The 230,686-nt window shown below is 66.0% G+C and carries 185 protein-coding genes, 2 tRNA genes and 3 pseudogenes (2 of these 190 only partly in view); 75 read left to right on the top strand and 115 right to left on the bottom strand.

All coding sequences use genetic code 11. The annotated features are described in order from the left end of the window. The 5 genes from CWT10_RS03960 to CWT10_RS03940 all read right to left on the bottom strand — a co-directional run. Positions 1 to 991, bottom strand: the start of a protein-coding gene (locus CWT10_RS03960) for a DUF5979 domain-containing protein (RefSeq protein ID WP_233188023.1). The gene continues 2,561 nt to the left of window position 1, outside the view; the window shows 991 of its 3,552 coding nt (coding positions 1–991); it begins with the start codon at positions 989 to 991; its stop codon lies beyond the left edge, outside the window. A gap of 430 nt (positions 992 to 1,421) precedes the next feature. Next, complete coding sequence (mfd, locus tag CWT10_RS03955) at positions 1,422 to 5,153, bottom strand: transcription-repair coupling factor (RefSeq protein ID WP_128683282.1); 3,732 nt, start codon at positions 5,151 to 5,153, stop codon at positions 1,422 to 1,424. A 26-nt stretch (positions 5,154 to 5,179) separates the two neighbouring features. Further along, complete coding sequence (locus CWT10_RS03950) at positions 5,180 to 6,499, bottom strand: Coenzyme F420 hydrogenase/dehydrogenase, beta subunit C-terminal domain (RefSeq protein WP_103062110.1); 1,320 nt, start codon at positions 6,497 to 6,499, stop codon at positions 5,180 to 5,182. A gap of 37 nt (positions 6,500 to 6,536) precedes the next feature. Further along, entirely contained in the window at positions 6,537 to 7,928 is a 1,392-nt protein-coding gene (locus tag CWT10_RS03945; protein WP_158247589.1) for a lipopolysaccharide biosynthesis protein, read from the bottom strand. A 104-nt stretch (positions 7,929 to 8,032) separates the two neighbouring features. Continuing rightward, entirely contained in the window at positions 8,033 to 9,121 is a 1,089-nt protein-coding gene (locus CWT10_RS03940) for a polysaccharide pyruvyl transferase family protein (protein ID WP_103062112.1), read from the bottom strand. A gap of 178 nt (positions 9,122 to 9,299) precedes the next feature. Here CWT10_RS03940 and CWT10_RS03935 point away from each other — a divergent pair, with 178 nt between their 5' ends. Both CWT10_RS03935 and CWT10_RS03930 read left to right on the top strand, forming a co-directional pair. Continuing rightward, the gene (locus CWT10_RS03935) at positions 9,300 to 9,911 is read left to right on the top strand and encodes a Wzz/FepE/Etk N-terminal domain-containing protein (RefSeq protein ID WP_158247590.1); all 612 of its coding nucleotides are present in this window, start codon (positions 9,300 to 9,302) and stop codon (positions 9,909 to 9,911) included. A 105-nt stretch (positions 9,912 to 10,016) separates the two neighbouring features. Then, a complete protein-coding gene (locus CWT10_RS03930; protein WP_128683281.1) occupies positions 10,017 to 11,258 on the top strand; it encodes a hypothetical protein in 1,242 nt (413 codons plus the stop codon). 696 nt (positions 11,259 to 11,954) lie between these two features. On the opposite strand, the gene CWT10_RS03925 is transcribed toward CWT10_RS03930, so the two are convergent. Both CWT10_RS03925 and CWT10_RS03920 read right to left on the bottom strand, forming a co-directional pair. Next, entirely contained in the window at positions 11,955 to 15,080 is a 3,126-nt protein-coding gene (locus tag CWT10_RS03925) for a LamG domain-containing protein (protein WP_103062115.1), read from the bottom strand. A gap of 313 nt (positions 15,081 to 15,393) precedes the next feature. After that, positions 15,394 to 16,017 (bottom strand): hypothetical protein, encoded by a 624-nt coding sequence (locus CWT10_RS03920; protein WP_128683280.1) that lies wholly within the window; start codon positions 16,015 to 16,017, stop codon positions 15,394 to 15,396. A 208-nt stretch (positions 16,018 to 16,225) separates the two neighbouring features. Here CWT10_RS03920 and CWT10_RS03915 point away from each other — a divergent pair, with 208 nt between their 5' ends. Together CWT10_RS03915 and CWT10_RS03910 are read left to right on the top strand one after the other, a co-directional pair. Beyond that, positions 16,226 to 17,227 carry a glycosyltransferase family 2 protein gene (locus CWT10_RS03915; protein WP_103062117.1) on the top strand — a complete coding sequence of 334 codons (1,002 nt, stop codon included), beginning with the start codon at positions 16,226 to 16,228 and terminating at the stop codon, positions 17,225 to 17,227. Beyond that, positions 17,224 to 17,946 (top strand): polysaccharide deacetylase family protein, encoded by a 723-nt coding sequence (locus tag CWT10_RS03910; protein ID WP_103062118.1) that lies wholly within the window; start codon positions 17,224 to 17,226, stop codon positions 17,944 to 17,946. The genes CWT10_RS03915 and CWT10_RS03910 overlap by 4 nt, the downstream gene beginning before the upstream one ends. A gap of 35 nt (positions 17,947 to 17,981) precedes the next feature. Here the strand turns inward: CWT10_RS03910 and CWT10_RS03905 are convergent, their stop codons facing one another. The 3 genes from CWT10_RS03905 to CWT10_RS03895 form a co-directional block, all read right to left on the bottom strand. Then, positions 17,982 to 18,956 carry a ribose-phosphate diphosphokinase gene (locus CWT10_RS03905; RefSeq protein WP_103062119.1) on the bottom strand — a complete coding sequence of 325 codons (975 nt, stop codon included), beginning with the start codon at positions 18,954 to 18,956 and terminating at the stop codon, positions 17,982 to 17,984. A 49-nt stretch (positions 18,957 to 19,005) separates the two neighbouring features. Further along, on the bottom strand, positions 19,006 to 20,004 hold the full coding sequence (locus tag CWT10_RS03900) for a bifunctional UDP-N-acetylglucosamine diphosphorylase/glucosamine-1-phosphate N-acetyltransferase GlmU (protein ID WP_103062120.1): 999 nt from the start codon (positions 20,002 to 20,004) through the stop codon (positions 19,006 to 19,008). 160 nt (positions 20,005 to 20,164) lie between these two features. After that, positions 20,165 to 20,236 (bottom strand) — tRNA-Gln (locus CWT10_RS03895). A 217-nt stretch (positions 20,237 to 20,453) separates the two neighbouring features. On the opposite strand from CWT10_RS03895, the gene CWT10_RS03890 reads away from it, so the two are divergent. The 4 genes from CWT10_RS03890 to CWT10_RS17635 all read left to right on the top strand — a co-directional run bounded on the left by CWT10_RS03890 (position 20,454) and on the right by CWT10_RS17635 (position 25,620). Then, entirely contained in the window at positions 20,454 to 21,317 is an 864-nt protein-coding gene (locus CWT10_RS03890; protein ID WP_103062121.1) for a glycerophosphodiester phosphodiesterase, read from the top strand. Next, on the top strand, positions 21,314 to 21,895 hold the full coding sequence (locus CWT10_RS03885; protein ID WP_128683279.1) for a hypothetical protein: 582 nt from the start codon (positions 21,314 to 21,316) through the stop codon (positions 21,893 to 21,895). The genes CWT10_RS03890 and CWT10_RS03885 overlap by 4 nt, the downstream gene beginning before the upstream one ends. Before the next feature lie 124 nt (positions 21,896 to 22,019). Beyond that, on the top strand, positions 22,020 to 22,703 hold the full coding sequence (locus CWT10_RS03880) for a YveK family protein (protein WP_103062123.1): 684 nt from the start codon (positions 22,020 to 22,022) through the stop codon (positions 22,701 to 22,703). 148 nt (positions 22,704 to 22,851) lie between these two features. Further along, entirely contained in the window at positions 22,852 to 25,620 is a 2,769-nt protein-coding gene (locus CWT10_RS17635; RefSeq protein WP_103062124.1) for a right-handed parallel beta-helix repeat-containing protein, read from the top strand. 15 nt (positions 25,621 to 25,635) lie between these two features. Here CWT10_RS17635 and CWT10_RS03870 read toward each other — a convergent pair whose 3' ends face one another. Beyond that, on the bottom strand, positions 25,636 to 26,583 hold the full coding sequence (locus CWT10_RS03870) for a glycosyltransferase family 2 protein (protein ID WP_103062125.1): 948 nt from the start codon (positions 26,581 to 26,583) through the stop codon (positions 25,636 to 25,638). 189 nt (positions 26,584 to 26,772) lie between these two features. Here CWT10_RS03870 and CWT10_RS03865 point away from each other — a divergent pair, with 189 nt between their 5' ends. The 3 genes from CWT10_RS03865 to CWT10_RS03855 are packed head-to-tail and all read left to right on the top strand — an operon-like array spanning position 26,773 to position 30,162. Then, entirely contained in the window at positions 26,773 to 27,807 is a 1,035-nt protein-coding gene (locus CWT10_RS03865) for a glycosyltransferase (RefSeq protein ID WP_103062126.1), read from the top strand. A gap of 55 nt (positions 27,808 to 27,862) precedes the next feature. After that, a complete protein-coding gene (locus CWT10_RS03860) occupies positions 27,863 to 28,996 on the top strand; it encodes a DUF1972 domain-containing protein (RefSeq protein WP_174721984.1) in 1,134 nt (377 codons plus the stop codon). Then, positions 28,993 to 30,162, top strand: coding sequence for a glycosyltransferase family 4 protein (locus CWT10_RS03855; RefSeq protein WP_103062128.1), 1,170 nt, complete (start codon positions 28,993 to 28,995; stop codon positions 30,160 to 30,162). The genes CWT10_RS03860 and CWT10_RS03855 overlap by 4 nt, the downstream gene beginning before the upstream one ends. Before the next feature lie 89 nt (positions 30,163 to 30,251). On the opposite strand, the gene CWT10_RS03850 is transcribed toward CWT10_RS03855, so the two are convergent. Both CWT10_RS03850 and CWT10_RS17630 read right to left on the bottom strand, forming a co-directional pair. Next, positions 30,252 to 30,992: a CDP-alcohol phosphatidyltransferase family protein gene (locus CWT10_RS03850; protein ID WP_103062129.1), complete on the bottom strand. Its 741-nt coding sequence runs from the start codon at positions 30,990 to 30,992 to the stop codon at positions 30,252 to 30,254. A gap of 306 nt (positions 30,993 to 31,298) precedes the next feature. Next, positions 31,299 to 34,124 (bottom strand): helix-turn-helix transcriptional regulator, encoded by a 2,826-nt coding sequence (locus CWT10_RS17630; protein WP_103062130.1) that lies wholly within the window; start codon positions 34,122 to 34,124, stop codon positions 31,299 to 31,301. Between the two features lie 421 nt (positions 34,125 to 34,545). Here CWT10_RS17630 and CWT10_RS03840 point away from each other — a divergent pair, with 421 nt between their 5' ends. The 8 genes from CWT10_RS03840 to CWT10_RS03805 all read left to right on the top strand — a co-directional run bounded on the left by CWT10_RS03840 (position 34,546) and on the right by CWT10_RS03805 (position 49,398). Then, positions 34,546 to 35,184 (top strand): TetR/AcrR family transcriptional regulator, encoded by a 639-nt coding sequence (locus tag CWT10_RS03840; protein ID WP_103062131.1) that lies wholly within the window; start codon positions 34,546 to 34,548, stop codon positions 35,182 to 35,184. 601 nt (positions 35,185 to 35,785) lie between these two features. After that, a complete protein-coding gene (locus CWT10_RS03835) occupies positions 35,786 to 37,267 on the top strand; it encodes a sugar transferase (protein ID WP_103062132.1) in 1,482 nt (493 codons plus the stop codon). Then, complete coding sequence (locus CWT10_RS03830) at positions 37,267 to 37,707, top strand: FAD synthase family protein (RefSeq protein WP_103062133.1); 441 nt, start codon at positions 37,267 to 37,269, stop codon at positions 37,705 to 37,707. Before CWT10_RS03835 ends, CWT10_RS03830 begins: the two co-directional genes overlap by 1 nt. 6 nt (positions 37,708 to 37,713) lie before the next feature. Beyond that, positions 37,714 to 43,476: an Ig-like domain-containing protein gene (locus CWT10_RS03825; RefSeq protein WP_103062134.1), complete on the top strand. Its 5,763-nt coding sequence runs from the start codon at positions 37,714 to 37,716 to the stop codon at positions 43,474 to 43,476. Positions 43,477 to 43,597: 121 nt separating this feature from the next. After that, positions 43,598 to 44,560, top strand: coding sequence for an AAA family ATPase (locus CWT10_RS03820; protein ID WP_103062135.1), 963 nt, complete (start codon positions 43,598 to 43,600; stop codon positions 44,558 to 44,560). 10 nt (positions 44,561 to 44,570) lie between these two features. Then, positions 44,571 to 45,908 (top strand): DUF58 domain-containing protein, encoded by a 1,338-nt coding sequence (locus tag CWT10_RS03815; protein ID WP_233188024.1) that lies wholly within the window; start codon positions 44,571 to 44,573, stop codon positions 45,906 to 45,908. Then, positions 45,905 to 48,175, top strand: coding sequence for a transglutaminase-like domain-containing protein (locus CWT10_RS03810; RefSeq protein WP_103062136.1), 2,271 nt, complete (start codon positions 45,905 to 45,907; stop codon positions 48,173 to 48,175). The genes CWT10_RS03815 and CWT10_RS03810 overlap by 4 nt, the downstream gene beginning before the upstream one ends. After that, the gene (locus tag CWT10_RS03805) at positions 48,172 to 49,398 is read left to right on the top strand and encodes an RDD family protein (protein WP_103062137.1); all 1,227 of its coding nucleotides are present in this window, start codon (positions 48,172 to 48,174) and stop codon (positions 49,396 to 49,398) included. Before CWT10_RS03810 ends, CWT10_RS03805 begins: the two co-directional genes overlap by 4 nt. Positions 49,399 to 50,907: 1,509 nt before the next feature. Here CWT10_RS03805 and CWT10_RS03795 read toward each other — a convergent pair. The 3 genes from CWT10_RS03795 to CWT10_RS03785 form a co-directional block, all read right to left on the bottom strand. Beyond that, positions 50,908 to 52,359, bottom strand: a complete 1,452-nt coding sequence (locus CWT10_RS03795) for a serine/threonine-protein kinase (protein ID WP_103062302.1) — start codon at positions 52,357 to 52,359, stop codon at positions 50,908 to 50,910. Then, on the bottom strand, positions 52,356 to 53,801 hold the full coding sequence (locus CWT10_RS03790; RefSeq protein WP_233188041.1) for an FHA domain-containing protein: 1,446 nt from the start codon (positions 53,799 to 53,801) through the stop codon (positions 52,356 to 52,358). The genes CWT10_RS03795 and CWT10_RS03790 overlap by 4 nt, the downstream gene beginning before the upstream one ends. Before the next feature lie 220 nt (positions 53,802 to 54,021). After that, positions 54,022 to 54,750 (bottom strand): FHA domain-containing protein, encoded by a 729-nt coding sequence (locus CWT10_RS03785; protein ID WP_128683278.1) that lies wholly within the window; start codon positions 54,748 to 54,750, stop codon positions 54,022 to 54,024. 62 nt (positions 54,751 to 54,812) lie between these two features. Between CWT10_RS03785 and CWT10_RS03780 the strand changes: the two genes are divergently transcribed. After that, positions 54,813 to 55,400, top strand: coding sequence for a hypothetical protein (locus tag CWT10_RS03780; RefSeq protein ID WP_103062300.1), 588 nt, complete (start codon positions 54,813 to 54,815; stop codon positions 55,398 to 55,400). Between the two features lie 44 nt (positions 55,401 to 55,444). On the opposite strand, the gene CWT10_RS03775 is transcribed toward CWT10_RS03780, so the two are convergent. The 7 genes from CWT10_RS03775 to metG all read right to left on the bottom strand — a co-directional run bounded on the left by CWT10_RS03775 (position 55,445) and on the right by metG (position 63,988). Then, entirely contained in the window at positions 55,445 to 57,283 is a 1,839-nt protein-coding gene (locus tag CWT10_RS03775) for an ABC-F family ATP-binding cassette domain-containing protein (protein WP_103062299.1), read from the bottom strand. Next, positions 57,283 to 58,248 carry a 4-(cytidine 5'-diphospho)-2-C-methyl-D-erythritol kinase gene (locus CWT10_RS03770; RefSeq protein ID WP_103062298.1) on the bottom strand — a complete coding sequence of 322 codons (966 nt, stop codon included), beginning with the start codon at positions 58,246 to 58,248 and terminating at the stop codon, positions 57,283 to 57,285. Before CWT10_RS03770 ends, CWT10_RS03775 begins: the two co-directional genes overlap by 1 nt. Next, entirely contained in the window at positions 58,245 to 59,198 is a 954-nt protein-coding gene (gene rsmA, locus CWT10_RS03765) for a 16S rRNA (adenine(1518)-N(6)/adenine(1519)-N(6))-dimethyltransferase RsmA (RefSeq protein WP_103062297.1), read from the bottom strand. Before rsmA ends, CWT10_RS03770 begins: the two co-directional genes overlap by 4 nt. A 54-nt stretch (positions 59,199 to 59,252) precedes the next feature. Continuing rightward, positions 59,253 to 60,062, bottom strand: a complete 810-nt coding sequence (locus CWT10_RS17625) for a resuscitation-promoting factor (RefSeq protein WP_128683277.1) — start codon at positions 60,060 to 60,062, stop codon at positions 59,253 to 59,255. Positions 60,063 to 60,133: 71 nt separating this feature from the next. After that, positions 60,134 to 61,102, bottom strand: a complete 969-nt coding sequence (locus tag CWT10_RS03755; RefSeq protein WP_103062640.1) for an aggregation-promoting factor C-terminal-like domain-containing protein — start codon at positions 61,100 to 61,102, stop codon at positions 60,134 to 60,136. An 80-nt stretch (positions 61,103 to 61,182) separates the two neighbouring features. Next, positions 61,183 to 62,112 (bottom strand): TatD family hydrolase, encoded by a 930-nt coding sequence (locus CWT10_RS03750; protein ID WP_103062639.1) that lies wholly within the window; start codon positions 62,110 to 62,112, stop codon positions 61,183 to 61,185. A gap of 25 nt (positions 62,113 to 62,137) precedes the next feature. Next, positions 62,138 to 63,988 carry a methionine--tRNA ligase gene (gene metG, locus CWT10_RS03745; RefSeq protein ID WP_103062638.1) on the bottom strand — a complete coding sequence of 617 codons (1,851 nt, stop codon included), beginning with the start codon at positions 63,986 to 63,988 and terminating at the stop codon, positions 62,138 to 62,140. A 130-nt stretch (positions 63,989 to 64,118) separates the two neighbouring features. Here metG and CWT10_RS03740 point away from each other — a divergent pair, with 130 nt between their 5' ends. Together CWT10_RS03740 and CWT10_RS03735 are read left to right on the top strand one after the other, a co-directional pair. After that, positions 64,119 to 64,775, top strand: coding sequence for a hypothetical protein (locus CWT10_RS03740; protein ID WP_103062637.1), 657 nt, complete (start codon positions 64,119 to 64,121; stop codon positions 64,773 to 64,775). Positions 64,776 to 64,850: 75 nt separating this feature from the next. Continuing rightward, positions 64,851 to 65,675, top strand: coding sequence for a hypothetical protein (locus CWT10_RS03735; protein WP_128683276.1), 825 nt, complete (start codon positions 64,851 to 64,853; stop codon positions 65,673 to 65,675). A 4-nt stretch (positions 65,676 to 65,679) separates the two neighbouring features. Here CWT10_RS03735 and rsmI read toward each other — a convergent pair whose 3' ends face one another. Further along, entirely contained in the window at positions 65,680 to 66,603 is a 924-nt protein-coding gene (gene rsmI, locus CWT10_RS03730) for a 16S rRNA (cytidine(1402)-2'-O)-methyltransferase (protein ID WP_174721931.1), read from the bottom strand. Between the two features lie 260 nt (positions 66,604 to 66,863). Here rsmI and CWT10_RS03725 point away from each other — a divergent pair, with 260 nt between their 5' ends. Beyond that, the gene (locus tag CWT10_RS03725; RefSeq protein WP_103062634.1) at positions 66,864 to 68,555 is read left to right on the top strand and encodes a dolichyl-phosphate-mannose--protein mannosyltransferase; all 1,692 of its coding nucleotides are present in this window, start codon (positions 66,864 to 66,866) and stop codon (positions 68,553 to 68,555) included. A gap of 96 nt (positions 68,556 to 68,651) precedes the next feature. Here CWT10_RS03725 and CWT10_RS03720 read toward each other — a convergent pair whose 3' ends face one another. Beyond that, a complete protein-coding gene (locus tag CWT10_RS03720; protein WP_103062633.1) occupies positions 68,652 to 69,560 on the bottom strand; it encodes a type 1 glutamine amidotransferase in 909 nt (302 codons plus the stop codon). A 300-nt stretch (positions 69,561 to 69,860) separates the two neighbouring features. Here CWT10_RS03720 and CWT10_RS03715 point away from each other — a divergent pair, with 300 nt between their 5' ends. From CWT10_RS03715 to CWT10_RS03670, 10 genes are all read left to right on the top strand, one after another. Further along, complete coding sequence (locus tag CWT10_RS03715; protein ID WP_244936776.1) at positions 69,861 to 71,954, top strand: TPM domain-containing protein; 2,094 nt, start codon at positions 69,861 to 69,863, stop codon at positions 71,952 to 71,954. A 160-nt stretch (positions 71,955 to 72,114) separates the two neighbouring features. After that, a complete protein-coding gene (locus CWT10_RS03710) occupies positions 72,115 to 72,960 on the top strand; it encodes a PspA/IM30 family protein (RefSeq protein ID WP_103061878.1) in 846 nt (281 codons plus the stop codon). Positions 72,961 to 73,359: 399 nt separating this feature from the next. Continuing rightward, complete coding sequence (locus CWT10_RS03705) at positions 73,360 to 74,184, top strand: alpha/beta hydrolase family protein (protein ID WP_103061877.1); 825 nt, start codon at positions 73,360 to 73,362, stop codon at positions 74,182 to 74,184. A 194-nt stretch (positions 74,185 to 74,378) separates the two neighbouring features. Then, positions 74,379 to 74,834, top strand: a complete 456-nt coding sequence (locus CWT10_RS03700; RefSeq protein ID WP_103061876.1) for a PTS sugar transporter subunit IIA — start codon at positions 74,379 to 74,381, stop codon at positions 74,832 to 74,834. 71 nt (positions 74,835 to 74,905) lie between these two features. After that, complete coding sequence (locus CWT10_RS03695; RefSeq protein ID WP_103061875.1) at positions 74,906 to 75,214, top strand: PTS sugar transporter subunit IIB; 309 nt, start codon at positions 74,906 to 74,908, stop codon at positions 75,212 to 75,214. After that, positions 75,211 to 76,503, top strand: coding sequence for a PTS sugar transporter subunit IIC (locus tag CWT10_RS03690; RefSeq protein ID WP_103061874.1), 1,293 nt, complete (start codon positions 75,211 to 75,213; stop codon positions 76,501 to 76,503). Before CWT10_RS03695 ends, CWT10_RS03690 begins: the two co-directional genes overlap by 4 nt. Then, positions 76,500 to 76,934 carry a hypothetical protein gene (locus CWT10_RS03685; protein ID WP_103061873.1) on the top strand — a complete coding sequence of 145 codons (435 nt, stop codon included), beginning with the start codon at positions 76,500 to 76,502 and terminating at the stop codon, positions 76,932 to 76,934. The genes CWT10_RS03690 and CWT10_RS03685 overlap by 4 nt, the downstream gene beginning before the upstream one ends. Positions 76,935 to 77,043: 109 nt before the next feature. Further along, positions 77,044 to 77,889 carry a class II fructose-bisphosphate aldolase gene (locus tag CWT10_RS03680; RefSeq protein ID WP_103061872.1) on the top strand — a complete coding sequence of 282 codons (846 nt, stop codon included), beginning with the start codon at positions 77,044 to 77,046 and terminating at the stop codon, positions 77,887 to 77,889. Positions 77,890 to 77,914: 25 nt separating this feature from the next. Beyond that, positions 77,915 to 78,535 carry a P-loop nucleotide/nucleoside kinase family protein gene (locus tag CWT10_RS03675; protein ID WP_158247581.1) on the top strand — a complete coding sequence of 207 codons (621 nt, stop codon included), beginning with the start codon at positions 77,915 to 77,917 and terminating at the stop codon, positions 78,533 to 78,535. A gap of 2 nt (positions 78,536 to 78,537) precedes the next feature. Further along, positions 78,538 to 80,448, top strand: a complete 1,911-nt coding sequence (locus CWT10_RS03670; protein WP_103061870.1) for a BglG family transcription antiterminator — start codon at positions 78,538 to 78,540, stop codon at positions 80,446 to 80,448. A gap of 970 nt (positions 80,449 to 81,418) precedes the next feature. On the opposite strand, the gene CWT10_RS03665 is transcribed toward CWT10_RS03670, so the two are convergent. Beyond that, positions 81,419 to 82,624 carry an IS110 family RNA-guided transposase gene (locus tag CWT10_RS03665; protein ID WP_128683273.1) on the bottom strand — a complete coding sequence of 402 codons (1,206 nt, stop codon included), beginning with the start codon at positions 82,622 to 82,624 and terminating at the stop codon, positions 81,419 to 81,421. A 718-nt stretch (positions 82,625 to 83,342) separates the two neighbouring features. On the opposite strand from CWT10_RS03665, the gene CWT10_RS03660 reads away from it, so the two are divergent. The 3 genes from CWT10_RS03660 (at position 83,343) to fucP (ending at position 87,217) form a co-directional block, all read left to right on the top strand. Beyond that, complete coding sequence (locus CWT10_RS03660; RefSeq protein ID WP_103064150.1) at positions 83,343 to 85,112, top strand: L-fucose isomerase; 1,770 nt, start codon at positions 83,343 to 83,345, stop codon at positions 85,110 to 85,112. Between the two features lie 259 nt (positions 85,113 to 85,371). Then, on the top strand, positions 85,372 to 85,800 hold the full coding sequence (locus CWT10_RS03655) for an RbsD/FucU family protein (RefSeq protein WP_103064149.1): 429 nt from the start codon (positions 85,372 to 85,374) through the stop codon (positions 85,798 to 85,800). 76 nt (positions 85,801 to 85,876) lie between these two features. Beyond that, positions 85,877 to 87,217 carry an L-fucose:H+ symporter permease gene (gene fucP, locus CWT10_RS03650; protein ID WP_233188358.1) on the top strand — a complete coding sequence of 447 codons (1,341 nt, stop codon included), beginning with the start codon at positions 85,877 to 85,879 and terminating at the stop codon, positions 87,215 to 87,217. Positions 87,218 to 87,305: 88 nt separating this feature from the next. On the opposite strand, the gene CWT10_RS03645 is transcribed toward fucP, so the two are convergent. Then, on the bottom strand, positions 87,306 to 88,301 hold the full coding sequence (locus CWT10_RS03645) for a LacI family DNA-binding transcriptional regulator (protein ID WP_103064194.1): 996 nt from the start codon (positions 88,299 to 88,301) through the stop codon (positions 87,306 to 87,308). Positions 88,302 to 88,363: 62 nt separating this feature from the next. Between CWT10_RS03645 and CWT10_RS03640 the strand changes: the two genes are divergently transcribed. Beyond that, positions 88,364 to 92,833, top strand: a complete 4,470-nt coding sequence (locus CWT10_RS03640) for a DUF3418 domain-containing protein (protein ID WP_103064147.1) — start codon at positions 88,364 to 88,366, stop codon at positions 92,831 to 92,833. 47 nt (positions 92,834 to 92,880) lie between these two features. Here CWT10_RS03640 and CWT10_RS03635 read toward each other — a convergent pair whose 3' ends face one another. From CWT10_RS03635 to CWT10_RS03615, 5 genes are all read right to left on the bottom strand, one after another. Further along, positions 92,881 to 93,147 carry a hypothetical protein gene (locus CWT10_RS03635; RefSeq protein WP_128683272.1) on the bottom strand — a complete coding sequence of 89 codons (267 nt, stop codon included), beginning with the start codon at positions 93,145 to 93,147 and terminating at the stop codon, positions 92,881 to 92,883. A 310-nt stretch (positions 93,148 to 93,457) separates the two neighbouring features. Further along, a complete protein-coding gene (locus CWT10_RS03630; protein ID WP_103064145.1) occupies positions 93,458 to 93,718 on the bottom strand; it encodes a hypothetical protein in 261 nt (86 codons plus the stop codon). Between the two features lie 14 nt (positions 93,719 to 93,732). Next, entirely contained in the window at positions 93,733 to 93,990 is a 258-nt protein-coding gene (locus CWT10_RS03625; RefSeq protein ID WP_103064144.1) for a hypothetical protein, read from the bottom strand. A 25-nt stretch (positions 93,991 to 94,015) separates the two neighbouring features. Continuing rightward, a complete protein-coding gene (locus tag CWT10_RS03620; RefSeq protein ID WP_103064143.1) occupies positions 94,016 to 96,361 on the bottom strand; it encodes an FtsK/SpoIIIE domain-containing protein in 2,346 nt (781 codons plus the stop codon). Positions 96,362 to 96,388: 27 nt separating this feature from the next. Further along, complete coding sequence (locus CWT10_RS03615) at positions 96,389 to 97,552, bottom strand: tetratricopeptide repeat protein (RefSeq protein WP_103064142.1); 1,164 nt, start codon at positions 97,550 to 97,552, stop codon at positions 96,389 to 96,391. A gap of 180 nt (positions 97,553 to 97,732) precedes the next feature. Here CWT10_RS03615 and CWT10_RS17870 point away from each other — a divergent pair. After that, positions 97,733 to 97,858: pseudogene (locus tag CWT10_RS17870) on the top strand (DUF3418 domain-containing protein); the annotation flags it as partial. A gap of 120 nt (positions 97,859 to 97,978) precedes the next feature. On the opposite strand, the gene CWT10_RS17275 reads toward CWT10_RS17870, so the two are convergent. Next, the gene (locus CWT10_RS17275; protein ID WP_128683271.1) at positions 97,979 to 98,458 is read right to left on the bottom strand and encodes a hypothetical protein; all 480 of its coding nucleotides are present in this window, start codon (positions 98,456 to 98,458) and stop codon (positions 97,979 to 97,981) included. A 259-nt stretch (positions 98,459 to 98,717) separates the two neighbouring features. Between CWT10_RS17275 and CWT10_RS17270 the strand changes: the two genes are divergently transcribed. After that, positions 98,718 to 98,834 (top strand): ribbon-helix-helix protein, CopG family, encoded by a 117-nt coding sequence (locus CWT10_RS17270; RefSeq protein WP_233188356.1) that lies wholly within the window; start codon positions 98,718 to 98,720, stop codon positions 98,832 to 98,834. Beyond that, positions 98,827 to 99,000, top strand: coding sequence for a hypothetical protein (locus CWT10_RS16735; RefSeq protein ID WP_158247695.1), 174 nt, complete (start codon positions 98,827 to 98,829; stop codon positions 98,998 to 99,000). Before CWT10_RS17270 ends, CWT10_RS16735 begins: the two co-directional genes overlap by 8 nt. 675 nt (positions 99,001 to 99,675) lie before the next feature. Here CWT10_RS16735 and CWT10_RS03595 read toward each other — a convergent pair. Next, positions 99,676 to 101,058, bottom strand: a complete 1,383-nt coding sequence (locus CWT10_RS03595) for an ABC transporter permease (protein ID WP_103064139.1) — start codon at positions 101,056 to 101,058, stop codon at positions 99,676 to 99,678. Further along, the gene (locus tag CWT10_RS03590) at positions 101,055 to 101,927 is read right to left on the bottom strand and encodes an ABC transporter ATP-binding protein (RefSeq protein ID WP_174721930.1); all 873 of its coding nucleotides are present in this window, start codon (positions 101,925 to 101,927) and stop codon (positions 101,055 to 101,057) included. The genes CWT10_RS03595 and CWT10_RS03590 overlap by 4 nt, the downstream gene beginning before the upstream one ends. A gap of 141 nt (positions 101,928 to 102,068) precedes the next feature. Here CWT10_RS03590 and CWT10_RS03585 point away from each other — a divergent pair, with 141 nt between their 5' ends. Further along, a complete protein-coding gene (locus tag CWT10_RS03585) occupies positions 102,069 to 103,412 on the top strand; it encodes a sensor histidine kinase (RefSeq protein WP_233188354.1) in 1,344 nt (447 codons plus the stop codon). Between the two features lie 99 nt (positions 103,413 to 103,511). Continuing rightward, positions 103,512 to 104,297 (top strand): response regulator transcription factor, encoded by a 786-nt coding sequence (locus CWT10_RS03580; protein WP_103064138.1) that lies wholly within the window; start codon positions 103,512 to 103,514, stop codon positions 104,295 to 104,297. A 152-nt stretch (positions 104,298 to 104,449) separates the two neighbouring features. Here CWT10_RS03580 and cls read toward each other — a convergent pair whose 3' ends face one another. Together cls and CWT10_RS03570 are read right to left on the bottom strand one after the other, a co-directional pair. Then, on the bottom strand, positions 104,450 to 105,967 hold the full coding sequence (gene cls / locus CWT10_RS03575; RefSeq protein WP_103064137.1) for a cardiolipin synthase: 1,518 nt from the start codon (positions 105,965 to 105,967) through the stop codon (positions 104,450 to 104,452). A gap of 207 nt (positions 105,968 to 106,174) precedes the next feature. Next, positions 106,175 to 106,999: a hemagglutinin gene (locus tag CWT10_RS03570; RefSeq protein WP_233188353.1), complete on the bottom strand. Its 825-nt coding sequence runs from the start codon at positions 106,997 to 106,999 to the stop codon at positions 106,175 to 106,177. Positions 107,000 to 107,329: 330 nt separating this feature from the next. Here CWT10_RS03570 and CWT10_RS03565 point away from each other — a divergent pair, with 330 nt between their 5' ends. Further along, on the top strand, positions 107,330 to 107,839 hold the full coding sequence (locus CWT10_RS03565) for a SprT-like domain-containing protein (RefSeq protein WP_103064136.1): 510 nt from the start codon (positions 107,330 to 107,332) through the stop codon (positions 107,837 to 107,839). Between the two features lie 212 nt (positions 107,840 to 108,051). After that, on the top strand, positions 108,052 to 108,378 hold the full coding sequence (locus CWT10_RS03560) for a YbjQ family protein (RefSeq protein ID WP_103064190.1): 327 nt from the start codon (positions 108,052 to 108,054) through the stop codon (positions 108,376 to 108,378). Positions 108,379 to 108,461: 83 nt separating this feature from the next. On the opposite strand, the gene CWT10_RS03555 is transcribed toward CWT10_RS03560, so the two are convergent. Further along, on the bottom strand, positions 108,462 to 109,472 hold the full coding sequence (locus tag CWT10_RS03555) for a LacI family DNA-binding transcriptional regulator (RefSeq protein WP_103064135.1): 1,011 nt from the start codon (positions 109,470 to 109,472) through the stop codon (positions 108,462 to 108,464). 442 nt (positions 109,473 to 109,914) lie between these two features. Between CWT10_RS03555 and CWT10_RS03550 the strand changes: the two genes are divergently transcribed. Beyond that, a complete protein-coding gene (locus CWT10_RS03550) occupies positions 109,915 to 111,240 on the top strand; it encodes an MFS transporter (RefSeq protein ID WP_233188351.1) in 1,326 nt (441 codons plus the stop codon). A gap of 705 nt (positions 111,241 to 111,945) precedes the next feature. Next, a complete protein-coding gene (locus tag CWT10_RS03545) occupies positions 111,946 to 112,461 on the top strand; it encodes a flavodoxin (RefSeq protein ID WP_103064133.1) in 516 nt (171 codons plus the stop codon). A gap of 651 nt (positions 112,462 to 113,112) precedes the next feature. Here CWT10_RS03545 and CWT10_RS03540 read toward each other — a convergent pair. Then, positions 113,113 to 113,520, bottom strand: a complete 408-nt coding sequence (locus CWT10_RS03540) for a hypothetical protein (protein WP_128683270.1) — start codon at positions 113,518 to 113,520, stop codon at positions 113,113 to 113,115. Positions 113,521 to 113,857: 337 nt separating this feature from the next. Between CWT10_RS03540 and CWT10_RS03535 the strand changes: the two genes are divergently transcribed. Continuing rightward, positions 113,858 to 114,295, top strand: coding sequence for a transposase family protein (locus CWT10_RS03535; protein WP_128683269.1), 438 nt, complete (start codon positions 113,858 to 113,860; stop codon positions 114,293 to 114,295). Here the strand turns inward: CWT10_RS03535 and CWT10_RS03530 are convergent. Both CWT10_RS03530 and CWT10_RS17265 read right to left on the bottom strand, forming a co-directional pair. Beyond that, on the bottom strand, positions 114,262 to 115,350 hold the full coding sequence (locus CWT10_RS03530; protein WP_128683268.1) for an integrase core domain-containing protein: 1,089 nt from the start codon (positions 115,348 to 115,350) through the stop codon (positions 114,262 to 114,264). The two genes, CWT10_RS03535 and CWT10_RS03530, sit on opposite strands and share 34 nt — an antisense overlap. Beyond that, positions 115,350 to 115,697: a hypothetical protein gene (locus CWT10_RS17265; protein WP_128683201.1), complete on the bottom strand. Its 348-nt coding sequence runs from the start codon at positions 115,695 to 115,697 to the stop codon at positions 115,350 to 115,352. The genes CWT10_RS03530 and CWT10_RS17265 overlap by 1 nt, the downstream gene beginning before the upstream one ends. Positions 115,698 to 115,894: 197 nt before the next feature. Between CWT10_RS17265 and CWT10_RS03520 the strand changes: the two genes are divergently transcribed. Further along, complete coding sequence (locus tag CWT10_RS03520) at positions 115,895 to 117,349, top strand: ISAs1 family transposase (protein ID WP_128683267.1); 1,455 nt, start codon at positions 115,895 to 115,897, stop codon at positions 117,347 to 117,349. On the opposite strand, the pseudogene CWT10_RS17865 reads toward CWT10_RS03520, so the two are convergent. Further along, positions 117,346 to 118,699, bottom strand: a pseudogene (locus CWT10_RS17865) (ISL3 family transposase). The gene CWT10_RS03520 and the pseudogene CWT10_RS17865 sit on opposite strands and share 4 nt — an antisense overlap. 191 nt (positions 118,700 to 118,890) lie before the next feature. Here CWT10_RS17865 and CWT10_RS03510 point away from each other — a divergent pair. Both CWT10_RS03510 and CWT10_RS03505 read left to right on the top strand, forming a co-directional pair. Then, on the top strand, positions 118,891 to 119,121 hold the full coding sequence (locus CWT10_RS03510) for a hypothetical protein (RefSeq protein ID WP_103062452.1): 231 nt from the start codon (positions 118,891 to 118,893) through the stop codon (positions 119,119 to 119,121). A gap of 451 nt (positions 119,122 to 119,572) precedes the next feature. Continuing rightward, a complete protein-coding gene (locus tag CWT10_RS03505; RefSeq protein ID WP_158247607.1) occupies positions 119,573 to 120,871 on the top strand; it encodes an OmpA family protein in 1,299 nt (432 codons plus the stop codon). A 16-nt stretch (positions 120,872 to 120,887) separates the two neighbouring features. Here the strand turns inward: CWT10_RS03505 and CWT10_RS03500 are convergent, their stop codons facing one another. The 7 genes from CWT10_RS03500 to CWT10_RS03475 form a co-directional block, all read right to left on the bottom strand. Next, the gene (locus CWT10_RS03500; protein ID WP_244936774.1) at positions 120,888 to 121,937 is read right to left on the bottom strand and encodes an ISAs1 family transposase; all 1,050 of its coding nucleotides are present in this window, start codon (positions 121,935 to 121,937) and stop codon (positions 120,888 to 120,890) included. Between the two features lie 4 nt (positions 121,938 to 121,941). Then, a complete protein-coding gene (locus CWT10_RS17255; protein ID WP_244936773.1) occupies positions 121,942 to 122,406 on the bottom strand; it encodes a transposase family protein in 465 nt (154 codons plus the stop codon). A 67-nt stretch (positions 122,407 to 122,473) separates the two neighbouring features. Beyond that, the gene (locus tag CWT10_RS03495) at positions 122,474 to 123,484 is read right to left on the bottom strand and encodes a hypothetical protein (protein WP_103061648.1); all 1,011 of its coding nucleotides are present in this window, start codon (positions 123,482 to 123,484) and stop codon (positions 122,474 to 122,476) included. Next, complete coding sequence (locus CWT10_RS03490) at positions 123,481 to 123,996, bottom strand: hypothetical protein (protein ID WP_128683266.1); 516 nt, start codon at positions 123,994 to 123,996, stop codon at positions 123,481 to 123,483. The genes CWT10_RS03495 and CWT10_RS03490 overlap by 4 nt, the downstream gene beginning before the upstream one ends. Positions 123,997 to 124,115: 119 nt before the next feature. Next, entirely contained in the window at positions 124,116 to 125,186 is a 1,071-nt protein-coding gene (locus tag CWT10_RS03485; RefSeq protein ID WP_103061650.1) for a hypothetical protein, read from the bottom strand. 65 nt (positions 125,187 to 125,251) lie between these two features. Continuing rightward, positions 125,252 to 125,944 carry a pilus assembly protein TadG-related protein gene (locus CWT10_RS03480; protein WP_128683265.1) on the bottom strand — a complete coding sequence of 231 codons (693 nt, stop codon included), beginning with the start codon at positions 125,942 to 125,944 and terminating at the stop codon, positions 125,252 to 125,254. 37 nt (positions 125,945 to 125,981) lie between these two features. After that, complete coding sequence (locus CWT10_RS03475) at positions 125,982 to 127,370, bottom strand: OmpA family protein (RefSeq protein ID WP_233188011.1); 1,389 nt, start codon at positions 127,368 to 127,370, stop codon at positions 125,982 to 125,984. Positions 127,371 to 127,722: 352 nt separating this feature from the next. Here CWT10_RS03475 and CWT10_RS03470 point away from each other — a divergent pair, with 352 nt between their 5' ends. Continuing rightward, positions 127,723 to 128,100: a DUF192 domain-containing protein gene (locus CWT10_RS03470; protein WP_103062015.1), complete on the top strand. Its 378-nt coding sequence runs from the start codon at positions 127,723 to 127,725 to the stop codon at positions 128,098 to 128,100. A gap of 104 nt (positions 128,101 to 128,204) precedes the next feature. Here the strand turns inward: CWT10_RS03470 and CWT10_RS03465 are convergent, their stop codons facing one another. The 20 genes from CWT10_RS03465 to CWT10_RS03370 form a co-directional block, all read right to left on the bottom strand. Next, complete coding sequence (locus CWT10_RS03465; RefSeq protein WP_128683264.1) at positions 128,205 to 128,486, bottom strand: hypothetical protein; 282 nt, start codon at positions 128,484 to 128,486, stop codon at positions 128,205 to 128,207. 146 nt (positions 128,487 to 128,632) lie between these two features. Continuing rightward, positions 128,633 to 129,154 (bottom strand): hypothetical protein, encoded by a 522-nt coding sequence (locus tag CWT10_RS03460; protein WP_128683263.1) that lies wholly within the window; start codon positions 129,152 to 129,154, stop codon positions 128,633 to 128,635. Between the two features lie 222 nt (positions 129,155 to 129,376). After that, positions 129,377 to 130,786: a hypothetical protein gene (locus tag CWT10_RS03455; protein WP_128683262.1), complete on the bottom strand. Its 1,410-nt coding sequence runs from the start codon at positions 130,784 to 130,786 to the stop codon at positions 129,377 to 129,379. A gap of 129 nt (positions 130,787 to 130,915) precedes the next feature. Continuing rightward, the gene (locus tag CWT10_RS03450) at positions 130,916 to 131,602 is read right to left on the bottom strand and encodes a hypothetical protein (RefSeq protein WP_128683261.1); all 687 of its coding nucleotides are present in this window, start codon (positions 131,600 to 131,602) and stop codon (positions 130,916 to 130,918) included. After that, a complete protein-coding gene (locus tag CWT10_RS03445; RefSeq protein WP_103062011.1) occupies positions 131,578 to 132,597 on the bottom strand; it encodes a hypothetical protein in 1,020 nt (339 codons plus the stop codon). The genes CWT10_RS03450 and CWT10_RS03445 overlap by 25 nt, the downstream gene beginning before the upstream one ends. Further along, positions 132,594 to 133,304 carry a hypothetical protein gene (locus CWT10_RS03440; RefSeq protein WP_103062010.1) on the bottom strand — a complete coding sequence of 237 codons (711 nt, stop codon included), beginning with the start codon at positions 133,302 to 133,304 and terminating at the stop codon, positions 132,594 to 132,596. Before CWT10_RS03440 ends, CWT10_RS03445 begins: the two co-directional genes overlap by 4 nt. Further along, positions 133,301 to 134,368 carry a hypothetical protein gene (locus CWT10_RS03435; RefSeq protein ID WP_103062009.1) on the bottom strand — a complete coding sequence of 356 codons (1,068 nt, stop codon included), beginning with the start codon at positions 134,366 to 134,368 and terminating at the stop codon, positions 133,301 to 133,303. The genes CWT10_RS03440 and CWT10_RS03435 overlap by 4 nt, the downstream gene beginning before the upstream one ends. Before the next feature lie 65 nt (positions 134,369 to 134,433). After that, positions 134,434 to 135,162 (bottom strand): pilus assembly protein TadG-related protein, encoded by a 729-nt coding sequence (locus CWT10_RS03430; protein WP_128683260.1) that lies wholly within the window; start codon positions 135,160 to 135,162, stop codon positions 134,434 to 134,436. 16 nt (positions 135,163 to 135,178) lie between these two features. Continuing rightward, positions 135,179 to 136,396: an OmpA family protein gene (locus tag CWT10_RS03425; protein WP_233187964.1), complete on the bottom strand. Its 1,218-nt coding sequence runs from the start codon at positions 136,394 to 136,396 to the stop codon at positions 135,179 to 135,181. Between the two features lie 466 nt (positions 136,397 to 136,862). After that, the gene (locus tag CWT10_RS03420; protein WP_103061652.1) at positions 136,863 to 137,087 is read right to left on the bottom strand and encodes a hypothetical protein; all 225 of its coding nucleotides are present in this window, start codon (positions 137,085 to 137,087) and stop codon (positions 136,863 to 136,865) included. 151 nt (positions 137,088 to 137,238) lie between these two features. Beyond that, positions 137,239 to 137,871 (bottom strand): response regulator transcription factor, encoded by a 633-nt coding sequence (locus tag CWT10_RS03415; protein ID WP_103061653.1) that lies wholly within the window; start codon positions 137,869 to 137,871, stop codon positions 137,239 to 137,241. Next, the gene (locus CWT10_RS03410) at positions 137,868 to 139,076 is read right to left on the bottom strand and encodes a sensor histidine kinase (RefSeq protein WP_103061654.1); all 1,209 of its coding nucleotides are present in this window, start codon (positions 139,074 to 139,076) and stop codon (positions 137,868 to 137,870) included. Before CWT10_RS03410 ends, CWT10_RS03415 begins: the two co-directional genes overlap by 4 nt. Beyond that, complete coding sequence (locus tag CWT10_RS03405; RefSeq protein ID WP_103061655.1) at positions 139,069 to 139,962, bottom strand: type II secretion system F family protein; 894 nt, start codon at positions 139,960 to 139,962, stop codon at positions 139,069 to 139,071. Before CWT10_RS03405 ends, CWT10_RS03410 begins: the two co-directional genes overlap by 8 nt. Positions 139,963 to 139,964: 2 nt before the next feature. Continuing rightward, positions 139,965 to 140,891: a type II secretion system F family protein gene (locus tag CWT10_RS03400; RefSeq protein WP_233187965.1), complete on the bottom strand. Its 927-nt coding sequence runs from the start codon at positions 140,889 to 140,891 to the stop codon at positions 139,965 to 139,967. Further along, positions 140,888 to 142,171 (bottom strand): TadA family conjugal transfer-associated ATPase, encoded by a 1,284-nt coding sequence (locus CWT10_RS03395; protein WP_103061656.1) that lies wholly within the window; start codon positions 142,169 to 142,171, stop codon positions 140,888 to 140,890. Before CWT10_RS03395 ends, CWT10_RS03400 begins: the two co-directional genes overlap by 4 nt. Beyond that, complete coding sequence (locus CWT10_RS03390; protein ID WP_233187966.1) at positions 142,171 to 142,569, bottom strand: TadE/TadG family type IV pilus assembly protein; 399 nt, start codon at positions 142,567 to 142,569, stop codon at positions 142,171 to 142,173. The genes CWT10_RS03395 and CWT10_RS03390 overlap by 1 nt, the downstream gene beginning before the upstream one ends. Before the next feature lie 6 nt (positions 142,570 to 142,575). Beyond that, entirely contained in the window at positions 142,576 to 144,300 is a 1,725-nt protein-coding gene (locus CWT10_RS03385; RefSeq protein ID WP_103061657.1) for an AAA family ATPase, read from the bottom strand. Then, positions 144,297 to 145,046, bottom strand: coding sequence for a Flp pilus assembly protein CpaB (gene cpaB, locus CWT10_RS03380; RefSeq protein ID WP_233187972.1), 750 nt, complete (start codon positions 145,044 to 145,046; stop codon positions 144,297 to 144,299). The genes CWT10_RS03385 and cpaB overlap by 4 nt, the downstream gene beginning before the upstream one ends. A 23-nt stretch (positions 145,047 to 145,069) precedes the next feature. Then, on the bottom strand, positions 145,070 to 145,843 hold the full coding sequence (locus CWT10_RS03375; protein WP_103061659.1) for a hypothetical protein: 774 nt from the start codon (positions 145,841 to 145,843) through the stop codon (positions 145,070 to 145,072). Positions 145,844 to 145,990: 147 nt separating this feature from the next. Continuing rightward, positions 145,991 to 146,467, bottom strand: coding sequence for a hypothetical protein (locus CWT10_RS03370; protein WP_128683259.1), 477 nt, complete (start codon positions 146,465 to 146,467; stop codon positions 145,991 to 145,993). A gap of 429 nt (positions 146,468 to 146,896) precedes the next feature. Here CWT10_RS03370 and CWT10_RS03365 point away from each other — a divergent pair, with 429 nt between their 5' ends. Next, positions 146,897 to 148,486 carry an OmpA family protein gene (locus CWT10_RS03365; protein ID WP_233187967.1) on the top strand — a complete coding sequence of 530 codons (1,590 nt, stop codon included), beginning with the start codon at positions 146,897 to 146,899 and terminating at the stop codon, positions 148,484 to 148,486. Between the two features lie 13 nt (positions 148,487 to 148,499). Here the strand turns inward: CWT10_RS03365 and CWT10_RS03360 are convergent, their stop codons facing one another. The 6 genes from CWT10_RS03360 to CWT10_RS03335 all read right to left on the bottom strand — a co-directional run bounded on the left by CWT10_RS03360 (position 148,500) and on the right by CWT10_RS03335 (position 153,853). Then, positions 148,500 to 150,965 carry a serine/threonine-protein kinase gene (locus tag CWT10_RS03360; RefSeq protein WP_103061661.1) on the bottom strand — a complete coding sequence of 822 codons (2,466 nt, stop codon included), beginning with the start codon at positions 150,963 to 150,965 and terminating at the stop codon, positions 148,500 to 148,502. 310 nt (positions 150,966 to 151,275) lie between these two features. After that, on the bottom strand, positions 151,276 to 151,965 hold the full coding sequence (gene rplA, locus CWT10_RS03355; protein WP_103061662.1) for a 50S ribosomal protein L1: 690 nt from the start codon (positions 151,963 to 151,965) through the stop codon (positions 151,276 to 151,278). 81 nt (positions 151,966 to 152,046) lie between these two features. After that, positions 152,047 to 152,478 carry a 50S ribosomal protein L11 gene (rplK, locus tag CWT10_RS03350; RefSeq protein WP_103061663.1) on the bottom strand — a complete coding sequence of 144 codons (432 nt, stop codon included), beginning with the start codon at positions 152,476 to 152,478 and terminating at the stop codon, positions 152,047 to 152,049. A 207-nt stretch (positions 152,479 to 152,685) separates the two neighbouring features. Continuing rightward, positions 152,686 to 153,381 carry a transcription termination/antitermination protein NusG gene (nusG, locus tag CWT10_RS03345; protein ID WP_103061664.1) on the bottom strand — a complete coding sequence of 232 codons (696 nt, stop codon included), beginning with the start codon at positions 153,379 to 153,381 and terminating at the stop codon, positions 152,686 to 152,688. A 71-nt stretch (positions 153,382 to 153,452) separates the two neighbouring features. Then, complete coding sequence (secE, locus tag CWT10_RS03340; RefSeq protein ID WP_103061665.1) at positions 153,453 to 153,686, bottom strand: preprotein translocase subunit SecE; 234 nt, start codon at positions 153,684 to 153,686, stop codon at positions 153,453 to 153,455. A gap of 94 nt (positions 153,687 to 153,780) precedes the next feature. Continuing rightward, positions 153,781 to 153,853: transfer RNA gene (locus CWT10_RS03335), tRNA-Trp, on the bottom strand. Positions 153,854 to 154,056: 203 nt separating this feature from the next. On the opposite strand from CWT10_RS03335, the gene CWT10_RS03330 reads away from it, so the two are divergent. From CWT10_RS03330 to CWT10_RS03320, 3 genes are all read left to right on the top strand, one after another. After that, positions 154,057 to 155,271 carry a pyridoxal phosphate-dependent aminotransferase gene (locus CWT10_RS03330; RefSeq protein ID WP_103061666.1) on the top strand — a complete coding sequence of 405 codons (1,215 nt, stop codon included), beginning with the start codon at positions 154,057 to 154,059 and terminating at the stop codon, positions 155,269 to 155,271. A 623-nt stretch (positions 155,272 to 155,894) separates the two neighbouring features. Further along, complete coding sequence (locus CWT10_RS03325; RefSeq protein WP_158247569.1) at positions 155,895 to 157,343, top strand: C2 family cysteine protease; 1,449 nt, start codon at positions 155,895 to 155,897, stop codon at positions 157,341 to 157,343. A 268-nt stretch (positions 157,344 to 157,611) separates the two neighbouring features. Next, entirely contained in the window at positions 157,612 to 157,995 is a 384-nt protein-coding gene (locus CWT10_RS03320; RefSeq protein WP_128683257.1) for a hypothetical protein, read from the top strand. Between the two features lie 16 nt (positions 157,996 to 158,011). On the opposite strand, the gene CWT10_RS03315 is transcribed toward CWT10_RS03320, so the two are convergent. After that, positions 158,012 to 159,181, bottom strand: coding sequence for a mandelate racemase/muconate lactonizing enzyme family protein (locus CWT10_RS03315; protein WP_103061669.1), 1,170 nt, complete (start codon positions 159,179 to 159,181; stop codon positions 158,012 to 158,014). Positions 159,182 to 160,105: 924 nt separating this feature from the next. On the opposite strand from CWT10_RS03315, the gene CWT10_RS03310 reads away from it, so the two are divergent. Next, positions 160,106 to 160,411: an FCD domain-containing protein gene (locus CWT10_RS03310; protein ID WP_103063793.1), complete on the top strand. Its 306-nt coding sequence runs from the start codon at positions 160,106 to 160,108 to the stop codon at positions 160,409 to 160,411. Positions 160,412 to 160,527: 116 nt separating this feature from the next. Here the strand turns inward: CWT10_RS03310 and CWT10_RS03305 are convergent, their stop codons facing one another. Next, entirely contained in the window at positions 160,528 to 162,021 is a 1,494-nt protein-coding gene (locus tag CWT10_RS03305) for an alanine/glycine:cation symporter family protein (RefSeq protein ID WP_103063794.1), read from the bottom strand. 108 nt (positions 162,022 to 162,129) lie between these two features. After that, a complete protein-coding gene (locus CWT10_RS03300; protein ID WP_103063795.1) occupies positions 162,130 to 163,377 on the bottom strand; it encodes a phosphotransferase in 1,248 nt (415 codons plus the stop codon). Between the two features lie 90 nt (positions 163,378 to 163,467). Between CWT10_RS03300 and CWT10_RS03295 the strand changes: the two genes are divergently transcribed. Beyond that, positions 163,468 to 164,487 carry an adenosine deaminase gene (locus CWT10_RS03295; protein ID WP_103063796.1) on the top strand — a complete coding sequence of 340 codons (1,020 nt, stop codon included), beginning with the start codon at positions 163,468 to 163,470 and terminating at the stop codon, positions 164,485 to 164,487. A 70-nt stretch (positions 164,488 to 164,557) separates the two neighbouring features. Here CWT10_RS03295 and CWT10_RS03290 read toward each other — a convergent pair whose 3' ends face one another. Together CWT10_RS03290 and CWT10_RS03285 are read right to left on the bottom strand one after the other, a co-directional pair. Then, positions 164,558 to 165,775: a UDP-N-acetylmuramate dehydrogenase gene (locus CWT10_RS03290; protein WP_233188257.1), complete on the bottom strand. Its 1,218-nt coding sequence runs from the start codon at positions 165,773 to 165,775 to the stop codon at positions 164,558 to 164,560. 134 nt (positions 165,776 to 165,909) lie between these two features. Then, a complete protein-coding gene (locus CWT10_RS03285) occupies positions 165,910 to 166,986 on the bottom strand; it encodes an arabinan endo-1,5-alpha-L-arabinosidase (RefSeq protein ID WP_158247681.1) in 1,077 nt (358 codons plus the stop codon). A 263-nt stretch (positions 166,987 to 167,249) separates the two neighbouring features. Here CWT10_RS03285 and CWT10_RS03280 point away from each other — a divergent pair, with 263 nt between their 5' ends. The 5 genes from CWT10_RS03280 to CWT10_RS03260 all read left to right on the top strand — a co-directional run bounded on the left by CWT10_RS03280 (position 167,250) and on the right by CWT10_RS03260 (position 172,462). Then, a complete protein-coding gene (locus CWT10_RS03280; RefSeq protein WP_199176368.1) occupies positions 167,250 to 168,611 on the top strand; it encodes an ABC transporter substrate-binding protein in 1,362 nt (453 codons plus the stop codon). 71 nt (positions 168,612 to 168,682) lie between these two features. Then, positions 168,683 to 169,588, top strand: coding sequence for a carbohydrate ABC transporter permease (locus tag CWT10_RS03275; RefSeq protein WP_103063799.1), 906 nt, complete (start codon positions 168,683 to 168,685; stop codon positions 169,586 to 169,588). 7 nt (positions 169,589 to 169,595) lie between these two features. Next, the gene (locus tag CWT10_RS03270) at positions 169,596 to 170,471 is read left to right on the top strand and encodes a carbohydrate ABC transporter permease (RefSeq protein ID WP_199176369.1); all 876 of its coding nucleotides are present in this window, start codon (positions 169,596 to 169,598) and stop codon (positions 170,469 to 170,471) included. 3 nt (positions 170,472 to 170,474) lie between these two features. Continuing rightward, positions 170,475 to 171,767 (top strand): arabinan endo-1,5-alpha-L-arabinosidase, encoded by a 1,293-nt coding sequence (locus tag CWT10_RS03265; protein WP_103063800.1) that lies wholly within the window; start codon positions 170,475 to 170,477, stop codon positions 171,765 to 171,767. After that, on the top strand, positions 171,764 to 172,462 hold the full coding sequence (locus CWT10_RS03260; RefSeq protein ID WP_158247682.1) for a DUF624 domain-containing protein: 699 nt from the start codon (positions 171,764 to 171,766) through the stop codon (positions 172,460 to 172,462). Before CWT10_RS03265 ends, CWT10_RS03260 begins: the two co-directional genes overlap by 4 nt. Here the strand turns inward: CWT10_RS03260 and CWT10_RS03255 are convergent. From CWT10_RS03255 to CWT10_RS03245, 3 genes are all read right to left on the bottom strand, one after another. Beyond that, positions 172,429 to 173,448, bottom strand: a complete 1,020-nt coding sequence (locus tag CWT10_RS03255; RefSeq protein WP_103063802.1) for a LacI family DNA-binding transcriptional regulator — start codon at positions 173,446 to 173,448, stop codon at positions 172,429 to 172,431. The two genes, CWT10_RS03260 and CWT10_RS03255, sit on opposite strands and share 34 nt — an antisense overlap. Positions 173,449 to 173,516: 68 nt before the next feature. Then, on the bottom strand, positions 173,517 to 173,615 hold the full coding sequence (locus CWT10_RS03250) for a 30S ribosomal protein bS22 (RefSeq protein WP_003792170.1): 99 nt from the start codon (positions 173,613 to 173,615) through the stop codon (positions 173,517 to 173,519). A gap of 91 nt (positions 173,616 to 173,706) precedes the next feature. Next, positions 173,707 to 173,949 (bottom strand): helix-turn-helix domain-containing protein, encoded by a 243-nt coding sequence (locus tag CWT10_RS03245; RefSeq protein ID WP_103063803.1) that lies wholly within the window; start codon positions 173,947 to 173,949, stop codon positions 173,707 to 173,709. A 226-nt stretch (positions 173,950 to 174,175) separates the two neighbouring features. Here CWT10_RS03245 and CWT10_RS03240 point away from each other — a divergent pair, with 226 nt between their 5' ends. After that, a complete protein-coding gene (locus CWT10_RS03240; RefSeq protein WP_416171720.1) occupies positions 174,176 to 175,801 on the top strand; it encodes a TrkH family potassium uptake protein in 1,626 nt (541 codons plus the stop codon). Between the two features lie 12 nt (positions 175,802 to 175,813). On the opposite strand, the gene CWT10_RS03235 is transcribed toward CWT10_RS03240, so the two are convergent. Continuing rightward, the gene (locus CWT10_RS03235; protein ID WP_233188260.1) at positions 175,814 to 176,482 is read right to left on the bottom strand and encodes a TetR/AcrR family transcriptional regulator; all 669 of its coding nucleotides are present in this window, start codon (positions 176,480 to 176,482) and stop codon (positions 175,814 to 175,816) included. Between the two features lie 17 nt (positions 176,483 to 176,499). Between CWT10_RS03235 and CWT10_RS03230 the strand changes: the two genes are divergently transcribed. Continuing rightward, positions 176,500 to 177,459 carry an alpha/beta fold hydrolase gene (locus tag CWT10_RS03230; RefSeq protein ID WP_103063805.1) on the top strand — a complete coding sequence of 320 codons (960 nt, stop codon included), beginning with the start codon at positions 176,500 to 176,502 and terminating at the stop codon, positions 177,457 to 177,459. Here the strand turns inward: CWT10_RS03230 and CWT10_RS17250 are convergent. From CWT10_RS17250 to CWT10_RS03210, 5 genes and pseudogenes are all read right to left on the bottom strand, one after another. Then, the gene (locus tag CWT10_RS17250) at positions 177,456 to 177,935 is read right to left on the bottom strand and encodes a hypothetical protein (RefSeq protein WP_233188262.1); all 480 of its coding nucleotides are present in this window, start codon (positions 177,933 to 177,935) and stop codon (positions 177,456 to 177,458) included. The two genes, CWT10_RS03230 and CWT10_RS17250, sit on opposite strands and share 4 nt — an antisense overlap. Further along, on the bottom strand, positions 177,907 to 178,272 hold the full coding sequence (locus CWT10_RS17245; RefSeq protein ID WP_233188264.1) for a hypothetical protein: 366 nt from the start codon (positions 178,270 to 178,272) through the stop codon (positions 177,907 to 177,909). Before CWT10_RS17245 ends, CWT10_RS17250 begins: the two co-directional genes overlap by 29 nt. Continuing rightward, the gene (locus CWT10_RS03220; RefSeq protein ID WP_128683256.1) at positions 178,272 to 178,559 is read right to left on the bottom strand and encodes a hypothetical protein; all 288 of its coding nucleotides are present in this window, start codon (positions 178,557 to 178,559) and stop codon (positions 178,272 to 178,274) included. The genes CWT10_RS17245 and CWT10_RS03220 overlap by 1 nt, the downstream gene beginning before the upstream one ends. Positions 178,560 to 178,710: 151 nt before the next feature. Then, positions 178,711 to 180,025, bottom strand: a pseudogene (locus CWT10_RS03215) (ISL3 family transposase). Between the two features lie 1,756 nt (positions 180,026 to 181,781). Next, entirely contained in the window at positions 181,782 to 182,876 is a 1,095-nt protein-coding gene (locus CWT10_RS03210) for a hypothetical protein (RefSeq protein WP_103063807.1), read from the bottom strand. Between the two features lie 201 nt (positions 182,877 to 183,077). Between CWT10_RS03210 and CWT10_RS03205 the strand changes: the two genes are divergently transcribed. Further along, the gene (locus tag CWT10_RS03205; protein ID WP_103063808.1) at positions 183,078 to 183,746 is read left to right on the top strand and encodes a potassium channel family protein; all 669 of its coding nucleotides are present in this window, start codon (positions 183,078 to 183,080) and stop codon (positions 183,744 to 183,746) included. A 419-nt stretch (positions 183,747 to 184,165) separates the two neighbouring features. Here the strand turns inward: CWT10_RS03205 and CWT10_RS03200 are convergent, their stop codons facing one another. The 4 genes from CWT10_RS03200 to CWT10_RS03185 form a co-directional block, all read right to left on the bottom strand. Then, positions 184,166 to 186,562 (bottom strand): beta-glucosidase, encoded by a 2,397-nt coding sequence (locus tag CWT10_RS03200; RefSeq protein ID WP_199176370.1) that lies wholly within the window; start codon positions 186,560 to 186,562, stop codon positions 184,166 to 184,168. Positions 186,563 to 186,611: 49 nt separating this feature from the next. Then, the gene (locus tag CWT10_RS03195) at positions 186,612 to 187,520 is read right to left on the bottom strand and encodes a carbohydrate ABC transporter permease (protein ID WP_103063809.1); all 909 of its coding nucleotides are present in this window, start codon (positions 187,518 to 187,520) and stop codon (positions 186,612 to 186,614) included. Beyond that, positions 187,517 to 188,503, bottom strand: a complete 987-nt coding sequence (locus CWT10_RS03190) for a carbohydrate ABC transporter permease (RefSeq protein ID WP_103063810.1) — start codon at positions 188,501 to 188,503, stop codon at positions 187,517 to 187,519. Before CWT10_RS03190 ends, CWT10_RS03195 begins: the two co-directional genes overlap by 4 nt. 101 nt (positions 188,504 to 188,604) lie before the next feature. Continuing rightward, entirely contained in the window at positions 188,605 to 189,927 is a 1,323-nt protein-coding gene (locus CWT10_RS03185; RefSeq protein WP_199176371.1) for an ABC transporter substrate-binding protein, read from the bottom strand. A 162-nt stretch (positions 189,928 to 190,089) separates the two neighbouring features. Here CWT10_RS03185 and CWT10_RS03180 point away from each other — a divergent pair, with 162 nt between their 5' ends. Continuing rightward, a complete protein-coding gene (locus CWT10_RS03180) occupies positions 190,090 to 191,079 on the top strand; it encodes an acetylxylan esterase (protein ID WP_103063811.1) in 990 nt (329 codons plus the stop codon). A 77-nt stretch (positions 191,080 to 191,156) separates the two neighbouring features. Then, positions 191,157 to 192,194: a LacI family DNA-binding transcriptional regulator gene (locus CWT10_RS03175; protein ID WP_199176372.1), complete on the top strand. Its 1,038-nt coding sequence runs from the start codon at positions 191,157 to 191,159 to the stop codon at positions 192,192 to 192,194. A gap of 77 nt (positions 192,195 to 192,271) precedes the next feature. On the opposite strand, the gene mmsB is transcribed toward CWT10_RS03175, so the two are convergent. The 5 genes from mmsB to CWT10_RS03150 form a co-directional block, all read right to left on the bottom strand. After that, on the bottom strand, positions 192,272 to 193,453 hold the full coding sequence (mmsB, locus tag CWT10_RS03170) for a multiple monosaccharide ABC transporter permease (RefSeq protein ID WP_103063812.1): 1,182 nt from the start codon (positions 193,451 to 193,453) through the stop codon (positions 192,272 to 192,274). Next, positions 193,453 to 194,991, bottom strand: coding sequence for a multiple monosaccharide ABC transporter ATP-binding protein (gene mmsA, locus CWT10_RS03165; protein ID WP_103063813.1), 1,539 nt, complete (start codon positions 194,989 to 194,991; stop codon positions 193,453 to 193,455). Before mmsA ends, mmsB begins: the two co-directional genes overlap by 1 nt. Before the next feature lie 63 nt (positions 194,992 to 195,054). Then, the gene (gene chvE, locus CWT10_RS03160) at positions 195,055 to 196,218 is read right to left on the bottom strand and encodes a multiple monosaccharide ABC transporter substrate-binding protein (RefSeq protein ID WP_269843798.1); all 1,164 of its coding nucleotides are present in this window, start codon (positions 196,216 to 196,218) and stop codon (positions 195,055 to 195,057) included. 255 nt (positions 196,219 to 196,473) lie between these two features. After that, on the bottom strand, positions 196,474 to 197,511 hold the full coding sequence (locus tag CWT10_RS03155; RefSeq protein WP_233188266.1) for a LacI family DNA-binding transcriptional regulator: 1,038 nt from the start codon (positions 197,509 to 197,511) through the stop codon (positions 196,474 to 196,476). Between the two features lie 23 nt (positions 197,512 to 197,534). Further along, complete coding sequence (locus CWT10_RS03150) at positions 197,535 to 198,518, bottom strand: aldose-1-epimerase (protein WP_103063815.1); 984 nt, start codon at positions 198,516 to 198,518, stop codon at positions 197,535 to 197,537. A gap of 958 nt (positions 198,519 to 199,476) precedes the next feature. Between CWT10_RS03150 and CWT10_RS03145 the strand changes: the two genes are divergently transcribed. Both CWT10_RS03145 and CWT10_RS03140 read left to right on the top strand, forming a co-directional pair. Beyond that, the gene (locus CWT10_RS03145) at positions 199,477 to 200,664 is read left to right on the top strand and encodes a S1 family peptidase (RefSeq protein WP_103063816.1); all 1,188 of its coding nucleotides are present in this window, start codon (positions 199,477 to 199,479) and stop codon (positions 200,662 to 200,664) included. Positions 200,665 to 200,753: 89 nt separating this feature from the next. After that, positions 200,754 to 201,116 carry a hypothetical protein gene (locus CWT10_RS03140; protein WP_128683255.1) on the top strand — a complete coding sequence of 121 codons (363 nt, stop codon included), beginning with the start codon at positions 200,754 to 200,756 and terminating at the stop codon, positions 201,114 to 201,116. Between the two features lie 203 nt (positions 201,117 to 201,319). On the opposite strand, the gene CWT10_RS03135 is transcribed toward CWT10_RS03140, so the two are convergent. The 4 genes from CWT10_RS03135 to arfA all read right to left on the bottom strand — a co-directional run bounded on the left by CWT10_RS03135 (position 201,320) and on the right by arfA (position 206,121). Further along, the gene (locus tag CWT10_RS03135) at positions 201,320 to 202,252 is read right to left on the bottom strand and encodes a carbohydrate ABC transporter permease (RefSeq protein ID WP_103063818.1); all 933 of its coding nucleotides are present in this window, start codon (positions 202,250 to 202,252) and stop codon (positions 201,320 to 201,322) included. Next, positions 202,242 to 203,168, bottom strand: coding sequence for a carbohydrate ABC transporter permease (locus tag CWT10_RS03130; protein WP_103063819.1), 927 nt, complete (start codon positions 203,166 to 203,168; stop codon positions 202,242 to 202,244). The genes CWT10_RS03135 and CWT10_RS03130 overlap by 11 nt, the downstream gene beginning before the upstream one ends. An 18-nt stretch (positions 203,169 to 203,186) precedes the next feature. Next, positions 203,187 to 204,524, bottom strand: coding sequence for an extracellular solute-binding protein (locus CWT10_RS03125; RefSeq protein ID WP_128683254.1), 1,338 nt, complete (start codon positions 204,522 to 204,524; stop codon positions 203,187 to 203,189). A gap of 91 nt (positions 204,525 to 204,615) precedes the next feature. Next, positions 204,616 to 206,121, bottom strand: a complete 1,506-nt coding sequence (arfA, locus tag CWT10_RS03120) for an arabinosylfuranosidase ArfA (protein ID WP_233188270.1) — start codon at positions 206,119 to 206,121, stop codon at positions 204,616 to 204,618. 277 nt (positions 206,122 to 206,398) lie between these two features. Between arfA and CWT10_RS03115 the strand changes: the two genes are divergently transcribed. Further along, on the top strand, positions 206,399 to 207,424 hold the full coding sequence (locus CWT10_RS03115) for a LacI family DNA-binding transcriptional regulator (RefSeq protein ID WP_158247683.1): 1,026 nt from the start codon (positions 206,399 to 206,401) through the stop codon (positions 207,422 to 207,424). Further along, positions 207,409 to 208,461, top strand: a complete 1,053-nt coding sequence (locus tag CWT10_RS03110; RefSeq protein ID WP_103063823.1) for a LacI family DNA-binding transcriptional regulator — start codon at positions 207,409 to 207,411, stop codon at positions 208,459 to 208,461. The genes CWT10_RS03115 and CWT10_RS03110 overlap by 16 nt, the downstream gene beginning before the upstream one ends. A 6-nt stretch (positions 208,462 to 208,467) precedes the next feature. Here CWT10_RS03110 and araA read toward each other — a convergent pair whose 3' ends face one another. Both araA and CWT10_RS03100 read right to left on the bottom strand, forming a co-directional pair. Continuing rightward, complete coding sequence (gene araA, locus CWT10_RS03105; RefSeq protein WP_103063824.1) at positions 208,468 to 209,982, bottom strand: L-arabinose isomerase; 1,515 nt, start codon at positions 209,980 to 209,982, stop codon at positions 208,468 to 208,470. Between the two features lie 115 nt (positions 209,983 to 210,097). Continuing rightward, complete coding sequence (locus CWT10_RS03100) at positions 210,098 to 210,835, bottom strand: L-ribulose-5-phosphate 4-epimerase (RefSeq protein ID WP_103063825.1); 738 nt, start codon at positions 210,833 to 210,835, stop codon at positions 210,098 to 210,100. Between the two features lie 1,184 nt (positions 210,836 to 212,019). On the opposite strand from CWT10_RS03100, the gene CWT10_RS03095 reads away from it, so the two are divergent. Continuing rightward, positions 212,020 to 212,553 (top strand): hypothetical protein, encoded by a 534-nt coding sequence (locus tag CWT10_RS03095; RefSeq protein ID WP_103061738.1) that lies wholly within the window; start codon positions 212,020 to 212,022, stop codon positions 212,551 to 212,553. Positions 212,554 to 212,574: 21 nt separating this feature from the next. Here the strand turns inward: CWT10_RS03095 and CWT10_RS03090 are convergent, their stop codons facing one another. From CWT10_RS03090 to CWT10_RS03060, 7 genes are all read right to left on the bottom strand, one after another. After that, a complete protein-coding gene (locus CWT10_RS03090) occupies positions 212,575 to 213,243 on the bottom strand; it encodes a YesL family protein (protein WP_168190752.1) in 669 nt (222 codons plus the stop codon). Between the two features lie 68 nt (positions 213,244 to 213,311). Further along, positions 213,312 to 214,259: a carbohydrate ABC transporter permease gene (locus CWT10_RS03085; RefSeq protein ID WP_103061736.1), complete on the bottom strand. Its 948-nt coding sequence runs from the start codon at positions 214,257 to 214,259 to the stop codon at positions 213,312 to 213,314. Positions 214,260 to 214,272: 13 nt separating this feature from the next. After that, entirely contained in the window at positions 214,273 to 215,226 is a 954-nt protein-coding gene (locus CWT10_RS03080) for an ABC transporter permease (RefSeq protein ID WP_103061735.1), read from the bottom strand. Continuing rightward, positions 215,223 to 216,848 (bottom strand): extracellular solute-binding protein, encoded by a 1,626-nt coding sequence (locus CWT10_RS03075; RefSeq protein WP_218937327.1) that lies wholly within the window; start codon positions 216,846 to 216,848, stop codon positions 215,223 to 215,225. Before CWT10_RS03075 ends, CWT10_RS03080 begins: the two co-directional genes overlap by 4 nt. 65 nt (positions 216,849 to 216,913) lie before the next feature. Continuing rightward, positions 216,914 to 218,872 (bottom strand): glycoside hydrolase family 127 protein, encoded by a 1,959-nt coding sequence (locus tag CWT10_RS03070; RefSeq protein ID WP_103061733.1) that lies wholly within the window; start codon positions 218,870 to 218,872, stop codon positions 216,914 to 216,916. 425 nt (positions 218,873 to 219,297) lie between these two features. Continuing rightward, entirely contained in the window at positions 219,298 to 220,302 is a 1,005-nt protein-coding gene (locus tag CWT10_RS03065; protein ID WP_103061732.1) for a LacI family DNA-binding transcriptional regulator, read from the bottom strand. Next, positions 220,302 to 221,342 (bottom strand): LacI family DNA-binding transcriptional regulator, encoded by a 1,041-nt coding sequence (locus CWT10_RS03060; protein WP_158247573.1) that lies wholly within the window; start codon positions 221,340 to 221,342, stop codon positions 220,302 to 220,304. Before CWT10_RS03060 ends, CWT10_RS03065 begins: the two co-directional genes overlap by 1 nt. A 193-nt stretch (positions 221,343 to 221,535) precedes the next feature. Here CWT10_RS03060 and CWT10_RS03055 point away from each other — a divergent pair, with 193 nt between their 5' ends. Further along, entirely contained in the window at positions 221,536 to 222,885 is a 1,350-nt protein-coding gene (locus CWT10_RS03055) for an alpha-galactosidase (RefSeq protein ID WP_103061730.1), read from the top strand. Here CWT10_RS03055 and CWT10_RS03050 read toward each other — a convergent pair. The 3 genes from CWT10_RS03050 to CWT10_RS03040 are packed head-to-tail and all read right to left on the bottom strand — an operon-like array spanning position 222,875 to position 225,936. Then, positions 222,875 to 223,708, bottom strand: coding sequence for a carbohydrate ABC transporter permease (locus CWT10_RS03050; RefSeq protein ID WP_103061729.1), 834 nt, complete (start codon positions 223,706 to 223,708; stop codon positions 222,875 to 222,877). The two genes, CWT10_RS03055 and CWT10_RS03050, sit on opposite strands and share 11 nt — an antisense overlap. Beyond that, positions 223,705 to 224,640, bottom strand: a complete 936-nt coding sequence (locus tag CWT10_RS03045; RefSeq protein ID WP_103061728.1) for a carbohydrate ABC transporter permease — start codon at positions 224,638 to 224,640, stop codon at positions 223,705 to 223,707. The genes CWT10_RS03050 and CWT10_RS03045 overlap by 4 nt, the downstream gene beginning before the upstream one ends. A 33-nt stretch (positions 224,641 to 224,673) precedes the next feature. Continuing rightward, positions 224,674 to 225,936 (bottom strand): ABC transporter substrate-binding protein, encoded by a 1,263-nt coding sequence (locus CWT10_RS03040; protein WP_103061727.1) that lies wholly within the window; start codon positions 225,934 to 225,936, stop codon positions 224,674 to 224,676. A 157-nt stretch (positions 225,937 to 226,093) separates the two neighbouring features. Here CWT10_RS03040 and CWT10_RS03035 point away from each other — a divergent pair, with 157 nt between their 5' ends. Both CWT10_RS03035 and CWT10_RS03030 read left to right on the top strand, forming a co-directional pair. After that, positions 226,094 to 227,107, top strand: coding sequence for a LacI family DNA-binding transcriptional regulator (locus CWT10_RS03035; protein WP_103061726.1), 1,014 nt, complete (start codon positions 226,094 to 226,096; stop codon positions 227,105 to 227,107). Positions 227,108 to 227,266: 159 nt separating this feature from the next. Further along, entirely contained in the window at positions 227,267 to 228,811 is a 1,545-nt protein-coding gene (locus CWT10_RS03030; protein WP_103061725.1) for an alpha-N-arabinofuranosidase, read from the top strand. Between the two features lie 73 nt (positions 228,812 to 228,884). On the opposite strand, the gene CWT10_RS03025 is transcribed toward CWT10_RS03030, so the two are convergent. Next, positions 228,885 to 230,686, bottom strand: partial view of an HNH endonuclease signature motif containing protein gene (locus tag CWT10_RS03025; protein ID WP_233187977.1) — the 3' portion only. Its footprint extends 646 nt past the window's final position; 1,802 of the gene's 2,448 nt are visible here — the last part of the coding sequence; the start codon falls outside the window, past its right edge — the gene reads right to left on this strand; the stop codon is at positions 228,885 to 228,887.

The raw sequence follows: 230,686 nt of genomic DNA, 5'->3' as shown, positions 1-230,686 counted from the left end.
AGGTGAAGGTCACCGGGTAGGAGATCTTGTAGTTGGTCCGGGCGGCGAAGGGGCCGGTGACCGTGATGGTGGCGACCTGCCCCTTGATGGACACCGTCATATCGAAGTCACCATAGTTCGTGTTCAGGTCCGTGCCCGCCGCGTTAGTGACATTGACACCCGGCAGACTTGGCTCGGCGGCGCTGTTGCGCACCATGAAGTACCACCGGCTCATGTCGGAGCCGAAAGACATGCCGGAACCGAGGGTGTCGGTGAAGGTGATGGTCTGACGGGTGGTGCCATCGACCTGGATGGGGTTGGCACCCCCGGCGAGCTGCTCCTTGATGTAGTCCGAGCCGAAGTTGATCTCCCAGATCATGGAGGAGGAGGTCGAGTTGATGACCGCGGACATCTTGGTGAGCTTGAAGGGGGTGTAGACCACCGGCTGGACGCCGGAGATGCCCCCGGAGCCGGGCAGGCTAACGCTCACCTTCTTGCTGCCGTTGATGGTCATGTCCACCTCCTTCGCGTCGGTGGTCTGCGTGATGAGCAGCAGCGCCTCACCCGAACCCTTGAAGTTCGTGAACCCTGCGTTCTTGAGCGCGGTGACGCTCTCGGAGAAGGTGCACTCAATCGTCTTCTCGGTCAGGGTGCACGAGCCGATCTCGGTCTGGGCGCCGTTGTAGGTCACGTTCATCGGGACCGTCTTGGGGCTCTCCAGGTTCTTGAAGTAGGCGCCCAGGTCGATCGAGAAGGAGTCCCCCGGGTTCACAGTAGCGCCGGTGGCGTCCCAGGAGTAGGACAGCTTGGCGACATCCTGCGTCGTCAGCGCGCCAGCTGCGTTGTTGCCGTCCCGGTCGGACTTGACCAGTTTGAGGTCATTGATCGCGATCCCCTCATTGACGGCGGCGCGGGCCTGCAGGGGCGTCACGAAGCCGAAGAGTAGGGCCATGACCGCCACGGCGACTGCCGCTGCCCGGCCCACTGCCCGGGCATTCACGGTTGAGGGCACAGATAAGGTCCTCACGATGCTCCATTCTGGTGCGGCACCCGCACCCGATCCCATTTCGCGGTACCACCTTGCGGTTCTACAAGGCCGGTTTCCCATTCAAGCACACTGCGTGCGCTCGGCTGCCACCCCGATAGTTAGCATCGATTCGACTATCGCCGCGGACCTCACTCACGGGCCGCATGCGTTAACGCTATTATTACGCTGAGAACCAGCACAATACCGCGCTTTTCGTCAGCGGCACCGAGACCCGCGTGGTGTGACGCACAAGCGACTGCCGCCTCCTGCGCCGCCGGCCGTTACCTTCGACGAATAGAAGCGTGACTGTAAAGCGGCCGATTGGCGGCACGTCACCCCGGAACTTGCGCACTTTGGACAGGGTGATCTGCGCATCGGATCGGCGCGCACCTGGCCCGCGATACCGGTTCCGGCCTCACCTGCGACGGCGGTATTTGGTGGCCTCGGTCTCGTACTCCGCCTCCCCGGCGACGACGGCGTGCAGCAGCACCTCCGCCCAGCGCAGCAGCTCCTCCCCCTCGATGGCGCCACCGCCCATGCGGGCGGTGCCGGGCGCGGGGACCACAATGGTGCGGGTGGCGGGCTTGAGCACCGTGCCGGGGTACAGGCGGGTGACCTTCATGCGCGCCGACTCGGGCAGGCTCACCGGCGCGAAGCGGATCGACTTGCCCTGCGCCACGATCTCGCGCACCCCCAGCTCGGCGGCCAGGGCCCGCAGCCGCGCCAGGGCCGCCAGGCGGCGCACCGGCTCGGGCACCGGGCCGTAGCGGTCGGTGAGCTCGTCCAGCACGTCGGCCACCTCCGCCTGGCTGCGGGCGGCGGCGAACTTGGTGTAGGCCTCCAGGCGCAGCCGCTCGTGGGGGACGTACTCCTCGGGGATGGTGGCGTCCACGGGCAGGTCCACCCGCAGCTCCAGGTCCTCCGCCTCGGCCGCCTCCGCCGCCGCACTGCCCGCGTCCCCTACCTGGAGGGACTTCTTGTAGGCGGCCACCGCCTCGGAGACCATGCGCACGTACAGGTCGAAGCCCACCCCGGCGATGTGCCCGGACTGCTCTCCACCCAGCAGATTGCCGGCACCGCGGATCTCCAGATCCTTCATGGCCACTTGCATGCCGGCCCCCAGGTCGGTGTTGGTGGCGATGGTGCGCAGCCGCTCCAGCGCCGTCTCCGTCAGCGGCTTGTCCGCCGGGTACAGGAAGTAGGCGTAGGCGCGCTCCCGGCCGCGCCCCACCCGGCCGCGCAGCTGGTGCAGCTGGGACAGGCCCATGCGGTCGGCCCGGTCCACGATCAGGGTGTTGGCGTTGGACACATCCAGGCCGGTCTCCACGATGGTGGTGCACACCAGCACGTCAACCTCTTTATGCCAGAAGTCGTCAATGACCTTCTCCAACCGGGACTCGTGCATCTGCCCGTGGGCTGTGGCCACGCGCGCCTCCGGCACCAGCTCCGCCAGCCGGGCGGCCACGGACTCGATGTCCTCCACCCGGTTGTGCACGAAGAACACCTGCCCGTCGCGCAGCAGCTCGCGGCGGATGGCGGCGCTGACCTGCTTGGTCTCGTAGGCGCCCACATAGGTGAGGATGGGGTGGCGATCCTCGGGCGGGGTGGACAGGGTGGACATCTCCCGCAGGCCGGTCACCGCCAGCTCCAGGGTGCGCGGAATGGGCGTGGCGGACATGGACAGCACATCCACGTCGGTGCGCAGCGCCTTGAGCGTCTCCTTGTGCTCCACCCCGAAGCGCTGCTCCTCATCAATGATCACCAGCCCCAGGTCCTTGAAGCGCACCTGCCCGGTGATCAGCCGGTGGGTGCCGATGACGACGTCGATGGTCCCGTCGGCCAGCCCGGCCAGCACCCGCTCGGATTCGGCGGCGGTCTGGAAGCGGGAGAGCTGGGCGACATTAATGGGGAAGCCCGCGTAGCGCTCGGTGAAGGTCTCGGCGTGCTGGGACACCAGCAGGGTAGTGGGCACCAGCACCGCCACCTGCTTGCCGTCCTGGACGGCCTTGAAGGCAGCCCGCACGGCGATCTCGGTCTTGCCGTAGCCGACGTCGCCGCAGATGAGGCGGTCCATGGGCTGGGTCTTCTCCATGTCGGCCTTGACATCGTCGATAGTGGCCAGCTGGTCGGGGGTCTCGGTGTAGGGGAAGGCCTCCTCCAGTTCGGCCTGCCAGGGGGTGTCGGGGCCGAAGGCGTGCCCGGTGGTGGCCGAGCGGGCGGCGTACAGGCGCACCAGCTCCCCGGCGATCTCCCGCACCGCCTTGCGGGCGCGCTGCTTGGTCTTGGCCCAGTCCGCCCCGCCCATGCGGTTCAGGGCGGGGTTGTCGGAGCCGACGTACTTGGTGACCTGGTCCAGGGCGTCGGTGGGCACCAGCAGCCGGTCGCCGGGCTGGCCGCGCTTGGAGGGAGCGTATTCGATGACCACGTACTCGCGGGTGGCCCGCTCCTTGCCCGCGCCCCGCCCGGAGCCGACGTCGCGGCGCAGCAGTTCCACGAAGCGGCCGACGCCGTGCTGGGCGTGCACCACCAGGTCGCCGGGGTGCAGGGAGAGCGGGTCCACGCTCTTGCGGGTGCGGCGGGCGGGCAGGGTCTTGGCGGTGCGTGCCGCAGCGGGCGCCCGGCCCGTCAGGTCGGATTCGGCGACCAGGGCCAGGCGCAGCCCCTCGGCCACAAAGCCGTGCCCGGCGGAGGCCTGGGTGACGCGCACCACGCCGTCGGGCTCCCGGTAGGACAGGTCGGCCGCGTCATCCAGTCCGGTGACGATGCGCGCGGGCACGCCGCCGTCGGCCAGCAGCTGGGCCATGCGGCGCCCGGGTCCGGGCCCCTCGGTGGCGACGACGACGCTCCAGCCGCCGCGGGTCAGCTCGCCAATATCCTTCACGGCGGCGTCCAGGCGCCCCCGGTAGCTCTCGGGATCGCGCAGGGGCAGTTCGGGACTGTCCGGTGAGGCCTTCAGGGAGGTGAAGGACCACCAGCCGCGGTTGGTGGACAGGGCCAGGGCGCGCGCCTCGGCCAGGTGGGCGAAGGCGGCGGCGGACAGGTCGATGGGGGCGCTGCCACCGGAGGCGGCCGAGGTCCAGGCGGCGGCGAGGAACTCCTCGGTGGTTGCGGCCAGATCCTCGGCGCGCCGGCGTACCTTCTCCGGCTCGGTGACGACGACGAGCCGGTCCCCCACCAGGTCCAGCAGCGGCACCATGCGCTCGGTGAGCACCGGCGCGAGCGATTCCATGCCCTCCACCGGGATGCCGGCGGCCAGTTTCTCCAGCATGTCTGCGGCGCCGGGGATCGCGTTGATCAGCTTCCGGGCGCGCTCGCGCACCTTTTCGGTTAGCAGCACCTCCCGGCAGGCGGTGGCGGTGACGGCGCCGAGGTCGGCGATGGTGCGCTGGTCGGTGACGGCGAAGGAGGACACGGACTCGATCTCGTCGCCGAAGAAGTCCACGCGCACCGGCCGGGGCTGCGTGGGCGGAAAGACGTCAAGGATGCCGCCGCGCACCGCGAACTCGCCGCGGGCTGTGACCATGTCCACCCGAGTGTAGGCGGCCTCGGCCAGGCGGGCGGCCAACTCCTCCAGGTCGGCGCGCATCCCCGCGGCCAGGTGGATCGGCTCCAGCTCGCCCAGGCCGCCCACCACCGGGGCCAGCAGGGCGCGCACAGGCACCACGAGCACGCGGATGGGGCCGCGCCACGGGTCCGGGGCGGCGTCGGCTCCTGCCGGGTCGCCGTCCTCGGGGTGGGCCAGGCGGCGCAGCACGGCCAGCCGGGTGGCCACGGTGTCGGCACGCGGGGAGAGCCGCTCATGCGGGAGGGTCTCCCAGGCGGGGAAGACGGCCACGTCGGGGTCGGGCAGGTAGCAGCGCAGCGCGGCGGCGAGCTCATCGGCCTCCCGCCCGGTGGCGGTTACCACCAGCAGGGGCATGCCGGCGTCGGGCGCTCCGGTCCCGGGGCGGTCCAGGCGGCCCGAGGCGGCGCCGGTGACGCGGGCGACGCCGGCCTCCCCCAGGGCCATGGCGGCCAGCACTGCGGGGCGGGCGCCGGGGGCGACGACGACGCTGCGGTCGGTACGCGAGCGGCCGGCGGCCGCCGTCACCAGGGAGTCGATGGCGGGGTCGGTCAGCAGCGGGGGCAGGAGGGCAGTCAGACGCACGGTGGGGAGTGTACGAGGCCCGCGGGCTAACGCGGTTCCTCGACGGTTTCACGATCCGCCCCCTGTGGGCCCCATGGCAGAGCCGACAACAGTCGTCGCCACGGCCAGTCCAGTTGGAACTTATGCCGGAGCCGACTGAGGGATCCACGAAATTGGCGCCAGGAGTCCCGGGGACGGCGCAGCGCCCGCCACCAGATGCCGAATCCCTGCATGCGGGGAGTACGCAGTCCCATGACTCGGGCCGCTGTGCGCCGGGAGACCAGGTGATCCCGCCGCTCATGCTGATATGGCTGCACCGCCCGCAAGTCATCCAGGTCGAGTGGGGCCACTGCGATAACCCCCGCCCGCACCGCCTCTTGAATGATTTGCAGGCCGTGCGCCGTGCGTGCCAGCAGGGCGCTGACGCCGGCACCCTCCGTGAAGTCGGGGTAACCGTCCGGGGTGGCCCGCCAGAAGTCGGATGCCGTGATGTCTGAGTACTCCCCGACGCCGTCGGGGCACACCCGGCACCGCCACTGCACGGTGGGCCCCAGGGCGCTCCCCCAGGACTCGGAGTAGGAGGTGGTCACCGTGGTGCCGTCCGCGGCGACGGCCGTGAACTCCCCGGGCCAGCCGTGGCCCCGGTAGCGCATATCGCACAGGGGCCGAGTGCGGTCGGCGCCGGTCCCTGTGAAAAGCTCGTCCAGAAGCTTGTCGGTGGCCCGCTGATCGGGGGTGCCCGCGCAGAAGAAGCTGATAATGGTGGGGCGCTGTCCCCGTTCCTGACTCAGTCTGCGTACCGCCTGGGCCTCGCATGGCTTGCCTACGAATGCGGTTCCGGTGCTCACGGCTTCACTCACCGCGGCGTTGGCAGTGGGCGCGTACCGGCTGCCGGCCAGGGCGCGCACCTGCGGTGCGGCCTGAACACTGACCGAGCGGGTGCGGGAGGGGTCCTCCCGGTCCTTGGTGGCGCCGATCACCCGGCAGGCGCGCCCGGATTCGAGCAGCCAGCTCGTGATGGCGGTCAGCGCACCTCCGGAGCTGCCCTCGTGGCGGATGGTCTCATCGACGGCGTGCGCCTGCCAGGCTCCCAGCACCGGTCCGAAATCCGGGTCCCAGTGCGCACCCGCGCCGCGTTGCGCCTGGACGCGGATCCCCGGACAGCAGGCGCGGAAGTGGCGTAGGTCATCGGCATTCGTTCGCGCCGCGCCCTGCGGATCCACCACGGGCCGCATGAACCCGTTTTCCAGTTGCATGGTGACGCCTTCGAACTGGGCGCACAGACCGCATCCCGAACAGTTGAGCGAGTCGACCACACGGGTGATTTCGGTGGCCACGTTCACGGGGCGCAAGTGGATTCTGGTCATCTTCCCTTCCGATTCGATTATGGAAGTATGGATTGTGTCAGCGCTTGATCATCATGCGCGTCATCCTGCCCAACTCGCGCATGTCGGCACGGACGAACGGCACCACCAGCCACAGCAGCGCCATGGCCAGGCCCATGCCGACAGCCGCGGCCAGGCAGATGACAATCGCTGGCAGGTCGGATATCAGTTCGCACAGAGCCCACACCGCTCCGGTAGCAACGGCGGACACGGCGAGAATCCGCATCCCGTTCCACACCAGCGGCACGGTGTCGAGCCCCGAAGCCCGCCCGGACAGCAACAGGGATACCGGCCACAGGATGAGCGGGCTGGCCACGTAGGCATAGGCGACCCCCATCGCCCCGAACTGTGCCCCCAGGACTATGGCCGCCATCCGCACCACCGCCGAGACCATGGTGTAGCGAAGGTAGGCGCGTCCCAGTGCACGTGAGGTGTAGATCCACCCTCCGACCATCGAGAGCGTGGTCAGCCCCTCCCCGATCGCCACCAGGCGCATGTAGGGAGCCACGCTGAGCCAGTGGTCCCCAAGCACCACGGATACCACCGCCGGTGCCGCGGCCACCACAATCCCCATGGACAGGAACACCGGGTAGCCCAATGCGAGCTGACCGCGACGCAGATAGGCCAGCGTGCGTTCGTCGTCGTCCTGAAGCTTGGCGGTGACCGAAAGCCCCAGTGTGGTCGCCTGCGGACGGAACTGATTCAGCGGGGTGCGCAGTGTCTGGACCGCACGGTTGTACAGTCCCAGGGTTCCCGCACCGAAGAGCCGCCCCATAAGAATCGAATCCAGGTTGGAGGCGAGGTAGGAAACCATCTGGGTCCCGGCCATCTGCACACCGAAACCCAGCAGGGCGCGCATGGGCTCCTGGCGGTTGTACCAGCGCGGCAACCAGCCGGCGATGAGTGGCAGCGCTACGAAGGGGACCAGGGCAGTGACCAGCCGCTGGACCACCAGCGCCCAGTAGCTCCAGCCCCAGGCCGCGGTCAGGGCCCCCAGCGCCAACGCCAGGGCGGCGGCGCTCAGGTCCACTGTCAGCACCCGCCCCACCAGCAGTTTGCGGTTCAGATCCGCCCGGTACTGGTTGACCATGCCGGCCATGAGGAAGCTGGGGGCGATGGCGGCACATACCCCGGTCACGGCGGGCTCGTGGTAGAAGACCGCGAGCAGCGGAGCGACGGCCAGGCCGATGCCCGCGAGCACCAACCCCGCCAAAGTGTTGAGCCACCACAGATTGGAGCGCTGCCCGTCGCTGAGCTCGCGCTCCTGGATCGCCGCGGTCGACAGCCCGAAGTCCTGGAAGATGGTCGCCACCCCAACCACCGCAGTAACCATCCCCACCACGCCGTAGGCACGGTCGTCCAGCAGTCGCGCCAGCACCACCACATTGCCGAGTTGGACGAGTATGCGCAAACCCTGCGTCCATACTGTCTGCCCGGCCGCCTTGGCGGCGCGTCTGCCCAGACCGCCCGCTGTCCCTGGGGCGACGGGCGGTCGCGATCTCGAATCGGTACCGCTCACAGAACCTCACCCAGGGCGTCGGCGAAGCGGGCCAGATCATCATCGGCGCGCCTTCTGACACCGGCAACGTCCTCCTCCAGGTGCGGGGAGGCGAGCAGCTTCATGGTGCGGTCGGCGACGTCGTCGTCGCGCAGATCCACGACGTGCTCCCAGCCGAGTCCGGCCAGCAAGGGGGCGAATTTGCGGGAGTAGGCCAGCGGGATGGCGGGGGTGCCCATGGACAGTGCGTTAAGGCAAGCGTGCATGCGCGAGCCGAGGACGACCCGGGCCGAGCCAACCGCGGTACGCACCTGCTCCAGGGCGTGCTCCCCCTCCGGCACGATGACCTCCACGTCTCCGAGCGCGCTTTGCAGCTCCGCCAGGGGGTGACGGTCATTGTCCCCGGCGGAGTCATCCGGGCCGACGACATGCGCCAATAACGTGAGCTCACGTCCTTCGGCCTGTACACGGCGGGCGATGGCCAACACGTCTCGACGATAGCGGGCGGCATCCACATGCGGGTTGCCCGTCCACAGCAGTCCGGAAACATTGAGCATCACATCCCGAGTCTTCTGCACCGGGGGATGTTCTATGGCGAATACCACGTCGGTCGACTCCACATCCACCCGTCGCCCGAGCTGTTGTGCACATGCGGCCGAACGGGTGTCTCGGCTGGCCACCAGGCGGGCATGCCTGAGGGATCGACGCGCCAGGCGGACGCCCCGCCGGGTGTTGAAGGGCCCGATGGTCTGGGGCGTAAGCACCACCGGCACCCCCATCCTGTTGAGGATCTCAGGGAAGCGGGACATGTCGCGCAGCCGGTCCAGGCCGTAGATGTCGGCGAAGGAATCACCGGAACGGGTGTCCAGCACCAGATCGAAGGACGCCAGCCAGTCGAACAGGCCGTGCGCGCCGGTTACGCGCTCCTTGAACAGCCCGCGCGGACCGGTGAAAAGAGACATGGGCGCGTCGCCTCGGCCGGTGCCCTGAATCCGGATATCCGCCCGGGGGAAAACCCCTTCGGCTATGGCACGGGTGCCGACGGCGAGCGCCCTGACGCCGAGGTTGGGCTGGTCAAGCGAGGCCCACAGGATAAGAATGCGCATGAGTTCCTTCGAGTGCGTACGGTTTTCGTGTTGACGAACATCGGTTGAGGTGTTGCGTCCGCACAGATCCGCCCAAATGGTCCGGGCAAGACTACTCTCGTCGCGGACGCGTTGGACGCATAAGCCGATCAACTATGTTGTGTCCACCTGCACTCACCGAGTCCGCCGGAGGCATGTCATGACCACCGACTACATCGTCCGGGCTCTACGCCGTCACTGGCGCCTGATCATGGCGCTGTCCGTGGTTGGCACCCTGCTCGGGGCCGTGACGGCGGCCGTGAGCCCGCCCGTTTACCGCTCCTCCGTCACGACTCTGCTCACCGTCGCATCCACGGATGGGGCCGACGGCGCCGCGAGCGACACCAAGGCCGTCACCGGTATCGCGCCGACGCTGGTCGAGTTCTCCGAGGCCCGCTCAACTCTCACAACTGTTGCCGAAGCCACAGGCGTCCCGGCGGACGAACTGCCACGTCGGGTCGCCGTGGCCAACCCCAGCAATACCCTGCTCATCGTCGTAACAGCGACCGGATCATCGTCCGCACAGGCCGAGAACATCGCCTTGGCGATGGTTGACGCCCTGAGCGACCACGCCGCCACTCTCAGCGTGTCCAACGGCGCTGAAAGCACGCCCCTGACATTGTCGGACGTGGATGGGTCGTCGGCGGCCCAGTTGATCGGGCCGTCCAAGCTGCGCCACGGGTTGATCGGCGCGATCGGGGGATCACTGTTGGGCCTGCTGCTCGCCCTGACCCTTCAGGCACCCGTGCCCGGAGCACGTCCGGCCGCTTAACCGCTTGAGCGAAGCGCCTCCGGTTGACGTCGGTCGGGTTTACGCTTGCACCTGTATGACAATCCTCCACGTATGGTCCTCGCGCCTTCCACTCATCCGCCTCTCATGCCGAGCAGCCTGAACACCGCGCCGCGGAAGATTCTTGTCGCCTCCGTATTGGCGATCGTGTCGTGGCGCACCCAATTGCCCTACGGCTTAAACATCGGCGATGTCGCGGCAATCGCCTTGCTGCCAATGACATGGAGAGCGTCTCGCAACTCGCGAGCACTGGGAACAGTGGTGCTGTGCTCGCTCACCGCCGTGGCCGCAGGGCTGGCACTGGCACTGGCGGCGGTCGGTGAATTCGTGCTCGTCCCTAGCGGTGCGCTCACAATGCTGCTGGCCGCTGCCGCCGTGCCCGCCGGCGCCGCGGTCATCATCTGGGCCGAGCGGGAGCTCGGCCTGGATCTCGCCGCCGCCTGCTTCATGCTCGGCCTGTTGGTCGATGCGTACCTGCGCGCAGAGTCAGTAGACAATTCGTGGAAGTTCGCCTACGGCCTGCCCACGAGCGTGCTCATACTGGCGCTCGCACACCGTATGGGCCGCACCGCCGAGATACTGTCCGCGCTGCTGCTGGCCATTCTCTATCTGCGCGCGGACTCGCGATCGGCCATCGGCTTCCTTTTGGTGACCGTGGCGATCCTGAGCTGGCAGGCAATGACCGCGTGGGCTCGCGTGCACCTGTCGCCTCGTGCAGCCTTCAAAACCCAGCTATCTATGCTGACGGCCCTGGCCGTCTTCGCCATCGGTGCCGTGTTGGCGGCGTCGTCATCCGGTCTGCTCGGGGAGGCAGCACAGACCCGCACCACGGCCCAATCCACCGGGGTGAACATCCTCGCCGCCGCACGCCCCGAAATGGGCGCCACATTCGCGTTGTTCGAGCATCGCCCTTGGGGCTACGGCGCCGGAGTAGCGCCGCGCTACAGCGACATCCGCGTGGCCATGGAGGGCATGCGATCCCTGGGCTATGACCCGGACAACGGCTACGTCGTGCGCTACATGTTCGGAGGCGGGCATTTCGAACTGCATTCAGCCATCGCCGACCTTTGGGCCGCTCTCTCGCTGCCCGGTCTCGCCCTCGGTATCGCGGTGGTCTTGCTGTCCTTGACGGCCTTGGGACGCACGCTGGCCACACTGCGGTCCAGGGCGTGGGTCGTCTTCATCACGATCGTGGTGGCTTGGAACTGCCTGTTCGGACCGTTGAGCACCATTGTGGCCTACATGGAACTCGTAGTCGCCGCGGCAGTCTGCCTGCCTCCGGTCTTCCGACGGGACGCGGCGAACAACACCGCCCCGAGCAGGCGCTGATCGCTCCTTTGCGCTGATTTCGCAATTCAGCTGGGGCGTTCACGCAACAAGGTCGGTAAGCACGCGCTGCATCGGGTAGTCGCATACGCAATGGACCGCCATACTGCGGACGGTCCACGTGCGGGGGTGCTGATTCAGATCGGTGCGGCTGCCTTGGACACCGGCTCACCCGCGGTCAGGGTTCAGATGCCGCAGGTCGCGAACGTGGTCGGCAACCAGACGCCCTGGCCTGTTCGCCACACCAGGGCGGTAGGCCAGCAGCCGAGAGCCAAAGTGTCCAGATTCGGTACAAAAACACCGCCTGTGCCGGCAGGTGCCCTCAGATTCCTTGGAACCATACGGACCTGGTAGACGACGTCGGGCGAGGGATCCTCGTTTGTGCCGAATCCGGACACTTCCCCCACCCGCCGGCCCCGCCGACCGAACTCGATGGTCATATCGACCGAACTCGGTGGTTATTTCGACCGAACTCGGCGAATACGGCTCGACCGGAAGAGCCCTCAAACTCGAAGAGTCATCAATCCGGCGGCCTACGCCGCTACCACCCACCGCAGTCACCCAGCCAGAACCGGGAGAGTCCTTCTTGCCCGCCTCCACCGACCGGGCCGACCACGCTTGTCAGCGATAAGGCACAGGGAGATCCCGCATCCGGCCCAACCGGGTGCGGGATCTCCCTTTCATGCCTGCCAGGTGCCGCTACTCGACCTTCTTGACGACCAGATCGTCAACCCGCAGCGTCAGCTCGGACGTATCCGCCCTGCCAGAGGTGAAAGTGACAATTCCGACCGATCCTGGCGTCGCAAGCGCGGCATCATCGTCCGTCGTATCAACTGCCCAGGCCTCAGGCTCGGGCTCATCGCCTACCCAGCCCTTCAACTGCAATCGGGTCGACTGAGCCCCGTCGACGACGAACCGAAGGTGCAGTTTCTGGCCCGCCGTGTAGGTACCATCCATACGCGCGGTGCCGAGAGAGGTCTGCGTGGCACCGACCTTCTTCGAGACCGTCATCGCCACCACACCCGTGGGACTGATGTCCAGCTGGACCTGGTAACGACCCGCATCGTTGGCACGGCCCACGTAGGTGACATAGGCCCCGGCGCCGGTCGTGGCCTGGTCCAGGACCAAGTCGACGGTCGAATCGGTGGAGGTCGCGTCAATGATCGGCGAAGAGACCGAGTTGGCAGTTCCCGCGCCGGTCATCGTTATGACTCCGGCCGTGCCGTCCACCGACATCCGGCTGACACCGTAGGCGGAGCTCCAGTTGCCGCCGAAGTCGGCCGCTCCCCAGCCCCTGGCGGACTCACGCTCAAAGGAGTCCGTCAACAGCACACCATCGGCCCTTTCGACCTGATTTGCGTCATCCTCCTGGGCGTCTCCCGCTGGCCCGGCGATGTCATCGGGGTCCGCCGGCGCCAACTGCGGCAGTTCACCGGTCGTTCCGGTGACGTGGTGGGCCGACACCTGCTGCGCGGACAAGGCCTTTGCGTACACCGCTACCTCATCGATAGAGCCGGTCAGGTAGCCGCTGGAACCGGCGTTGGGGAGACCGGAGTTGGTGTCGCCCCCGATACGCCAGTAACCGTTGTAGGACTGCCCGGAGGTCATCGCCGGGTCGGAGGCCGCCTCCTTGCCGTCCAGGTAGAGCACCGAGCCTGCGACCGGATCCGTCGTGGCGACTACGTGATGCCAGGCGTTGTCGTTGAAGCCCGCGGCGGAGGAGATCGCCTTGACCGTCCCGGGGTACAGCATGTAGTTGACCGTGCCATTGCCGCTGAGATACAGCATGCGGTCCTTGCTGGCGCCCTCACTCTCACTGCTGGAGGAGAAGCCGACGATCTCACCGCCGCTGGTGCTGTTAGTGCGGAACCAGGCCTCCACAGTGAATGCTGCGGGCGCGGCGGCGGCAGAGGTCTGCGCCGCCCAGGAGTAGGAGGAATTCTGCTGCCTGTTCCGGCCCCACCATTGCCACCAGCCTCCGTTGTTGTTGCCTGGCGAGAATGTGACTGACGCCCCCTGGGAGAGCACACTGGCCGCACCGGTCGTGTAGCTGGAACCGCGGTAGGTCAGATTCCTACCGCCGACCAGGTCGTAGGCCGACTTTGCTCCGGAGGCCTCATCCAGTGGCCAATAGTTGACGGCACCGTCACCGATTACCTGCCTGCCGTAGTTCGCCATGCCCTGACCCTGGCCAGCGGTCACACTCACCCAGTCCGAGCGCGTGGAAGCGCCCCAGGGGTCAGTAACAACAACCGCGTACTGATGAGTGGATCCCGGCTCCACGGTGTCGGTCGCCGTCAGCGCGGGCAGCTCCCAGAATCCCGCGGTGACGTCCTGCACGGAAATGGGCTGGCCGTCCAAAGTGTCACGGAAGACGGCATATGACAACGTCTTGTCGTCGCGATCCCAGTTGGCGGTGAAGCTCAGAGTGACGATTCCCGCGGCGGGGCTGCTGGCCGTGAGTTTGTAGTTGCCGCCCTTGTTCACCGGACCCTGCGCATTAGGCGCAATGTCGCGGCGCGCGAAGCGGGTGAGTCCCCTCTGGGACTGGCCGTTGACGGTGGTGAACTCCCCACCGAAGACGATGTAGCGGTCATTGCCCTCTACGGTCCAAGTGGCCTGGCCGAGCCCAGTGTAGGTCCCGGGGGTGAATTCGGGGTACCAGTTCAAGTTGGTGGTTCCGGGCTGCCCGCCGAAGTCGTAGTAGCCGGAGGCGGTGTTGGTGCGAACCTTGCCGGTCTCATAGTTGGCGTAGGCCAACGCGTAGTGATAGTTCTTGGTGTTGTCCGGGAAGCCGCCGATGTTCGAGCAGTCATGCCCGTGATTGGCCGCGTAGACGACATCGCCACTGGGGAACACGTCGTAGGAGTCTCCGTGGCAGTCGGCTATGTACGCCACGTTCCCAGTGTTCCAGTCGGCCCGGAAGACGCCCTCCAGATTCCCGTGCGAGCGGGACTGGGTGTAGGCCGCCCCGTACAGGCCCTGCGCATCCGCCTTGAGATCCATGATCCCGCCGTAGGTGTTGCCGGACCTGACCACGGAGGTGAGGTTGTTACGACGTATGCTGCCGTCCCGCTCCAAAATGGCCATGCCGTAGCCGGGGCTGGTGGAGCCGTTGACCGAAGTGAACGACCCGCCGATGGCGACCCCCGTTCCGTTGGGCTCGGCGGCGATGGCGCGCACGCTGAAGTTGGGAATCGAGGCCTTGACGTCCAGGAGCTTCTTGGTGTTCAGGTCCACGGCCGCGAAGCGCAGACGCTCCTTGTTGTTGATCTGCGTGAATGCGCCCCCCACGTAGAGCGTCGAGCCGTCGGCCGACACCTCCACGGCGAACACCTTGGCGTTAGCCGCGGCGGTCAGCGGCTTGCGCTCGGCCGTAATCGGATCGACCGCCGCAACACGCCACACGGTCTCCTCGTTCAGCTTGGAGAATGCGCCGCCGATGAACAGGCGAGACCCGTCGGGCATGGCAGCGATCGACTGAATCGCACCGTTGGTCTGCGGCGCCCAGTCCAGTAGCTCACCGGTCTCAATGTTGTAGGCCAGAGCGTTCGCCCGCGCCACGGGCGCCGCAGAGCCCACCGGCTGCACGCTGGTGAATTCGCCCACCGCATAGACGGTGTCACCGACAACAACCTGATCACGCACAACCCCATTGAGCACTTGCGGAGTCGGCAGCGCATCGGCCGAGACCGTCTCCGGAAGCTGATCGGCCGCCGCACCTTCTGCGGCGTGGGCGGATGTGGTGGCGATTACGGGGGCGACAGCCAATGACAGCGAAGCCAACAACGTGAGCGCACTTTGAGCCAAACCGGCGTGTTTCACACGACCTCCATCGTTTTTGAGAGCACGGGCGGGACGGCGCCACCGGCGCCACCACGCCCTACGGGAGAAATATGCACGCACGAAACCCACTGCGTAGCTTTTCGTTACATACAGGTACACAGTTGCACCCTAACCGCAACATTGAGAGATGCTGGCGGCGTGTCGCATGCGCTTGAGGGTCAAGTCACCGTCACAGGCAGCCCGGGCAGCACCCTGGGCAACCGACGATGTCCAGCGCCAAGGACGCACCTTCTCAGGCGGCCGGGGCGGCACCACCCGGCGTACCCGGCTCCGGGCGGCACGGAAGGCTGCCTCAGGCGGCCGGGGCGGCGCCCTGGAAAACGGCCGCCCGACTCTGCGCACCGAGATCCACGACGATACTCACATTTCCACGTAGCTCCTGAGGGACCACAAAGGCGGCATTAATTGTCATGGCCTGCCCCGGCGCAATAGAGGTGGGCACTTCATCGGAGGCAGAAACCACCTGCTCGACCGGAGCGTCCCCCTCACCCGCGGACATCGTGACAACAAATCCGGCAAGCGACAGGTCATCGGTTCCAGTATTGGCAACCGTGACGGGCACGATCACGCCGTCACCGGAAACCTCGTCGGGCAGAACCGCCTCCACGCGCCGGCTCAGCAACTCCCCAATGCCCACGGTCACATCGTCATTAACCGCGACCGGCTGGGTCAGTTCGACCGGCTCCAGCCAGTCCGCGGCCAGGTCGCCTTCCTCCAGGTCCGTCTCCGGATCGGAGGTGGCCGCCTCTGGCGTCACCACGCCGGTGGGAATTTCTGCCGGCTGCGCCGTGGACTGCGTCGGCGGAGCGGTCACCGCGGCGGTGGCATCGGCTTCCGCCCCATCGGAGGAGTCCGCACATGCGGCGAGCAGTACGAGCGGCGCAACCAGCACCGCAGCGCAGCGAGTCATCTTCATGAGGTGAACAATAAGGTACCCCCCGCCCCCGGAAGCACGCGTTTGGGGAGTAGTGCGCAACACCGGGCTGCCCGGCACGCCGTCACCCCGCTATGACGTACCGCACCATGCGCCTGGCGGTAGGGTCGGCGGAACGACGGAACTCACTCCAGGAGACGCGCATGCCCCTCCCCCGCAACCGCTCGGCCCGGCCGCACCCGGTTACGCCATGACATCGCACATACGCGCCACCGTGGCGATACTCACCTTCCACCGTCCCGAGCAGGTGCGCCGAACGGCGCGAATGGTGCAGGCGCAAGCTCTCGCCGCGCCGCAATGGTGCGACGCCGACGTCCTGGTGATCGACAACGACCCCTCCGGTTCGGGTCACGACGCCGTCGCCTCCTTGGGGCTGGAGCGGTTGCGCAGCGTTATAGAACCGGTTCCAGGGATATCCGCGGGCCGCAACCGCGCGCTGGATGAGGCGGCCCGCGCGGGCCGGGATCTGCTGCTGTTCATCGACGACGACGGCACTCCGGCACCGGGGTGGCTGGACGGCATGCTCGAGCACTGGCGTGATTCTGGCGCTGCCGCCGTCGCCGGCTGGGTGGACACTCACTATCAGTCCCGCCCCTCCGCCTGGATTCTGGCCGGGGGATTCTTTGAACGACGCCGTTTCCCCGATGGCTCCGAACGGCCCGCCGCCGCCTGTGGGAACCTTCTGCTCGACTTGAACCAGCTCGGTGACCTGCGCTTTAGCGCCGCGCTGGGGCTTTCCGGCGGTGAGGACACCCTGCTGACCCGCGCCCTGGTGTCCCGGGGCGGACGTATCGTATTCGCCCGCGACGCCGTTGTAGTCGATCAAGTCGCGCTGGACCGGGTGACCCGCCGCTGGGTACTGGCCCGCCAGCTCAGCCACGGCAACACCTCCGGCCTGCTGGATCTGTACTTCAGTTCCGGACGCCTGGCTCGCGCGGGGGTTATCGCCGGAGGCATCGGCAGGGTCGGCGTCGGCCTGGCACGCGCCGGCTGGGGCATGGCGACCCGGGATCTGCGCGCCGATGCGCGGGGCTGGCGTCTGGCCGCCCGCGGCGCCGGCATGACACTGGCGGGCCTGGGACTTTCCTGGAGGGAGTATGCGCGCACTTCCCGACCGCTGAGCCGGCTGGGGCGCGCACCCCGCTCGCTGTCTCCGAGGTCCTTCAGCCGTCAGGAGGCCGGGACGCGATGACCGTGAAATCCCTGCTCAGACGCCCTGCGGATGCGCTTGCGGCTCCAGTACTGGGCTCGGTGATGAGTGTGCGCACCGCTGCCCGGCAGGTGGTTCTAACCTTCGATGACGGCCCCCTGCCCGGCAGCACCGAGGCTCTCGCCTCCGTCCTGGCCGAGCACGAGGCCCAGGCGACCTTCTTCATGCTGCTGACGCGGGCGCGCCGCAGCCCCGCGCTCGTGCGCGAACTCGTCCGGGCGGGTAACGAGGTGGCGTTGCACGGCCTAGACCACCGCCGGGTCACCACCCTGCCCCGCCACGAACTCGGCCCCTGGCTGCGGGACGCCCGCGCCGAACTGGAGGACATCTCCCAGGTCCCGGTGCGTTGGTTCCGTCCGCCGCATGGCGCACAGTCTCCGCGCACCCGTCTGGCCGCATCGGCGGCTGGGCTGACCACCGTGCTGTGGTCGGGCACTACCTGGGACTGGAAGGACGTCACCCACAAGGAGCGCGTGGTGCGGGCCCTGCGCGACGCCGTGCCCGGGGCGATTCTGCTCGCCCACGACGGCGCCGCCGACGCAAGCGATCTGGCCACGGAGGCGGCCGTCGGCGGAGTCGACAAGGTCGCCCTGCTAACCGAGGTGCTCGCGGGCCTTGCGGAGCGTGAACTGCGGGCGGTCGCGCTGGGACCGGCGCTGACCCGGGGACGCGCGGTGCGCAGGCTGAGTTTCGCCCACTGAGGTTTCGCCCACTGAGCCGGCTGAGGGCTCAGCGCTCAGGACTCGAACAGGCTGGTCACCGAGCCGTCATCGAAGACGGCCTTGATGGCGCGGGCCAGCAGCGGCGCGATCGGCAGCACGGTCAGGGCGTCGAAGCGTTTGCCGGGGGCGATGGGCAGGGTGTCGGTCACCACCACCTCGCGGGCGCCGCAGCCCGACAACCGCTCGACGGCGGGGCCGGAGAGCACGCCGTGGGTGGCCGCGACGATCACGTCTTTGGCGCCGGAGGCGAGCAGCACCTGCACGGCCTTGGCGATGGTGCCGCCGGTGTCAATCATGTCATCCACCAGCACGCAGGAGCGCCCCTCTACATCGCCAACCACACGGTTGGCCACGGACTCGTTGGGGCGGGTGATGTCGCGGGTCTTGTGGATGAAGGCCAGCGGCACTCCCCCCATGGCATTGGCCCAGCGCTCGGCCACCCGGATGCGGCCGGCGTCCGGGGAGACGACGGCCGCATTGGCCGCGTCGATACGACGGCGGATGTAGTCCACCAGCACCGGCTGCGCCCACAGGTGATCCCAGGGGCCGTCGAAGAATCCCTGCTCCTGGCTGGAGTGCAGGTCCACACTCATAATGCGGTCGGCTCCCGCGGTCTTGCACAGATCTGCCACCAGGCGGGCGGAGATCGGCTCGCGCCCCAGGTGCTTCTTGTCCTGCCGGGCGTAGGGGTAGAAGGGGGCGACCACGGTGATGCGCTTGGCGGAGGCGCGTTTGAGCGCATCGACCATGATGAGCTGTTCCATGATCCAGTCGTTGACACGGTCACCGTGGGACTGCATGACGAATACGTCGCAGCCCCGCACCGACTCGTTGAAGCGCACGTAGGTCTCACCATTGGCGAAGTCGTAGGCGGTGGAGGACAGTACCTCGGTGCCCAGTTCTGCGGCCACATCCTGGGCGAGCTGCGGATGGGCCCGGCCCGAGGCGATGACAAGCCGTTTCTCGCCCTTGGTGATGATGCCGGTCATGACGTGGTTCCTCTCTCGTGGCCGGTGGGTCGGTGAGCTCGGGGCCGGTCTATAGCCGCGCCGCGGGGGCGTCGCCGTCGAGCAGGCTGAAGGGGGCGACGACGGCGCCGGCGGGAATATCGGCGTCCGTAAGCACGCAATAGGGGCCGACGACGGCGCCCTGGCCCACCCGCGTGGTTCCACGCAGCAGGACACCGGGCTCCAGGCGGACGTCGCGGGCAAGTTCGACGGTGACATCCACCCAGGTGCCGGCCGGATCCACCACCCCCACACCCCGCTCCATCCAGGCCTTCAGCGTGCGCCGGTTCAGCTCACCGCCCAGCGCCGCGAGCTGGGCACGGTCATTGCAGCCCTCTACCAGCCAGTGGTCGGTGACGGCCCGGGCCGAGGTGGCCCGGCCCTCGCGGTGCGCGTGGGCGACGACGTCGGTGAGATAAACCTCGCCCTGGTCATTGTCCGTGCCCAGGGTGGCCAGGGCCCGGCGCAGGTGGGCGGCGTCGAAGACGTAGACGCCGGCGTTGACCTCCTTGACGGCGAGCTGAGCGGCGGTGGCGTCGCGCTGCTCGACGATTCCGGCCACGGCGCCGTCGTCGTCGCGCAGGATGCGCCCGTACCCGGTGGGATCGTCCAGCACGGTGGTGAGCACGGTGACGGCATCATCATGCTCCACGTGCTGTTGCACCAGCGCCAGGAGGGTGTCCGCGTCCAGAAGCGGCACATCACCGCTGGTCACCACCACCGGCCCGGCCAGTTCCTCCGGCAGGGCCGCCAGACCACAGGCGACGGCACGCCCCGTTCCGGGGATTTCATCCTGATCCGCGGCGGTGGCGTCGGGGGCGAATTGCGCCAGAGCGGCGACCACCTGCTCGCGCTCGTGGCGCACCACCACCACCAGGTGTTCGGGCCTAAGACCACGCGCTGCCACGACGGCGTGCTCGAGCAGGCTGCGGCCACCGATGCGGTGGAGCACCTTGGGCAGCGACGAGCGCATGCGGGTGCCCTTGCCGGCGGCCATGACGATTACGGCTGCGGGGGAGGTAGAAGCCACGGGTCCTCTTCTCACTCGGCGTCACAACGCCTCAGGCCACTGGCGGCCCGGCGGCTCAATCCTACGTCGTGCACGGACAGCCCCCAACCCGACGTCCGCATCGCGGCCGCGACGGGGGCGCCGGCCCGCCATCCGCCGTTCGGCGTCATGGACCGTCCGGCTCCGCCCCCAGGATTCGAACCCGGGCCTCAAGGCTCCAAAGGCCTGCGTGCTGCCTCTACACCAGGGCGGAAGATCGCGGCCACCACCACCGGGTGGCTCCGACGCCGGCACAGTGTCTCATACTGTGCCGGCCTTTCGCGCATCCCCCGTTTGCCATCAACAACAGCAACACGGTCCCGGCCCGGCCATGCCCGCACGGGGCTTGAAACCGGGCTGTTGAGATAAGCTGGACAGCCGCTGATTAACGCCAACCCCGTGCCCGTGCCGGCACAGAAGGACAATCCCGAATGATTGAAGTACCCGGCTCGGCCGGCCCGCGGGCGCTTACGGACCCACCGCGCCGCGCGCCCCGGTTGGAGCAGGCGCCGCTGATCAGCAGCATCAACCTGACAGTTCGTGGGGCAGAGGATCACAGCGTGGCCAGCACGCCCACCGCCCTGACCCAACCGGCGGAGGTGGACGTGGACACGCTGCTGGACGCCGACGGGTGGATCATCGCCCACCGTGGCGGCTCGGCGGACTGGCCCGAGATGAGTCTGCGCGCATACAGCGAGTCGGTCGCCCGGAACGTGCCCGCCCTGGAATTCAGTTTCAACCTCACCGCGGACGGCGTTGCCGTGGGCGTACATGACAAGGACTTGCAGGCCGTTGACGGGCAGGCACCGGACACGCGCGTATCCCAGATGACCTGGGACCAGGCGCGGGCCTACACCACTCGGGGTGAGCCCCTCATCCGACTCACCGACCTTCAGGCCGCCTACGGGGAGGACCATGTGCTGTTCATCGACCCCAAGCACAGCGGCGCCGCCCACGAGACCTACCTGCCCTGGTTGGACCCCGGGCACACGATCCTGAAGTTCTACGGGGATGCCACCTGGTTGGCCGAGATCTGGCGCGCCGCCGGATTCCGCACCTGGGGTTACGCCTATGAGGAGGACATCATCAGCGGCAAGGCGGCGGATTGGGCCCCTTACTGGGACCTGTTCGGCGTGCCCTGGAACGCTAGCGCGACGACCTGGCGAACCGCCGCGGATTACGGATTACCGCTCATTGGGCACATCTGCGACGGTCAGCAGGCGGTCGACATCTGCTTCGAGCGCGGAGCAATCGGCGCCATGTGCGCCAAAGTGGACGGGATTGCATGGTCATGAGCATCGCACCGCCACCCGACGGGCCCCCCGCATCCGCACCATCGCGACCGCGACTGAGCCGGCGGCGCCTGGGCCTGTTAGCCGCCGCCGTCGCGGTGGCTGGCGCAATAGGGACGGCAGCTCGACACCGCCCCCGGACGCGACATGAACCCAGTGCACCGGGCACCCTCGCACAGCCCACCCCCACCGCACCCGAATCCTCCACGCAGGAGCATCCCGCGGGAGAACTGATCATCGGCCCGGCGTCCGTCATCGGCGGCATGACCGTCCTGCGGGTGGCGGCGAGTCGGCCCGGCACCGATCTGCTCACCCACACCGGCGCCTTCAGAGGGGACTCCACCGGTTACACGCCCGACGGCATACGGCTGCTGTCCCTTCAACGGGGCATTGCCCTGCGCCCGCTCAGTGAACAGCCCGCGATCTCTGACACCCGCCCGGACGCGAACTTCAACACCACCTTCGTCGCCTTCGACGGCATTGAGGGCGACGGGGAGGTAGAGGTAAAGTTCCCCGGACTTGGCCTTATCGGCTCGGTGCCCGTCGTAGCATCGAGCCGGGCCCCGTTCAGGATCGCCTGATCCTGCCAGTCGGGGACATTGCGCACTGCGACCAGCTCCGCCAGCTGGCGCGCGGGCCCGGCCAGTAGCTGACCGGCGGGCCGAGGGCGGCGCGAGACACGCGCCGAGCGAAAGGAACCAAACGATGAATCCCGATGGAGCCATCAGCGTCCTGCTGCGCAAGTTTGCGCCCCTTCTGCTGGTACACGCCCTGCTGGGAGGCCTCGTCGGCGCTGGCCTGGCCATCACGAGCACGCCCGTTTACACCTCGCGCGCCAGCGCACTGGTGGCGGCGGACAGTGACAGCGGTAAACGCGGAGTCTCCTCCGCTACCAACATCATCACCGGGATCATGCCCACGATCGTCCAGCTCAGCACCTCGGACTCGGTTCTAAGCGAGGTTTCCCAGGCCACGGGCATCGATCACTCTGAAGTCAAGCGCGCGGTCTCGGTGTCTACCTCGACTAACAGCCTCATCATCAACATCTCCGCCACCACCACCTCCGCGGAAAGCGCCCACGCCATAGTCGAGGCCGAGGTCGTGGCGCTGCGAAATGTCGTTGCCGGCCTGACCGTGAAGCCCCAGGACGAGACGGCTCTGTCCTTGACCGACGTCGACGTGGCCTCCTTCCCGCAGGAGCCATCCGGTCCCTCCACCGCCCGCTACGGACTGTACGGCGGCGTCGCGGGGCTCGCCGTCGGCATGGCGGTAACACTGACGATACTCCGCATGCGCTCCACAGACCGCGATGATCCCGCCGCCCCACAGGCCGAGTCCCCCCGTAACCACACGCCCCGCAACCGGGACATCGAACCGCCCGCCGAGTAGTCCGCCAAACCTGGCGACGAGCCGATCGCGACATTTCCGCACTATAACGCCACATGCCGGAGTGCGAATCGAAGAGTCGCAGCCGCTATCCTTGTAATACAACCTTGATGTGCTATGTTGGTCCCGTCACCCTGCCTTGGAGGACATCATGCAACGCACTGTACTGACCATCATCACATTCCTAGCACTAGTGGGACTAGCGATCCCGGCGGCTCCGGCCGACGCCGCCGAGACCACCACCATCCACGTCGACGCCGCCGCCGATGCCGCGGCGGCCGACGGCTCCGCCGAGCGTCCGTTCAAGACCATCGGCGCAGCACTCAAGGCCGCTAAAGCCGGCACCACCATTGAAGTCGGTGACGGCGTTTACCGCGAGGGCGAGTTGGTTCTCAACGGAATCACGCTCCAGGCCAAGGAGGGCGCGAAGCCCGTGCTCACCGGCACGGAGGCGCTCGGCCGCTCGGACTTCACCAATAACAACGGCGTGTGGACCAGCAGGCGCACCGACTTCGTCCGCTTCAACCAGGACGCCTCCACCAACCCTAAGAAGGTCGACGGCGACATGTCCCGCTACCCGGAGGCAGTGTTCTTCGTCGGGGCTGACGGAACCAGCGAGGAACTCACGCAGGTGGACGATCCCACCAAGGTCACACCGGGGACAATGACCTTCTACGTTAGGGACACGGCCGCTGAGAAGAATCCCGCCATCGCCGCCCGAGTCGGCAATTCAGACAGCGAATCCTCTTGGGTGCAGGGACCCCATACCGGCGCCCAGTACGTCCTGGGCACTGATCCGGGCGACAAGACCGTGGAGATCATCCAGCACGGTCGCGCGCTGACCATGCTGGGCACCGGCGCCTCGGTGATCGGCTTGACGATCACCAACTACGCCCCGATCCAGGCCTGGAACTATATCGATCCGGTCTGGGGCAAGAACGGCAACGCCACCATGGTCTTCAATGCCGCCAAGAGCTCACGCATTGATCGCGTTACCTTCTCGGGCTCGCAGGCCGGCCCCGCGCTGCACATCGCCAACGCCACCGACGTGACCGTGAGCAACTCCGTGTTCACCGGAAACGGCTCCAACGGCCTGGGCGCGAATCGTGCCCACCGCCTGCACATGTACCGCAACACCTTCACCGGCAACGGCGCGAAGAGCTTCATCACCGCCGCTTGCGGCGCGTACTGCACGGTGGCCGATGTCAAGCTGACCCACTCCGACTCCATTCGCGTGGAGGCGAATACTTTCGACCGCTCCCAGACCCTCCAGGACGATTCCAACGAACTCCTGGACTCCTCCGATCTAAGCATGAACAAGGCGCGTCCAACCGCCTTCAACGCCCTGTGGCTGGACGAGGGCGTCATCAACTCCGCGCTGGTCGCCAACACCTTCATCAACATCGACCGAATCGCCATACTCGATGAGATCGGTCAGGACAATGTGATCGCATCCAACCTGATCCAGGGCTCCAAGACCGGCATTCAACTGTCCGGCAGCGCACGCGACAAGGTCTGGAACAACACAATCGTGGGCACGCTGGACCCCATCTATGTGCATGAGGACAACCGCGTGGACGCCTGCAACCTGTCTTCGCGGGAGTGGGATACCTGCCCGGCCGGTTACGTCGAGAAGTGGAGCGCGGGAGAGTACAACGGCGGCGACACCACCAAGCCGATGGCCTGGGACTCCTTGGACAATGAGCTGATCAACAACGTGATCGCCTCCAAGCCGCGGACCGCCTACACCGATCCCGGCGCCAACAAGAACCGCCGGTACCAGAACATGATCCTGGTCGAGGCGTCCCGGAACCTGCGACGCCCGGGGGAGACGGAGGGCAGATTCGCCAGCGTCAACGAGCAGCTCGCCGAGTCCGACTACAACGTGTTCGTCCGGCCGGAGAACATCGACCGCGGCACGGGCTCCGACCTGTATCTGACGAACTTCGGCCTGAGCCCCGACTCCTGGGCCGTGTCCGAAACCCTCGAGCAGCAGACGCAGACACAGGGACTGACGATCACCGGCAAGGACACGAACTCACTCGACCTGCGCGCCGACCGTGGCAACTCCCCGGTATTCGTGCGGGAGACCACCACGATCACCGACTACGGCGGCGACTACCGGATTCGGTCCGACTCTCCGGCCGCGGGCTCCGGCAAGCCGCTCAGCGCCGCCGTGGCCTCCGCCCTCGGCCTTCCGACGGGCACGACGGTCGACCGAGGCGCACTGGTGAATGCGGCCTGGAACACATCCACGGCCGATCTCGGCGGCAACACGCGGTTCGCGGATGGAGTCTGGGACGAGCACTTCAACACCGCCGTTGCCGGCGGCTGGGGCGGATCCTGGTCCGTCGCGCCCACCGACCGCTTCACCGCCGGAGTCGACGGACACGGCGTCATCGCCATGGACCGGGCCGGCAGCGGTTCATCCGCGACGCTTCGGGGCTACAGCTCCACGTCCACGCGGGTCAGCACCGCCTTCACCTTCGCCGAGGACGGCTCCGGCGGCGCCACCTACACCGCTATCACCGCACGCGGCGCAAGCGGCTCCGACGGCTACCAGGTCAAGACGGTCCTGGCCGGCGGAAAGGTCACCGCATATCTGGTCAAGCGCGTCAGCGCACAGGAGATCACACTGGTCACGGTCCCGGTCGAAGGCACCTTCACTCCGGGGATGCGCGTGAATGTGATCGTCGAGGCGACCGGCACCTCGCCCACCGCGCTGCGGGCCAAGGTCTGGTTGGGTGACTCCTCCGCCCCCGCCACCTGGAGCCTGGAGACCACGGACAACGAGCCACGGCTGCAGCGCCGCGGGGCGGTCCGTCTGAACACCTACCTGTCGGGCAGGGCCACCACCACGGGGCAGGCGTTGAAGGTGGATGTTTTCAGTGTGGAGGATGAGACCAGGGTTCAGCCCTGAGCGACAGGCTCGTGCTCAGCGCGCATACGGCGCCGTTCGCGGCCCCAGCAGCGTCGCCCGCAGGATGCCGCGCCCGCCCGCCGCCCGGTGCTCGTGCTGAGCCCGCCGGGCCTGGCGGGCGGCGTCGTCCCCCCGCACCATCAGGGCGCGGGCCGTGCCAATCAGCCACAGCGCCGCCCCACGCGCCGTGAACTCCATGCGTCTGCCGGCGCGCCGCCAGCCGTGTTCATCCAGCAGTCTCACCCAGGCCCAGGTCTCGGCGTTGCGACGGGCGCGGGTGAGCACCCACTGGCGGCAGGCCCGCTCGGGAGGAACCGTCTCGGTCACCACGGCCTGGTCGCACCACACAATTTCGCCCGCGTGGGCGGTCAACGCCCGGGTGAAGAAGGTGTCCTCCCCGCCGGTGAAGGCGAAACGCGGGTCGAATCTGAGCGCCAGACGGCGCACGGCCGTCATGTCCAGCAGCAGGTTGTTGGTGGCGGCGCTGCGCAGCCGGGTGCCGGTGGCCCGGCGTGCGCGGGCGAATACGGGCGCGGCCGCCACCCACGGCTCCGGCTCGACGGCGAAGACCGACTCCACCGGCCCGGTCACCGCGACGGCGCCGGTATCCCGGTAGGTCGCGTACGCCTCCACGAGTGCGGCCAGCCAGCCCTCCCCCGGCGCCTCGTCGTCGTCGATGAATACCAGCAGGTCCCGCCCGGCGGCCTCATCCAGGGCGCGGTTGCGGGCCGCGGACAGCCCCGGGGAGGGCTCGACCACCACATGCACGCGCGCGTCCGCCGGGCCCTCGGTCAGGCGATCACGAGCAGAGCCTGCGGCGTCGTTGTCGACAACCACCACCCGCGCATCGACCCCCTCCAAGTCCCGCACCTGCGCGAGCAACTGCGGAACCAGGGCGCTTACCCGCTCGGGACGCTTGTAGGTGCACACCGTCACATCGAGGCTGATCGGTAAGGCGGGCACGCGTGAGCTCCCATCGATTGGCAGTGACGCAGTAACTCGGTCGAAGTCAAGGTTCTGCGGCGTTATGACGGTGCAGCACGCTAGGAACTTGCGCGCGGCGCCGGGATAGTACCATCGGCGCAGGCAGGCGGCCGCCGAGTCTTGGCCGCAAGTATCCGATAGGACACCGATTGAGAAGACACTTCAGGCATGGCAGACCTCTCTAGCGCCGCCGTCATAGTCGTCAACTACGGTTCGCACGCCTTGCTGGAGACGAACCTGGCCCCCATTGGACGTGAGCCCGCTGCTCCGCAGATCGTGGTTGTGGACAATGCCTCCACACCCGCCGAACGAGCCACGGTGGTCCGACTGGCTGAGGCGTACGGCTGGGCGACCGTCCTGCCGGAAAGCAACCTGGGCTTCGGCGCTGGCGTCAACCGGGGCGTGCAGGCGGCCCTGGATGCAGGAGCCCGCACGCTCGTGGTCCTGAACCCGGACGCGACCATCGCCCCGGATCAGCTGGAGGCGCTGGTGTCCCGCGCGCAGGCCGATCCGATGGCGTTGGTCGCGCCGATGATCGTCGACGCCGATGATCATCCGGCCTTCTACGGCTACCGCGTTGACCTGACCGATGGCGCCACCCGCTCACCGCGGGCCGTGTTGATCCCCGGGCACCGTCACGAGCAGTGGCTGACCGGTGCCTGCTTCGCGCTGTCCGCCGAATTGTGGCAGGCCACCGGCGGACTGGCGGAGGACTATTTCCTGTACTGGGAGGACGTCGACTTCTCCCTGCGCGTGCTTCACGCCGGTGGCCGACTGCTCAATGACACCACCATCGTCGCCCGACACATTGAGGGCGGCACCCAACGCCCGGCTTCCACCGCCTCACCCGCCGCGGATGGTGCAGCGGCATCGTCCGCCGCGCAGACTCAGGAGCCGTCGCCGCGTCCACGCCGGCGCGCACGGGGCGGGCAGCGCCACTCGGCCACGTACTACTACTGGAACGTGCGCAACCGGCTCCTGTTGGGCGCGCGCTGGGCACGCCGCCAGGAACTGTCCCGGTGGGTGCGACGCACCCCCCAGGAGTCGTGGCGGATCCTCCTGCGCGGGGGACGCCGCCAGATACTCGCCCACCCCACCACCACCCTGGTGCCCGCCGTGCGCGGGGCGATCGACGGGCTGCGACTCGTCCACCGGGAACGCTTCACCCAACAAGAGAGGTCAAATAGAGCAGATGACCGCTGATTCCACAGCCCGTGCCGCAAGCTCCGCCGCCCCGCCCGAGTCTCTGCGCATTGCCATGCTCGGCACGCGCGGCGTACCCGCACGCTACGGGGGTTTCGAGACCGCCATCGAGGAGGTCGGCCGCCGCCTGGCCGCACGGGGCCACCGGGTGCTCGTCTACTCCCGCAACCCCGAACCGGACACGCCACTGCCCGGCCGTTACCGGGGCATGCGGGTGGTGGAGCTGCCGGCGATGAAGAAGCGCTCCCTGGAGACGCTGTCTCATACGGCGCTTTCGGTCCGCCACCTGCTGGAGCGCGTGCACCCGGATGTGGCCATCGTCTTCAACGCCGCCAATGCCCCCTTTCTGCCGGCCCTGCGGGCCGCCCGCATACCCGTGGCCACGCATGTGGACGGCCTGGAGTGGCGCCGAGGCAAGTGGGGTCCCACCGGCAGGCGCTACTACCGGGCGGCCGAAGCCCTGGCGGTGCGCTACTCGGATGCGCTGATCGCCGACGCGCAGGGCATCGCCGACTACTACACCGAGGAGTTCAAGGCGGACACCGACCTGATCGCCTACGGGGCGCCCCGGGTTACGGGCGGAACCGAACGGCTGGCCGAGCTCGGGCTGCAGGCCGGCGGCTTCCACCTGGTGGTGGCCCGCTTCGAGATCGAGAACCACGTGGACGTGATCGTCGACGGCTATGTCCGTTCGCAGGCGCGCCTGCCGCTCGTTGTCGTCGGCTCCGCCCCCTACGCCAATGAGTACACAGCCCGTATCGAATCCCTGGCCGATTCCCGCGTCCGCCTGCTGGGAGGGTTGTGGGACCAGGAGCTGCTCGACCAGCTGTACGCCGGAGCCCTCGTCTACTACCACGGCCACTCGGTGGGCGGCACCAATCCTTCACTGCTGCGGGCCATCGGCGCAGGGGCGGCCGTGGACGCCTTCGACGTCTCCTTCAACCGGGAGGTGCTCGGCGACGCCGGCCGCTACTGGGGCACCGCCGCAGACGTCACCGCCCTGGTCGCCTCCGCGGAACAGGACCCGGACGCCCAGGCGCGCCGCGGGCAGCGCTCCCACGGCCGGGCCGCCCTGTACGACTGGGAGCAGGTAACCGACCGCTACGAGGCGCTGTGCCGGCGCCTGGCCGCGCAGGGGCCGCGGCGTCGGCGCCCCTCCGGGCGCCGGACCGGAGCGTTCCCGGCATGAGTGCTCCCACCTGTCCCAATGACGGCTCCCCGCTGGTGCTGGTCGCTCACCCCTCCCCGGATCTGTACGGCTCCGACTGGCAGCTGGTGGAGACCATCACCGGGCTGATCGAGTCCGGCTACCGGGTCAACGTGGCGCTGCCCGCCGATGGCCCGCTGGTTTCCGTACTAGCGGGAGTGGGCGCGCGCGTCGCCGTCGTTCCCTTCACCGTGCTGCGCAAGGCCCTGCTGACTCCCCGCGGCCTGGCGGACCTGGCCGCCCGGGCCCCGGGCGAACTGTCACGACTGCGCGGCCTGATCAAGGCCTGCGGCGCCGATGCGCTGCTGGCCAACACGGTGACGATCCCGTGGTGGCCGCTGGCGGGACGCGCGGCCGGCGTCCCCGTGCTCTGCCACGTGCACGAGGCCGAGGACACCCAGCATCTGGTCATTCGTGCCGGTCTGAACGCGCCGTTGCTGGCATCCACTCGGATCGTGGCCAACTCCGAGGCGGCCCGGCGGGCCCTGCTGTCCGCACAGCCACTGCTGGCGGGACGCACCCGGGTGGTGCACAACGGCGTGGCGGGGCCGTCGCAGCCGCTCACTCCACTGCGTGAGCGCACCGCCGACGCGCCACTGCGCATTGCCATGGTGGGCAGGTTATCGCCCCGCAAGGGCGTGGACGTGCTGCTTGAGGCGGTGGCGCTGTTGCGCGGGCGCGGCGTGGAGGCCTCCCTGGAGGTGGCCGGCTCGATCTTCCCCGGCTACGAGTGGTACGAGGCGCAGCTGCGTGAACGGGCCGCTGCGCCGGACCTGGTCGGGCACGTGGACTTCCTCGGTTACGTCCACCCGACCTGGCCGGTGCTGGAACGAGCCGACGTCGTCGTCGTGCCTTCACGGCAGGAGCCCTTCGGCAACACGGCCGTGGAGGCCATGCACGCCGCCCGCCCGCTGATCGCCTCGGGCGTGCAGGGACTGAAGGAGGTCGTCGACGACTCCGTCACCGGTCTGCTTGTTCCCCCGGATGATCCGCAGGCACTGGCAGCCGCACTGGACCGGCTCGCCGCCGAGCCCGCCCTCGCCGCGCGTCTGGCCCGACTCGGGAGGCAGGAGGCACTAACCCGCTTCAGCGTCGCCGGCTACCGGGCCGCCATGACCGCGGTGGTCCAAGACCTCATTCGGGGCTGAATTCCGCTCCATTCCATCCGAGGGAGCCGCGCGGCAAGCTCGTAGGGCCGGGTCCCACGAGCGGGCGGGCCGCGGTGGCTCACGCCGGGTCAGCCGCGGCGCAGCTCCAAATACCACTTGGGCAGCGCCAGGATCACGTAGCCGGCATAGCCGGCCAGCATGATCCCGTACACCCACAGGAAGGCCGTGGGCGCGAAGCGCAGCGCCAGCACCAGGCACAGCAGCCCGTAGTCTGTGGGCACCGACAGCACCGACTTCAGCACGCCGGCGCGGCCCTCGTTCTTGGCCAGCGGAGTGCCGCCGGCGTAGCGCAGCTGGTAGGTGAGGATGTAGCTGAAGAAGTGGATGTTCTGCACTGCTCCAAAGGCCAGCGGCACTAGCAGCAGCGTCGGCGTCGGCAGTTCGGCGAAGCGGAACAGGCCAATGGCGATAGCTCCGTGGATGGTAGACAGCTTGATCACATCGGCCACATGATCCAGCCACTCCCCCGCCTTCGAGCCGCCGTGGCGCAGGCGGGCCAACTGGCCGTCGGCGGAGTCAAGGGCGTAGCCGAACATGAGCAGCAGGGAAGTGGTCACGCAGGCGAGCACCGACGGGCGCCATAGGGCCAGCAGGAAGACCCCCGCGTAGGTACAGCAGGCGGAGACCGCCGTCACCTGGTCCGGCGTCATCCCCAGCCGGTGGGCGATTGCCGCCAGGACCCTTCCCACGGGCCGGTTGATCAGACGCGAGTACAACGGGGCGCCCGCTTTGGCCTTCTGCGCCGAAGCCAGAGAGCGGATATTATCTCGGATCGAGGGGCGGGTATCAGTCGGCGCAGACGCGCTCATGCACAACTCCTTAACTGTTCGCGACCGCCGGTCTGACGTCGCGACGGCCTAACAAGCTAGCACGGACCGCGCTCACCACCCTGCACGGAGCCTATTCGCTGCGCAATCGCCGCCCGCCCTCGCGGGCCCGCCAATGCCCACGCGGGCTGCCCCACGCTCTCGGCACGCACCATCCCACCGCTGAGGCCGCATCCCGTACCGCCTCAGCACTGGCGCACGGCGCCCCGTTGCGCAGGCAAGAGCCCGACGTTCATCTGCTGTACTCATTCACCACCTCCCGTGTGCCCGGCAGCCCCTCCGGCCGTGTCAGTCCTCCAGCAGGCTGTGCGTGGCCAGCGCCCTGGGCAGGTCCTTGCGGCTGGAGATCCCCAGGGCCCGGTATACGCCGGTCAGACGCAGCTCGACCGTGCGAACCGCCATATACGTCTCTGCCGCGATCTCCTTGTTGCGCCGTCCCCGGGCGGCCAGTCGCGCCACCCGCAGCTCGGTCTCGGTCAGCTCCGTAGGCGCAACCGCCACGGCCGACGACACCGGCCCGGCCCCCGCCTTGGAGCGGGCGGTGCGTTGGGTTACGCACTGCCAGAAGAACATGCCGTTGCGCGCAGCGAGTTCGGTGGCACGCGCCTCCAGCACCTGCGCGCATGAGGAGGCGTCGCCGGCCACCCCCAGTTCGGCGGTATCGAGCTCGGGCGAACGGCGCAGCCGGGCCGCGCACATCATGTCCACCCGCACCTGCCTGAGGGCGTTGCCAGACAAGGCCGTGTCGAGCAACAGTTCGGAGATCAGCGGGACGGCTTGGGCGTCGTCGGAAAGCAGCACGGCCAGCAGCTGATCGTCCGGATCGGGGCGCACCCGTCCGGATGACTGCGCCCGGAGCCAATCAGCCAGGCCCGGTACGCGCTCGAGCAGTGCGGGTTCAATAATGACCATGTCGACGACGCTCGACCACACGGGGCGCAGTCGCTCGCGGGCGACACCGGCGCAAACCGCAGGGCCGAGCAATAGCCCCGCCGATGAGCCGTCACCCGAGGACAGCCGTGCCGCGGCCTCGAGCACGCCCACCCACAGCTGTTGTGGCGAAGCGGCGGAACCTGGCAATCCGCTTGCCATGGCGGTGCGCCAGGCGGCGGCGGTGGTGGCGCCGCCGAACAGCATGGCGCCCTGTGCCACCGCGGCCACCCCCAAGCCGGTCAGGCCCGCGCGCAGTGGCACTCGGAAGCTGTCATTGACCAACTCCGCCTGCGCGTAGCGGGTCCAACCGAGGCGACTGCGCAGATACGCCCGAAGCGATACCGCCTGGGCCTCATAGAAGGGGCTGACACCGGCGAGTCGGGACTGCACCGACTCGGCAACCACCGTCTTATCCCCCGACATGTCCTCCGCGGCGAGGACGGCATGAATCACCGCCTGCGCCCAGACGGCGACGTCTCCTCGCGCGGTGTCGCCCGGAACCTCCACGAACACGCCACTCAGAAGACCCCTGGAAGCCTCATGGCCTTGACCACTCACCCGCGCCGCGAGCGCCTGCGCCAGCCCAAGGGTGTCGGCACATGGGGGAGCCGCGCAGTCACCGGAGCCGTCGGCATCCAGCAGCCTGATCGCGGCGCGCAGATAGTCACCGGGGCCCTGCGTCTCGCCGATCAGTCTTTCCTGAGCAGCCAGAAGGATCAGGCAGCGCGCCGCGGGCAGCGCTTCGACCTCCCCCAGCTGCACTATGCGAGCAGCGAGTCGGGAGTTCTCGTCAATGCTCATGCCCTCACTGCCGCGGGCGGCGATGTAACTCGCGGCCACCGTCAGTTCCTCCCGCGGATGCAGGCCCGTACGCCCCATGGCCTCACGCAGGCGCGCGGAGGCGGTCAGCGTGCAACCCAGCTGCAGGGCGAGCTGTCCCTGCAACAGTCTGATACGTGCCGTCAGAGCTGGATCAGGAACACGCCCGGCTCGATTCAGCGCCAAGGCATCGATGATTCGCCAGGCGATGTTGACACTGCCGTGTTGCAGCTCGGCATCCGCGGCGACGAGCAGACGGTCCCAGTCCTCGACCGAGGCCACACCCGCCCCCAAACGGTGCCAGGAGTGCTCCAGGGTATCGGCCTGGTGCGACTCGGCCAACGCCTGGTGCAGGACTCGCACCGCCTCATGCGGCAGCGCCTGTACAACTGCGACCGCCAGGGCCGCCCCCAGCCCGGGAATAGGTTCTGGGGCAGGCAGCAGATCCTCCGCCTCCTGCGGTGGCGTTACGCCGGTGGCGTTACGGGCCACGGCCGAATCCGGTTCCAGCTGAAGGTGCATCGCCACCAGGGCGTCGCGTTGTTTCGGCGTCAGGGCGCGCAGACGGTCGGCGACCATACGGCGCGTATGCGCCGAGACGATCGGTTCGCGCCGCGGAAGTTCACGTCCTGCCAGCGCCACACCGCTCAGGGAGGCGCCCTCGGCACGTATGTCGCAGATCCGTCCGGCCGAGCTGCGCGAAATCCACTCCGCCACCATCGGATCGACGTAGGCGGAGGTTTCCGCCCCGATGAGGTCCCGGGCGTCGTCGGGCCCCAAGTGCCTGATGGAAGTGGAGAAGAAGGGCGGAGCCGCCGCCTCGTCGACCGTTCCCTCCGGCATGAGCACAACGACGGCGAAGGGCGTCGTCGCCAGCAGGGAGGCAGCTCGCCGCATCTGCTCCGGGGAGAGCCCCTCACGCGTTCCGCGGACGGAGACGACTACGAGCACGGGACGGTCGCAGGTGGCGGCAGCGGCAAAGTCGGCGGCGGCTTCGGAGCGCGCTTGGGTGGAGGTCGCCGTCACGACGGCGTTGCGCAGCGACTGGAGTCTGGCGCGCAGATCCGGCTGCTCGGCGTCTTCGCTGAGCTTGCCAAAGATCTGGTCGATGCAGGTGATCAGCAGGACGTCGTCGACGTTCAGATCGGGGCGATTGACCGGCAGCCCGGCGCCGATCGCGGCATCCACCTCGGCCACCCTCACCTCGGCCAGCAGTTCGGTCATGTCTGCGGCAAGCGCGGGGCCGAGGGACCAGACCCCCGAAACCGACGGCGCTGCGACCAGGTAGAACGAGCCCAGGCCGCGGCTCAGGCGATCCGCGATCTCACGTGCGACGAGGCGTCGCCGGTCCGGTATGTGCACATCGTCTCCTCTCACGGGCGCGGGCTCACGCGGCCTCCCCAAGCCAGAATTCGGCTGTTACGCCTTCAGTGTTAACACGTTACTGGGTTGTCACCATAACAGACTATCGCTACTGATTCACAACGACATGCCGCCCCCACCACGGACCCCGTGGGCGCCCCCTGCACACCCACCGCACGCCCACCGCGCGCCTGCCGCGTGCCTACCGCATGCCTACCGAACACCCGCCGGGCATCCAACGACACCGCCGATGCGGCTGTGCGGGTCGCGCACGGACCGTCGGACGGGACCACCGTGCTAGGCTTCAACCCAAGCAGAACCCCCTAAGGCGGTTGTATGCCGGTTGTTACCACAGTGCCGGCGGGATACCTCCGGGGTAGATGAAACGACGCAGCACAACACGAACGACCCACCACCAGTCATGAGCTCCAAGTCCAGCAAACGAACCCGGATGAGCGCCTCCGAGCGGCGCGAGCAGCTCATCGACGTAGCCCGCGCACTCTTCGCGAAGAAGGGCTTCGAGGCCACCAGCATCGAGGAGATCGCCAGCCGGGCCAAGGTATCCAAGCCCGTGGTCTACGAGCACTTCGGCGGCAAGGAGGGCCTGTACGCGGTCATTGTCGACCGCGAGCTCACCACCATCTCCACCATGATCACACAGGCGCTGAAGTCCTCCTCCTCCGCCTCGGTGATAGTCGAACGGGCCGCACTGGCACTGCTGACCTACATCAAGGAGTCCTCCGACGGCTTCCGCATCCTGTCCGCCACCAACACCCACAGCTCGGACACCTACTCCACCCTGCTGGCCGATGTGGCGATCCAGGTATCCGGCCTTCTGGCCACACAGTTCTCCGAGCACGGGCTCGACCCGCGCACAGCTCCGTTGTACGCGCAGATGCTCGTAGGCATCGTGGCCATGCCCTCGCAGTGGTGGCTAGAGAACCGGGCGATGAGCAAGGAGGAGGCGGCAGCCCATATGGTCAACCTGGCCTGGAACGGACTGCGCGCAATGACCCCGAACCCCACCCTGCGCGACACCGGCACCCAACAGGAGCCCTGAGCACCCCGCCTCCGCCGCACAACCCGACCCTCTGCGCACCACCTAGGAGCAGACCCACCACGGTTCACCGCAACACCAACGGTGTTTGTCCCGCATTTGAACATTCCGCGCCGGCCCCGGCGAGCAACAGGACCTTTGGTCACGAATCACCGTCGGATGTTACAAACCAGTTTCCCCATGTGACGCACGACCCTCATATGCGCAAAAAACGACGGCAAAGCCCCAAATAAAGGTCTCGAGGAGATCTCACGGCCCATACCGTTAAATCCCTGTGCACCCTCCGTCGGCCCACCGCACACCCGCCCACCGACACCACTCCAGCCGCACCATTCCAACGATATTAGCCAAGACGCCAGCAGGGGCCGACAGCATCCGCGACCCCCGACTCGGCGCCGACACGCACACCGAGGAGCCCACATGTGGATCTGTTCACGTTCATCCCCGCACCACCCAAATCGGTAGTAAATTCAGCTCCTGACCGTGGAGAATCGAGCCCGCGGGCGGCCCGCGCAGCGCACCGCCCGCTTTCCGGCCACAACTTTATTTATTCAACAACGATCGTAAGCATCCGACAGTATCAACCCGCCGTTCCAATTTGGAGATGTTCTTGGCCAGCTCGCCGCTCACCTCTGCTACACCGCCCCGCCACGGGCAGCGGGAACGCGCTTCCGACGCGGAAAAGATCCTGCCGCCCCTGGCGTCGCCGTTGTTCACGGCCTGGCCCACCATGCGTCAGGACCTGCTCATGTGGGTACTGCTCAGCGACCTGGCCGCCGTCACCCTGCCCGTATGGATCGGCTGGATCTGTCTGGCCTGGACACCACTGCAGTTAACGCTGGTCGTCGTCACCGGCCTGCTCATGGTGATCCTGACCTGGGCGGCCGGCGGACTCGGCGTGGACGTGGTGGACCAGGCGCGCTCCGGGGCCGGGCGCACCACCCTGGCAGCCATCGCGGTGGCGCCGGTGGCCGTGCTGCTCAGCCAGATCCTGACTCCTTCTGTTTCCGCCGGCGCAGTACTGGCGCCACTGGCGGTCCAACTGATCCTGGTTGTGGGCGGCCGCATACTGGAGAGCGGCTGGCTGCGCGCACGCCGCATGGAGGGCCACGGCCTGCGCCGCACACTGATAGTCATGGGACCCGGCGCCGAGCCGATCCTGCGCGATCTGCGCAGCCACCCGGGGGACGGCTTCCTGGTGGTCGGCTACCTGTCCTCCTCAACCAACAAGTCCCACGCCGCCGCCCGCCTGGGCAGCCCCGATGCCGTGTCCGCCATGGTGCGGAAGGAGAACATCGATGTGGTGATGACCCTGGGAGGTGTTAGTCCGGAGGATCTAGTGGTGCTGATGCGCGGGCTGACTGACACCGGCGCCAGACTGGTGGTGGCCCCCGGACTGCAGGATGTGGTCCCCGGCCGCATGCGGGGACTGCCGGTCACCCACGGCTGGACGGGCCTGATCGACGTGAGTCTGCGCCGCACACGCGTGCTCCTGAAGGACGTCTTCGATCGGATCGCCGGAACAGCGTTGCTGCTGGTGGCACTGCCGGTGCTGGCGATTGCGGCCGCAGCGGTCCGCCTGGACTCCCCCGGCCCGGCCTTCTACTCTCAAACGCGCGTGGGCCTGGAAGGAAAGCACTTCACCTTGTGGAAGCTGCGTTCCATGTACATCGACTCCGACGCCCGCCGCGCCGCCGTGGTCAACGCCGGAGGCGACGCCGGCAACGAGGTGCTGTTCAAGGATCGTGCGGATCCGCGCATTACCCGTGCAGGCCGCATCATTCGACGCACCTCGATCGATGAGCTCCCGCAACTGGTTAATGTGGTGCGCGGGGAGATGAGCCTGGTGGGACCACGCCCGGCTCTGCCCAGCGAAGTCGCCGAGTACGACGATGAGGCGCGTCGCCGCCTCCTGGTCAAGCCCGGACTGACCGGCCTGTGGCAGGTGTCGGGGCGCTCGGACCTGTCCTGGGACTCGACGGTCGCACTGGACCGGCACTACGTCGAGAACCGGGGCGCCCGGTTGGACGCCAGCATCTTCTTGTCAACCTTCAAGGCCGTCATTGGCGGCAAGGGAGCGTACTGATGATCACCGGATACGTGCCCGGCGGCTTCGACATGCTGCACATAGGACACCTCAATATCCTCTCCGCCGCGGCCACGCGCTGCGACCGTCTGATCGCCGGCGTGGCCACGGACGAGTCTTTGGGGCGGATGAAGGGGCGTCCTCCGATCGTCCCCCAAGATGAGCGCATGGCCCTGGTAGCGGCACTGCGGGTGGTCGACGCCGTCGTGCCCGATTTCGATCAGGACAAGCGCCTGGCCTGGCAGCGCGAGCCCTTCGACATCCTGTTCAAAGGAACCGACTGGCAGGGGACCGAGAAGGGCGACCAGCTGGAGGAACAGATGGCGGAGGTCGGTGCCACCGTCGTCTACCTGCCCTACACCCCGACCACCTCCTCCAGCATGCTGCGGCGCATGCTCTCCCAGGAGGTCGCCTCCCGCTCGGGCGCAGCCGGCAGGTGACCGTAAGTGCCTTTCCGTAAACCTTCCCGCCCACGGCTGCGCCGTCCCGGGCTCACCCGCCTGCGCCGCAGGCGCCTGTCCGCCGCACTGGCCGGCGCCGCCGCACTCGCGCTGGGAACCGCCGCCTGGTTACATGACGGCGTCCCGCAGGCCGATGTCAAACTCAACGACGGCGGCGTATGGGTCACCAGCACCAGCGAGCACCTGGTGGCGCGTCTGAACTACCCGTCTAAGCAGGTGGACGGCTCCATCCGGACCGCCTCATCGGAATTCGATGTCACCCAGAGCGGCGAGAACGTGCTGGTCCCCGACCTGGCCGCCGCCTCGGTGTCCGCCGTAGACCCCGCCGCGGTGGCGCTATCGGCCTCCTCACAGCTGAACCCGGGAACCTCCGTGCTGCAGGGAGGGGACCGGGTATTCGCCGTGGACGCCTCCACGGGCACTATCTCCGGCACCACGGTCGACGCGGTCGATCTGCTCGCCGCCGCCCCCACCCTGATCGAGGACATGCCGGATGCGGTCGCCGTCGCCGGAACCGACGGATCCCTGCACGCGGTCTCCGCCAAGACCGGCGCCCTGCTCACCGTCCCGGTCAAGTCCAGAGGCTGGGACAAGTCCTCCTCACGGACGATCACCTTCACCGACTCCACCGACCTGGCCATCACCGCCGTCGGCGAGCGGGCCGTGGTGCTCGAGCGCGGCACCGGCATCCTGCACCTGCCCGACGGCTCGACCACCGACCTGGGAGCCACGGGCCTGGTGCTGCAGCAGCCCGGGCCGGGCGCCGACACCGTCCTGGTGGCCTCCCGCACAGCGCTGCTGTCGGTGCCACTGGACGGCTCTCCGATCACCACCCTGCCCGCCTCCGCCGACGGCGAGGCGCCCGTCGGCATCGCCGCCCGGCCGGTGCGCCTGGGCGACTGTGCCTACGCCGCCTGGTCCGACTCCGGGCAGTTCCTGCGCCAATGCGGCAAGGACATCGAAACCATCAGCGATGACGCCCTGGCCTCCTCCTCACAGCCCGTCTTCCGGGTCAACCGTGACGCCATCGTGCTCAACGACATCGCACAGGGAACCGTCTGGCTTCCTGACGACAACCTGGTGCTGGTGGAGGACTGGACCGACGTCACCTCCCAGACCGACGACCAGTCCGATGACAAGGACGACTCCGCCGAGACCTCCGACTCCCAGTCCCTTCCGGAACGCACCGAGGAGAACCATCCCCCGGAGGCCAACGACGACACGCTGGGGGTACGTCCCGGACGTTCCACGGTGCTGCCGGTGTTGGCCAACGACTCCGACCCTGATGGGGACGTGCTGACCGCGCAGGCCGGAGACGTGGGCACCGCCCAGGTGACCACCGCCCAGTCCGGGCTGGCGTTGCGCATCGACGTGCCCGAAGACGCCACCGGAACCTATACGGTCCCCTACACCGCCTCCGATGGGCGCGGCGGCGCCGACTCGGCGGTGGCCACCGTCGAGGTGCACGACTGGAGTGTCAACGCCGCCCCGGAGCAGACCTCGACACCTTCACTCGTCATCGCCGCAGGCGCCTCCGGCTCCCTGGACGTGCTCGGCAACTGGCTCGACCCGGACGGCGACACCCTCTACCTGGTCTCCGCACAGGGCGAGGGCTTCGACGTGCGCACTACCAATGAGGGCACCATCACCGTGCGAGACACCGCCGGTACAACCGGCGCCCGCACCCTGACCGCTGTCGTGTCCGACGGGCAGCAGACGGCTTCCGGCACCATCACGGTTGAGGTGCAGGCCGACGACGCCGCCACCCCTATCGCCAACGCCGACCATGTGCGGCTGGTGGCTGGGGCGTCCACGGTCGTCTCCCCGCTGGACAACGACGTCTCCCCCACCGGTGAGCCCCTGAGCCTGGCCGGCGTGGAGGATGTTCCCGCCGGCACCAGCCTGGACGTCAACCAGCAGGCGGGCACCTTCACCTTCTCCGCGGAGCAGGCGAACACCTACTACATCACCTACGACGTCACCTCCGGCTCGGCCGTCGCCCAGGGGATCGTGCGCATCGACGTGATCGAGCCCTCGGATCCCGATGTGCCCCCGATCACGGAGAACGACACCGCCCTGCTGCGCGAGGGCGGCGCCACCACGGTGGCCCCACTGAGCAATGACTTCGACCCCTCCGGCGGCATCCTGGTGCTGCAATCTGCCACCGCCCCCGCCGGCTCCGGCGTCGCGGTGACCGTTGTAGATCACTCCCTGCTGCAGGTCTCCGCGGCGGGCGCGATCGGGCAGAGCGTGGAGGTGGAGTACACGGTCTCCAACGGCACCGCCTCGGCCACCGGCCACATGACCGTCGTCCCGGTGACCACCGCCGAGCTGCAGGTTCCGATCGTCAGTGCCGACTCCGCCGTCGTGCGCGTTGGAGACGTGGTGACCGTCTCCGTGCTGGACAATGACACCTCCCCCTCCGGCCTCGCACTGAGCGTCACCGACGAGTTGGGACTGGCGGGCGCGGACCTGGGCACCGCCTGGACCAGCGGCGACGTGGTCCGCTTCAAGGCCGCAGACACACCCGGACGCACCACCCTGTCCTACACGGTCTCCGACACGGAGGGGCAGACCGCCTCCGGCCAGGTGGATATCGAGGTGCGCGGCCGCGACGACGACGCCAATGCCGCCCCCAGTCCGCACAACCTGGAGGCGAGCACGGTTGCGGGCTCATCGGCGTCGATCACCGTGCCGCTGGACGGCATCGACCCCGACGGCGACTCCGTCAGCCTGGTGGGACTCGACCAGGCCCCGGCCTCCGGCACCGTGGAGACTTCGAGCACCTGGCTGACCTACACCCCCCACGACGGTGCCACTGGCACCGACACCTTCACCTACACGGTCGAGGACCGCTTCGGTGCCCAGGCAACCGGGACGGTGCGCGTGGGCGTGGCGGCGGCACCGGCCACTAACACGGCGCCGGTGGCCACCGATGACCTGGTGGTCGCCCAGCCGGGCCGCACCGTGGTCACGGATGTGATCTCCAACGACTTCGATGCCGACGGCGACACCCTGTCAATGGATGACACTCCTGTCAGCGACCACCCCGAACTGGTCATTTCACTGCGTTCCGGACGGGTGGTTGCCGAACTGCCGCATCAGGAGGGCGTCTACACGGCCCACTACCGGGTATCTGACTCCCGCGGCGGTATGGACGTGGGCACCATCACCTTCCAGGTGCTCGCGGACGCGCCCCTGATCAGCCCGATCGGTGTGGACGACTACGTCACAGTGGACCAGGTGGATGCCGACGGCGTCGCTACGGTCTCTGTGCTCGACAACGACCAGGACGCCGACGGCTCCCCCTGGGACTTGGCGGTTACCACCAGTGATACGACCGCCGAAGTGATCGACTCTTCCATCCGGGTCAGCGTCGGGGACGAGCCGCGGCTGGTGCTGTACACCGTCACCGACCAGGACGGGCTGACCGGCAACGCCGTCATCGTCATCCCCTCCCGCGACGATCTGCGCCCACGGCTGAACTCCACCGCCGTCCCGGTGCGCATCCCGGCGGGCTCAACCACCGCAGTGGAGCTGGCCGACTACATCCTCACGCGCGCCGGAACCACACCGACGATCACCGACGCCGGGACCGTTCGCACCGGCACCGGCCTGGATGAGGCGGCCGTAACCGGTGGTGGGGGTCTGAACCTGACTCCGGCCCAGGGATTCACAGGCAACACCTCGGTGACGCTGACGGTGACGGACTCCGCCGGCGATGACGCCCTGTCATCCACATTGACCCTGCCGGTGGTGGTGGAGTCGACCGATAACACTCCCCCGATATTCACCCCCACCGAGATCACGGTGGCCCCCGGGGAGGAGGCCGTCACGGCGGAACTGGCCGCCATGACGCAGGATGACGACGGCGACACGCTGTCCTTCGCGATCGGCTCGGCGCCTGCGGGATTCACGGCCTCCCTGTCCGGCTCCACGCTGACGGTCTCCGCCGCCGACGACGCGACCGTTGATACCACCGGCACGCTGCCCGTGACCGTGGACGACGGCACCAATGATCCGGTCACCGGTGAACTGCCGCTGCGGGTGGCCGAATCCAACCAACCGCTTATGACGACCACGCCGGCGACGCTGGAGTCCGATGGCTCACCGGTGAGCGTGGATGTGTCCACGCTGGTGACTAACCCATTCCCCGACCAGCCGATCACCCTGTCCGGCTCCCCACAGGTGACTTCCGGAACCGGCGAGGTGACCGCCTCCGGCACCACGCTGACCATTACGCCCGGAGCCGGTTTCGCCGGCCGCCTGGTGGTGGGATACGAAGTGCTGGACGCCACCGGCTCCGCCGCCCGCGCCGTCACCGGAACCGTCACCGTGACCGTCACCGCCGTGCCGGAGGCCCCCGCCGGGGTCTCGGCGAGTCCTTCCGGGGCGACCTCCATGAATGTGTCCTGGACGCCGGGGTCAGACAACGGCTCCGCGGTGACCGGTTACACCGTCACCGAGGTCTCCGGCGCCGGCTCCTGGTACTGCTCGGGCCCGCCCTGCGCCGCCACGGACTTGAGCGCAGGCGGCACCTACTCCTTCCAGGTGGTGGCGACCAATGCGGCCGGAGACTCCGCGCCCTCAGCCGCCTCCGCGCCGGTGACCCTGACCGTCACTCCTGACGCCCCGACCGGCGTAAGCGTCACCGGAGGGAACAGTTCCGTAACCGCCTCCTGGAGTCCAGCCACCCCGATCTCCGGGGTAACCATCAGCTACGAGGCGCAGCTGCTGCAAGGCGGCAACGTGCTTGTCAACCAGTCGGTTTCCGACACTTCGGCATCATTCGGCTCATTGGAACCCGGCACCTACACCGTGCGGGTGCGCTCGGTGGTATCCGGCTCCGGCAGTTCCAACTGGGTCTCCTCCGGCGGTACGGCCGGCGTCTACACCGCCCCGGGCGCACCGGGCACGCCGAGCGTCAACTGGGACGGCAACAACAACGTGAACATCAGCTGGTCCGCCGCGCCCGCGAATGGAAGTGCGGTCAGCTACACGGTCAATGTCTCCGGCTCCCTCACCGACTCCAGGAACGTCGGCTCGGCCACCTCCTTGAGCCTATCCACCGCCTCGCTCGGCCCCGGAACCCACACGGTGAATGTGACGGTAACCGCCACCAACCAGGCCGGCTCGGCCAGTTCCACCGGATCCGGCAACTTCACCATTGTTCGTAAACCGGGAGCTCCCACCAATCTTCGAGCATGGCCCGACGACGATGACGAGATCGAAATGAGCGCGTCATTGGGCAACACCAATGGCTGGCCCAGTGAGCAGTTGGAGATTCAGTACCTGGTGCGCAACAAGGCCACCGGCTCCGACGTTCACGGCTGGACCACCAGTGGCGAGGCCGAGAATCTCCCCCCGGGCACCTACCAGGTGTGGGCCCGTGTGGTCGTTAAGTCAAACAGGAATGATTCCAACTACCAGTCCGCCACCACCGGGCCGGTGGAGGTCACCCTCTTGGCCCCCTCTACGCCGGAATACAGTGGTGGGATCGACAGCGAGCGCCGGATCACCGTCAAGGTGACGGGCTGGCCCAAGAACACCAAAGTGCAGTGCAGCGTGAATGACCCTCGCAGCGGCAGGTTGTATCAGACCGTTTCAGGATGGATTGACACCGGCGAAACCGGCTCCTGGGAGGGAGCTCCTTACTGGTACACCAACAACTACCAGGGTTACCTGTACGTACGAGACGGGTGGACTCCAAGCCCAGATACTTGGCAGCTCAGCTGCGCCTCCGAGTAGATCTTCTAGTAGATGGCAATCACTCAACTGTTCTGCTCCATTACGGCCTACGAGCAGCCGGCCATCATCCCGCCATCTACTATGAGGCAGACCGACACCCGATTAAGGAGCACCCCGCCATATGCCCATGACCCAGGAGAACGCGACGTGGTTCGCCCAAACCTTCAACAAGGTGGTGGATAACGTCGGCGAGGCCCTGCTCGGCAAGCAGGACGTCATTCGCCTGGCGCTGACAACCATGTTGGCTGAGGGACACCTCCTGCTGGAGGATGCGCCCGGCACCGGTAAAACCGCCCTCGCGCGCGCCCTGGCGGCCAGCGTGCAGGGCAGTCATTCACGTATTCAGTTCACCCCGGACCTGCTGCCCTCGGATATCACCGGCGTGACCATCTACAACCAGAAGACCACCGCCTGGGAGTTCCACCCCGGCCCGGTCTTCGCCTCCGTCGTACTGGCCGATGAGATCAACCGCGCCTCTCCCAAGACCCAGTCCGCCCTACTGGAGGTCATGGAAGAGTCAACCGTCACCGTCGACGGCGTCCGTCATGAGACCGGCCGTCCCTTCATGGTGATCGCCACCCAGAACCCGGTGGAGCAGGCCGGCACCTACCGCCTGCCCGAGGCGCAGCTGGACCGCTTCCTGATGAAAACCTCCATCGGCTACCCGGACCGTCAGGCGCTGACCCGCATCCTGGCCGGATCGGACCGGCCCGACCGCTCCCGTGGCCTGGACACGGTGATCACCTCCGGAGCGATCGCCTCCATGTCCGACGTAGCCGCGCAGAATCATGTGGAGGAGTCGATTCTGGACTATATCGGCGCCCTGGTGGAGTCCACCCGTGAGTCACCCGACACCCTCCTGGGCGTGTCCACCCGTGGTGCCATCGCCATGGCCCGCGTAGTGCGGGTATGGGCCGCCGCACAGGGGCGCCCCTATGTGCTGCCGGACGACGTGAAGGACCTGGCGGAGGTGGTGTGGGCACACCGACTGGTGATGGACCCGGACGCGGAGTTCTCCGGCGCCACCGCCACCGGCGTCATCACCCGCGCCCTGGCCGACGTTCCCGCCCCCACCACCCGCTGAGCGAGCCCTTGTGAGTGCTTCCGCCCCAGTCCCGCATTCGTCCCCGGAAACGGCCACCGCCGTCTCCGGGGCGAGTGGCGGCGCCCGCGCCGTGATTCATGCCGGCGTCGCCGCATTCCGCCGTGGTGCCGGCGGGTTGCAGGCCCGAGTCCGTTACGTGGCAGAGAACTGGCGTGACTGGCCGCTGGTGTCCACCGTGCGGCGCAGTGGCGTCATGATCACCCGTACCGGTTGGGCATGTGCGATCGTGCTGGCGGCCTGCGCCCTGGCCGGCTACCGACTGGGCTGGCAGGAGGCCTGGAGCGCCGCCGCCGTGGCGGGCATCGTCGTTGCCACCGCGTGGCTGTGGCTTGTGCCCCGCGGCGGGCACACCGTCACCCACGAGCTGCTGGAACGCCGCGTCACCGTGGGGGACAACGCCATCGTGCACCTGAGGGTGGACAATCCGACCGGACACCTGCTGCTGCCGTCCCGCATGGAGATGCCGGTGGGCGCCGCCGACGCCATATTCGCCGTCCCCACCCTGCGTCCGGGCGCCACCCATGAACGCGGTTTCCTCCTGCCCACCGCCCGACGCAGTGTAGTCACCGTTGGACCGGTGATGTCCGTAAGCTCCGACCCGGTGGGACTGCTGCGCCGCGAGCGCACCCACACCGAAGCGCAACAGGTGCACATCCACCCGCGCACCGTCCATTTGGGCGTCACGCTGCGCGGGATCATGCGCGACGTCGAGGGCGCCATCACCCAAGAGCTGTCCAGCTCGGACGTGTCCTTCCACGCCCTGCGCGACTACGTCCCCGGCGATGACCGCCGCAATGTGCACTGGCGCACCACCGCGCGCACCGGCCGCCTCATGGTGCGCCAGTTCGAGGAGACCCACCGCGCCAACCTGCTGGTGCTGCTGGACGTCCTGGCCGACGACTACGAGACCGATGAGGACTTCGAGACCGCCGTATCCGTGGCCTGCTCACTGGCGCTCGGCGCCATCGCCGACGGCCGCGAGGTCGCCTTCCTCACCCAGTCCACCTCTGTGCCCACGGTCACCGCCCTGCGCCTGTTGGATGCCTCCTGCCTGTTGGAGGAGTCGGAGACGGCATACGGATGCGATGAGTTGACCCGTCATGCCACCAGCCGCCACCCGGAGGCCTCGGTGCTGGTGCTGGTCACCGGCCAGCGACTGGATGACACCGTATTGGGGCGGGTGCGTACCACCGCCCCCGTGGACATGCTCACGCTCGCGCTGCGATGCGGCTCCAGCCCGCTGGGGCGTCATGGGCTGGGCACCCTGACCGCCTTCGACCTGGACCGCCTGGAGGCCCTGCCGATGGTTCTGCGGAGGGCCGTATGAGCTCATCGCTGTCCGGACGCTGGCTCTACCAGGCACTGATCACCGTACTCCTGCTGATCGGTGCCGTGCCCTTCATCATCCCCTTCGGTTCGACTATCGGAGCTGTTGTGGCCGCGCTCGGGGTGGTGCTGGGAATCGGCGTCGGCCTGGTAACGGCTCGCTCCAGCCTGTCCGCTCTGCCCACACTCGCCGTCGTGGCCGCCGTGCATGTGCTGCTCGCCCCCTGGCTGCTGCCGGACGTGGAACGGGGCGTGGCAGGTGTGCGCCAAGTCTTGTCCGCCACCGTCACCGTGTGGCGTGACGCCCTGACCCTGCCCCTGCCGCTGACCGCCTTCCCCACCATGACCGTGCTGCCGTGGTTGACCGGCTTGGCCGCAGGCGTGCTGGCCACCCGCGCCGTCGCCGGCGCCCACCTGCACCTGGCCGGCTTCGCGGTTCTGGGCGAGGCCGCCGTCGGAGTCGCCTGGGGCGGAGCCGAAGCGCTTATGCCGGCCCTGGTGGGGGCGGTGCTGGTGGCCGGGGTGCTGGGGCTGTGGGCGCTGTCCGCACAGCGGGGCCGGCGTGCACGGGTGACTCAGGTGCTGGAGGACGCCGACTCCGGAGTGGTCACCGCCACCCGGCGCGGGGTTACGCGAGCGGCAGCCTTCCTGGCGGTGATAACACTGGCCGTGGTCGCCGCCGCCCCCGCCGCGCCACACACCCGCATGGTGCTGCGTGATCTGTTCAACCCGCCACTGGATCTGACCGAATACGCCACGCCGCTGTCCTTGGTGCGCACCCTGGAGACGGAGCTGGCCTCAACTCGACTCATGGCCGTTTCCGGCCTGCCTGATGGCGCCCGTATCAGGGTCGCCGCGCTCGATGCATACGACGGGCTGTCGGCGCGCATCAGCCAGAACGCCGCCGACGGCGCCCACTTCCAGCACATCGGCAGGGGCACGCCTCTGGTGGACGACGTCGCCCAGGAGGACTCCGCCGCAGGCGGGGCGAAGGAAGCCGCCGTGACCTTCACCCTGGACGGTTACACCTACCCGTGGGTGCCCACCGTGGCCAAGACCCGCTCCATCACTCCTTCGGGCCAGCGGGCCGATGTCATCACCGACTCCCTTTACTATGACACCTTCTCCACCACCGGAATTGTCACCGCCCGGTTGGCCGCGGGGGACGTGCTGACCGAGGGAGTCGTGGTCCCCGCCGCCCCCTCCGATTCCGAGCTGACACGGCTGTCACTGGCGAAGGTCCGCCTGGGCACTGTCGAGAACGTGCCCGCCGCGGTCGAGGCGCTGGCGCGTTCACTGGTCGGTTCGGAGTCCGAGCCCGTCAATCAGATCCGCGCCCTGCAGCAGGCGTTGCGCACCGGCTACTACTCCGACGGCACCAGAAGCCCTTCCGAACCGGGCCATGGGGCCGCCCGGCTGGCCGCCATGGTATCCGCCGACTCCCTGGTCGGCGACGATGAGCAGTACGCGGTGCTGATGATGCTGATGTGCCGCTCCCTGGGCATTCCGGCGCGCGTGGTCCTGGGCTTTCAGCCGGCAACCGACGGCGACGCCGCCGATGTCACCGGTGAGGACGTCAGCGCCTGGGTGGAGGTTGCCTTCGAGAAGGTCGGCTGGGTCGGTTTCGACGTCACCCCGGACCGCGATCAGGTGCCTCAGCAGCAAAACGCCCGCCAGGTATCGAATCCGGAGCCGCAGGTGCTCCAGCCCCCGCTGCCCATGCAGGACCCGGCCGAGCTGCCTCCCGCCTATGAGGATGACGACAACGACGGCTCGGAGGAGGACAATGACAGCGGCCTGCCCACCCCGGTGATCGTCTCCGGTGCGGCGGTGGCTGGTCTCCTCGCGTTGTTGGCATCAATACTCGCCGCCAAGGCGCTGCGCCGGGCCCGACGTCGGCGCCGTGAAGGAGTGGACCGGGCGCTGGGCGCCTGGGAGGAGGTCCTCGACCAGGCGCGGGATCTGGGCCGGGTCACCCCGGTGGGGGCTACCAGACGGGAGGCCGCGGCGGATCTGTCAACCGGATTCCCCCGGGCGGATCTGCCACGCTTCGCCCGCGCAATCGATGCCCAGGTGTTCGCCGCAGGTGACCCGTCAACGTACGATCTGAATAGGATTTGGGAATCCACCGACGCGATCACCGCGGTGATGGCTTCCCACCGCCCCCGCTGGCGGCGGGCTGCGGCCCGCCTCTCGCTGCGATCATTGCATCACTCGGCGTTCGGACGGCGACGGCAACGACCCATTTTGAGGAGGACAGACTCGTGACGGCGACTTCGGCATCACATAGCACGAATAATCGCTCCGCGGGGACGCCGTCCGCTCCCGCGGACCCAACCGACACTGTTCCCGCGGGCACGCCCGCGATCACCGTGCCCGCCACCGTACGCGCCCGCATGATCGCCGCCATCATCGATCTGATCGGCGGCGTGGCCGCCGGGCTGATCATTGCCGTGCTGTTCTGGGCCTTCGGCGGCGCCGGTTGGTTCCTGGCGGTGTTGTCGGGCGCCGCGATCGTGCTGGCGGTACGCGAACTGCTGCTAGCACGCACCGGATGGACGCTTGGCGGCAAGATCGCAGGCGTGCGTCTGCTCTCCGCCCGCACCGGCAGGGCTCCGGGGATCGAGCTGTTCCTGCATGCGGACCTGACCTTCATCTGCGTGGTCCCGACACTCGGGATCGGCGCGATCGTGCTCATGCGCACCGTGGCACGCGATCCACGAGGCCGCGGCTGGCACGACCGGCTCACCGGCATCGAGGTCGTCTCAGTGCGCCCCGTCTCCGAGCCGCAACCCTCCCGCCCCTCCCCCACTCGCGACCCGCGGCCGGGTCCCTTCTCTGACGGCCGTCTTTCCTTCACTGCCTCAGGCAGTCCGATCACCGAGGTAGGCAACACCGTGGACACTACCAGCACCACTTCACCGGCTATGAACGCCAAATCGGCAATCATCGACTCCGTCCCCTGGTCGGCGGTGCCGACCCCGCTGGACTCCACCACCGACGACGCACCGTCCGCCCCTCAGGCCGCTGCTGTCGTTGCGGACACGGGCGTATACGAGAACCACCAGCCGCGCGCAGCCGAGCCTGCGCCTGAACGGGGTGACACCCGGTCGCGGCGGCGGCGCCGCTCAACATCCCACCGCAAGTCGGATTCTGATGCGACCGGCGTGCGCCTGGTACCCGCCGACGGCGGCTCCCCGATTCTTCTGACCACTCCGGCAGTGCTGGGGCGGGATCCGCAGAACATCTCCGACTATCCGGACGCCACCCGGGTGGCCCTGCCGGATGTGAGCCGTTCAATCTCCAAGACGCATGCGGCAGTGGCCCCGGTCCCGGGCGGGCTGTGGGTCACGGACCTGCACTCCACCAACGGCACGCGCGTCACCCAGAAGGACGGCATCAGGCAAACCGCGCAGCCGGACGTCCCGGTTCCCGCACCGGTCGGCTCGGTGCTCATTCTGGGGCGCGCCTCCTACCGGATCGAGCAGTGACCCGGCTCTTCCGATGCGAGTTTTCGGCATGGGCGTATTGCTTAAGGCCGGTGTTTTCGCTGGTGTAGTGCGGAGAAGTCGGGACGAGCAAGATCTGAGAGGTTATTCCGGGGCGGTGCCTGGCATCCGCGGGTGAACCCGCGGGCCGTGCAACACCCCACCCACAGGTAGAGCTCTGCCAACGCCAACTGCCCACTCACCCACCGACTCGCAACACCCCACCCACAGGTAGAGCTCTGCCCGATCTGCCTGGCCCCGATGTACAAGTGACTCCGAACTCCCCCGAGTTTGGGGTGTGGTGGATGTTGGCGGTGGCGGATGTTGGCGGTGGTGGGCGTCGGCTGGTCGTGGGCGTCGGTCCGGCTGGCCGCCGGTCTCGTACTTGGACCCCGTTTCTGCGCTTGGACCGGGCAACTGCGCTTGGACCGTCTGAGAGCGCGTTTCAGGCGGTCCAACCGCCGCCAGGCAGTCCAGGCTCAGGGTGAGTGGGGCTTGGCGCATTGATGCATAGGGTGCGCGGGCCCTTGGGGCGGTGTGGCAAGTCAGGCACGCACCGGAAGCACCGGGCCGGTCCGGGGTCGGTGTCCCCGGTGCAGGGCCGGTGCGGGGCCGGTGCAGGGGCCGGCGTTGGGTACGCCCCTTCGGCGTCTACTACTCCTGTTAGACCTATGTTGAAGGCTCCCGAACCCTTCAGCAGACACCTAACCGGCGTAGTGGACGCCTAACCGGAGTAGTAGAGCACGAACCGGTGTAGTAGACGCCCCCGGGCCACGGCCACCAGCACACCGCCGCCCCGCAAACACCAGCAAGCTCATCAACCAGTTCTCCCAGTTTGAGGACGCTTGTGAGCTAGGTGGGAGCTGACGACCCGACGGGCCGCCCGGCGAACAGAGCGCCAGCGGATTTCATGCCGGCCGGAGTGACGCCGGCGGGACTAGTGCCAGCGGGCTTCGTGCCAGCGGGCTTCGTGCCGGCCGGACTGACGCCAGCGGGGGTGGGCGGTGCGTCCGGGCGCACCGGCACAGAGCCGAAGGTCCAAATTCAGCACAAACGCCGCCAGCAACCGCCGGGGCGATTTCTAAAACCGCGTGACTCCAGCACCCTACCCACGACCAGCGGCTTGGCCAGAGTCACTTACGCCGATACTGGACACCTCGAGCACCCACACACAACACCCGGAACCGACACCGGAACCGACACCGGACCCGGCACCGGCACAACATCACGGCGGGCGCCCCCAACCCCGCACACCAGGCACCACACCCACAGCCACCACCGCACTCGTTACCTTAATGGTGGCCCCGGCTGCTCCGGGACCGAGCAGCCCGATGGTGCGCGAGTGGATCGATCGGATGGCCGCCAGCTGCTCCCAGTGCTCCCAGGCCGATATCGCCGATGGCAAGGACTGGGCCGCTGCCGGACGGCCCTATGCCAGCGCATCCCCACCCCAACCGCAGTGACCCCGGTGCCTTACAACCCGCAGACACCTCCGGTGCGGCGGTCAGGTGTTCAGTCCACCGGCACGCATGCGGACACGGGCGCGGAGGTCCTGCCGTCCGAGCGCACACTGTAGACCTCTACACAGGTGCTGCCGGAGCGTGCCGGCAGCTGCGCGGTGGTCCCCCGAGTGGAGTGCATCTCCGAATCGCTCTGTCCTGCCACATCCTCCCGGAATAGGAAGCTGCCGTCCCAGTCGCCCTCCGGGGCCTCCCAGGAGAAAGTGACGGTGGTTCCGTCTTCCGACACTGAGCCGGACAGGTTGCGAGGCGGGGCCACCGATGAGCCAAGGGGGTTGGCGCTGTTGGCGGGGGCGAGGGTGGCGAAGGTCGCCACCGGACGATTCTGCTGAGATATTCGGGAGGTGACCACAGCGGTGACCACCACACCTACGGTGACCAGCACCGCCAGCGCCCCTATGAGGACGCGTGAACGCGGCGTGCCGGTATCAACCTCCGCGGTGTCATCGGGAATGTTCACCGTCCGGTGGGCAACTGGCTCCGCAACCGGTTCGAACACCCCCAGGCGGGTGGCGTTGGAATCGCCTGTCGGGCCATCATCGAGGTCGCCGGCATACTCGGGCTCGCCTGCATCGTGGAACAGGTCGACGGCGGTCATCGGCAGGTCCAGTTCAGCCTCGACCTGTTGCAGTGCGCGCGCGAAGGCCAACGCAGAGGGGTAACGGCGGGCCGGGTCCTTGGACATGGCTACGGCCAGCACCCGGTACAGGGACGGGGGAGCATCCTGACGTCCCAGAGGCGGCAGCGGATCCTTGATGATCCGGCGCGACATCTCATATACCGAGTCCGATGCATCCGGGATTTCGAACGGGCTGCGACCGGTGAGCATGGCGTAGGTCGTCGCGGCCAGGGAGTAGATGTCGGAAGTGGGCTCGGCCGTGTGGGAGCCCACCAGTTGTTCCGGAGGCGCCCACGGCACGCTCATACCACGCAACTCCGCGGCCTCATCCCGGGGGCCGCTCATCGCCGAGATCCCGAAGTCTGACAACACCGGGCGCCGGTAGGCGGTGAACAGAATGTTGGCCGGCTTGATGTCCCGATGCACGATGCCGACCCGGTGGGCGGACTCGACGGCGCCGGCGATCTGGATGGTTGTTCTCAGCGCCTCCGCGACGCTGAGCGGGCCGCGGCGCAGAGCACTGGACAGCTGGGGCGGCGGGCAGTACTCCATTACTAGGAACAGGCGCCCGTCAGCGGAGGTGCCCGCCCCGTAGATCGACAGGATCGCCGGGTGCGAAGACACCCGCGCCATGAGGTTGGCCTCTGATTCGAAGCGCGCAGCAGGTCCCCCACCCACTCCGCAGTCCATCACCTTTACCGCAACTTCGCGTTGCGGCATGTGCTGCTCGTAGAGGTATACCCGCGAGTAGCCGCCCGCCCCCAGGTCCCGCAGGTATGTGAAACCGGGGATCGACGGCGGGGACTCCTCGCGGTCCAGGTTCACGGCAGCTCCTCCAGCAGGAGCGATTGCCCATCACCCAGATCGAGAACGTCTCCGCTGCGCAGCAGAACCGGTTCAGTGGAGGACATACGCATCGGGGAGACGCCGTCGCGGCGCAGCACCGTGCCGTTGCTCGCGGACAGGCTGCGCGCCAGCACCGACCACTCGTCCAGCTGAATGAGCAGGTGGTTGCGGGAGATGACTTGTTCGGGGCTGGGCACGGTTATCAGCGCCGGAGCGCTTTCGTGCAGTTCGACGACGTTGGCGGCCGAGGGCTCGCGGCCCACTAGGACCGGCCGGTCGAGGACCACCTCACCGCCGGAAGAGACCCGTACCCTTCCCAAAGGCGGGCAGGGGATGATGCGGGCGGGCTGAGTCAGTTCGGCACCGCATTCCCGGCAGGTGACATAGTTGGTGGGGTTGGCGTGGCCGGAGGGGCAGATGACAGACAGTGCCATGCGCGTGACCTCCGTGTCGGGCACCTGCGTGTCCGCTGTCTTGGCAGCGGCAGGGGCCTCAAGGTCCCGCCCGGTATGTTCCGGCAGCATTTCACTGAGTTCCTCGACGAGGTCATCCGGCAGATCCGCCACCGTCCAACCATCGTGGTCGCCGGGGCGATCATCCTGCTTGGCCGCCGACACCGCGGAGTCCTGATCCAGCGGAGTAGGATTCGCGTCCGGAACGGCAATCGTCTCCAAGGAGGATTCCGTTACCTGCGTGGTACTAGGCGCATCGGTGTCGGTGGTCTCCTCGGTAGGCGAGGACGGCTCAGAGTCTTCGAGTGCCGGCGTCTCGACGGCGGTGGGCGCCGGCTCCGGTTCGGGCTCGACCGCTGGCACCTCGACGGCGGAGAGCACGGGCTCGGGCTCAACCGCCGGTGCCTCGACCGCGGAGGGTACCGGTTCGGGCTCGACCGCCGGCGCCTCGACCGCGGAGAGCACGGGCTCGGGCTCAACCGCCGGCGCCTCGTCTGGCGAGGCGGCGACGGTGTCTTCCTCGGTTCCCACCTGCAGGAGCGCCGCCCTAACCACGCCGTCGGCCACCGGACGCAGCACCGCCCCGGCCCGTTCGGGAGCCGACAGTGTTACAGCGGGACTTCCGGGGAGGAAGGCCTCCATCCAGGTTGACACCGAGCTGGCATCGAAGGACTGCCCGTCGATCCTCAAGGAGGGGGCGCCACGCAGCGCCAGGTGGGTGCCCGAGTCACCGGTGAGCACAAGGGCGAAGTCAGGGATGCGGGACAGGTGCCCACCGGTCCCCATGACCAGTCGGTCGAGGATGGCGGTCAGGCTGCCCTCCGGGGCGCGCAGGAGCCGCCACAGCTCAACCACCAGCTCCTCAGGAACCTCGGTGGGCAGCAGCAGCACGCCCCGCGGAGTTACTGCCGCGGTCCAGGTGCCCTCGGCCCACATGGCTTCACGCTGGTTGCCGTGCTCATCGGTCACGAGTCTTCTCCTTCAACAAATCCTTGATGGCGCCGCGCACAAGCGTTGCACCACTGGGAAGTGTCTCATGAATGAGATCAACCTCCAGTCCAAATGGGCGACAGATTGTGTTTGTATCAAGTTGACCCACTCACATGTGGCCCTGACTGTTGCTCGCACGTCCGTACTCCAGCGCGAGCGGCCCGGGCGGGCTCGTCCCAGTTGCCGCTGGCGGCCGGAGTCACCGGACCAAACACTCGGTGTCTCCGAAATAGACCCGGCGTCCCCGCTCCACGGTCATCGCCTGTCCCGGCGCCAGCCTGTGGATGCCGTCAGCATCCTCGGCATGAGTGCCATTGGTCGAATTCAGATCGGTGACACGGATACCCTCGCGCAATGGCTCCACCAGTGCATGCGTGCGTGACACCGAGGGGTCGTCATGAAACGCGGGCAGGAGCCGATCCGCTCCCCCCGGGACCGGATCCGGCGCGCGACCAAGCACCGACGCCTCCGTCACCTTCACCATCCTGCCGCTGGCGGTCACCAATTGCACCGGGTTCTTTCCCCGTTCCTTGGCAACAACAACCGTCCCCGCCATGCGGTCATACCAGGTGCGTCGCCAACCGCCGTCGTCTACACCCGCGACCATGACCAGGGGAAGGATCCCGAATGTCGGCAGAGCCGCCAGAACGAACAGGGCCGCACGTCCGAGCGCTGCGCGCCCCGGCGCCTGGGTGGGGCGGACCGCGCGCCGCAGCCGCACCATTGTCAGGACCTGTCCCGGGCTGGCCCCGGTCACCGCCTGGAGCATCGTGATCAGCACGGCCGAACCCGTCCCAACCACCAGTCGCCACTCCGGTGGCAGAGGAACCAGGATCCCGATGGCCGCAACCATCATGATGTCTATGAAACCGGCCAGCACGCGCCGAACCCGCGAGGCGGGAAGCGGAGAAGGTGCAGATGATGCCACGAGCACAGCATAGGGCCTGCACTATCGGCTATATTGCACGGGCCTATTAAAGGAGTAGCACAATGCAGATCGCCGTCACCCCGGAACCCGACAGCTGGGTCGTCATCCCCGAGTTCCCCCCGCCGGGCTGGGCACGCACGGAGGCGCAGTCCCGCAGTCGCCTATTGGACATGACCGGCCCTCAATGGCGCTCCGCCTTCGAGAACCTGCTAGAGGAGCTGCGCCGCACCGAAAGAGGCACCTCGCTGGCACGTCTGCTGCACGTGGGCGAGGGCGGCCACCAGATCTTCGCCGTCGACCTCAGCCTGGTCACCGCCCATGACGACGGCAGCAAGGAGGGGCGCCACGCCACTCAGCGACGGCTGATCGCTGATCTGCTGCCCACCACGGTGCAGCCGCAGCGGCTGCGCCCCGCCCCGACCATGGCGGGGTTCCAAGCCGTTTCCGACAGCACCGATGCCGGTACTACTAGCCGCCCCAGTGCGGTGGTAGTCCTGCGGATGGCGGGGCTGCCGACGGTTCCGGTCGACCTGGTGATGCGGGCATGGAAGGCGACGCCGACCGTGGTTGCCTCGGCCCTGGATGATGTGGTCGCCCTGGGCGGCGCGGTGGCTCCGGTGGACGCCATACCCCGACCCGCCGGGAACTGAGTCGCCCGCCGGGAACTGAGTTGCGAGGGCCGGCTAAGCGCCGGCTAGTCGTCGCTCTGCTCGGCGGCCTGCAGCCACTGGGTCTCCAAATCATCGCGTTCAGCCTCGGCCTGCGCCAGTCGCCTGCCGAGCTCGGTCAGCTCCTGCACATCGAGCTGCGCGGAGGCCTGTTCCATGCGCAGATGCAATTCGTCTATGCGGGCCGTGGCCTTGTCCAGGCGACGCTCAATGCTGGCCAGCCGCTTGCGAGCGGCATGCAGCGCGGCGCCGGAGCGCTCTCGCGCGGGTTCGGCGGCGCGAGGGGCCGCCTGCGCGGACCCCTCCCGGCGTAGGCGTAGGTACTGGTCCACTCCCCCGGGCAGATCGCGGACACTGCCGTCACCGAGCAGGGCGATCTGGTGGTCGGTGACACGCTCAAGCAGGTAACGGTCGTGGGAGACGACCACCAGCGTCCCGGCGAAGGAGTCGAGCAGGTCCTCGACGGCGGTCAGCGTGTCGGTGTCCAGATCGTTTGTGGGCTCATCCAGCAGCAGCACATTGGGTCGGCCCATCAACAGGCGCAGCAGTTGCAGGCGGCGCCGCTCCCCTCCGGAGATCTCCCCCACCCGGGTCCAGGCACGCGAGCGGGTGAAGCCGAGCCGCTCCACCAGCTGGGCCGCGGTCAGTTCTTTCCCACCCACCATGACGCGCTCACCCACTGCGGCCACGGCGTCAACCACCCGCAGGTCCTTGAGGGGATCGAGCTCATGCGTGTTCTGCGACAGGGTGGCCACCACAGCCGTCTTACCACGCACCACCCGCCCGCGGGTGGGCTGCAGGGCGCCCTCGAGCAGCCGCAGCAGGGTGGTCTTGCCGGCACCGTTGACGCCGACCACGCCCACACGCTCACCCGGTGCGAGCCGCCAGGTGACACCATCGAGCACCTGCCGCCCGTCTTCGCCGGCAGACCCCGGGAACTCAACGCTCACATCCTCCAGGTCGATGACCCGCTTACCCAGCCGAGCGGTGGCCATGGCGGTCAGCTCCACGGTGTCCCGCGGCGGCGGCACATCGGCGATGAGGGCCTCGGCGGCGTCAATGCGGAAGCGGGGTTTGGACGTGCGGGCGGGGGCGCCTCGGCGTAGCCAGGCCAGCTCCTTACGCAGCAGATTCTCGCGTTTGGTGGCGGCGGCCGCCGCCTGCCGGGCCCGCTCGGCGCGGGCCAGCACGTAGGCGGCGTAACCGCCGTCGTAGGTCTCCACCCGCCCGGGGATCTGGGGCCTGCTGCCGCCGGGGTCGACGCCGGGCACCACCTCCCACACATGGGTGCACACGGCGTCCAGGAACCAGCGGTCGTGGGTGACGGTTATCAGGGCGCCGGGGGCGCGACGGCGGGAGAAGCGTTCGGCCAGGTGGCGGGCGAGCCAGTCGACGCCCTCGACATCCAGGTGGTTGGTGGGCTCATCAAGGATGACGAGCTCGGCGTCGGCGGTCAGGACGGCGGCCAGGGCCACCCGTCGGCGCTGCCCACCGGACAGGGAGGCAATATCCGCGTTGAGGTCCAGGTCGGGCAGGAGCCCGGCATGGATGTCACGCACCGCGGGGTTGGAGGCCCATTCGTGCTCGGGAGCTGCGCCGTGCACGGCGGTGCGCACGCGGACTCCCGGGCTGAACCGGTCGGCCTGGGTGAGCATGACAGCACGCATGTCCCCGGCGCGAGTGATGCGCCCGCCGTCGGGTACGCGGTTGCCGGCCAGCAGCGACAGCAGGGTGGACTTGCCCGCGCCGTTGGGGCCGAGAACACCGATGCGCTCGCCGTCCTCAATACCAAGGTTGACCCCGTCAAGCAGTATGCGCGGGCCTACGGTCGCGCGGACGGATTCAACGCCGAGCAGATGCGCCATCAGCCCACCATCCGGGCACCGGCGACGGGCGCGTCGGCGCGCAGGGCGCCAGCAACCAGATCGGAGGCATTCAGGGCGTTGGCCACGCGCACGGCGACAGCCGGGTCGGGGGCCAGTGCGGCAATGGTGGGGCCGGCTCCGGAGACGATGGCGCGCAGGGCGCCGGCCGACTCTGCCAGCTCGATGACTTCGGTCAACTGCGGGCGCAGGTCCAGGACCGCCGCTTGCAGGTCGTTGTGCAGGCAGGCCGCCAGGGCGGCGGTATCACCGTCGCGCAGCGCGGTGGTCAGGGCGGCTGGCACATCCACCGGCGCCGCGGGGGCCGGAGCGATTTCATCGAAGCGCCGGAAGACGGCGGGCGTGGACAGCCCCTGCGCGGCGGTGGCAAACACCCAGTGGTAGGTGCCGCGGGCTATCAGGGGAGTCAACCGGTCGCCGCGGCCGTGACCCACGGCGGTGGCTCCACGCAACGGGAAGGGCACATCCGCCCCCAGTTCTGCGGCGAGACCAACCAGTTCGGCCTGGCTCAGTCCCGTACCCCACAGGGTATTGCAGGCGACCAGGGTGGCGGCGGCATCGGCGGACCCTCCCGCCATGCCGCCCGCAACCGGTACACGCTTGCGCAGCAGCAGGTCCACGCCGTCGTTCACGCCGGTGGCCTCGGCCAGCAGGGCGGCGGCGCGCACCGCCAGGTTGGTGGCGTCGGTGGGAACGGACGGGTCGGGCTCGGTCAGGGTCAGGGTTATGGTTCCATGCAGATCGGCGGCCTGGCGGCGGGCGGTGACGGTCTCAATGAGGCGGACCGCCTGGAAAACGGTGGTCAGTGGGTGGTAGCCGTCTGCGCCGGGGGCGCCCGCGGACAGGAACAGGTTGACCTTACCGGGCGCCTCCACACGCACCTGGGTCAAAGATCCGGAGCGGGACGGCTGCGGAGCGTCCCCGGGGACGGCGTGCAGTGGAGTCATGACTGCCTCTTTTCCGGCTGAGTGCTGGCCGCGCCCGTCGGCCGGAGTGTGCTGGTGGTCAGGGCGTCAGCATCCACCAGGGCCTGCGCCAGGGCGGCGAATGCGTTAACATCCAGGCTCTCACCGCGTGCACCCGGATCAATGCCGACGGCGCGGGCCGCCTGCTCCACCCGTGCGGGGCCGCCTGCGAGCGGGGCCAGAGACCTGCGCAAGGTCTTGCGGCGTTGCGCGAAGGCCGCGTCGACGACGGCGAACACCTGGGCACGGCTCGCAGCAGTTTGCGGGGGTTCGCGGCGGGTGAGGGTGAGGACGGCGGAGTCGACGTTGGGTGCGGGCCAGAATACGGTGCGTCCTATGCGGGCGTCGCGGCGGATCGCGCCGAACCAGGCGGCCTTGACGCTGGGCACCCCGTAGGTGCGTGAACCGGGTGTGGCCGCGAGCCGGTCAGCGACTTCGGCCTGAACCATGATGGTGGCCGTGCTCAGGCTGGGAAGGGCGGCAAGCGCGTTGAGCAGGACGGGCACGGCCACGTTGTAGGGCAGATTGGCCACCAGGCGGGTGGGCGAGGGGGCGGGAAGGGATTGCGGCCCGGTCAGGCTCATGGCGTCGGCGGTAAGCACAGTCAGTCGGCCCGCGGCATCGGGCAGGCGGTCGGCGACGGTGACCGGCAGCGCGTGAGCGAGCACGGGATCGATTTCTACAGCGATCACCCGGGCGCCAACCTGCAGCAGGGCCAGCGTCAAGGAGCCGAGCCCCGGTCCGATCTCAAGGACGGTCTCACCGGGGGCGACGCCTGCCAGGCGCACGATGCGGCGGACGGTGCCGGCGTCATGGACGAAGTTCTGGCCGCGCGCCTTGGAGGGACGCAGGTTCAGGGTCCGCGCCAGTGCCCTGATATCGGCTGGCCCAAGGAGTTCGGGGACGGTCTGGCGGGTGTCGGGCTGGGGCACGCGCTCAGCCTATGCCAGCGGTGCGGTTGTCACGAGGGCGGCTCCTTACAGCTTTCAGAGCAGGCCGAGCTGGGCGGCGCAGTGCGGCCACTGCCCCCAGCCCGCCTGGGCCTGCAGCTTCTTGGCCATGGCGGTTTGGGTGGCGGCGTCGGCCTCATGCGGGTAGCCGGTGCCTCCCATGGCCTGCCAGGTGGGCAGGGAGAACTGGTACATGCCGTAGAAGCCGTTACCGGTGTTGGTGGCCGGGTTGCCACCGGACTCGCACTGGGCCAGGGCGGCCCAAACCGAGTCGTCCGCGGCGGAGGCACCGGAGGAGGGGGTTTCGCTGCCCGTATTCTCGGTGGTGGAGGTTCCGGAATCACCCGCATCCCCCGAACCGGAACCGCCCGAGGAACCGGAACCAGAACCGGCACCAGTACCAACCAGCACCACCTCATCAACCCGCTCACTAACCACCACCCGAGAAACCACCTCACGCGCAGTCTCCCGACCATCCACACTGATCACCCGGTAAACCACCCGCGTAACCCCATCAACACCCTCAGTCTCAACCTCGGTCTCACCCTCGGCCAACGCATCGGTCTGCCGCTCCACCCGCTCAAACGCATCGGTCACATCCTCAGAAACCGACAACACCTCAGCCACATCACCACCCACAACCAGGTCCGTGGTCTCGCTCGCGGCACCGTTGGCGGATGCGGCCGAGGCCACCACCGCGGTCTCCGGGAGTCTTTCGGCGTCCCCACCCGGAGCGGCGGCCTGCACGCCGGCATAGGCCCCGCCCGATACCGACAGCGCCAGGACCGCGGCGGCACCTCCAGCACGGAGCATTCCGGGTTTGAGCAGGTCGTTAATGGGAGTCATGGGGTCCTTTCTCACCGAGTTCGGTCGAAGTAACGCTCGAGTTCGGTCGATATGGCTGCGGGCGACGACGCTCAGTACCAGCCGGTGGACTCCGAGTGGGCCCAGGCCGAGCAAGGCGTGCCATAACGTCCGGAAATGTAGCCCAGACCCCAGGTGATCTGGGTGGTGGGGTTGGTGGCCCAGTCGGAAGCCACCGAGCTCATCTTGGAGCCGGGCAGGGCCTGCGGGATGCCGTAGGCGCCGGAGGACGGATTCTGAGCCAGGTAGTTCCAACCGGACTCGCGGTTCCACAGATTCACCAGGCACGTGAACTGGGAGTCGTCCCAACCGTAGGAGGACATCATCGCTTTGGCGATGGCCTGGGCAGAGGAGGGAGTGGTGCCGTCGCCGGAGGCGGTTGTGGTTGTCGTGGTGGTGGAGGTTCCGGAATCACCCGCATCCCCCGAACCGGAACCGCCCGAGGAACCGGACCCAGAACCGGCACCAGTACCAACCAGCACCACCTCATCAACCCGCTCACTAACCACCACCCGAGAAACCACCTCACGCGCAGTCTCCCGACCATCCACACTGATCACCCGGTAAACCACCCGAGTAACCCCATCAACACCCTCAGTCTCAACCTCGGTCTCACCCTCGGCCAACGCATCGGTCTGCCGCTCCACCCGCTCAAACGCATCGGTCACATCCTCAGAAACCGACAACACCTCAGCCACATCACCACCCACAACCACGGCGTCGGTGGTGTCCCTGCCGGAGGCCGAGATGGCCTCCAGACGCGCCTGGGACTCGGTCAGGGGCGCTATGTCGGTTTCGCCAAACTGCGTAGCGGCGTAGGCGCCGCCGGAGACCGCCAGAGACAGGGTGGCAGCCACGCCTCCCGCCCGGTACATGGCCGGGGAGATCGAGGTCTTCGCCGGGCCATCGGCTCGACGACGCCCGTGTGCGGCGGAGGAAGTACTGGCGATGCTCTTCGAGGCGAGCGCCCCGAGCTCAACCAGCGTTGTACTCAAGGAACTGCTCTGGGAGTGACGACCCACGGGGAATCTTCCTATCGGTAGACGACTTCCGGACACGCTAACCGACTACTCGTCACCTAAGCAACATGTCCTGGCACATTTCACAACCATGTGCCGTAGACCCGCTCGGTGTTGCGAGCGAGCAATCCACACGTCTCAGCCTCCCCCAAACCCCGCTGTTGAGCTAGAAAACGGACGATGTCGGGCATCAGGTAGGAGCCGTTGGGGCGGCCGCGCCAACGCCCCGGAGGCAGGTAGGGGGCGTCGGTCTCCACCAGCAGCAGCTCGTCGGGGACAGCCGCCAGCGCGGAGCGCAGCTCCTCATTGGCCGGGTATGTGATCGGGCCCGCGACGGATGCGTACCAGCCGTGCGCGGCGCAGGCCTGCGCCAGCGCCCCACCCCCGCTGAAGCAGTGGAAGACGGTTCGTTCGGGGGCGCCGTCGGCCTCCAAAACCTCTACGCATTCGGCATGGGCGTCGCGGTCGTGGATCTGCAGCGGCAGGTCCAGCTCCTTCGCCAAGGCGATGTGGTCGCGGAAGGCCTCACGCTGAACGGCGGCGCCGCGCGGGCCGGTGCGGAACAGATCCATGCCGGTCTCCCCGACGGCGACGACGACGTCCCGGTGCTCGCGCACTAGCGCCTCCAGGCGGCTCATGGCCTCATCCAGGGGCTCGTCGTGGTGGGGCTGGTGTCTGGGCTCCAGGCCGTCGGGGCCGATCTCGCGCACCCCGGCGTGGGCGACCGCCTCATTGGGGTGAATGGCCAGGGCGACCCGCACTGCGGGAAGCTCGCGGGCCAGGGCGAGGCTGGGCGCCCAGGCGGTGGTTTCGCAGGCGGAGGTGATGATGCCGGTGACGCCGACGGCGGCCGCCCGGGTGACCAGTTCGGCGGCGTCCAGCGGCGCGTCGGAGCCGGGTCCGGTGGGCGCCTCCCCAGGAACGGGCAGGTGGGTGTGGTTGTCGGTGACGGGCCCCGCTAGGGGTGCGACGGCGTCGGCGGGCGGCCAGGAGCGGTCACGGTGCTTACTCACGGTGCTTGCTAACGATGCTTACGGCTCAGGCGCCGGTGACGTCGTCGGGCTGGGAGCCGGCGTAGCGGGCCAGTTCCTCCTCCACGATGCCCTCATCGAGCTTGACGAAGACGGGCCTGGGCTTGGCGATCGGGGTGCCGACCACCACGGCGTGACGCTCCCATGTGGGCACGCCGGTGTAGTCACCGGTGATGATCGGGTAGCCGGTCCGTCCGGCGAAGTCCTCGGGCAGCACCTGCGGGTCTAGCTCGTCCACCTCCTCGATGCGGGGCATGGGGGCGAGGGTGCCGTTCCCGCCCATGACGCGGTCGACGTCGTTGGCGGCGTGCGGCAGGAACGGGGAGAGCATGAGGTTCAGGTCGGACACGACCTGGGCGAGCGTGTGCAGCACGGTGGCCAGGCGCCGGTGGGCGGGGCTGCCCTCCTCCCCCTTGAGTTTGAAGGGCTGGGTGTCGGCGATGTACTTGTTGGCCTCCCCCACCAGCCGCATGGCCTCCGCGAGCGCCGCCTTCTGCCGGTGGTGGCGGATCAGGTCACCGACCGTTTCGAAGCCCGCGGCGACGGCGTCCAGGAGTTCCCGGTCCACGTCCTGCAGCTCGTCGGGGGCGGGGATGGCACCGAAGCGCTTGTGAATCATGGCGGCGGTGCGGTTGACCAGGTTTCCCCAGCCGGCCACCAGTTCGCCGTTGGTGCGGCGTACGAACTCCGCCCAGGTGAAGTCTGCGTCGGCGGTCTCCGGGCCGGCGGCGCAGATGAAGTAGCGCAGGGCGTCGGCCTGGTAGCGGGACAGGAAGTCACGCACATAGATGACGATGCCGTGGGAGGAGGAGAACTTGCGGCCCTCCATGGTCAGGAACTCGCTGGAGACGACCTCGGTAGGTAGATCCAGCACGCCCATATCACCGCTTTCGCCGCCGCGATCGCCCTGGCCGTTGTAACCGAGCAGCTCGGCGGGCCAGATCTGGGAGTGGAAGACGATGTTGTCCTTGCCCATGAAGTAGTAGGACAGGGCCTGCGGGTCGTTCCACCACTGGCGCCAGGCATCGGGGTCGCCGGTGCGGCGGGCCCACTCGATGGAGGCGGACAGGTAACCGATGACGGCGTCGAACCACACATACAGGCGCTTGCTGGGCTGGTCCTCCCAGCCGGGGATGGGGATGCCCCAGTCGATGTCGCGGGTCATGGCGCGCGGGCGGATCTCGGCCAGGATGTTCTTGGAGAAGCGGATGACGTTGGGCCGCCACGCGCCGGAGGCCTCCCGCTCGTCCAGCCAGGCACCCAGCGCATCGGCCAGGGCGGGCAGGTCCAGGAACCAGTGGGCGGATTCGACGAATTCAGGCGTCTCCCCGTTGATGCGGGAGCGGGGGTCGATCAGGTCGGTGGGGTCGAGTTGGTTGCCGCAGTTGTCGCACTGGTCGCCACGGGCGCCAGCGGAGCCGCAGATCGGGCAGGTGCCCTCGATGTAGCGGTCGGGCAGGGTGCGGCCGGTGGAGGGGGAGATGGCGGAGCGGGTCACCTGCTGGGTCATGTAGCCGTTGTCGCGCACGGTGACGAACATGTCTTGCACCACCCGGTAGTGGTTGCCGGCGGTGGTGCGGGTGAACAGGTCGTAGGACAGTCCCAGGGCCACCAGGTCCTCGACGATGAGCCGGTTGTTGCGGTCGGCCAGCTCGCGGGGGCTGACGCCCTCCTCATCGGCGGCCACCAGGATGGGGGTGCCGTGCTCGTCGGTTCCGGAGACCATCAGGACCTCGTGCCCGGCCATGCGCATGTAGCGGGAGAAGACGTCGGAGGGGACGCCGAAGCCGGCGACGTGTCCGATGTGGCGGGGACCGTTGGCGTAGGGCCAGGCGACGGCGGAGAGGATGCGGCTCATAGGGGGCAGCCTATCCGCTCCGGCGCTCGGGAGCGGCCTTGGGCTCCGGTTCCGATAGGCGACTTCCAGGCTATAGGGCACGTATCGTGGACCATGCGGGCCTAAGCCCTACCACGCCGAAAGGATCCAGATGGCCTATCCGCCGTATCCGAGCTCCCCCTACGCCACCGCACCCTACGGGTCCATGCCCCCGCCCACGCCCAAGGGGATCAAGGGGCCGCTGATTCTGCTGCTGTTCGGGGCGGGGCTATGCGTGGCGGCGGTGGCGGTCCTGATGCTGCTGGTCACTTCCGCGGCCCGCGTCACAGATAACTTCCATCCGATTGATGCCACCGGTTCTACCACGTTGAACCTCAACTCCGCGCAGGTCTACGGCCTGTACGGAAATGGCGGCTCGCAGTGCCAGGTGGTGGGGCCGGATGGAACAGATATTGACGTCATCCCACCGGAAGCGACGATCACCTTCAATGATCATCGCATGTTCGGCGAGATCACCGTGAAAACTTCCGGTGAGCACACCATCACCTGCACCACCACCCCGATCGGCGAGGGAGTGTACCTCGGACGTCTTGTCGATGGGCAGACAGTAGCCCGAGGCATATTCGGCATCTTCGCGGTCACAGGCCTGTTCATCGTAGGCGTTCCCCTCACGGTCATCGGAATCATCTGGCTGGTGGTGCGCAACTCGAACAACGCCAAGGCGCGGCGCGCCTTGGCCGCAGCGCCTCCGGGCGGGCGCGCACAGCAGACGAACGGATACGGCCCCGGCTATCCGCCGGTCGCCTGAGATGCGAGAAGTCCAGGTGGCCGCGCACTCATCCCTGATGGGAAGTTGGCAATCGACAGCAGGTATGCAATGACAATGTGGAATCAGCCCGTATCGGCCCCCGGCGGACCGACACCACCTCACGCCCAGGACGCCGCCGGACTTCCATCCCTGAAGGTTCCGCTCGTCATGACGATCGCGGGTGCGGTGACGCTTGCGGTCGGCGTCTGCCTGTTCATCGCGGCGCTCCGGATCACACCGACCGTTCTCCCGCAGAACGACGTCGCCGTGAAACACGACGGCACCGCGGTGGTGCTGGTGCTGCTCAAGGACGCGGAGTACGGCCTGTATTCGTCCGACACCGGTATCTCCTGCGAGGTCTTTGACCCCGCGGACAAGACGCTGGACGTGCATCCTTCCAGGGCCAAGCGGCGTGACGGACATCCCCAGGTGCTGGGATTCCGCTCCACCACGGCGGGCAGCTACACGGTCTCCTGTGACGGCAATGACAAGATCATCATCAATCGGGCGCTGCTGTCCCCGGAGAGGACACGCGGAGACGCAATGCTCAGGGCGTCCTTCCTCTTCGGCGCGCTGGGTTTGATCACGACCGCCGCAAGCGCGATCTGGCTGGCACTGCGTCGGCGCCGCCGCGCCCGCGTCGTCATGAGCCGTCTGCTCGGCTCCCCGCCGCCGGGCGTCCCGGCACCCTACGCAAGTCCAGGATCAGCGCCCGGGTATGTCCCCGCACCGTATGCGGCATACGGCCCTAACGGGATGGTCCAACCCACCGCCCCCGCGATGCCGACGACGGCGTCGAGCCCGCAACAGAGCGCGCCCCCGCAAGGCGGCTACGGCCTGGCCCCGCAGCAGGTGGTCTACCGTCCACTGCCCCCGCCGGATGGCGGGCAGGGCGCCTGATCCTTCAGGCGCCGCCGCGGTCGGCGCGCAGTGCGAGCGCAGCCCGATACACCTCGTTCGGGCGCGCGCCCGCCTGCGGCGCCACCTCGGCAGCGGCCGCCTTGAGCCGCACGCCGGTGTCCGCGAGGGCCAGCGCCTGCGCGGCGACCGTTTCCAGGTCGACCAGGCGTGGCGGCGCGCCGGCCACCACCAGCACCACCTCCCCCAGGACGCCGGCGGCGGTCTCCCGCGCCAGTTCTCCCAGGCTCGCCCGCCGCACCTGTTCATGAATCTTGGTCAGCTCCCGGCACAGTGCGGCGCGGCGCTCGGCCCCGAAGGCCTCCGCCATGGACATCAGGGTCTCATGGGTACGGCGGGGTGATTCCAGAAACACCATGGTGCGCGGCTCGTCCGCAAGCATGTCCAGGGCGCGGCGACGCTCCCCGGCCTTGCGCGGAAGGAACCCCTCAAAGGTGAAGCGGTCGCTGGCCAGACCTGACAGCACCAGGGCGGTGAGCACAGCCGAAGGCCCGGGCGCAACGGTAACGGGAACGCCCTCGTCGACGGCGCCAGCCACCAGTCGGTAGCCGGGGTCGGAGACACCGGGCATGCCCGCGTCGCAGACGACCACAACGGCGGCCCCCGCCCGGGCGTGGGCGAGCAGCTCCGGAACCCTGGCGGCCTCGTTGTGCTCGTGGAAGGCCATCACCCGCCCCCCGACCTGCAATCCCAGGCGACGTGCCAGGGAGAACACGCGACGAGTGTCCTCCGCCGCGATGACGTCTGCGTGTGTCAGCGCCGCGCGCAGGCGGGCAGAGGCGTCGGCGGTGTTCCCGATCGGGGTCGCGGCCAGGGTGATGGCACCCGGACGCGGCACAGCCTGCCCCGCTGACGCCCCACCCGTGGCCGGCGTGTGATCGACTTCGGCTGCGGACGTGGCGTCAGTCATGTTCTCATTCATAGCCCCAGTATGACGTCCGTCCTAGACTCACCAGTGTGACTTCGCCCTGTGCTGCATCTGCGGACGGTACTGACGTATCCCCCTGTCCCGACGACCCTCGCGGACAAGGCCTCCCGCCCGAGGAGGCCGCCGCGGAGGATGCCGCACACTGCGACCCATCGGCTTGCTGGGCGCCGAACCAAACCACGCAGCCGCGCACCGAGAATCAGCTGCGCGCTCAGCTGGGGCTGGAGCCTCTCGGAACCGAAATGCCCAAAGCGATGCGGGTCAATGGGTGGATCGTCACGGCGGTGGCCGGGCTCGTCGCCGCACTGACACGGCTGGTGGGTCTTAGCCACCCGCATAAGCTCATGTTCGACGAGATCTATTACGTCAAAGAGGGCTACGCGCTGTGGCGCAACGGATACGAGTCGGTCTGGTCCGAGGGCGCCGATGAGCTCTTCGCCCAGGGGGACTTCTCGGCGCTGACATCCGAGGCCAGCTATGTTGTGCACCCACAGCTGGGCAAGTGGCTTATTGGCTTGGGGATGCAGCTGTTCGGCGCAGATTCGTCCTTCGGGTGGCGGATCATGCCCGCCCTGGCGGGCATCTTGACGGTCGTCGTGCTGACACGTTTGACTCTGCGCCTGACTCATTCACCCCTGCTCGCCGGCCTGGCCGGCCTGCTGCTGGCGATAGACGGGGTCGGCATCACCGAATCGAGGATCGGCCTGCTGGACGGGTTCATAAGCCTGTTCGCTACGGTCGCACTGTACTGCCTGGTGCGCGATCGGGAGTGGTCCCGGGCTCGCTTGGCGGCAGACATGGCCGGTACATCCACCGATACCTTGACGCCCGCACCCCTGGCGCCCCGGGCGCATCTGCGTCCCTGGCTGATAGCGACGGGGGTCGCGATTGGACTGGCCTGCTCGGTGAAGTGGTCGGGCGCCTACCTGTTGGCCGCCGTCGGGATTCTCGTGGTTGTTTGGGACACACTGGCGCTGCGCCGAGTCGGTGCGCGTGCCTGGTTCCTTGAGGGGGCGGTCGCCCGTGGAGTTGGTGACTTCATTCGGCTGGTTCCAGTCGCCTTCATCGTGTATCTCAGCGCGGGTTGGGGTTCTTGGTTCTCTCATGAGGGCGCTTTCAAGCATGGTTGGGCGGCGGCGCAGCGGGACGCGACGGGCACGGTGGCACGCTCCTGGCTGCCGGATTCACTCAATGACCTGCTTGAGTATCACCTGACGATGTACGACTTCCACGTCGCTCTGGATTCGGAGCACCCATACATGTCCAAGCCGATCGGCTGGCTGGTGCAGTGGCGCCCAACATCGTTCTACTGGCAGGGCACGGAGGACATGGTCGGCACCGACTGTGATTCGGACCGCTGTATCCAGGCGATCACGTCGATCGGCAATATTCCGATCTGGTGGGCGGCGCTGGTGGCGCTGCTCTTCGCCCTCGTGGTGCTCGCGATCCGCAACCGCGACTGGCGCGTATGGGTGCCGCTGATCGGGTACATCGGTCTGTACCTGCCGTGGTTCCTTTACTCCAAGCGAACCATTTTCACCTTCTACACGGTCGCATTCGTGCCCTGTGTGGTCTTGATCCTGGTACTCGCACTCGGGTACGTCTCCGGAATGCTTCGACCTGTTCCCGGGTCCGCCGGCGAGCAGCAGGAGGAACGGCTGCTTGACGAAGGGGTAATCGGGCCGGGCCGCAGCTACCCGCGCGGCCGTGTCGCTTCATACTTCGGTTTCGGCATCCGCCCCAACCGGTTGCACCTTCCCGAACAGTGGACCGGGGTGCCGTCCTGGCGTATCCGCGCAGAAGGTCTGGCCCTGATTATCGGTCTGTTGATAGCGGCTATCGTATTCACATTCGCGTGGTGGCCGATCTGGACGGGCCAGAGTGTGCCCTACACGTTCTGGCACTGGCACATGTGGCTGAACTCCTGGGTGTGAGCCCGGCCGACTGCCGGCCTCGTACTTGGACCGCGGTCCAACCGCAGCCAGGGGGTCCACTCCCATACTGCTGAGGGAAAACCGACCGCCGTCGCTTCAGAAGTTCGTCGACACTTTGTGCAGCCTGTAAGCGCGGGCCTGTCGGGCGAAAACCCGTGCCAGCGCGCGGCCGAAGGCCTGGACCACAGGCTCGGCCCGCTCCGCGTCCGCGCGCACGCGTCGCCCTGCGGCGACCGCCTGGAGGGGAAGCTCATCATCGGTGAGGGCTTTCAGTTCCTCCTCATCGGTGACCGCCCCCATCTTCCAAGCGGTGATACGCGATTCCACCATTTCCAGGCGCTCGGGCGTGGATTCCGGGTGGTGTTGGAGGGCCAGGAGCCTGCCGGCACGCCAAGCCTGTACCGGCGCGCCCGCGGATGAGGCCAGCAGGGTGGCCGACTCCGGCAGGGTAACCACGCCGTCGTCATGGGATACAAGCACCGGCAGGCGGGTGCCGTCGCGGGTAGGGATGCCCGCACGCACGGCGGCGCGCACGGATTCGTCGACGATCTCGGAGAACAACGGATCGGTGCCCGCCGCCTGGGTCAATTCCAACTCCACCACGCCGCGCTCCGTGCCGTGCGGTGACGGGGCAGCAGTGGTTCCGCCGATGGCCTCGGCGGCAATTTGAGCGCCCAAGCAGATGGCGATAGCCGGCAGTCGCGTCTGCACTACACCACGCAGCAAATCGCGCAGCGGGGTGATCCAGGGATGCCCAGCCTCATCATGGGCACTCATAGGCCCGCCGAGCACAACCAGACCATCGCCGAGCTCGTTCAAAGTCGGTAGTGGATCGCCGGCTTCGGGGCGCACCATACGCACACTGAGGTTCTGGGCTGACAGCCACTCGCGCAGGCGTCCCAGGGGCGCCTGCGGCTCGGGCTCGATCACGGTGATGAGCGTCTCCGCGCGGCCGCCAGCGTGTAGAACAGTTGCCATATCGGCGGGACGGTTGGGTTCGGTCATGGGGACTATTGATGGGGGCGCATGCCGCAAGTGCAAGACCGGTGGACCAGCTGTGAGCCGCTCAACGGCCCCACCCCTCCCGGGCCACCCCTCACCGCGACCTGTCGACATAACCGCCGAGATCGGTCGAAGTTACGTGCCAGCGGCGAAAACGCTTGCCGTCCCCCTCCTATGCAGGGACGATTACCCCTGATGCGATCATTTGCCCGCCCGTCCACGGGCCCCACCTCCACGGGCCCCACTGCCTACGCCAGGTCCTGCCGTTCTTGCAGAGCTCACGGACCGGCGTTGTCCTTGCCCGTGCCCCGGCGCATCGCCCGCTTCGCGATCGGTGCCGTGCTGCTCGGCGCCGTAGCCGCCGCTGGAACCGTGCCGACGGCGAGTGCCGCGCCAGGCGCCGAGACCGGCGCCTTCACCGCGACCTCCTTGACAGCTACCGCCAGTGCCGCAATCGTGCCGGCAGAAGTATCGACGCGTATTGCCGGCCACATCAACGACGACGCGGGCCTGCTCAACGCCGACCTCGCCCAGGCGGCCGTAGACAAACTGGCCGAGGACGGCATTGGCCTGTGGATCGTCACCATGCGCGACGCCTCCCAGACCGCCGAGCAATACGCCGCCAAGGCCTGGGAGGCATCCGGGTTCGACACCACCGACCTGCTGCTGGTTATCAACATGCCCGCCGACGGCACCAACACCTTCGCTTTCGGCGGCTCGACCTACGACTCCGTCTGGTCCGACTCCAAGATGGCCTCCGTACGCAGCGATATCCAGCAGGCCCTGCGCAGTGGGAACTACGACGGCGCCGTGGCCGCCATTGCCGACGCCACCGGCTCCGGCTCGGGCGGCTCCGGCGCCGCCCTGGGGGTGGGCCTGACCGTCGTCGGTGTGGGCGCCGTGGGCGCCATCGCCTACAGCCGCAGCCGCAAGCGAAACACCGGCACCGGCCAGGCCGTCCAGCCTGCCGAGCCCCTGGAGCAGCTGCGCACCCGCGCGGGCGCCACCTTGGTGAGCACTGACGACGCCGTGCGCTCGGCGGCCGAAGAACTTTCTTACGCGCAGGCCCAGTTCGGTCTGTCCGCCACCGACGCCTTCACCGCTGCGCTGACCACCGCCCAGGAGCATGTCGCCCAGGCATTCGAGCTGCGCGGCCGGTTGGACGGGGCCGCCGACGAGTCCCAGCAGCGGCAGCTGTGCCAGGAGATTCTGATGCGCTGCAACGAGGCCACCGCGGTCATCCAGGTCCAGGAGGAGGCGTTCAAGGAGCGGCGCGGCATTGAGGAGAACCTGCCCCGTTCCATAGCGGAGACCGCCCAGCGCGCCGACGAGGCCGAGCAGGCCGTCACCGCGGCGGATACGCTGTTGGTCACCCTGCACGCCACCTACCCCGCCACGGCGCTCAGCTCCATCGCCGAGGCGCCCGCGCGCGCCCGCAAACTGGTGGAGGCGGGCCGGACCGCCCTGGACCAGGCCCGCTCCAGCGTGGAGGCAGGCAACCACTCCACGGCCGTTGAGCAGGTGCGCATCGCTCAGGCCTCGATCGCTCAGGCCGGCGATCTGGCCGGGCAGGTCAGTGGCGTACGTGAGCGGCTGGAACGGGCCCAGGCAGATCTGGAGGCGGCTATCGTCTCCATCTCCTCCGATCTAGTGGACGCCCGACGGCTGGCGGGGCAGGTGCCCGCGGCATCGCTGCAGCCGCTGGTGGCCGACGCCGAGGCGGCCGTGGCCGAGGGACGCGCCGCCTCAAATCCTGACGGCGACCCGCTGGCCGCCCTGGACCACCTGGAGCGCGCCGAGTCCGCACTCGACGCCGCCCTGGCACCGGCGCGGGCGAAGGAGGAGAACGACTCGCGCGCCCGGGCCTCCCTGGTCTCGCGCCTGGGCCGGCTCAATTCCCAGATCTCGGCGGTGACCTCCTACATCACCAGCTACCGCGGCGCTGTGGGCTCCCCCGCACGCACCGCCCTGGCCGAGGCCGCCCGGCATGCGGCGGCCGCCACCTCTCTGCAGAACACCGACCCGACGGCGGCCCTGGCGGAGGTGACCTCCGGAGAGTCCCTGGTGGCGCAGGCGCAGGCCCTGGCGGAGGCGGATGTCCGAAACTCGGGTTCCTGGGGCCCCGGTTCGGGCGGCTCATCCGGACAGGGAGGCATCGACCTGGGCTCACTCGTGCTCGGCGGCATTCTGCTGGGCGGTAGCCGCAACTACGGCGGCTGGGGCGGCGGCCCGCGTCCGCCGCGCGGCGGCGGCTTCGGGGGCGGCTTCGGCGGGTCCCGCGGCGGCGGCTTCGGCGGGTCCCGAGGCGGCGGCTTCGGGGGCGGTTTCGGCGGCGGAGGCGGCAGCTTCGGCGGGGGCCGCGGGGGCGGTTTCGGCGGCGGAGGCGGCCGCTTCTGAGTCGCCACCACCACACGGCGCTGGCCACCCACGCCCCGACGCCGAGGATCGTCGTCGGCGAAACTGACCGTTATATGCGAAAGACTGGCCGTTACCTGGAATTATGGTCCCGGTACACTCGCCCGGCGACCGCCGGACGAACACGACGAAGGGAAAGCACATGGCTGAAAAGCAGTCGATCCTGGGGCGCATCGCCCAGCTCACCCGAGCCAATATCAACGCCCTCATCGACCGCGCCGAGGACCCTGAGAAGATGCTCGACCAGCTGGTGCGCGATTACAAGGCCTCCATCGCCGAGGCTCGCGACGCCGTAGCCCAGACCATCGGCAACCTGCGCCTGGCGGAGAAGGATCACGACGCTGACGTCGCCGAGGCCAAGGACTGGGGCAACAAGGCACTGGCCGCCTCCCGCAAGGCCGATGAGCTGCGCGCCAGCGGTGACGCCGCCGGGGCCGACAAGTGGGACTCTCTGGCCAAGATCGCGCTGACCAAGCAGATCACGGCGGAGAACGAGGCCAAGCAGGCCGAGCCGATGATCGCCTCCCAGCAGCAGGTCGTCGACCAGCTCAAGCTCGGCCTGCAGCAGATGGAGGCCAAGCTTGGCGAACTGCAGTCCAAGCGCGACCAGTTGATCGCCCGCCAGAAGACCGCCGAGGCTCAGGTGAAGGTACAGGGCGCCATTCGCTCGATCAATGTCATGGACCCCACCAGCGAGCTGTCCCGCTACGAGGATCAGGTGCGCCGAGTCGAGGCGCAGGCCGCCGGGCAGATGGAGATCGCCGGTGCGTCCCTGGAGGCGCAGTTCGCCGAGTTGGAGTCCGCGGACCAGCAGTTGGAGGCCGAGGCGCGTCTGGCCGCTCTCAAGGCCGGTGGCAACTCCGCGCTTCCCGCGGCCTCCGCCCCGGCCCAGATCACCGGCAGCGACGTTGATGCCGCCTTCGAGGCTCTCAAGGCCGAAGGCGCACAACCTGACGTAGCAGCCGAGGACGAGCAGTCCTCATACTGAGTCAACACACGGAAGTCAACATCCGCGACCGTATCGTCGCTGACACCGTCGGCGCCCTCCCCGGCCATGGGGTGGGCGCCGACCCGGCCTCCGGCCCGGCCGGCTTGGACATGCCGGTCGATGAGTCGATGAACCAGGCTCGCGGCCCGGCCGGGCCTGCTCCCGCCCATGCGGGCATCCTCTACGACACCTCAACCGCTGGCTACAGGCACACCTGCACCATCGGCCACCACCGTCAGCCACATCCAACAAGACAACCGCGTAGACCTCCGCCTCCTGGCGTCGGTTATCCAGACCGCAGCTGACACCGGGTCGTCACCTTCACGCTGCCAGCGCAATTGCCCTGGTCACGGGGCCAACCGCCGTGACTTGCGGCTGGCCGTGACCTAGTTTGAAGTCATGGCGAACTTGCGCATCGACACCACCCGTGGCGTGAATCTGGCCGCGACGATGCACTTGCCCGACGGCGCCGCCCCCTTCGACGCAGACGCCTTCGATGAAGAAGCCGTGGGTTCTGGTCACGCCGTCCCGACGCGTGAGGAGGGGATCGTAATCCTCGCCCACGATTTCCTCACCGACCGTCATGGCCTGGCTCACAGTCTGGACAAGCTCGCCGAGCAGTACCGCCGAGCAGGTCTGGCCACGCTCCAGTTCGACTTCTCCGGCCTGGGCGAATCCGACGACGACGTAATCACCCTGGCGGGCGAGATCGAGGACCTACAGGCCGTGTCCGCCTGGCTCGCCAACCGCGGCTATGTCCGCCAGGCCATCCACGCCAACGGCTTCGGCGCCACCGCAGCGCTTTTGGCCCGACCCGCGCAGGTGCGCACCGCCGTGGTCGCCGGAGCCGTGGTCGGTCCACAGTCGATCCTGTGGGAGAACGTATTCTCCTCCGAGCAGCTCGACGAGCTCGATCGGCACGGACTCACCCGTCTGCCCGATGACAACCCAAACCCGCGTAGATGGGATGTGCTGAGCAAAGAGACTCTCGCGGACGTCTCCCTCCAATCGCCCGACAGGACCATGGCCGATCTGCCCTGGCCCATCCTCATGCTGCATGGAGCCCTGAGCGAGGAGCTCCCAGACACGGCCTCCGCAGCCGCGGAGGCATTCCCCCTGCTGCCCGAGGGCAGCCGTCTGCACCAAGTACAGACCGAGGGGGACGCGGCCGCACAGGAGATTGCGCGCCTGAGCACTGAGTGGGTAACCCGCCGCCTACGCTGATCCCTCCCACCGAGACCGGCTGAAATAACCACCGAGACCGGTCGTCGTCACCACCGAGACCGGTCGAAGCGGCAGGAACGCCGAGCTCAGTCCACCCCACCAAGTTTCCTCAATGCCCCCAGCAGGCGGAAGAACTTCTGTTGGATAGCTCACACGCCTTCCCCCGATACTCATGCCTACGGAGGAGCGAAGGCATGAGTACAGCACTGACCGACCTGATCACCGACGACCGCGTCATCATTCACAAGGACGTGGACACCTGGCAGCAGGCGATCGCCGTCGTCGCCGAACCCCTCCTAGCCGACGGCTCCATCACCATCCAGTACGTCAAGGCAATGATCGAAGCCGTAGACCGCTTCGGCCCCTACATTGTGCTATCCCCGCACCTGGTCCTCGCCCACGCCCGCCCGGACACCGGGGTGAAACGACAGGCAATGAGTGTTCTAACCCTGAAACATCCCATCAGCTTCAACCATCCCGAGAACGACCCGGTAGACATCGTGTTCTGCCTGGCCGCCGTCGACGCCGACTCCCACATCCAGGCGCTCAAGGAATTCGTGGCGATCGCGGGAGACCGCCCCCTGCAGGAGCGCCTGGTCGCCGCCGGCACCGTCGCGGAGTTCCAACGGATCCTCCGCCGGGAGGAATGAGCCGCCGGGCTCCCTCCGAAGCCCGAGTCCCCGAAGTCGCCAAAACCGGTCCAGACACGAAGGAGTATCCCATGACCAGACCACTTGACATCTGCTTCATCTGTGGAGCAGGACTCGGCAGCAGCCTGGCCTGCCAAATGGAGGCGGAAGAGGTCCTCGCCGCCGCCGGCATCCGCGCCAATCTGGGACACGAGGCCATTTCCGGAATACCGGGCGTGCGCGCGGACATCATTGTCTCCGCCGAGAACTTCAAGCCGACGATCGAGAAGTACGAGCTCGACCCGGACATCGCATTCGTATTCCTCAAGAACATCGTAGACAAGACCGAGATCGCCGCCAAGCTCCTCCCGGTCGTCCAGGAGAAGGAGGCTCAAGCATGAGCGTAATCAACTGGATCATCAACAACGTCCTCACCCAGGCCGGGATCATTATCGGCCTGATCGCCATGCTCGGCCTGATCCTGCAAAAGAAGGGCCTGGGCGCAGTAGTGATCGGCACGTTCAAGACCATTCTCGGCTTCTACGTGCTCTCGGCCGGATCAGCAGTGTTGGTGACCACGCTGACGTACTTCGGAGTCATGTTCCAGGCGGCCTTCCACACCACCGGGATCGTGCCCAGCATTGAGGCCGTCAACGGCTACGCCACCAACAACCTGGGACTAGGCGGACAGATCGCCCTGGCCTTCCTGGGTATTTTCATCGTCAACATCCTGCTGGCTCGCTTCACTCCCTGGAAGTACATCTTCCTCACCGGTCAGGCACTGCTGTGGATGTCCACCATGACCGTCGTCTTCGGCCACGCCGCCGGGCTTCGTGGCGCCTGGCTGATTCTGGCCGCCAGCCTGGTGGGCGGATTCTTCTGCGTGGCCATGCCCGCCCTGGCGCAGCCCATCGTGCGCCGCATAACCGGCAACGACGCGATCGCACTAGGGCACTTCTGCACCATCGGCTACATGGTCGAAGCCGGAGTCGCCTGGCTGGTACGCAAGCGCAATGTGGACAAGCAGCCCTCCACGGAGGATCTGAAGCTTCCCCGCTCGCTGGAGTTCCTGCAAGACACCTACATGTCCCTGGCCGTAGTCATGATCCCGTTATTCCTCGTGGTCGCGGCCGTAGCCGGGCCCGAGCCGGTGGCTGAGGACGTCGGCACCATGAACTACATGATGTACGCCTTCTTGCAGTCCATTCAGTTCGTCGTCGGCGTCTACGTCCTCATGGCCGGCGTCAGGCTGCTGCTGGGAGAGATCGTCCCCGCCTTCCGCGGCATCTCCATGAAACTGGTGCCCGACTCCAAGCCCGCGTTGGACTGCCCGGTGCTGTTCCCCTACGCACCCAACGCGGTGGTCATCGGCTTCATCACCACCACGATCGGCACCCTGATCGCCATGGTGGCGCTGCCCGCCGTCGGCTTCGCCGTGATCGTGCCCGGCATGCTCACAAACTTCTTCGCTGGCGGCACCGCCGGCATCTTCGGCAACACTGTGGGCGGGCGTCGCGGCGCCATCATCGGAGGTGTAGTGCACGGCCTGTTCATCACACTGCTTCCGGCGCTGCTGGTAACCACCTTCATGAACCTGGGCTTCCCCAACCTGTCCGCGACCGACGTCGACACCATCACCGCCGGCCTACTGTTCGCCTACATCGTCCGCCCCATCATGAACGCGCTGTGAGGCATGACATGGGACTATTCAACAGAAGACGCAAGCAGAGCGGGAACCAGCCCGCCCAGGCCGCCGACGCCGTCGCCCAGCCCGAAGCCTCACAGGACCACACCACCAAGGAGGCCCTACGGGAACGTGCCTCGGCACTCACGGCTCAACTGGAGGAACTAACCGATCCAGAGGAACGCATCAGGCTACTCAACGAACGCGGCGGCCTTCTCCAGCAACTCGGTGATTATGACGCCGCCATCGAAAGCTACGAGGCCTCCATGGCGATCCGCGAGCAGTTCGGACCGGCCTACAGCGCCCTGCTCTCCCTGTACAACGACCGCCTAAAGGCAGCCGCCAAGGCGCGCGATGACGCCGCAATTGAAGAATGGACGGCCAAGCTCGACGGCCTGACCGCACTTTCCAAACGAGTCATGCGTTCACAGTTCTAACCGTCCACTGCGCCAAATGCCACCCCTCCGGGCGCCGCGACCCGAAGGCCGGCAGCGGCGTCGTCGGCCGCATAGGCCTCAATCCCCGTATTGAAAGGACCCATCAGCCATGTATCTGCCAATCACCCCCATACTCGCCGAGGCCCGGCGCGTCGGGTACACCGTCGGCGCTTTCAACGCCCACAACCTGGAAATGGTCCCGGCAATGATCCGCGCCGCCCGCGACCTGGGATCCCCGATCATTATCCAGACCTCACCCGGCACCGCCCGCTATGTGGGCATGAAGAACCTGGTGGCGGTGTGCCGGGCGATGGCCGAGGATGAGATCGTCGACGTCGCCCTGCACCTGGACCACGCCACCGACCTGACCGATATCCGCGACGCCGTCACGGCCGGATACTCCTCAGTAATGTTCGACGGCTCCCAGCTGCCCTTCACCGAGAATGTGGCCAAATCGCGTCGCGTGGTCGCCTTCGCCCATGAGCACGGGGTCTCCGTGGAGACGGAGATCGGCACCATCGGCGGTACGGAGGAGGGCATCCGCAACCGGGAGGGCAGGTACACCCAGCCGGAGGAGGCCCAGCAGTTCCTCAGCGAAGTCGACTGCGACGCGCTCGCCGTCAGCATCGGCACCAACCATGGCCAGTTCAAGTCGAAAACCAAGATCGACCTGGACCTGCTCGGCCGTATCGACGACGCCGTCGCCGTGCCCCTGGTGGTGCACGGCGGCACCGGCGTGGACGAGTCCGACTACCCTGCGCTGACCGCCCGGGGCATCCGCAAGTTCAATGTCGGCACGGAACTGCTGGTTGGCTGGACCCGCAAGGCACAGGAGACCTTCGGGGCCACCAAGGTCAATGCCTCGCTGCGCAACAACATCGTGCCCTGCAACGACGTCGTCGGTGACATCGTCGCCCGCAAGATCGCGTTGTTCATGGGACACCGCCCCGAATGAGTCCACGACCTGGAAGGCGATGGCCATGACTGGCGCAGTGCTCGTATTGCTCGCCGGCCTGCCCGGCACCGGTAAGACCCACCTGTGCTCACGCATCAGGGCATGCTTCCCAAATTGCACTCAGGTATCGATCGACGTCGTCAAAGAGGCGCTTTGGGAGCGGTACGGCTTCGACGACGCCGCTCAGAAACGGGAACTGGATGACATGGCGCTGCGGCTGTTCTTCTCTGATCTGGACACGGCCCTTGGTCATGCCCATGACAGCGCAGCCATGGTGGTGTCAGACTACCCCTTCAGCGATAAGCAGGAACCGACGCTGCGGGCGCTGTGCGAGCGACACCGGGCCACCGTGATGACGATCCGGCTGACAGCCGACCTGGAAGTGCTGTTCGAACGACAGCAGCGGCGGGATTTGGATCCCTCACGGCATTTGGGTCATATCGTCGACCACTATCACCGTGGCGACACGCTGAAGGACCGTACCGCGGCCACCGGGCTGCTGACCCGTGAGGAGTTCTACCGTCGCTGCACCACGCGCGGTTATGACGCCTTCCGCCTCGGAGACCTGCTGGAGGTGGACGCCACGGATCTGGACGCCGTCGATCATGAGGCGATCCTGAAGTGGATCGCCGCCCGGAGTGAGTAGCCATGACGAGTTTCGAGGATCTGTTGCAGATCCTCCAGGAGGAGAACCGCACACTGTCCTCCTCCGAGTTGGCCACCCGGCTGGCCGTATCGGCCCGCACGATCCGGAACTACGTGGCCGCAGCCAACAACCGGTACGGACGTGTGGTGTCTTCCTCCCACGCCGGCTACCGCCTTGATGCGACTGCCTTGGCCAGAGCCCGACTGGCGCAGCCAGAAGCCGGGTTAGGCGATGACGGTCCCGAGGCCCGGCTTACTCGTATCCTGCAAATACTTGTATCTGCGCTGAAGCCGGTCAGTGTATTCGACTTGGCGGAGAAGTTACACGTCTCCGATTCCACTATCGAGGCCGACCTGGGTAAGGCCCGGCCGCTGGCGGCGCAATTCGGTCTGCGCCTCAACCGCGATCACGAGCGACTCTCGCTTGAGGGGGATGAGGCGGCCCAGCGCCGTCTCATGCGGCGCCTGCTGACCGGGGCCGCCGTGCGCCGGCGCCAATTCATCGACGTCGAGGAAGTCGCCCGCCGCCTTGACGAGCCGGAGTTGCTGGGCTTCAAGAAGCAACTGCGGGGGGTGCTGAATGACTTTCAGTTGTCCATCAACGAGTGGACGGCCGACGAGTTGGTAGCCCACATAGCCATCATGGTCGACCGGGTGCGGCAGGGTCGGTCCGTTCATGATTCGCAGCTGCCTCCCGGCGACGCCCTCGCACCGGTGTCTCACGCGGTGAGTGAACTCGTGGCACGAGTCTTCGGCGTGCAGGTGCCGGAGCGGGAGGTCGCCTATCTGGCGCTGCTGCTCCTGACCAAGGCCGCCCCCACATATCCAGAGGAGGCCTCCAGCCCAGAGGTCCGGGCATTCCTTGACGAGCATTACTTGGATATGGTTACCCGGATCGTCGCAAAGCTCAACGCCAACTATCTGGTGGACCTCGCGGACGACAGGTTCATCGCCTTCCTGGCCCTGCATGTGCGCAGCCTGGTGCAGCGGGCCGCATACCACGACTCCGCCCGCATCCCGGTGGGGCAGTCCGTTAAGAACACCCACCCCCTGGTACATGAACTGGCCGTGTTCATTGCCCGACAGATCCAGTTGGAGACCGGCATTGAGGTCAGCGAGGACGAGATCGGCTTCCTTGCCTTCCATGTGGGGGGTCGCCTACTGTCCATGCATGCGCAGGACGATCAGGTCGCCGTCGCCATCGTCGTCCCCCGCTACTACGACGTCCATGTCTCCCTAATGCATGCAGTGGAAATCGCGTTGGCGGGAACCGGAAGGGTGGACCGGGTGATCACGGAGGTCGACGCCGTCGGGCCCGAACTGACCGCCGACCTGATTGTTACCACGGTCCCGTTGCCTAACGCACCTGATGTTCCAGTTGTGCGTACGGGACTGCTGCTCACGGACGCCGACCTGGAACGGATTCGAGAGATGGCCGCTGACATCGCCGCCGGCCACAAGTGGTTCAAAGCCGCAGCATGGCTGACCACGGTGATGGAGCCAGAGTTGTTCGCCCGCATCGCGGGAGGGCGGGACCGCGACGCCTCCCTGGAAATGGCGGCGGGTCTGCTCGCCCGGGCTGACGCCGTCGGCCCGGAGTTCCTGGATCAGGTCAAGGAGCGCGAGCGGCTGTCCACCACCGCCTTCGCCTCCGGCGCCGCGATCCCGCATACAATCGAGATGACCGCCGCACGCACTGCGATTGCCGTGTGCCTTGCCGACCGTCCCATCGACTGGGATGGCACCCCAGTCACCTTGGTGGCGATGCTGTGCCTGTCCGCCGATAGCCGCGATGCCTTCGGGGATGTATTCGACGCCGTGATCAGGGCGCTGGTGGATCCCGCCAAGGTCGCCCGTCTGTCCGCGGCCGACTCCTACGACGCCTTCGTCGCCACCATGCTTGACGTGCTGTGACTCGGGCAGCCCGTCGGCGTTCCTCGCCGTCTGAGGCGGGCACGGCCTTTGGATGCGATCCACGACCTTGGGGGGCGTTTTACGACCCCGGGGTAGTCGTAAAACGCCCCCCAAGGTCGTAAACCGGCTCTTCCGGTTTGATGGTGTGGTGGTTGGGGCCGGGGCTGCGGTGTGGTGGTCGTTTTCGGGTGTGGGAAGTCGTTTTCGGGTGTGGGAAGTCGTCTTCGATGGGTGTCGATCTGCCGCAGACGACCTCTTCCTCCCCAAACCCTCCACATTCGGGCGGGTTTCGGGCCGGTAAGGGCATTATCGGGCTGATGAGAACGTCTTCGCCGAACCAGGGACGTTCTCCGGCCGACGGGGATGTTGTCGGGCCGGCGGTGGAGGGCCTTGCGGGAACGATTCGTTAGGGCCGTTGAGACCATCCGAACGCCGACCGGAGCGGCGGCCGTCGACGGCACCGCTCAGTACTTACAGTGATTCCGCTGCTTGCTAATAATGCCGCGACCCCAGGCGCCTCGGGCGCGCATGCGCCGCTGAGGGGCACGGACCTGGGGCGTGTCCGCCCGTGTGCCCCGCACGACGGTTCGTCATGAACGGCGACGATTCGTCACTTGGCACCAACGCTTCGGCACTTCCCACGACGGTTCGTGCCTCTAGTTGCCGAACCGTCGCGGGAAGTGACGAACCGCCGACCAGAACAAACGAACCGTCAGGCCCACTCCAAAGCCGACACCAAAGCACTACCACCTCGGTACGTCATTAGTGCCGGTCTCGGTGTGTTACAAGTGCCGGTCTCGGCGTGTTACCTCACCCAGCCGCACACACCCGGCGAACCGCCACACCCTCAAACCGGAAGAACCAGATACGGCACGAACACCCCGCCTGTGCCGGCAGGATCCCACGGATTCGTTGGAATCATGCGGATCTGGTGCACGGCTTCGGGCGGGGGGTGCCCCTATGTGGTTTGTCAAGCGGCGGCGGGTAGTTGTTGGGCTGGTGGGTCGTAGAGGGATCCGTCTCGGATCATGGCGTATAGGGTGAGTATGCGGCGGTGTGCGAGTGCGAGTATGGCTTGGTTGTGTCGCTTGCCCTGGGCGCGTTTGCGGTCGTAGTAGGCCCGGGATGCGGGGTCGGATCTGAGGGAGGCGAAGGCTGACAGGAACATGGCTCTCTTGAGGCGCTTGTTGCCCGCGTGGGAGACGTACTCGCCGCGTATGGAGGACCCCGACCGCCGGGTGACTGGTGTCAGGCCGGCGTAGGAGGCCAGGTGGGCGCCGGAGGGAAAGGTCTTGCCCGCGGTCTCTGCCAGGAAGACGGCGGCGGTCCTGACCCCCACCCCGGGCATGGAGGTCAGGACCGGGTAAAGAGGGTGGGCCTCCACCAGGGCCTCAACCTGGGCGGCGACATCGTCGCGTTGGGCGTGTAGGGCGATGAGCTGGCGGGCCAGGTGTGGCAGCACCACCCCGGCCGCGTCGGTACCAGCGACCACGACGGTCTGCTTGTTCAGGGCGTCGGTGATGGCTTTTGCCCAGGCGGCATGGCGCTTGGCGCCCTTGGATTTGAGCTTGGCGTCAATCCGCGCCCGGCCGGCCTTGCGCAGGTGGGCTGGGGTGGGCCAGGCGGCGATCACCTCCAGTATTGGGTCGTGTTCGAGCCACTTGCCCAGCACAGTCTCCAGGGCTGGGTGGATTTGGGTGTACAGGCCCCGGATACGGTTAGCGGTCTGATTGACCTGGCGGGCCAGGTCCAGGTCAAACCCTGTGAGCATGCTCAACGCGGCCGCGTCCTTGTCCGAGGCGTCGATCGCTCGCAGCGTGTGGGGCATGGTGCGGGCAGCATCCGCGATCACCGCCGCATCGCGAGCGTCGGTCTTGGCATTGCCCGGGGTCAGGTCGGCGATCCTGCGCATGGACAGGCCGGGTAGGTAGCCCACGGTGATACCCATCGCCTGAGCCACCGCCACCGCCAGGGCCCCGATCGTTGCCGGCTGATCCACAGCCACCAGGACCCGGCCATGCTCACCCAGACGCTCGTACAGGTCCCTAAGCCTGGATTCGTCGTTGGGTAGGGCCTTGTCGAAGATCTTCTTCCCGTCGTCGGTCAGGGCCGTGGCCCAGTGCTCGGCCTTGCCCACGTCGATACCGACGAAGACCTCCACATCCTCGATGTTCACCTTTCCTGCGCCTCTCTCGTGCGTTGGTGGGTCAGCCTGTCAGGCAGACGGCCCCGCACCCACGTTACGAAAGACATCGCCGCGCTGCGGCGGGTCGTTCCCCTAATCAGCGATCACCACCCGCCCGCCACCATGGGTGACAACACCCCCCGGATCATCAAACGACAGGGGCAAGACATCATGCCCACAGCGGCTGGCCCGGCCCCGGACTTCCCGGAACCACCAACAAGGTAACGGGATCCTCGTTTGTGCCGAATCTGGACACTTCCCCGCCCCGCCGGCCCCACCAACCGAACTCGTTGGTTATATCGACCGAACTCGTTGGTTATTTCGACCGAACTCGATCGTCATATCGACCGAACTCGTTGGTTATATCGACCGAACTCGGTGAGGGGAGGGAAGCGAACCCAGTCCAGGCCGGCGACGACCGCACCTACGCCGAGGCCGTCTGCGGACAGGTGGGAGCAAGCCTTGGCGATCTGCTCGCCGGCGTGCTGAAGAAGCATGGGGGTGCCCTTCCATCAGGTGCGGCGCCGCGATGCGTCCCGCCGCGAGACCTCATCACAACCCGGATGCCATGTTTGCGCTCTCACGCCTACAGCACCGCAGATCGCAAGCTATTGCTTGACATCGCTCACGCGCAGCACACATACTATGTTGGCGCTCTTATTGAGGTGCGCCGCTCTGGTCACCGACGCCCAGCGAAAGGCAGTAGCCCATGTCCACCACCTATCCCGCCATCGGTATCCGTCCCCTCATCGACGGACGCCGGGGCATTCGCGAGTCCCTCGAAGACAAGACGATGCAGCTCGCCAACGACGTCGCCGAACTCATCGCCTCCCATCTCACCTACCCCGACGGCTCCCCCGTACGCACCGTTGTCTCCAACACCACCATCGGTGGTGTCAGCGAAGCCGCCGCCTGCAAGGAGCAGTTCCGCACCGAGAACGTCTGCGCAGATCTCACGGTCACCGCCTCCTGGAACTACATCACCGAGGTGCTCGACCTCGACTCCTCCATCCCCCACGCCATCTGGGGCTTCAATGGCACCGAACGCCCGGGAGCAGTCACCTTGGCAGCCGCCGCCAGCGCCTACAACATGCTCGGCATACCCTGTTTCGGCATCTACGGTCATGACGTCCAGGACGCCGAAGACTCCGGACTCACCGACGACGTCGTCGAGAACCTGCTGCGCTATGCCCGTGCCGCCCTCGCCGTCGGCCTCATGAAGGGACGCAGCTACCTGTCCATCGGCACCGTCTCCATGGGCATCGCCGGCTGCCGCCCGCCCGAGCAGTTCCTCGCCGACTACCTCGGCATGCGCACCGAGTACATCGACATGATCGAGATCGACCGCCGCATCGAGCAGGGCATTTACGATCACCAGGAGTATGACAAGGCTCTGGACTGGGCTCGAGAAAACCTGCGCATCGGTGAGAACCACAACCCCGAGCACAACCGTGTCACCCAGGAGGAGTACGACGCCCAGTTCGAGTACTGCGTCAAGATGATCCTCATCGGACGCGACCTCATGGAGGGCAACCCTAGGCTCGCCGAACTGGGCTTCGTCGAGGAGGCCGGCGGGCACGACGCCATCGCCGCAGGGTTCCAGGGCCAGCGCCAGTGGACGGATTTCAAACCCAATGGCGATCTCATGGAGACCATGATCAACACGACCTTCGACTGGAACGGTAGGCGTCCCGAGAAGGTCTTCGCCACCGAGGCCGACGCCGCCAACGCCATCACGATGCTCTTCAACTCGGTGCTCACTCACCGCCCCCAACTCTTCAGCGATGTGCGCACCTACTGGAGCCCCGCATCGGTCAAGCGCATCACCGGCTACACCCTTGAGGGTCGTGCCGCCGACGGGTTCATCGACCTGCGTAACTCCGGCGCCACCACCCTCAACGCCGCTGGCCAGGAAAGGGACGCCCAGGGGCATCCCATCATCAAGCAGTGGTGGGAGATCACCGAGGAGGACATCGCCAATGACCTGGCCGCCACAACCTTCCACGCCGCCACCCGCGAGTACTTCCCCGGCGGCGGGTTCTCCACGCACTTCGTCACCGCCGGCGACATGCCCGTCACGGCGGCGCGGCTCAACTTCGTTGCCGGTCAGGGCCCGGTCCTCCAGGTCTCCGAGGGGTGGACCGTCTGCCTGCCCGACGAGGTCCGCATCACAATCGAGGACCGCACCGACCCGACCTGGCCGACGACCTTCTTCGTGCCCCGCCTGACCGGCGCGGGCGCCCACACCAGCGTCTACGACTGGATGGCCAATTGGGGCGCGAACCACACCGCGACCGGCTACGGCCACTTCGGCGCCGACCTGCTCACCCTTGCCGCCATGCTGCGCATCCCCGTGTACATGCACAACATCCCGCGAGAGCACATCCTGCGCCCCAAGGCCTGGATCCCCTTCGGCACCGCCGACCTGGAAGGGGCTGACTTCCGGGCCTGCGCCGCTTTCGGCCCCATCTACCGCTGATGGACGCACCACGACGACGAGCACCGACGCACGCCCCCAGGGGCCAAAGCACAACGGCCAGCACGACTCCCTCGCGCTGACTCTCGGCTCGAGTTCGGTCCGCGCCGACGACGCAGTGCGTCTGCTGCGCAACCTGACCGGCATCTGACTCCTCCAGGAGTGCTGGCAGGCCTGAGCCGAGGAGGATACGCCGGCACTGCACGACCGCGGCCTGCTCCTCACCGAACATACTCCCTACCACACAACGAAAGGAGCGATGATGCTCCGCAACATACCCGCCAACCTGTCTCCTGATCTGGTCAAGATCCTGCTCGAAATGGGGCACGGAGACGAGATTCTCCTCGCCGACGCCAACTTCCCCGGCCACCACCTGCACCCCGTCACGGTGCGCGCGGACGGCCTAGGCATTCCCGACCTGCTGCGCTCGATTCTCCAGCTCATGCCGCTGGACCGGTACAGCGACTACCAGGTCGCCCTCATGGAGACCGTCGGTGACGACCCGCGCCCGCCCGTGTGGGACATCTACGAGCAGATCTGGACCGAGGCCGAGAAGGATGCCGGACCGGTCGCGGTGCGCACCATCGAGCGCATGGCCTTCTACGAGCACACGCCGTCCGTCGCCGCGGTGGTCATCACCGGAGAAACCGCCCTGTACGGCAATCTCATCCTCAAGAAGGGAGTCCTGTAAAGCCCGCAGTCGCGGGCACTCGACCCGAACACTCCCGGCTGCGTCCGGGAACTCTCCCCTGCAACGGAGCAGAACCATGTCAACCGCAGTATCCCCCACCCCCACCGATTCCGGCCCCGGCGCGAGCACTGCTCCCGAACGAGGGTTCCTTCACCCGGGGATGACGATCCCCTTCGGCCTCCTGGTGGCGTGTTTCGCCGCCTGGGGCCTGGCCGCGAACATGACGGATCCCCTCGTCAAGGTCTTCCGGTCCGTGTTCTCGATGAACAACGTCCAGTCCTCACTCGTCCAATCCGCCTACTACGGCGCCTACTTCTGCCTGGCGCTGCCGGCCGCGTGGATCAACTCGCGCCTGGGTTACAAGGGAGGGGTCCTCATCGGGCTCTCACTGGCCGCCACCGGCGGCCTCCTGTTCATCCCGGCGTCGCACGTGATGACCTATTCGGTGTTCCTCGCGGCTCTGTTCACGCTCGCCTCCGGCCTGTCGATCCTCGAGACCAGCGCCAACCCCTTCGTCATGGCCATGGGCCCGGAGCACAACGCCACCAGGCGCCTGAACTTCGCGCAAGCCTTCAACCCTATCGGCTCGAACCTCGGCGTCCTGCTAGCCACGACCCTGATCCTGCCCAACGTCAACCCGGCGACCGCTGCGCAGCGCGAGGCGATGACCGAGGCCGAGCTGCTAGCCACCCGCTCCGACGAGCTGCAGGCCGTTATGGGCCCCTACGTCGTCCTCGCGTGCCTGTACATCCTACTCGCCATCAGCATCGCTACCGTCAAGGTCCGCGAGCGCCCGCCCAAGACCGTTAGCCGCACGACCTCCCAGAGCCGGTTCATGCGCCTGCTGGCCAACAAGCGCTACAGCTTCGGTGTTGTCGCCCAGTACTTCAATATCTCCGCCCAGACCTGCATCTGGACCTATATGCTCCACTACGTCACCGAGGCCCTGGGCGTATCGGACACTGTCGCGGGCTACTGGCTGCAGTGCTCCCTCATCGTCTTCCTCGTTAGCCGCTTCGCCATGGTGTGGCTGATGGGCCGTTACGATGGCCGTCGGCTCATGGTCATCACCTGTGTGACCGGCGTGTGTCTGGCGCTGTTCAGCACGGTGAGCGTCAACGTCGTCGGCGCCGTCGCCGTCGCGATGCTCTCGGCGTGCATCTCCCTGCTGTTCCCCACCATCTACGGCGAGGCCCTCAAGGGCATGGGTGAGGAGGACACGAAGTACGGCGCCGCTGGCCTGGTGATGGCCATTATCGGAGGTGCCACCATGCCGCTGGTCCAATCATGGGTTATGGATCGCTCGTCCGCCGCTGTCTCGTACGTGGTGGTAGCGGTCTGCCTGGCCGTGTGCGCCGCCTACGCCCTCTACACGCTGCGTCTGGATGATCCGGAGCCCGCGCCGTCCGCCGCCTGAGCGTACGGGCCACCCGCCGCACAGGGGGCTGGGAACAAGGGGCCGGGACTGGCTGCCCACCACAGGAGATGGACCGGGGCCGGCGCGCTCAAGAGCGCGAGGAGTCGCGCACAACAAGCTCGGGCGTCAGTGTCATCGATTCGGCGGAGCCACCGTCCAGAGCCTCGGCGGTCAACGCCAGGGCCTGGCGCCCAAGCATGTCAAAGTCCTGTATAACCGTGCTGAGAGAGGGTGTTGACCAGCGAGCCTGCGGTATGTCGTCGAAGCCCACCACGGCCACGTCCTCGGGCACCCGCACGCCCGCGGCGAGCAACTCGTGGCACACACCGAGGGCAATGTCGTCATTGGCGGCAAGGATGGCGTCGGGCAGCCCGGACTCCAGCAGGCGTCTGGCCACGCGCGCCCCCGTCTCACCCGTCCACGCGTCCGTACCGATCCACCGCCCCGGGACCCCCGCCTCAGCGCACACCGCCTGGTAGGCGGACAGGCGCTCGGTTGCGTCCTGCCAGGCGAGATCGCCCGTAATGTGCAGGAGACGACGTCGTCCCTGGTCGAGGACGTGCTGCGTGGCCAGGCGCTCGCCCAATGCCTGGTCGATGCCTACTGTCCGCAGCGACGCGAACGCGTGCTGTCCCGAAATAACCACGATGATGCGGTCCTGGTCGCGCTGGGTCGACAGCACCGCGAGCACATCGGCGCGCTGCGCGAGCACCACGATCGAGTCGACCCGGTACCCGCGCAGGTGCGCAAGCGCCGCGGTGACCGAGGCGGGATCTGTGCCGTCGGCCGTCGCGAGGATAAACTCACTGCCGTGCTCACGCACAGCGCGCGCCAATGCCGCAAAGACCTCGGACATGCCGTGGGACAGACTCGCAGCCAACAGGATGCCAACGGCACCCGAGGACCCCGAGGCCAGGGACCGCGCCGCCAGGTTGGGCTCATAACCGAGTGCGGTCACGGCGGCCATGACGCGCTGGCGAGTCCCCGGCCGGACCGATGGATGGTTGTTGAGCACCCGCGAGACCGTCTGGGAGGACACCCCGGCGGCAGTGGCGACATCGGATAGGGTCACGGGGCTGGGCATGACCTGTATGTTACGCGTGGCGAGCCGGGACTGGACGGGGATGGGCCACAATAGGCCCCCTGATGAGTGACAACAAGCGACCTACCCGGCGTGCGGGCCACCCCGAAACCGGAAACGGCGATGGCAGGCGGGGACGCCGCCCCCGCCGATCGCGCCCCCAGCGCGGTCGGCGCCAGTGGCGGGGCTTCACCCCCGAGCAGGTTGAATCCCGCCGCACCGCCGTCCCGGTGATCACCTACCCCGAGGAGCTGCCCGTCAGTGCCCGCCGGGAGGAGATCGCCGCCGCCATCCGCGACAACCAGGTGGTGATCGTGGCCGGGGAGACCGGCTCCGGCAAAACCACCCAGCTGCCCAAGATCTGCCTGGAGTTGGGCCGCGGCATCACCGGTATGATCGGTCATACCCAGCCGCGGCGCATCGCCGCCCGCTCGGTGGCCGAACGCATCGCCTACGAGCTGTCCACCCCCATCGGCCCGGACGGCGTGGTCGGCTACCAGGTGCGCTTCACCGAGGAGACCGGCCCGGGCACGCTGGTCAAACTCATGACCGACGGCATCCTGCTGGCGGAGATCCAGTCCGACCCGCTGCTGCGCCGCTACGACACCATCATCGTGGACGAGGCGCATGAGCGCAGCCTGAACATCGACTTCATCCTCGGTTACCTGGCCCGGCTCCTCCCCCAGCGCCCGGACCTGAAGGTCATCATCACCTCCGCCACCATCGACTCCGAGCGCTTCGCCGCCCATTTCGGCCAGGGCTCCGCTGCTCCCGTGATCGAGGTGTCAGGGCGCACCTACCCGGTGGAGATCCGCTACCGGCCACTCGTCCCCGACCCCATGGACCCCGACGGCCCCGACGCCGCCGGATTCTCCCCCACTGCAGCCGGCTCCTCCCCCACTGCCCGGGGCCGACAGGGCACCGAGGCGACGCCCCCCACGCCGGAGACAGAGCGCGACCAGGTCACCGGCATCCTCGACGCCGTCGACGAGCTCATGGCCGCCGGCAGCGGCGACATCCTGGTCTTCCTGGCCGGTGAGCGGGACATTCGCGACACCGAGTCGGCCCTCATCGACCATCTGGGTTCGCGCTACACCCCCCACGGGCGCACCTCCACGCCCGGCGCGGTCGAGGTGGTGCCGTTGTTCTCCCGTCTGTCCACCGCCGAGCAGCACCGCGTCTTCGAGGCGCACACCTGCCGCCGCATCGTGCTGGCCACCAACGTGGCCGAGACCTCCCTGACCGTGCCCGGCATCCGCTACGTCATCGACCCCGGGCTGGCACGCATCTCCCGCTACTCCAACCGCACCAAGGTGCAGCGCCTGCCGATCGAGCCGGTCAGCCGCGCCAGCGCCAACCAGCGCTCCGGGCGCTGCGGACGCGTCGCCGACGGCATCGCCATCCGCCTGTACTCCCAGTCCGACTTCGAAGCGCGCCCGGAGTACACCGAACCGGAGATCCTGCGCACCTCCCTGGCCTCGGTCATCCTGCAAATGGCCGCACTCGGCCTGGGGGATGTGCAGGACTTCCCCTTCCTGGATGCCCCCGACGCCCGCGCCGTACGCGACGGCATCCAGCTGCTGGGCGAGATCGGCGCCATTGAGACTTCCGGGCGCGAGGGCTCGGGGCGGCGTCGGAGCGGGCGGGGCGACGGCGTCGGCGGGCCACGACTGACCGGGGTGGGTCGGCACCTGGCCCGCCTGCCCATCGACCCGCGGCTGGGACGCATGCTGCTTCAGGCCGGTGAGCTCGGCTGCGTCAGCGAGGTCATGGTGATTGTGGCGGCGCTGTCCATGCAGGACGTGCGCGAGCGCCCGGCCGAGCATCAGGAGGCCGCCGACGCCCTGCACCGGCGCTTCGCCGAACCGACCAGTGACTTCCTGACCTACCTGAACCTGTGGCGCTACCTGCGCACCCAGCAGCGCGACCTGTCCGGCTCCGCCTTCCGACGCATGTGCCGCTCCGAGTTCCTCCATTACCTGCGAGTGCGCGAGTGGCAGGACGTGTACAACCAGCTGCGGCAACTGGCCCGCCCGCTGGGGCTGGCCGCCGCCCCCGTGGACCTGCCCACCGCGAGCGCCGTGCGCGCGGCCGCCGCCGGCCTGGCGCCGGGCACGCAGGCGGCCACCATCGCCCACGGGGACGTGGCGGCCGCCGTAGTCGCCCTGGGGCGCAGTGCGGACACGCCCAGCGCCGACGCCATCCACCGCTCCCTGCTGGTGGGGCTGCTTTCCAACGTGGGTACCTGGGACGAGCGCCGCCGCGAATATGCGGGCGCCCGCGGCAGTCACTTCGTGATCTGGCCGGGCTCGGGGCTGCGGCGCAAGAGCTACGACTGGGTGATGACGGCGGAGCTGGTGGAGACCTCCCGGCTGTTCGCCCGCACCGTCGCCAAGGTGGATGCCCGCTGGATCGAGGAGGCGGCCGGGGCGGCCGGGCTGCTGCACCGGGTGTACGGGGAGCCGTACTGGTCCACGCGCCGCGGCGCCGCCATGGTGCACGAGAAGCTGCTGCTGTACGGGATGACCCTGGTGGCCGACCGCCCGGCCACGCTCGCCTCGGTCGGCACGGCCGATGCGCGCGAGTTGGCGCGGGAGATGTTCATCCGCTCCGGGCTGGTGGAGGGCGGCTGGCACGCCCGGCACGGCTTCGTGGGGCGTAACCGGGAGCTGTTGGAGGAGCTGGCCGACGTAGAGCAGCGGCGCCGCGAGCACGGGCTGCTGGCCAGCGACGAGGCCCTGTTCGACTTCTACGATGACCGCCTGCCCGATGACATCTACGGCGCGAACGACTTCGACGTCTGGTGGAAGCGGGAGCGCCGCAACCGTCCCGGCCTGTTCGACTTCACCCGCGAGCTGCTGCTGCCCGGCGGGGATGACACCGCTGGCTACCCGGATGCCTGGGTGCAGGGGGACCTCACCCTCGGCCTGGACTACGTGTTCGAGCCGGGCGACCCGGACGACGGCGTGAGTGTGCTGGTTCCAGTGGAGGTACTGGGGCGCCTGGAGCCGGTCGGCTTTGACTGGCTGGTTCCCGGGCTGCGGCCCGAGCTGGCGGTGGCCACCATCCGCGCCCTGCCCAAGCGGGTGCGTCGGGCGCTGGTGCCCGCGCCCGACGTCGGGGCGCAGGTGTGGGAGGCGATCCGCCGGGACGTCCCCGGCGCGGCCGGGGGTGCGGGGGCGCCGTCGGCGCCGCAGGTCCCCTTCCGGGAGGCCTTCGCGGATGCGGTGCGGCGCCTGCGGCAGGTGGAGATCAGTGAGGCCGACTGGGAGGAGGCGGCCGAGCGACTGCCCGACCACCTGCGCATAGCCTTCGTGGCCGTGGACGGCGCCGGTCGGGAGCTGGACCGGGACAAGGACCTGGTGGTGTTGCAGCGCCGTCAGGCGGGCCGCACCGAGGAGGCCGTGCGCGACGCCGTACATGGGGCGATCGCGCAGGCCATGGCCGACGCGCAACGGGCGCAGGGCCGACGCCGCGGCGGGCGCGGCAAGCGGCGCGGTGCGGGCGCGGTTGCACCGGGGGGCAGCAGGGGCGGCGCCGACGGTCACGCCGCGGGAGCGGCGAGCGGTGGTGCGAAGAAGATGCGCGGCGTCGGGCAGGCCTTGGCCGAGCGTGCGGGACTGACGGACTGGCCCAAGGGCGTCACCGGCCTGGAGGGCGCGGAGCGCTCCACTATTCCGGCCACGATCGAGACCCCGGGCACGGCCGGTCTGGTGGTGCGCGGTTACCCGGCCCTGGTGGCGACCGGTGCGCGCCGCGCAGACCTGCGGATCCTGCCCGACGCCGTCGCCCAGGAGCGCGCGCACGGTGACGGAGTGACGGCGCTGGCCCTGGCGCGCACCGCCCTTCCCACGGCCCGCATCACCTCCCGGTGGAATCCCACCGAGACGCTGACTTTGGCGGCAAGCCCATACCGGAGCACCGAGGCGCTGGTGGAGGACATTCAGCTGGCGGCCGCCCGGGTAGTAGCCGACCGGTGGGCTGTGGCGCGGCGCACGCCCCTGGCCGGCGTGCGCGAGCAATCCGTGTTCGAGGAACTGGTGGCCGTCATGCGCCGGGAGCTGGAGGATGAGGTCTATCGGATTGTGCAGATCGCCGCCAAGACGCTGGCCGCGCAGCGGGAGGTGGAGCGGGAGGTGTCGGCCCACACCTCGCTGGCGCTGCTGAATACGCTGCAGCAGGTGCGCGAGCATGCGGCGGCGCTGGTGAAGGACGGCTTCATCGCCGCCACCCCGCCGGAGCAGCTCCCGCACCTGCCCCGGTATCTGCAGGCGCTGGCGATGCGGGTGGTAAAGGCGGAGTCCTCCCCCAGCCAGGATGCGGCGCTCGCCTACCAGGTGGAGCAGGCGGAGCGGCTTCTATCCGACGCCAAGGCCCGGGCCGCGGCGCTACCGGCGGACCCCGAACGGGAAGCCGTGCTGACCGAGGCGCACTGGCTGATTGAGGAGCTGCGCGTGAGCCTGTTCGCGCAGACGCTCGGCACCGCCCGCAAGGTCAGCGTGCAACGCATCAGCAAGCTGCTCGCCAAGGTCTGAGTGGTATTCGGGTTACCGCCACCGGAGGATCAGCCAAAACAAGGGGCTTATTCGATGCGCTGTCTGAGTTCGCGCGCCATCCGGACAACACGATCAACCTCCGCCATGGCACTTTCGAGTTCGCGGCCCGTGCGCTCCATCAGTAGCCTCGCGCTGTCGGCCTCATCGTCGCCAGAAAGAGCGACAAGAGCACGCTCGGCGCCGTCCAACACACCAAATACACTAAACAGCCCCCGAGCGATACCCTGCGAATCACCCGCGCTCGCCTCAATCGCACGGAGACTGTCGCCTACAGCTGCGAAATCAACGCCCACTGGGACCACCACCCGGATCATTACCGACCTCAGCGTCAGGCACCCACCTCAACACGCTAATCCGGGAAGCGCCACTTGCCGCATCTCCGCAAAACGTTGAGCAATTATGGATCTGAGCCGCCGCCCGAGACGCGGCACCATACATCTCTTCGCCACCAGGCGTGCCACCAACCGCCGCCTGAATACTAACACAAAGGTCCGTGCACTGACGGCCGAGCACAGTGAGCATGTCGTGCGCAACCAACAAGCCATCGCAAGCCTCTTTGCGAAGCCGTTCTCGCACAGGATCGACTTCCCATCCCATAACAGCTCACTTCGTCACGTCAGCGATGAACAGCTCGCTAACGGAGATGAGTCCCTGTAGCCTCGCCGCACCATCCCTAACCGCCCGTTGAGCCGAGTCGATCTCGGCGACCGCTTGCTCACCGGTCTTCGATCCTCGAACCACCGCCATCAGCGATCGAGAATGCTTTCCGAGCGCGTCTGCACAAATCACCGAACGCGTTACCACATCCTGGGCATCAGTGCTGACGCGATAGACGGCATCGACCACGTCCTGAATCGACTGCACGAATTATACCTCCTTCATAGCTGCTCAATGCGGAAGAGCGCATCCTTAGCACGCCTCACCTGTTGCAGAGACTTCTTTAGCGAGTCATCCGCCTGCTGCAGCGCGGTCATCATTCTACGGTCATATCCCGTATTACTTCCGCTCAACGCATCCCGAACCTGACGCATTTGCTCAGAATTACGTCGAAGAAACCCATTAATCAGAACCTCTTGGTCATCAAGCTGCCTACGCAGATGGGACACCTGCGCGATGGCCTGTTGCAGCAGCGACATCGCTTTACCCTCCTATACACGATCGCTATATGCCTGAACAAAGTTGCTCAAAGGATGGGGCGGCCGTATACGGAATAATTGCACACGGCTGCGACATACCTAAGGCATCCCATGCGAGCATTCGATTATCGCGAGGGCTCCATTCGAGCAGCGGGTCATCGAACAAACGGCGCGCGGACTGCCTATCCAAGCCATATCCGAGCTTGACGTCGAAATGTGCAGCACCACCAAATCCGACCAAATCCTGAAAGGCCCCGAACTTCGACCACCAACAAACGAAATGAATACCTCGGAGCGGACCTTCCGCAATGAGCGACTCAAAGGTCGCGGAAGACCTCAAACGTTCCATCCCAATTCCGACAACATATACCTCGCGCTCCCCTGCACCCCCTGAACTCACAGTGCGAATCAATTCCTCTAGATAAACTTCAACGCCGCTACCATCTATTGCATGGACAACGGCACCACAAGAACGTAGGTCCTCCACCCAGTTCTCATCATCCCCAACAGTGTCGTGCATCGAATTCGACAGATCGAGGATGGCGACCTCAGGAGGGCAATCCTTACGTGCCGTTAGCACCAATGAGGTGACGATGGATAGCAGCGGCACGACCGCATCCGTAGGACCGACAAGCGCAATATTGCGTCCTAGACCGCGAGACATGTCGGCCTGGACACAAGTGCCGTCGACATCGAGCTGTTGGCCTATCCATGCAGTTGGAAGAGAGTCCTCATGTACCGTATGCTCTGCCAGTCCCCAATCGTCAACCAGAGAACGAGCCTCCTCACCCCGAAACACATACGGCCTGCGCTGCCCCTGAAACAGAGATAACCATTCATGTCGCCTCGGCTTGAGCACAGCCTCGTCGGCAAACGCAATTGCGATCTTCTTATTTGCCGCGGGTTCACCGTAATCAAGATTGACAACTGCCTCCCTGCTGCGCAAGTATGACGCAGCCGAATTGTTCGCGCCCAGAGTAGCGTGCGACTCAGCCAATGAATTTTTTAGCGCAATTCGTACCGGGACCTGACCGAACAGCCCCTCCGCGGCGGCGCCCATCAGCGAGGCGTTTCCACCTATAGTTTGAGATGCCAGTATGATGTGTATACCGGCGGCACGAAACAGCCGTACCGCCTTTTGAAGAAGATCGGCTATCTCATCGGAGACGCGATCACGTTCCGCGAACATCATCTGGAATTCATCTACTATAAGTAGTATACGCGGCATCGCAACGCTCCGAGGCACACGACGATACTCGCGAATGCTCTGCACGCCAACGGACTTAAATGTCCGCATCCGTTCGACATACACGGCGAATAGGTGCTGCAGCACCGACAGGCCAAATTCACGATCTGCTTCCAAACCGATTACTCTAGCATGGGGGAGAAATTCTCCATTCCCCTCACCCGCGAACCTCTGAAGAGTGACACCTTCTTTGAAGTCAAGGAGATACAACTGCAGTTCTTCGGGTGAGTACCGACCACACAAGGAGTGCACTATCACCGAGATGAGATTCGATTTTCCCTGTCCAACGGCACCTGTAATCAACGCGTTGTGACGTTGATTTACCTCGTCACCAAGCGTGATAGATATAGGCGCAAGCCCGTACCGGCCGATTGTGAACGTTATCCCCTCAGCGGACGAATACCGCCAGGTCTCGTCGGCGGGCTCGATATCACTGAACGGCACGACCGCAACCGACTGCCTCGCCACTTCAGCGCTTATACGACGAGCCGTTGCGATCAGGGACTGCGCATTCTCTGGCGCGAAATTTCCCAAGACGTGCCCTCCGGCAGAGCGGACAACATTTCCGTTGACATTCAGGCGTTCGAACAAGTCCAGTATGTACTCGTTCACCCCGAGATCCATCGAATGGATCAGGAACGTGACTCCATTCTGCGGACCAACCTTGGAGAGCGTCACAACCTCATTCTGTATAGCTTCGTCTAGTAATCCGAAGTCGGTAGCAAGCACGACAAGCTTATATCCCTCGATTGGGAACTGCACATCGTCCCGGAACTCCGTCAATGAAGGAGTGCGCCCCTGGATCACGTTTTGGACACCTTGAATATGTCCTCGCAGATACCGAAGTATTTGTGACAATTCCTTCGAGTCATTCACGACTCTTAGTATTTTTTCTCCCCCATTATTGATGTCTTGGAACGGTGACGCCATGCCCGACAGCGCGTCATCGTATACGATCACCTCCAACTGGCCAGCAGCTGTCCCCTGGATTGCGGCGGCAGTCAAGAACTGCACAAATGCGATCGAGCTGGAGTCCGTGAGGGAGTCATCGACCCAAACATTGGATGCACCAATGAATGGCACGGATCCGGCGCCCAAGTTCACCCTCCGGCATACACGAAGCATAAAACGCTCCTTTCGCGACAGCGTCGACTACTTCAACGCACGCGTGGCTTCCTGTTGGAGCTTTGTCTGCAGCTCATTGTAGCGACGAACCTTATCGCCGTACTCTTCGATCGCCTGCTTCTGCTGAGACATCATGTAGAACCAGACCCCGAGAATCCCAAGAATTGCGAATGCAAGTAATATGGTAACGGTGTTCGGTGCGGCGAACATCGCAATCCAGGCGATCACGGTTGCTCCGCAAAGCTTAAGCGGGAATCCCCAGGGCTCTTCCGGCTTCTCCTTCGTGTCATTATCCAAGCTGACGACTTCAAGACATTCGTTGATACAGTTGAATATCGTCATTTTCGCGGCAGAGTCAGCCTCGCTTTCGGTGATCTGCTCCTTCAGCGTGCTGAGCGACCCAGTCACGTCCTGGTTGTCTTTATCGGCGTATATGACGATAACAGCCTTACACGCGTAGCCAATCAGTCGCTCGCGTATTACGGGCTGCGCCTTCAACCCATGCAGGGACAGCCCGGAGAGGCAGGAGTTCCATCCACTCTGTGCGTTTCCTAAGGCGATCTGCGCCTGCGCCATACGAGCATAGATCTCGGGCTTGTAAGGCTCAGGAGCACGTTTGAGCGCTCGCTCCAGACTCGAGATCGCCTTCTCATATTTCTCATTCGCGATGAAAGTCGCGCCGCGCACCTCGTGCACTTCAACTGTGTCGTCGCCCTGCTCGTCAAGAACGTAGGCCTCCGAGGCGTATTCCTCAGCGCGCCTGGAATCGCCATCGGCCATCTCGATCCAGGCAGACACAACGTAGGCGGTTGGATCATCTCCATCGTGCTGGCGCGCCTTTCTTGCGGAAACGCTTGCCGGCCCGTAATCTTCGCTGAAGTAGTAGTTCCATGCCCTGGCAACCCAATCTACTTTCGTCTCGTCTTCAGAGGAGGGTGCGGCGCCAAGTTGCCTCCGATAACGAAGCATGGAGTCCTCATCGGCGAACACCTGGCTGGCAGCATCAATCATTGATAACTGCTGCCGGATCGCATCGCCGCGCTTCCCGGCAAGTGAAGCACGCTTCTCCCATTGGGCACGGGTGCGGCGGAGTTTGTCCTGGATCTCGTCGATCGAGGCACTGCGCTCGATCCCGAGTTCCTTGAAGTAGTCGACTACGCCAGTCTGGTCACCAGGTGCTGGGGGGGGCAAACTGCGTCATAACAGTCCTTATCATGGGATGTGGGGCCAAGCAGCTCGCTAGGCAGATTGGAAGCTACCACCGTGTCAGGTATGCGTCAAGCCAGTTTATGTTGCTCTCCTCACAAGTCTCGGGGTCAGCACAGCAGCGTCCTGATCCAGATCGTCGGGCCATTTCCAGACTTCGGCTGGCAGGCGGTGCTGACCGAGGCGCACTGGCTGATTGAGGAGCTGCGCGTGAGCCTATTCGCGCAGACGCTCCGCACCGCCCGCAAGGTCAGCGTGCAGCGCATCAGCAAACTGCTCGCCAAGGTCTGAAGTCATCCGGACGCTTCAGATGACTCTGACCATGTCCCTTACAGCTCCGACGTTCAGCCTGCCAACGCCGGTACAGCACGGGCGTCCGCACGCAGCCTCCGCGGACACGAGTTCGCGCGTTCAGTTGGCACCGATCGCATCCATGACGGCCTTGGCGGTCTTCAGGTCGGCACCGGTGCGGCCGCGGTAGGCCTTGATCGCCACAATCAGCCGCCCAGAAGTGACCAACTCGATCTCCTCCGGGTTCGGCGGCGGGAAAGAGGAGGCAGGTCCGGCAGCTGGGGAGGCGACGGCCGGGGCGCGGCCCGCCGCGAGTTCGGCGGCCGCCGCGTCAATCGCGGTCTTGGCGGCCTTCAGGCCCACGCCGGTGCGCTCGCGATAGGCCTTGATCGCTGCAATCGACTGATCACGGGTAATGAGATCCAGTTCTTCGGCTGAAACTTCGACTGTTCCGATGCCGGCGCCCGCCCCGGCGGGAGCGTTCGCGGCAGCGGTGTTCCCCGTGGCTGGGTCGGCCGCTGTCGCGGGCGCCGACGTGGCCTTGGACTTGTCGCGTCCGAAGAGCCAGGAGAACAGGCCGGTACGTGGAGCGTCACTCATAGCAGCGCAGCCTAGCGGAACACTACCGAACGGCTTCGGGACGCGCTCCCAACCGGAAACGCATACCGACGACACCCACACCCGTAATTTCGTATACAATAAAGATGTGGATAAGCACCTGTTGCATGGCGAGCCCGTCAGTGATGACCAGATCCAGGCCTGGGCCGACTAGGCCGAGGCCGGCTACGATTTATCCAAGCTTCCGGCTCCACGGCGTGGGCGTCCGCCACTGGGCAGCGGACCCACTTCGGTTCTGACTGTGCGCCTGGACGCCAAGACGATCGCCGCCCTGACCGCACCAGCCGAGGCAGAGGGAATCACCACACGCTCGGAGGCTATCCGCGCCGCCGTGCGCGAGTGGGCACGCGTTGCCTGACATCCACCGCACCGCACGCAAGCACTACCGACGAGATCGCCTCAACGATGACGGCATCCGCTACGCAGCGGAACATGTCCTCTACTCCCGTGCTCTCGACGACGAGGACGATCCCCGCAGTTGGTTGATGATCTGTGCCGCCCCCTCGGGACGCCTGCTGGAGTGATTGCCCGGGAGCTGAACTAGCTCTTCCGGCTTCAGGGTGTGGTGGTTCCTGTTCGGGCCGTGGCGTCGGGGGCGGGAGGACGTTTTCGGGTCGATGGGGTAGGTGTCGGGCGGCGGGCCGGGCCCCGTCGTCGCGGGCCAACCCGCGTCCTCGAACCAACCTGTACCGGCTCGCCCGAACCCCGGTTTCCCCTGCAAACACGAGGAAACTGCTTCTCTACCCAAATCCGGTGACATCGCTCCGATGTGCAACGAGCTCCACATGGCACACCGGAGCACTGTCCCGGCATCACACCCTCAAACCGGAAGAACCGGTAATGGGGCCGGACCGATGAAGGTGCGGAGCTGTCACAAAATGCAGCACTTTCATCCGCCCTGCCTCACAGGCATCGTTGTGAACCGCATGACTCCGCGGTTGCGTCGGGCAGCACGGCCAGGGCCAGTGCTCAAAGTGCTGCATTTTGTGACACCGATGCGGGAACCCGGACGGGTCTCGTGCGTGGTGGCGCGAATCCGCGTTGCTCTAGACATGGCCCGGCGCCTACAACCCTTCGCGGTGTCAGCATCACTGCACATCGCATGCTCTCCTAAAAGGGCGTCTCCAGGATCATGCCCATGCGCTCTGCCCCTCAGCCCCCGACCGGACACAAACACCGAAGCGAATCGAACATGTCCGCTACTCCCGCGCTCGTAGAACCTCGCCTACGCTCCCCCGGTCTCCCGCCCGTGCCGAGAGCACGACGGCCAGGCAGGTCGTGACCAGCGTAAGCCCGCCCACCACGCCGAGTTCTCCCCACGGACCACGGGCCACTGTTGCCAACACTCCCTCCCCGGATACGGCCGCCATGAAGACGCTGGTAGCCACCGAGACGAACATCCCGAGTATTACGGCGACGCCGGCGTGCAGCGTCCCCTCCAACACCTGCGCCGCGAGCACCGTGCGCTCCCGGGCACCGGCGGCCTCCAACAGTGCCGCGTCGCGGCGTCGACTGCTGGCGCTCATGGCGATCACCGCGACACCGCCACTCCAGGCGGTCACCAGCGCCAGCCCGCAGACGGACAGGAAGCCGGACAAGCGCATAGAGCCGATGCCGGCGTGCACGGCACCGAACATGACGGCCACCAGGCCGATCGCCACCAGGAACGGCAGCACCGTGGTGGCCGAGCGGCGCGACTGCAGCGCAGCCGTCCTGGTGGCCACCAGCCAGGCGGGGCCGCGGGCCGGCAGCAGCCCGAGCAGCCGCTCAAGGAGAGGAACCAGGCCGGGCGTCAGCACACACACCAGCCCCAGCGCGGCGAAGGAACCCAGCATCGCCGCATTGACGGCGTCCTCGGTCATCGTCCCGGAGCGGTGCAGGGCCGCTGCCGCGGCAACCATCCCGGCTGCCAGCCCGCCGGCCAGAGCGAATCGGGTCAGCATCCCGAGCAGTCGCCGCAGACTCCATGCCTTCCCGGCGCCGCCTCGGCCGGCAAGCAGTTCCATTTCCGTCGCCCGGGCGGCCCGCCGCGCGGGCCCCCAGCCGCCGACCATCTCGGCCCCTGCGACTGCCACTGCGGTCCAGATCAGATCCCCCGCCTCCCACTGCGGCGTTGTCCCGGGCAGTGCCGCCTCCTGGTCGATGAGCAGCGACACCATCACGCGGGCGACCGGCCAGCCGAGCGCACCGCCGCCGAGGGAGCCGACGGCGCCGACGACGGCCAGCTGTCCGAGGAGAATCGCGCGCAGCGTCCCCGGACGCATCCCCAACGCCCGCCACAGTCCATGGTCCCGCTGCTGCTGAGCGATCACGAGCGCGGCCGTCGAAGTGAGCACCGCCGCCATCGCCAGCACCACGGAGACGATGATGAAGGCAGTCACCGTGTGGGCGGTGTCGGTCATGTCGGTGCGGATGGGAATACCCCACTTGTTGACGCCGGTGGCCGCGGACGCCGTGTGCAGCGCGCCGTGCATGACCATGAATTGGCCGGATACGCACGCCCCGGCCACCACCGCGAATACGCAGGCCCAGGTCCAGGAGGAGGCGTGGCCCCGCAGGTCGGCGAGCAGCAGATGCGTCATCGCACCTCACCCGCCCCACGGGTGTGCAGAACGGCCCTGGCGATGGCGTCGGCGTCACCGCCCGGCATCTCGGTCATGAGGCGACCCGCTGCCATTACCAGGACTTCGTCGGCGCGCGCCGCGGCTGAGGCGTCGTGCGTGACCATGAGCACCGTCGTTCCCAGGGCGCTCAACTCGCCCAGCCAGTCCAGCACCTCCGCGCCCGCGGCGACGTCGAGTGCCGCGGTGGGCTCGTCGGCGAACACGAGCGCCGGCCGGGAGGCCAGGACCCGGGCGATGGCGACCCGCTGCCGTTCCCCGCCGCTGAGTTCGTGGGGCAGGTGGTGGGCCTGGCCGGTCAGCCCCAGTCGTTCCAGCGCCGCATCGACGGCGGTGCGCGGCAGTGGGCGCCGCCGCAGCCGCCCGGGCAGGGCGACGTTGTCCCTGGCGGACAGGGCCGAGACGAGGTTGTCGTCCTGGAAGATGAAGCCGACGTGATCGGCTCGGAAGCGGGCGGCGTCGCGGGGGCGCAGGGCGGTGGTTTCGGTGCCGAGGAGCCGCACCGTCCCGGAGGTGGGCCGGTCCAGTCCCGCGATGCACTGCAGCAGCGTCGACTTCCCGCAACCGGAGGCCCCGACCAGGGCGGTGAAACTCCCCGCCTGCAAGTTTAGGGCGACGTCGTCGACGGCGGTGACGGCCGCACGACGCCGCCCGGGCAGCGTGAATACGCGCCGGAGTGCGGCCACGTCGATTGCCGGCGCCTCGTGCCGGATTGCCGGTCCGCCGGGCGGGCCGGTGAGCGGGGCGGCTGCGGGGCCACGCGCCGCTGTCTGCACCGCCGGTGCGAGTTGCGTCGGTTCCGGGTCGGTTCGGGATGGAGAGGCTGCCATGGCAATCAGGAAACCCGAGTTGCCCGGGTCCGGTCACTGGCGCCGGCACCCGTCCTGCGGGCCGCCCGGTGGTGCCAGAACCACCCCGTGTGGGCGCTGGCACCCGTGCTCGGCGCGGCGCCGACTCGTAGGGTCTGCCACATGCCTGTCCAAGCCGACGCCGGTCGCGCCCACCGGTGGGGGCGCCGCGGCATGCTGGTGCTCATTGAACTCCTTCACGCCGTGGCATTCCTGCCCCTGGTGGTCGCCGCGATTCCTCTGCTGCTGGCCTTCCATCTGACTCTCCCGCTGTTGGCCGAGGCCAGCCGGGGCTTGGCGCGTTTCACCGGAGCGGATGCCCCGAGCGCCGCGCCGCCCGGAAAGAGGCGGTGGGCGTGGTTGTGGGGCCGTGTGGTCCAGGCCGACTTCTGGAAGCAGGACGTTCCCCTGGTTCTGGGCGGCGCGGTGTTCAGTGTGATCGATTTCTTCGTCGCCGGCGTGGGCGGCATTGTGGTCGGGATTCTGGCCGTCGGTCCCTTCATCGCCTCGCCCGAGCAGCCGCTGGAAGTCAGCCTGCGCGACCTCGTCGGCTGGTCGTACACGGCCACCTCCTTCGGTCAGGTCTGGTGGCTGGAGCCGATCGCGCTGGCCGGTCTCATCGTCCTGTTGGGCCTGTTGTTGGCCATGGGGCACCTGCGTTGCCGCATGACCGCGGCCCTGTCCCGCCCCGACGCGGAGGCCCGCCTGGCCGCTCTGACCGCTGAGGTCGGCCACCTGGCCAGCGGCCGGGCCACACTGGTGGACGCCTTCGACGCCGAACGCGCGCGTATCGAGCGTGAACTGCACGACGGCGCACAGCAACGGCTGGTGGCGGCGGCCATGCACCTGGGCACGGCCGAGCTTCACGCCGGTCGACTGGCGGAGATCGACCCACCCGGCGGTCGTGAGGCGGACGCCGGCGTCATACCCGATTCCGCCGCCCGTAGGGCCGAGTCGCTTGCGGCCCTGCGCGCGCAGGTGCGGTCCGCGCAGGAGGAGGTCGAGGCCTCCCTGCGCAGTCTGCGGGAGACAGTGCACGGCATCCGTCCGGCGATTCTGACCGAGCGCGGCCTGGCCCCGGCGCTGCAGGACCTCGCCGGGCGGGCGCCCCTGCCCACCATCGTGACCGTCAGCGGTGAGGACGACGATCTTGGTGCCGTCACCTCGCCGGTGACGACCACCGTCTACTTCGCGGTCGCCGAGGCGCTCACCAACGCCGCCAAGTACGCCGGACCCACGGCGCGGGCCCGGGTGGAGATGTCCGTGACCGCCGGCGGGCTGACCGTGATCGTCGGCGACGACGGGGCGGGCGGCGCCGATCCGCACTCCCCCGGAGCCACCGGCCTGGCGGGTATGACGCAGCGCGTGGAATCCATCGGCGGGCGCCTGCTGATCGACTCGCCCCCGGGAGGCGGCACCAGGTTGACACTGACCGCCCCACTGACCCCGCCGTGGGCCCGCGAGTGAGCGGCCCGGCGGCATCCGGGTGCGGGCGCGTGCCCGTCCCGCACCCCTCGTCCTTCCGGCGAGGCCCGACGTCGTTGAGGTTGCGGCAGGATGTGTCACATGAGAATCGTGCTGGCCGACGACGCCGCCCTCCTGCGCGAGGGCCTGGCCGGGCTGCTCGCGGCGGCGGGATACGAGGTGGTGGCGCAGGTGGCGGACGCCGATGCGCTACGGGAGGAGGTCGAGCGGCTGGCCATGGCGGGGGCGCCGCCCGACGTGGTCGTCACGGATGTGCGCATGCCGCCCACCGGCACCGATGACGGTCTGCGCGCCGCCATCGACCTGCGTGCCGCTTATCCGGGGCTGCCCGTCGTCGTCCTTTCCGCCTACGTGGCCGGACCGTATCTGCGTGAGCTGCTGGATGGCCCCGACGCCGGTGCGGGTGGGGCCGGCTATCTGCTCAAGGAGCGCGTCGGCCGGGTCAGCGACTTCCTGCACAGCCTGGACGTCGTGGCCGCGGGCGGGGTGGTGGTCGACCCGGAGGTGCTGGCGCGGCTCATGCGTGCGGGCTCGTCCTCGAACTTCGCCGGGCGTGGTGGCCTCGAGCCCGCGCAGGGGGCCACGCATGCCGCCGATGGACGGCGCGCAGGGCTTGCGGACAGAGCGGACGGAGGCGGCCGGGACGTGGAAGGCACGGCGCTGGCGCGCCTGACCCCGCGTGAGCAGGAGGTGCTCGCCCTCATGGCCGAGGGACTGTCCAACTCGCAGGTGGCCGAGCGCCTGGTGGTGTCCGACGGCGCGGTGGCCAAGCACGTCGCGAGTATTTTCGCCAAGCTGGACCTGCCGCCCGAGGAGGGCAACCGGCGCGTGCGCGCCGTCCTGACCTGGCTGCGCGCTCGGGCGTGAGCCGCCGACCGAACTCGGCAGTCATTCCGACCGAACTCGGCAGTCATTCCGACCGAACTCGGCAGTCATATCGACCGAACTCGGCAGTCATATCGACCGAACTCGCGGAGAGGGGCGCGGGGAGGGGTGCCGGGAGGGGGCGTGGGCGACCGTCACAGAACGGCGGAGACCAGCCGACAGACATTGTCCACGTACCGCCGCCACCAGGGCTCCTTAGCCCACTCCTCGGCGGTGAGTTCGGTGGACACGCGGCGGTAGTAGGCATCATTCTCCCGCAGCAGGTCATCCAGATCGCCGCCGAAGGCGAGCAGCATCATCTCGTAGTTCAGGGCGAAGGATCGGAAGTCCATATTCGCGCTGCCGATCACCGCCACGTCACCGTCGACAGTCATGTACTTGGCATGCAGTACGGTGGGAGCCGGATAACGATAGATACGCACGCCGGCAGCAAGCAGGGCGCTGTAATAGGAGCGCTGCGCGTGGTTGACGATCAGGTGGTCGGACTCCTTGCCGACGAACAGCTCCACGTCTACGCCACGGTAGGCGGCAGTGGTCATGGCGGCCAGCAGCGCCTCGTCTGGAACGAAGTATGGGCTCGTGATTGACACGCGCCGAGTGGCGTTCTCGATTAGGGATAGGAACATGCGCAGATTCGGCTCGGTGGGGTAGCCGGGGCCGGAAGGCACCAGCTGCATGGCGTTGACGACGGCGTCGGGACGGCCCGGCTGCGGCGCCGGAGTGCCGACCGAGGGACGGCGGGCCAGCAGCTCATGCACATCGGGAGCGCCTGGGAGGGCGTCTTGCACCCGGAGGATTTCGCCGGACTCGAAGAACCAGTCCATCGCAAAAATCGTTTCGGCCTCAATCACGATGTCCCCGGTGACTTCCACGGAAAGGTCCGCCCAGACGCGTCCGGCTCGCAGGTTGGAGCGCAGCCTGTAGGTGGGGTCGATAATGTTGTGGGAGCCGATGAAGGCACGCTCTCCATCTACCACCAGAACCTTGCGGTGATTACGCAGATCGGGTCTGCGGAAGCGCCGCTTATGCGGCAGCAGCGGCATCATGAGCCGCCACCGGATGCCCGCGTCGGACAGTCGCCTCCCGAAGTCCTTCCAACCGGGATATTTTCGTGATCCGAGGTGGTCCACCAGCAGACGGACCGTCACCCCCCGGGCGGCGGCACGGGCGAGCGCGGAGTAGAAGACATCGGTTACCTCATCCCAGCTCTGGATGTAGAACTCGACATGCACATGATGTTTGGCCGTGTCTATGACACGAGCCATGGCGGCGTAGGTCTGAGCGGCATGCGCGTGCAGGGCCACAACCTCACCGGTGACACACGGCAGGCCGGTGAGTTTGCGGTTCATGTGCAGCACCGAGCCGAGGTGGGGTGAGGGCCGGGCCCCTGCGGGGGCCGCGGGCATGTCCGCGGTGAACTCGTTGACGGTGGCGTTGGCCACGAGCTGCTGCTGGTAGCGCTTGCCGTGCACGCGGGGACTGCCCAGGAACACGTATAGCGGCAGTCCGATGACGGGGAGCAGGAAAATCAGCAGCAGCCAGGCGGTTGATGACGACGGACGGCGATTCTCGGGAACGGTTCCCAGAGCCACGAACTTGATCACGTACTCCAAGACGACCCACACAGTCGTCAGCGCCGGATGCCACTCCATGAAGGTAATCCTCACACGTCCTCACCGGGTACAAGGCCAGACGTCGCGCAGGCGGCGGCAAACGCACGCGATCCGATATGTTCTTATCCCTAACACCACCCAGCCACGCCCCCGGATGCGGCTGGGCCGACACCTTTGGAGTCCCCTGGTGGAGTCTCCCAGGCCGACTCCTGCGGTCCCCTCCGCTTCACCACCGGGACCGCGGCATTAATCTGCGGTCGACGGCGTCGGGTCGCCGAAGAGCGCGCGGTAGTAGCCGTAGAAGTTCCAGTTGCCCCAGCTGGTGCATTCGTCACCACCGGAGGCGGCCGCCGCATTGGCCTGGAAGGGCGTGTAGTTGTATAGGCCTGCCGTCGCCTGGTTGGCGACCGTCAGCTCTCCGTCCCCGCACATGGAGTTGGGCGAATAGGCCAGCCGAGTCGTCGTACCGGCCACCACCTGGAATCCGTCCGGGTCGAGTCGATAGTTCTGGAACTGGGAGGCGGCGCCGTATACCTGGCGGAAGAAGCCGGCGTACTCGGCGTCGCATTCCTGCCCGTCGGGACAGGCGTAACCGGTGGCTGCCTCATAGCGTCGCGCCGTCAGGGATGCGCCCGAGGCGGTGAGGAGTCCCTGTTCCTTGTGCAGCAGAACGAGTAGCACGCGCGGGTTGATGTCGCAGGAAGTGGCCACCTGGGAGATGATCTGGGCGGCCGTCTCAGCCCGTGCGGCGGCGTATCCGCCGGGGCAGGCGGTGGTAGCCTCGCGGTCCTCGGTGTCGAAGGCGGCTTCGGCCAGGCACGGGGTCCCGTCCGCGCCGGTCTGGCAATCCTCGTTCACCGTGTTAATGAATGAGGTGATCTCCGCGGCGGTCATGGTGGTGGAGTCGTAGAAGACCTCGTCGTCGATGATGCGCTCGGCGTCGAAGCCGGTCATATCGGGATTGATGGCGGCGGGTTCGCTGTACACGGCGGGAGTGGGTGACGCCGGGGCTGTGTCCAGGGTGTTCATGACATGCAGGCCGAGCAGCAGGGTAACCAGGAAGGAGACCATGAATAGGCCGACCGAGCCGAGCTGACGGGGACGACGCCGCCTTCTTGAGCGGCCACCCCGGCGGGAACCGGGTCGACGAGATCCGGCACGTGCAGCCTTGGCCAGCCGGGTGCCGCGAGCCGAGGCCGACGCGCGCCGACGACTCGTTGCTGTCCGCTGATCGGAGGCGGTGTGGCGTGTGTGGTTATGCGGGGAACGGCGCGTCGGCCGGTCGGCGGGGCGTGGCATCGTAGCAATGCTGCCACAGGTCTACGCCGTTGAGGCACTTCCCGCCAAGCAACTTCCGGTGAGGGAACCGCCGCGCTGAGTAGATCGTCTACGCTCACAGGCATGAATCTGCCCGATGTGTTACCGCTAGCTCGCCTCCTCATGGAGGAGCACGGCGTTGGCGATTGGTCGGTGTGCTTCGATCGAGCACGGCGGCGCGCCGGCCAGACGGATCATTCCCGCAAACGCATCACCCTGTCACGCCAGCTCATGGCGCTGTACGACGAGTCCCAGGTGCGCGAGACGGTCCTGCATGAGATCGCCCATGCCCGGGTGGGCGCCGCCCACGGCCACGACTCGGTATGGCGTGCGGAGGCTCGCCGACTCGGCGCCAGCGGCGAGCGCCTGGTGAGCAGCCAGATGCCCCGCGTACCGGGACGCTGGGTGGGCACCTGCCCCGCCGGTCACACCGTGGACCGCATGTGTCGTCCAACGCGGCCCAGCTCCTGTTCGCGATGCGCTCCAGACTTCAGCCCCGAGCACCTGTTGAGTTGGTCCTATGACGGCGTGCCGGTCAGCCCGCAACAGATTGGCCCCGCTTACGCCCGGGCGCTGGCCGGCGCCTCGGTGTAGTACGCAGGGGATTGCCGGCGGGTGCGCCCCTGCCATCACCTGGCTTTGCGGCGTTGGCGGGTATGAAGTCCCGAAGCGGCATCTACTACCGCCTGACGATGGGGAAATCGTCCACGGGAATGAACGCGGACACTGCCGCCTGCCGGAGGATCGTTCAGGCGGTTCCGATCCGCCGCACTATTCGTTCCTCCAGGAGGTATCACCAAATGTCATTGATCGTCACCACCACCCCCACCGTCGAGGGGCGCCCCGTAGCCGAATACCTCGGTATCGTGTACGGGGAGACGATCGCGGGTGTCAACATGCTCAAGGACATCGCCGCAGGTTTCCGCAATGTGGTCGGTGGCCGGTCCCAGTCCTATGAGAAGGAGTTGATCCAGGCCCGAGAGTCCGCACTGTCCGAACTGGTTCAGCGGGCTCAGGAGCTCGGCGCGCAGGGAGTGGTTGGCATTGACTTCGACTATGAGACGCTGACCAGCGAGAAGGGCAGCATGCTGATGGTGACCGCTTCCGGCACCGCAGTTCGTTTCTCCAACTGAACCTGTCACCTCATATCCGCGGCTGCATACGCAGCCGCGGATATGAGGTTTTTCCAACAAACCGCCACACGCCAAGACCGGATCTACCTACCGATAGTGGACTCGCGCACCACCAGCATCGGCGGGAAGGTGATGTGCCGGACCGCGCCGTCGGCGGACAGCAGCATGTCGGCGGCCGCAGCGCCCATCTCACGCATGGGCTGTCGCACACTGGTGAGCGGGGTGATGAGCTCAGCGGCGACGGAGATGTCGTCGTAGCCGACAATGGCGACGTCCTCGGGAATCCTCAGGCCGCGGCGACGAATCTCGCGCATGGCGCCAATAGCTATCTGGTCGTTGGCGCATAGGAGCGCCGTCGGCGGCGAGTCGTCGCCAAGGAGCGCGGCGGCCCCGACCGCTCCGGCATCCGCGGTGAAGCCCTGTCCTCCGCTCACCGCCTCGATCTCGAGCAGCACCTCCGCCGGGTCCAGGCCCGCCTCCTTCAGGGCTCCGACGACGCCGTCGCGCCGATCACTTGCCTGCCGCACCGTCAGCGGACCATTGACGAACCCGATACGGCGATGACCGAGCTCGATCAGGTGGGTTGCCGCCGCCCGCGCTCCGACTACGTCGTCGCCGGAGACAGTGGGCAACTCCGCCGAGATCGGCGGGTGGTCCATGAGTACCACCCGTATCCCCCGCCCAGCCAGGACGGCCAGGTTGTCAAGGGTGGAGGCGGACGGGGTGACGATCACCCCGCGGACATCCATGCCCGCTAGCAGGCTCATAAGTTCGCGTTCACGCTCGGGATCGGAGTCGGTGGAACCGAGCATGGGCACGCGACCGTCTTCACGCAGTCGATCCTCAATGCCGCGGGCGGCCTCGGTGAAGAAGGGGTTGGAGATGTCGTGAACGAGCACGCCCACTAGCGATGATCCGCCGTGGCGCAGGCGGCGAGCGGTCTCGGAACGCACAAAACCGAGATCGTCGATGGCGGCGCGCACACGATCGCGGGTGGATCGGGCGACGCGTTCGGGATGGTTCAGGACGTGAGAGACGGTGCCCACCGACACCCCCGCCCGTTCGGCGACGTCACGTACCGAGGGCCGTGCCATGTCATCGCTCCTTCTGCTGCCGGGATCTTCTTCTCGCCGATGCCGCCGAACGGTTCCACAACACCGGTCGCTGCTCCTTCCGCGCGGATACCAGGCGGTTTCGCAGGCCCATCATTCCAGGTCCGTGGCGCAGATACCTCCGGAACCCCGGGTAGGCGCGGCATTGCAACCCTTTCCCCATGTCGCCCGGCAGCAACGAGTGATACGGCCGCCATGACCGTTCCCGGGCGCAAGGCTTCCAAGTTCCTTCCCGCACACATCGGCAACGCGGCTTTAATCGATTCACTTCACATGCTCACACTTGCCCGACACCCCTCAAACTGCTACTGTTTCACGAGTTGATTCGTTTCACGCCGGAGGCTGATCGCCCGCATCAGCCGTTCCCGGGCATGTCGTGCCATACGGCGGCCCGGGCCGGTCCGACTCGTTCAAAGGAGAACCAGTGTCCACAACAACCCACACACACAAGCCGCCTAACCCGTGGTTCGTAGGAGTCGTCTCCGGCATGGCGTCCTACATCGACGCCTGCGCCATCGTCTCCAACTCAACCGCCCTGGTCATCTACCAGGATGCGCTCGGCATCGCCGACAGTCAGGTCGGCCTGGCGTCTTCGGCGCTAACACTCGGCATCGCCTTCGGCGCCTTGTTCGGCGGGCCGCTGGGCGACCGCTTTGGCCGCAAACACGTCTTCTCCGCCACGATGCTCATGATCGTTGTGGGCGCTACCTGCCAGGTCTTCGCCCCCAGCTTCCCGATCCTGCTTGCCGGCACCATACTCGTCGGCCTCGGCACCGGCGCGGATCTGCCGGTCTCCCTGGCGACCATCGCCGAGTCCGCCACGGATGACAACCGCGGCAAGATCATCGGCCTGTCCAACATGCTATGGACCGGAGGCATCCTCGGGGCGGTTGTCGCCGGATCTGTGGTAGGCAACTGGGGCCGCCTGGGCGGCCAGGTCATGTACGGCCAGGTCCTGGTGGTGGCGCTGGTCACCCTGCTACTGCGCCTGCCCATCCCCGAATCCGAGGTCTGGCTGGCGGCGCGCCGTGAACGCCAGTTAGGCGGCGGCACCGTGCGATCTGAGCGAGTCACCATCGGCACCCTGCTCAAGCCGCCCTACTTCAAGCCTTTCATCGCACTGGTCGTCTTCTACGCACTGGTCAACATCCCCGCCAACACCGGCGGTCAGTTCACCACCTGGATCAACCACAACATCATCGGCATGGACATCGCCTTCTCCAACCAGATCGGCCTGGCAATGATGCCACTCGGCTTCATCTGGGGCATCTGGTTCATGCGGATCGTGGACACACCCAAGCGCATGACCTACTTCTACCTCGGCGCCGCCTGCTACGCCGGCTCATACTTCATCTACATCATCGGCGGCTTCCACGTGTGGAGCTACATCGCCGTGTCCCTGATCAATGGTTTCGGGGGCGCCTTCGCATTCGAGGGCATCATGAAAGTCTGGACACAGGAGTCCTTCCCCACCCTGGTACGTGCCACCGCCCAGGGCAATATTGTGTTCGCGGCCCGGATCGTCGCCGCCCTGGCGGCCTCCGTCACCCCCTCACTGATGAACTTGAGCCCGCGCGTGGCCTATATGGTCCTGGTGAGTTTCGCGATTATCGGTTACGCCTTCGCCATCTGGGGCTTCCACGGCAAGCAGCGTAACGAGTTCGCCGTCGAGCACCATGCGGAGGCGGATGTGGCCGCAGCCGAAGAGGCCGGCGTGGACTTCACCGTCTCCCCCGAGCCCAAGAGCTGAGTCGAGGCAGCTCACTCGCTTCTGCGACGCGGGTGTCGTCGTCCCCGACATGTGGGACGACGGCACCCTTGCGCGCTTAACCGGCTCTTCCGGTTTGAGGGTGTGTTCGCCGAGTTCGGTCGTTATAACCATCGAAATCGGTAGATATGACCATCGAGTTCGGTTGGTGGGGCTGGCAGGGTGGGGGAAGTATCCGGATTCGGGGCACACGATGTTCCCCCGCCCGGCGCCGCCCACCAGGTCCGCATGGTTCCAACGATTTTGAGGGCCTGTGCCGGGCGGGGCGGGGTGTTTGTGCCGATTCTGGACACTTTGTCTCTTCGGTACTGGCCTACCGTCCTGGTGTGGCGGGCAGGCTAGGGCGTCCGGGTGTCGGCCGGGCTCCCCGGGTCCGATCGGCTGGGACTGGACTGCCCGGCTGCCGTTGGACCCCTGGCTGCGGATGGACTGCCTGACTGCCGTTGGACTGCCTGAAACGCACTCTCAGATGGTCCAAGCGCAGTAGCGCGGTCCAAGCGCAGAGACCCGGTCCAAGCGCAGAGACCCGGTCCAAGTACGAGGCCAGCAGCCACCTGGGCCCACATCCACCCGCAACGCCTCAAACCGGAAGAGCCGCTTAACCGCCCTGCTTCCGAGTTACGGCATGCTGGCGAACCGGTATCGTTACTTCGTACCGCATACCGCACTCTATGGGGAGCCCACGCCATGACCGCTCACAAACTCACGGATTCGAAGATCCTCGTCGTCCACTATTCGGCCCATGGGCACACCCGTCGTGTGGCCGAGACCATCACCCGGGCGCTGGGCGCCGACACCTTCGTACTCACGCCAGCCGCTCCCTACTCCGAACCCGACCTGGACTACAACGACCCGCACAGCCGGGTCTCACGCGAGCACGTCGATCACAGCCTGCGCCATATCACCCTGGTGCAGAACACTCCGGAGAGCTTCACCGACTATCACATCGTGCTCATCGGATACCCCATCTGGTGGGGCGAGGCCTGCTGGGTTCTGAACGACTTCGTGAAGAACAACGACTTCACCACCAAGACTGTGATCCCGTTCTGCACCTCATACTCCTCCCCAGTCGGCACCAGCTCCCACGAACTGGCCGCGCTGAGCACCACGGGCGACTGGCAGCCGGGCACCCGACTGGACGCGAATATCAACACCGACGGCGTACACCACTGGCTGCAGCAGCTAGGGATTGAAGTACAGTGAGCCTTTCTCGCCAGAACTGGCGGCTCGGAGGAGGAGAACGGCGCGAAGAGCCGGTAATTGTCGGTAGAGAGTGAGGGTCGCGTCCACGGGGGGGCCGCAGTGCCCCCGCGTTGTACCGAATCTTCCCTGTCATCACGCAGATCCCGGTGGACCCGGGGTTCCTGATGGGAAAGGCTCAGTGACGGCGTCCGTAAAGCCGTCGTGAGCAGCTTCCTGAATGTCGTTGTCCGCCTGCCTGGCCCTACGGCTGCCAGACCCGGCGCCGCAACCGACGAATCAACAAACCGCGGACCGCTTACGCGCCGGATCGCAGACGTCTGATCAGCCAGGTCATGTGGAACGCTGAGCGTTTTCTGGAGTCTCGGTTGTTGTGTCTTTGTCAGGCCGTTTTCACGCCGAAGGCCTGCGGCACTTCGCGTTCGAACTGGCTGGAAGCGGAGCCGCCAATTCCCAAGTACAAACACCTTTGACTATACGTCCTCTCGCCCCACACCACCACATCCCTACAGCCTTGTTCCAAGCGGAATTGACCATACGGTGCCCCACTCATTCTTGGGTGGCGCGCCCACGGGCGCCGCACACGCACTCATCCCCGCCCCCACCCAACCACCAGCTTCGTCAACTCCTGCTGTCCCCGGTCGCCCAGCAAAATCACTGCCTGACGACATCAGCATTGGGCCTAACCACAGCAACTGCAGCTAGCGAGCCAATTAATAATGCCGTTGCCTCGACGAGCATTGACATACCAGTTTGGCGAAACAACGCTAATTGAAACAATAGTACCAGCACCGAAGTCCCAACTCCGTGCGCAAAAGCGTATCCCGCACCTTCAATCCAACTACGAAGCCCGCCTTCCGCACGCAACAACATGAGCATGACGCAGCTCACTAAGAGTTGACGCAGGCCCTCCATTAGAACATAGATCGTTACCGGTTGCGTTGAGTCCGCACCCGTGGCGGAAGACAGTCCCGGAACCGCAATAACCAAGACAGCCATCGCGAGCGCTGAGACGAAACCAAGAATGCAGCCGGAACCGATATTTCGCACTATTCGGGTCACATTCACAGTGTCTTTACCCGTCGATAGTAGCCGTTAGCATCGTCCGCCAGGCGATGCTGTCTTCGGTCAATTCTCCTGGCTGCGCGGTCGCAAGAATCCGCCACCTGCCAGTTGGACCATCGGCGATCAACAGCCCAGCGCGGTCGGTCTTCACACTTGCCCCGTCCGATTGCTGATCCTCTTGCGTCCACGTAAGCATGTACGCATCCGCCATCCCAGACCCTACCGGCCAGGTCTCAGGAGTACGTGCTACGTATGTGTTCCGACGGGCGGGGCCCGCGAGCATTACCTCCTGAAGGTAGCAGGGGGTCGGCAAAGTCGTTGGCTGGGTTGTGGGTTGTTAGGGGTTTTCGGCGTGTTGGTGCGGGTGCGGCGCGACCCGTCGGAGACGATGGAGGTGTTCGAAAAAGCCATTGCCTTGGAAGGTCGCGCCGCTGTGTCATCATCCACCACTCCTGCCCTGTCGCGCCAGCCCCTGACAGGGGTGTTCGCCACTGTCCCGGACCCGCGTGATCGGCGCGGGGTGCGTCACCGCCTGGACACTGTGCTGGCTTTGGCGGCGGTGGGAGTACTGGCCGGCTGCCGCACCCTGCTGGCGATCTGGGAGCACGCCCGCGACCTGACCGGCGGCCAACTACGGCAACTGGGACTACCACAAGACCGGGACATCCCCTCGGAGTCCACCATCGGCCGCGCCCTGGTGACCTGTTTCAGCGTTAATGTCCGCTTGGGGCGGTTGGATCAGACATCATCGTGGTCTTCTTGGTTGGTTTGATTGTCTCGTTGTTTGCGGTTGTAGGCAAGGCGCTGCTGAGCGGCCCGTTTCAGGCCTTCCTGGCGGGCCTTGCGGATGGCCGGCCCGCGCCCGGTGTGCTCGTCCAGGGGTGTGACGTAGCCGATTCCGGAGTGCAAGCGCTGGCTGTTGTACTCGGTGCGCACAGAGTCGAGTTCGGCCCTCAGGACAGCGGGATCGGTGATTGCCAGCAGGTGAGGCCACTCGGCCTTGAGTGTTCCGTTGAGGGACTCGATCCAGGCCTGGTCGGTCGGAGTCGCCGGCCGTCCGAAGTGCTGGGCGATGGCGACCATGGCCATGAACCTGCGGGTGTTGGCAGCAATCATCTGGGAGCCGTTGTCGGACACCGCCAACAGGATCGGGGTCAGTTCATCGTCTCCGTCAAGCGTCAGCTGGCGCTTCAGGGCCTGGGCTCGTTCCAGGGCGGCCTCGAGCAGGCCTTCGGCGTCCAGGGCCTGCTCGAAGGCGAGGCGGACCTGGTGGTGGGTCTCCTCGCTGGAGACCACATGGGTGATCCACTTGCGTGAGACCAGATCCTCGATGATCAGCACAGTCATGCCGCAGGCGGTGAAGTGAGTGGAGTCGTAGATCCAGATCGAGTTGGGCTTGTACGTCGCCCAGTCGGGGAACGGACGACGCTTGGAGCGCGCTGGCCGGGCGGGATGCCTGAACCGAAGCTCGTGGTCATTCAGGACCCTGCGGACGGTGGAGGCCGACGCCCAGAACAACCCGTTGTAGGAGCCTCGGTGAGCCAGGCGACGGTGAGAGAAGTCCTTCTCACCGAAAGTCTCGAAGGCGTCCACAATCGCCTCGATCTCGCACGGCATCAGGGCATTGACAGCGGCGCCAGGCCGGGCGTCGGCCAGTCCTACCCCGTTCTGGCGCCGTTTCCAGCGCCGGTAGCGTCGCTCGGCCAGTCCCAGGACCTCACAGGCCTTAGCCACGGTCCAGCCCTGACCGGTGGCGTAGTCCACCAGCTCCAAAAGCCCCTGTTTGACGGGCGCATCCACCCGGGCGGGGACCGGGGCACCGGGCATCAGACCGAGCCCCCTTTTTTCTCCAGCACCACCAACTTCACCGCCTGCTCCGTCACCGTACGGGTCAAGCGGTCGATCTCGGCCCTGGCCTGCTCAAGCTCGACATCACGAGCCGACTTGCCAGACGAACCCGGACGCGAAGCCGACAACGCGTCCAAGGCGCCTTGCCTGGCGACCTGCCGCAGCCTCACGATCGTGGAGCGGTCCACTCCGGCCTCGGTCGCAGCCGCCCCCACCGTGACCTCCTCTCGCATCAGCCTTACGTAGATCTCATACTTCTGCGAAGGCGACAAGAACACCTTGGCCCGACGCCCAGAACCCCTCGTCGTGTCAGCATCACTGCTCATCGCGCACCCTCCTCAAGGTGTCACGAAGACCCTACCCATGCGGTCTGATCCTCAGCCCAAAACCGGACACGAACGCTGAAGCAAATCACTGGCCGGCCTGGACGCCGACGACCTTGACGCTCGGATCGCCTCGTGGGTGCTCACCCGCACCGGCACCATCGACGGACGCAGGATTATCGCGGTGGACGGGTGAGACCATGCGCGGCGCCAAACCCAAGAACAACAACAGCGGAGACGGTGATGATGGCGGCGGTGATGGCGGCGGCGATGGTGGCGGTGATGGTGGCGGTGGGGTGCCGCACCTGCTGGCGGCCCTTGACCAGGGCACCGGGGCGGTGGTGGCCCAGCAGCGCGTAGAAGACAAGACCAGCGAGATACCCGCCCTAAAACAGCTGCTGGCACCCCACGACCTTACCGGCGCGGTCATCACCGCCGACGCCCTGCACACCCAGACCAGCACCGCCGAGTGGATCACCTCCCACGGCGCCGACTACCTGCTGACGGTCAAGAACAACCAGCCCAGTCTCAGGGCGAAACTGAAGGCGCTGCCCTGGAAGGACGTCCCCGCCGTGTCGGGGGTTGACTGCTCTCATGGGCGGCGGGTGCGGCGCACCATCAAAGCCGTGGCAACGCCGGACTGGATCGACTTCCCCGGCGCCTCACAGGTGCTTCAGGTGCGTCGCACCCGCACCACCCACACCCGCGGTAAGAACAGCAAGCGCAGCACCGAGGTCGTCTACCTGGTCTGCTCCATACCGCCCGAGCAGGCCCCGCCCGAGCAAGTTGCCGCCTGGATACAGGGCCACTGGGCGATAGAAAACCGTGTTCACTGGGTACGGGACGTGACCTATGACGAGGACCGCCACCAACTGCGCACCGGCTCCGGGCCGCAGGTGATGGCCACCCTGCGGAACCTGGCCATAAGCCTGATCCGCACCATCTACGACGACCCCACCACCACCACCAGCATCGCCTCAGCCAACCGGGCCATGACACGCAAACCCACCAAAGCCATCAAACTCCTAACAACCCCTAACCAACCAACGACTTTGCCGAGCCCCTGGTCTCTGCTCCGGATGTTGTCCGTCACCGCGGCAATCGGGGTACTCGCATCGTGCACGCCCACCGGAAGCTTGGAAGATGTGGGTGGTGAAGGAGCCGAAATCATTTCGGACGGAGCCGGCACCGGAGTGCCGCCGGATGTCATTGCAGCACCGCTGGCTGTCACCGGGCAGACAGTAGAGCCACTCACCGGGATCAGCCTGACGCTTCCCGGAGAAGTACAGGCATTGACTCCGGAAAAGGTTGGAGAGGGCCGCACCCAGGTTACATACGTCTGGAACGGCGACGAATCGGACTGGGGTTACCTGGTGGCCGAAGGGCCGAACTCATTCGCCGGGGCCGACCAGTCTGCGGCCATGATTGCCGCCAATGCGGAACGTCAGCGCCTGATTGCCGCGCTGATCACACCTTCCGAGCCCCGCAGACTCGAGTGGGAGGGGCTCTCTCAGTGCGTGCAGGTGACGTGGAACCAGCGCACAGTGCCCCCGGGATGGTCACAGGAGGCCTCGGTGGACGCGATCGCCTTGTTCTGCGTGGCAGGGGAGGGGCGGGCCTACACGGTGGTGGCTTACGGGGCTCTTCGCGTTTAGGGGTGTAGTAGCTGGTTGTGGAAGCCGCCGGCGTGGATGAGGCTGCGTATGGTGGTTGTTGGTTAGATTCCTGTAGCCCAGGGCGATGCCGCGTAGGTGTTCCAGGCGGGGCGTTGACTGCTTGGGTGGGTCTGTTGGATGTGTCGCGGTGATCGGTAGTGGGCCAGGATGTCGTCGCGCCGCTGGTTGAGGGTCTTGGCCAGCGACTTCAGCTCTTCGAGGGCGTCAGGCACACTGGTGGTGAGCGAGTCGATGACCTCGCTCATCAACTGCTTGCCCTGGGTGGGGGTCTTGGCGCGGTAGGCGGACATAATCTTCTGGTACACCGCCCAGGTGGTCTGTTCCGGTTTGTTGTGGGGGTCGGCGAACAGTTGCTCGAGACGTCCCCAGCCCTTGTCGCTCACCAGCCCCGCCCCGGTGCGCAGCAGGCGCCTGGCCTTGTACAGGGGATCGTCCTTACGCCCCCGGCCGCCCGGTGGTCTGGCGCTGGGTACGGCGACGGCACTGGTCCAGCTTGTGTGCGGCCAGTGCTACTACGCGGGTAGGGGTCCATCACCTCCGTCGCGCCGGGTAGGGCCGCGGTGGCGGTCCTGGGAACCGGTGAAACCGTCCATAGCGACCACCTCGATCCGGCTGCGCCAGGCCTCGGGCTGATCCTGGAGCCACTGCTTGAAAACCTGCTTGGACCGGCCCGGGGCCATGCCCCGGCAGACGGGAGGGGCCCGTCCGGTCGCGCACCGGGGTCAGGTCAATGATGACGGTGACGTACCGGTCGCCCTTGCGGGCATGCCGCCAGGCAATGGGGGCACCTCCCGCTTGAGAGCGCCAGCGCGCGGGGGAGTCGTCCACCCCGTGGACCTCCACACCGGCCAGACGGCCGGGATCATTGATCAAGGCGGTTTTAGCCCGCTCAAGGACGGCCTCATTGGCGGTGTGCCAGGACACCCCCAGCGACGCTGCTACGCGCGCCACGGACATGAACTCCACCCCCACGGCCCGGATCGCCCACTCCTTGGCCGCCTGGGTCAGCAAAGCCCGCTTGGCCGCGGCCCTAGAACAGTCTTGGCGCCACACGCGATCGCATCCCTGGCAGCGCCACCGCCGCGACCGGACCAGCAGGTGTGTGGGACGCCAGCCCAACGGCACGTGCGCCAGGCGCCTGGACACGGTCCCCACCGGTGCGCCCTGGGCCCCACACCGTCTACAGAACGCATCCTCCTCAGCCACCCGTAGGCGGCACTCCACCAGCGCCTCGCAAGGGGTGATCCGCTGGCCGGTGGCAACCAGTCCCAGGGCGTCCAGGCCCAGGAAACTAGCAAGATCAGCAGCAGTGAAGGTAGTGTCAGCCATGTCGAGGTCTCTGTGATCGGTTGTGTTAAGCAAACCCCAATCATCGGGGACCTCGACCCACACCCGCCCCTGCGACACGCGCACCCGCCACTACCCACCACCACACCCCCAAACACGAAGAGCCGAATAACCTTCCCGGAGTCAATGATCCTAGTAATTGCTCGGGTGAGACTGTAACAGGAGTAAGTGTAATGTCGAACTCAGTTCTTGCCGCCCAGGTGCGCGCTCGACTGTGGATTGAGGACCTCAAGACTCGTGTGTCGGAGTCTGAGCCTGGTCAAGGAGCGGCGGAGTATGCGGGTGTCATTGTGATTGCCGCTATCGTAATCCTTGCGGTAGCGACCGCTATCAAGGAATCCGATGTCTCGACGACGGTGACCAACAAGATCAACGAGATTCTGACTGGTGAGGCGAGCGGGTGAAGTCTCCGAAGAGAGGGCTATACTGGTTTCTGAACTAGAGTAGCCAAGAGTGCTGTGGCTCCGGAGGTTGCGCTGACAACCTTCGGAGCCACAGGGCATTGTTAGTTCATATACCTGTCTTGCCGTCTTTTGGGGTATTTAGCGCGACGTTGAGGCTACGATATACATGTGCTACAGTTCCAGCATGGTGATGATGTCTCGTAGATCTATTCTGGTCGGGTCTGCTGTGGCGACGTGTGGCGCTGTGACGGCTTCGTGCACGCGCCGTGGAGGCGAGCCGACCGGTGGTCCAACTGATTCGCATGACGCGGAGCCATCCGCTGACTCGGCCATGTCTTCCCACCCAGGAGGAACAGGTGTTTCCGTCGTGCTGGATTCAGTTTGGGACGGTGCGTCTTTGACGACGCGCGTCGGGCCAGCAGTAGTGGCGGGCGGCTACACGGTTTTGCGCATGGCGTTTAGCACCGATTCGAAGAGTGTGGTCAGGCTCGGCTATGCATTGGATGGCGGATGGACCACGGCTATGGTTTCAATGGCTGGCGTGAGGATTATGTCCTTGGCGACAGGAATGATCTATCGTGAGTTGAACACTGCTACACCCGTCGGACTCAGTGGCTTTTCAAAAGATGAGGATCTGATTTTATTTCCCGTGTTCGGTGCGTTGCCGGACGGCGTAGATTCCATCGAGGTGTTTATACCAAGCGTGGGTGTCGCTTTGGGGGTGCCGGTGGTGGGTGCTAGTGAGGCTGGGTTCGACGTCGAGACTGCGCTGGCGGATGCGGAGATTAACGAGCGTGTCGAACCCGGCCCGTTTGAGTTGAACTCGCTGGTTGTGGCAGCTGATGGTTCTTCGGACACGGAGAAGGATGAGGCCTCGACGACGGTGAATGTGTCGGGGGATGTGTTGTTCGCGACGGATTCGGCGGACCTGTCCAATGAGGCCGACGGGGTGCTGTCGACAGTGGTGCAGCAGTTGGAGCTGTACCCGTCGGGGGGAACTCTGGGGATTGTCGGGCATACGGATGATGTGAACACCGACGAGTATAACCAAGGATTGTCGGAACGGAGGGCGCAAGCGGTGTCGGACGCCCTGGGAGAGCTCGCCGACCTTTCGAACTGGGAGACGGCGGTGTCGGGTAAGGGCGAATCGGAGCCGCGTGTGCCGAATGATTCGGATGAGAATCGGCAGCTGAACCGGAGAGTTGAGATTATTCTCACGCCAACGGACCCAGGTGAGGCCAGCACTACCGGAGGCGGTGCGGCCGTATCCTCCGGCGATATGCCCGAACCTGAAGGCCCGGTCGGGCGGGGCCCGGAAGGTGTGGGCATTGAGGTCGGCGGCGTGCCTGCACGTATCTCCCTTGATAGCGTAACCAGAATCGGTGAACACTTGGTCGGAACGGTTGCGTTGGTGGCTGAGCAGGATGTTAGAACACCGATCAGCCTACTGTCTTTGCCGGACGATTTGCTTTACCTACGAATGTGGTATTCGTTTACTACAACAGGGTTCACTCTGCTGAAGGGAAAGGAACGCTATCTAGTTAATGACTTCCATAATGCTGGTAAGTATCGACCGATGGTTGACGGGCAGATGGTGCCTAACTTGACTGCCGGGACGCCTAGGTTCTTTCCGGCGGTGTGGCCTGATACGGGTGAGCAGTCGGTGGTTCTGGACTTGATCGGGGGCAAAAGTGTGCACAGTGAGATCCTGACCGTCCGTCTCACCGACATTCCAGTCATGGAAGGCTAGGCGCTTGGAACTTGAATCAGGTTGTTTTGGTAAGGAGAGAGGACAGTAGCATGAAAGTTGCCGCACGTTCGATTGGGCGAGTCCGGGGTGGACCGGGCGGCGACGAAAGAGGGGCGGTCAATATACTACTCGTCGGTGGGATATTTTTGTTGCTCGTGATTGGTATGATTATTATTGAGCCTTTCTCGCCGGGGTTGAGGCAGGGGCTCGGCAAAGTCGTTGGTTGGTTAGGGGTTGTTAGGAGTTTGATGGCTTTGGTGGGTTTGCGTGTCATGGCCCGGTTGGCTGAGGCGATGCTGGTGGTGGTGGTGGGGTCGTCGTAGATGGTGCGGATCAGGCTTATGGCCAGGTTCCGCAGGGTGGCCATCACCTGCGGCCCGGAGCCGGTGCGCAGTTGGTGGCGGTCCTCGTCATAGGTCACGTCCCGTACCCAGTGAACACGGTTTTCTATCGCCCAGTGGCCCTGTATCCAGGCGGCAACTTGCTCGGGCGGGGCCTGCTCGGGCGGTATGGAGCAGACCAGGTAGACGACCTCGGTGCTGCGCTTGCTGTTCTTACCGCGGGTGTGGGTGGTGCGGGTGCGACGCACCTGAAGCACCTGTGAGGCGCCGGGGAAGTCGATCCAGTCCGGCGTTGCCACGGCTTTGATGGTGCGCCGCACCCGCCGCCCATGAGAGCAGTCAACCCCCGACACGGCGGGGACGTCCTTCCAGGGCAGCGCCTTCAGTTTCGCCCTGAGACTGGGCTGGTTGTTCTTGACCGTCAGCAGGTAGTCGGCGCCGTGGGAGGTGATCCACTCGGCGGTGCTGGTCTGGGTGTGCAGGGCGTCGGCGGTGATGACCGCGCCGGTAAGGTCGTGGGGTGCCAGCAGCTGTTTTAGGGCGGGTATCTCGCTGGTCTTGTCTTCTACGCGCTGCTGGGCCACCACCGCCCCGGTGCCCTGGTCAAGGGCCGCCAGCAGGTGCGGCACCCCACCGCCACCATCACCGCCACCATCGCCGCCGCCATCACCGCCGCCATCATCACCGTCTCCGCTGTTGTTGTTCTTGGGTTTGGCGCCGCGCATGGTCTCACCCGTCCACCGCGATAATCCTGCGTCCGTCGATGGTGCCGGTGCGGGTGAGCACCCACGAGGCGATCCGAGCGTCAAGGTCGTCGGCGTCCAGGCCGGCCAGGGCGCGGCCGATGGTGGACTCCGAGGGGATGTCCCGGTCTTGTGGTAGTCCCAGTTGCCGTAGTTGGCCGCCGGTCAGGTCGCGGGCGTGCTCCCAGATCGCCAGCAGGGTGCGGCAGCCGGCCAGTACTCCCACCGCCGCCAAAGCCAGCACAGTGTCCAGGCGGTGACGCACCCCGCGCCGATCACGCGGGTCCGGGACAGTGGCGAACACCCCTGTCAGGGGCTGGCGCGACAGGGCAGGAGTGGTGGATGATGACACAGCGGCGCGACCTTCCAAGGCAATGGCTTTTTCGAACACCTCCATCGTCTCCGACGGGTCGCGCCGCACCCGCACCAACACGCCGAAAACCCCTAACAACCCACAACCCAGCCAACGACTTTGCCGACCCCCTGGAGCAGAGACCGCCGGGATGTGCGACTGACTATCAATCTGCGGCGGTGAGCCATATACTCCGCTCCATCTTCGCTACTACGTCTTTGTCCGCGGAACCCGAGAAGACCAACTGAATCGCGCTGACGGTATCCGCGATGCTTAACACCCATATAGTTCCCTGCGCGTTCCTACCGTTGCCGTAAGCGAAGTCCACACGGATGCCGGAGGCGTTGTCCTGGCCGTCCAGGCTCAGCTCGGTCGGCTCTGTCAATCGTGCGTATCGGCGCAGGGCGCCGGCTACCGAGTCTGATTCGATCTGGGCCAAGGCATCGACCGCGCTGGGCTCACCGGTATCCGGTGCAAGCAGCACCCGTGCCCGCGCCGCGCCATCGAGGTCGGCGTCCGCCCAGCCGTCGGCCCATCGCTCGGACCCGGTAGGGGATCCGGTTACGGCCCAAGTGCCCGGTACCGCGAAGCTGGTGACGCCGCGCCCAACCCTGGTCCAGCCGGCGTCGACGCCAGGTAATTCGCTGGGCATCAGCGAGAGTTCCGCGTCAACCAGGTCGCGAAAGCTGTCATCAAGGGACGACGCCGTAAGCACAGCAGCAATCGACACCTTCCCATTCGTGAGCAGCCAGATTCGCCCGGTACTTGCGTCTTTGTAGTTGGAGGTGAAGTCCTCATACAGGAGCTGCTCATCTCCGCGTTCGGCCGTCACCCGTTGGCTGGTCGCTCTGAATCCAGGCAGGCTCGCACGCAACGAGCCCTCGGCTTCGGTCAGCATCTCTTGCGGATCCAGTCCCGCGGACGGGACTCCTGCCATAAGCGTGTGTGAGGGCGCCTCCACCTCCTGCCACATGTCTGAGAACAGGCCAATGCCGTCGGGGACCGGCGTGTGCCGCCAATCGCTGCGTACAGGGACGTAAGCCCCATATGCCACGGCACGGTCCCAACCCGAAGGCATGACCGAGGAACCGGAGCACGCTGTCATTCCGATCAGTGGCGCGAGTCCGAGCAGACCCACGGCATGACGACGGCATATTCCGGGGTGGTGCCGGTTCATGCGCCGTCTCCTGTCAGCGAGGTTTCTATTGCCGCCAAGGTCGCGTCATCGTCGCACGTGAGCGCGACGACGACGTATCCCCCATTTGCCGGCACGATCCATGCAGTTCCACTCGACTCCGCGTCGCCTCGCTCGTAGGTGAAGGCGATCCGAGCAATTATCCCCACCGCAGGTGTTGGCTGAGCGGAGGGAGACGGCGTCGGCTGCCGGAGTTCTGGCTGCGGGGAGGTTGGGAACGTGAAGGCCCCCACCGCTTGGTAGCCGGGTATGCTTGATGACAACAGCGCCGATGCCGCCTGGTACGCCTGTTCCGTGCTGCTAGTAGGCAACACGTCACTAACGGCCAGGACCGGTTCGGCATCTCCGTCCGGGTTGGTCATGTCTAGTGCCCACGGGTCGTCACCGCCGCCCTCGTCCCCTGTTGCCGAGGTATGCGGATGGGAGACCCAGGTGCTTGGGACCTGTACGGCGATGCCGCTCACGTTCGCGGTCTTGGTCTGCACCGTCGCCATCGGGAGGGGGGTGGGGGTCGGCAATGTCGCTGTGTCGCCTGAGCATGCACCCAGAGTCCCAAGAAGCATACTGATACAGGTGAGCAGTGCAAACCGCTGCCGCACCGACGCGCGCATGTTCATTGTTCCCCCTCGGGTTCAAAGAAGCGCCGTCCGAGTGCGTCAAGGTCACCAAGGACCTCGGTGCCGGTGACGACCAATTCGGCGCTCAGGTGTTCTGGGTCGTCGCGGAGCAGCTGCGGCGTTATTCCCGAGAATCCGTCGCCGGGAGCAAGCATCTCCCGCGTGACTTGGCCGGTGGTGTGGACCAGGCGGAGCAGGACATCATGCTCCGTTTTGACGGCGGCCGTGCTCTCCCAAAGATCCTCAGGCAGGGTTGGTCCGTTAACAGTGAATGCGTAGCTCCAGCGATCCAACGCATCCCGACTGGAGTCGGTAACTGGGATGCCTATGGTGGTCCAGATGACTTGATTGTCATTCCCGGTGCTTACACCAATGATGGTTACAGAGTGGAGGAGGCCTCCTCGCGATCGCTCGACGCGGACGGAGGCGATGGTTCCCGCCGACTCCTGCCAGGTCCATGAGGCGGTTGTGGCGCCGTCCCGCAGTCGCCGTGAGTGCCGGAAGAGAACGGGGGTGCCTCTTTCGGAGTCCTCTGGCTGAGAGAGGCTGTTGGTCAGGGTGAGGTCGATCGTATTGGTTTCGGACTCGATCCCGACGAACGGATCGAGCCCCAGCAGTGAGAGCCGATCTCCTCCCTGGGTGTGTTCTGCCGTGGAATCGCTTTGTAGCCCTTCCCAGGTGTCACACGGCCCCGTTTCGGGACTACCGCATGCCGGCTCATCCAAAGCGAGCAGCACGGTCTCGTCCACAAGTCCGGCCTGCTCATCACCGGCCGACGGCCCCCATAGCTCAGTGAGCGCCGGCACCGATCCCGCAGAGATCACTGGCATCTTGCCCGCGGCGGTCTTGTGGTAGCCGGGCGCGACGGCGTCAAGGCTCGCCCCGGCCGCAACAGCACGCTCATCAGAGGCGGCGGGCAACGCACCGGTGTCAAAGTATGTGGGTGCTGGTCCACCCATGGACGACGTGGCACACGAGGCCGGGTCCAGTGCACACAAGCCACGTCTGAAAACCCCGGTGACTGCGAGCACTGCTACCAGCGCGATCAGCGCAATGACTGCGATCATAGCGCGGTATCCGCCAATACCCCGCTCAGCACGCACACGCCGCACGCGGCTCGAAGGAGTACTCTTCATCTGGATGACACAAGCCTGGTACTCACGGTGGCTGAGTCGGGCAGGCCCTCCGTCAGGTCGAATGACTTATCCTCGGCTTCCTCGCCTTCATTACCAGCGTCGGAGTCTTCACGCTGACCTGAGTACCGCTCCGGCAGCCCAAACGGGCTCGTGTAACACGCTCCGTCCACCGACACGCCCAGCAGCCCGCCTGAAACGCACACGCCCCTTTCCAAAGTCATCTGCGCGGTAGCGGTCGATTTGGACTGCAGACCGGTATCAGCGATCTCGTCTTCCATCCGCACGGAGACCTGGAATCGGAGTCTCGAGAGCTGGCTGTACGCCGTCAGCTTGGCATCGTTGCTCCTCGCATACTGACGAGCCTGCGAAGAGGCTCCCGAACAGTAGGAGAACACCGGCCTACCGAAGTAGCTCCAGAAAGACTCGGCATCCTCCGCCCTCACCGCGTCCGCATAAGCGTCTTCAATCCTGTCGGCGCAATACCCCGCAGCCGCCAGCGCCGCCGCATCCGACGCCGCGTTAGCATTCCGCCGGTCCGCGATGGAATCTCCCAAAGGGATAATAATAATCATCCCGATCGCCAGCATCACGACTAATGTTCCGACCAGAAACAAATTGATAGCCCCATCCTCACTGCCCCGCTGCGCAGCACCTACACGGCGGGCGCACCACCTCAGCCACATGCTCATAACTGCTATCTCCTCACAAACCTGGAATTCGCTGCGATCAACCGTCAATCACCGGAATATCAGTGAGCCGCACCGTCAACATTTCGCTATACGCATCCCGGCCACCAATCAAATCAAGTACAACCGACTCGCCGCCGGTATCAGGCCACACTGCAGGGAACGATGATGCGTTACCTGCAGTTAGAGGTGGCACCCTCCCAAGACTCACCATCTGGAGATATTCACCGTCCTTGAACTGAACGTCGCAGACGAGATATCGCTGATTTCCACTCAACAAAGTAAAGCCCGTTGTCGAGAAAGTAGTCCACATATGCGTCAAACGCAAGTCTACAGGCAACCGAAGAAAGCTAGTAGGCACCTTTACATCCTGCTCTGCTTCGATCTTCACCGCGCCAACCAGGAACTTTCCTGTTCTGGTAACACTGTCGAGTGATATGCGGGCCGGCACCCCGTCGATATCGATGTCCACGCCTTCCGGCCCACGGCCCACAGGACCGGTCGCGTCAGGCATCTCGCCAGAGGAACTTGACGTGCCTCCGCCCGCCGTACCGGCTGCCGCCTCACTGGGATCGGTGGGGGTCAGCAGGATCTCCACCCTTCGGTTCAACTGCCGGTTCTCATCCGAATCATTAGCCACCCGCGGTTCAGACTCACCCTTCCCCGACACGGTCGTTTCCCAACCCGAAAGATCGGTCAACTCTCCAAGGCGATCCGACACCGCCTTCGCCCGCCGCTCCGACAATCCCTGGTTATGCTCATCGGTGTTCACATCATCCGTATGCCCAACAATCCCCAGAGTTCCCCCCGACGGGTACAGCTCCAACTGCTGCACTACTGTCGACAGCACCCCATCAGCCTCACTCGACAGGTCCGCCGAATCCGTCGCTAACAACACATCACCCGACACATTCACCGTCGTCGACGCATCATCCTTCTCCGTATCCGACGAACCGTCCGCTACCACCACCAACGAGTTCAACTCAAGCGGAACCGACTCGATACTCTCGTCGATCTCCGCATCCGCCAACGCAGCATCCACATCAAACCCAGCAGACGCCGCATCCACCACCGGCACGCCCAAAGCCACACCCACATTCGGCAAGAAAACATCGACCGACTCGGTCCCCTTCGGCAACCCGCCAAACACAGCGAACAGCTCCAACGAAGAACCCGCATCTACGGCTCTAGCAATACCATCTACGTACGACTGCACATCAAGGAAAGCAACTTTATCCCTCAGCAAAATCATCCTCACGGCCGCCATCGTATTATTATCTACTCCGGCACCGAACATCGATGATCCGAGCGAGAATCTCTCGCCAGAGTCCGCAGAGATGTCCAGCCTCACCACGGTGTATCCGCCCTGCACCACCGCGGGACCAACACGAGTCGTCAACGCCTCCCCCCTCCACACCGACTCCAGCACCACCGGATTCGAGCTTGCCGGGGCCATCGCCGTACCGCTTGTGTTAGCCGATGGGACCGTCGAGGCATCGGCTGATGGGCCGCTACCGTCTGAGCAGGCGGCGAGTACCGCACTCGCCGCGATCGCCGCCGAGCCGGTCAGGACCTCACGCCGACACAACATCACCGACACCACTCCCACAATGCACTCACGAAACCGAACGGGCTCTTGGACACTCTCACCTTAACCAAGCAGAGGGTCCCGCGCCATGGGGAGCGCCGCCCTACTACCCGGGTATACCCGGGCACCCCTCGTCTTCGCCCATCTGCAGCCGGCCCGTGACAATACTCTTCGAGCGTGAGACGGTATCCCCATGAGCCCTTCCCGCCCCGTCTGGGCCTCCGGCACCTCCGAGCACCTGCTGACCGTGGACGGCGAGCCGACCGCGGTGAGAACGTGGATCGCCCGCACCCGTAAGGAGCGCAATACGGGCCTGCTGGGAACCGACGCGCTTGAGGGCGCGTTGTGGCTCAAGGCATGCAACTGGGTGCACACCTTCGGCATGCGCTACGCCCTCGACCTGGTATACGTCGGGCGCCGCGGCCACGTCGTCGCCGTCACCACCACACCGCCGAAACGACTCTGCCTACCCCGACTGAACGCGCATGCCACCATCGAGATGCCCACCGGCATGGCCGCACGGCTCAACATCACGCGCGGCACCATCCTCGCCACGTCGCCGTTATCATGACTACGTCGCTACCGCCAACATCGAAACGAGTCCAGTTTCAACGATTCTGAGTCAGCGAAGGCGTCCATTACCAAGCCCAATTGTGTCGTCGCGGTCACCACATGCTATGCACGGGAATCGGCTGCCGGTAGTGGCCTCACCACCGCAGCGGCCGCCAGTGAACCTAGCAGCAACGCCACCGCCTCCACTACCATCGGCATGCCACTTTGACGAAGCATTGCCAGCTGAAACAGCAACACCAGGAGAGAAGTGCCGACAGCGTAAGCGAGCGCATGCAACACACCGTGAGTCCTGCGGCCGAGTCCGCCGGAGACCCGCAGCGCCATGAGCATCAGGCAACTCACAACTAGCTGGCGCACGCCTTCCAGCAAGACGTACACCGTCACCAAACGAGTGGAATCGGCACCTGTCGCGGAAGACAGTCCCGGGACCGCTACCACGACGATCGCCATCGCGACTGCAGCTACGAAGCCCACAACGCATCCCACGGCAATATTTCTTACTCTTGACGCAACAGACATGGTCGCACCCATCAAGGTTCGTCGATAGTGGCCGTCATCATGGTCCGCCAGGCAAGGCTGTCTTCCGTCAGATCGCCTGGCTGTGCGGTTGCGATGATTCGCCATCGGCCGGTAGCACCGTCAGCGACCAGCAGCGCAGCCCGGTCCGTCATCACGCTCGTCCCGTCATCATGCGGCTCCTCGTCTGTCCACGTCAACATGTAGGCATCCGCCGTTCCCGAGCCGACCGGCCAAGTTTCGGGCGTCCGCGCCACGTATGTGCACAGGCGACCAGAACCGGCGAGCGTCATCTCCTGCAGGTAGGACTCCTCCTCCAAGGAGTTGCCCGAACTGGCGACGTGGCTCACTACTAGATACGGAAGCTCCGTTTCCTCGCCGGCCAGCATCACTGAGGTCATCGGAAGGCCGCGTTCATTGGTCCACTCCCTGGTGGTCGCCTCCTCGGGCACAGTGAGTTCGATCCCATAGATCTCCACCTTTTTTCCCGACGCCAGCGAAACCGGCCGGATACCTCTACTCGGCAGGTCGGGCACTTGCGATATCTCCGAGGGGGGTCGCCACTCCGGCACCGTAGGTGTCGCGGTAGGTCCACCGGAAGGGGATGCACCACCCTGTCCTGCACTATCTGAGGAGCCAACGTCAGCAGCACGATCGGTGCCACCGGAGCAAGCTGTCACCGCACCCATCAGGGCCGAAATACCTACCATGCAGGCGGCACGACGACCCATATTCTCCATGCCCAGGGAAAGAGTCATTCAGCACCCTCCCCAGTCGACCCACTCATTCCCATTCCAATACTCTCCGTTCCCATATTCAATGGTCGCACTCTCATCCTTGTATCCGCCGCCAATGTTTATGCCATCAAACTTCCCAACGGCCTTTATTGCCAGATTCGTTGTACTATCTTTTGACGTTACATCCCTTCGCGTCGATACTCCATTATTCTTCGCCTCTCGGACGTAATTCTCGAAGGGATTCTCGCCTTGGATAGTCCTGGTTGCCCCATATACGGGTATCCCGGCCGCCAGCATGAGGTCATATCCCACCTCGGCCGATCGTGGGTCAGTCATATCTATGGTGTTCTCATAAACCCTTCCACCTCCCTTGTTCCATGATGGTCCACCGTCCCCGAAGACGTTGTACACCCCGGCGTCAACACTACCAGACATTGAACTGGTCATGGACATCGACACAGGCTTACCGGACTTGTCGACCGTCACCGCAATCACATTATCCAATTGACCCTCAGCAGTAGCGTTGGCCACGTCGGTACTGGCCGTCCAATCATCACTTGGTAGACTGAACGAAATGTTCCCTGACACGTCTGCATTTGCCGAGGCGGCGTAGTAGAACGTCGTGGTGCCGTCGTTGTGCGCTGTAACTCCGAGAGCGGAAGCCGCGCCTGCACTTCCTTCAATTCCGGACGCTCCCTTAGAGGCCGATCCCCTTACTTCACCATCTGTTCCGATCTGGTAGTTACGCTCTGCTGGTTCGGGTGGCGTATAGCTTCGCGCACCGTCGTTGTCCCACATATAGTCCCACACATGTTTCGTCGCCCCCCATAGGGGGCTGACAGCTGTTGCTACACCGGTGTCCACCTGGTTCTGCAGGTAGGCGACCAACTCGTCCTTCGCCTCCTCGGAATCGACTATGTAGGTAGAGGACGCCTCGCCTGACGCATTCACCTCAGCGCCGAACTCAGCACCGCCGCCAGGACCTCCACCTTTGCTCAGATCCACCGTTCGATCGTCCTGTGTCCCGCTCAGTGAGATGCCACCCGAATGCAGTTCGTATCCAACACTCAGGATTCCTGTCTGGGTGACTCTATATGTCCCGTCGCTCATTTCCTCAACTTTTATACGGCCACCACCTTTGACTGTGATGATTACAGTACCACTCACCGTCTTTTCACGCTCAGTCTCAGATAACACGCATGGCTCGGTGGGCTTATGCGTGTCTTCTTCTGCCACGATGTCGCCGCACGAAAGCCCAGGACCACCAAGCATTCGGTCTATAGCGGACTGGATCTCGCATCCTATTCTCTTACCCAGCGGCGTAGCCAGCAATATTAATGCGAGAACCAACGCCGACACGGCGATGATGACCGCGGCGTACTCTATGGCGCCCTGCCCCTTCTCGCGATCGCATTTACTTGCTCGTCCCACGGCGATACTCCTCGTTCCCCAGGCACTAGATGGTGGTAGGTTGCCCTGACAAGGATGCCGCGCAACAGGGGCGCTCGCCCCAAACCTTGGCCTGAGTTCCAGGCTCAGTTGTTCGTTTGCATCATCCGCCTAGCTAGTACTGCACAGAGCCTTGAACACGTCGCTGATCGCATTGAGTTCACCCGCAGGCCCATAGGCCACGACCGTGTACGCACGGCCGCCCTCCGCCACGCAGAACAGCGCGAGGGCGTCCACGGAGGCCTCCTGTGACCAGCCCGGTGGCACCGTGTGCTGGGTCCAGGTGATCTGTGCACATTGGGTGAAGCCCTCCCACTCGAGCTTTCGTGGCTCGGAGGGTGTGATCAGCGCCGCTATCAGGCGCTGTCGCTCCGCAGTCGCCGCGATCATGGCGGCGGACTGATCGTCCGCTGAGAATGAGTTAGGCCCCTCGACCACCAGGTAGCCCCAGTCCTCCTCATCGGCCCATACGTAGGTGACTTGGGTTCGACCTTCTCCGACTCGTTCGGGTGTCAGTGCCTGTACTTCCCCGGGAAGCGTCAGCTGAATGCCGGTCACTGGTTCCACGGTCTGCCCGGCGACGGCCAGCGGCGCGGCGATGAGATCCGGTGCCGCGCCGATATCGGAGCCGTTGTCTGGTGTGGCTTGGGGCGCGGCGCCGCCCGCCGCCTGCGAAGGCTCGTTGGGCCTGCAGGCCGCGAGTATCCCCGTAGGGATGGCGCCGTAGGCGGTGGCGAGCATGTGGAGCATGCGTCGCCGGGGCGTGCGGTTCGCTACTGAGGTGGGGCTGTCAGGCATATGCTCTGCTCCATCTTTGCGGTGACGCCTTCGTCGGCGGCACCGGAGAAGGTCAATTGGATCGCGCTTACGGTTCCCGCGCCGCCCAGCACCCAGAGCGTTCCCTGAGCTTTTCGGCCGTTGCCGTAGGCGAAGTCCACGCGAATGCCGGACGCGTGCCCCTGGCTGTCGACCTCCAGTTCCTTGGGTTCGGAGACCCGTGCGTATCGGGGCAGGGCGCCTGCTACCGAGTCGGATTCGATCTTGGCGAGTGCGTCCACCACACTCGACTCCCCGGTGTCGGGTGCGAGCAGTACGCGTGCCCGTGCGGCTCCGTCCAGGTCTGCATCCGCCCAGCCCTCGGTCCAGCGTTCAGACTTGGTGGGGGCTCCGGTGACCGCCCAGGTTCCCGGCACGGCGAAGCTGGTGACGCCACGCCCGACCCTGGTCCAGCCGGAATCGACGGCAGGCAGCTCGGAGGGCACCAATGAGAGTTCCGTGTCCAGGACGTCGCGATGGCCTTCATCAAGGTACTCCGCCGCGAGTGCCACGGCGATTGCTGCCCTCTCGTCTGTGAGCAGCCAGATTCGCCCGGTCCTGGCGCCGGCGTAAGTGGTGGTGAAGTCCTTGTACAGGAGTTGTGCGTCTCGACGCTCGGCCGTGGCCGCCTGGCTGACCACCCGGAAACCGGGCAGGCTACTGCGCAGGGCGTCTTCGGCCTCTGCCAGCATGCCCTGCGATTCGAGCCCTGCGGAGGGCACTCCGACCATGAGCGTGTGGGAGGGGGACTCCACGTCCTGCCACATGTCTGAGTACAGTCCGATGCCATCGAGAGCCGATGCGTGCCGCCAATCACTGCGTATCGGCACGTATGCCCCGGAGACAATGACGCGTTCCCAGCCCGCCGGCAGTACCGAGGAACCTGAGCACGCCGCCACTCCGATCAGTGGCGCAATTCCGAATAGTCCGACGGCGCGGCGACGGCTGATCCCCGCACGGGGCGGGCTGCTGCTCATGTTCCGCCTCCCGTCAATGAGGCCTCAACCACCATGCGCGTGGCATCGTCGTCGTCCAGCAGCACGACGACGACGTAGCCCGCGTCGGCGGGGACGGTCCATGCCGTTCCACTGCCATCCGCTTCACCTCGCCTGTAGGTGAAGGCGATCCGCGCGACCATGCCAGCAGTGCGCGCTGCCTCAGTGGAAGCGGTCGGAGCCGGCGCGGCCTCCTCCGACGGGCTGGACGCCGCAGGCTCCGGATGGCCTGTTGGACTCGGTAGCGCCGGCGTCGGCTGCCGATCGTCGGGCTGCACGGGGGTAGGGAAGGTGAATACACCCACGGCCTGGTAGCCGGGTATACCGGATGACAGCAGCGCGGATGCGGCCTGGTAGGCCTGCTCGGCGCTGGTGGTTGGCAGGACGTCGCTGATGGCTAGAACCGGTTCGGCGTCTCCGTGGGGGTCGGTCATGTGAAGCGTCCAGGGATCATTGTCCGCGCCGTCGTCATCCTTTGGCTCGGTATGTGGACGGGTGATCCAGGTGCCTGGGACCTCCAGGGCGATGCCGTTCGCGTTCGCGGTCTTGGATTGGACCGTCGCCGCCGGAATGGGAGTCGTGGCCGGTAGGGCGGACCCACCTGCGGAGCAGGCGCCCAGAGCGACGATGAGCGTGCCGAGGCAGTTGAGCCGCGTGAATCGCTTCCGCAGCGACCCTTTCGCGTTCATTGCTCCCCCTCTGGTTTGAACTCGCGGCGTCCGAGCGCGTCGAGGTCGCTGAGCGTCTCGGTTCCGGCGGGGGTCAGACCGGCATTTTCATGTGCCGGGTTGTCACGAAGCAGCTGGGGGGTGAGTCCGGTGAATCCGCCGCCGACGGCGAGCGTCTCTCGCATGACTTGTCCAGTGGTGTGCACTAGGCGGAGCAGGACGTCGTCATCCGCGCTCACGGCTGCCGTGCTTTCCCACAGGCTACCGGGCAGCGCTGGTCCGTCTACGGCGAACGCGGAGGTCCACTGGTCCAAGGCGTCCCGGCTGGAGTCGGTTACCGGGACGCGTACAGTGGTCCAGATCACCTGATCGTCGTTCCCGTTGCTTGCGCCGATGATTGTGACGGAGTGTAGGAGGCCGCCTTGGGAGCGTTCGATGCGAACTGAGGCGACCGTGCCGGATGAGTCCTGCCAGGTCCATGAGGCGGTTGTGGCGCCGTCCCGCAGTCGCCGTGAGTGCCGGTAGAGCACGGGCGTGCCTTTGGAGTGTTCTTGCCCCGAAAGGCTGTTGGTGAGGGTCAGGTCTACTGTGTTGGTCTCGGACTCTATTCCAACGAATGGGTCGAGCCCGAGTAGTGAGAGCCGGTCGGCTCCCCCGGTGTGTTCGGCGGTGGAGTCGGTCTGCAGCCCGTCCCAGGTGTCGCAGGGCTGCGTTCCGGGAGTGCCGCATGCCAACTCCTCAAGGGGGATCAGCACGGCCTCGTCCACCAGTCCGGTCTGCTCACGGCCGACGGCTGGGGACCACAACTCAGTCAGCGGCGGCGCGTCTCCGGGTGCAATGACGGGTCGTTTGCCCGCGGCGGTCTTTTTGCGGCCGGGCGCCACGGCCTCAAGGCCTGCTCCGGCCGCTATGGCGCGCTCGTCGGAGGCGGCGGGCAACGCACCGGTGTCAAAGTATGTGGGTGCTGGTCCACCCATGGACGACGTGGCACACGAGGCCGGGTCCAGTGCACACAAGCCACGTCTGAAAACCCCGGTGACTGCGAGCACTGCTACCAGCGCGATCAGCGCAATGACTGCGATCATAGCGCGGTATCCGCCAATACCCCGCTCAGCACGCACACGCCGCACGCGGCTCGAAGGAGTACTCTTCATCTGGATGACACAAGCCTGGTACTCACGGTGGCTGAGTCGGGCAGGCCCTCCGTCAGGTCGAATGACTTATCCTCGGCTTCCTCGCCTTCATTACCAACGTCAGAGTCTTCACGCTGACCTGAGTACCGCTCCGGCAGCCCAAACGGGCTCGTGTAACACGCTCCGTCCACCGACACGCCCAGCAGCCCGCCTGAAACGCACACACCCCTTTCCAAAGTCATCTGCGCGGTAGCAGTCGATTTGGACTGCAGACCGGTATCAGCGATCTCGTCTTCCATCCGCACGGAGACCTGGAATCGGAGTCTCGAGAGCTGGCTGTACGCCGTCAGCTTGGCATCGTTGCTCCTCGCATACTGACGAGCCTGCGAAGAGGCTCCCGAACAGTAGGAGAACACCGGCCTACCGAAGTAGCTCCAGAAAGACTCGGCATCCTCCGCCCTCACCGCGTCCGCATAAGCGTCTTCAATCCTGTCGGCGCAATACCCCGCAGCCGCCAGCGCGGCCGCGTCCGACGCCGTATTCGCGTTACGCCGGTCAGCGATCGCGTCTCCCAAAGGGATGATGATGATCATCCCGATCGTCAGCAACGCAGTGAGCACGCCGACCAGGAAGATATTGATTGCCCCACAATCGTCACCACGAAGCCGAGCGCGCAACTGACTGACATAATGAAGCGCCTTCGAAGACAAAGACATGGCTTCACCTAAGCACATTGTTTTGATCACACGCACTAACCTTCCGTCAGCTCTCTACTACCGGGATGTCGGTAAGCCTGACCGCAAACACCGGCCTTCCGAGCCTTTTCCCGCCCGGCGCATCGACCGTAATCGTATCCTCACCGGTATCGGGCCAGACAACCGGGAACGACTGGACTACGTTCGCGCCGAGCCTATTCCGCCAAAAATTCGTCAGCGGGAGGTTCACACCACCAGCATCAGTGAAATCAACCAAAAGGTAACGAGACTCACCCTTCAGTAGACCGAATCCAGTCGATTGATATGCACCCCACTCACGCAACGAATACATACCAGTTGGAACACCGAAGTAGCCGACAGAAACCGATGCATCCTCCTCAGCAATGATCTTGATATTGCCTATCAGGTATCCCTCATACCTGGTGACGCTGTCCAGGGTGATGCGCGCGGGCACGCCGTCGATCTCAATGTCAACCCCGTCCGGGCCGCGGCCCACCGGTCCCGTGGGCTCGGGCATCTCACCAGAAGAACCGGCCGAGCCCGCGCCAGGACCCGCAGCATCGGCCTCACTGGGATCGGTCGGAGTCAGCAGCACCTCCACCCTCCGGTTCAACTGCCGATTCTCATCCGAATCATTCGCCACCCGCGGCTCCGACTCACCCTTCCCCGACACCGACACCTCCCAACCAGACAGGTCAGTCAGCTCGCCAAGGCGATCCGACACCGCCTTCGCCCGCCGCTCCGACAAGTCCTGATTATGCTCATCAGTATTCACATCATCCGTATGCCCCGTAATCGCCAGCATTCCGCCAGACGGATACAGCTTGAGCTGCTCCACCACCGATCCCAGAACACCATCAGCCTTATCGGACAGCTCCGCAGAGTCCGTAGCGAACAACACATCACCAGACACATTCACCGTCGTCGACGCATCATCCGACTCCATGTCCGACGAACCATCCGCAGCCACCACCACCGAGTTCAGCTCAAACGGACCCGACTCCACACTCTCGTCAATCTCAGCGTCCGCCAGCGCCGCGTCCACATCATACCCAGCCTCATCCGCATCCACCACCGGCACACCCAAGGCTACACCCACATTCGGCAAAAACACATCCACCGAACTCAGGCCATCCGGCAGAGCCCCGAACACCGGAAACAACTCAGCGGACTCGCCCGGCACCACCGTCTCATTACCACCGCCAGTCGTCACCTCACAGAACGCAAGCCCTTTTTCTAAAGACAACAAACGCACTGCCTGCATAGTCGCTGCATCAGTGTGCCTACCCAGCATGCCATATAAACTCACCGGCTCGTTCGCCTCACTCGACACTTCGACCCGAACCACCGCATGGTCACCTTGCACAACCGCAGGCCCAACACGACTCACCAGAGACGCCCCACCCCATTCTGAACTCAAGGCCACGCTATTGCCTTCAACCCCCTGCGGGACCGAGCTCGATGCGCGTCCTGGGCTCGACGCAGAAGATGATGCCGTGCCCCCATCACCGATGCGAGTGCCGGCAGAACATGCCACAAGACCCGAGCCAGATACGAGAGCCATAACCCCAATGACCATGTGACGACGCGACATAGCTTTCATTCCACCGACACTACCCTATCTAACAATCGATATCCAGTGATACGTAACATACTCACACGCGGGTGTTGGTCCGACAACCGTAGTTGCCGGACCAACACCCGCACGCATCTAAGCCCGACCAGCTTTATTACTTCTGGTTCAGGATTTCCTTGATCGCATCCTCCACGGCAGTCTGAATCGTGTTTCCGTCACCAATCGCGGCAATAATCACGCCTACAATGATTGCCGCAATCACGATCACGCCAGCATACTCCGCCGCGCCCTGACCCGCCTCCGACTCCGCGAGATGGTTCTTGACACTGTCCATCCAGGTGCGAGCACGGACCTGAGCGGCGAGAACTGAGTTCGACATGACAATTCCTCCTGTTGACGAGTTCCGAGCCATTGACTCGGATGATTGACTCCGGGTTTGTTCCCGTTGACAGTGTCAACATTACGGAAGGCGCGCGTCCCCCGAATAGGGTCAGGCGCCCCAAGAATCGCCCCGAGCACTCGCCCCCAACTCATGAGCCCTCCGCCTCCTTCCACAGCAGGATCGCCTCGGCCCTGCTGTGGACGCCCAGCTTGACGTACGCGGAATTCATGTAGTTCTTGACCGTGCGAGCTGACAGGAACTGTTCCTCAGCGATGTCCTTGTTGCTCATGCCCCTAGCCGCAGCCTCGAGCACCTCCGCCTCGCGCTCAGTGAGCTGCGCCGCCAAAGGGTTCGGGCCTCGCTCGGTCTCAGGAGTCGCCGCTTGCAGAGTCACATTCTCTGCCACGCCGGGGCCAAGCACGGTGCCGCCGCCACGGCACGCAGCGATGGCTGCCGCGACTTCGTCAGCGCCCAGGTGTCCGTGCACGAGGTACCCCTTGGCGCCGCCCTGCATGGCGGAGGCTATCGTCTCTGCGTTGTCATCAGAGGTCATCATTATCACGCTGGCTTGCACCGCAAGCGAAGGCAGGGCCTCCAACCCTCCCATACGGGGCATGCGCACATCGAGCAGCACGACATCGGGTTCGAAACTCCGCGCCGCCTCGATCGCCTCTACGCCGTCGGCTGCCTCGGCTACCTCCTGGACGTCACGGATGTTCTCAAGCACCCGCCTGAGCCCCATCCGAACAATCGTGTTGTCGTCAACCACTAGCACCTTCATGCTGTCATCCTTGCCGTTGTTGGTGAATTCTTCTCGCTTGATAAGTACATCCTTGGGATCTGCGCCATCGCGCAGGTTCCGCCTTCCGGATTAGCAGAGAGAGTGAGGCGTCCACCTATGGCCGCGAGTCTCTCCCGCACCCCGCAGAGCCCATAGTGTCCGGAGCCGCGCAGGTTGGACTGGTCCTCCAAAATCCGCTTGGGCAAACCGATGCCGTTGTCCTCTACCGTGAGCTGGAGCACGTTCTCCCCTTCGATCCGGACGCGGACCGCTGTGGCCTGGGCGTGTTTCTCCACATTGGTCAACAACTCACCCAGAACCCTTTGAATCTGCCACTTCACCTCCGCGTCGGCAGCCACCGACTCACCGGATATACGTACCGATGCCGCTGTCCCCACGCGGTTCGCCCAGGTCTCGGCGTCCTGACGCAACTGCTCACGCAGGTCCCCCGCAGGGGCAGAACGCAACTCATCCAAGACCGAACGAGCCTCGGCGCTCAACACGTCCGCCGCATCGAACAGATTACTGGCCTCGCGCGCAAATTCTGACCCTTGGCGCCTCAGATCCTCTGACAACGCCTCCGCCAGCATACGTACCCCGGCGGCGGACTTCGCCACCGTGTCATGCAAATCCCGCGCCAGTGCCAAACGTTCCTCCATCGCGGCCTGCCGCGACCGCGCCTCCATTGCATCGGCAGCTAGCACCTCGACCCTGCCAACCTGCTGCGTCTGTCTGCGTCCGAGAAGAGCAAGTACAAGGGCCGCGCCTGCAGAAATAAGCATCATTACCGCGAGACCGGGCACATACTGAACAAGCTCGAATGCGCCGACGATGACCAGAGCACACCAGGCAGCCAGGGCGCGGTCCCCTGCAATCATTCCCATCAGCAACGCCGAGACTTGCAGGTAGCCGAGCGCGAGCGCAGCCGCTGCACCCGCATACTGGCACCCGAGCACCAGTATCACAAGCGCAGTGATTCCATCCCAGGCGACGAAATAAAGGCTCCCAATGATGCGACGGGTTGTTCGCCCCCATCGGAATAGCAGGACACAACTGCATGGTACTGCACACACGGCGGCCAAGATGGCTACCAGGTCGAATTCGCAGGCCGATGCCACCAGCAATAGCAGCACCAACCTGATATCGCTGAGCACACGCACGGTGGGCGCCAGCGCCGCCTCTGTGAGCACTTTACTCTCACCCATTGAACAACCCCGAAATCGTGTCAAGGTTTCCGATGATCATTCCGCCGACAATCAGCACAATGGCCCCGGGAACGATGCACATGGTTACCACCAGGGACACCTTGGGCTGCGACTTAGCCGCCTGTCTGCGTACCTGCTGCCCGCGTTCGCGTCGCACCTCTTTGGAGATCTGCCGCAATGCCTCCTCGAGCGGCGTTCCAAGTTCTTCGGACTGCAGGAGCGCAGTGACGAACGAAGCCATATTCTCCGAACGCGTACGCTCACGAAGCCCCTCGAGCGCCTGGCGGCGGGGAACACCCAGTTGCATCTCCCGCAGAGTCAGGCGCATCTCCTCCGCCAGCGCCCCGCTGTGCTGCTCGGCCACACGCTGCAGCGCCACCCGAAAGGGCAGCCCGGCCGATACCGTCACGGCGAACACATCCAGAAAATCGGGCAGGTCCCGCTCGATCTGCTCTTGGCGACGTCGCAGGGTGAGCAGCAGCCAGGCATGCATCCAGCACACGAAGAGCGCCCCGAGCACCGCGCCCATGAACGTCTGATCGTTAAGTATCGCCAGCACCATGAGTACCAGCCCCAAGCTGGCAAAGCCCGCTTCCCGCTGGATGAAGGTCTGCGCGGTAACGTCGGCCGGCTGACCAGCGGCGCGCAACTGCCATCCCAAGCGCTTGATGCGCTCCGCACCGTAAAGATCGAGCAGCATGCTCTGAGTCATGCGACCCAGCAGATCCACGATCCGGGTGAACGGCCCCGTGCGCTGAACCGACTCCGCTGTTGCCTGGTCACCGGAGGCCAGCAGATCATCCACCAGGGAGGCGCGTGCCATGCGCACGCCTTGCGCACCCAGCAGAACCACGCTGGCGGCAAGCATACCGAGTAGCACGGCCATGCCTACACCTCCACCCGCGATACGGCCCGCATGAGCACAAAGCCCACCGCGAAGAAGCCGGCGGCCACCAGCATGACGAGTCGCCCCACCAAGCTCCCCGCCATTTCATCGAGCAGACCGGGTTGCATCAGGTTGAGTACCACGATAGCTCCGATGCCGATGGCGGTCACCGCGTATCCGGCAACCGAGGCGCCGAGGATCACGGTGCCCACCTCGCGGCGCAGCTCCTTGCGGTCCTCCAAGGTCTGGGAGATATCGGTCAGTGCATCGCTCAGTGCGCCACCGGTACGGGACTGGATGACAATCGTGCGCACCAGCACGTCGATCTCCCGGGATGGCAGCCTCTCGGCAAGCTCGTGCAGCCCCTGGTCCAGGCCTATGCCCAGGTCAAGGCGCTGGGCGACCTGGCGCATCTCCGCGCCGGCCGGCTCGGCTAGCTCCCTCCCGGCCATAGCCAGGCAGCGTCCAATGGACAGACCGGCCGAGTTGCCGTTGGCCACCACTCGCGCCAACTCCGGCAGCTGGGCGATGAAGTCCTCCTTGCGCTTGGCACGGCGGCGGCTGAGCCACTGCCAAAACACCAGTGGCGGCATGAGCGCCAATATGATGCTGGCAACCTGGCCCAGCAGTGGGCGTCCGCCGATCAGCACCGTCAGCATCACCGCAGCAATCGCCGTGACCGTGAGCAGAGGCGACCAGCTTACGCCCGCCGTAGTCATGCGGCGGGCCAGCGCCCCCAGAGGCCCGCGGCCGGTCAGTCGCCGTTCCATCAGCATGAATCGCTCCGAACCCGTGGCGCGCGCCCCAACCGTCTCCTCCCATAGGGCGCGGCGGCGTCCGGACTCGTCTAGGAGCACCGTAGTACCCCATACGCCGAACACCAAGGTGACTATGAGCGTCAACAGGATTATGCGTACCGATGGCGTCATACCGCGCCTCCGGCAAAAGGCGCTGGCAGGGGCTCGCCCAGCAGGGCCAGGCGGGACGCCGTCGCCTCCGGCAGACCCTGGAAGCGGAAGACGCCGCCCTGGGACCGGGTCTCCATGTAACGCATAATCGGCTGGGTGGCATAGTTGTCGCGGTGCTCAGAGGTGACCACTTCGATCTGCCGCACCCGACGCGTGCCAACCGTGTCCCGCTCCAGCTGGATTATCACGTCGATGGCGCTGTTGATTTGATCCCGAACCGTCTCCACCGGCAGCTCCAGATCGGACATGCTGGCCAGGGTCTCCAGACGGCTCAGGGCGTCGCGGGCCGAGTTGGCGTGCACGGTGGTCAGTGAGCCTTCGTGGCCAGTGTTCATTGCCTGAAGCATGTCCATGGTCTCACCGCCGCGGACCTCACCGACCACGATCCGGTCAGGCCGCATGCGCAGCGAGTTGCGCACCAGGTCACGAATGGTCACCTGTCCCTTGCCTTCGGAGTTGGCGGGCCGAGCCTCCAGTCTGACCACATGGCTCTGCTGGAGGGACAACTCGGCGGAGTCCTCGATCGTGATGATGCGCTCACGGTCCGGGATGAGCCCCGACAAGGCATTGAGGAAGGTCGTTTTGCCGGTGCCGGTACCGCCAGAGACCAGGATGTTCAGGCGCGCCCGCACCATTTGGTTAAGCAGCTCCGCCGCCTCTTTGGGCAGCGAGGATCGGGATACCAAGTCAGGCATGCGGAAGGGCCGGGGGAAGCGTCGGATCGTCATCGTCGGCCCGTCCAGTGCGAGCGGTGGAATGATCACGTTTACACGTTCGCCGCCCACCAGGCGGGCATCCACCATCGGGCTGGACTCGTCGACACGTCGGTTAACCGTGGACACGATCCGGTCAATGGCCTGATAGAGCTCCTCCTCGGAGGTAAATGCCGCCGGGATGCGTTCAATGCGTCCGTTGCGCTCCACGAACAGATCATTGACGCCGTTGACCATGATCTCGGTGATCGAGTCATCCGCAATCAGCGGCTCGAGTACGCCCAATCCAACCGTGTCATCGACAATCCGCTGAATGAGCCGGGCGCGGTTGCGGGTAGACATGACCGGACCCTCAACCGAAAGGATGCGGGCAAGCACGCGTTCCAGTCGCGCGCGCTTCTGCGGCATTTCCAGGCTGGTGACCTCCTCGATGTTGATCTCCTCAAGGAGCCGGGCACGGAAGCGCTTGACGAGCTCGGTGTTCTCATCGGTGAGGGCCTCGGGGGCCACGCGGTCTCTCAGTGCCATTACGATCCCTCCCGCTGCCGGAACGTGGCCTCAGAGCTGAGCTGCACGCGAGTCACCTCAACTACGCCCGGGATGCCGATCGGGGCGCTGCCTGAAACCCGCACGCAGCCCCTGCCGCACGCGGTGACCGAACCGAGCTCGATCCAGTCGGGCATGGACGCCGTGACTGCGCTGTATACGGAATCCCCCCGCTCGGCGGCACGCGCACCGTCCCTGGCCGCGTCCCGCACGTGCGAGGCCGCCATCATCGCAGCGATCCCCTGGCTGAGAATGATCAGCACGATCAGCACAATGGGGATGAATGCCGCCAACTCAATGGCGGACTGCCCTTCATCACGCCTACGCAGTCGCCTAGCAAGCCGTCCGTTTCTCCGCGGCTTCGCTGCTGTTGCTTTCACTGCCGTTCACCTCTCCCGTTCCACATGTGCGGTTCCAACGGCCGGCCCGATGCCCGGGATCATTCCGGGGATCTCGATGGCGACCCGTACGTCGGAGCCGGAGGTGGTCACGCTCAGCCCGGCGGCGAGCGAGCCCGGCATGCGTTCCGATACCGCCGCCACCACCTGCTGGTGAGACATGCCGACGGCGTAGTTACGGGCCGCCTCTTGCGCGGAGTTGTGCGCCACCAGGGACACGCCTCCGAACAGAAGCAATTCGAAGCAAAGGAAGAACACGCCCAGTGCGATGATGAAGGCGCCGGCGAACTCTACCGCGGTGGCGCCCCGCTCGCCGGAGTCCGCCACCCTACGGCGGCGTCTACCGACGAACGGCAGTCGCCTGCCCGGTCGCGTATCGTCATCGCGTTCGGCCGTGCGCCTGGCACGCCGCCCCTGCGGTGCCGACGGCGCAACAGGCGGAGGCGGGGCCGGAGCCTGCGCAGCAGGTGCCGATACTCCCGGTGCGTAGGCCGGTGGCAGCTCTGCAGCCCCCACCTGCAGTCCTGGCGCTGGCGCGCCCGCAGCCATGCTGGGCTCCTTCACCGCGGTGACAGCCGCCGCAGGAGCGAGTAGATCTGCTACCGCCTGTCCGATCTCCGTCAGCACCGGCAACTCCAGCTCCAGCAAGGTCCCCGTGTTCAGCGCGGGCTCCAGGCGCTGCATGCTCTCAGGCAGGGTACCCAGTAGCGGACTGTCAACGAGCTTGGCAGCACCGGCAGGCTGAATCTCATTGTTCCGGGAGGTGCGGTTAAGCACCACCTGCAGCGGCGTACTGCGAGCCAATTCGAGTCGTTCCAGCGTCTCCTTCAAGCGTCGCACCGCACGCAATGCTGGCACCTCCGGAGTGGCCACCACCACAATCGTGTCGGCCAGCTCCATTGCGCCGGCAGTCCCCTCATCCAGGCGGGAGCCGCAGTCGATAACCACGTGGTCGTATTGGTAGCGCAGCGCCTGCACGATCTGCCGTGCGGCCGCCTCGGTCATCTCCTCGCCCATTTCGCCGTGCTCCGGCGCGGGCAGCAGTTCGATTCCAGATCTGACCGGATAGGCCACCTCAGAGACCTCACGACCCCCGATCTCCGCAGCCACGGAGACCAGATCCACCACCGAGTGCCGCACCCGGATGCCGCAATAGGAGGATAGATCGCCGCCCCGCAAGTCCAGGTCCAACAGCACCGTGCGTCCTCGTCCCGCGGCGGCCTTGGCAGCCGCCAGTGCGATCATGGACGTACCCACGCCGCCTTTGGCCCCGATGAGTGCCACCACGCGGCCCACGGGGCGCCCCAGGGACTCCCGCTCCTCCTCAACGTATCCGTGCGCGGCACGCGTCCAGGCCGAAAGCGACCGTAGGCGCTCCGCGTAGCGCTCCACCGATGGCGGCAGTGGTAGTACCGCCCGAGCCCCAGCGTCGACGGCGCGCAACACGCCTTCCGTATCCATCCTGGTGGTCAGCAGGCAGGTCGGGACGAGCGGTGCTAGCACCGCCATCTCGCGCAACACCGCATGCCCCTGGCTGTCCTCGACGGACTCATCCACCAGCACCAGATCAATATCCCGCCTTTGGAACTCCAGTCGCGCCTGGGCCATGGAAGCCAGTACAACGGGTGCGGAGAACCCGTCTAATTCCTCCAATACGGCCGTCACCGCCGCCGGCGTCTGCGGATCCGAGGTGATCAGTAGTACCTGGGTCATGACTGGTTCCCTTCAATGTTGCCTTCAAAGGCGGCCGAGCCCGGATCCGTTGCTGCGGCGTCGGCCGGCGCGGACACCGGCGCGCTGTAAGTCGACTGATCGTCGGTAAGCGGTGAGGTGTCGCCGGTGCCTCGCAGCGCCAGGCGGAGTTTGACTGCGAAACTCTCCGCGTATGCGACTTTCAGGCTGTCCGTGGTGGACAGCGCGAAGGTGACCGGCACGGCCTGACTCTCGGAGAAGGCGCCGGACGAGTCCTCGGAATCGACCGTCGTGGCCACACCCACGTTGATGATGAGCGCGTTCTGCACCACCACCTGGGCGGTGCGCTCCTTGGTGTTCTCGTCCTCCACCGTGGCAATGATGTCCACGTAGTCGCCCGCCGAGATGCGTCCGGCCACGCCAGTCTCTGCGTCCACCATGATGGCAACCTCACGGTTGCCCTCGGACAGCCCCGGCGGGTCCGTGAGCATACCCGTCTGCAGCACCGATCCAGTGGTGTATGCGCCCACCGTCACCAATCCCTCAACCTGCCCGTATGAGGAGACCGCGTTGTCCGGCGCCCACCGCTTAGGCACCTCGACGACTTCAACGTCACTCTCGGTGATCCTGTGCATCGCCTCAACATCGTTGGTCAGTTCCAGCACCTGCGTCATCGGCCCGACCTGCGAGGAGATGGAACTGACATAGGCGGCGACGCCGACGAAGGTCAGCGCCGCGCCTAGAAGAGTGACCAGGAGCAAGAGCACTCCTCGCCGCTGGCGTGGATTCATTACATTTGCCTCTCAACAGTAGGAGTTGTTACAACGGGGCTGGTTGAGCGCATCCAGGTCCCGCAGAACGGGCACCCGGTAATCGGGACGGTTCTGCCGCATCCGCGACAGCCGACGGCGTGCACGGCAGTAAGTGCCCGGCTCACCGCCAGCTCCAAGTCCTCCACGGCGGAGACCTCGGCCCATCTGCGTGCACCGTATGGGGAGTCGGCGGCGGGTGGCAGAACCACCGTTGGCCGTCCACCCGCCAAAGCGACCGAGAAATCACCCAGGTCCTGGCATACCGCCCAGCAGATATCCCTGGCGCCCCGGACATCCCACTCGATGGGTTTGGCCGAGCGAACATCGCCACTGCCCAGGTCCACGTCGAAAGAGGCGCCGGGAAAAAAGCTGCGCACATGCTGCGTAAGACTCGGCCGGGCCTGGGACAGCCGCGTCACGGAGGACATTGCCGCCCTGGTGCGGCACTGAGCACGCACGGCGTCTACCACAGACTGCGCCAGACCGTAGGCGGAGACGGGCAGTAGGCACAGGCTCCTGACGGCCAGGGCCTGCTGCGTCGGAGAACCGGAAACCTGGATCAGGGCTACGTCTGCACGGGCCAATACCTCCCTGGCCACAAGCGACGGACGCGCCGCGACCTCACGGGAGCACACCAGGATCGAGTCCTGCGCAGTGGAAGCGATTGCATCCACCGCTTCATCAAGCGACGACAGTGCCCGACAGTCATCCGGGACAGGGTCACCTACGGCGACGGCGGAATGCAGGATCACGATCGGGCTCCCGAGGGGTGCGCTGGGGTAGGAACATTGGCGCGCCACATTACAACTGCGCAACGGGCACGACGCTCACGGTAGCGACCCCAAGGCCCGCACGTAAAGTAATTGTCACGAGACGATCGCCACATCGCATACGGAACGTCAGTAGCGCAGTCCACCACCGAGCTTCTCGCCACGGCCATTCCAGCCTCGGCCCCCTTGCGGCATGGTACTCCCGCCTCCCCGGACCAGGGGCAGGACCGCACCAATGACAATGGCAACGAGTGTCTCGGCCAGTGCGGCATCGAATACACCCCCGCCAAAGACACGGGCACCAACCACGCCGGCTGGGATGATGAAGGCGTATGCAAGAACATGCGCCGCCCTGATTCCGCGATCAATGCCGTGCCGTCGCCCCAGCAGCAGCAGCCCAAGACTGCTTGCGAACAGCGCCCAGATCCCATCGGCGAACAGCAGTGGACGAACCGCGAGAAGTGAACCCAGACGAACCGGTCCCTCCAGCGGCATCGGCAGATGCGGTAGCGCCACCACGCCCGCCGTCCCGAGCACCGCAACTGCGACCAGGTTTCCTGGCACCAGTGTGCCATCGCGTCCCATGTATTCCTCCAACTCACGCATGAGGAGGTCCCGAAGACGCCCTCCCCGGGCGTGCGTCTCGGCACGAAGAGACCGCGGATCGGCACGCCCGTAGTCAGGCTAGATGGGCAGGTCGCCCCCTCCCAGGGGCTTGCGCCCCTGTTTGCGCCCCGGCGCCGCCCCGAGACGCGCCCGCCAACGCGAAGACGTGTCCTTAAGGAGACAAGCGACGCAGTCGCCGCGTAAGCATGAACTGTCGGCACGGTAGGCGCCTTCCGGTCGAGAACAGGAACACAACGAACATAACGTCGCCGTCACGCGGCCGCCATGGGTAGGTCTCCCCATCCACCCGGGGACTACCCGGGTATACCCGGGTAGACGTTGACTTCTGCCCATCGCAGCCATCGCCCTACACCAATAGTGTCTTCACGTCAGCTCAATTGAGTTCCATTCATTTCAGAAAGGCGCATCATGCAGTCCATGCTCCGCAACCCTGAGGGGCTCCCCCGCCGCTCCATGCTGTCACTCCTGTCGCTGTGCGCGGCGGGCACCGGTCTGGCCGCATGCTCCGGCAATCCGCTCCGCTCGGCGGCGGATGTAACCGATTCCCCGACCGGCTCCGCGGCCTCCCCGGCCGTGAGCGCACCCGCGGTACCGACGGCCGACGCAACCGGCGCCGTCGCGCTGGAATCGGCTCTCGACGGCGTGCCGGCCACATTCCGGGTCGGCCCCGCCACGGTGCAGGATGGTTACACCATCATGCGCGTGGAGGTATCCACCGACTCCGACAAGGAACTGACCCTCTCCTCGGCCTTTAGCGCATCCGCCCTGTCCTCAATGCGAGGAATGCTGCTGCTGTCGCTGCGCCAGTCCTTAGTCTTCCCCGAGCTCGGCGACCGCTCCGACGGGTTGTTCGACACGATCTCCCGCCTATCCTCCGTGGAGGTATTCCCCGTATTCGAGGCGGTCGACGACGGCGTCGAAACCGTCGAGCTGTTCCTCCCGAGCGTCGGCGTGGCCGTGGGCATCCCGGTGGTCAGCCCCGAGAAGGCCGGCTTCGAGGTGGGTGAAATGCTCAGCGTGGCGGAGATTGATCGCGAGGCCGACCCCGGCCCCTACCGGCTCAGTACGCTGGTGGCAGCCACGGATGGTTCCTACGACACCGATGCGGACCAGAACTCGACCACAGTAACGGTCTCGGGCGATGTCACCTTCGGCTCGGACTCCACGGAACTGTCCGCGCAAGCGGACGAGGTCCTGGCCAAGGTGGTCGAGCAGTTGACGCGCTACCCCTCCGGCGGAGAGTTGTCGGTGACGGGACACACCGACGACGTCGATGATGAGGACTACAACCAGCCCCTGTCCGAGCGCCGCGCCCAGGCGGTCGCCGATCGGCTGGGCGAACTCACGGACCTGGCACACTGGAACACCACCGTCGTGGGCAAGGGGGAGTCTGAGCCCCGAGCTGAGGGAAACTCGCCGGAGGCGCGCGCCGCCAACCGAAGAGTCGAGGTGGTGCTCAAGCCCAAGAACCCGGCGGAGGCGACCGCATTGGCGGTGGCTCCGGCCGCTCAGGCCGGTCAGGCCGACGCCTCATCAGGGCAGATGCCCCGTTCCGTCGGCCCGGTAGCTACCGGCGCCGATGGCGTGGACGTGCGCATCAATGACCAGACCGTCCACCTGTCAATGGAGTCCGTGACACGTGTGGGTGACTATGTGACGGGCTCACTGCTGCTGAGCACGCAGGAGGATGTAAACATCACGGTCAACCTGTTCGCCCTGCCCAGCGAGTTGCAGATCCTGCACTGGCCGTACTCATTCAGTGCCGTCCACAACCCGACTCTGCTGGCGGGTTCCACACGGTTTCTGGCGGCAAACTACCTCGACGCCGAGGGCGAGTACATCCCGACCTCCAACCGTCATGTGCGCACGATCGTACGCGGCGAAGCAATGCGCCTGCCGCTGGTCTGGCCGTACCCCGGTGGCGAAACCGTAACGGTGGACCTGCCCGGCAAGAACCTCGCCGCACGTCTGACCGACATCCCGGTGGCCCAGGCATGACGGGCACGGCGTCTCACTGCTTGACGAGCCCGTACACGACCAGGTCGTCACCCTCAAGAACCAGGATTCGGGCCGCGCCCGCCGCCTTGCCTGCGGCATTGTCAGACGGCGGGAGCACCGTGACCAGGGAGCCGGCCACCTGCCAAAGCCGTTGGCCGTCGTCGAGTCCGTATGCGATCAGATTGTCACCGGTAGCGTCTGTACGCGTGGAGGGCTGGCCCATGATGAACAGCACGCCCTCGTCCCCGCCGATCAAACCCATCGGCGTGATAACACAGGCCTCCCCATCTGTGCGTTCCGGTACGGCGTAGGACACCGCCCCGGGGCCGTTAGCCGTGCAGGCAATGACGTTCACGTCCAGCCCCGTCTCCGCGGCACTGCCGCGCACGCGCACGCCACCGTGTTCGGCGGCGCTGCGCAGCAGCACCACCAGCTGCTCCGGGGTTACGTCATCAGAGACCACCCAGTCAGAACGTGCGAGCGCCCCCTCCACCGTACCGACCTCGCCGCCGGTGGCGTCATAGACGGTGGCACGGTCTCCGGAAATCACGTAGAAGGCCTGCGTACCTACATCCACGCCGACACCACCGGGCAGGTAGGAATCGAAATCCGGAGTGTCTTCGGCAGCCTCGGACAGGAGCACCTCACCGGTTTCTGCTGACAACACGAGCAGACGCTTAGAACCGGTCTCATAAGTGACCACGAAACCCGAGGTCACCCGCGCCTTACGGAAGCCGCCATCGCGCCGCCAGACCTGATCGCCGTTCGCGTCCAAGGCCAGCAGCGAACCTGAGTAGCCGCCGTCGACTACTATGGCGGCGTTGCCGGTGGTTCCCAGGCCGGTGCGATCCTTCATCGAGATGGCGTCGGTGTTGTCGGTGCCGTCCAGTCCGATCAGGTGCGCGGTCTCGTCCTGTACGCAAAGGAAAGTCTTGTTGGTCCAGAACCTGGCCGAGTCGCAGTCTCCAGACCATACCGGCGCCTGGCTGGCGGAGTCCAGGTCATACAGTGCCCAGTGGTTATAGCTGGTCTCGGCTGCCACGGCACCATGATCGGGCGCGACGCGCATCTCATCGACTCCCGCGATCCGTTGCAACTCCACCGTATCGGCCCGGGCTGGCAGGGCGGCCACGGCGAGATCTGTAGGTGCGTTCCCGGAGCGGTATCGCCACAGGAATAACCCGCCCACCGCCACAGCAATCGCCACGACGACGCCGACAGCTACAACCACGCCCCGCCTCACGCGCCTTGTGCCGTTGCCGGCGCGCCTCGTATCACCGGCCATATCCGGTGGGGCCCAGCCCGCCGACGGCGATGACGGCACCGTGGGGGACACCGGCTGCGGTGCGCTTCCAATGCGAGTTTCCACGTTGATCTCATCGCCCGGCGCAGCGCCGACCACAGCTGTGGGCTCAGCCCCGGCGATCATGGTCGGCGCCATCGCCTGTGGCACGGTGGGAGCTGTGGCTGATCCGCGACCCACGCCCACAACAGGCGCAGCCGCCGCTTCAGGCGCCGGGGCGTCGTCGGCCCACACGTACGGCGCGCTGGCCGCCGACGACGACGGGGGCACGGTCAGCTGCGGCGCGGCAGCGATCCCCGCAAGGGCGGGCCCGACTGACTCCAGCTGGGCGGCAACCTCCCGGGCGCCGGGACGGGAGGCCGGCTGTTTGGCAAGCATGCCCTCCAGCACGCTCCACAGGGAGTCGGGCACGCCGTCGGGACGCCCCGGTGCTCGGCGGGCGTGTTGCGCCAACACCTGGGTCGGTGCCCCCACGAACGGGGTAATGCCACAGGCCGCCTCGTACAGCAGCACGCCCAGGGAGTAGATGTCGGCCGCGGGCGTAGGGGCCGCGGGATCGAGGATCTCAGGCGCCATGTACAACGGCGTGCCAATGGCGCCGGTGGCGTGGGAGGAGGCGACGGTGTCACAGATGCGCGCAACACCGAAGTCGGCCAACCGGGGAGTCCAGCCCACGGGCATAGCGTCGGCGTCACCGGCGTTCCCACCCCCGGCGTCGTGGGACTCACCATCAGCGGAGATCAGCACATTGGCGGGCTTGATGTCGCGATGCACGATGCCCGCATCGTGAACGGCGGCCATCCCGTGAGCCAGCAGAGCCCCGATTCGCGCCACCTCGGCGGGCGGTAGCACACCGCGTTCGTTGAGCAGGCGTCGCAGGTTGCCGCCGCCCACGTAGTCCATGACGATGGCGAAGCGACTGCCCTCGACCACCATGTCCTTTACGCCGACCACGTATGGGGATGACACGCGCATCAGGGTCGCCCGCTCGCGGATGAACCGCTCGACCACACCCGCGTCCTCGAGCAGGTCGGCGCGCAGCAGCTTGATCGCCAACGCGCTGCCGGGAGCGTCGGTGCGGTGGGCGAGCCAGACCTCGCCCTGCGCACCGGCGCCGATCCGAGAATCCAACACATAGGCGCTGCCAAGGCGGTGTGCGGCGTCGGTCGGTGGCATGGGCGTCTCCTCGGAGTTGGGTAAGCGGGGCTCACGGATGGAATCGATGGGCCTGCTGCCTGCAGGACATCCTAAACAGACGGGTCTCGTTCCGGTGTCGAAAGCGCCGGTGATGTCGACGACCGAACTCGATAGTCACTTCGACCGACCTCGATGGTTACTTCGACCGACCTCGATGGTCACTTCGACCGACCTCGGCGGTTACTTCGACCGACCTCGGCGGGATGGGACGACGGCGGGCCGACCCCCTCGCTGGGAGCCGGCCCGCCAACGCAATCTTGTTGTCAGCCTCGCCGCTGCAAGTCTTGTCTCAGAGCTTGGCGACATCCAGGGGGATGCCCGGGCCCATGGTGGTGGCCACGGTGGCTTTGAGGATGTAGCGCCCCTTGGAGGCGGACGGCTTGAGGCGCTGCACCTCCTCCAGGGCGGCCTGGAAGTTCTCGGCCAGCTGCTCCTCGGAGAAGGAGGACTTGCCGATGACGAAGTTGAGGTTGCCGGCGCGGTCGACGCGGAACTCGATGCGGCCGCCCTTGATGTCGGTCACGGCCTTGGCCACATCCATGGTGACGGTGCCCGTCTTGGGGTTGGGCATCAGGCCGCGGGGGCCGAGCACCCGGCCCAGGCGGCCGACCTTGCCCATAAGGTCTGGGGTGGCCACGGCGGCATCGAAGTCGGTGTAGCCACCCGCGACCTTGGCGATGAGTTCGTCGCCGCCGACCTCGTCGGCGCCGGCGGCGATGGCCTGCTCGGCCCGCTCTCCCTGTGCGAAGACGACCACGCGGGCGGTCTTGCCGGTACCGTGCGGCAGGGACACGGTGCCACGCACCATCTGGTCGGCCTTGCGGGGGTCCACGCCCAGACGGAGTACGACGTCCACGGTGGAGTCGAACTTCGTCACGGAGGTCTCCTTGGCCAGTTTCACGGCCTCCGCAGGGGTGTAGAGGATCCCGGACTGGATCTTCTCCGCGGCGGCGCGGTAGGCCTTGCTGCGCTTTGTCATCTGCTTCTCCTTGGCAGTCGTGGTGAACGGGCCGCGCAGACCCTTCCACGCTCATTGATTTAGGGGGTGGTTAAGAGCCTCTCAGGCCTCAACGGTGATGCCCATAGAGCGGGCGGTGCCAGCAATGATCTTGGCGGCCGAGTCGACATCGTTGGCATTCAGGTCGCGCAGCTTGGTCTCGGCGATCTCGCGCACCTGGGCCTGGGTCAGCGAGCCGACCTTGTCCGCGTGGGGGGAGGCAGAGCCCTTGGAGACACCTGCGGCCTTCTTGATGAGTTCGGCCGCCGGCGGGGTCTTCGTCACGAAGGTGAAGGAGCGATCCTCGTAAACGGTGATCTCCACCGGGACGACGTTGCCGCGCTGAGACTCGGTCTCGGCGTTGTAGGCCTTGCAGAACTCCATGATGTTGACGCCGTGCTGACCGAGCGCGGGGCCGATCGGCGGGGCGGGGTTGGCCTGGCCGGCCTGAATCTGGAGCTTGATCAGCCCGGCGACCTTCTTCTTAGGAGCCATGGGTAACTTGGTCTTTCTTGTCCGGATTGCTGCACACCTGCCGTGCAGCGGCTTGATGCGTTGGCACGCCGGGGCGTACCGGGCACGCGAGCGCCCATCTTAGACCCGCGCGCCCGCCTATGAAGCCCTCGGTGGGCGGTCTCACAGGCTTTGACGCCGTACCCGCGCAAGCGCCTCGCGGGCACAGGCCCCGGGGCGCTTGCGGGGTCAGATCTTGGCGACCTGGTCGAAGGCGAGTTCCGCCGGGGTATCCCGGCCGAACAGGGAGATGAGCACCTGCAGCTTCTGGGTCTCGGGGTGGATCTCCGAGATCGTGGCAGGCAACGATTCGAAGGGCCCGTCGGTGACGATCACCGACTCGCCCACGGAGAAGGAGACCTCGTAGACCTGGCCGTCGACCGCGACCTGAGCGCCGGCGGCCTCCTCCGCCGCGGCGGCGGCCGCCGCGCGCTTGGCAGCGACCTCCTTGGCGGTGGGGCCGAGCTGAGAGACGACCTCCTCAAAGGTCAGCGGCACCGGGTCGTAGCGGTCACCGACGAAACCGGTGACCGCAGGCGTGTCCTTGATGGTGCGCCACACCTGCTCGGAGGTCTCCGGGTCATCCAAGTCCATCCGCACGAACACGTAGCCGGGGATGCGGACTCGGGAGACCTCCTTCTTCTTGTTGCCGTTCTTGAGCTCAATGACCGTCTCCATGGGGGCGACGGCATCGAATACGTAGTCCTCCAGCTCGAAGTTCTCCGCGCGCGCCATGATGTCTGCGGCGACGCGACGCTCGTAACCGGAGTAGGTGTGCAGCACGTACCACTCGCCGGGCAGCGAGGACATCTGCTTACGGAACTCCTCCACCGGGTCGGGCTCGACGACGGCGCTGGGCTCCTCGGGGACGTTCTCCTCGGACACGGTGTATTTCTCTCCTCGGACTGGATCTGATGGCTACGGCGGCCGGTGGAAGCGGGGCGGCGAATCGGACGTCAGGCAAAGACCCACATGACGAGCCGGTCTAGGATGCCATCCAGCACCCCGGTGAACAGCATGATCGCCAAAATGAAGACGACCACCACGGCGAAATAGGTCCACAACTCACTCCAGGTGGGCCAGACCACCTTGCGGAGCTCGTCGACCACCTGACGGAAGTACAGTGAAACTCGGGAGATAGGGCCACGCCTCTTCTCCCGCGCGCCCTTGGCGACGCTGGTATCGCTCATGCTCTCTGATCCTCGGGGTCGACAGTCCGGTCACGTCCTGACGGGACGAGAAGACGGAACCGACGGGATCTCCCGACAGATCCGCCGTTCTCAGCAGGGCAGGCGGGACTCGAACCCACAACCGCCGGTTTTGGAGACCGGTGCGCTACCAATTGCGCCACTGCCCTTCAGCGGCAACCCATCTTGCCACATCGACCGGCGAATACGGAACTCCGGACCCGTGGCCTGCGACACGTCGACTTCTTCAGCCTCCGCCGACCGGCCCCACGAACAGGCACCATGCGCCTTGAGACCATCACCACTGCACGCCGCACGCCAAGACGACTGCATTACCGGAGCGGGCACATGAGAGTATCCGCACGTGAGTCATGTGAGCACTGCCCCCAGAAGCCGAGTCTCCGCCCGCCTTGCGGCCATCTCCCCCTCGGCGACCCTCGCCGTCGACGCCAAGGCCAAGGCGCTGCGCGCAGCCGGGCGGCCGGTCATCGGATTCGGCGCGGGCGAACCGGACTTCGCCACCCCCGACTACATTGTCGCCGCCGCCGTGGCCGCGGCGCAGGACCCGGTGAACCACAAGTACTCCCCCGCCAAGGGGCTGCCCGAGCTGCGCGAGGCGATCTCCGCCAAGACGCTGCGGGACTCCGGCTACCTGGTCTCCCCCGAGGACATCCTGGTTACCAACGGAGGCAAGCAGGCCGTCTTCCAGGCCTTCGCCGCACTGCTCGACCCGGGCGACCAGGTGCTCGTGCCGACCCCGATCTGGACCACTTACCCCGAGGTCATCGCTTTGGCCGGCGGCACCACCGTGGAGGTGTTCGCCGGCGCGGACCAGGACTACAAGGTCACCCTCGAGCAGTTGGAGGCCGCCCGCACCGAACGCACCAAGGTGCTGCTGCTGTGCTCGCCGTCGAACCCCACCGGCGCCGTCTACACCGTCGCCGAACTCACACATATCGGGCAGTGGGCGCTGGAGCACGGCATCTGGGTGGTCACCGATGAGATCTACGAGCACCTGCTCTACGACGAGGCACAGCCCGCCCATATCGTGGCACTCGTGCCCGAGCTGGCCGACCAGACAGTGGTGCTCAACGGTGTCGCCAAGACCTACGCGATGACCGGCTGGCGCGTGGGCTGGATGATGGGGCCCTCCGACGTCATCCGGGCGGCCACCAACTTCCAGTCGCACCTGACCAGCAACGTCGCCAATGTCTCCCAGCGGGCGGCCATAGCCGCCGTGGGCGGAGACCTGGCGGCCGTGGAGCACATGCGCACCGCCTTCGACCGCCGCCGCCAACTGATCGTGTCGATGCTCTCTGAGATCGACGGCGTGCAGGTGCCCACCCCCAAGGGGGCCTTCTACGCCTACCCCAGCGTCGAGGCGCTCATCGGGCGCTCGCTGCGCGGGCACGTGATCGACTCCTCGGCCACGTTGGCCGAGCTGCTGCTGGAGTACGCGGAGGTCGCGGTGGTGCCCGGGGAGGCCTTCGGCCCCTCCGGCTTCCTGCGCATGTCCTACGCCATGAGCGACGACGCCATCACCGAGGGCGTCACCCGCATGCAGCACCTGCTGGCCGAGGTCAGCTGAGTGCGACACTAACGGCTACTGGCCGCGGCGATCGGCGTGCCAGCAGTCATTGCCACCCAGCGTCCCGATTCGCTGGCCGCCGGCACCGACGCATCGCCGCCGTAGCCGTATCGGCGGGTCAGGACATAAGGGCTTATGCGCCCCAGCAGACGGGACCCCGTTTGGGGGTGTGCTCGCCGAGTTCGGTAGATATAACCATCGAGTTCGGTAGATATAACCATCCAGTTCGGTAGATATGACGATCGAGTTCGGTTGGTGGGGCTGGCGGGGTGGGGGAAGTGTCCAGACTCGGCACGAACGAGGATCCCCCGCCCGACGCCGCTCACCAGATCCGCATGATTCCAACGAGTCTGAGGGCGCCTGTTGGGAGGGGCGCGGTGTTCGTGCCGTATCTGGACGTTTTGGCTCCCAGGCGCCGGCCTACCGTACTGATGCGGTGGGCAAGCGAGGGCGTCTGGTCGCCGATCCGGCCCCCTTGTCCGAGCGGCTGGGACGTCTTTGGCGATGAACCTGCCCGCGGCCCAACCGGGCCCGCAGACCAGGCTTATGCTCCCCTGCCGACGGGACTCCGTTTGGGGCGGGCGCCCTTACCCGGCAACTGGCTCGACAGCCAGACTCAACCCGTGAAAACGAGTACCCGTCGCCCGCACACCGCCGGCGAAGAAGCTGCGCGATCGGGCTTGCCCGACAATAAGTGTTACGAACATGGCGCGACGACGCTCGAGTATGCCGGGGTGCTCCTGCTTGCTTGCCTACTTGTCGGCGCGGTTATTACAGGAGTCTCCTCTACTGAGCTAGGCAGCCGCGTCGGCTGCGCGATCGAATCGATCGTCACCGGGTCTTCATCTTGTGAGCCGGTAACCCCGGTGACCGTAGGGCGCAGCCGTTCCGACGGCAATGCGGCGGCGAATCCCGCGACCGCCAACACTTCAGACAGTTCTAGCACGAGCACATCGGCGGCATCCAACACGACGGACCGCCCCGCGGTCGACCAAAACAAGGTCAACAAAGCACTAAAAGACGTTCAAGCAGGCATTGACGGCGGCTGGAACGGCGTCGGCACCGGCGACCTGAAGAAGATTGAGAAGGCCCTAACCGGACTCAATGGGGCAGAGGTGGATGCGGTCATTGCCGGCTTGAGCGACGAAGAACTGCAAAGATGGGTCAAAGAGATGGAAGAGGGCGGATGGTTCTTCGGCGCCCGCGGCTGGAGCGCACAGCGCCGCCAAGAGATGTGGCAAGAGGTTCTTGAGGACGCCTCCCATGACACCGTGCGTCGCCTCGCCGGGTTCTCGCACGACATCCAACCGAAGTTCGACGACGTCGGGGGCGACGATGCGTCCGGAAGGGCACCTGGACGCAGTCCGGCATACGAAGAGGCGCCGGAAGGAAGTCAGCCGTTCATCGACGGAGCGTCGCCCGATGACATTAGCCAGGGATCCGTTGGAGATTGCTGGTATATCACCTCACTGCAAGCAGTGGCCCAAGCAGACCCCTCCGTCATTGAGGATGCCATCACCGACAACGGTAACGGCACCTACACCGTGCGCCTGTACAACGACGGAGACCCCGTGTACATTACTGTAACCACCGATCAGGTCGTTGATCAGGATGGAACAGGGAAAGGAAGTCCGACTTTCGCAAGATCCACTGACCCGAAGGAGATGTGGCCCGCCATCATGGAGAAGGCGCTGGCATCATACGAAGGATCCTACGGAGCAATAGAATCCGACTCACCGGGAAGAGGCATGGAGGTCATTACCGGGAAAAAATCAACGAGGAACAATGACGCCACAGCAAAGGATGTCGCAGACACGCTCAACAACGGAGGAGCGGTCACGGTCGCCTCAAAGGCGGCACCTACGAAAGGGATCCTCTGGTGGGAGGAAGAAATTGAATACGACGATCCGAGCCAACACCCCGATAAACTATACCGCCCCAACGCCGTTGACAGCAATGGCACCCCTTTGCCGGACAGACTACACTATAGTCATGCCTATTACGTAGAGTCGGTAGACCTTGGCGATCCAAACGACCCATCGGATGACACCATAACGCTAGTTAACCCATGAGGTCAGGAGGTTGCGCCGATCACATTACCCTACCAAGACTTCAAGGACAACTTCGATGGCATTTATCTTAACGAGGTGAGTTGACTTGAACAAGGCTACCATATTATTGAGGCGCGTGCACCTTAAGCGATACTCGGCCGCCGCTTTCGCGGTACTACTGATCGTCGGGATAGCCTTGTACGCGAACGCCCATTGGCGCCCGTTGCCGCAAGGGACACCCAAACTCTCGCCCGAAGTTGAGGCCTTGCGAGACCAGGCGAGCAGTTACGTGATGCAGCAGCCGGGACGCCACGGCACGGGAGACTCGGTCGAATGGATGCTCGTCGTCACATTTGTCAGCGAGAAGAATGTCGCCGTCAACTTCTCTCGATCCGAGTCGGGCGGCCTCGCGGACTCCGAGAACGAACCATATACGCTGATTCCAGTCGGCTCGTCTGCCGAGGTACTCGGCTGCACCATCACCGTCCTGGAGTCCCACCCCAAGCGGTCATCAGGGAGCGGCCCTGGCTCCGCCACTAGCTCGGCGCTGATCGCCGTCCAGTGTCCCGAGGGAGGCACGCCCACCGCCGACCCCACGGCTCAGGATGCGCCTTCCGGGACAGCCACCTCAGCCGAGTCGTCCTCGGGCTCCGACGGCACCGCCGCGCCCTGACTGGCCGACTCCTGCCTCAGGCATGCAGGCCGCGCAGCACCGAGTAGAACTCCGCCTTGCCCTCGAGCCCAATGCCCGGAAGGTCGCCAGGAGCCACACGGGAGTCCACCACCTGGGCGTCGTCGGTGAAACCACCGGTGGGCTGGAACTCACCCGGGTAAGACTCGTTACCGCCCAGGTGCAGTCCGGCGGCGATATGGAGTGAGAACTGGTGTCCCCCATGCGGAATGCAGCGGCGCGAGGACCAGCCATGTGAGTCGAGTACGTCCAGGATTCGGCGATACTCGGTCAGCCCGTAGGACAGCGCCGGATCAACCTGGATGTAGTCGCGGTCCGGACGCAGGCCGCCGTAACGCAGCAGGTTACGGGCGTCCTGCATGGAGAACAGATTCTCGCCGGTGGCGATGGGACGCCGGTAGTTCTCGGCGACGACGGCGTTCAGGGCGTAGTCGAGCGGGTCGCCGATCTCCTCGTACCAGAACAGGCCCAAGGGTTCCAGTGCGCGGGCGTACTCCAACGCGGTGTCCAGGTCGAAGCGCCCGTTGACGTCGACCGCCAGGCGAGAGCCATCGCCATCCAGGACGCCGTCGATAACCGCTTCAATGCGGCGCAGGTCCTCATCCAACGCAGCGCCACCGATCTTCATCTTGACCACCCGGTATCCGGCATCCAAGAACCGACGCATCTCATCCTGCAGGTCGGTCAGGGTCTTGCCGGGCGCGTAGTAGCCACCGGCGGCGTAGACGAAGACATCGGAGTCGGGCTTGCCGTCGCCGTAGTGCTCGGAGATCCAGCGGTACAGGGGCACACCGGCGAGTTTCGCCGCCAGGTCGTGCAGGGCCATGTCAATCACCCCGGCGGCGACGGAGCGCTCCCCGTGGCCGCCGGGCTTCTCGTTACGCATCATCACCTCCCAGGCGCGCTCCGGGGCCAGATCCCCGTCGTCGTCGACCAGCTCGGACTCGGGAGCGTCCAGCAGGCGGGGCAGAAGACGTTGCTCGATGATCGCGGAGGCGTTATAGCGGCCGTTGGAGTTGAAGCCGTATCCGACCACCGGCTCGCCGTCGACGATCACGTCGCTGACCAGGGCCAGGATCGAGCAGTCCATCGCGCTGAAGTCGATGTAGGCGTTGCGGATGGGGGAACTGATCGGGATAGTGCCGGTGTGGGCGGAGACGATCTTCATTGAACTTCCTTTTTATGGCTTATAACTTGTAAGACTATTGTAGTGCTCGGTTCAACAGTCGCAATAGACTCCCTGCCAGCTCGTCCGTATCCGCTTCTTCGTGTTTGAGGTGTGGTGGGTGTGTGTGGGAGTCGGAGGTGGGGCGGCGTGTAGGTGCTCGATCTACGGGGCCGATGTTGGAAGCGCGGGACCGTGGGGTGCGTTGGGTACGCCCCTTCGACGTTTACTGGTTCTTCCGGTTTGAGGGTGTAGTGGTTGAGGTCGGGGCCGCGGTGCGGCGGTCCTTGTCGGGCTGGCGAGGTCGTTGTCGGTGGGCGCCGATTCGCCGAATACGACCTTCTCCGGCTCTTCCGGTTCGGGTGTGCCGGTGCTGGGTGTTGCCGGCCGGTGCTGGTGGGTGGCCTGTGTCCGGGTGCCCCGGCCGTGGGGCGGAATGTCCGAATTCGGCACAAAGGCGGTCGGCGACCGCTGGAGCCGTTTCTAAAACCGCATGATTCCAACGTTCTGTTCACGACTGTAGGCGACGTCGGAGCCGTTTGTGCCGATCCCGGACACTTCGGGCCACCACACACGGCAACGAGCGCCAACAGACAGCCGCGGACACGCCGCACGTGCGCGGTCGCGCATTCCAAGATCGGACCGTCTGACAGTGCCTCTGGGGCGGCCCAAGCACAGCCAGAGTCCAAGTAGAGCTGGGCCCTCCAAGCAGACACGGGCCGGTCGACCCAACCGCAAACAACCACACACCCCAAACCCCACACCCTCAAACCGGAAGAGCCCGTTTACTACGCTACTTCGACGTTTGTTGAAGGGTTCAGAGCCCTTCAACAAACGCCTAACCGGCGTAGTAGAGCACGAACCGGCGTAGCAGACGGCCAGCCGGGCCCGACGCCGCCAAAGTGACCGTGTGGAGCACTTGCCGCCGTGCCCAAATTCACCTCCAAGGCCGACGCGGCATATGCCGAGATCCGCTGCTGTCGCAATGCGGTGCTGACACGCATGCTCGACGAGCTGTGGGAGAAGACCGACAGGCTCCGCCGCCTGGGGCTGGAGCTACCGGAAGGAGACGGTCCACGCGACCGGGACACCGCCGAGCACCACCGGCTCGCGCAACTGGTCGACGACGGCGAGGCGGAGGCGGTCGCCGCGCTAATGACCGCTCATGTCGAGCGCTCTCTGACCTCGGCGGCGCTAGTACAGAATGAGGACGACTCGACGCCGTCGAGCTGACGAGCCTGGCGCCGACGGCACCGGTTTGGACCGCCGGAAACGCACTCTCAGGCGGTCTAAGAGGATCACGGCCCGAATGGGACTTCAGCGGCCCGAATGGGACTTCAGCGGCCCGCTCAGGCCTCCACCGCGGTCTCGGCATCCTCCGGGACGGAGGTGAACTCGTCTCCGGGGCGCCGCAGGTATGGGTCCTGGACCAGGTAGGCCTTGGTCTCGCGTACGATCAGGCCGGACAGCAGCACCAGGCCGATCAGGTTCGGGATGGCCATGAGTCCGTTGGCGATGTCCGCAAGGGCCCACACATCATCCAGGCTGGTGACGGTGCCCAGAAAGATCAGCACGGTGAAAAGCAGACGGAAGGGCAGCACACCGTGCACTCCCACCAGCCGCACAATGCAGCGCTCGCCGTAGTAGGCCCAGCCCAGGATCGTCGAACAGCCCAGGAAGATGAGGGACACCGACACGATGTAGTGGCCCCACTGGCCCGGCAGGCCAGTGGTGAAGGCGGTGGCGGTCATGGTGGCCGGGTCGCTGCCGGTCCAGGCGCCGGTTGACAGCACCACCAGGCCGGTGCAGGTGACCACCACGAAGGTGTCAATGAAGGTCTGGGTCATGGACACCAGTCCCTGCCGAACCGGGTGGTTGGTCTTCGCGGCCGCGGCCGCGATTGCGGCCGAGCCCATGCCGGACTCATTGGAGAAGATGCCCCGGGCCATCCCGAACTTGAGCGCCATGAGCATGGTTGAGCCGGCGAATCCGCCCACGGCGCCGTGCCCGGTGAAGGCATCCGCGATCACCATCCCCAGGGCGGCGGGAATCGCGGTGATCTTAACGGCGAGGATGTACAGGCACCCACCCACGTAGAAGACAATCATCATGGGCACAAAGGCCGCCGTAACACGGCCAATGGACTCGATACCGCCCAGCAGCACACCTCCGATGGCCACGGCCATGGTGATTCCTACCAGCGCCGGATCCGCTCCGAAGGAGTGCTCCAGCTGTGCCGCCACCGAATTGGACTGGGTCATGGAGCCGATACCGAAGCATGCCAGAAGCGTGGAGACGGCGAAGAACACCGACAGCATCACACCCACACGCCCCTTGATGGCATGCTGCAAGTAATACTGGGGCCCGCCGGACTTCTGCCCGTTGGCGTCGGTGATGCGGAAGCGCACGGCGAGGAAGGCCTCGGAGTACTTCGACGCCATGCCGAAGAAGGCCGTCACCCACATCCAGAACAGGGCTCCGGGACCGCCCAGGTGGATGGCGGTGGCCACGCCGATGATGTTTCCCACACCGACGGTTGCGGCCAGCGCCGTGGTCAGCGCCTGGTAGTGGGAGATATCGCCCTCGGCGGTGTTTGCCTCGCCGTCGCTGCGATCCAACAGGGCGAAACGCAGCGCCGGGAACAGCTTGCGCAGCTGCACGACGCGCAGGCGGATGGTCAGCCAGATACCGGTGCCCAGCAGCAGCGGGATCAGGAGCCAGGGTCCCCACAGGAAGTCATCGGCTGCGGAAAGCGCCTGGCTCAAGCCCGTCGGGGCGGGCCCCTGCGCGTATACGGCCAATGGTTCGGGGCTGGTTAAAGCGGTTAAGGATGTGGGAAACATGGATTCTGCCTTTCCACCGGCGGACACCGGCGCGGCGGAAGGGTATGCGCGTCGGCGGTTTTGGGTATGCGCCTGTCCACAACGTGGTTCCGCCCGCGGCCCACCGGCTCAGTGGGCACCGCGTCGCGCCTGTGTCTCCCGGGCCTGCGCCAGCCAGGACTCGGCGCGGGCCAGGCGCCCCTCGGCATCGGCACGCCAGGGCCCGCCGTCCTCCCGACGCGCCCCGGCCACCAGGGAGAGCACCACACCGGCGCAGCGGGCCCGCAGCGCCACCGGGTCCACCTGCCGCTCGGACAGGCGCGTCCACGTCTCCAGGACGGGCCGCAGATGCGGGTAGGACGCGGGCGCCAGGTGATCCAGGACGCTGACATGCCCCAGCAGGCAGGCAAGGTCGTCCACGCGTCGTCCGGGGCCGAGGGAGTCCACATCAAGCAGCGTGGCGACCCGTTCCCCATCCATGAGCACATTCGCCTCGTAGAAGTCACCGTGCACGGGCACCACCGGCCCCGGGTCGGAGGCCGCCATCAGCTGCTCCACGCCCTCCGCGACGGCGCGAGCGCGAGCCAGATGTTCGGGCAACACGGTGGCGGCGGCATGGGCGTAGTGGCGGGCGCGTTCGGACCAGGCCGGGTGGGCGACCAGTTGCAGGGCGGAGACCGGCAGGGAGTCCAGCAGCGCGATCAGCCCGTTGAACACACGCGTGGCCTGAGCCTCATCCATACCGCGCGACAGCAGCCCGGACAGGGCCACACCGCGGCCGGTGGACAACAGTACGAGCCCGTCCGGGTCATCGCGCAAAACGTCGGGCGCGGGAACTCCCGCGGCACCAAGCATGCGGTGCCGGTCGGCGAAGGCCGCGGACTGACTCGGGCGCAGCACCTTGGCGTATGCGGTGGAGGAGTCCGGGTAGGTCACGCGCACCACAGCGCGGCGGGTGGGACGGTAGGCGACCATGGTGGCCTTGACGGGGGCACCCAGCCGCTGGGACAGCAGCGAGGGCGTGCAGGCGACCGCGAGCGCGGGCAACTCGGGATCAGCCGGGTGTCGCCAGACGTGCACCGCTGGTCCGTCCCCGCCGGTGGGCGCCACCCGGGTTAGGCCGGCGGCCTGCGGATCGGACAGGCGCGCGGTTGTGGCGCACAGGTACTCGGTGGTGCGTGAGCCGTCCGGCCCGGCGACGACGGCGGTGTAGCCGACCGAGACGCCGGCTCCCGGCCGGTGGTGCACCGAGTGGACCTCCCAGCTCATGAGCTGCTGCCCGGCCGGGGCGAGTGCGGCCGCCAGCACGGAGGCGGCGCGCGCGCCCGTCAACAGGGCGACCTCCTCGGGCTCGTGACCGGCCATGACGGTGCTCATGGGAACAGTCTGCCTCACTGTGGCGCCGCCTGCTGCGCCTGTCGGTCGGCGGTTGACGGATTGTGGTGCCGATAGTGGCACAATCCCGCCATGCGCGACCTGTCCGCCCTGCCCAAGGCGCACCTGCACTTGCACTTCACGGGTTCTATGCGACTGGAGACACTGGTCGAGCTCGCCTCCTCGGCGCGGACCCGACTGCCCACCTCGTTCTTGGACGGCGATCCGCTGCACGTGCCCGCCGATCATCGCGGCTGGTTCCGCTTCCAACGAGCTTACGACACCGCCCGCCGCCTGGTGGTCACCGAGGAGATCATGCGCCGCCTGGTGCTGGAAGCAGCGCTGGACGACGCCGCCGAAGGATCACGTCGGCTGGAGATCCAGGTGGACCCGACCTCCTACGCCCCCTTCGTGGGCGGTATCACCCCGGTGCTGGAAATCATCCTGGACGCCGCCAAGCAGGCCACCGTCCTGTCCGGGGTCGAGGTGGCGGTGATTGTGGCCGCCTCCCGTATGCGCCACCCGTTGGAGGCACGCACCCTGGCCCGCCTGGCGGCCCGTTATGCCGGGGATGAGCCGGGCACCGTCGTCGGATTCGGGCTGTCCAATGACGAGCGTGCGGGCCTGACGGCATCCTGGGGACCGGCCTTCGCAATAGCCCGGCGCGCCGGCCTGGCCTCGCTGCCCCACGGCGGGGAGCTGCTGGGCCCGGAGCACGTGCGTGCTGTGGTCTCCGCGCTCGGCCCCACCCGGCTGGGTCACGGGATCCGCACCAGTGAGGACCCGCGGCTGTTGGACGCGGTGGTTGCCGCCGGTATCAGCCTGGAGGTGTGTCCGGCCTCGAACGTGTGCCTGGGCGTGTACCGGGAGCCGGGCGACATTCCGCTGCCGGTGTTGTTAGAGCACGGCGCCCAGGTGGCACTGGGAGCGGATGACCCCCTGCTGTTCCAGTCCCGCCTGGTGGACCAGTACCAGATCGCCCGGGATCTGGGGCTGGATGACATCGCGCTGGCGGAGCTGGCACGCGGCTCCATCCGCGCCTGCCTGGCCTCGCCCGCATCCAAACGGGAGTGGCTGGCGCAGGTGGATGCCTGGCTGGCGGCGGACGACTGAGTTCCGGGCCACCTGCCCGATCCGGCGGCCCGCGCAGCGCGCGGATGGTCGCGGCCCGCGCCTGCCGGCTCTAGAAGCCCACGTGCACCGGCTCGGGCACGAGGGTCACCCCGAAGCGCTCGTGCACGCCGGCGACGACGGCGTCGCGCAACGCAGTAAGGTCGGCGGCGCGGGCATGACCGCGGTTGGTAAGGGCTAGCACGTGCTTGGTAGACAGGCTAGCGGCCGGCTCCGTCCCGGGTGTTGGCAGGGCAAAGCCCTTTCCAAATCCGGCGTGGTCGATCAGCCAGGCCGCGGAGGTCTTCACCAGCCCCTCGACGACGGGAGCCCGCCGGGTGCCCGCAACCGCCAGGGAGTGGTCGGTGACCGGGAAGCGGGGGGCGTCGGCGGGAAGGGCATTGGCCTGGTCCTGAGACAGGATCGGATTGGTGAAGAAGGAGCCGGCGGACCAGGTGTCATGGTCGGCACTTTCCAACACCATGCCCTTGGAGCGGCGCAACTCAAGCACCGCATCACGCACGGCGCGGGCATCCACCCTTTCGCCCACTTCGACGCCGAGCGTGCTGGCCAACTGGGCGTAGGCGATGGGGGCTGACAGGGAGGCCGCCCGAACCGAGAAGGTCACCGACAGCACCACCCAGCGGCCCGTGGGTCCCCAGGTGCGGCCGCCACCGACGACGGCGTCGGTCAGGGAGCGTTTGAGATCGGAGTCGCGGTAGCTCAGGTGCAGGCGGGCCAGTGGGAGCTGGACGGGCTGTCCGGCGGCCCGGTCCCAGGCGCGTACGGAGGCGAGCAACTCGGCGACCTCCGCACCGTAGGCGCCGATGTTCTGCACCGGAGCGGCGCCAACGGTTCCGGGAATCCCCGACAGGGGGGCGAAACCGCCCCACTGGCTGGCGATGGCCTCACGCACCAGGTCGTCCCAGGTGGTGCCGGCGGTGACGGTGAACTCCACGCCACCGCAGCGGTCGTCAGCGCTCAGGGCCACCTGCTGGCGGGCGTCTCGCACCACCACGCCGGCGAAGCCCATGTCGGCGGCCAGGATATTCGAGCCGCCGCCGATCACCAGCAGGGGGGTGCCGTCGGCGTCGGCCTGGCGGACGGTGTCAATGAGCTCGGCCTCGGTGCGGGCCTCGACATAGCTTCCGACCGAGCCGCCCACCCGCAGGGTGGTCAGCTCGGCCAGGCTCGGAGTTGAGCCGCGGGAGGCGTCCGTGCCCAGTGGGCGAGCCAGGGCCGGGACGGGCGCGGGCCAGTCGGCGGGATCGGCGTGGATGGATGCCGGCATGGCGCACTCCTCGGTGCCCGACGGCGACCCTGGCGTGCTCAGGCCGGTACGGTCAGCGCTGGGGGTAGATGGCATATGTGCTCCGCTCAAGTAGTGCTTGCGGGAGCAGGATAGGCGACCCGCGCCCGCTCGAGTCATTCAGGCGGATAGGCCCATTCTTCCGAGTGCAGCTCCCGGTCGGTCAGCAGCACGGGCCAGTCATCGTCCCAGGCGAGCCGGCGCAGCGCCAGCGTGGGGGCGCCGCCGTTCTCGGCGTCGTAGTAGTGGTGGACCAGCCAGTCCCCGGCCACGGCGCCGCCGCCGGGGCCGATCATGCTCCCCCGGCTGCTCAGCACCACCGTGCCGCCGCCTTCCAGCAGGCCGACTCCCGCCCGGTCCACATAGGGTCCGGTAATCGTCTTGGAGCGGCCCACAGCGGTCTGGTAGGTCGAGCCCGTCCCCCGGCAGCAGGTGCCGAAGGAGACATACAGGTAGTACCACCCGTTGTGGCGTGCTAAGGCCGCCCCTTCCACATCATTCAGGGCGGTGCCACGATCGGCCAGGTGGACGGGGGCGGCGGCGGGGTCCGCTCGCAGCCCGTCCTGCCCGAGCTCGACGGCGAATATCCCGTCCCAGAAGGAGCCGAAGGCCATCCAGGTGCGCCCGTCGGCGTCGGTCAGGACTGAGGGATCGATCGCGTTGTAGCCCTCGCCGTCGCCGGAGGTGAGCACCACGCCGCGGTCCTCCCAGCCGGCCTGGGGCTGGCTCGGATCGAAGGACGCATTGGCCATGAGGCCGATGGCTGAGCGGGAGGAACCGAAGGTGGACACGGCGTAATACAGGCGGATTTCGCTGTCGAGGCGGACCACGTCCGGGGCCCAGTAGTTCGTCAGCCCGGGAACTGCATCGTGGGTCCACGTCGGTTCATCGCCGAGGTGCCAGGCGCCGATTCGATCACCCCAGGTGGTTCCTCCGTCGTGGCTTAGGCTGACCAGGACGGCGCCGCCGGCTAAGGCTGGATCTCCGGTGGAGAAGACGGCCAGCGGCAGGCCGTGTTCATCCAGCAGCAGTGCCGGATCGTGGGCCGTCAGGTCCCCGGTCAACGTCGGTCGGAAGGCCGCCGGCCCCGGGGCGGCTGCGTCCCCCTCCGGGGCGGAACAGCCGCCAATGCCGCCGAGCGCGGCGTGGGATGCCAGTACAACTCCCGCAGCCAGGAGGGAACGTCGCCTCATGGTCTTCTCCCCAGTGTGTTCGCCGGTGAACTGCCGGATGTGCCGCCGCCGGGCACGCCACCGTTGCGGGGTGATGGCCCAACCGAGAGATACATCGTTGCAGACAGTCTCTCGCCCCTCCTGCCCATCCGTCAAGGAACGCATCATTGCCTGCTATTTCAACGTAAACCGATGCTTGACGGAACCCTTGTCACGTGCCATAATTTCTAACGTTGTAAATCAAGCGGGCCGATTGCCCCGCCCCTCCCGAACGGAGTACTTCAATGACGAAGCACCGGATGCTCTCCCGCCGCTCCTTCAACCGCCTCACCCTGACCGCGGGCGCACTGGCCGGGGCCTGGTCCCTGGCGGGCTGCTCCTCCGGCGGCGCCTCCGACTCCGGCGCCCCGGAACTGACCTACATGTTCCGCGGCGGCGCGGATGAGAAGGCCGCCTACCAGATCGCCATCGACAACTTCTCAAAGGCCAACAACTGCACCGTCAAGGTCATCACCACCGATCCCGACCAGTACTCCACCAAGCTGCAGGCCGCCATCACCGGCAACCAGGTTCCCGATGTCTTCTACCTGGAGCAGGGCTCGGTCATGTCCTTCGCCTCCAATGGCATCGTCATGGACATCACCGACATGCTCGGCGACGTGGACCTGGACAACATCTGGGCCTACGGCGTGGACTCCTACCGCTATGACGGCAGCCAGGTGGGCCAGGGGCGGATCTACGGTCTGCCCAAGGATGTGGGCCCCTTCGCCTTTGGCTACAACAAGACCATGTTCGAGGCCGCCGGGCTCGAACTGCCAGACAAGGACGTGCCCTACACCTGGGAGGAGTTCGTAAAGGTCTGCCAGCGGCTCACCCGGGACACCGACGGCGATGGCGAGCTCGACCAGTGGGGCACCGGCCTGAACGTCAACTGGTGTCTGCAGGCCTTCGTGTGGTCCAACGGCGCAGACTGGTGCAATGAGGAACACACCGAAGTCACCGTGGACACCCCGGAGTTCGCCGAGGCGCTCCAGTTCTTCGCCGACATGCAGAATGTCCACGGCATCACCCCCTCCATCGCCCAGGCACAGACCATGGACACCTACCAGCGCTGGATGCGCGGACAGATCGGATTCTTCCCGGTCGGCCCCTGGGACGTGTCCACCTACCAAGAGCTGGACTTTGAATGGGACCTGATCCCCTTCCCCGCCGGCAAGACCGGCAAGCCGTCCACCTACATCGGTTCACTGGGTATTGCGGTGTCCTCCGGTACCAAGCACCCCGAGCTCGCCGCCAAACTGGTGGCCTACCTGTCCGCGGACCCGGACTGCCAGAGGCAACTGGTTGACGCAGGCATCCAGATCCCCAACCTCATCGACTACGCCAAGAACGAGTACGCGGCCGACACCGAAACCGCGCCCGCCAATAAGGAGGAGTTCCTCCAGATCGTCGAAACCGACGGGCGCCCGCTGCCCGGCGCCGTCACCTGGAGCCCCGAGTGGTACGACGAATTCTTCACCAATATCCAACCGGTCCTGGATGGGAACAAGACCGCCGCCGAGTACTGCGCCGAGGTCCAGCCCACCATGCAGGCCAAACTCGACGCCGCCGTCCAGGCCGCCAAACAAGCCCAGGCCGGCGCCTGAGTCGGCGACCTGATCCACCAATGCGTTCAGGCTGGAGCTCACCGGCCTGAACGCCGCCGAAGGTTCTGACCATGCAACGCCCCACGCAAGGACGCAAATCCACTCTGCACCACAGTGAGCACCGCTGGGCGGCGGTCTTCGTAGCCGCCCCGGTCATCGGTTTTCTGCTGTTCACCCTCTTTCCACTGGGCTATTCCGTCTACGCCTCCTTCACTTCATGGAACGGACTGTCTGCCCCTCGTTTCGTCGGACTGGACAACTTCATCGCCATCGCCTCCGACCCTTACTTCCGCAAGACGCTGCTGAACACCTTCTTCTACATGCTGGGCATACCCATCGGGCTGGTGCTGTCCCTGCTGCTGGCCATGGCCCTGAGCCGCAGACTCCCCGGACGCACCTTCTTCCGCACGGTCTACTACATCCCGGTGATCTCCTCCCTGGCGGCCATCGCGATCCTGTGGCAGTGGGCCTATAACGGCGATTACGGCCTGGTCAACCAGGTGCTGGATCTGGTCGGCATCCGGGGCCCCAACTGGCTACAGAACACCGCCACGGTCAAGCCGGCGATTATCATCATGTCCGTCTGGAAGGGCCTGGGTTACTCCATGCTGCTGTACCTAGCCGCCATCCAGTCGGTCCCCAAGTCACTGTATGAGGCCGCCGAACTCGACGGCGCCGGCTCGCTGCGCAAGTTCACCTCCATCACGCTGCCGATGGTGCGCCCGGTGACCTTCTTCCTGATCGTCACCAGCATCATCAACGGCTCCCAGATGTTCACCGAGATCAACATTATGACGCCCACCGGCGGCCCGGAGTACTCCGCCGCAACCATAGTCTGGTACATCTGGCAGAAGGCCTTCAAAAACCTGCAGATGGGCTACGCGACCTCGATGGCGCTCGTACTGGGCGTGCTCATCTTCATCATCACCGCGATCCAGATGCGCATGAACGCACGCAACGCGTTCAGCGTCGAATGAGGCGACCATGCAGATTCTCAAGCAGAGTAGCAACACCCCCATGAAGGCCAAGACCCGCTACACCATCACCAATATTTGGATCACCCTCCTGCTGGCAGTCGGTGCGGTCATCATGATCGCCCCGCTGCTGTGGATGCTCACCACCTCGCTGAAGGATAAGGAGGGCGTCTTCGCGCTCCCGCCCGAATGGATTCCCAGCCCCGTGCACTGGGACTCCTACGCACGCATCTGGACCGAGGGGCCGCTGGCCAGCGGCATCAAGAACAGCCTGATCGTCTCACTCTCGGTGACAATCGTGGGCTCCTTCACCTCAGCACTGGCGGCCTTCGCCTTCGCCAAGATGCGGCTGCCCGGCAAGAACACGCTGTTCCTCCTGCTGCTGTCCGGGATGATGATCCCCTTCCCTACGCTCATGATCCCGCAGTTCATGATGTTCTCCCGCGCCGGCTGGGTGGACACCCTGCTGCCGCTGATCGTGCCCGGCATGTTCGGCAACATCATGATGATCTTCTTCCTGCGCCAGTACCTGACCTCCACCCCGGACTCGCTAATTGAGGCGGCCCGGGTGGACGGCGCCTCCTTCCCGCAGATCTTCTTCCGCATGATCCTGCCGCTGATCCGCCCGGCCATCGCGGCCCAATTCATCCTGTGGTTCATGGGCGTGTGGAACGACTACCTGGCGCCGACCATTTACCTCAACAGCCCCGAGAAGCTGACGCTGCAGCTGGTAATCGCCAATTTCAACTCCAACTACGCCATTCAGTCCGACTACCCGCTGATCATGGCGGCATCCATCGTCGCACTGCTGCCCATATTCGTGATCTTCCTGGTCTTCCAACGTCAGATCATCGAATCTGTGGCCCTTACCGGTACCAAGGCGTGACCGATGACGGATGCACAGTGCGCAGCCGTCGCCGCGTCTGCTCCCGCACCGACCGGAGCGGAGGAGACGAGCGCCTGGGCCAGGCGCAACCCGGGCACCTGGGGAGCCCATGACCCGGCTATCATCCGCTCCCGCGAGGGGCGCTACTACATGTTCTCCACCGACACCGAGGTTGCGGGATCGCCCGGGGTCGGCGTGCAGGTCCGCCGCTCCGACGACCTGGTGCACTGGCAGTGGGTGGGGCACGCCTTCGACGGGGTGCCCGCATCCGCCCAGCAGTGGTCCGGGGCGCAGGGCATCTGGGCGCCCGACGTCGTAGAGCGTAACGGCGAGTACCGCATGTACTACTCCGCCTCCACCTTCGGCTCACGGCGCTCGTGCATAAGCCTGGCGGTGTCCGAGAGCCTGGAGGGCCCCTGGACGGATCTGGGGCCGGTGGTGCGCACGCGCGCCGAGGATCCCGTCAATGCCATCGACGCCGCCATAGTCCGCACCCGCGAGGGCGAGGACCTGATGCTTTACGGCTCCTTCTTCGGCGGACTGCGGCTGATAGCCCTGGATGAGCGGGGGCTGCCCAGCCGTCCCGGTGAACTCGGGGTACCCGTGTGCCGCCGCACCACCGCCGAGAACGGCCCCATTGAGGGCTCACACATGTGGTATGACGCGGAAACCGGGCGCTACCTGCTGATTTGCTCGTTCGACTCCCTGTTCGACACCTACAACATTCGGGTCGCTCGCTCTGAATACCCCGAGGGGCCCTTCCTTGACGCTGCAGGCCGCCTCCTGGGCTCCCAGGACGACGACGCCGTGGACGGCGGCATCAAGATCCTCGGATCCCTGGTACTACCCTCGGGACAGATCCTGCTGGCCCCCGGACACTCCAACCACCTGTTCACCGCCGACGGCATGCTCCTGGTTCACCACATCCGCGACGGCGCCCAACCGCGCCGCCATCGGGCGCAGGTGCGGCGCCTGGCCCTGACCAGCGGCGGCTGGCCGGTGGCCAGCCCCGTGGAGTACGACGCTCAGCCGCTGCTCCCCCTGGACCCGGCCGAGCCGGAGCGAAGGTGGTGGATATGGCGCCTGGATGCGTCCTCATCTGGCCCCGCCCACCCCGGGCAGGGCCAGGTGCGCCTGGTTTCCCCGCTGCCGACACCCGCGGATCAGGGCGGAATGCGGGCCGCCCTGACGGTGGACGGAGCCGGAGTCGACGCCGTCGTGTGGCGCACGCGCTCCTCCACCTCCTTCGCCGGCCTGGCGGGCGGGCAGGTCGTGCTGGGGGTGCGCGAATCATGACGCGCGGCCGTATCGAGCCACGTCACGACGTCGGCATCGACCCGCCGGGCTGGGGCGGCACCGTCATGGGATGGTTGCGGGTGGCTACGCAGCTGGCAGCCCTGAACCTGCTGTGGTGGCTCGGTCTGTTCGTGGGCGCGGTGCTGTGCGGGGCCCTCCCGGCGGGTTGCGCCGTGCATGAGCTGGCAAGACGCAGCCGAAGGGATCCCTCAATGCACCTGTGGCGGGATTACTGGGGAATCTACCGGGCCGCTTTCCGCCCCGCCGCCGGTGTGGGCGCGCCATTGGTCTGGGTCGCAATAGTGGGCGTGGCGGATCTGTTCATCCTCTCCCACGCCCGCGGCATGCTGATCTGGCTGCTGGTGCCCGTCGTCGTCATCTCCGTCATGGCGATGGTAGTGGCATGCTACGCCATCCCCCTGCTCGGCGCCGCGGACGGCATCGGGACCCGGGAGACGCTACGGCGGGCGGCCGCAGTAGCCGTGGCCTCGCCGGCCACAACCATTGGCATGGTGGCAACGGCTGCGGCTGCCGGGATAGTGACCTGGTGCTGGCCGCTGTGGGGCGTCCTGTTTGGTGTGAGCCTCCCGCTGACGGCAATGACACTGCTTGCCCGGGAGCGGTTGCTGCGCGCCGGAGTGCTTCCCGGCCCGGACCGCCGCTACAACTCGGTCGACTGGCGTCCCACGAGTTGAAAAGGGGCCACCTCGTGGCGGTACGGTGCGGGCGTTTGTCCGGCACGGTGCTCACCGACTCGCTCCACCAGTAGATCGACGGCGCGCCTGGCGATCCACTCCAGGCCGGGATCGATGGAACTCAGCGACGGTTGCGTGTACTGCGCATCTTCCACATCGTCGAAGCCGATCACCGCCACCTGATCGGGAACTCGGATGCCTGCGCTTAGGAGTTCATGTAACACGCCGATGGCCATGGCGTCATTGAGGGCGAAGACGGCGTCGAAGGGCAGCTGTTCAGCGATAAGACGCCGCGTGGCCTCGGCCCCGCTGGCACGGTGCCACAGTCCTACCTCCCGGATGAGGCGCTGATCCACCTCTACTGCGGCCTGCGTGTGCGCCTGCCGGTAGCCGGCCTCGCGCAGTGCCGCCGAACCGACGACCTCTCCGGCATGGGCGCCGATCAGGGCTATCCGTCTGCGCCCCAGGTTCAGCAGATGCTCGGTGGCGACGGCGGCGGCCTCGGTGTTCGCCATGGTCACGTGGTCCGCGGGCGCTCCGAAGACGCGTTCGCCCAGCAGCACCAGTGGGTAGTCGACGTGGAACTGGGCGATGTCGTCCTGCCCGAGTTCCAGTGGGCTGAACAGCAGTCCGTCGAACAGGTGCTGCCGAGAGTTGTGCAGCACCCGCAGTTCGCGTTCCCTGTCGGAGTTGGTCTGTTCTATCAGCACGGTGCGGCCGTAACGCTCGGCGGCGGCGATCACCGCGTCGGCAAGTTCGGCGAAATAGGCGAGCTTGAGCTCCGGCACCGCCAGGCACAGGAGCCCGGTTGAGCCCCGGCGCAGATTACGCGCCGACTGATTGACCTTGTAACCGAGCTTGTCAATGGCGTCCAGGACCTTCGCGCGCGTGGCCTCACGCACGTGGGGATAGTCATTGACGACATTCGAGACGGTCTTCACCGAGACCCCGGCCAGGCGGGCAACGTCATGCATGGTCACGGCCATGTGGTGCTCCTAGGCGATCCGGCCGGATGCGTATGTGCCCGGGGAACGGGCCCCGGGCACAGATCGCTTCACTTCTTGTTGCGACGCTGATGACGCGTCTTACGCAGCAGCTTGCGGTGCTTCTTCTTGGCCATGCGCTTGCGACGCTTCTTGATGACAGATCCCATTAAGGCTCCTCGATGTTGTTCTTACCGGCCTGCTCCCGCGGCCGACGGCGCCGGGACCGGCCACGCAGTGACCCCAGGATTGTAGCGGGTATCAGGAACCGGTCGACGCGGAGCTCTCGTGGCCCCAGTCACCCAACCCGGCCGCCAGATACTGCTGAACCGCACGTTCGGGCACACGGAAGGAGCGCCCCACCTGCATGGCGGGCAGGTCGCCGGAGTGGACCATGCGATACACGGTCATCTTCGACACCCGCAACATAGCGGCGACTTCCGCAACGGTGAGGAAGCTGGGGGCGCCCGGGGCGCTGGATGGAGTCGAGGTGCCCGATGCCATGGCTGTGGTGTCCTGTCATGAAGTCGATGTGGTCACGTGAGGGCCGGAGCCGCGTCCGGCACCTCGCGGTTGTGTAACGACACCAATATAACCTGCGTCCCAACTGTCGCACAGGATCTTTCCCACCCCATTTGTCACGCGCGCCGCATCTCACACACCCGCCGGCTCCAAACACGACACAACACCCCCTGCGAGCGGCTCGTCGCACTACGCGCTAAGGCACGCCATGGCCCACAATGGCCCCGTGTCCTCTTCCTCGAGCCCCGACTCCGGAGCACACCACTGGCCGCCGTCTCCCCAGAGGAGCAAGCCGACACGGCCCGAGACGGCCGGCGCCGCACGCACGGCCGGCCGCCACAGCGACCGAGACCGGGCCACAGCGAATGAGGCGCTTATGGGCACCACCGAGCCCATAGACCCCACTCGACCCACCGCACCCGATGAGGCCGACCGTCAACTGACCGCCCCGGAAGACGCCGGCGGCCTACGCGGCCTGCTGGCCCGCCTGAGACTGCGCAGCCGCTTCGACCGCATCGCCCGCTTCTCCCCCGCCCGCCTGGCGATCACCGTCTTCGCCGTCATCGTGGCCACCATTGCGTCCCTGCTGCGCCTGCCGGTCGCCACCGCCACCGGTGAGCCGGCCCCCTTCGTCGACGCCCTGTTCACGGCCACCTCGGCCGTATGCGTGACCGGGCTGACCACCGTGGACACCGCCTCCTACTGGTCCACCTTCGGCCAACTCGTCATCATTATCGGCGCCGCCATCGGCGGCCTGGGCATCATGACCATGGCCTCACTGCTGTCCTTCGCCGTCTCCCGGCACCTTGGGCTGACCCAGCGCATGCTCGCCGCATCGGAGAACATGGCGGGGCTGGGCGACGTCATATCGCTGCTGCGCGCCGTCGCCTACACGGCCTTCGGCGTGGAGGCCATACTCATGGCGGTGCTGCTGCCCCGCTTCCTCACCCTGGGTCTCGACCTCGGACGCGCCGCCTGGTACGCGTTCTTCATGGCGCTGTCGATCTTCAACAACGCCGGCTTCGTGGTCATGCCGGAGGGGCTGGCGCCCTACGCGTCGGACTGGTGGGTGGGACTGCCGATAGTGCTGGGGACCTTTCTGGGCGCCGTCGGCTTCCCGGTGATCCGCGATGTAGTACGCAACCGCCGTCGTCCCCGCCAACTGACCCTGCACAGCAAGTTGACGCTGACCACATACGCCGCCCTCAGCGCCTTCTCCGCCGTCGCAATCGGCGCCTTCGAGTGGAACAACCCCAACACCTACGGGACGCTGTCTACCGGCGGGAAGCTTCTGACCGCTCTGGTAAACAGCGTAAACGCCCGCTCCTCCGGGCTGTCGACCATCGCCCCGGAGCACATGCATGAATCGACCTGGTTGCTGCAGGACGCACTTATGTTCGTCGGCGGCGGCTCGGCATCGACTGCGGGCGGCATCAAGGTGTCCACTTTCGCGGTGCTGGTGCTGGCGATTCTGGCCGAGGCCCGCGGCGATAGAGACATTGAGGCCTTCGGTCGACGCATCACCCTATCCACCGTGCGGCTGAGCGTGGCCGTGGCCTTCATTGGCGCCAGCATCGTCGGCGTGGCTTCGCTGCTGCTGTTGGAGCTGACCGACCTGACCCTGGACCGCATCCTGTTCGAGGTGATCAGCGCCTTCGCCACAGTGGGGCTGTCCACCGGCATCACCCCGATCCTGCCGCCGAGTGCCAAGTACGTGATCATTGTGCTGATGTTCATCGGTCGCGTGGGCACCATGACCGCTGCCTCGGCGCTGGCACTGCGTGAGCGTCGGCGCGTAATCCGCATGCCCGCCGAGCGGCCCCTGATCGGCTGAGCCGAACTCCGCTCAACCGCTCAGCATGCCGGCCAGGGCATGCGCGGTGGCGGTGACGTCGTCGTGCCAGCCGGACTCGCCGACCACGACTCTCCGCACCAGTAAGCCCATGGCGGCGTTGTGCACAACGGCGGCCACCGCCTCCGCATCGAGGTTCCGGGCGATGTCTCCGCGTGCCTGCCACCGCCGGAGTGCACCGACGATCTCGGCACGCAACCGGACATAGTGCTCGGCGTTGGCGGCGCGCAGATCCGGCTGGCGCGCCAGCTCGGCCCAGATGGCGACCTGAAGCTCGGCGCGCGCTACTGCGCGAGCCCCCGCCTGAGCCGCCTCGCCGCCGCGGCCCTGTCCCGTAGCGCCGGGAGGACCGTCGGCGGCCTCCCGCTTATACCTCCAGGCCATCTCGACGGCGTCGACGAAAGCGGACTCAAATGGGGGGAGCTCCCCCGCGGCGGGCAGCCCCGCCATCCAGTCCACCACGGGGTTGATCGCCTGTCCGAGCACAGCCCGGACCAAGGACTCCTTCCCCTGGGGAAAGTACCGGTAGACGGTGGAGGAAGACATGCCGGCCTCGGCGACGATCTCGTCCATCGAGGCGCCGTCGAAGCCGCGGCGGGCGAAGCAGGCCTCCGCCGCCGCCATGATTCGGGCGCGCAGGCGCTCCCGGCCGCCACCGACCACGCCTTCCAGGCGCTGCGTTGGGCCGAGCTGATTGGCCCAACGCGATCGAGGAGATCCGCGCGCTGTCACCGCTACCAAGCACAAATGCCGGCTGGGTGGAGGCGTATCTGCACCTCGGTCGGGCCGCCCGCGCGGCCAACCGGGAGCTCGGCGCCGCCGATCTCCCCGCCTACGACCTGCCCGCCCAGGGCTTGGCGCCGGGCGAGGAGCCTCGCAGCACCTGGGTGCTCTTCGGCGGGTTCGACTCCTACATTGAGGAGTGGTTCCCGCTGCTGGCCGCGATCGCACAGCGGGGGCATCGCGTGATCGCCTTCGAGGGCCCCGCTCAGGGCGAGGTCCTGGATGAGCAGGGCGTGCCGCTCACGGTGGAGTGGGAGCGACCGGTGTCGGCGGTCCTGGACCACTTCGGGCTCCAGGAAGTCACGCTGGTTGGCCTGTCCCTGGGTGGAGAGTTGGTGATCCGGGCCGCCGCCTTCGAGCCGCGAGCCGTGCGTGTGGTGGCCTGGGACGTCATGGACGACTTCCTCGACGTCGCCATCCGGCAGCCGGCGCCCGTGCCGTCGCGCTTGACCCGGGCACTGGCCGGGATGCCGGGCTGCTTGATGAATCGCCTGCTTGCGTTGGCAGGTAGGCACTCCGTCGTCCAGTGGGGGCTGGAGCAGGGGATGCGGGTAACCGGCACCGACTCCCCGGCGCAGTTCCTCCGCTTTGCCGGGCGGCTGCGCACCCGTGAAGTCTCCAAGCAGGTGCGCGGGGACGTGCTGCTGCTCGCCGGTGCGCAGGACCACTACGTTCCCCTGGCCCAGCTGCCCCGGCAGGTGCGCACCCTGACCGGTGCTCGCTCGGTGACCACCCGCGTGTTCACCGCGGCCGAGGGCTGCGCCTCCCACTGCCAGGTAGGCAACCTAGGCCTGGCGGCGCGCACCATCCTCGCCTGGGAGGAGCCACTGCTGCGCCGGCACCGCGGATCGTATTAGGCAGCGAAGAACCAGGAACTCACACGCACCCACAATTCTAGAGAGGTGATGCGTTCCAAAACCAGTTCCTCGGGCATTTCTTCCGCCGCCATCTGCGAGACCGCCTCGGGGGATGCGCCTGTTTCAAGGGCATCGGCAATGGACTTGGGAATCAACTCGTAAAGACATTCGGGGATGGACATGGTCGTCATGGAGCCCACGACCTCCCAGCTGCCGTCGTGCGGGGTGCTCGTGGAAATCAGCGAAAGTGTCCACTGGCCGCTGGCGAATCCATCCGTCAGCGGCGTGGGCCCGCCAAGTTGTCCCGGCTCACCGCCGCGATCCAACTGACGCGCAAGACGGGCGAGTTCCTCTGTCAGGGCATCCAGGTCCCCAGAGTCGATGAAGCTATACACCGACTGCGGGAGAATCCGCGGTCCCAGGTCGATGTTGTAGCGCGGCCGCATGTCAAGCAACTGGGCGAAGACAGAGGGCACCTCGGCACTCGTCAAGGCCGTATACGTGATACCCGTCCGGCTCATGTTTGACAATGGTCGCGCGCTGCGGGCCTATCCACGCCTCGGCGCGCTGCCCGGGGCGAGCCGGCGCGAAGCTGGCAACGTCGAGGTGTCGGGTGGCACCAGCGACTCCGTGCAGCGCGGCGGCCGCGGGCGCTGTAATGCCCTGATCGTCCAGAATGCCACCGCGGCGCAGCCGCCTGGCGAGGCGGCCTTTCGGAATATGCCCTCCTATCGCCACGGTGCGCAGGGACAGCCACTCCGCGTCGCTGAGGATTAGCACCGGGGTGTATCCGCTCGTCTCCAGCCGCGCCATCAGATCTCCTCCAGTGTGACAATCATGGCAAGGAAGCGCTCCACCGCCGTACCGCAGTCACGGGTGGGGCAGGAGAAGGTTGCGGTGAAGCCGCGCCGCGAAGCCTCGCTCATCCAGGTCCATTGCAAAGCAGTGACGGAGACCGTGCCCTGGATGTAGACGCCGGAGCGAAGCAGGCCTGGCCCGGCCGGCTCCCACTCGGTGATGTCGATAAGCTGAAAGCCCGGCACGGAGCCGACGAGCTGCGTCGTCGAGTCCCGTAACCAATCCTCCTCAGAGGTATCCACGGGCAGCCCTGAGACGGTGATTACGCAGTTCTCGGCGAAGCGGGGACTATCCGGCCTGTCGGCACAGATCAGGTCCACGCACCCCGTACCGCCGGGTGCGGTCTCGAGGCCCGGGACTCCAGAGACTCCGGGGATACTTGGCTCTTCCGGTTTAAGGGTGTAGTAGCTGTTGTCTGAAGCCTCCGGCGTGGATGAGGCTGCGGATGGCGCTTGTTGGTCAGGTTCCGGAATCCGAGGGCGATGCCGCGTAGGTGCTCCAGGCGGCCGTTGACTGCTTGGGTGGGGCCGTTGGATGTGCCGGGGTGACCGGTAGTAGGCCAGGATGTCACCACGCCTGTCGGTGAGGGTCTTGCCCAGCGACTTCAGCTCTTCCAGGGTGTCAGGCACACCGGCCTTGAGGGAGTCGATGACCTTGCTCATCAGCTGCTTGCCTTCGGCGGGGCCCTTGGTGCGGTAGGCGGCCACGATCTTCTGGTATACGCCCCACATGACTTCTACCGGCGTGTTGTGGGGGTCGGCGAACAGCTGCTCGAGCCGGTCCCAGCCCTTGTCGCTCACCAGCCCCGCCCCGGTGCGCAGCAGCCTGCGGGCCTTGTACAAGGGGTCGTCCTTACGGCCCCGCCGCCCGGTGATCTCGCGCTGGATACGCCTGCGGCAGTCATCCAGCTTGTCCCCGGCCAATGCCACCACATGGAAGGGATCCATGACCTCCGTCGCGCCGGGTAGGGCCTCGGCGGCGGCGGTCTTAAAGCCCGTGAAGCCGTCCATCGCCACCACCTGCACGCCCCTGCGGAACGTCTCGGGCTGGTCCTGGAGCCACTGCTTGAGCACCTGCTTGGAACGGCCTTCGACCATGCCCGCGCAGGCGAGACGGACCCGTCCGGTCGCGCACAGGCGTCAGGTCAATAATGACGGTGACATACTTGTCGCCCTTGCGGGTGTGCCGCCAGATATGCTCGTCCACCCCGATGACCTCCACACCCCTGAAACGGTCAGGATCATTGATCAAGCGGTCCTTGGCCCGCTCCAGGACGGCGTCGCCCTCGGTGTCCCACGACACCCCCAACCCTGCCGCCACACGGGCCACAGACATGAACTCCACCCCCACGGCCCGCATCGCCCACTCCACGGCCGCCCGGGTCAGCACAGCCCGCTTGGCCACGGCACGAGACGCGTCCTGCCACCCACACGCGCCCACAGCCCTGGCAGCGCCAGCGCCGCAACCGCACCAGCAGGTGCGTGGGCCGCCAGCCCAGCGGCACGTGCGCCAGACGCCTGGTCACGGTCCCCACCGGTGCGCCCTGGGCCCCGCAGACCCGGCAGAACGCGTCCTCCTCCAAGGCTTCCAGGCGGCACTCCACCAGCGCCCGCTCCCGCTCCAGGCACACGCCGATGGCGGTCAGCCCCAGGGCGTCCAGGCCCAGGAAACTAGCAAGATCAGGAGCAGTGAAGGTAGTCTCGGCCATGTCGAGGTCTCCGTGATCGGTAGTGGATTGCAACCACCAATCATCGGGGACCTCGACCCCCACCCACCCCTGCGACACGCGCACCCGCGACCACCCCACCACCACACCCCTAAACCGGAAGAGCCGCTAAAGCTCCGCCTGCGGCCCCACTGAACACCCCTGTCAGGGGCTGGCGCGACAGGGCAGGAGCGGTGGATGATGACACAGCGGCGCGACCTCTCAGCAGTGGCGGATATGTTTGCACCACCTATCGTCACCGGAGCGTCGCGCCGCGCCCCCGTGAACACGCCGAAAAACCCTAACAACCCACCACCCATCCAACGACTTTGCCGAGCCCCTGCCCATTCACCTGGACCAAAACCGCCGAACAGATCCTCACCAAAGCCAACCGTCCAGGAATTAACAATCCAGGACACTAGCCATCCCCCAAGTCCAAAACAACCTGGCCTTCCAGGTGTGGATCCGGCCGGCTGTTTGCCGCGTACTTGGACCGCGTTACTGCGGTTGGACCGTCTGAGAGTGCGTTTCAGGTGGTCCAACCGCAGCCAGACGGTCCAACCGCAGCCAGACAGTCCAGCCGCAGCTAGACGGTCCGGGTGCGGGGGTGCTGACTCGGGCCGGTGGGGTTGCCTTGGACGCCGGCGCACCCAAGGTCAACAGTCAAGATGCCCTACCCCTAGGCCGCGACGTCGCCAGCATCGCCGGCAGCCAGGCCCGGCCTGGCAGCGGGCCGGCATGGCAGCGGCCGGGCTGGGCTGGGCCGGGTTGGGCCGCGCTCCCGGCTGGGCTGTGGGCCCGGTTTGTCGTCAAAGACGTCCCAGCCGATCGGACAAGGGGAGGCCGGGTCGGCGACCAGGAGGCCCCGGCCTGCCCACCACACCAGGGCGGCAAGCCGGAACCTGGGAGCCAAAGTGTCCAGAATCGACATAAACACCCCGCCCCTCCCAGCGCACGCCCTCAGATTCCTTGGAATCATGCGGACCTGGTAGGAGACGCCGGGCGGGGGAACATCGTTCGTGCCGAATCTGGACACTTCCCCCGGGCCCGCCAGCCCCGCAACCGAACTCGATCGTCATATCTACCGAACTCGACGGTTATTTCGACCGAACTCGGCGAACACACCCTTAAACCGGAAGAGCCGGATACTTGCGGGGTCCACCGGGGCCCAGCCGGCGGGCGCGGATATTTTCACGGCGCTGCCCGCGAACTCTTGAGGCAGGTCAGGATTCGGTCGCGAGGTCATGCGTCATCACCTGAGGAGTCAGAGGATGGTGTCGTTGCTGCCGAGCCGGCGGAGCGGGCTTCGCGATCGGATGCCGATTCGGGCGGCTCTCCGGGACCCAGCCCGGAGGTATCACGCCACGAGTTCTCCCTGGCGAGCCGCTCGCGCCGCCGCCGGCGCCGCCACTCCACGTGCCACTCCGGATACATCCACGCCGGCAAAGAAATCGGCAGGAAACTCACTGCCATAACTATCAGGAAGAAAGCCGACATGGACCCACAAACGATCGCGAACACCGTATCAGGATCCCCGAAATTAAATACCGCACCAAAAAGGAACATCAATGCCCCAGAAGGCATCGTGAGAGCAAGGTTATTCCTAACCCCCATCTCCGCACTTATTCCCCGCGCGAACTCACCTGGCCCCGTATCGGCGAACATCGCTAACACCCAATGAACCAACAAGGCCGCCCCAAATACGAAAAACACAATTGCCCACACAATCAATCACACCCAAGCGATATCAGTTGCCTCACTAAAATAGGCGGCTTACAGCACTTATGCCCTTGTTTAACAAGTCTCCTGCCGCTTTGCCGACAGCAGATCCCGCAATTCCTCCGATCGCTCCGCCAACAATACCGCCCACAGCAACCCCAACCGGTCCGCCAACAGCACCAATGGTCATACCCTCCTGGACTCCCACCGAAGCTCCGCCGTAACCGCCGGCTCCCTGCGTAACCGCCTGCGTACCAGCACGCGCCAACTTCTCTTCCTCGCCCATTGAGGGGTTGGCCGAATCCTTCTGGTACTGCTCGTAGCCACCTACAAGACCGGAGAATACAGCCGCACCTATGCCTATGCCCTTGGTGACGCGAGCCGCTTTCCCGGCATACTGCTGCACCTTCCAACCCGTAGTACCGCGAGCGCAGGGCTTGTTTACCCAATTAGTGGTTTTAGTCTTAGCCAACAGGGTTTCCAGTAATCCCATCTTGGAACGGTCCGCTGCCGACATGAACCGTCCCGCTCCTGGATGCCAACTCGGGTAGCGCGGTCGGAACACGGAAATCGCTCTGATCATCGCCCATTGAGAACCAACCGCAACACCGTCGGCAATGTCTGCCGCCTTGGATACGCCGCTCGAATCCCAGGTGGGGATAAACTGATCCCGGAACCACTCTCCCGCACTCTTGAGGGAGTCGCATGCGGATATGAGCGTGTCGTGCGCTGCGGACTCGTCGGCACGAATCAAGGACAGGGTCGAGTCGAGCGTGTCATAAGTCGCCTTCTTGGTTGCGTAGTCTGCGTCGGAGTCATCCTTAACAGGCTCCTGGATGATGCTCCCGGAGACCACCAACCCGGCAGCCGTAGCGTCGTCAATAACGTCCGCGAGCCGGTTCTTAACCGAGTCCATGGAGTAGCCGAAGTCGTCGAGCGCGTTAGCCAAAGCCGAAATATCGGCTGAAATGTCATCAAGGGCGTCACGCTCGCCGCTCAGCCTCAGCAACGCCTGGGTCGTTGCTTCGCTTGAGCAGTCCGAGGCGATGGTCCTACGGGTGGCGGGGACGTCCTCAAGCGTCCCCGCAGGGTGGTCGAGCGTCTCGGGATTGACGTACAGGGTGCCAGCGCTCACGCCATCATCTCCTGCCAGCGTCCAGCTTGAACGGCAGCCATTATCGTGACGTTCCCACATGCCACTGTCATCCCGAGGACCGCCCGTCAGCCTCCCGGAGCGCCACTTCGACCGATCTCGGCAGTCATATCGACCGATCTCGGCGGAGGGGACTACCGTTAGGCGCAGTATCCGTCTTGACCGCACCTACCGTGAGGACCCATGCCTGACCGCTCCGCCTACAACGACTCGACACTGGTCATTGGGCTCGGCCGCTTCGGCTCGGCCATGGCCGCCACCCTGGACCGCCTGGGTCGGGAGGTCCTGGCTGTCGAGCGGGATCCCGTCCTCGTGCGTCAGTGGACCGGCCGTATCCCGCTGGTGGAGGCCGATGCCACCGATATGGAGGCTCTGGAGCAGTTGGGCGCCACCGAGTTCGGTACGGCGGTGGTGGGCGTGGCCACCTCCCTGGAGGCGAGCGTGCTGATCACCGGCAACCTGGTTGATTTGGAGACCCCGCAGATCTGGGCCAAGGCGGTCTCGGGCGCCCACGGTCGCATCCTGCGGCGGATCGGCGCTCACCACGTGGTCTACCCGGAGTTCGACGCCGGGCAACGGGCCGCCCACCTGGTCTCCGGCCGCATGCTGGATTACATCGAGATGGAGAAAGCCGGATTCACCATCGTCAAGATGCGTCCGCCCGCCGAGTTACACGGATTCACCATCGGTGAGGCCAGAATCCGCTCCCGCTACGGTGTGACCGTCTTCGGCCTCATGAGCCCGGGAGAGCCCTTCGAATACGCCACGCCAGCCACCCTCGTCTCACCCGATGACGTACTGGTGGTCGGCGGTGATGCCACGCTCCTGGAGCGATTCGCCAACCGCGGCTGACCCGAGTAGGTCGCCAGGCGGCCAGAGAATGACGCGACGCCGCCGGCACGCGCATGCCCGGGGCGACGATTCGGCACTTCGCAGGACGGTTCGTCACTTGGCACCGACGCTTCGTACTTTTCGGTGACGCTACGTACCCCTACCGTACGAACCGTCACCACAGAGTACGAATCGCCGACCAGAATGTACGAACCGTCGCGAGAGCATACGAACCGTCACCTCGAGTTACGAACCGCCGGCCAGACGTACGAACCGCCGCGCCGGCGCAGCCCCGAACACCAACTGCCACTCCCCGCACGCCACCTAGGTAGAGGCCGCAGAAACCGGACCGGCACGGCCTCCCCTGGGCATCGCGCACACCCCCGCGGGCGACGCCCACCGGTCCTTGACCCGGTCGTGCAGGGACGCGCCACCGGGCTTCAGGGTGCCGTCGGCGCGGGCGTCACGGCCACCGGCGTGGTGAGCACGCGGCCCTCGCCGACCACGCGACGCACGCCGGTGATCTCGACAGCGAGCGGGGCCAACCGGTCCTCGCTGCTGGTGCCGGCGGCGAGCAGGATCAGCCCGGGCTCGACAATGCGCCGGCGATCTAGTCCAGTGAAGGAGGTGCGGTCGGCATGCACCGTGAAGGTGACGCGCTTGGACTCCCCCGCCTCCAGGTCCACCTTGGCGAAGCCGATCAGGGCCTTCAGCGGGCGGACCACCTCGGCCACCGGATCGGACAGGTACAGCTGGACGACCTCGGCGCCGGCACGGTCGGAGGTGTTGGTGACCGTGACCGCGTACTCCACCTCACCGTCGACGTCCATCTGCGCGCCGGAAATCACCGGGTCCGTCAAGGTGAAGGTCGAGTAGCTGAGCCCGTAGCCGAAGGGGTACAGCGGCGTGGGGTCGAGGTTGGAGATGCCGTCGGCATGCCAGGCCAGCGGCGCCGCCAGATAGGTGCCCGGCTGGCCGCCGCGGCCATTGGGAATAGCGACGGGCAGGCGCCCCGAGGGGTTGATCGTGCCGGTCAGCACGCCGGCGATGGCGTCGGCGCCCTCCACGCCCGGCATGAAGGCCTGCACGATGGCGGCACAGCGGTCGGCGTACTCCCCCAGCGCGTAGGGGCGCCCAGTGACCAGCACCAGCACGGTGGGGGTGCCGGTCGCCAGCACCGCCTCCAGCAGCTCGCCCTGGCGGCCGGGCAGGCCCAGGTCGACGACGTCGCAGCCCTCCCCGGAGGTGCCCCCGCCGAAGAGCCCGGCGATGTCACCCAGGGTTACCACGGCGACCTCGGCGGCCGCCGCGGCCGCGACGGCGGCGTCGAAGTCCTCCGTGCGCCCATCAATGAAGCCCGTGCCCTGGTGGAAGGTGACCTCACCGGGATGGGCGGCGCGCAGCGCGTCGGGCAGGTCGCCGATGTCCAGGCCGGTGGTGCGGCCGCCGTCGCGGCTGAGCACGTGGTTGGGGAAGGAGTAGCAGCCCAGGAAGGAGCGCACGTCCTCCCATACCGGCCCGGACACGGCCAGGCGCGCCCCGGGCGCGAGCGGCAGCACGCCGTCGTTCTTCAGCAGAATCACCGACTCCTCGGCCATGGCGCGGGCGACGGCCCGGTTGCCGGGCGAGTCGAGGTCGCGCTGCGGATCGACGCCGGCGGTCGGCTCCCAGCCGGCGTCGAGCAGGCCCAACTGGGCCTTCTGGGTCAGCACCCGCACCGCGGCGGTGTCGAGTTCGGCCTCGGTGAGCAGGCCGGCATCCACGGCCGCCTCCAGGTGGGAGTAGCAGGTGGTCTCCGGTAACTCCACGTCCAGCCCGGCGCGTACCGCGAACGCGGCAGCGTGCGTGTAGTCCCCGGCCACGTGGTGCATGGCCTGAAGGAAGCGCACCGACCAGTAGTCGGAGACCACGGTGCCGGCAAAGCCCCAGCGTTCGCGCAGCACGCCTGTGAGCAGGTGGTGGGAGGCGGCCACGGGCTCGCCGTCGATGTCGGAGTAGGAGTTCATCACGCTGGCGACGCCGCCCTCGCGTACCGCCATCTCAAAGGGCGGCAGCATGACGTCCTCCAGCTCACGCACCCCCATGGACACCGGCGCGTGGTTGCGGCCGGCCTTCGAGGCCGGGTAGGCGACGAAGTGCTTGACGGTGGCGTGCACCCCCTGGGACTGCAGGCCGCGCACGTAGGCGGCACCGAGCGTGCCCACCAGGTAGGGGTCCTCCCCGCAGGTCTCCTCCACGCGTCCCCACCGGTAGTCACGCACCACGTCCAGCAGCGGCGCCAGGCCCTGATGGACGCCGACGGCGTGCAGGTCGGAACCGATGTGCCGCGCCATCTGCTCAACCAACTCGGGCCGCCAGGTGGCGCCCCAGGCGATGGCGGCCGGGTAGACCGTCGCCCCCAGCGCCGTGAAGCCGGTCAGGCACTCCTCGTGGACGATGGCCGGGATACCGAAGGCGTTGCGGGAGACGACCTCGCGCTGGAGCCGTGCCAGCTTGGCTACGCCGTCGGCAACACTGACGGGGTCGGTGCCGTAGATGCGGGTCAGGTGACCCAGTCCGTCGGCTGCACTCTCCTCCCAGCCCTGGCGCTCGACCGTGAAGGCGTCAGCCATGGGAGCCACCTGGTGCGCGGGGATGGATGCGCCCGTTTCTTCGCCGTCATCCTCAACATTGCCGGGATCACCGACGTCGACGGGCTCGGGTGCGGGGACCTGCGCCCCCTCCTCACGCTCCCAGAAGGAAGCGAGCTGGTGGATCTTCTCCCGTCGGCTCATGGCCGCCACGAGGGCGGTGGCACGCTCGTGGTCGGGCAGGGAGGTATCGTTCCAGGTGTTCACAGTTAGCTCCAGGTTTTCCAGGTTGCGGTGGTTGGCGGTCGGCCCCGGCTCAGCCCTTGACGGCGCCGGTCAGGCCGCCGACGATGCGGCGCTCGAACAGGCTGAAGACCACCAGGGCGGGGATCATGGACAGCGAGGTGAAGGCCAGGACCTGGGCGGTGTTGACCGAGTGCTCGGAGGCGAAGGCCTGCACCCCCAGCGGGAGGGTGTACTTGGAGTGGTCGGTCAGGATGAACAGCGGCAGCATGTAGGAGTTCCAGGAGCCGACGAAGGTGAGAATGCCGGTGGTCACTACCCCGGGCACGGACAGCGGCACGACTACGCGCCAGAAGAAGCCCATGCGCCCGCAGCCGTCCAGGGAGGCGGCCTCCTCCAGCTCCTTGGGAATGGCACGCAGGAAGGGCACCAGGATGATAACCGTTTGCGGCAGCGCGAAAGCAATACCGGGGATGATGATGCCGGCCAGGGAGTTCATCAGGCCCAGATTCTTGATCAGGATGTACAGGGGCGTGATGGCCACGGTCATTGGGAACATGAGTCCGGCCGCGAACAGCATGTACAGCATGCTGCCGCCCTTGAAGGGGTAGCGGGCGATCACGAAGCTGACCATCAGCCCGAAGGTTACGGTGCCGATGGTGCCGCAGGCGGCGGCAATGGTGGAGTTTCCGACCTGCTGCCAGAATCCGGAGCTGGTCAGCACCACCCGGTAGTTGTCCACCACCCAGGGGTCGGGCAGGCCGGCGGGATCGGCGGTTATCTGCGAGTTATTGCGGAAGCCGCCGAGGATCACGTAGGCGACCGGGGCGAGCAGGCCGGCGATTACCAGCGCGGCCACCAGATAGACCGCGGGGCTGGCCCATTCGGGCTTGGGCTTGGCGGCCCGCCTGCGACGGGGCTTTCCGCCTGCCGCGGACTCGGCGGGGGCCAGGGGCTTGAGGGACGTTACGGCGGCGGTCATCGGCTGCTCCCGGTCAGTGCGCCCTCGGTGTCACGGCGCAGGACGAATCGTTGATAGGTCAGGGCGATCACCAGGGAGATCAAGAACAGCACCACGGCGACCGCGTTGCCGTAGCCGTAGTTGCCACTCATGCGTCCGTTGACCACCATGTAGGTGGCCATGGTGGAGGTGCCCGCGGTGGAGGAGATGTACTGCCCCCAGATGATGTAGACCAGGTCGAACAGCTGCAGGGAGCCGATGACCGATAGGAAGCCCCACATGCGCATGGTCGGCCCCAGCAGCGGGATGGTGATCTTGCGCTGTATCTGCCAGTAGGAGGCGCCGTCGACCTTGGCGGCCTCGGTCAGTTCCTCGGGGATGCCCTGCATACCCGCCAGGAAGATGATGACGGCGAAGCCGGCGTACTTCCAGGTCAGGATGAACAGCAGGATGGTCAGTGCCGTCTTGGGATTGGAGATCCAGTCATTGGCGAGCGCCCCGAGCCCGAGCTTGCGCAGTAGGCCGTTGACGGCGCCGTCGGTCTGCAGGATCAGCCCCCAGGCGGTTCCGGCGATAACCTCGGAGATGACGTAAGGAATGAAGATCAGGACGCGGATGAGCGACTGCCCACGCATCTTCTGGTTCAGCAGCAGCGCCAGCCCCAGGGCGAAGGGACCCTGCAGGGCCAGTGAGCCGAGCACGACGACGGCGTTGTGCCGCAGTACGTTGTGGAACTCGGGGTCGGTCAGGATCGTGCGGTAGTTGTCGAAGCCGACGAAATTGGTGGGGACGCCGAAGCCCTTCCATTTGAAGAAGCCGTAGTAGGCGGCCATAATCACCGGCAGAATCACGAAGGTGATGAACAGAATGACGGCGGGGGCAGACAGAGCGGTGATCTCCGCCCGGTCCCGCCAGGACAGGGCGCTGGGGCTCTTTGTCTTCCTAGCCCGCCGAGCGACCGTGCCGGCACCGCTGACAGGCGCCGAGTTTGCAGCTGTTGTCATTGTGCTGGTCTCGTTTCGTGGGTTGGCCGCGGCACGCCCGGGGCGTGTGCGGGGCGCGCCGCGGCCTGGTGATTGGAGGGGTTGAGGAGTTGAACTGGGGACTATTCCTTGGCGGCGGCCGCGGCCATGGCATCGACAATGCCCTGGGCGTCACCCTTGCCCGCCAGCATGTCTACCACCGCGACATTCAGCGCGTTGCCGATGTTCTGCCCCAGGGAGGTGTCCAGCCACACCTGGGAGTAGGCGGCGTCATTGTTGGCCTCCACCTGGGGCAGCAAGGCCTCCTGCGTGACAACGTCCTGCGCCTTTTCGTTGACGGGGATCGTCTCGAAGGCGTCGGCGTAGGCCTCCTGATTGGCCTCGCTCATGAAGAAGTTGAGGAACTCGGCGCACAGCTGCGCCGGGGCTGTGGAGGAGCAGGCGTAGCCGTCAACGCCACCCATGATGGCCGTGGGGTCGCCCTTGCCGCCCGCAACGGCCGGGAAGGGGAACCAGCGCAGGTCCGGTAGCGGCTCCTCATCGGGGGTCAGCGAGGCGATCACACCGACGTTCCAGGTGCCCATCAGCTCCATGGCGGCCTGGTGGTTGGCGACCATGCCGGCCGAGGAGCCGGCGCCCTGCTGGGCGGAAGTAGTCAGGAAACCGCTGTTGAAGGGCTCGGTGGCGGCGAAGTCCGCCAAGTCCTGCCCAGCATCAACCCAGCACTGATCGGAGAAGTCCAGTTCGGACAAAGAAGACTCCAGCACCTCTTGGCTGCACTGGCGCAGGGCGAAGAAGTAGTACCAGTGGGCGGCGGGCCAGGCGTCCTTGGCCCCCAGGGCAATGGGCGAGGTGCCGACCCCCTTGAGCTTGGTGACGGCGTCGGACAGCTCTTCCATGGTGGTGGGCGCCTGGGTTATACCAGCGGCCTCGAACAGGTCCTGGGAATAGTAGATGCCGCCGGGCTGCAGCGAGGTGGGCATGGCGTAGATGCCATCGTCCACCGTGTAGGCAGAGAAGGCACCCTCGGGGACGTCGGCCGCCACAGACTGGTCGATCATGTCGGAGATGTCCAGCACGAGCCCGGCCTCCACCATGTCGCGCAGCTTGCCGCCACCGCGGGCGAGGAACACGTCGGGGCCCTCACCGGCGTTCTGCGCGGTCTGGAGCTTGCCGTCCAGGTCCTCATTCTGGATGGCTTGAATCTCCACTGTGACACCCTCGTGGGATGCCTCGAAGTCGGCCGCAATGGTTTCCCAATACTGCGAGCCGGGGCCCGTGGTGGCGTTGTGCCACAGGGTGAGGGTGTTGTCGTCCCCGCCGCTGGACGAGCCGCCGCCGCAGGCGGCCAGCGCCAGTGAGGCGGCGAGTAAGCCGACCATTGCTCCGGCGATACGGCGCCGCGCCCGGGCTCGGTGGGGGCGGTGAGCACTGAGCTTCATCATTGAAACCTCCGGTACGGATCCGTTCGGCCGGGCTGACCGAAATATTTCGCGAATCCGTCTGACTGGTTTAGTATAGCGGTGCACATTATTCTGTCAACCACGGCCCTCGCCGGCACCAACCTCACGCCACCGCCAACCGCACACTCACCCCAAGGAGCTGCCATGGCCCACTTCGACCTGCCACTACCGGACCTGGAGGATTACTCCCCCGAGCTGGAGGAGCCGGAGGACTTCGACGCCTTCTGGGCGCGCACACTCGCGGAGAATCCCTTCGACCCGGCAAGTGTTACCGCAGTCCCCGCCACGACGTCGCTGGTCACCCACCGGGTCCAGGACGTCACCTTCGGCGGCTACGCCGGCGATCCGATCCGAGCCTGGCTCGTCACTCCGGCCAACCAGTCCGGCCCGCTGCCCGCTGTCGTCGAGTTCCTCGGCATGGGCGGGGGCCGCGGCCTGCCGCAGGAGCACCTGGCCTGGGCGGCCGCCGGCTACGCGCACCTGGTGATGGACACCCGGGGCCAGGGCTCGCACTGGGGCTCCGGGGGCGATACGCCAGACCCGCATGGCACCGGCCCGGCCGCCGCCGGATTCGCCACCCACGGGCTGCAGTCCCCCGAGGAGTACCTGTACCGGCGCCTATTCGTGGATGCACACCACGCCGTCGAAGCCGCCGCGGTCTTACCGGAGTTGGATGCCTCTCGCATCGCCGTCACCGGCGTCTCCCAGGGCGGCGGGCTCAGCATCGCCGCAGCCGGGCTGAACCACCGCGTGATCGCAGCCATGCCCGACGTGCCCTTCATGTGCGCTATTGCCCGCGCCCTTGGTCTGACGGATGAGCCACCCTATGCGGATATCGCCGGATACCTGGCAGTTCACCGAGACAAGGTCGAGCAGGTCAGATACACCCTGTCCTACTTTGATGCCGCGTTGCTGGGCGCACGGGCGAGCTGCCCGGCCCTGTTCTCCACCGGGCTGATGGACACCACCTGCCCGCCGTCGACGGTTTTCGCGGCGCGCAACCGGTGGGGGCAGGCCGCCGCGCAGACCCCTGCGCGCCCGGAGATACGGGTCTACCCCTTCAACGGCCACGAAGGCGGCGAGTCCTACCAGTGGCGCGAGCAAGTGACCTGGTTGGCCGCGCTGCGTCGATAACCGAAGCAGTCCTGTTAGCCTCCGCATACACGGTGTGGGCCCAGGCGGCCCCCGAGCGGAGAGGTGCGTCGATTCCCGTGGATTCTCGGCAACGAGTAACTCTTGACGATGTCGCCGCGGCAGCGGGCGTGTCCAAGTCGGCAGCCTCGAAGGCGCTGAACAACCGTGCCGACGTCTCCGCCGCCACGCGGGAGCGAGTGCTGGCGGCATGCGCCGAACTCGGCTATGTCCGCCCGGAGACGGCGCCGACCCACACCTATCCGCCAATAGCGATGGTCTCCGATGACCTCGCCACCGCCTACACCATTGAGGTGCTCAAAGGTGCCGCCACCGCGGCGCTCGACGCCGGGGTGGCTCTCAACACCATCTACACCCCCGATCCGGCGCCGCACGAGTATCCGGTCCCCTTTGAACCCGAGTGGTTCACGCTACTGAAGGCCACCGACTACCTCGGGCTAATCGTGGTGACCTCCCCGCTGACCCGCGAGCAGCAGGCCAGCGCTCGGCGTATCGGCCTGCCGGTGGTGCTGATCGACCCCTCCGGAGAGCTGGAAGCCGCAGTGGCCTCCATCGGGGCAACCAACTGGAACGGCGGGGTTGACGCCACCGAGTATCTGATCGGGCTCGGCCACAGGCGGATCGCCCTGGTCGGCGGCCCCAAGGACTCGGTGCCCGCACAGGAGCGCCACCAGGGGTATCTGTCGGCGCTGCAGATGAACTCGCTGCCGGCGCATGAGGATTTGGTTTCCTTCGGCCCCTTCACCTATGAAACCGGCCTGCAGCAGGGCCGCCGCCTGCTGGCACTACCTGCGGACACACGCCCGACGGCGGTCTTCGCCGCCTCCGATTCAACGGCACTGGGCGTCTATGAGGCCGCTCGCGAAGCGGGACTGCGCATCCCTGATGATTTCAGCGTGGTCGGCTTCGATGACACGGAGATGGCCGGCTGGGCGGCGCCGCGGCTGACCACAGTGCGCCAGCCCCTGTTTCGGATGGGGCAGGAGGCGGTGCGCATGATTGTGGACAGTCATCGTGGCCGTCCTTTGCTGACCACCACCCCCGTACGATTGAGCACCCGCCTGGTGATCCGCGATTCCGCGGCGCCACCGCGGTAGCCAGAGGGCATCCCAACCCACCACACCATTTCTACCGAACTCGGCGGTAACGTCGACCGAACTCGGCGGGTGGGTGGCTAGGCGGTCACGGCGCGGCGCTTATTGAGCAGGTCGAAGGCAACCGCCCCCAGCACCACCAGTCCCTTGATGGCCTGTTGGTAGTCGATTCCCACACCCAGCAGGGACATGCCGTTGTTCATGACGGCCATGACCAGGCCGCCGACAATGGCGCCCACCACGGTGCCCACACCGCCGGTGACGGCCGCACCGCCGATGAAACAGGCGGCAATGGCATCGAGCTCGAATCCCTGTCCGGCCTTGGGGCCGGCCATGTTCAGCCGGGAGGTGAAGATGATCCCGGCGAGCGCGCATAGCACCCCGTTGTTGACGAACACCCAGAAGCGGACCCACTGCACCTTCACACCGGAAAGGGCCGCCGCCTCCTTATTACCCCCGATCGCATAGATCTGACGACCGATGACGGTGCGTCCGGCTACGAAGGAATACAGCAGAATCAGCGCCGCCAGGATGATCAACACGTACGGAGTGCCCTTGTATGTGGCAATCTTCCAGGCGAAGCCCATGCCGATCAGGCAAACCAGTACGATCCGCGCGATCCAGGTTCCGGCCGCGGATACCGGAACGTCGTTGGCGACGGAACGACGCCGGTTACGTACCTCCGAAAGCACATAGGCGGCAAGCGCCAGGGCCGCCAACAGCAGAGTGAACACGTCATACCCGTAGCCTCCGAGCAGACCATTGAGGTATCCGGAGGAGATCTCCCGGAAGCCGCCGGGGAAGGGCGAGATCGATAGGTTGCCCAACACAATCATCGTCAGACCGCGGAAGATGAGCATGCCTGCAAGCGTGACGATGAAGGCGGGGATGCCCACGAATGCGATCCAGAATCCCTGCCACACGCCCACCAGCAGTCCGGTGAGCAGGGCCGCGAGCACACCCAGCCACCAGGGCATGCCGTGGTTGACACTCACCACGCCGGCGACGGCGCCGGTCAAGGCCACCACCGAACCGACCGAAAGGTCGATGTCAGCCATGAGGATGGCGAACAGCATGCCGATGGCCAGAACCAGCACGTAGGCGTTCTGCACAATGATGTTGGAGACGTTCTGCGAAGACAGGATCTGTCCGTTGGTGACGATCGCGAAGAAGATCACGATGATCACCAGGGCAATGGCCAGACCGCCTTGCCGCATATTTGTGCGCAGAGTCTCCTTGAGAGTAGACAGTGTATTGGACATCAGTCTTCCTTGATCTGGGTCATGTAGCGCATGAGGATTTCCTGGTCGGCGTCGCCACGCGGCAGGTCGGCGGTGACCCTGCCCGCCGACAGCGTGTAGATGCGGTCGCAGATCCCCAGGAGCTCGGGCAGCTCCGAGGAGATGACGAGTACGGCCTTGCCCGCGTCGGCGAGCTGGTTGATGATCTGATAGATCTCGTATTTCGCGCCCACGTCGATACCGCGCGTGGGCTCATCAAGGATCAGCACGTCCGGCTCGGCGGCGACCCACTTGGCCAGAACCACCTTCTGCTGATTGCCTCCCGAAAGCCCGCCGACTACGGACTCGATGGTGGGGGCCTTAACCGCCATCTGTCCGCACAGCTCGGTGACGACGGCGCGCTCTTCATGCAGATCGAGCACACCTCGGGCGGAGAATCTGCGTGGGGATGCCGAAGACACGTTACGCCGGATGGACTCGATGAGGTTGAGCCCATAACGCTTGCGATCCTCCGAGACATAGGCGATCCCGTGAGAGATGGCCGAGGCGACGTCCTTGACCTCGATCTCGCGATCGTCCTTGAAGATCCTGCCGGAGATGTCACTGCCCCAGGAGCGGCCGAACAGGCTCATGGCCAACTCGGTGCGGCCGGCCCCCATAAGCCCGGCGAGCCCAACGATCTCACCGTGCTTGAGCACGATGTCGGCGGAATCAACAACAGTGCGAGACGGATCTGCAGGGTGGTGCACGGTCCAGTCCTCAAGCCGCAGTGCCTCACCTTCCACGTGGGACACGTGATCGGGGAAGCGCTGGTCCAGGGAGCGGCCCACCATCAGACGGATGATCTCCGCCTCCGCCACACCGCCCTCCCGGTGCATATCGAGGGTGTCGATGGTCTGGCCGTCGCGGATGATCGTTGTGGAGTCGGCGATCTGCGCGATCTCACCCAGTTTGTGAGAGATCATGATGCAGGTGATTCCACGCTCCTTAAGCTGACGCATGAGGTCGAGCAGATGGGCGGAGTCGTCGTCGTTGAGGGCGGCGGTGGGCTCGTCCAGGATGAGCAGGCGCACATCCTTGGACAGGGCTTTGGCGATCTCCACCAGCTGCTGCTTGCCCACGCCGATGTCCTGAATGCGGGTGGCCGGATTCTCCGCCAGCCCCACGCGGGCCATGATCTTCTGCGCCTCGGTATTTGTCCGGTGCCAGTCGATGACGCCGCGGGAGGAACGTTCATTGCCCAGGAAGATGTTCTCCGCGATGGACAGGAACGGGCTCAGCGTCAGCTCCTGGTGGATGATCGCAATGCCCGCGTTCTCCGAGGCCTTGATGTCCGAAAAGCGCACCTCTTGACCGTCCAGCAGGATCTGCCCCTCATAGGTGCCGTGGGGGTGCACCCCGGAAAGCACCTTCATCAGGGTTGACTTGCCGGCTCCGTTCTCACCGCAAATGGCATGGATCTCACCGCGCTTGACGATGAAGTTCACGTCGTCAAGGGCCACCACCCCGGGGAACCGCTTGGTGATGCCGCGCATCTCCAAAAGATTGTCAGTTGTCATGTGCCACCCCCAGCCATGTCGCGGATGCGCACCACTGCTCGGGGTGCCACAGAGCGATCCCGTTCACTTAAGCTCATCCTCGGTGAGGTAACCGGTGTCCACAAGCGAGCTGCGCACATTGTCCTGGGTGATGATCTCCGACTTCAGCAGGTAGGAGGGAACGACCTTCACGCCGTTGTCATAGGTTTCGGTGTCGTTGACCTCGGGCTCCTCGCCAGCGAGAACCGCCACGGACATCTGCACAGCGGCGTCAGCCAATGCGCGGGTGTCCTTGAAGATCGTGGAGTACTGCTCACCGGCCATAATCGACTTGACTCCCGCAATCTCGGCGTCCTGACCGGTTACCGTCGGGTAGGGCTGGGAGTCGGTGCCGTACCCGGCGCCCTTCAGCGCCCCGAGAATACCGATCGACATCGAGTCCAGGGGTGAGAGCACGCCGTCCACCCGGCTGCCGTCGGAGTAGGTGGAGGTGATCAGGTTGTCCATGCGGGACTGGGCGGTGGCGGCATCCCAACGCATGGTGGCGACGGTGTCGAATTCGGTCTGGCCCGATTTGACGGTGATGACACCGCTGTCGATGTACGGCTGGATGACGTCCATGGCACCGTTGAAGAAGAAGGGGGAGTTATTGTCATCCGGCGAGCCGCCGAACAGCTCGATGTTGTACGGCTTATCGGGCGAGACACCGGCGTCGTTGCCATCGGCATCAAGGATGCCCATGCCGATCAGCAGTGAGGTGCCCATCTGGGTGCCGACGTCGTAGTTGTCGAAGCTGGTGTAGTAGCTGACGTTCTCATTGTCACGGATGAGGCGGTCGTAGGAGATGACCGGAATGCCGGCCTCGCCGGCGGAGTCCAGCTGCCCGGACAGAGCAGTACCGTCGATGGGCGCGATGATGAGCAGGTTCACGCCCTGAGTGATCATATTGTCGATCTGGTTGGTCTGCGTGGGGATGTCGTCCTCGGCGAACTGCAGGTCGACGTTGTAGTCAAGCGCTTCGAGCTGAGCCTTGATGTTCTCACCGTCTTTAATCCATCGCTCGGAGGACTTGGTGGGCATGGCGACGCCGATCTTGAGATCCGAGGCCTCCTTGCCGGCGGTGTCGCTGCCGGCGCCGCCGCCGGCACCGGATCCACCGCACGCGGCCAGAGCGAGTGCAACCGCCGTGCTCATGCCTCCGAATAGCGCAGTACGACGCGAGACGGAAGGGACGTGGGGTCGGGACATGATGATTCTCCTCCTTGAGGTAATCCGGCCACCCGGCGGAGCTGCCGTTCGACATCCCGGGTGGCGCGGGTTGCGGCACTAGTGTGAACGTTCACTCTGGACTTGTCAACCTCCGATCACAACAACCTCATAAGCCCGAAAATTCGCCGTTTTCAACCTGCCTCACCGAAGCTGCAAGGCACCGAATGAAGTGAACCTTCACATGCGTGTTTCGCGAGGCGATCGCCGCCCAGGCCCGCCCAGACCCACCCCGAGTCAGGCGCTGGAACGGCGCACGCGCAGAGTCGGTGAGATCGAGTGGGTGGTGCCCACTTCGCCGTCGATGGCCCGCAGGAGCACCTCCATGCACAGCACGCCAAGCTCGTCAAAGGGCTGACGCACCGTGGTCAGCGGCGGGGAGAAGAAGGCGGTTCCAGGGGTGTCGTCAAAGCCGACCACGGCCATGTCCTCGGGCACGCGCACCCCCTGGTCACGCAACGCCGCCAGCATGCCCAGGGCCATCAGATCATTGGCGCAGAAGATCGCATCTGGCAGGCCGCGCGCCACCATCTGAGCGCCCACCTCGTATCCCCGCTCGGCACTCCAGTCCCCGTTAAGCATCACGGGCGCCTCACGTCCGGCGTCCTCCAGGGCGGAGCGCCAGCCGCGGGCGCGAGCCAGGGCGTCGTACCAGTCCGCCGGGCCCGCCAGATGCGCGATGCTGTTGCGCTCCAAGCCCAGCAGGTGCCCCACCGCCATGCGCGCCCCCAGTTCCTGGTCAACTGACACCACGTGAATGCGCTCGCTCGGCGTCAGCCCGTCGGCCACAACCACGAGCGGTACTGCCCGGGCAACCCGTTCCGCGGAGGTAGCGATCCAGGTCTGCGGGGCAACGGCGATCACGCCGTCCACGCCGCGTTCTATGAAGAAGTCGAAGACCTCCCGGATCTCATTGCTCGCATCCGCCTTCTCACGCTTCAGAGCGGTCACAAGCGTGGCGTACCCGGCCTGTCGGGCGGCAACCTCAATGGCTGCCGTGGTGGAGGCCGGTCCTTGGAAGTGGGAGCCGGTAGTGACCACGCCGATCATGCGGGTGGAGTCGGTGACCAGGGCACGGGCGGCCAGGTTCGGCCGGTAGCCGAGCTGGTCGATGGCATCCCGAACTTTCGCCAAAGTGGCTGGTCGAACAGAGTCGGGACGGTTGATGACGCGGGAGACGGTCTGGTGGGAGACACCGGCCAGGCGGGCGACGTCCATCATTCCCGGACGCCGCCCCGCACCCCCGGACACTGCCTGCGCGGACGGCTCGGACACGCCGGGCACGCCCGCGACTCGCTTCAGTCCTCCTCCCACAGCCGCCAGGTGAAGCAGTGGGACTGCCCGGTCGGCAGGAGGATCAGATCCTGGCCGGTGTTGAAGGCATCGGGCGGGCAGGTCATGGGTTCGACGGCAACACCGCGCCGCCCCAGGTGCTCACCGCTGTAAATCTGCACCCAGGGGGCGTCAGCGCTCATGACCACGCTGCGCTCGTCCGCTCCCCCGGTCAATCGCACCTGCCATACGCCGTCGGGCAGGCCTGTATAGGCGTTGTCGGTGGCAGTTGCGCCCACTCGCCGGCCGGCGCGCCAGTCCCAGTCGCTGCCGGTCACGTTTCGCTCCCCCGCGGGTGCCATGTGCTTATCGACGTCGAGCACCCGCTCGGCGGGCATCTGCAGCACGCACTCGTCCAACGGGACCGAACGGGTCAGGTAGGGGTGGCAGGAGACCCCGTAGGGGGCCGGTGCCGGAGCGCCCTCCTGCACCGGGGCGCCGACGACGCCGGCGGCCTGGGACACTGCGGCACCGGTATTGGTGGCGCTCGTGGTAACCGTCAGTCCGGCCTGGGCGTCCAACTCGTAGCGGACAGTAACGTCCAGGCTCCAGGGGTAGGCATAGGAGGCGGGCAGGCGCAGGGCGAGTGTGACGGTGTCCGGGGCCGGAGCATCGGCGCCCGCGACTCCGTTGGTCTCGGGGCCAACCACGGCGAAGTCCGTCCAGCCGACCAGGCCGTGCAGCGCCGCCCCGGTTTCGGGCTCATTGCAGGGAACCAGGTACTCCACATCGCGGTAGCTGTAGCGGGAGCCAGCGATGCGGTTGGGCCACGGGAGAAGTGTCTTCCCCTGCCAGGCGCCGGGAAGGGCAGTCTCGGCGTCGAAGGGGATGACCAGATCACGTCCCTGCCGGCGCAGGTGGACCAGGGTCGCGCCCGAGGCGGCAATGCGCGCCTCGTAGTCGCCAGCGCGCAGGTCGATGAGCTCCCCGTTGAGCGAAGTGTGGTTCATAGTTGCTTCCGTAACTCTCGTGGGGCCGCCGCCCCGAAATGTTTTCCAGTTGTCCGTAGGTTAGCCGACACCGTCACAGGCCCTCAGCCGGATCAAGGCGCCCCGGCTCACTGTCCTCATTCTGATAGCGGCCGCCCGCCCCTGACAGTCGCGCACCGCCTGCCGGCTCTTCCGGTTTGAGGGTTTGGCGGGGTTGGTTCGGTTAGCTGCGGGCGTCTTGCTGGATGCGCCTGATGGCGGCGAATGGTGCAGGTGTGCCTGCGGTCAACCGTCGAGGTGCCGTAGACGATGCCCGCATGGGCGCGATCCGGCCCAGGTGGACCGCGGGCGGTTCGCCGACTCATCGACCGGGCTGTCCAAGCCTGTCGGGCCGGGGCCGGGGCCGGGTTGGCGACCAGATGCGCGGGCCTGTCGGAGGAAGCCCCGCACCGACCCCAGGAAAAAGGCCCGACCACCGCACGACGACACGCGGCACCACCCCACACCCACACGCCCCCAACACCCCATAATCAACCCCGATCCCAACCAATCCCGAACCCCCAAGCCCAACCCAACCACCCCATGAAACATCAGGGCTAGCCCCACCAACCGAACTCGATCGTCATATCGACCGAACTCGATGGTTATTTCGACCGAACTCGATGGTTATTTCGACCGAACTCGATGGTTATTTCGACCGAACTCGGCGAACACGCCCTTAACCACAAGAGCCACTTTAGCGGGCGGTTACATATGCGGCACCGACGACTCTTCCCGAGCACATACAATTTCCTCCGGGCATATATAATTATTCTCGCCGAAGACTTGACAAGAGGTCCCGCCTGTCGTTACGATGCGACAATCGAGGACGACCGGACATTGTGGACGGTCGGGGATCCGCCCGGCTCCTCATCGAGACACGGATGTCCATGCACCACATCCACCGCAAACAACCCTGAATCTACTCTAAGGAACCGCCTTGAAAAACCGCTTCATGCCAGGACTCGCCACACTCACACTACTGTTGGCAGGTTCGCTCACAATCTCACCCGCCCACGCCGCGGCCGACGACGCCCACTCCGCAGCGGAGGAGGCCGAGGCCATAGCCATGGACGTCGATGCTCTGGCGCAGGATCTTGGAATCTCGGAGGATCTCGCCGAGACCTGGATGGACGGGCAACAGGAGTTCGCCGATGCCATCGACTACGCAATCGACTACGCGGGCGATCAGTACTTCTCATCGGCATGGACACCCGATGAGCAGGAAACCACCGGCTTCAAGGGCTGGGTTTCCTTCAAGGGGCAGCCGCCTGCCGACGTCATCGGCGAGTTCAGCTCCCTGCCGTTCCCGGTGGAGGTCAGGACCGATGCCGAGCACAGTGAGTCCGAACTCGAGGAGATCCGGCAGCAGGTCATGAGCGATCTTTATGAGGCAGCCGACCTTGAGGGCCTGACCGGCGACTTCACCGACGATGGCGGCCTTGAGATCGAGCACGAAATCGCGGACTCCGAATCCGCGGCCGAGTCTGAGGAATTCGAGGCGCAACTGCAGGAGATACTGGACGCGGCCCCCATTGAGGCCACCGCCGAGGAGGCGACAGACATCGAGCCAATCGAAGAGGTGGTACGAGGCGGCACCACGATCAACGGCTGCACACTTGGATTCACCGCCACTCGAGGACGCATGCGGGGCGCCATCACCGCGGGGCACTGCCCGAACTGGGCCGGCAAACCCACAGGCAGCAACGCGAACCTCGGTTTTGTCCGTCAACACATAGGACGCTACGGCGACATCCAGCTGCACTCGACGACCGACTCCACCCGCAATGAAGTGCGGATCACAAGAAATGGGGCGGTTCGCAAGATCACCGGCACCGGGCAGGCGCTCAAAGGCATGGTGGTGTGCAACTACGGTCGTACCCGCGCGTTCTCATCGTGCGCACGGGTCAGGAATGCGAACCACGCGTTCTACAACTCCAATGGAGTGTATGTGGGACAGATGGTGCAGACCTCCGGCGCGTTCACCAATCCCGGCGACAGCGGCGGCCCGTGGTACATCGGCACCTCAGCGCTCGGTATCCACTTCGGCAAATCCGGAGGATACTCGACATACACCAAGATCCACTCCGCGGAGATCGCACTGAACGCCAAGGTCAAGACACGATGAGAGCCCTGCGAGCAATGCAGTCCACCATTATCCGGTGTGCAGTGGCCATGGCCGGAGCAACCCTGGCGTTGACCCTGGGAGGATGCGCCGTGAGCGACGATGGCAGCGACGCACAGCCCGGCCCGACGTCATCACAATCGCAGTTGCTCATTTATGAGGCATCCGAGGATAACGGATCTCCGGAAGCACTTTTCGAGGGACGACTCACCATCGACGAGCGCAGCGGTTACGTGCAGGGCATCGTCGGTGAAAATGAGCGGCTTGGCATGATCTTCCCGGAGGGGACCGAGATCACCCCCGAAGGAACCGAGATTCGCCTACCCAGCGGCAGCACCATCCAGATCGACTCTGATGTCTCACTGGGCGGCGGTTACACGTCCACGCCCAATACGACGCCGCTGCCGGAGCCGGGGTACGACGAGTACTTCCTGGTAGGGGACGTCCTCGAGTAAGTTGCGCCCGCTGGTGGGTGGGGTCACCTCATAAGGAGGCAAGCCCCACCCACCAGTTCGTCACTCCCGGTTTGAGGATGTAGACCTGATCGGCTGCCGACCTCATACTTGGACCGCGTAACTGCGCTTGGACCGCCTGAGAGCGCATTCAAGGCGGTCCATCCGCAGGATGGCGGTCCAACCGGAACGACACGCACCCCGGCTCATTGCCCGCCCAGACCGGTGGTGGCCACCGCCTTGATGATCTGGCGCTGGAAAGCCATGAACAGGATCGTCAGCGGCAACGCTGCGATCATGGCCGAGGCCATGGTCTGGGCGTAGATGGTCCCATAGGCGTTCTTCACCGTGGACAGCCCCACCGGCAGGGTCATCAGGTCGGGGTTGTTGGTGATGATGAACGGCCACATGAAGTTGTTCCACGCACCGATGAACACGAAGATGGCGACCGCGGTGACGATCGGCCGGGACACCGGCAAGATGATGCTCCAAAACAGGCGCCAGTTGCCGGCGCCATCCACGCGGGCGGCGTCCTCAAGCTCTTGGGGTACCTGATCGAAGTACTGCTTGAAGATGAACACCATCATGGGCGCGATCGTCTGCGGCAGGATCACGCCGACGAAGGTGTCCACCGCGTTCAGCAGCACCATCTCCTTGAACAGGGGCACGATCAGAATCTGCCCGGGCACCATGATCAGCGCGATCGTCAATGCCAACAGCGCCCGGCGGCCGCGGAAGATGGTGCGGGAGAAGGCGTAGCCGGCCAGGGCACTGATGATCACCGTGATTACGGTGACGGCGGTGGCAACCAGGAAGGTGTTTCCCATCCAGGTGAACACCTCTCCGCGTTCAAACACGGTGCGGTAGTTCTCCAGGGTGAAGCCGCCGTCGGGGATCCACTGCAGCGGCAGAGACTGGGCTTGCACCTCGGTTTTGAACGAGGTATCCAGCGCCCAAATGAGCGGCAGCAGCCAGGTGAAGGCAAATAGGGCCAGGATCAGGAAGGCGATCACGCGCGCCGCCTTGCTGTCACCCAGTAGCAGACCACGGGTACGGCGGATCTCCGCCCGGCGCTCGGCACGGTCGCGCTGGCGCGTCCGGCGCAGGGACAGCGGCTGAACGATGGTTTCAGAGCTCATTATCGACGTCCTTCCGGGAGCGGGTCAGGAACCGGAAGGCCACGGTGATGACAATGATGACGATGAAGAAGATGTATGACATCGCCGAGGCGTAACCCATGCGGTAGTTCGTGAAACCCGTGTCATAGATGTATTGGAGGATGGGGCGGGTGGAGCCCTCTGGTCCCGAACCGCCGTTGAAGGCGATGAACATCTGGTCGAAGATCTTCAGCGAGGCGATCACCTGCAGTGTGGCCACAAGCACCGTGGTCGCGCGCAGCTGCGGCAGAGTCACCGACCACAGCTTGCGCCAGAATCCGGCTCCGTCAACCTCCGCGGCCTCATACAGCAGGTCCGGGATGGCCTGGAGGCTGGACAGGTACAGCAAAAAGTTGAAGCCGACCGTCCACCAGACGGTGAGGATCACCATTGACCACATGGCCACATCCACCTCGGTGAGCCAACCGACCCGGTCCAGCCCGATCTGTTGCAGCCAGTAGTTGATGAAGCCGACGTCGGAATTAAACAGCCAGGTCCAGATCTGCACGACGACGGCGACCGGCAGCAGGTAGGGGGCGAAAAATGACAGCCTCCAGAACCACTGGCCGGGGATGCCGATGTAGACCAGCAGCGCCATCACCAGGGCCAGCACCACCAGCGGGACGGTGCTCATCAGGGTGAAGGCGATCGTGTGCCACAAGGTGGCCCACATGGTGGCGTCACCGAGCGCCTCGGCGTAGTTGGCCAGGCCCACCCAGCCGCCATTTCCCATCAGGGACTGCTCGGTGAAAGACAGCCACAGTCCATAGACGATGGGGGCGATCAGGAACAGGAAGGCCACGATCAGGAAGGGGATGACGAAGGGAAGACCGGAGCCCAGCCGCCGGGCCGTGCGGGAACCGGAAGAGGCGGCAACGTTGACGGCGTTGACAGTCATGTCGATTCTCCTTTCTCCTCAGGCGGGCGGGTTCTGCTCGAGCATGCGGCCCAGGCGGTCGATGAGCCCGTCGACCGCCTGCTCGGGGGTCAGGGAGTTGGACAACCAGCAGGACTGCATCACCTCGGCCACGCGCGCTTGGAAGTCAGAACCGGAGCCGGTGAACCAGGAGGCCGGTTCGAAAGCCGCCTGCTCAATGGCCTGGGCGTAATGCGATTGGGGCACGAGTTCTCCGAAAGCGGCCGAATCGGTGACTTCCGTATTGGCGGGAATGTGCCCGCCGGCGGCCCAGTCCAGGGAGTTGTTGAGCATGCCGGCCACCACCTCATATGCGGCATCCCGCCGGGATTCGTCCACATTAGTCTGGTGCGGCAGAACGAATACATGGGAGTCACCGAAGGTGGCGGGCGTGCCGAAAACATTGGGCATGGGCATCGCGTCCAGGGGGACACCGGCGGCAAGGAAGCTCTGGTACTCCCAGTTGCCCATGAAGGTGATGCCGGTGCGTCCGGTGGAGAAGGAGCCGATGGCACCGCCGTAGTCCATATTCGGATCGGCGATGGTGCCGTCGAACATGTCCTTGATGAAAGAGGTGACTTCGATGGCGGCGTCCCGGTCGATCTGCACCTCCTGGTCCGGAACAAGGGTGCATTCGGCGCCGGTCTGGGCGTACAGCCCCCAGAACATGCGGGAGACCTGGGCGCCGTCGCCGGTGTATCCGAAGGACATGCCCTGTCCACCGGTGACCTCGGCCAGGCGGCGTCCCGCATCCAGGAATCCCTCCGGGGATTCCAGTCCGGACAGGGTGCCGTCGGCGTCAAGCAGCCCCGCCTGCCGGCACAGTTCGGTGTTGTAGAACAGGAGGAAGGCGTGGAAGTCCAACGGAATGGCGTACAGCCGTCCATCCACGAAACATTTGTCCCACAGCAGCCCGGGGAACATCTCCGGGGTGATGCCATGCTCCGCCAGCCGGTTCAAGTCCCAGGTATCCAGCAGCCCGCCGGGGGCGTAGCCGATCACCCGGGTGGCGTGCATAACCGCCAGGTCCGGGGAGCGCCCGCCCACGGAGGACATGGCGAGTTTGGTGTAGTAGGGACCGCCCCAGGTGAGCACCACCGGATCGATCTCAAGCTGCGGATTCTGCTTGCCGACCGTGTCCATCATGGCTTGGAAGACACCGCCGTCACCACCGGTGAACAGGTGCCACAGCTGCACCCGGGTGCGATCCCCGGCCGAGGCCGAGGGTGCGCAGCCGCCCAGGAGGCCGGCACCGGCCAGTGCGGCACCGGAGACCACCGCCGCTGTCAGGAAACGGCGCCTGCTAGGCGGTTTTGAAAAACCAATTAATTGACTCAACGTGACCTCCTTGTCAGTTGTGTCTACGAGTTTTACTTGTGCGGCCTCGGCGGCGGATCGGGTCGTGCCGCCGCCGAGGATCCGCAGTGGCTCAGGCGAGCTCGACAGCCAGCCAGGAGGCGGGCGGCAGCGTGGTGGCGAGCACGCCGTCGGTCAGCGTCACCTCGTGGGGCACGGGGCACACGCGGTCGGGATCGTCGGCGGTGTTGACGGCGTCAAGGTCGTCCGGGGCGATGATCCGGGCCTCTTTGACCCGGCTCACGCCCAGGGAACCCAGCGCGGCGGTGAGGTCGACCGAGCCTGTCAGCGAGCGGTTCAGGGCCAGCAGCGAGCCGGCGGAGACCTCCTCGTCCCAGGTGACCACGGCGTCGACGGCGTCGACCTCGCCGTAGCGCTCGGTTTTGGTGGTCGGGCTGGCGACGACGGCGTCGTAGGCTCGGCCGCGGGCGATCCGGGAGGCGATGGCGAAGGGGTGGAAGGTGGTCTGCCGCCAGGCCCGTCCGCCCTTCTCGGTCATGATCGGGGCGATCACGTTGACCAGCTGTGCCAGTGAGGCCGCCTTGACGCGGTCGGCGTGACGCAGCAGCGAAATGAGCAGTCCACCGACCACCAAGGCGTCGGCGCCGGTGTAAATATCCTCAATGCGGGGGGCCGCCTCCGGCCAGTCATCGGGGGCGAAATTGTGCTCAATGGAGTTCCAGGCCCCCAGGCGCCACACGTTCCATTCGTCAAAGGAGATCATGATCTTCTTGTTGGAGCGCCTCTTGGCGCCGACGGCGTCCGCAGTGGCGACCACCCCCTCAATGTAGCGGTCCAGGTCCACCCCGGCGGCCAGGAAGCTGGCCCGGTCCTGGGCGTCGGGGTCGATGTAGCGGTGGAGGCTGATGTAGTCAACCTCGTCATAGGCCAGCTCGAGTATGGTGCGCTCCCAGTCACCGAAGGTGGGCATCTCCCAGGCGGAGGAGCCGCAGGCCACCAGTTCTAGGTCCTGGTCCACCATATGCATGGCGCGGGCGGTGGACAGGGCCAGGTAGGCGTAGTCCTCGGCGTTCTTGTGACCGACCTGCCAGGGGCCATCCATCTCATTGCCCAGGCACCACATGCGCACGTCGTAAGGTTCCTCACGCCCGTTGGTGCGGCGCATATTGGCGTACTGGGTGTCTGCCCGCCCGTTGACATAGTCGAGCAGGTTGACGGCCTCGGTCTCGCCGCGGGTGCCGAGGTTGATGGCCAGCATGGGCTCAATGCCGGCCTGGTCGCACCAGGTCATGAACTGGTCGGTTCCGAAGGTGTTGGGCTCGGTGGTGTGCCAGGCCAACTCCAGCCGCCGGGGTCGGTCCTGGACGGGACCGACGCCGTCCTCCCAGCGGTAGTTGGACACGAAGTTGCCGCCGGGGTAGCGAACGGTGGTGACTCCGAGTTCGCGCACCAGTTCCATGACATCCCGCCGCAGGCCGTCGGCATCGGCGGTGGGGTGGTCCGGTTCGAAGATGCCGGTGTACACGCAGCGCCCCATGTGTTCCACGAAGGAGCCGTACATGCGGGGCGAGATGCAACCGATGGGGCGGTCGGCGTCGACCGATATGCGCGCTGTCAAGGGATTCTCTCCTTTGAGTCGATTCGCGTCGGCTGCGCCGTGCCGGAATCCGGCGGGGCGGCGGCACGACGTCGTGCTGTCCATGCCATGGTGACTCACTGCTTCAACGTTGTCAACAGCCAGTGAACCCTAAAAGGCGCGTTAACACTGAGCTAATTCCGCGAAACTAAGCCGCCACACGGAAGCACAAGACCGACATCGCAGCCGTTGCCGAGCCTGACATCGTTGAATGTGTGCCGCAACATGATCGGAGGCGGGGTTCTGTATGCTGCCGGACATGTCCGCCACGCTGTTCGACGTCGCAGCTCTTGCGGGCGTATCTACCAAGACAGTCTCGCGGGTGGTCAACGCCGAGCCGGGGGTCTCCCCCGCCACCCGCGAGCGCGTGCTGGCGGCCGTGGCCCGCACCGGCTACTCCCCCAACGCCTCCGCCCGCTCACTGCGGACCGGCCATTCGAACACGATCGGTTTGGCGGTGCCGGAATTGGCCCAGCCTTTCTTCGCCGAGATCGCCGACCGCATCGCCGCCGAGGCGCGCCGCCACAATCTGGCGGTGGTACTAGGGGTAACCGGCGAAAGAGGCCAGGGCGAGGCGGATTTCCTTGCCGAGCACCCCGATCTGGACGGCACGATCATGTACTGGCAAGGAATGGAGCCGGAGCAGGTCACCGCATTCGCCTCCCGGCATGCGCTGGTACTGCTGGGCGAGAGCCGACATGAGGCGGTGGACCGGGTGGCCATGGACAACGAAGGCGGCATCGACCTGGTCGTCTCCCATCTGCGAGCTCTGGGACGCACACGCATAGCCGCCCTGGGCGTGAGCGCACCGGGCCGGTGGACGCACGCGGCGGCCCTGACCCGTACCGCCGCCCTGCGCATGGCGATGGTGAGACATCGGCTGACACTGGACGAGCGCCTGACGGTGGTCTCCTCTGAATGGCGCCCCGTCGACGGCGCCGCCGCCGTGCGCAGTCTGTTGGAGCGCGGTGCCGACTTCGACGCCATAATCGCCTTCAACGACGCACTGGCGCTCGGCACGCTCCACGAACTCGCGGCGGCCGGGATACGCGTTCCCGAGGATGTCGCCGTGACCGGTATCGATAATCTTGAACTCTCGCGCTATGCCTCCCCATCTTTGACGACCGTCTCCCCGAACCTGGGCGCCTACGCCGCCGACGCTGTCTCACTGCTGCGTCAGCGCATCGCCTCCCCGCAGGCCCCCGTCCGCACAGTCATTGAGGACGTGGTGCTATTGGCCCGCGAGTCCAGCGTCGGAGGTGACACGCCGTGGCCGCGCGCGTGACCATGAGTGATGTCGCCCGACGTGCGGGCGTTTCCACCAAAACCGTTTCCAATGTGCTGCGAGGGGCGCCGGGGGCCTCCCCGCAGACGCGTCGCCGGGTTCTTGAAGCGGTCCAGGCGCTCGGCTACCGGATCAATACAAGCGCATCGGCTCTGCGCTCCGGTCGGCGCGGGAGCATCACCTTGGCGATCCCCACCCTCCAGCAGCCACTGTACGCCGCATTGGCGCAGGAGTTGATGCGCGCAGCGGCCAGCACATCGGTGATTCTGGAGCTGACACGGGGCGAGCCGGCACGTGAGCGGGAGATTCTGGCCGGTTCGTGGGGGCGTCGCTCTGATGCAGCCGTGCTGGTGCCGCGAGGGCTGGATCCGGCGTCGTGGCGGGATGCCGAGGTGGCGACGGCCGGCGCGCCCCTGGTGCTGGTCGCCGACGACGGCCCCGCCGGCCTGCCGCGGGTCAGTTGTCCCCCGCGGGACCAGGCGGCACTCGTCGCGGCTCACCTGCGGTCACTGGGCCGGCTCCGTCCCGCGGTGGTGGGGGTCTGCGACGAAGCGGATCGTTGGACGTCCACCTGTGTGCGGGTCCTGCGGGAGGCGGGGCTGAGCATCGATTCCGAGTCGGTGATCCGTGTCGCCGCTCCCGATGACATGCTGGGTGGAATTGAGGCGGTGTCCCGGTTGGCACATGCGGGCGCTCCCGTGGACGCCGTCGTCTGCCACAATGATGCGCTTGCCGCCGGCGCCGTCAGCGCACTGCGGCGGCGGGCCGTGCGCGTGCCGTTGGATGTGGCGGTGATCGGCAGGGGGAACACCGACGCCGCCGCTTTCGCAACTCCCACGCTCACCAGCGTGGATTTGAATCTGCCGGCCGCAGCCAAGGGGGCGCTGGCACTACTCGACCTCGGGGCCGCAGCATCCGGCGTCGAGACTCAGGACACGCCAACCAGGCCGGAGCCACGCCTGGTTACGACCGCCCCGACGCTGTCGGTGCGTGGTTCCACGGTCGACGGCGCCGGGGCGGGGCCCACCCCTGGGTGAGGCGTCTCAGCCCTGAGTCAGGCGGTAATAAACCTGGGCGTTGCGCAGCTCCTGCACGAAGTCGCGGGTGGTGGTGGAGGAGTCGATGACGGCCAGTTCCATGCGGGCGATCTCGGCCAGGTCCTGCCACATCTCCAGGGTGGTGGCCGTGGTCATCACCGTGTGGTGGGCGGCTCCGGCCTGCATCCAGCATTCGGTGGAGGTATAGAAGTCGGGGGCCGGCTCCCATACGGCGCGAGCGACGGGCAGCTTAGGCAGGGGCTCGTCGGGGCCGACGATGTTGACGACATTGGCGGTCAGGCGGAAGCGCTCGCGCATGTCGGACATGGCGACCACCAGGCCGGCGCCGGTGTCGGCGTCGAAGACCAGGCGAACGGGGTCCTCCCGGTTCCCGATGCCCAACGGGTGGATTTCCAGGCGCGGCTTGGAGATGGTCAGTGAGGGACAAATCTCCAGCATGTGAGCGCCGAGGATCTTCTCCTTGCCGGGCGTCATCTCGTAGCAGTAGTCCTCCATCAAGGAGGCACCGCCGCTCAGGCCGTAACCCATAACCTTGGCGGCGCGCACGAGCAGGGCGGTCTTCCAGTCTCCCTCTGCACCGAAGCCGTAGCCATCGGCCATGAGTCGCTGGACGGCCAGTCCGGGTAGCTGGCGCAGTCCGCCGAGGTCCTCGAAGTTGGTGGTGAAGGCTGTGGCTCCGCGCTCCTGAAGGAAGCGGCGCATACCGGCCTCGATGCGGGCGCCGTAGCGCAGAGAGTCGTGGCACTCGCCGCCGGGGCGCAGTTCCTCGACGACGTCGTAAGCCTCCAGGTACTCCTCAACGAGGGCGTCGATCTCGGCCTCGGTGACGGCGTCGACGACCTCGACCAGGTCATTGACGCCCCAAGTGTTCACGCTGGCGCCCAGGCGCAGCTCGGCCTCGGTCTTGTCGCCCTCGGTGACGGCGACGCCCCGCATATTGTCGCCGAAGCGGACCAGGCGCGTGTGGTGCAGGGCGTCCCAGCCGGCGGCAGCGCGCGCCCAGGTGCCGATCTTGGCCTGGGTGTTCGCCTGGGTGGCATGTCCGACCACGACCTTGCGGGGCTGGCTCAGGCGGGTGAGGATGTAGCCGAACTCGCGGTCGCCGTGGGCGGCCTGGTTGAGGTTCATGTAGTCCATGTCGATGGTGGACCAGGGCAGGGACTGCGAGTACTGGGTGTGCAGTTGCAGGAGTGGCTTGGCCAGGGCGTCGATGCCGGCGATCCACATCTTGGCCGGGGAGAAGGTGTGCATCCAGGCGATCACCCCGATGCAGGCATCGTCCGCATTGGCGGCGAGCATGGCGGCGCGGATGGCCTCGCGGTCCTTCAGGACCGGCTTCCAGACGATCCGCACCGGGATGGCGTCGGCGGCCTCCAGCCAGGTGGCTACCTGCCGAGACTGGTCGGCGACCTGGACGAGGGCCTCCTCGCCGTACAGGTCCTGGCTTCCGGTCAGAAACCAGATCTCCTTGCCGTCGAAGGGGTCGGGTAGAGCAGTCATGAGTCTTATCCTTTGAATTGCGTTGATGGACAGTAGGTTGAAAAGCGTTCCGTGGCGGCCCCGCCGTGCCGGGCGGCGGCTCGGGCGGGGCACCGGCTCGGGGCGGACGGGTTGGTCAGTGTTGGCCGTAGACGTTCTGGTAGCGGTCGTTGAGGCGGTCGATCAGGTCCTGCTCAATCGGAACCATCTCACCCCCCTGACGCGCGATGTGCACCGTACGCGCCACCTCCTCGCACATGGCCGCGGCCTTCACCGCCGCCCTGGCATCGGCTCCGATTGTGAACGGGCCGTGATTCGCCATCAACACCGCGGGCGAGCGCGAGCCCGACAGCGTCTCCACAATCCCCCGGCCAATCGAGTCATCCCCGATCAGAGCGAATGGCCCCACCGGAATCTCCCCGCCGAACTCGTCCGCCATCATCGTCAGCACACACGGAATCGGCTCCCGCCGCGCCGCCCATGCAGTGGCGTAGGTGGAGTGGGTGTGCACCACCCCGCCCACGCCATCCATATGCCGATACACATACGCATGCGCCGCCGTATCCGACGACGGCACCAAGTCCTCCGGCGTACCATCCTCGATCTTGTCCCCGTTCAGGGTGCACACCACCATGTTGTCCGCCGTCAGCTCCTCGTAGGCCACTCCAGACGGTTTGATCACGAACAAGTCCGTCCGCTCCGCACTCCCATCCGGCCGAGTCACCACCACACGCTCAGACACATTCCCAGCCGTCCACACCACCAGCCCCCACCGAATCAACTCCCCATGCAGCCGCGCCACCCGCTCACGCGCTTCGGCGACCGCCCCACGCACACCATCATCCAAATCAGCCAGCACAATCCGCTCAGTCATGTTTCTTCTCCCAGTTGTTTCGTATGGTGGATCGGAGATCTGGGCGACGGCGCCGCTGGGCACCGTTGCCGCAACCCTGATTGTGAACGCTCACATCGACACCGTCAACCCCTGCCCGATCGACGTCATCCAACCGGCCTCCCCTATGGCACCCCCGTCACCCCGGCCACCCATTCCACTCCCTCGGCTCGCATGAATCGAGCAAACCTCCGCCGAACTACGCCCCAAACACAAGGTTCGGTGAGCCGCAAGCGAGTCTCGACAGATCCTGGTATGGGCGCAGCTCCGCGCAACCAGTCCGAACGCCCCTATCACGCATCAAACCTGCACGCAAGGCCCGCAAGAGCGAACCCACGACAACGATCTACGCCGCACCGACGACCGCTACCTCAATCAAAAGAAGTACATGTCAGTGGCGACACAATGGCTAGGGTTGACTCACCAAGTTGGGCGCAGGATCGGAGATCACCATGATGCAACGACGCTCAGCAATAACTCTATTCACCACGATTGCGGGGAGCGTCACCCTGTTACCTGCCCCTGCATCCGCTTCAGCGTCACCCCGCATTCCGCCCACTGAGACACAACCAACTCCAGACATTCCCGGCCTGCTCGCCGAGATCAACGACGACCTCACATCGAAGGGACAGTCCATCGAAGGAGTGCTTAGAAGTAACGGGTACGAGAGCGCCGCAACGGAGTATGAGGAAGGCGCCGCACAAGCCACCTCTCGACTGGACGTCCCCGACGCGACCAGTTCCGCCAGAACGAGAAGGGCCCTTCGCGTGGCAGTGGCCGGAATCGGGGCGAGTTTCCTATCAGCCGGATACAAACTGTCGGCAGAATTGGCTCTTCACGGACTAAACCTGAAGCGAGGAGGAACCACACGCATACCGAAAAACGGAGGAATCGCAGCACAGACGCAACTCATTAAAAGACTGCGATCATCCAAGGCGAAGCGAGGCAGCGCCGCATTTGAAAAAACCGGTGAAACGGTTGACTACGATCTTTATTATTCAATCCATCGCTTCTCCTGGGGGCGGGTCGGCAAGAGAATCAGCACTAGAGATATGTATGACTTCAGCACCAACGACTACGTTGGCCTACAAACAGCAAGTCATCCAGGTGATGCGAGCCGCCCAGCAGACGCGCGCCATTTACCCGTTCAACGTTAGAATAACCATATGATCAGGAAGTTATCGCCTGCACATAAGCTGACGACTAAGCACACATTCATGCTGATCGCGGTTATCATCATCGCGCCCACATTAGCAGTGGGCGCCATGTCATTGGTTATCACTCTAATCGGAGAACCTCTTGTGGGCGCGCTGGCTTCCGATGAGGCGGAGGACAACAATTTGACTTGGCAGATAAAAGCACTCGAAAGTAATTGGGGAGTGACAGTACCTGATTCTGTCGTCCTGAAGGAGTACCACGAGTCGAAGGTCGGGCCGCACGGTGAGCACGATGCGGTCTATGCGCTCCATGCCGCCGAAGTCGAAGGTACCTGGCTCGATCTGGAGTTTACCTCCCCGTCGCCGCGCCGCGTAAACCTTATAAGTGGGATCGCGGAAAGTGCGGGCGCCGCCCATATCGTCAACGACACCTCGACCCTCAGTTGCGCCGTCGTCAAAGGGAACGATGAGTATCGCAGCCTGACTGCATGCCTTACGCCCGGCGCCGATGCTGGACTCCTACTTCTGGAGCGCATCACGTGACGAGCATGGCCTCCAGATACGTCAACGCTCCGCCTGCGCCCGAATGGCGGCGTCAATGTCAACATCGTCGGGGGCTTCGATCGGCACCGCCGACTCGGGCAGCGGGAGGACTCCGGAGTGCCAGTACAACCAAGAGACGCACCAGGTGGGCAGTGCCACGCCAAAGACGGGGATCAGTCCGGGGCATGCACGCCATAACCACAGCCATCCCGCCGCAACGACCAGCACCGTAAACAATTGCGCCGGACGCGACAGCGCCAACACCACCACCAGCTTGGCCACCCGCGGTAGGGCCTCGTCGAAGTGAACCGCCACCGGCCAGACAATGAAAGTCGCCGCCGCCCAAAGCAGGCTGAGCACCACCACGAGCCCGGAAAGCCAAGGCGTGACCCCGCCAACGCCACCGCGCAAAACCAAACGGTCCAGGGCAAGCACGGCCCAGCCTACGAGCACCACGCCCCCGATCGCTTGCGCGCGCCAGAACTCTTGCCGCCATACCCGCCAGAACTCCTGCCACAGGCCGGGCCGCTCGGCGACGACCAAATTGCGCGCCGCCAAGACCTGATTGAGCAAGTCCCGGCGAATTGCGGCATTAAGCGCCATGGTTGCCGGTGCCGCGCCGAGAATTACCCCGCCGGCGACCACGCCCAGCAGCCAGACCAGATGTAGGACGAATAAGCGTCCTGCCATCTCGCCAGTGCGCATATGCCACCCCACAAGGGTGGGCATGAGGCTCGCCCGTGAGGCGCACTGGCGACTCATCCCTTCACCGCTCCGATCAGAACACCCTTCTCAAAGTACTTCTGCAGGAAGGGGTATACGACGATAACGGGCAGGGTGGACACCACGATCACTCCATACTTGATCTGGTCGGCGTATCGCTGCGCGTAAGCACCTCCCGACCCGCCACCACCGCCAGCCCCGCCAGAGAAGGCCTGGTTGGACAGCAGGATGTCTCGCAGGACGATCTGCAGCGGCTGCTTGGCATAGTCGCGGACGAAGATGAGGCCGGTGAAGAAGTCATTCCAGTGCTGCACCAGGTAGTACAGTCCGATCACCGAGATGATTGCCTTCGACAACGGCAGCGCCACGGTGGCGAAGAACCTGAAGTAATCCGCGCCGTCAAGCGTCGCTGCCTCGTAGAGCTCCTCGGGGAGGGAGTTTTCGAAGAAGGAACGGGCAATGATCAGATTGTAGACGTTGACCGCCGAAGGCAGGATGAATACCAGCCAGTTGTCCAGCAACCCAAGGTCCTTGTAGAGCAGATACGTCGGAATGAGCCCGCCGCTGAAGAACATGGTGAAGGCGAAGAACAGCATGAGCGGGCGCCGCGGTCGGAACTCCTTGCGGGACAGAGCGAAGGCCGCAGGCAGTGTGACCGCCAGGTTCAAGACCGTGCCCACCGCTGTATACACAATCGTGTTACGGTACCCGGTCCAGATGCGCGCGTCGCCGAGGATCTGCTCGTACCCGAACACGCTCAGCCGTTTGGGAAACATGATGACTTGTCCGGTTGCCACAGCGCCCGAGTCGCTGATGGACGCGATCAGGACGAAGTAGATCGGATACAGGGTCGCGAACACTACAAGCGCGCATGCCAGTAGCACGCCGAGCTCGAATAGCCTCTCTCCCGACGACGAGCGCCGACGCCGAGAGTCAGGCCGCCGCGTGCGGGATCGGCCCGATGCCAGCAATGTGGTGGTCATGTCTCCCCCTTCATCACCACAAGCTCGTATCCGACACCCGTTTCGCGATGCGGTTGGCAAGCACGAGGAAGGTGAAGTTGATGAGCGTGTTAAACAGGCCGATGGCAGTTGAGTAGCTGAATTGGCTGCTGAGAATACCGATCTTGTAGGTGTAGGTCGCGATCACCTCGGAGATCGGCAGGTTCAGGGTGTTCTGCATCAGGAATACCTTTTCGAAGCCAGTGTTGAGTACGTTGCCCATGTTGAGAATGAGCAGGATGATCATCGTGGGCACGAGAGCCGGTATATCCACGTGGCGTATGAGTTGCCACCGGTTGGCGCCGTCGATTCGGGCGGCCTCATACAGCTGGGTGTTGACCCCAGCAAGCGCCGCCAGATAGATAATCGAATTCCATCCGGCGTGCTGCCAGATGTCAGATAGGACATAGACCGGGACGAAGCTGCCCGTGTCTCCCAGAAAGTTAGTGCCCGAGATGCCGACGAACGCCAACAGCCGTGTCAACAGGCCGTCACTGGGCGACAAGAACACCTGCAGCATGCCCACGATCACTACCACGGAGATGAAGTGTGGCAGGTAGGTGATGGTCTGGACCCAGCGTTTGATGCGTGAGCGCATGAGCTGGTTGATCAGCAGCGCGAGAATGATCGGCGCAATGAATCCCAGCACAAGCGTGCTTATCGAGATCAACACGGTGTTGCGCATCAGGGTGGCGAACATCGGGGATTCGAAGAACTGTTGGAAGTATTTCAACCCCACGAACTTGCCGCCGGTCAAACCCGCGGCGAAGTCGAACTCCCGAAAGGCCAGCTGAATGCCGTACATAGGAACGTAGGCGAAGACCAGTACGAAGGCGGTGGCCGGCAGCACCATGACCCACAGCTGCCAATATCGCTTGAGGTGTCTGGCCGGGCCATGCCCGGAACGTACCGCCGAGGCACCGGAAGGCTTTACCACTGTGGTGCTCATTGCTTCGAAGTCATGTAGTCGTCGTAATACTGCTGCATCTTGGCGATGTTGTCCTCGATGCCCGAGGCCTTGACGGTGGCGAGGTAGTCGTCCCACTGCTCCTCGACCCCGCCGTTGGTGATCCAATCGGCGAACTTGGTCTGCGTGGTGTTGAGCATGGTGGTGTTGACCAGCGCCATGGCACTGATGTCCTCCGCGGTCATCTTGATGAACTGGGTGGGGTATACGTCCTTGTCCAGATCCATATTGTCGATGGCGGGCTGCAAGGGGACGGTCTCGTCGATAGCCTCCTGCAGGTCTGTGGGCAGTTCCACGGTGATGTCATCACGGATCCACATGGGGCCGTTGTCCGCCAGCGTGGAGGTCCATTTCCAGGTCGAGGGGTCAGTCCCATCCTCGGCCGGCAGCACCTTATAGGTGTTCTCATCGACTTTCTCAATGTTTGGACCGATGTCTCCGAAGAGCACTTGCAGGCTCATCTCCCGGTCGTAGAAGGCGTTGAGGACCTTCAGCGCGGCTTCCTTGTTTGGGGTGGAGGCCGAGACCACGATTTGGTTGGCGGGGAAGTTCTCGCCAAGCCCGTCGTAGCTCCAAGACACGGTAGCTGCCTGTCCGGCCTTCTGTGCGAGTACGGGCATGGCCTCGTACTGCTCGTAGATCTCGGGACCGAAACGGTCCGAGCGGGTCCAGCCCCAGGTGAACCCCACCGTGGCGACGCCATCCCCCGGCCCGCGAGCGGCAGACTGGTAGGCCGAGTAGTCCTGAGTCAAGACCTCTGTGGAGATTAGCCCCGCTGCATAGCATTTGGATAGGAAGACCATAACGTCGCGGTAGCGCTCGTCGATGAGGAAGTTGGAGACCTTACCGTCCTGGAGGAAGTAACCCTGGCCGCCTCCTGAGGACAGCGGCAGGCCGGTTGACCCGAGCAACAGTATGGATTGGAAGTAGCCGAAGCCCGTGGTGCCCACCGGGCTCCAGTCCATGGGGATCACCTTCGCCCCGGTTCCGGTCGGATCGCCCTCCTTGAAGGCGACAAGTACGTCGTACAGCTCGTCCCAGGTGGTGGGCATTTCCAGACCCAGCGCATCCAGCCACTGGCGGTTGATGTACTGATGCTGGACGGTAGGCGGCCAAAAGCGCTTATACCCGGGGACGGCGTAGATCGCACCACCGCTCTGGGTGGCCAGAGCGGTGAGTTCCGGCTTGGTCGTCAGCATTTCCTTGACGTTGGAAATGGCGTCGAGATCGTCGGAGAGATCCTCGAAGAGCGTGCCGTAGGTGGCCAGGTCGGAGTCCGAAATGGCCCCGGTGCCGACGATCAGATCGGGAACGTCCCCCGCGGCGAGCATTGTGGATTTCTTCTGGTCCCAGTCGGCGGAGACCTCCTCCCAGGTGATGGGCATGCCCGCGATGTCCTCGAGCTGCTTCGCCCACGCCATCTGCGCCATGGGCTTAGTGAGAGGGTGCTTAAGCACGAGGATGCGAAGCTCGTTGGAGCTACTCGATCCGGTTCCGCTGCAGGCGGCGAGCGTGCCGCCTGCAGCACCGACGGCAGCGGAGGCCGCCAGGCTCCGCAGCATGGTGCGCCGACTGAATGTAGGCACACGTGTACAGGTGTTCATGGTTCTCTCCTTTGAGTGAGGGTTGGGGAATGGACAAATGCAGAAGGGCGTGGAACTCGGTAGGGTCAGGTTGTCGGAATCCATACGCGCATGGCGCCGGGGCCGCGGTTGCCCCAGGCGGAGAAGGGCACCAGCTCCGCCTCCACATTTCGTAAGGGCACGGCGGGCTCAGCCCATGAAGCGGGGTGGTAAAGCCGATCATCGGGATCGCGCACATCCAGCCTTACCCGCAGCACGGGGGCCGGGCCGGTGGTCGTCGGAGGTAGCTCGGCGACTGCGGGCAGTGCAGGTAAGAATACGTCGTCGACGGCGACACCCTCGGGCAGATCCGTCTGCTCAAGGCAGTACAGGATCGGCCCTCGTTCTAGGGCAACGGCGCCGCGCAGAGCATCCACGCGGTGGTTGGCGGCAGTCCAACGGGGATGGAGCGGGAGGCGCACAACAGCACCGTCGACCTCTTCGGCAGGGATCTGGGTGTAGCCGTGGGCACGCTCAGCCTCGGACACCAGGCGTTGCCTGCCTCCCACACACAGCGTGGCGCCATCCGCCCAGACCGGGATGCGCACCCGTACAACCGCTCTGGCTGGCAACGGCGCACCCGCAACACCCAGACAGACCTCACCGTCCACCGGATAGCGAGTCCGCACCGTCAGTGTGCCGCCACCGAGGGCATCAGGCAGGACGATTTCGCAAGCGATCAGTTGGTGCAGTTCCAGCGCAGGCCCGTCCGGGACCTGCCGGACGGTGGCTACGTAGGCGCCGGCTTGCGCGATGGTCCGGGCGAGATTGGGCGGGCAGCAGGCGCAGGCGTACCAGGGCTGCCGTTCGGCGGGGGCGTTCTCCTCGGCAAAACGGTCGGGGCGTCGCTGCATGGGGCTGGAGTAGAAGAAGCGGGTGCCGCTCTCATCGATCGCAGCCGGCAGGGCGTTGAAAAGTTCACGTTCCATGACGTCGGCATAGCGGCGATCCTCACCGGCCAACAGCATGCGCCAGGTCCAGTGCAGGTCCGCGATGGTGGCACAGGTCTCGGCGTAGGCACGGTCGGAGGGCAACTCGTAGTCGTTTCCGAAGGATTCGTCGCGATGGCGGGAGCCGAAGGCGCCGGAAAGATACATCTTGCGCTCATGAACACGGTCCCACTGCGCGCACATCACCTCGCGCAGCGCCGCCTCGCCGGTCTCCAGGTACAGGTCGGTGACGCCGGCGTTCAGGTAGAGCTGGCGAACGGCATGGCCGGCGGGATCGACGGCTTCACGCACGGGCGAGTGGTCCTGGTAGTAGCGGTGCCCGAAGCCCTCATCGGGAAGTATGTCACGGCCGCGTTGATCGATGAGGTGCTCGGCCAGGTGCAGCCAACGGGCCTCGCCTGTGTGGCGGTAAAGCTCGATGAGTGCGGTCTCGATCTCGGGGTGACCCGGGATGCCGTCCCCACGGCCCGGTCCGAACCGCCTATCCACCAGAGCGGCGAAACGAATCGCTATCTGCAGCAAGTCACCCCGGCCCGTCGCCCGGTCCAGGGCTACGGCCGCCTGGATCAGGTGCCCGAGCACGTACATCTCATGATTGCGACCCAAGTCGGCGAAACGCCTGGAGGGGGCCACGCCCTGAATCCAGGTATGCAGGTAGCCGGTCGGCTCCTGCACGCGGGCGATCAGCGCAATGGCCTCGTCGAGCCAAGAGTCAAAGCGGCTGGTGCCGGAGCGGACCTTCTCCCAGGCGACCGCCTCGATCACCTTGTACAGATCCGAATCGGCAAAGACAAAACCCCGGTGGGTCGCGCCGGACTCCCCCACCACGCGCCGGAAGTTGTCCATGACGCCGGAGGTATCCAGTTGCTCAATGCAATGGGGAATAGTGCGGGAGGCGTTGCGCTCCTGCCAGCGGCCCAGCGGGCTTTCCGGACAGATGCGGACCGCGTCGATGCCGAGCGGGGAACGGCCGACGCCCCAGCCGTGCACTCCCGGAGTGGCCGGAGCACACCGGCAGGCCGATGAGCCGGTCTGTCGCAAATCGAGTGGCGCCATTGTCAACTCCTCTTGCTGTTGTGACATGTCCATCATGACCGCTTGATTAAACGTTGTCAACCATCATCAAGTGATTCGAGTCACACCTTAGTGGCGACGTGGCGTCACGTTAGTCTGAGGAGCGGAACTATCGGCGTGAACGTGGTGCTCAAGATCATGGTTTTGTTGGCGTGGTGCGGCAAAGTCGGGCCGATCATGGCCCGAGAGGCTAACCCCGGGCCGGTGCTTGGCATCCGCGGGTGAACCTGCGGGGCGTGAGAACAAGGTCGACACGGGCAGGGCATGCCAACTGGACCACCTGGCTGCCGTTGGACCACCTGAAACGCACTCTCAGACGGTCCAACCGCAGTTACACGGTCCAAGTACGAGGCCGGTAGCAAACCGTGACCACACCCACGCCCTCAAGCCCAAAGCACCGATAACCCTCAGCGACTGGAGCCGCGCACTATCAAGCTGGTCGGTGCCTCGGCGGGCACCTCAGGCGCCTCACCCCGTAGCTGCGCCACCAGGCACTCCACCGCCGCACGGGCCATGGTCTCGGTTCCCGGATCAACGGTGGTGAGTGAAGGAACGGTGAACTCACCCTCGACGGTGTTGTCGAAGCCGGTCACTGCGACATCCCGGGGAACCGAGACTCCGGCCGCCTGCAGGGCACGCAGGGCACCGATGGCAACGGCATCATTAATGCACATCAGCGCGTCGAAGCGGATGCCCGAGCGCAACAGGCCGATGGTCGACTCCAGACCGGTGTCCCTGCGGTCCCAGTCCTCGCCCCGCACGATCAGGGCCGGATCGATCTGGAAACCCGCCTCTTTTAGGGCGAAGCGGTAGGCCTTCAGACGCGGCCCGCCATCGCCATCCATCTGGGCCATGTAGGCGATGCGGCTACGGCCCACGGCGACCAGGTGCCGGGCCGCAGCGAGGGCGCCGCCGAACTCGTCCATGGTCACTCCAGCAACGCCCGCCGTCGGTGTCGAACCGATTTGCACCACCGGCAAGGGCGGGAGACTGCCGCCCAACATTGCGTCATCCAGGTGGTGCGGACAAATGAGCACGCCGTCCACATCCCCCATGGAGACTCCCATGACGGCGTCGCGTTCACGCGCGGGCACATCCTCGGTCAGTCGGATCGTCGAGCGCAATTCACGCTGGGCGAGCTCGTTGATAAGCGTCTCCGCAAGACGAGAGAAGTAGGGCTGATAGAGGTTGGGAACCACGATTGCGATCCGCCCAGATACACCGGTGACCAATCCCCTAGCGGCCTCGGAGGGCACGTATCCGAGGGTACGTGCCGCCTGCCTGACCCGTTGCCGGGTCTGTGGGGAAAGTCGCGTCGTTCCCCCACCACGCTCCGACAGCGCCGCGGACGCCGTGGCCACCGAAACACCGGCCGCCTGTGCCACGTCACGGAGCCTGACCCGTCCTCTCATCAGCGCGGCCCTCCTGGGCGCGGCGGGATCGGCCCGGAAGGCCCGGGCACGGCGGGGGCGAACCCGAGAGTGGACTCTCGCCGCACCAGCGTGGCCCCGACCGGCGTAAGCACACTCCTGTGAGAACCGGGCTCCCAGTTCCGCTGCAGGTCGTCTAGCGCAATCCTCGCGATCTCACCGGTGGGAAAGCTGAGCGTGGTCAGCGACGGCGAGGAGAACCGTCCGTCCTCGACAGCGCCGCACCCGCACAACGCAATCTGCTGCGGCACCCGCACTCCTCGGCGCCTCAGCCCCGCAAGTACGCCCAGGGCGAGCTCGTCGTCGGCGCATACGACGACGTCATGGCGGTCGAGCTCTTCCACCAGTTGTGCGGCCAGCCGGAATCCTTCCGCGCGGCTGGGCACGGCCCCTGTCTCCAGCACCGCCGTCGCATCCAGCGCCTGCCGCAGGGCATGAGCGAAGGCGCCTGGCTGGTCCGGGTGAGGTCCGACGACCACCGGTGCCTGAAGTCTCAGCGCCCGCAGATGCCGGCCGACGACGTCGGCCGCCTGGCCCAAATCCAACCCGACGCCCCCGCCGACCGTCGCAGTGCCGCTGGCCCCTATGGTCCCGATCCGGCAGACCGGCAGAGGCGATCGTCCCGCAAAGGAAACATCTGCACCATGGATTCCTCCCACCACAATCGCGCCGTCGAATGACGTCGACTGCTCGGTCAGTACTTGGACGACTCGATTGCCATCGCGACCACATGGTTCGATGGCGGTGCGCAGCCCGCGCCGGTCCGCCTCGATCACCAATGCCTGCGCCAGCGCGGCGACCCACCCGGAACGCAAATCAGGAACGACGACGGCCACGGTCTCGGTGCGGCCGGTACGCAGCGTTCGCGCCAGCACGTTGGGCTGCCAGCCGAGCTGATCGATGGCCGCCGTCACCTTGTGCCTTAGCTCGTCGCTCACATTCGGCTCACCGTTGACCACCCGGGAGACGGACTTGAGCGAGACACCCGCCAGTTCCGCTACCTGGCGCATAGTGGCAGCCATCGACTCCTCCCCCTCCTTCGTCTCGCTCCCGGGGCGGCTCCAACACCGCAGATCACACGGTATCGGGGTACAGCGCCTGCGGCAGCCAATGCCACACATGACGGCGGTCTCCACGCCGAACTCACCAACACCCTTGACAACGATTCATCATCGCTTCATGATACGGACTACATCTCGCACCTAGGAGTCAGTGATGACACCGCCAGTTTCCCCATCCATCACCTTCCCGCCGCGTGGCTGGAACTCGTGGGACTGTTTCGGCGGCTCGGTGACCGAGGCCGAGATTCTGGCCAATGCCCAATTCATCCACGAGCACCTGCTGACCCACGGTTGGGACACCGTCGTGGTGGATATCCAGTGGTATGAGCCGAGCCCCGGCACCGCGGACTACAACGCCCGCTCTGCCGCGGTGATCGACGCCTACGGTCGTCCCTTGCCCGCCGAGAACCGCTTCCCCTCGGCGGCGGGCGGAGCCGGGTTCGGGCCTCTGGCGCAGGCGATACACGCCCTGGGTCTGCGTTTCGGCGTACACCTCATGCGGGGCATCCCCCGCCGAGCCGTGGCCGCGAACACCCCGATCCTCGGCACCTCATACACCGCCCGGGACATCACAGCATCACCAGCCGACCGCTGCCCGTGGAACCCGGACGATGAGGGCGTGCAGCCGGATCATCCCGGTTCCCAGGCCTGGTACGACTCGCTGCTGGCCCTCCTGGCCGACTGGGGTGTGGACTTCGTCAAGGTCGACGACGTGCTCTATCCGCCCATCCGCCGCCCCGACATCACCATGATCTACCGTGCGATTAAGCACTCCGGCCGCGACATTACGCTCAGTTTGTCCCCGGGGCGCGAGCTGTCGCTCGAGCACGCCCACTTCCTACGCGAGCACGCCCAGATGTGGCGGGTCTCAGACGACCTGTGGGACGACTGGGAGGCAGTGGCCGAGCAGTTCCAACGCGCCGCACGCTGGGCCGCGATCCAGAGTGACGACGGCGTCGGGGACCTGGACATGCTGCCGCTGGGACGGCTGGGCTTGCGCGCACATGTGGGTAGCGCACGGGACTCGCGCCTGAGCCTTGATGAGCAGCGCACCATGCTGACGCTGTGGAGCATGGCGCGCTCGCCGCTGATGATGGGCGGCCACCTGCCCGCCTCCTGCCCGGAGACTATCGCCCTACTGCGCAATGACGCCGTGCTCGCCCTGGGTGAGCGGGGCACCGACTGCCGCGAGATCATCCGCGACGGCGACCTCGTGGTCTGGCGCTCCACGCTGCGCCCTCCACGCAGCCATCCGGGGCCGCCGCAGGAAGTCCGCGCCGTCTTCAATCTCGGTGATAAGCCCCGCACCCACCGCCTGCATATGGCCGATCTGGGCCTTGGAAACGCAACCGACCACCTCACCGATTTGTGGACCGGCGAGCGCATCGGAGCCCTCGACGGCTGGTGGGAGATCGACCTGCCCGCCCACGGCTGCACCGTCGCGGCGACCGCCTGGGCGACCTCCGGACCGGACGCCACGGCGCATCGAGACCTCATCCCTTGACGCTGCCGGCCGCCAGGCCCGAGACGATCCAACGCTGGCAGAAGATGAAGAACACAAACACCGGTACCAGAGCGATCACCGTCATGGTCATGAAGGACGGCCAGTCGGTGGCGAACTGCCCGACCGCGTTATAGACCTGCAGTACCACCGTGCGCTTCGCCGTGGAGGAAATGAAGACATTAGGCGTCATAAAGTCGTTCCAGGTGCTCATGGTCTGGAAGACGATTACCGTTGCCAGAATCGGCCGGATGAGTGGCAGCACGATCCGCCAATAGATCGCCAAAGGACCCGCGCCGTCCAGCCGCGCCGCCTCTATGATCTCCCAGGGCAGCTTGCGCATATAGCCGACGATCAGGAAGTAGCAGAAGACAGCGCCGGCCAGATACATAAGGACCAGCCCGTTGAGGGTGTTGACCAGTCCTGCCCGGGCCTCCAGGCGGTACAGGGGGATGAGCGTAGCCTGGGCTGGGATCACGAAGGCGATCATGAGCACGAGTCCTACCATCGCGGTGAACCGGCTCTTGCGCATGACTATGCCGTAGGCGGCCAGCGATCCTATGAGTACCTGACCGGCTACGCCCAGGACGGTGACATAGACGGTGTTCAGGAAGGACTGCGCCACCGGCGTGGTAGCGAAGACCTTGGAGTAATTCGCCAGCGTGGGGGCATTGGGCGGTCCCAGCGGCGAGACAGCCATGTCCTGGCTGGTCTTGAAAGTGTTGACCACGATGTAGTACAGGGGGATAGCCGCGATCAGAGCGAAGATGATCATGGTGGCGCTCCGAATCCAGTACCACAGGCGACGGCGGGCGGCGGGGTTCATGACAGGCTCCTCTCTATCCGATTGGAAACCACGAGTTGCGCCAGGACGATCAGCGCCACCGCGGCAGTGAAGATGACGGCCAGTGCTGAGCCGACATCGGCCCGCCCCTGCGCGATGCCCTGCACGATGATCGACTGAGTGAGCGTGTTGGTGGCGAATCCCGGCCCGCCCTTGGTCAGGGTGAAGGGCAGGTCGTAGACCTTCAGCCCTCCAGACATGAGCAGGAAGGTGGAGACCACAATGCCGGGTGCCAGCTGGGGCAGGGTGATGTGGCGGAACTGTTGGAGCTGCCCGGCGCCGTCGAGCTCGGCCTGTTCGTACAGGTCGGCCGGGATAGCCTGCAGATAGGCAAGGTAGAGCGTGGCGTGCCAGCCTACTCCGGCCCATACCGCCACCAGGATGACGCATACACGAGCCGACGTCGACTGTGCGAGCCAGGCCACTGCCTCCGCACCGAACAGGGAGTGCAGCAGGGAGTTGACCACGCCGTTGTCCAGAGGGGAAAGAATGTACTGCCATACCAAGCCGAGTATGGCCATGGAGGGCACCGACAGGAAGAAAAACAGCGAGCGCACCAGATTTCGACCGAGGAACCGCTTGTTGAGCACCACAGCCAGCGGAATAGCCACTACAGTGATCAGCACGGTGGTGGCCAGAGCAAACATGATGGTGAATATCAGTCCCTGCAGCAGCGAGGGGTCGGAGAAGACGGTCGCATAGTTCTTCAGTCCCACGAACTCCACATCGGTTGAGTAGCCGGAGAAATTGGTAAGGCTAAAGTAGAAGGTCTGCGCCAGCGGCACGGCGAACAGGATGATGAAGACGGCGATGATTGGCATCAGGAAGGCAGAACCGGCCAGATTCTCCGCCGCCCGACGCCCCCGCGGCCGGAAGGGACCGCCACCTCTGCCAGAAATACTCAGTCTGGACATGGATGCTCCTGCGGATAACTCGGTTCTCGAACCTCACAAGGAGGCCAGTTTGGTGTCCATCCCCGCGGCCACCTGCTCCACGGTGAGCTGCCCTTGCACCAGCTGCTGGCACAGCGCGATCCCCTCGAGTTGCAGCGCATCGGAGGCGTGATCCCAATAGTTCATAGGAAGGTAGATCTTCGAGGTCTTCAGGTAGTCGTCATACAGGGCCTGATACTCCGGGACGACCTCTATGGTGTAGTCGGTGGTGTTCACCAGGGTGCCAATATGCTCGTGGGCGAGCCCGAGCCCATCGCCCGAGGCCAGAAAGGCAATGAACCTCCTGGCCGCTTCCAGCTCCTCCCCCTGTGCTGCGGCGGCGATCGCGAAGCCCGGGTCCGGTGCACCGGTGGCGAAGGGTTCCCCTCCCGGCGCGGCCGGCATCGGTGAGATCCCCCAGTCCAGCCCTGAGGCGGCGATATCGGTCAGATCCCAGGGGCCGGTCACGAACATGGCGAGGTTGCCTGCCATGAAATCCTCTTTGAGCTGGGTCCCTGTCAGCGAGACCGACTCCGGTCCAACGATCTCCTCCTCATAGAGGCGGTACCACTGCCTCATCGGCTCGGGCCATTCCCGGGAGAAGGTGGATTGCCCGGTGAAGATCTTCTTCTCCCCCAGTTCGTCTCCAGCCAGATGGTAGCCGGCACCGAGGAATGCTTGGAACATTGAGGGGATGTCCTGCACGCTCTCCCGGTAGGGGGTCACGCCCGCGGTCTTGAGTCGTTTGCACAGTCCCAGGAACTCCTCCCAGGTCTGCGGGACGCCGTCGGCGCCGTTCCGGTTCAACAGGTCCCGGTTGTAGACGACGCCGGCCGCCCAGGCTCCGAAGGATGCGCCGTAGATCTTGCCGTCGGATTCATAGGCGCGCAGGTTGGCGTCTGCGATAGCACCCATGAAGTCCTCGCTGGTCAAGTCCGCCACCAGTCCCTCGCCGATGAGTTTCTCCTTGGTCTCCGGATTGATGCGGTGAACCGTGGGTTGCTGGTTGCCCGCGATACGGGTCTGGAGCGTCTGGAAGTAGCCAGCGGTGGGAGCCGAGTAGGAGAAGTCGATCGCGATATCCGGGTTGGCGGTCTCGAAGGCGTCAATGAGCGGCCGAGCCACCTCCTCATTCTCCCAGGACAGGTAGGTGATCGTGGTCTTGCCGGCGTTGGCGCCTCCGCCGCAGGCGGCCAGGGCTCCGGCGAGCGAGGCCGCCCCGAGGCCGGCTAGTGCCTGGCGGCGAGAGACGGGGATGCCGTTGAGTTCGGGTGTCATGGGCGGTGCTCCTTTGCACGGACGAGCGGGGCTCGCTCGATTTAACGTTACATCCTTACGATAGCGCGCTTGCGTCGATTGTCAACAGAGCTGGCGGACGGAACCCGGGTAGGCTGCCGCGCACAGGGATCGGAATGGGTACCAGACAGGAGGGCGGATGGCGACCCTGGCAGATGTGGCCAAAGAGGCGGGCGTATCGGTCATGAGCGCCTCAAACGTACTGCGCGGCAAGCCGAGCGTCTCGGATTCGATCCGCGAGCGCGTACTCGCCGCGGCCGCGAAGCTCGACTACCGCGCAAACATGGCGGCCAAGAGCCTGCGCTCCGGCCGCACCGGCATGATCGGCCTGTCCGTGCCGAAGCTGGAGATGCCCTTCCATGCGGCCTTCGCTTCGGCGGTAACCACGGCCGCCGAGGCTCGAGGCATTCGCGTCGTCGCACAGCAGACCCATTCAGACCCCACCGCCGAGCTCGAGATCCTGCGCGGAGCCACCGCCTCCCTGGTGGATGGAACCATCGCCTGCACCATCGGCTCATCCGCGGCAGATATAGAGAACGCGTCCCGGGGGCACGCCGTCGTACTCTTCGATGAGCAGATTCAGCGCACGCGACTGGACATCATCTCTTGCCCCAACCAGGCCGGGGCCCGCGCCGCGGGTGAGCACCTCATCGCCAAGGGCTGCCGCCGCATCGCGGTCCTGGGCACGCACGACACCACCCCCGGACTCGCCCGGATTCCCGGCGGCGGCAATGATCAGCGCTGGGTGGGGATCAACGGCGCTGCGGCCGATCACCCACACGTCCGCCTGATTCCCGTGCCCTGTGATTGGGACGCCGAGTCGGCACGTACCGCGCTGGTCTCTGCCCTGGCGACGGGGGCACGTATGGACGGCGTCTTCGCCCTGACTGATTCGATCGCACTGGGCGCCCTGCGCGCCCTCGCCGACCGCGGCCTGCGTTGCCCGCAGGAGGTGCGCGTAATCGGTTTCGACGGGATTCGTGAGGGCGAGATCGCCGTCCCTTCCCTGTCGACCATCAGCATCGGCATTCCGACCCTGGCGCAGACCGCGGTCGAAATGCTGCTGAGCCGGATCGGGACGTCACTGGACACCCTTCCCGGACGTCGCTTCACCCCCTCCTACACGCTGATCGAGCGGGAGTCCTCACGCTGATTCAGCGAAAGTCCTCATGCCGAAGACCAAGGCCCGCGCTGGCCGTCGCATCACGGAGTACCCACCACACATATCTTGATTTATCGATACACTGATGGGGATGCCACTGCGAGCTGTTACGCAGACCACGGCTGAGCTCATAGGACAAGGATGTTGCAGATGCCCACCGCCAGTCCCACCCCACCCCGCGCCGTCGTCGACCTGGACGTACCCGGCCCCACCATCTCACGCCACATCTACGGCCACTTCGCCGAGCACCTGGGCCGGTGCATATACGGCGGCCTTTACGTCGGCGAGGACTCCTCCATTCCCAACATTCACGGCCTGCGCCGGGACGTGATAGCGGCCCTGAGATCAATTGCCATCCCCAACCTGCGCTGGCCCGGCGGCTGCTTCGCCGATGAGTATCACTGGCGGGACGGGATCGGTCCCCGGGACCAGCGTCCCACCATGGTCAACACCAACTGGGGCGAGGTGTTGGAAGACAATTCCTTCGGAACACACGAGTTCATGGAGCTATGCGAGCTGCTCGGCGCCGCCCCCTACATCACGGGCAACGTCGGCTCGGGCACGGTGCAGGAGATGAGTGAGTGGGTCGACTATCTCACCCGGGAGGGGGACTGCCCCATGGCGCGCCTACGACGTGCCAATGGCCGCAAGGATCCCTGGCAAGTGCCGTTCTTCGGCATAGGCAACGAGCCGTGGGGTTGTGGCGGGAATATGAGCGCACAGGTCTACACCGCCCAAGCCCGCCGCTACGCCACCTTCATACGTAGCCACGGCGAGGGCCGGATGGTACGGATCGCCGCCGGCGCGAACGCGGACGATTACGAGTGGACCGATACGCTGATGCGCGATCTGGTCTGCGATATCTCCCCGTACTCCGAACCCGCCCCCTACCAGGCGATCAGCCTGCACTCCTATACCTTCGCCGACTCCTTCGAGGCCAAGGGCCAGGCCCGCGGATTCAGCACTGACGCCTGGTACGCCGTCTTCGCCAACGCTTGGCGGATGGAGGAGCTGCTCACCCGACACTCCACGGTCATGGACCGGTACGACCCTTTGCGCACAGTGGGGCTAGTCGTCGACGAATGGGGCGCCTGGTGGGAGCCGAAGCCAGGCACCAACCCGCATTTCCTGCAACAGGACAACACTCTGCGCGATGCGCTCATCGCCTCGCTGCATTTCGATGTCTTTCACCGGCACGCCGAGCGTGTTGTTATGGCCAACCTGGCCCAACTGGTCAACGTGCTCCAGGCACCGATCCTCACCGACCCGGGCACCGGCACCATGGTGCTGACTCCCACCTACCATGTCCTGGCGATGAACGTCTGCCATCATGACGCTACCCGCCTCGACGTGAACTGGGTTGATGACCTGCCCGTCCACGCCGGCGTCTGCGCCCGCCCCTTCCCGGTGGTGTCGGTCTCCGCCTCCCGCAAGGAAGGCAGCGCACTCATTTCGGCCACGAACCTCGACGCCGAGACCGCCCACACGATCCGTTTGGATCTGCGTGGCGCAGCGGCGGCGGTGGACAGGATGCTGGTGCTGACCGCCGATGCGCTCGACGCGCACAACACTCCCGGAGCGCCTGACACCGTGAAACCGGTTGTCTTCTCCGACTGGTCTTTATGCAACGGCGTCCTCGAGCTAGTTCTCCCCCGCGCCGGCTACGTGACTGCCTCCCTGGAACTTGGTTCCTGACGCCGCTACAACTTTCCCAGACAATCCTCTGCCCCTACCGCACCAGCGGTCGTCAACTGTGTTGTGGACGAGGTCAGAAGGGTGGGATCTGGTCTAGTAGAGGCGCCAGGCCGAGGTCGTGCAGCGCCTGGGGGTAAGGCACAGACTCGAAGGCTCCGACAGGTTGGCCGGGGTGAGGTCCGCGGCTGGCGACCACCGGAGGTCGACTGGCCTCACCGGGGCCGACAGCCAGATCCAGGCCGTGCTGGAGACGGTCGACCACCGCGTCGTTGACGGCGGAGCTCAGTTGCTTGGGGATCGGCCGGGCGGGAACTGCCAGTTGGCGCGGACCGATCTTGTGGGCCATCATGGTGATGGTGCCGTCCATTGCGCGCCGATAACGAACCCCAGTGGGCGTGGTCCACAATAGGGCGCCGTCGTCCTGCCGAGTGAGGGTCCATCCGGGGGTGTGCTTCAGGCGATGGTGGGCCTCGCACAGGCTGGTCAGGTTGTCCAGGCTGGTGGTGCCGCCCTGGGACCAGGGGGTGATGTGGTCGATGTCGCAGCGCTGGGCCGGCACCGTGCAGCCCGGGAATGCGCACTGGCGATCACGAGCCTGCACAAGATCGCGCAGGCCGGCCGGAGGCCGGTAGTGGGTGCGGCCCACGTCCAGGACGGTTCCTGAGAGCGGGTCGGTTACCAGACGGCGCCAAACACCCCCCGCTGCCAACGCCCTGGCGGTAAGCGTGGGCACCGGCAGGCTGTTACCGCCGATCACAACCTCAGCTACCTGCGCATGCTCCGCTATCTGCGCATGCTCCGCCACCTGCGTATGCGCGGGTAGCCCAGGCCCACCGCCTGCGGACGGACTCGGGCCGCCGGGAGTGCACAGACTCCCGCGGGCGGAGGGCACACTACTCCCGTAATCAACCACGGCCACAGCCACACTGCTCCCTTGATTCGGGGACGCAGCCGCCTGGCTAGTATCAGATGCCGCCTTATGGTGTTGTGGCGGTTCGTCATCGACCTGCCCAACGCCGGGCACCAGCATGTTCAAAGGGACCGTAAGGTCAACATTGACCGTGATTCCCGGCGGAGGAAAAACCGGCTCAATCCCCGACGGTGTCCACCAAGGATGGGTGGAGTCCACCAGCCCACTCAGGCTAGCCAGCAACCCCTCCAGCGGCACCCCATCGGGCAACAAATGCCCACTGGCACCAGCTCCCACGCCAACGGGCACCACACCGGAATCCTCAGCACCGCCGGAATCGTCGGTCCCGGATACCGCAGGGGCGGGATCATCGGTCCCGGATACTGGGAAGGCGGGGGACCGCCCAACAAGGCCAACGTCCCCGGTATCGGCTCCATCCGGCTCCAGTGCCCCGCCCTCGCTTCGGCAAGCTACATGCTGACTGCCTTGTAAGGTACGCAGGGTCATGCCGGTGATGGCATCGGCACGCAACTGGCCGAGGCTGCGCTGATCGCCGGCCGCGCGGGCAGAAGCGGCAATGGCGTCCAGGGTCGCATCCAGCAGGAACGCGTCAAGACTGGGCAGCAGCAACCGCATCTCATGGGTGCCCTCACCCGCCTGTCGAGGACGAGTCACATGCCGACCCGCCACGTCACGCCTACGGAGACTGCTGCCACCCTCGGGATCAAGAGCGGCCAGAGCACGGTCTATATCGCGTCCCAGCTGCGAGGCCGTCCTACGGGGAGCACGAGCAAGCACCCGCTCCTGCACCGCAGCTGCAACGCCCGTATCGACATCGTCAAGACGGCGCGCAATCAACGTGGTCTTAGACTGATCCAGCAGTCCCGAGCGGTGCAATACCTCTGTAAGCGCGAACTCGGGACGAAGCAGCACCTGCCCCCGATCAACAATCCGGCCAGCAGTAG

Source organism: Actinomyces qiguomingii (genome assembly GCF_004102025.1).
GTDB lineage: Bacteria > Actinomycetota > Actinomycetes > Actinomycetales > Actinomycetaceae > Actinomyces > Actinomyces qiguomingii.
This window is presented reverse-complemented; position numbering and strand designations above follow the sequence as displayed.

What these genes read in the sequence shown, in the direction of transcription:
- CWT10_RS03950 (WP_103062110.1), bottom strand. Translation starts at nt 6,499, where the DNA reads ATGACCAGAATCCACTTGCGCCCCGTGAACGTGGCCACCGAAATCACC.
- CWT10_RS03940 (WP_103062112.1), bottom strand. Translation starts at nt 9,121, where the DNA reads ATGCGCATTCTTATCCTGTGGGCCTCGCTTGACCAGCCCAACCTCGGC.
- CWT10_RS03935 (WP_158247590.1), top strand. Translation starts at nt 9,300, where the DNA reads ATGACCACCGACTACATCGTCCGGGCTCTACGCCGTCACTGGCGCCTG.
- CWT10_RS03930 (WP_128683281.1), top strand. Translation starts at nt 10,017, where the DNA reads ATGCCGAGCAGCCTGAACACCGCGCCGCGGAAGATTCTTGTCGCCTCC.
- CWT10_RS03920 (WP_128683280.1), bottom strand. Translation starts at nt 16,017, where the DNA reads ATGAAGATGACTCGCTGCGCTGCGGTGCTGGTTGCGCCGCTCGTACTG.
- CWT10_RS03915 (WP_103062117.1), top strand. Translation starts at nt 16,226, where the DNA reads ATGACATCGCACATACGCGCCACCGTGGCGATACTCACCTTCCACCGT.
- CWT10_RS03910 (WP_103062118.1), top strand. Translation starts at nt 17,224, where the DNA reads ATGACCGTGAAATCCCTGCTCAGACGCCCTGCGGATGCGCTTGCGGCT.
- CWT10_RS03905 (WP_103062119.1), bottom strand. Translation starts at nt 18,956, where the DNA reads ATGACCGGCATCATCACCAAGGGCGAGAAACGGCTTGTCATCGCCTCG.
- CWT10_RS03890 (WP_103062121.1), top strand. Translation starts at nt 20,454, where the DNA reads ATGATTGAAGTACCCGGCTCGGCCGGCCCGCGGGCGCTTACGGACCCA.
- CWT10_RS03885 (WP_128683279.1), top strand. Translation starts at nt 21,314, where the DNA reads ATGAGCATCGCACCGCCACCCGACGGGCCCCCCGCATCCGCACCATCG.
- CWT10_RS03880 (WP_103062123.1), top strand. Translation starts at nt 22,020, where the DNA reads ATGAATCCCGATGGAGCCATCAGCGTCCTGCTGCGCAAGTTTGCGCCC.
- CWT10_RS17635 (WP_103062124.1), top strand. Translation starts at nt 22,852, where the DNA reads ATGCAACGCACTGTACTGACCATCATCACATTCCTAGCACTAGTGGGA.
- CWT10_RS03865 (WP_103062126.1), top strand. Translation starts at nt 26,773, where the DNA reads ATGGCAGACCTCTCTAGCGCCGCCGTCATAGTCGTCAACTACGGTTCG.
- CWT10_RS03860 (WP_174721984.1), top strand. Translation starts at nt 27,863, where the DNA reads ATGCTCGGCACGCGCGGCGTACCCGCACGCTACGGGGGTTTCGAGACC.
- CWT10_RS03855 (WP_103062128.1), top strand. Translation starts at nt 28,993, where the DNA reads ATGAGTGCTCCCACCTGTCCCAATGACGGCTCCCCGCTGGTGCTGGTC.
- CWT10_RS03850 (WP_103062129.1), bottom strand. Translation starts at nt 30,992, where the DNA reads ATGAGCGCGTCTGCGCCGACTGATACCCGCCCCTCGATCCGAGATAAT.
- CWT10_RS03840 (WP_103062131.1), top strand. Translation starts at nt 34,546, where the DNA reads ATGAGCTCCAAGTCCAGCAAACGAACCCGGATGAGCGCCTCCGAGCGG.
- CWT10_RS03835 (WP_103062132.1), top strand. Translation starts at nt 35,786, where the DNA reads ATGTTCTTGGCCAGCTCGCCGCTCACCTCTGCTACACCGCCCCGCCAC.
- CWT10_RS03830 (WP_103062133.1), top strand. Translation starts at nt 37,267, where the DNA reads ATGATCACCGGATACGTGCCCGGCGGCTTCGACATGCTGCACATAGGA.
- CWT10_RS03820 (WP_103062135.1), top strand. Translation starts at nt 43,598, where the DNA reads ATGCCCATGACCCAGGAGAACGCGACGTGGTTCGCCCAAACCTTCAAC.
- CWT10_RS03810 (WP_103062136.1), top strand. Translation starts at nt 45,905, where the DNA reads ATGAGCTCATCGCTGTCCGGACGCTGGCTCTACCAGGCACTGATCACC.
- CWT10_RS03780 (WP_103062300.1), top strand. Translation starts at nt 54,813, where the DNA reads ATGCAGATCGCCGTCACCCCGGAACCCGACAGCTGGGTCGTCATCCCC.
- CWT10_RS03775 (WP_103062299.1), bottom strand. Translation starts at nt 57,283, where the DNA reads ATGGCGCATCTGCTCGGCGTTGAATCCGTCCGCGCGACCGTAGGCCCG.
- CWT10_RS03770 (WP_103062298.1), bottom strand. Translation starts at nt 58,248, where the DNA reads ATGACTCCACTGCACGCCGTCCCCGGGGACGCTCCGCAGCCGTCCCGC.
- CWT10_RS17625 (WP_128683277.1), bottom strand. Translation starts at nt 60,062, where the DNA reads ATGACTCCCATTAACGACCTGCTCAAACCCGGAATGCTCCGTGCTGGA.
- metG (WP_103062638.1), bottom strand. Translation starts at nt 63,988, where the DNA reads ATGAGCCGCATCCTCTCCGCCGTCGCCTGGCCCTACGCCAACGGTCCC.
- CWT10_RS03740 (WP_103062637.1), top strand. Translation starts at nt 64,119, where the DNA reads ATGGCCTATCCGCCGTATCCGAGCTCCCCCTACGCCACCGCACCCTAC.
- CWT10_RS03735 (WP_128683276.1), top strand. Translation starts at nt 64,851, where the DNA reads ATGTGGAATCAGCCCGTATCGGCCCCCGGCGGACCGACACCACCTCAC.
- rsmI (WP_174721931.1), bottom strand. Translation starts at nt 66,603, where the DNA reads ATGACTGACGCCACGTCCGCAGCCGAAGTCGATCACACGCCGGCCACG.
- CWT10_RS03725 (WP_103062634.1), top strand. Translation starts at nt 66,864, where the DNA reads ATGCCCAAAGCGATGCGGGTCAATGGGTGGATCGTCACGGCGGTGGCC.
- CWT10_RS03720 (WP_103062633.1), bottom strand. Translation starts at nt 69,560, where the DNA reads ATGACCGAACCCAACCGTCCCGCCGATATGGCAACTGTTCTACACGCT.
- CWT10_RS03710 (WP_103061878.1), top strand. Translation starts at nt 72,115, where the DNA reads ATGGCTGAAAAGCAGTCGATCCTGGGGCGCATCGCCCAGCTCACCCGA.
- CWT10_RS03705 (WP_103061877.1), top strand. Translation starts at nt 73,360, where the DNA reads ATGGCGAACTTGCGCATCGACACCACCCGTGGCGTGAATCTGGCCGCG.
- CWT10_RS03700 (WP_103061876.1), top strand. Translation starts at nt 74,379, where the DNA reads ATGAGTACAGCACTGACCGACCTGATCACCGACGACCGCGTCATCATT.
- CWT10_RS03695 (WP_103061875.1), top strand. Translation starts at nt 74,906, where the DNA reads ATGACCAGACCACTTGACATCTGCTTCATCTGTGGAGCAGGACTCGGC.
- CWT10_RS03690 (WP_103061874.1), top strand. Translation starts at nt 75,211, where the DNA reads ATGAGCGTAATCAACTGGATCATCAACAACGTCCTCACCCAGGCCGGG.
- CWT10_RS03680 (WP_103061872.1), top strand. Translation starts at nt 77,044, where the DNA reads ATGTATCTGCCAATCACCCCCATACTCGCCGAGGCCCGGCGCGTCGGG.
- CWT10_RS03675 (WP_158247581.1), top strand. Translation starts at nt 77,915, where the DNA reads ATGACTGGCGCAGTGCTCGTATTGCTCGCCGGCCTGCCCGGCACCGGT.
- CWT10_RS03670 (WP_103061870.1), top strand. Translation starts at nt 78,538, where the DNA reads ATGACGAGTTTCGAGGATCTGTTGCAGATCCTCCAGGAGGAGAACCGC.
- CWT10_RS03660 (WP_103064150.1), top strand. Translation starts at nt 83,343, where the DNA reads ATGTCCACCACCTATCCCGCCATCGGTATCCGTCCCCTCATCGACGGA.
- CWT10_RS03655 (WP_103064149.1), top strand. Translation starts at nt 85,372, where the DNA reads ATGCTCCGCAACATACCCGCCAACCTGTCTCCTGATCTGGTCAAGATC.
- fucP (WP_233188358.1), top strand. Translation starts at nt 85,877, where the DNA reads ATGTCAACCGCAGTATCCCCCACCCCCACCGATTCCGGCCCCGGCGCG.
- CWT10_RS03645 (WP_103064194.1), bottom strand. Translation starts at nt 88,301, where the DNA reads ATGCCCAGCCCCGTGACCCTATCCGATGTCGCCACTGCCGCCGGGGTG.
- CWT10_RS03640 (WP_103064147.1), top strand. Translation starts at nt 88,364, where the DNA reads ATGAGTGACAACAAGCGACCTACCCGGCGTGCGGGCCACCCCGAAACC.
- CWT10_RS03625 (WP_103064144.1), bottom strand. Translation starts at nt 93,990, where the DNA reads ATGTCGCTGCTGCAACAGGCCATCGCGCAGGTGTCCCATCTGCGTAGG.
- CWT10_RS03620 (WP_103064143.1), bottom strand. Translation starts at nt 96,361, where the DNA reads ATGCTTCGTGTATGCCGGAGGGTGAACTTGGGCGCCGGATCCGTGCCA.
- CWT10_RS17275 (WP_128683271.1), bottom strand. Translation starts at nt 98,458, where the DNA reads ATGAGTGACGCTCCACGTACCGGCCTGTTCTCCTGGCTCTTCGGACGC.
- CWT10_RS03595 (WP_103064139.1), bottom strand. Translation starts at nt 101,058, where the DNA reads ATGACGCATCTGCTGCTCGCCGACCTGCGGGGCCACGCCTCCTCCTGG.
- CWT10_RS03590 (WP_174721930.1), bottom strand. Translation starts at nt 101,927, where the DNA reads ATGGCAGCCTCTCCATCCCGAACCGACCCGGAACCGACGCAACTCGCA.
- CWT10_RS03585 (WP_233188354.1), top strand. Translation starts at nt 102,069, where the DNA reads ATGCCTGTCCAAGCCGACGCCGGTCGCGCCCACCGGTGGGGGCGCCGC.
- CWT10_RS03580 (WP_103064138.1), top strand. Translation starts at nt 103,512, where the DNA reads ATGAGAATCGTGCTGGCCGACGACGCCGCCCTCCTGCGCGAGGGCCTG.
- cls (WP_103064137.1), bottom strand. Translation starts at nt 105,967, where the DNA reads ATGGAGTGGCATCCGGCGCTGACGACTGTGTGGGTCGTCTTGGAGTAC.
- CWT10_RS03570 (WP_233188353.1), bottom strand. Translation starts at nt 106,999, where the DNA reads ATGGTCTCCTTCCTGGTTACCCTGCTGCTCGGCCTGCATGTCATGAAC.
- CWT10_RS03565 (WP_103064136.1), top strand. Translation starts at nt 107,330, where the DNA reads ATGAATCTGCCCGATGTGTTACCGCTAGCTCGCCTCCTCATGGAGGAG.
- CWT10_RS03555 (WP_103064135.1), bottom strand. Translation starts at nt 109,472, where the DNA reads ATGGCACGGCCCTCGGTACGTGACGTCGCCGAACGGGCGGGGGTGTCG.
- CWT10_RS03545 (WP_103064133.1), top strand. Translation starts at nt 111,946, where the DNA reads ATGACCGCTCACAAACTCACGGATTCGAAGATCCTCGTCGTCCACTAT.
- CWT10_RS03530 (WP_128683268.1), bottom strand. Translation starts at nt 115,350, where the DNA reads ATGCCCGGTGCCCCGGTCCCCGCCCGGGTGGATGCGCCCGTCAAACAG.
- CWT10_RS17265 (WP_128683201.1), bottom strand. Translation starts at nt 115,697, where the DNA reads ATGAGCAGTGATGCTGACACGACGAGGGGTTCTGGGCGTCGGGCCAAG.
- CWT10_RS03520 (WP_128683267.1), top strand. Translation starts at nt 115,895, where the DNA reads ATGCGCGGCGCCAAACCCAAGAACAACAACAGCGGAGACGGTGATGAT.
- CWT10_RS03510 (WP_103062452.1), top strand. Translation starts at nt 118,891, where the DNA reads ATGTCGAACTCAGTTCTTGCCGCCCAGGTGCGCGCTCGACTGTGGATT.
- CWT10_RS03505 (WP_158247607.1), top strand. Translation starts at nt 119,573, where the DNA reads ATGGCGTTTAGCACCGATTCGAAGAGTGTGGTCAGGCTCGGCTATGCA.
- CWT10_RS03500 (WP_244936774.1), bottom strand. Translation starts at nt 121,937, where the DNA reads ATGCGCGGCGCCAAACCCAAGAACAACAACAGCGGAGACGGTGATGAT.
- CWT10_RS03495 (WP_103061648.1), bottom strand. Translation starts at nt 123,484, where the DNA reads ATGAACCGGCACCACCCCGGAATATGCCGTCGTCATGCCGTGGGTCTG.
- CWT10_RS03490 (WP_128683266.1), bottom strand. Translation starts at nt 123,996, where the DNA reads ATGGCGACGGTGCAGACCAAGACCGCGAACGTGAGCGGCATCGCCGTA.
- CWT10_RS03485 (WP_103061650.1), bottom strand. Translation starts at nt 125,186, where the DNA reads ATGATCGCAGTCATTGCGCTGATCGCGCTGGTAGCAGTGCTCGCAGTC.
- CWT10_RS03480 (WP_128683265.1), bottom strand. Translation starts at nt 125,944, where the DNA reads ATGAGCATGTGGCTGAGGTGGTGCGCCCGCCGTGTAGGTGCTGCGCAG.
- CWT10_RS03470 (WP_103062015.1), top strand. Translation starts at nt 127,723, where the DNA reads ATGAGCCCTTCCCGCCCCGTCTGGGCCTCCGGCACCTCCGAGCACCTG.
- CWT10_RS03450 (WP_128683261.1), bottom strand. Translation starts at nt 131,602, where the DNA reads ATGCCTGACAGCCCCACCTCAGTAGCGAACCGCACGCCCCGGCGACGC.
- CWT10_RS03445 (WP_103062011.1), bottom strand. Translation starts at nt 132,597, where the DNA reads ATGAGCAGCAGCCCGCCCCGTGCGGGGATCAGCCGTCGCCGCGCCGTC.
- CWT10_RS03440 (WP_103062010.1), bottom strand. Translation starts at nt 133,304, where the DNA reads ATGAACGCGAAAGGGTCGCTGCGGAAGCGATTCACGCGGCTCAACTGC.
- CWT10_RS03435 (WP_103062009.1), bottom strand. Translation starts at nt 134,368, where the DNA reads ATGATCGCAGTCATTGCGCTGATCGCGCTGGTAGCAGTGCTCGCAGTC.
- CWT10_RS03425 (WP_233187964.1), bottom strand. Translation starts at nt 136,396, where the DNA reads ATGCAGGCAGTGCGTTTGTTGTCTTTAGAAAAAGGGCTTGCGTTCTGT.
- CWT10_RS03420 (WP_103061652.1), bottom strand. Translation starts at nt 137,087, where the DNA reads ATGTCGAACTCAGTTCTCGCCGCTCAGGTCCGTGCTCGCACCTGGATG.
- CWT10_RS03415 (WP_103061653.1), bottom strand. Translation starts at nt 137,871, where the DNA reads ATGAAGGTGCTAGTGGTTGACGACAACACGATTGTTCGGATGGGGCTC.
- CWT10_RS03410 (WP_103061654.1), bottom strand. Translation starts at nt 139,076, where the DNA reads ATGGGTGAGAGTAAAGTGCTCACAGAGGCGGCGCTGGCGCCCACCGTG.
- CWT10_RS03405 (WP_103061655.1), bottom strand. Translation starts at nt 139,962, where the DNA reads ATGGCCGTGCTACTCGGTATGCTTGCCGCCAGCGTGGTTCTGCTGGGT.
- CWT10_RS03400 (WP_233187965.1), bottom strand. Translation starts at nt 140,891, where the DNA reads ATGACGCCATCGGTACGCATAATCCTGTTGACGCTCATAGTCACCTTG.
- CWT10_RS03395 (WP_103061656.1), bottom strand. Translation starts at nt 142,171, where the DNA reads ATGGCACTGAGAGACCGCGTGGCCCCCGAGGCCCTCACCGATGAGAAC.
- CWT10_RS03385 (WP_103061657.1), bottom strand. Translation starts at nt 144,300, where the DNA reads ATGACCCAGGTACTACTGATCACCTCGGATCCGCAGACGCCGGCGGCG.
- CWT10_RS03370 (WP_128683259.1), bottom strand. Translation starts at nt 146,467, where the DNA reads ATGCGTGAGTTGGAGGAATACATGGGACGCGATGGCACACTGGTGCCA.
- CWT10_RS03365 (WP_233187967.1), top strand. Translation starts at nt 146,897, where the DNA reads ATGCAGTCCATGCTCCGCAACCCTGAGGGGCTCCCCCGCCGCTCCATG.
- CWT10_RS03360 (WP_103061661.1), bottom strand. Translation starts at nt 150,965, where the DNA reads ATGCCACCGACCGACGCCGCACACCGCCTTGGCAGCGCCTATGTGTTG.
- rplA (WP_103061662.1), bottom strand. Translation starts at nt 151,965, where the DNA reads ATGACAAAGCGCAGCAAGGCCTACCGCGCCGCCGCGGAGAAGATCCAG.
- rplK (WP_103061663.1), bottom strand. Translation starts at nt 152,478, where the DNA reads ATGGCTCCTAAGAAGAAGGTCGCCGGGCTGATCAAGCTCCAGATTCAG.
- secE (WP_103061665.1), bottom strand. Translation starts at nt 153,686, where the DNA reads ATGAGCGATACCAGCGTCGCCAAGGGCGCGCGGGAGAAGAGGCGTGGC.
- CWT10_RS03315 (WP_103061669.1), bottom strand. Translation starts at nt 159,181, where the DNA reads ATGAAGATCGTCTCCGCCCACACCGGCACTATCCCGATCAGTTCCCCC.
- CWT10_RS03305 (WP_103063794.1), bottom strand. Translation starts at nt 162,021, where the DNA reads ATGTTTCCCACATCCTTAACCGCTTTAACCAGCCCCGAACCATTGGCC.
- CWT10_RS03300 (WP_103063795.1), bottom strand. Translation starts at nt 163,377, where the DNA reads ATGAGCACCGTCATGGCCGGTCACGAGCCCGAGGAGGTCGCCCTGTTG.
- CWT10_RS03295 (WP_103063796.1), top strand. Translation starts at nt 163,468, where the DNA reads ATGCGCGACCTGTCCGCCCTGCCCAAGGCGCACCTGCACTTGCACTTC.
- CWT10_RS03290 (WP_233188257.1), bottom strand. Translation starts at nt 165,775, where the DNA reads ATGCCGGCATCCATCCACGCCGATCCCGCCGACTGGCCCGCGCCCGTC.
- CWT10_RS03285 (WP_158247681.1), bottom strand. Translation starts at nt 166,986, where the DNA reads ATGAGGCGACGTTCCCTCCTGGCTGCGGGAGTTGTACTGGCATCCCAC.
- CWT10_RS03280 (WP_199176368.1), top strand. Translation starts at nt 167,250, where the DNA reads ATGACGAAGCACCGGATGCTCTCCCGCCGCTCCTTCAACCGCCTCACC.
- CWT10_RS03275 (WP_103063799.1), top strand. Translation starts at nt 168,683, where the DNA reads ATGCAACGCCCCACGCAAGGACGCAAATCCACTCTGCACCACAGTGAG.
- CWT10_RS03270 (WP_199176369.1), top strand. Translation starts at nt 169,596, where the DNA reads ATGCAGATTCTCAAGCAGAGTAGCAACACCCCCATGAAGGCCAAGACC.
- CWT10_RS03265 (WP_103063800.1), top strand. Translation starts at nt 170,475, where the DNA reads ATGACGGATGCACAGTGCGCAGCCGTCGCCGCGTCTGCTCCCGCACCG.
- CWT10_RS03260 (WP_158247682.1), top strand. Translation starts at nt 171,764, where the DNA reads ATGACGCGCGGCCGTATCGAGCCACGTCACGACGTCGGCATCGACCCG.
- CWT10_RS03255 (WP_103063802.1), bottom strand. Translation starts at nt 173,448, where the DNA reads ATGGCCGTGACCATGCATGACGTTGCCCGCCTGGCCGGGGTCTCGGTG.
- CWT10_RS03250 (WP_003792170.1), bottom strand. Translation starts at nt 173,615, where the DNA reads ATGGGATCTGTCATCAAGAAGCGTCGCAAGCGCATGGCCAAGAAGAAG.
- CWT10_RS03245 (WP_103063803.1), bottom strand. Translation starts at nt 173,949, where the DNA reads ATGGCATCGGGCACCTCGACTCCATCCAGCGCCCCGGGCGCCCCCAGC.
- CWT10_RS03240 (WP_416171720.1), top strand. Translation starts at nt 174,176, where the DNA reads ATGGCCCACAATGGCCCCGTGTCCTCTTCCTCGAGCCCCGACTCCGGA.
- CWT10_RS17245 (WP_233188264.1), bottom strand. Translation starts at nt 178,272, where the DNA reads ATGGCGCGGCTGGAGACGAGCGGATACACCCCGGTGCTAATCCTCAGC.
- CWT10_RS03205 (WP_103063808.1), top strand. Translation starts at nt 183,078, where the DNA reads ATGCCTGACCGCTCCGCCTACAACGACTCGACACTGGTCATTGGGCTC.
- CWT10_RS03195 (WP_103063809.1), bottom strand. Translation starts at nt 187,520, where the DNA reads ATGACCGCCGCCGTAACGTCCCTCAAGCCCCTGGCCCCCGCCGAGTCC.
- CWT10_RS03190 (WP_103063810.1), bottom strand. Translation starts at nt 188,503, where the DNA reads ATGACAACAGCTGCAAACTCGGCGCCTGTCAGCGGTGCCGGCACGGTC.
- CWT10_RS03185 (WP_199176371.1), bottom strand. Translation starts at nt 189,927, where the DNA reads ATGATGAAGCTCAGTGCTCACCGCCCCCACCGAGCCCGGGCGCGGCGC.
- CWT10_RS03180 (WP_103063811.1), top strand. Translation starts at nt 190,090, where the DNA reads ATGGCCCACTTCGACCTGCCACTACCGGACCTGGAGGATTACTCCCCC.
- mmsB (WP_103063812.1), bottom strand. Translation starts at nt 193,453, where the DNA reads ATGTCCAATACACTGTCTACTCTCAAGGAGACTCTGCGCACAAATATG.
- mmsA (WP_103063813.1), bottom strand. Translation starts at nt 194,991, where the DNA reads ATGACAACTGACAATCTTTTGGAGATGCGCGGCATCACCAAGCGGTTC.
- chvE (WP_269843798.1), bottom strand. Translation starts at nt 196,218, where the DNA reads ATGTCCCGACCCCACGTCCCTTCCGTCTCGCGTCGTACTGCGCTATTC.
- CWT10_RS03150 (WP_103063815.1), bottom strand. Translation starts at nt 198,518, where the DNA reads ATGAACCACACTTCGCTCAACGGGGAGCTCATCGACCTGCGCGCTGGC.
- CWT10_RS03135 (WP_103063818.1), bottom strand. Translation starts at nt 202,252, where the DNA reads ATGAGCTCTGAAACCATCGTTCAGCCGCTGTCCCTGCGCCGGACGCGC.
- CWT10_RS03130 (WP_103063819.1), bottom strand. Translation starts at nt 203,168, where the DNA reads ATGACTGTCAACGCCGTCAACGTTGCCGCCTCTTCCGGTTCCCGCACG.
- CWT10_RS03115 (WP_158247683.1), top strand. Translation starts at nt 206,399, where the DNA reads ATGTCCGCCACGCTGTTCGACGTCGCAGCTCTTGCGGGCGTATCTACC.
- araA (WP_103063824.1), bottom strand. Translation starts at nt 209,982, where the DNA reads ATGACTGCTCTACCCGACCCCTTCGACGGCAAGGAGATCTGGTTTCTG.
- CWT10_RS03100 (WP_103063825.1), bottom strand. Translation starts at nt 210,835, where the DNA reads ATGACTGAGCGGATTGTGCTGGCTGATTTGGATGATGGTGTGCGTGGG.
- CWT10_RS03095 (WP_103061738.1), top strand. Translation starts at nt 212,020, where the DNA reads ATGATCAGGAAGTTATCGCCTGCACATAAGCTGACGACTAAGCACACA.
- CWT10_RS03090 (WP_168190752.1), bottom strand. Translation starts at nt 213,243, where the DNA reads ATGGCAGGACGCTTATTCGTCCTACATCTGGTCTGGCTGCTGGGCGTG.
- CWT10_RS03085 (WP_103061736.1), bottom strand. Translation starts at nt 214,259, where the DNA reads ATGACCACCACATTGCTGGCATCGGGCCGATCCCGCACGCGGCGGCCT.
- CWT10_RS03080 (WP_103061735.1), bottom strand. Translation starts at nt 215,226, where the DNA reads ATGAGCACCACAGTGGTAAAGCCTTCCGGTGCCTCGGCGGTACGTTCC.
- CWT10_RS03075 (WP_218937327.1), bottom strand. Translation starts at nt 216,848, where the DNA reads ATGAACACCTGTACACGTGTGCCTACATTCAGTCGGCGCACCATGCTG.
- CWT10_RS03070 (WP_103061733.1), bottom strand. Translation starts at nt 218,872, where the DNA reads ATGGCGCCACTCGATTTGCGACAGACCGGCTCATCGGCCTGCCGGTGT.
- CWT10_RS03065 (WP_103061732.1), bottom strand. Translation starts at nt 220,302, where the DNA reads ATGAGAGGACGGGTCAGGCTCCGTGACGTGGCACAGGCGGCCGGTGTT.
- CWT10_RS03060 (WP_158247573.1), bottom strand. Translation starts at nt 221,342, where the DNA reads ATGGCTGCCACTATGCGCCAGGTAGCGGAACTGGCGGGTGTCTCGCTC.
- CWT10_RS03055 (WP_103061730.1), top strand. Translation starts at nt 221,536, where the DNA reads ATGACACCGCCAGTTTCCCCATCCATCACCTTCCCGCCGCGTGGCTGG.
- CWT10_RS03050 (WP_103061729.1), bottom strand. Translation starts at nt 223,708, where the DNA reads ATGAACCCCGCCGCCCGCCGTCGCCTGTGGTACTGGATTCGGAGCGCC.
- CWT10_RS03045 (WP_103061728.1), bottom strand. Translation starts at nt 224,640, where the DNA reads ATGTCCAGACTGAGTATTTCTGGCAGAGGTGGCGGTCCCTTCCGGCCG.
- CWT10_RS03040 (WP_103061727.1), bottom strand. Translation starts at nt 225,936, where the DNA reads ATGACACCCGAACTCAACGGCATCCCCGTCTCTCGCCGCCAGGCACTA.
- CWT10_RS03035 (WP_103061726.1), top strand. Translation starts at nt 226,094, where the DNA reads ATGGCGACCCTGGCAGATGTGGCCAAAGAGGCGGGCGTATCGGTCATG.
- CWT10_RS03030 (WP_103061725.1), top strand. Translation starts at nt 227,267, where the DNA reads ATGCCCACCGCCAGTCCCACCCCACCCCGCGCCGTCGTCGACCTGGAC.